This window comes from Pseudomonas sp. GL-R-26 (assembly GCF_019947365.1).
In the GTDB taxonomy this organism is placed as follows: Bacteria; Pseudomonadota; Gammaproteobacteria; order Pseudomonadales; family Pseudomonadaceae; genus Aquipseudomonas.
The window spans coordinates 283,554-510,350 of sequence record NZ_JAGYGI010000001.1 but is presented as its reverse complement, the minus strand read 5'-3'; the positions used below and the strand labels follow the sequence as shown (position 1 = coordinate 510,350).

Below are 226,797 nucleotides of genomic sequence, written 5' to 3'. Positions count from 1 at the left end.
TTGGTCAACCGTTCGCGTACGCCGGTGGAGCTGACGGCGGCAGGGCAATTGTTTCTGGTCACCGCGCGCACCGTGGTCGAACAGCTCGGCGAAGTGCTGCGCCATCTGCATCACCTGGAAGGCGGACAGGGCGAAGTGATGCAGGTCGCTGCCGCGCACTCCCTGGCACTGGGTTTCTTTCCGCGCTGGATCGCGCAGTTGCGCAACGAGGGCCTGAACATCGCCACGCGGCTGGTGGCGACCAACGTCGGCGACGCCGTGCACGCCTTGCGCGAAGGCGGCTGCGATCTGATGTTGGCGTTCTACGACCCGGACGCGGCCATGCAGATGGACCCGGAAATCTTCCCCTCGCTGCACCTTGGCCACACCGAGATGCTGCCGGTGTGTGCCGCCGACGCCGACGGCAAACCGCTGTTCGATCTGGAAGGCGAAGGCAGCGTGCCGCTACTGGCGTACAGCGCCGGTGCGTTTCTCGGCCGTTCGGTGAACATGCTGCTGCGTCAACGGGCGCTGCGCTTCACCACGATTTACGAAACCGCCATGGCCGACAGCCTGAAAAGCATGGCCCTTGAAGGCCTGGGCATCGCCTGGGTGCCGCAATTGAGTGTGCGCGCCGAATTGGCGCGGGGTGAGTTGGTGGTCTGCGGCGGCCCGCAATGGCACGTGCCGCTGGAGATTCGTCTGTACCGCTGTGCGCTGGTACGCAAGGCGAACGTGCGGTTGTTGTGGCGCAAGTTGGAGGGTGGGGCGGGTGCCTAATGGTGTGCGCTGGAGCCAGTTCGCGGGCTCCAGTTTTATTACTGTCGGGTCGATTAAGGAGCATCGCTCAGGAAGGCACTGATCCTTTGACGGTTTGCATTGGTATAAACATGACAGGCGCTGGTCAAATAAGTTGGGGCCGGCATCATGTAACTATCGCACCACCAACCACTCCTATACAGCAATTCGCCGTTTTCATGACTGGCATCGAGCATATGCCCAATTTCATGTCCGACATATAATTCACGGATCAGTGAAGCAATACCGAATTGTTGACCGGCGCCAGCGATGCCTGCTGCTTGGTTGTTAAGTTGGTTTTTTGTAACTAAAAGAAATTTTGTTGTTTTGTTGTAAGGTAAGTTTTTTTCGTTTCTATATTTTAGAGCTAACACTTTCCATTTGTTAGCAGTGGCTTGATGGTCTTCGTTTTCATAAACAAAATTGGTATAGGGTTGCAAATTTCGAATAAATTGAATGGACACCCGGCGCCCGGTAAAGCCTTCGATTTCCTTGATCAAGGGAAGGAAAAACTTCTCAAAAATCTGTGACTGTGGTTCTTTTACATCATCGTGGATGAACGTATTGATAAATATCGTATGCTTGCTCACGTTGGGCGCCTCAAATGGTTGCAACGCTGGCTTATCTTTTTCTGAGGGCCAATGCGTATCATCAATGGGGATGGTCGCCTGTGTAGAGCTGGTAATAAATAAAATTGCGAAAAGCATTGGTTTTAATTTGGTTGATATATTCATGTGTGATTTTACTGATTCTATAGTTAGGTAGAATTGTGTGGCCTCAATTGGCTGTGGGGATTAATAATTCAAAATAACTTGGTTGTGCACTGCTGATATGTGTCGGAAGGTGTTGTGCGGGGGGCTGGTTTGCAGTTGGTTGGTTTGTGTGGTTGGTTGTTAATTGAGTGCGCCCTGGTATTTGTTGTCAGTGCTACATTTTTGACTAACACTGAGTGAATTAACGCAGTTGTGCGGATTGACTTTTGAGTCAGTAAAACAAGGCTTTTTGTCCAGAACCCAATATCGACAGATGGTCACAACAGGGGCTGTTTATCTGCTTCATTGAGGTATACTGCGCGGCCTTCGGCCGGTTACGACCGGCCATAATTCGTACAATCAAGCCACGCATCCTGCGTGGCTTGTTGTTTTTTGACGCGCCTGCGGGCGCCAAGAGAGAAGAGGCACGACGATGAGTGCACTGGTTGGCGTGATCATGGGCTCCAAGTCCGATTGGTCCACCCTTAGCCACACCGCCGATATGCTGGAAAAGCTCGGCATCCCCTACGAGGTGAAAGTGGTCTCTGCCCACCGTACTCCGGACCTGCTGTTCCAGTACGCTGAAGAAGCCGAGGCGCGTGGCATCGAGGTGATCATCGCCGGTGCCGGTGGTGCGGCCCACTTGCCAGGTATGTGTGCGGCCAAGACCCACCTGCCGGTGCTGGGCGTACCAGTACAATCCGCAATGCTCTCGGGCGTTGATTCGCTGCTTTCTATTGTACAGATGCCCGCGGGCATTCCGGTTGCCACCCTGGCCATCGGCAAGGCGGGCGCGATCAACGCAGCGCTGTTGTCGGCGAGTATCCTTGGCGCCAAGCACCCGCAGTTCCACGCGGTGCTGAAAACCTTCCGTGCTGAGCAGACAGACAGCGTCCTGGACAATCCAGACCCACGCATCGCCTGAGGTTGTTGACGATGAAGATCGGTGTAATCGGTGGCGGCCAGTTGGGTCGCATGTTGGCACTGGCGGGCACTCCGCTGGGCATGAATTTCGCTTTCCTGGACCCAGCTCCGGATGCTTGCGCAGCCGCGTTGGGCGAACACCTGCGAGCCGATTACGGCGATCAGGATCACTTGCGTCAGCTGGCCGATGAAGTCGATCTGGTGACCTTCGAGTTCGAAAGCGTTCCGGCCGAGACCGTGGCTTTCCTGTCGCAATTCGTCCCGGTCTACCCGAGCGCCGAAGCGCTGCGCATCGCCCGCGATCGCTGGTTCGAGAAGAGCATGTTCAAGGACCTGGGGATTCCTACCCCGGCGTTCGCCGACATTCAGTCCCAGGCTGATCTGGACGCCGCCGTGGCTTCCATCGGTCTGCCAGCGGTGCTGAAGACCCGTACCCTGGGTTACGACGGCAAGGGTCAGAAAGTCCTGCGCACGCCAGAAGATGTGGTTGGCACCTTTGCCGAACTGGGCAGCGTGGCCTGCCTGCTGGAAGGCTTCGTGCCGTTCACCGGTGAAGTCTCGCTGATCGCCGTGCGTGCCCGCGACGGTGAAACCCGCTTCTATCCGCTGGTACACAACACCCACGAAAGCGGCATTCTCAAGTTGTCCGTGGCCAGCACCGATCACCCGTTGCAAGCCCTGGCCGAAGACTACTCCAGCCGTGTGCTCAAGCAGCTGGATTACGTCGGCGTGATGGCGTTCGAGTTCTTTGAAGTCGACGGTGGCCTCAAGGCCAACGAAATCGCCCCGCGGGTACACAACTCAGGGCACTGGACTACCGAAGGCGCCGAGTGCAGCCAGTTCGAAAACCACCTGCGGGCCGTTGCCGGCCTGCCGTTGGGTTCGACTGCCAAGGTTGGCGAGAGCGCGATGCTCAACTTCATTGGCAAAGTGCCAGAGTCCGAGAAGGTCCTGACCATCGCCGATTGCCATCTGCATCACTATGGCAAGGCGTTCAAGGTCGGCCGCAAGGTCGGTCATGCCAACCTTCGTTGTGCAGACCGCGAGACGCTGGCGGCCCAGATTCTCAAGGTGCAAGCACTGATCGCCGAATAGTTTTTTATGTGCAACGGTGGAACCTTCGGGGTGCGCCGTTCTCTCATGGCAGGTTGCGAAAGTCTGACTAGGCTTTCCAATAGCTACTTCATTGAGAGGAGAATGCCATGGGAATTATCGGAACCATCTTTATCGGCTTGATTGTCGGCCTGCTGGCTCGGTTCCTGAAACCTGGCGATGACAGCATGGGCTGGATCATGACGATCCTGCTCGGTATCGGAGGTTCGCTGGCGGCCACTTACGGCGGCCAAGCCCTGGGCATCTATCAGGCTGGTCAAGGTGCAGGTTTCATCGGTGCGCTGGTGGGCGCCGTTGTGTTGCTGGTGATCTACGGGTTGATCAAAAAGAACTGATCCAGGCGACAAAGCCCTCTCCGCCAAACCGGCCGGGAGGGCTAGAATGCTCGGCGTTTCCTGTTCTTCCCTTTGCCGAGCACCTTCATGCGCCGTCTTTTGTTGACTCTTGTTTTACTGGGTTCGGGCCTTGCCCATGCCGGCGAACTGCCGGAAACCGACTGGCTCGAACTGATGCCAAAGTCGGACCAGAAGGCCCTCGAGGCCATGCCTGAAATCGACCACAACTCCCCTGAATCCAATGGCACTTTCACCGACAAGGGTGGGATGAAGCAGGCCAAAGGCTTGCCGGCGGTGATGTACTCGACCAAGACCGTTGCGTCGATGAACGACAAGAACATCCGCATTGGCGGTTACCCCGTGCCGCTGGAGTCCGATGCCAAGGGCCGCAGTACGTTGTTCTTCCTGGTCCCGTACCCGGGCGCGTGTATCCACGTGCCCCCGCCACCGCCCAACCAACTGGTGCTGGTGCGCTATCCAAAGGGCCTGAAACTGAACGATATCTACACGCCGCTGTGGGTCACCGGCACGCTGAAAGTCGAGAAGGTCAGCAATGACCTGGCCGATGCGGCGTATGCGCTGGATGCGCAGAATGTCAGGGTAGTGAAAGAGTCGGATTTGTAACGCGCCGTCAGATGGCATGGCACAAAAAACTGTGGGAGCGAGCTTGCTCGCGATGAGGTCATAACATTCAACATTTATGTTGCCTGTTACACCGCCATCGCGAGCAAGCCCGCTCCCACATTTGTTATGTGGTGTTGCTTAGAGCTGCTTGCTACCGACGCTCACACCCAGGGTATGGCTCGCCCCTGGTTTCAGGTTCACCACATCGCCCATCACGTTCGCCGTCTCGATGCACAGCATGCGCTGCCAGCCATCGTCGGCCATGTCGCTGAACGCGGTGGCGCGGTCGATCCATGGGTTCCAGATCACCGCGGTGCGCGAGCCAATGCTGGTCAGTTCGATGCGTCGCTCCCAAGCTGGATCGACGATGCTCAACTGCGACGGGACGTCCAGGTAGATGCGATCTGTCTCGCCGGTAAAACGCAAATCACCGGTCTGGGTAACGGTTTTCCAGTTGTCCAGCGTTTCGATGTAGCTCAGGCCATCCACACCTTCGACATGCACTTCGCGCACATCGCTGACGGCAAAGTAACTGTGCAGCGCCTGACTGATGCTGACGGTTTGAGCGCCCCGGTTGTGGCTGATCAGATGGATGTGCAATTGCTCGTCGAGGCGAATGCTCAACGTCAAATCCACCTGGTGCGGCCAGCCGGGAAAGCCGCCTTCGGGGTAGGGCAGGAGGAATTCGACCTTCAGGCTTTCGCCTTCGGCTTCGATGCCACCCAGCTCCCAATCCATCGCTCGCACGAAGCCGTGAGCCGACGGCGCTTCATTGCTGGTGCGCATCGCCTGAACGCTTTGCGGGTTGCGCGCAAAGTTGCCGAACCACGGCCAGCACACCGGCACGCCGGCACGGATGCTCTTGCCGGTCTTGAACACGGCCTCGTCGTTGAGCCAGATCAGCGGCGGCTGGCCGGCCAGTTGATAGCTGAGGATGTGCGCGCCTTGTTGGGCCACCAGCAATTCGGCCTGACCGTGGCGTATGCGCCAGCAGTTCAGTTCATCCAGTTTTACGGCTTCAACATTGGGCGTGCTCATGGGACAGCTCTCGATCAGTAACGTGGACGACTATCGACCGCAAAACGGCTACCAGGTTTAGAAGTTCTTTCAACGAGCCCGCGGGGGAACCGAACGGGTGCGCCCGCTGCCGTCGATGGCAACGAACACAAACACCGCTTCGGTCACTTTACGCCACTCGCTGGACAGTGGATCGTCGCTCCAGACCTCGACCATCATCTTGATCGAGCTGCGGCCGATTTCCAGGGCCTGGGTATAAAAGGAGAGCTGAGCGCCCACCGCCACCGGAACCAGAAAGGCCATGCGGTCGATTGCAACGGTGGCAACGCGCCCACCGGCGACCTTGCTGGCCATCGCGGTGCCTGCCAAATCCATCTGCGCCACCAGCCAGCCGCCGAAAATATCGCCAAAGCCGTTGGTTTCGCGTGGGAGCGCGGTGATTTGCAGGGCCAGGTCGCCTTGCGGGATCGGATCTTCTTGTTCGAGTTCTATCATGCCGGGGGTGCCTCTGACCCGTGACTCTTCGTTGGTATTGCTGGTGGTAGCCGTCTTCGGGAAAAACGATTCAGCACCGAACATACTACGTTCGTCACGTTTTCCATAAGGCGCCTAAAGGGAAACTCTGCGAAATCGCCTATGAACCTGACAGGCGCTTTCGCACAGCAACCCCTCAAAAACCGGAGCAGCTTTGAGTATATCGGTCGGTAGACTCCGCGACGACCGTCCGGTTCTCATTTTGACCGTCAAAAACGCACCTCTATGTGCTTTTTCGAACAATTTGCTATCGTGCCGGACCTGCCCAAACCTCAGCCAGCGTTGTTGAGGTTGCAGATCCGACTATAAGAGAAGCCCTTGCCATGACCACAGCGCCCTCGAGCATCGCGCAGCCAGACCAACCCGCACGTCCGCTGACCCGCAACGACTACAAGACTCTATCGCTGTCTGCCCTGGGCGGCGCGCTGGAGTTCTACGATTTCATCATCTTCGTGTTCTTCGCCACGGTGGTGGGCAAGCTGTTCTTCCCGGCGGACATGCCTGAGTGGCTACGCCTGATGCAGACCTTCGGCATCTTCGCCGCCGGCTATCTGGCGCGGCCGCTGGGCGGCATCGTGATGGCGCACTTCGGCGACCTGCTGGGCCGCAAGAAAATGTTCACCCTGAGCATTTTCATGATGGCCGTGCCGACCTTGATCATGGGTTTGCTGCCGACTTATGCGCAGATCGGCATGTGGGCGCCGATCCTGTTGCTGTTGATGCGGGTGATCCAGGGTGCGGCCATTGGCGGTGAAGTGCCGGGGGCGTGGGTCTTCGTTTCCGAACACGTTCCGCAACGACATGTCGGCTACGCCTGCGGCACCCTGACCAGCGGCCTGACGGCGGGCATCCTGCTCGGTTCGCTGGTCGCCACGGCGATCAACAGCCTCTATACCCCGGTGGAAGTAGCGGATTACGCCTGGCGGATTCCGTTCCTGCTGGGTGGCGTGTTCGGTCTGTTTTCGGTGTACCTGCGTCGCTGGTTGCACGAAACCCCGGTGTTCGCAGAACTGCAACAGCGCAAGGCCTTGGCCGAAGAGGTACCGCTGCGGGCGGTGCTGCGTGACCATCGTGGCGCCATCGCCATTTCGATGCTGCTGACCTGGCTGTTGTCGGCCGCCATCGTGGTATTGATCCTGATGACCCCGACTGTGTTGCAGACGGTCTACCACTTCTCGCCAACCACGTCCCTGCAGGCGAACAGCGTGGCGATCGTGTTCCTGAGCTTTGGTTGCATCATTGCCGGCGCACTGGCCGATCGCTTCGGTGCGGGACGAGTGTTCGTGATCGGCTGTGCCGCGCTGCTGGCCAGTTCCTGGACCTTCTATCACAGCCTGGCCGATCATCCCGACTGGCTGTTCCCGATGTATGCCCTGACCGGTCTGCTGGTCGGCACCATCGGCGCGGTGCCGTATGTGATGGTCAAGGCGTTCCCGCCAGTGGTGCGTTTCAGCGGACTGTCGTTCTCGTACAACGTCGCCTACGCGATTTTCGGCGGCCTGACGCCGATGATCGTCAGCCTGTTGCTCAAGGAGAGTGCGATGGGGCCTGCTTATTATGTGGCGGTGCTGTGTGGGGTCGGGATTCTGGTAGGTGCATATCTCTGGAAGAAGGGCCGCTGATAGCGAGCGATCACAGCACTCCTCACATCTACAGTTACAACTGAAAGGCCAGCCTTCCGAGCGGAGTGCTGGCCTTTCATCCAATTGTCATATTTCAGCCATAGAGTGTTCACACGGCCTGCTGATACTTGGCCCCGACTTAACACACCCTATCTGCTAGGAGTAAGGCATGAAACTGAAGCGTTTGATGGCGGCAATGACTTTTGTCGCTGCTGGCGTTGCGACTGCCAACGCGGTTGCCGCTGTTGACCCTGCTATCCCGAGCTACACCAAGACCACTGGTGTGTCGGGCAACCTGTCCAGCGTTGGTTCCGATACCCTGGCCAACCTCATGACCCTCTGGGCTGAGAACTACAAAAAAGAATACCCGAACGTAAACATCCAGATTCAGGCCGCTGGCTCCGCCACTGCGCCACCTGCGCTGACTGAAGGCACCTCCAACCTGGGCCCGATGAGCCGCAAGATGAAGGACACCGAACTGGCTGCCTTCGAGCAGAAGTACGGCTACAAGCCAACCGCTATCCCGGTTGCCGTGGACGCCCTGGCTGTATTCGTACACAAGGACAACCCGATCCAGCACCTGACCATGGAACAGGTCGACGCGATCTTCTCGTCCACTCGTCTGTGCGGCGCTAAAACCGAAGTCAAAACCTGGGGTGACCTGGGCGTGACCGGCGACCTGGCCAACAAGCCGGTTCAACTGTTCGGTCGTAACTCGGTATCCGGCACCTACGGCTACTTCAAGGAAGAAGCCCTGTGCAAAGGCGACTACAAGCCTAACGTGAACGAACAGCCAGGTTCGGCTTCGGTCGTGCAGTCGATCAGCTCCTCGCTGAACGGCATCGGTTACTCGGGCATCGGTTACAAGACCGCTAGCGTGAAAACCGTTGCTCTGTCGAAGAAAGGCAGCACCGAGTTCATCGAAGACACCGAAGAAAACGCCCTGAACGGCAAGTACCCGCTGTCCCGCTTCCTGTACGTGTACGTCAACAAAGCCCCGAACAAGCCTCTGGCCCCGCTGGAAGCCGAGTTCGTGAAACTGGTTCTGTCGAAACAGGGCCAGGAAGTTGTAGTGAAAGACGGTTACATCCCACTGCCGGCCAAAGTAGCTGCCAAAGCTCTGGCTGACCTGGGTCTGGCGGAAGGCGGCGCTGAAGTCGCAAAAAAGTAACAAACTGAGTCTAGAGTGAACCCCTCTGGACTCACATGGGGGCGGCAGGAGCCGCCCCCATACACCTCAAATTCTCTATCCGCTGCTGGTTACCGCCAGCGGCGGATTTGTTGCGTCACTGCACTGTCATCTTTCTGTCATACAGGATCGCTAGGGTGTGCGAATGAATGATCTGGCCAATTCCAACATGACTACTAATCCCCCCAAGCGAATTGATTTCAATACGCCTGAGTTGCAACGCAAGCGCCGCATTCGCGCGCTCAAAGATCGCCTGACCCGCTGGTACGTCCTCGTTGGCGGCCTCGCTGTACTGGGTGCGATCACCTTGATCTTCTTCTTCCTTGCCTACGTCGTCGCTCCCCTGTTCCAGGGTGCCAGCCTGACCGCCAAGGACGCCATCACGCCAGCCTGGATGCAAGACGCCGGCAAGCCGCTGATGATCTCCCTGGAAGAACAGAACCAGGTTGCGATGCGGGTTTCCGACAAGGGCCAGGCATTGTTCTTCGACATCGACAGTGGCGCCGAACTCAAGCGCGTCGATCTGTCGATCCCGGCCGGCATCACCGTGACCTCCATCGGTGAAGACCAGCCAGGTCACCCGCTGGTGGCGGTGGGTCTGTCCAACGGCCAGGCCCTGGTGTTCCGTCACACATATAAAGTCAGCTACCCGGAAGGCAAGAAAACCATCACCCCGGCCGTCGAGTACCCGTACGGCGAAGCGCCGATCGCGGTCAACGAAGCCGGTGGTGCGCTGGAGCACGTCAGCCTCAACGCCAACGATTCGACCCTGATGCTGGTCGGCTCCACCGGTTCGCAACTCAATGTCCTGTCGCTGACCAGCGAAGAGAACATGATGACCGGCGAAGTCACTAACGAGCAGAAGCGCATCGAACTGCCGCAAATGACCGAGCCGGTGAAGAATATTTTCGTCGACCCGCGTCAGCAGTGGCTGTACGTGATCAACGGACGCGCCCAGGCCGACGTGTTCAGCCTGCGCGACAAAAGCCTCAACGGCCGCTACAAACTGGTGGAAAACGGCGAAACCGAAGTCACCGCCAGCACCCAGCTGGTGGGCGGCATCTCGCTGATCATCGGTGACTCCAAGGGTGGTCTGGCCCAGTGGTTCATGGCTCGCGACCCCGATGGCGAGCAACGTCTGAAGCAGATTCGCACCTTCCAGATGGGCACCACGCCTATCGTTGAAATCACTGCCGAAGAACGCCGCAAGGGCTTCGTTGCCCTCGACGCTTCCGGCAAGCTTGGCGTGTTCCACAGTACCGCCCACCGCACCTTGCTGGTGGAACCGGTCGCTGAAGGCCAGGGCATTTTCGGTCTATCGCCTCGTGCCAACCGCCTGATCGTGGAAGCTGGCGGCAAGTTGCACCCGCTGCTTCTCGACAACCCGCACCCGGAAGTCTCGTGGAGCGCGCTGTGGAGCAAGGTCTGGTACGAGAACTACGACGAGCCTAAATACGTCTGGCAATCGACCGCCGCCAACACCGACTTCGAACCCAAGCTGAGCCTGTCGCCGCTGACATTCGGTACCCTGAAAGCCGCGTTCTACGCCATGCTGCTGGCCGCACCACTGGCCGTTGCCGCTGCGATCTACACCGCGTACTTCATGGCTCCGGGCATGCGCCGCAAGGTCAAGCCGGTGATCGAGTTGATGGAAGCAATGCCGACGGTGATCCTCGGTTTCTTCGCCGGTCTGTTCCTCGCACCGTATGTGGAAGGGCATTTGCCGGGCATCTTCAGCCTGCTGATGCTGCTGCCGATCGGTATTCTGGTCGCCGGTTTTACCTTCAGCCGCCTGCCTGAGTCGATCCGCCTGAAAGTCCCGGATGGCTGGGAAAGTGCGCTGCTGATTCCGGTGATCCTGTTTGTGGGCTGGCTGTCGCTGTACATGAGCCCGTTCATGGAAAACTGGTTCTTCGGTGGCGACATGCGCATGTGGATCTCCCACGACCTGGGCATCACCTACGACCAGCGCAACGCCCTGGTGGTCGGCCTGGCCATGGGCTTCGCGGTGATCCCGAACATCTACTCCATCGCCGAAGACGCCGTGTTCAGCGTGCCTCGCGGCCTGACCCTGGGCTCCCTGGCCCTCGGTGCCACGCCGTGGCAGACCATGACCCGCGTGGTGATCCTCACCGCGAGCCCGGGCATCTTCTCGGCGCTGATGATCGGCATGGGCCGTGCGGTCGGTGAAACCATGATCGTGTTGATGGCTACCGGTAACACCCCGGTCATGGAAATGAACCTGTTCGAAGGCCTGCGCACCCTGGCGGCCAACGTTGCAGTGGAAATGCCCGAATCGGAAGTCGGCGGCAGCCACTACCGCGTGCTGTTCCTCTCGGCGCTGGTGCTGCTGTTGTTCACCTTCGTCATGAACACCCTCGCGGAACTGATTCGTCAGCGTCTGCGCAAGAAATACTCGTCGCTTTAAGAAAGGTAGAAGTCTGTGAAACAGAACTCCCTGAAAGGATGGTTCAAGAGCGGCGCCCCCGGCGTCTGGATCAGCGGTGGCGCGGTGTCCATCGCGGTCATCATGACCATTGGCCTGCTGGCAGTGATTGCCGTGCGCGGCCTGGGTCACTTCTGGCCGGCGGATCTGATCCATGCCAGCTACGACGTGCCGGGCCAGGGCCAGCACCTGGTCATTGGCGAAGTGGTGCAGAAAGAAGAAGTGCCACGTGCCCGCCTGAAGAGCGCCGGCCTGCCGGTGCCTGACGAAGGCCCTGAGTTCATGACCCGCGAGCTGATCAAGGTCGGCAACCGTGACCTGAACGGCAACGACTTCACCTGGATCGTCGGTGAGTGGCTGACCAAACAGACGACGCCGCCGGAGCTGATGGCCATCGAGCGTCGCGAGTGGGGCAATTTCTACGGCTACCTGGTCAACGTCAAACAGGATGGCAAGGTTGTCGCTGAAGGCGAAGCCGCATGGCCTGAGTTGCAGGCCCGTGTCGACCGCGTCAACAAGCTGGCTGCACAGCTCAAGAACCTGGAAAAAACCGACATCGGCGCGATCAACGCCGGTCTCGAGCGCATCCGTCTGCACGGTCGCAAGCTGGAGCTCGATGGCAAGCTCGACGCCACCGCACAAGCGGACATGGAATCGGAGCGCGCCGAACTCAATGCTCGCTATCAGGATGTTGAAGCGCGCCTGACCGATCTGCATGCGCAGTTCAACCGTGACAGCCTGACCGCCCGCGATGCGAACGGTAAGGAAATCGAAATCGGCATTGGCAAAGTGGTGCACGCCTATCAGCCGAACGCCATGAGCACGACCACCAAGATCGGTTTCTACTTCAGCAAGGTCTGGGAGTTCCTGAGCGACGACCCGCGTGAAGCGAACACCGAAGGCGGGATCTTCCCGGCCATCTTCGGCACCGTGATGATGACCCTGATCATGGCGATGATCGTGACCCCGTTCGGCGTGCTGGCGGCGGTGTACCTGCGTGAATACGCCAAGCAGAATGCGCTGACCCGGGTGATCCGCATCGCGGTGAACAACCTGGCGGGCGTTCCGGCGATCGTTTACGGCGTGTTCGGCCTGGGCTTCTTCGTCTACGTGCTGGGTGGCTCGCTCGACCGTCTGTTCTTCCCGGAAGCACTGCCGGCACCGACCTTCGGTACGCCGGGTCTGCTCTGGGCTTCGCTGACCCTGGCGCTGCTGGCGGTGCCGGTGGTGATCGTGGCCACCGAAGAAGGCCTGGCGCGGATTCCTCGCACTGTGCGTGAAGGCTCGTTGGCCCTCGGCGCGACCAAGGCTGAAACCTTGTGGAAGATCGTGCTGCCGATGGCCAGCCCGGCAATGATGACCGGCATGATCCTCGCCGTGGCCCGCGCCGCGGGTGAAGTGGCGCCGCTGATGCTGGTGGGTGTGGTGAAACTGGCGCCGTCGCTGCCGGTGGACGGTAACTACCCGTACCTGCACCTGGACCAGAAGATCATGCACCTGGGCTTCCACATCTATGACGTCGGCTTCCAGAGCCCGAACGTCGAAGCCGCACGACCGCTGGTGTACGCAACGGCGCTGCTGCTGGTGCTGGTGATCGCGACATTGAACCTGTCGGCGGTGTACATCCGTAACCACCTGCGCGAGAAGTACAAGGCGTTGGATAGCTGATTTCTTATGTGGGAGCGAGCCTGCTCGCGAAGCTTTTGGCGCCAGTGATGGCCCCTTCGCGAGCAGGCTCGCTCCCACAAAAACCGAACCGAATTTGTTAGCACAGGGAGCCTCCCATGCAGCACGAAGCACATACCCACGGCATCAACATGTCGGCCCTGGGTCGCGACAAACAGAGCCTGAACCTCGAGCAGGAAACCGTAGCCATTGAAGTACCGGGCCTGAGCCTGTTCTACGGCGAAAAACAAGCGCTGTACGATGTCAGCATGAACATCCCGAAACAGCGCGTGACCGCCTTCATCGGCCCGTCCGGCTGCGGCAAGTCCACGTTGCTGCGTACCTTCAACCGCATGAACGACCTGGTTGACGGCTGCCGCGTTGAAGGCGAGATCAACCTGTACGGCAACAACATCTACCGCAAGGGTGAAGACGTGGCCGAGCTGCGTCGTCGCGTCGGCATGGTGTTCCAGAAGCCCAACCCGTTCCCGAAAACCATCTACGAAAACGTGGTTTACGGCCTGCGCATCCAGGGCATCAACAAGAAGCGTGTGCTCGACGAAGCCGTTGAGTGGGCGTTGAAAGGCGCGGCACTGTGGGACGAGGTCAAGGACCGTCTGCACGAGTCGGCACTGGGCCTGTCCGGTGGTCAGCAGCAGCGTCTGGTGATCGCCCGCACCATCGCCGTTGAGCCGGAAGTCCTGCTGCTCGACGAACCGTGCTCGGCACTCGACCCGATCTCCACGCTGAAAGTCGAAGAACTGATCTACGAACTGAAATCCAAGTTCACCATCGTGATCGTGACCCACAACATGCAACAGGCGGCGCGGGTGTCCGACTACACCGCGTTCATGTACATGGGCAAGCTGGTTGAGTTTGGCGACACCGATACCCTGTTCACCAACCCGGCGAAGAAGCAGACCGAAGACTACATCACCGGTCGCTATGGCTAGCAGCAGCCACAAGCCGCAAGTTTCAAGCGGCAAGTCAGGGCGGTTCGGGTACAACACATCAGCTTGCAGCTTGTAGCTTGCAGCTCACAGCTTTTGCGGAGCAGACAACATGATTTCTAAGGAAGGCCTTACACACCACATCTCCCAGCAGTTCAACGCCGAACTGGAGGAAGTGCGCAGCCACCTCCTGGCCATGGGCGGGCTGGTCGAGAAACAGGTCAACGACGCGGTCACCGCGCTGATCGAGGCCGACTCCGGCCTGGCCCAGCAGGTGCGTGAGATCGACGACCAGATCAATCAGATGGAACGCAACATCGACGAAGAATGCCTGCGCATTCTGGCCCGTCGTCAGCCGGCGGCTTCCGACCTGCGCCTGATCATCAGCATTTCCAAGTCGGTGATCGACCTGGAGCGCATCGGTGACGAAGCGACCAAGATCGCCCGTCGCGCCATCCAGCTTTGCGAAGAAGGTGAAGCGCCGCGCGGTTACGTCGAAGTGCGCCACATCGGTGACCAGGTGCGCAACATGGTCCGCGACGCATTGGACGCCTTTGCCCGTTTCGACGCCGAACTGGCCTTGTCGGTGGCGCAGTACGACAAGATCATCGACCGCGAATACAAGACCGCCCTGCGTGAGCTGGCCACCTACATGATGGAAGACCCGCGTTCCATTTCGCGGGTTCTGAGCATTATCTGGGTGTTGCGTTCGCTGGAGCGTATCGGCGACCACGCGCGCAATATCTCGGAGCTGGTGATCTACCTTGTACGCGGCACCGACGTGCGACACCTGGGTCTCAAGCGCATGAAGGAAGAAGTCGAAGGAACCAGTGGCGAAAGCGCTAATGTTCCGGGCAAAACTGACGATAAGTAAGGTTGCCCAAGTAAAGCGCCCGGCCTTTTGGCCGGGCGTTTTTGTTTGTGGCTTACAAATTCGAAAAGCAGCACCCCGCGAACGAAAAGTCCGGCGTGACTGAAGGTTTTTTGGCAATGTGCCATCAGCAAGGCGGTATGCTGGCCGGGATTTTTTAAAGGGGTTTTGGATGAGTAAGGTCAGTGTGTTGGTCGTGGACGACGCGTCGTTCATTCGTGACCTGGTGAAGAAGTGCCTGCGCAATTATTTTCCGGGCATGCGGATCGAAGACGCGATCAACGGCAGAAAGGCCCAGGCCATGCTGGCCAAGGAAGCCTTCGACCTGGTCCTTTGCGACTGGGAAATGCCGGAAATGTCCGGCCTGGAACTGCTGACCTGGTGCCGCGAGCAAGACAACCTCAAGGCCATGCCTTTCGTGATGGTGACCAGCCGTGGCGACAAGGAGAACGTTGTCCAGGCGATCCAGGCCGGAGTTTCCGGTTACGTCAGCAAGCCGTTCACCAACGAGCAACTGATCACCAAGGTCAAGCAGGCGCTGCACAAGGTTGGCAAACTCGATGCCTTGATCAACGTCGCCGCGACCAAAACCAGCCCTGCCTTCGCTAACGACTCCCTTGCCGCCTTGACCGGTGGCAAGGCCCCCGTCGTCACGCCAACGGCCGCACCCGCACCGTCCAAAGGCTTGCTCAACAGTCCGCCGGTCAAGGCGCCTGCGGCCTCTTCGGCACCCACCAGTGGCCGTGGCCAGGGTCAACTGCGTTTGCCAAACGGTATCGCGCAATGCGTGATCAAGGCCTTGAGCCTCAAGGAAGCCCTGTTGGTGGTCAAGCGCACCGAGACCCTTCCGCAGATCCTCGACAGCGCCGTGCTGGACCTGGAGCAGGGCGATAACGCCGAAGTCGCCCGCCTCAATGGCTACCTGCACGCTGTCGTGGCTCACGAACCGAAGCCCGACAGCGATTGGCTGCAACTGACCTTCCGTTTTGTCGACCAGGATGCACAGAAGCTCGATTACATCTCGCGCCTGATTGCGCGTGGTACGGCGCAGAAGCACTTCATTCCTGGCGCTTGATATAGCGTCGCCTGACAGTCCGCTTTCGCGAGAAGGCTCGGTCCCACATTTGTAATGCGTTCTCTTGTGGGAGCGAGCTTGCTCCGGGCGGCGATCCGACGATGGGGTCATCACGGTTACCGCACATCTGCTGAACACCTTTTCTGAAACATCTGCCGACTACCCGGGTCCATTGCAGCTGCTAGGCTCCATCCCAGATCTCACTCGACAGAATCCTTGCTCATGTTCACGCGCCTGCTGCTTTTATGTGGCCTGTTCATGGTCGCCAACTCGGCCATGGCCATGACCATCTACAAATCCAAAGATGTCTATGGCGTGGTGTCCTACAGCGACCGCCCCAGCAAAGGCGCCCATGTGTTCGTTTTTCGCGATGGCATGGTCGAGCACCTTGAGCGTCAGGTGCGCCTCATCATCATGAAGAAGAACGGCGTGCACAGCGTGTACGTGCGCAATGACCTGTATGCACCGGTAGAAGTCGAATTGAGTTTTGCCGGGGTGAAGAACGCCAGCGGTGTGCCGGGCGGGACGATTCGGCGCGTGATACCGCTACGCAGCAGCGTTCGCCTGGCGCAGTTCACGGCGACTAAAGGTGGAAAGCCGATAGCGTACGTCCCGAAGTTCAATTACTCCCTGGGCGACCCCTCAGGACCCACGGTGGGCTATCGGTACCCGTTGCCCTGGCGTGGCGGACCGTTCCGGATAAGCCAGGGCGCCAATGGCCCCTACAGCCACTTCGGGCCCAAGAGCCGTTACGCCATAGACATCGCGATGCCTGAGGGCACGCCGATCATTGCTGCGCGAGGCGGGGTGGTGGTGAAAACCGAGAACAGACAGAGCGGACGCGGCACCGACGCATCCGGCAATTTCGTGCGGGTGCTGCACGATGACGGGACCATGGGTGTTTACCTGCACCTGAAGAAAGGCTCGGTCTGCGTTCGGGAAGGTCAGCGGGTAACGGTAGGGAATGCGCTGGCGTTGTCCGGTAACACCGGCAACAGCACCGGGCCGCATTTGCACTTCGTGGTGCAACGCAATACCGGGCTGGGGCTGGTATCGATTCCGTATCAGTTCAACCAGCCGGTCAGCGCGCTGCCCAACTTTGCGTTGGGCAAGCAGTGATCACGGCGCAGAGGGTGCAAGAGGCTTTTGTGGCGAGGGAGCTTGTCGGATCGCCACAACTGCAATCAATCCAGCATCAACACCTTGGCCAGAACGATCTTCGGCCCTTTCATCTTCTTGATGATGATCCGCAGGCCTTCGACTTCCAGCACTTCTTCCTCTTCGGGAACCCGCTTTAGGCTCTCGTAGACCAGCCCGGCAAGGGTTTCGGCTTCGACGTGGTCGAGGTCGATGCCCAGCAGTCGCTCAACCTTGAACAGCGGCGTATCGCCCCGCACCAGCAGTTTGCCCGGCTGATACGCGAGGATCCCGCGTTCGGCCTTGCGGTGTTCGTCCTGGATGTCGCCCACCAGCACTTCCAGCACGTCTTCCATGGTCAGGTAGCCGATGATGTTGCCGTCGGCCTCTTCGACCACGGCGAAGTGCGAGCCGCCCTTGCGGAACTGTTCCAGCAACTGCGACAGCGGCATGTGCCGCGACACCCGCTCCAGCGGGCGGGTCAGTTCGGCGAGGTTGAACGACTCGGGAATGTGGTCCAGAGCCGCCAGTTCCAGCAGCAGATCCTTGATGTGCAGCAGGCCGACGAACTCCTGGCGCTCGCTGTCGTACACCGGGTAGCGGCTGAACTTGTGGCGACGGAACATCGCCAGGATCTGCTTGAGCGGCGCGTTGAACTCCAGGGTCACCAGGTCTTCGCGAGAGTTGGCCCAGTCGACCACTTCCAGTTCGCCCATTTCCACCGCCGAGGCCAAGACACGCATGCCTTGGTCGCTCGGGTCCTGGCCACGGCTGGAGTGCAGGATCAGTTTAAGTTCTTCACGGCTGTAATGGTGTTCGTGATGCGGGCCGGGCTCACCTTGGCCTGCAATGCGCAGGATGGTGTTGGCGCTGGCGTTGAGCAGGTAGATGGCCGGGTACATGGCCCAGTAGAACAGGTACAGCGGCACGGCGGTCCACAGCGACAGCAACTCGGGTTTGCGGATCGCCCAGGATTTCGGGGCCAGTTCGCCGACCACGATGTGCAGGTACGAAATGATGAAAAAGGCGGTGAAGAACGATATGCCTTTGACCACTTCGTCCGATTGGACGCCCACCGCGCTGAGCAGCGGTTCGAGAATGAGTGCGAACGCCGGCTCACCGACCCAGCCAAGGCCCAGGGAGGCTAGGGTGATACCCAGCTGGCAGGCAGACAGGTATGCGTCGAGCTTGCTGTGTACGGTGCGCAGGATGTGCCCGCGCCAGCCATGTTTATCAGCGATGGCCTCGACCCGGGTCGAGCGCAATTTGACCATGGCAAACTCCGCCGCAACGAAAAAACCGTTGAGCAAAACCAGGATCAGAGCAAAAAGAATCATGCCGAAGTCGGCGAAAATTGTAGCGAGGGTCAAGCCAGGGGAAGGGTCCATGATGGAGTTTTGCGGGTTCCGTGAATTCGAGAAGGAAAGAAAAAACTGCGCCTGAAAAGCAGGCGCAAGTCAGCCAATGTAGCGGCTGACCGGCCAGTTGCCTAGTGGTGCGTGCTGGCCGGTATCAATCGGCGGTGCTGATAACCCGTGATTTGGTGACCTGAGCCGGGGCAAAGTGGCAGGTAAAGGTGCTGCCGTGGCCCGGTACGCTGCTGATTTCCATCCGTGCCCGATGTCGTAACAAGACGTGTTTGACGATCGCCAGTCCCAGGCCGGTGCCCCCGGTGTTGGAGTTGCGGCTGGAGTCGACGCGGTAAAAACGTTCGGTCAGGCGCGGCAGGTGTTTGGCATCGATGCCGATCCCGGAGTCCTGCACGCTCAGGTGCGCCCCTTGGTCATCGCCCCACCAGCGAATGCGGATATTGCCTTCGGCCGGGGTGTATTTCACCGCGTTGAACACCAGGTTGGAAAACGCGCTGCGCAACTCCGCTTCGCTGCCCTTGAGCAGAATCGTCGGGTCGGCTTCCAGGGTGATTTTCTGGTTTTTCTGGCCGGACAACTGCTGCGCGTCGCTCTTGATCGATTGCAGCAAGCCGTCGATCGGTACCGGCTGGTTGTCCGATGGATAATCGGTGGCTTCTAGCTTGGCCAGCAACAACAGGTCGTTGAGCAGGGTCTGCATGCGTCCACCTTGTTGCTGCATCTGCTGCAAGGCACGACCCCAGCGCGGATTCACCTCGTCGACGTTATCAAGCAAGGTTTCCAGGTAGCCGCAGATCACCGTCAACGGTGTGCGCAGTTCATGGGACACGTTGGCGATGAAGTCTTTGCGCATTTGCTCAAGCTGATGGATGCGCGTCACGTCGCGCACCAGCATCAAGTGTTCGTTGTTGCCGTAGCGGGTGATGTACAGCTGAATGCGCACGCGGTCGTTGGTTGGCGAGGGGATTTCCAGCGGCTCGGCGTAGCTGTCTTGCTCGAAGTATTCCTTGAAGCGCGGGTGGCGCACCAGGTTGGTCACTGGTTGGCCGCTGTCCTGTGGCGTCTTGAGGCCCAGCAGGGTTTCGGCGGCGCGGTTCCACCATTCCAGGTTGCCGTCGGTGTCGAGCATGATCACCGCGTCTTTCAGCGCGGCGGTGGATTCCTGAACCCGGTCGATCACCGCTTGCAGGCGCCCGCGTACCCGTTGGTCGCGGCGTTGCAGGTGGTAGATGCTGTCGAACACCTCGCCCCACAGGCCGTAGCCATCGGGTGGCGCTTCATCGGGTTTGTGCAGGCGCAGCCACTCGTGCAGACGCAGCAATTGCTTGAGGGTCCAGGCCAGGTAAAGACCCAGGCCTGCGGCGAGGCTCCAGCCGTAATAGCCGGTGATCAGACCGATCACCAGGCAGGCGGTGACCAGCAGCAGCATGTGGCGAATCAGGGTGCCATGCCAGTTTTGGTTCACGAAAAAAATACGTCCTTGAATAGAAGCAGTTTTGAGCTTCAAGCCTCAAGCTGCAAGTTTGAGGCGGTTTGGCTTTTAGCTTGCCGCTTGTAGCTTAAAGCTTGCAGCTGTTGTTATCAGGCCTTGGTTGAGAACCTGTAGCCAGTGCCGCGCACGGTTTGTACCAGATTTTCGTAAGCATCGCCGAGGGCTTTGCGCAGGCGTCGAATGTGCACGTCAACGGTACGCTCTTCGACGTAGACGTTGCCGCCCCAGACCTGATCCAGCAACTGGCCACGAGTGTAGGCGCGCTCCTGGTGAGTCATGAAGAATTGCAGCAAGCGGTATTCGGTCGGGCCCATCTCGGCAGGACGGCCGTCGATGGTCACGCGGTGGCTGATCGGGTCCAGCAGCAGGCCGCCGACTTCGATTGGCGCCTCTCCATCGGTTGGGCCCGCACGGCGCAGCACGGCCTTCAGGCGCGCGACCAGCTCACGGGGGGAAAACGGTTTGGTGATGTAGTCGTCGGCACCGACTTCCAGGCCCTGGATCTTGTTGTCCTCTTCACCCTTGGCGGTGAGCATGATGATCGGGATGTCCCCGGTCAGCTCATCACGCTTGAGGCGGCGGGCCAGTTCGATGCCGGACGTGCCGGGCAGCATCCAGTCGAGCAGGATCAGGTCCGGTTTGCGGTCGACGATAATGGCGTGGGCCTGCTGGGAGTTTTCAGCCTCCAGGCAGTCATAGCCGGCCATTTCCAACGCAACGGCGATCATTTCGCGAATAGGCGCTTCGTCGTCGACGATCAGAATGCTCCTGCCAACCATGCCCTTAATCCTCTTGTCATTTAACTGTCTTGCGCCGCATTAGATAACGGAATTATTGCAGTCGTGTGACAGTATTTTAGTCGGCCGGCGATTGGCTGGATCCTGGACTAAGCTTTAAGTCCGAATCCTGACAACCGCAAAAGGAAGGTTTCCATGAACTACATTGCTCAATCCTGGAAGGCTTTGCTGGTCACTGCTGCGTTAACGCTGCCGACACTGGCCTTTGCCGCCGACCCGGCGATGATGAAAGACGGCATGATGGTCGATCACAAGGGCATGACGGTCTACACGTACGACAAGGACAAGGATGGCAAGTCGATGTGCAACGGTGAGTGCGCCGAATACTGGCCGCCAATGATGGCGCCGGCGGGTGCCAAGGCTGAAGGTAAGTGGACAGTCGTCAAGCGTGACGATGGCATGATGCAATGGGCCTATGGCGGCAAGCCGCTGTACTACTACAAGGACGACAAGGCAGTCGGAGAAATGAAGGGCGACAAGAAGAAAGACGTCTGGCACGTCGTTCACGAGCATATGTAACGGTTGTAGCCTGCCGCACCAGATCGCTGCCTTCGTTGCTCTGCAGGAGCTACTGAAGGCGGCGATCTTTTTGATGCTTCAACGCAACGCGTAATCCAGCACAATCCCGACGAAAATCGCCAAACCCGCCCAGTGATTGTGCAAAAACGCCTTGAAGCAGCGCATCCGGTCCTTGCCGCGGGTGTACCAGAATTCCCACGCAAAGCAGCCCGCCGCCACCAATAATCCGAGGTGGAACCAGCCACCAAGGTCGAACTTCGAACCCGCCAGCAACAGGCAGCCCAGCGCCAGCCCTTGCAGGGTCAGGATGATCACCCGGTCCGCGTCGCCGAACAGAATCGCCGTGGATTTCACGCCGATCTTCAGGTCGTCGTCGCGGTCGGTCATCGCGTAATACGTGTCGTAACCCACGGTCCACATCAGGTTGGCGATCCACAGCAGCCATGCAACTGCCGGCAGTTCACCGGTTTCTGCGGTGAACGCCATCGGCATCCCCCACGAAAATGCGGCGCCCAGCACCACTTGCGGGTAATAGGTGTAGCGCTTCATGAACGGGTAACTGAACGCCAGCGCCAGACCGCCCAACGACAGCCATATGGTCGCGGCATTGGTGCACAGCACCAGCAGGAAACTCACGCCCATCAGCAATGCAAAGAACACCAGCGCCTCTTTGGAGCTGATCTTGCCGCTCACCAGCGGCCGCTGCTCGGTTCGCTTCACATGACCATCGACCTTGCGGTCCGCCCAGTCATTGATCACGCAGCCGCCAGCGCGGGTCAGCACCACACCGAGGACGAAAATCACAATGTTGGCCAGGGACGGCGAACCCTTGCCGGCAATCCACAGCGCCCACAGCGTTGGCCAGAGCAGCAGGTAAATGCCGATCGGCTTGTCCATGCGGGTCAGCTGAATGAAGTCCCAGGCCCGAGGGTTCAAGCGGTTCAAGGACTTGAGCAGGCTTTGGTACATCAACGGTTCTCCGATTGGGCGCAGGCGGCGTCCCACAGGGAAGGCAGGAAAATTTCGGCCACCAGCACGCTCAGCGCACCGCGGTCAAAGCGCGAACGACGGCCCCACAGCTCAGGCGATTGCACCTCGGCGGGCAGCCAGGCTTGCGGATAATGGCAAACCTCGATGGCCCGGCGCTGGAAGGCCTGATCGCAAAACAGCAATTCGCCCAGCGAGCGGCTGCCCAGTTCGTCCATATGCAGGCCGTCGCCTTGCAATGCACTGCGTGACGCCACGCTGCGCGCAAACACCCACGCCTGGCCATGACCGCGCAAATACACCTCGCGCACCCAGCCCTCACTGCCATCGGCCAGGTCCAGCGCTGCGCACTCGTCGGCGCGCAGGGGCTGCCAGCCTTCGAACATCGGCGAGACGCTAAAGGCATCATTCGACAGATGAATCAGACGTCTGGTGAGCGAGCCTTCGTCGAACAGCCAGTCCAGGGTGGAAGCATCGGGAAGGGGCGCCAGTTCGCTGCGCGAGAGCCAGAGAGGAGCTGGAGAGGGGGATTCTGTGTGATGCACAATGAGTCATTATTGGCAGCAAATGAGGCGGCGAGCTTAACATGTCAGCCGCCGATATCGATTGAAATGGCCTGCCGTTGCGCCGAACAGGCTTGCATCCGACGGCCCCGATCAGTACAAAACGCGCTGAGTTGGACGGCAGTGCTGCAACCATCGACCGTCTGGCCGGCAAAACGCCTGAACCCTGAGGAAGTACCTGATGAAAAAGTGGCAATGTATCGTCTGCGGCCTGATCTACAACGAAGCCGACGGTTGGCCGGATGATGGCATTGCGCCGGGCACCCGTTGGGAAGACGTCCCGGCAGACTGGCTGTGCCCGGACTGCGGTGTGGGCAAGATGGATTTTGAAATGATCGAAATCGCTGCCTGAATAATTGAGGAGTAAGGAATGAACGCACCTGTCGTAATCATTGGCACCGGCCTGGCGGGCTACAACGTGGCCCGCGAGTTTCGCAAACTCGATAGCGAAACCCCGCTGCTGCTGATTACCGCCGATGACGGACGCTCCTACTCCAAGCCGATGCTCTCCACCGGCTTCGGCAAAAACAAGAATGCCGACGGCCTGAGCATGGCCGAACCCGGCGCCATGGCCGAGCAGCTCAAGGCCGAAGTACGCACCCACACGCGCATCAGCGGCATCGACCCGGGCCACAAGCGCCTGTGGATCGGTGAAGAAGCGGTGATCTACCGCGACCTGATCCTGGCCTGGGGCGCCGAAACCGTGCGCGTGCCCATTGAAGGCGACGCGGCGGATTGCGTATTCCCGATCAACGACCTTGAAGACTACGCACGCTTCCGTGCGGCGGCGGCCGGCAAGCGCCGCGTGCTGCTGCTCGGCGCCGGCCTGATCGGCTGCGAGTTCGCCAACGACCTGACCCTGGGCGGCTACGAAGTGCAGCTGGTTGCACCGTGCGAGCAAGTCATGCCGACCCTGCTGCACCCGGCGGCCGCCGCTGCGGTGCAGGCTGGCCTCGAAAGCCTCGGCGCGCGCTTCCACCTCGGCCCGGTGCTCAATCGCCTGCAACGCGTGGCTGACGGCCTGGAAGCACACCTGTCCGATGGCCAGGTGATCCCGTGCGACGTGGTGGTCTCGGCCATTGGCCTGCGCCCGCGCGTCGACCTGGCGGCAGCGGCCGGTCTGCAGGTCAACCGCGGCATCATGGTCGATCGGCACCTGAAAACTTCCCACGCCAACATCTACGCCCTGGGCGACTGTGCCGAGGTCGATGGGCTGAATCTGCTGTACGTCATGCCCCTGATGAGCTGTGCGAGGGCGCTGGCGCAAACCCTGGCCGGCAACCCGACCGCCGTCACCTATGGCCCGATGCCGATCACCGTCAAAACCCCGGTCTGCCCGTTGGTGGTATCCCCGCCGCCACGGGGTGCAGAGGGCATCTGGACAGTCGAAGGGCAGGGCGCCGACATCAAGGTTTTATGCCGCGATGCCGCGGGCAAGCTGCTCGGTTACGCCCTTACCGGTGCCGCCGTGATGGAAAAACTGGCCCTGAACAAAGAGCTTCCGGCTCTGTTGGCGTAAATACCGGTCGTTCTGTCGGAATCACCCCCCTTTTGCCCTAACAATGGCCGCGCCGATACTGGCGCGGGGCCTCACTGCGTGCCATCCTCACTCCCGTCTGCCGCAGAGTAGAGCACCTGCGGCGCTTTTGGCGCTGCTCCGCAGAGAGCAGCACGGACATAACAACAACAAACCGTCAAAGGGGCTTCACTCACATGCGTAAACCAGACCTCGCCGCAGCCATTGCTGAAAAAGCAGACCTCACCAAAGAACAAGCCAACCGCGTTCTCAACGCCGTTCTTGAAGAAATCACCGGTGCCCTGCACCGCAAAGACAGCGTGACGCTGGTGGGCTTCGGCACCTTCCTGCAACGCCATCGCGGTGCCCGCACCGGCAAAAACCCGCAAACCGGTGAACCCGTCAAAATCAAGGCCAGCAACACCGTTGCGTTCAAGCCAGGCAAATCGTTGAAAGACAGCGTCAATCCGTAATCCGTTTTCACCTCCCGCGCAGCGGGGGAGTGGAATAAAAAATGGGCACGCCAACCAGGGTTGGGTGCCCATTTTTTGTGGGTGGCGAATCAGCCGAGCCCGCTTTGTTGCTTGGCGAGAATCGCCGCCATTTCCGGTCCATCCAGATGATCCAGCGCCCGCTCTACCAGCAAATGCGCCCCCTCAGCCACGCGACTGATCGCCAGGGCTACTGAGCGGCGTGAGCCGTCTACATCATCGGCCAGGTCCGCGGCGATGGCGCTGATGGACAGCAAATCTTCCGATGCGTTGGCCAGGAGTGCTTCGGTGTTGATGTCCGGGCAGACACTGAAGAGTTGGCCGCTGCGTTTCGTTGGTGCTTGTTTTGGTGGGGCGAGATAGTGATCGAGGGCGCGTTCGGCGGCTTCGTGGAGTTTTTTGGAATCGAGGGATTCGTAGGGGGATGTAGCCGGATCTTCTGGCGGATTAGGTGTTGGTTTGAACATTTGAATCACCGAGTTATGGAGCTCACACAGTTTCGCTTGCTTCGAAAAAGGTGGCAGCTGTGTATAGGTGTGCAAGACCGGACTCGGTTGCCGGCAGACCCGAAGGACTCCCACACACAGCCGCCATAACGATTCGCGAGGATAAAAAAACACCCGGTGAATAGCCATAACCGATTGCATGACGAGTCCGGACTTGCACGTCCGAGTCACCAACTTTGCAGTGACTGGGAGAGGTTATCGGTGCCGGCCAAGTACGCCTAGTTCATGTATAGCCCAGCGTATTGAAGGAAATGTCCGATAGGTTTGCGGGGTTGAAGATCAAAAAATCGCAGCCTCCGGCAGCTCCTACAGAATGTGTTTCGTTTGGTGTAGGAGTGGTGTGTGGAGTGGTCTTGAAGGAAGTTTTGATAATTGTGACTTGGTGGTCATCGTGAGGGTAATGGTTCTGATCTTCTTCTAACGCAAGCAGATACTGGTGTTATCGCCTGAAGCCGTTAAACTGCCCCAGCCGTTCATTTTTCTCTTGAGGCTGTGCGCATGAAATTTCGTTTTCTGCTGTGGATGCTGGGTTTGTTGATGGGTAAGGCCAGCCGGACCAATCCGGCGTTTCAGCAGCAACTGGGTGACAAGGACCTGGTGTTTCAGCTGCAGACCCTGGACGGGAAAGTGGCGCGGCAATTCCGCGTGAAGGACCAGCGCATCACCAGCCAATCGGGTGTGCATGCCGAGCCTGCGTTTGCGATTGCCTTCAAAGACGCCGCGTACGGCTTTGCCACGATGCAGGCGAAGAACAAGCAACTGGCGTTCATGACGGGGATTCAGGACAAGTCGATTCAGATCAAGGGCAACCCGGCGCTGGTGATCTGGTTCCAGGGGCTGACAAAGTACTTGAAGCCGAAGAAGGCGTAGGAGCGAGCTTGCTCCGGGCGGCGTTCCGACGAGAAACTCAAGTACCCCGTGTTTATCCAGGATGCACGCGTCATCGTTGACGACCTTCGCGGGCAAGCCCGCTCCTACAGGATTCAGGTGATCCATGTGGGAGCGTGGCTTGCCCGCGATGCTTTTCAGCCTTGAGTGAATTGCGAAGCCAGTTCGCGCAACAGCACTTCGGCCTCGAGGACTTTGCTGACCACGTCATTGGCTTTTTCGCGGCTCAGGCCAAGGCGTTCGAGCAGGGCGTCGGGGATATCTTCGTCGGGGCCCGAGCCGATGCCACGGCTGCGAAGCAGGCGCACCGACAGGCACACCAGGTTCGGGTACTCAGCGAAGTCGCCGTCGTAGTGAGGATCGTGCTGGAAGCGCAGGGCGGTGGCCAGTTCTTCAGGCATGTCCCAGTAGCGCATCAGCCACGAGCCGATCTGTTCCCGGCTGATGCCCAGCAGGTGTTGTTCCACGAAGCTGTGGCACAGGTGCGGGTTGACCTCCAGGTGGCGGCAGATCAGCGAGAAGTGCGGCGGGAACACGTGGGCCAGCAGCAGGTAGCCGAAGTTGTGCAGCAGGCCGGCGAGGTAGGTCAGGCCGGCTTCCGGGCGCTGGGCGCGCGGCATGGCGCGGGTCAGGCCTTCGATGACGGCGGCGGTGTAGATCGATTGCTGCCAGTACGGCGTGGAGTGTTGCGGGTGGTCCTTGGGCAGGCTCAGGGTTTTGCCCAAGGCCAGGCCCAGCGCCAGGTTGATCACCAGGTCGAAGCCCAGCACCCGGACGATGGCGTCTTCCACCGAGCGGATCTTGCCCGGCGAGGCGTAGTAGGGCGATGCCGCCCAGCTCACGACTTGTGCGGCCAGCGCCGGGTCAGTTTCGACCACGCCGGTGATGTCGTCGATGGTGGCGTTGGGGTCGACGCGCAGCTTGATGATTTTTTGCGCGGTTTCGGCCAGCGGCGGAATCTCGATGGTCGCTTCCAGACGCTGCTGGATGCGCCGTGCGGTGAACGCCTGGACGGCCTGGGTGATTTCCTTGCGGTCATCATCGGGGCGGTCGAGGTTGGGACGGATGCTGGTCAGGTTTTCGCCGAAGTTGGCGGCGCTGGCCTTGGTCAGCATGGTCGCCTTGAAGTCTTCGCTGGAGATTTCCAGCAGCACGCCCGGCTCACCGGAGTTGATCAGCAACTTCGGCTCACGCAGCAGGCTTTCGTCGTACAGGCACGGTGAACTGGTCAGTGCCGGCAGGCCCGGCAGCAAGCTGAGGTTGTGCTTGCCGAGCATTTTTGTCAGGCGTTCGGTGGGTACGGCGGCGAGGCGCCGACCGGTGAGTTCAGTGAGGCGATTGAGGTCCAGCAATTGGCTCTGCGGGAACAGCACCATCAATACGCCAACGCTGTCATCCAGCAGAACGGCCTGCACTTTACGCGCGGCATTGAGGCCGTGACGGTCCAGCACTTCTTCATAGGCAATGCCTAACTTGCCCAGCATCAGCCGAATAACCGACGGAGCGTGCGGGGTGTCGGGTGCGAAGGCAACTTCGGTCATGGTCTGTATCCGTACTTAAACAATTGCAGGAGTATAACCAGCTTGCTTGGGACCACGCCTCAGAAACCGTGACGGTTGTCACACTTGGCCGTATTGTTGGCCATGACGCAGCCATCGGTCGAGCAGCGGGCTGACGTGGGTCGGCCAGCGCTCAAGCAATGCCTGGGCGGCATCCCGCACGGCGGGCAGCAAATCGGCGTCGCGCATCAGGTCGGCGACCTTGAATTGCAGCAGGCCGGTCTGCCGGGTGCCGAGCATTTCGCCGGGGCCGCGCAGTTCCAGATCCTTTTCGGCGATGACGAAACCATCGTTGGTTTCGCGCATGATGCCCAGGCGCTGGCGGCCGATCTGCGACAGCGGTGGATGGTAGAGCAGCACGCAATGGCTGACGGCGCTGCCCCGGCCGACGCGGCCGCGCAACTGGTGCAATTGCGCCAGTCCCAGGCGCTCGGGGTTCTCGATGATCATCAGGCTGGCGTTGGGCACGTCCACGCCTACTTCGATCACCGTGGTGGCGACCAGCAGTTGCAGGTTGCTGGCCTTGAACTCGGCCATCACCGCAGCTTTTTCCGCAGGCTTCATGCGGCCGTGGATCAGCCCGACTTTCAACTCGCCGAGGGCAGCGGTGAGATCTTCGTACGTGGTTTCGGCGGCCTGGCAGGTCAGCTCTTCCGACTCTTCGATCAGTGTGCACACCCAATAGGCCTGACGCCCTTCGGCGCAAGCGCTGCGCACCCGCTCGATGACTTCGACCCGCCGGGTGTCGGTGATCAGCACGGTGTTGACCGGTGTGCGACCGGGGGGCAGTTCGTCGAGGATCGAGGTGTCGAGGTCGGCGTAGGCACTCATGGCCAGCGTGCGCGGAATCGGCGTGGCGGTCATGATCAGCTGATGTGGACACATGCGTCCGCCGACACCTTTCTGCCGCAAGGCCAGCCGCTGCTGTACGCCGAAACGGTGCTGTTCGTCGATGATCACCAGCGCCAGGTTCTTGAATTGCACTTCGTCCTGGAACAACGCGTGGGTGCCGACCACCATCGGCGTGCCGCTGGCGATTTGCTCCAGGGCGGCGACGCGGTTCTTGCCCTTGAGCTTGCCGGCCAGCCAGGCGACTTCAATACCCAGCGGCTCGAGCCAGCGCTTGAAGGTGATGAAGTGCTGCTCGGCGAGAATCTCGGTGGGCGCCATCAGCGCGACCTGATAACCGGCCTCCAGCGCTTGCAGCGCGGCAAGGGCGGCGACCACGGTTTTACCGGCGCCGACGTCGCCCTGGATCAGCCGCAGCATCGGTTCGTGCTGGCTGAGGTCATAGGCGATTTCATTGCCGACCCGTTGCTGGGCACCGGTCGGGCTGAAGCCGAGGTTGGCCAGGTACTTGGCCGGCAGTTGCGTGGCTTTGGGCATCGCGGGCGCACGCAGGGCGCGCATGCTTTCGCGCAGACGCTGTTGCGACAGTTGATGGGTCAGCAGTTCTTCGAAAGCCAGACGGTGCTGCGCCCAGTGGTGACCGAGGGCCAGTTCATCGACGTCGGCATCGGCGGGCGGGTTGTGCAGGTAGCGGATCGCGTCGGCCAGCGGCGCCAATTGGTAGTCGCGGGCCAGTTCGTTCGGCAGCCAGTCGGGCAGGCTGCTGGGACCGAGCAGGGTGAGGGTCTGCATGCACAACTGGCGCAAGCGCTGTTGGGTCAGGCCTTCGGTGAGCGGGTAGACCGGGGTCAGGGTTTCATCCACTGGCGGCGGTTCGTCACCGGTGATGGCGCGGTATTCCGGGTGGTAGATCTCCAGCCCCGAAGCGCCGGGCCGCGCCTCGCCGTAGCAGCGAATCCGCGTGCCGCGTTTGAGGCCTTCCTTTTGCGCGTTGCTGAAATGATAGAAGCGCAGGCTGAGTCCGCCAGTGCCATCCTGCAACCGGACCACCAGGCTGCGCCGACGGCCCATGACCACATCGGCACCGCTGACGGTGCCTTCGATGACCGCATCCTGACCGGGCCGCAGTGCGCCGATCGGCACGACACGGGTGCGATCCTGATAGCGCAGCGGCAGGTGAAACAACACGTCCTGGAGGTTTTCCAGGCCGACCTTGGCCAGTTTCTCGGCCATGGCTTCACCGACACCCTTGAGTGCCGTCACCGACACTTGCGACAACTCGCTCATGACCGTTGCTTAGCCCGCAGCGACTTGCGCCGCTGGCTTGGCCACCGAGCACAGGCGAATGGAGTCAGCGAGGATTTCAATCGCTTTCGGACGCGGGAAGCTGGCGCGCCAGGCAATGGCCACGGTGCGGAACGGTACGGGTGCCGACAACGGACGCACCTCAATCACGCCGGGGGCGTAGTGATGGCTGTCGACTGCCGACAACGGCAGGATCGAAATCCCGAGGCCCGAGGCGACCATGTGGCGAATGGTTTCCAGGGAGCTGGATTCCACCGTGGTGTGCTTGGCGCCGTCGTTGCCTTTGGTCAGGGTCGGGCAGGCTTCCAGTACCTGATCGCGGAAGCAGTGGCCTTCGCCGAGCAGCAGCAGGCTCTTGTCGTTGAGCAGACTGGAGTCGATGGATTCTTTTTGCGTCCACGGGTGCTGCGCCGGCATCAACACGTAGAACGGCTCGTCGTAGAGCTGCAGGGTCAGCACGTCGGCTTCATTGAACGGCAGGGCGATGATGATCGCGTCGAGCTCACCGTTGCGCAGCTTGTCGCGCAGCACGTGGGTGAAGTTTTCTTCGATGTACAACGGCATCTGCGGGGCGACCCGGTGCAGTTGTGGAATCAGGTGCGGAAACAGGTACGGTCCGACGGTGTAGATCGCGCCGACCTTGAGTGGGGCGGTCAGCTGGTTCTTGCCGGCCTGGGCCAGTTCGCGGATGCCTTGGGCCTGTTCCAATACCTTTTGGGCCTGGGCCACGATGCCTTCGCCGACCGGCGTCAGGCGCACGGCGCTCTTGCTGCGCTCGAAAATCAGCACACCGAGTTCGTCTTCAAGCTTTTTCACGCCCACCGACAGGGTCGGCTGGCTGACGTGGCAACGCTCGGCCGCATGGCCGAAGTGCTGCTCTTGGGCGAGGGTAACGATGTAGCGTAATTCTGTGAGGGTCATAGCAAGCGTCCATGTAGTTGCGGGCCAAGCATACCGGCTGCAATCGATAGACGCACGTTATCAGACTGAGTGCGTCGAGTGACACCGGGCAATGCCGGATTGCCGCTGGAAGATATGCAAAAGGCACCTTTCGGTGCCTTTTTGGCTGGATTTACGAACTTGTAGGAGCGAGCCTGCTCGCGAAAGCGGTGTGTCAGTCAACGTTGATGTTGAATGTGACGGCCTCTTCGCGAGCAGGCTCGCTCCTAAAGGTGCTGGTGTTATCAGCGGCGGCGTTTCTCCAGCGAATACACAAACGGTGCAACGATTTCGATGGAGCCATTGGTCAGCATGTCGGCCGGTGGCTTGGGCAGCGGTTGGGCGCGGCGGATCATTTCCAGGGTGGCCCGGTCCAGATCGGCAGTGCCCGAGGCGCCTACCAGCTCAAACGACAACACATTGCCTTCGGCATCCACGACGAAACGCAGACGGTTCATGCCTTCCTTGCCCCGCGCCTGGGCACTTGCAGGGTACTTCTTGTACTTCTGCAGGTGCGCCAGCAACGTGCCTTGCCAGCTGGCCTTGGCTGCCATTTGAGCAGGCGAAGGGCCTGGCGCAGGCTGGGCGGATTTCTCCGTCGGTACCTGAGTCTGCTGGGTTTCGGCCGGTTTTTCTTCGGCCGGCTTTTCCTTCGGCGGCTCGGGTTTCTTCTCTACCGGCTTGGGCGGTTGCGGCTTCGGCTTGGGTTTGACCGGCTTGGGCACAGCAATTTCGGCTTTCGGCGCTTCGGCGAGCTTGGGTATCGGCAGTTCTTCAACCGGAGCCGGTGGCTGCGGCGGGGTGACGACCTTCGGCGGAGCAGGCGGTGGCGGGGCAGGAACCGGTGCCAGTTCGACCATCATTGCCTGAGGGGGCAACTCGATGGGCGGACGGGCGGACCAGTTCAGCGCCAGCGCGATGGCCAGCGCGTGAACACCCAGCACCACAGCCAGGCTACCGCTGTAACGCGTCAGTTTATGGCGCGTCGTGATCATTTCTTGGCTGCCGTCTCGAGTCCGACCAGACCGACCTTCAGGTAACCGGCAGAACGCAGGTTGTCCATCACGCTCATCAGGTCGCCGTAATCCACGCCTTTGTCGGCCTGGAAGAAGATCGTCGTGTCTTTCTTGCCCTGGGTCCTGGCGTCGAGGGTGGCGCCGAGTGCTTCGGCCTTCACTTCGTCTTCGCCGAGGAACAGGCGCTGGTCAGCCTTGACGCTGAGGAACACCGGTTTCTCTGGCCGCGGCGCCGGTTTGGCGGTCGAGGCGGGCAGGTCGACCTTGATGTCCACGGTGGCCAGCGGGGCCGCCACCATGAAGATGATCAACAGCACCAACATCACGTCGATGAACGGCGTAACGTTGATTTCGTGGTTTTCGGACAGATCGTCGTCTGCCCCTTCTTTCAAATGCAGGCCCATGGCCGATTACCCCACTTTCACCATGTGCGGTTGCGAGCTGCGCTCAGACTGGTGGTCGAGGTCGCGGCTGACCAGCAGCAGGACCTGTGCCGACGCGTCGGACACCTGAGCCTTGTAACCGGCAATGGAGCGGGCGAATACGTTGTAGATCACGACCGCAGGGATCGCTGCAACCAGGCCCAGCGCGGTAGCCAGCAGGGCTTCGGCGATACCGGGCGCGACGACGGCGAGGTTGGTGGTCTGGGTCTTGGCGATGCCGATGAAGCTGTTCATGATGCCCCATACGGTACCGAACAGGCCGACGAACGGCGCGGTGGAACCGATGGTGGCCAGCACGCCGGTGCCGCTGCTCATGTTGCGACCGCAGGCCGCGACCAGGCGCTCAAGACGGAAGCTGACGCGTTCCTTGATGCCTTCTTTCTCACGGCTGTTGACCGACAGGCGCATCTCTTCGAGAGCATCATGTACCAGCAGGTTGGCCAGGGTGCCTTCCTTTGCTGCGGTGGCGCTGGCTTCCTTGAGGGAGGCGGATTTTTTCAGTTGGGCGATTTCACCGCGCAGACGACGCTTGGCGCCCATCAGCTCAAGACCCTTGGCGATCCAGATGGTCCAGGTAATGATCGAGGCGATGGCCAGGCCGATCATCACGATTTTCACGATGATGTCGGCGTTCTTGTACATGCCCCACGGCGACAGGTCATGGGCCATGCCCAGGGTGTTGTCGGCTTCGAGGACTTCAGGGACGTCTTCACCCAACGCTTCTGCCGATGCGGCCTGGGCAGGATCGGTCGCGACCGGAGTAACGGCCGGGGCGGCATGATCGGCCGGAGCCGGCGCGGTGGCGGCCGGTGTGGCTGGCGCCTGGGCATCGGCGAAAGCGGCGACCGGCGCGAGCATCAGGCTGAGGAACAGGGCGGCCACCGCGCTCCAGGCGCGAGGTCGTTTGGTTGGCGAAGCGAAGAATTGATTGCGTGTCATGCTGGCCGGACCTGAGAGAAAAAACGGGTGATGTTCTTCCAGGCCTCGAAGGCCGAGAACAAAAGTGGGGAGGCATTATTGCAATTAATTCTTGTTAACAAAAGTAATAGCGTCTCTTTTTTTCCTGCATTGCTAGCCGCCTGTCTATTGCCGGCGCTAGTCTGTGGCTTTCCGATGGGAGTTTTCTGATGTCTGCGCCTACTGTTTTGATCGCCGGCTGCGGTGATGTCGGCAGCCGCCTGGCCACACAATTGCTGGCGGCGGGGTGGGAGGTCCATGGCCTGCGACGCGACGTTTCACGTCTGCCCAAGGGCGTCATCGGCGTGGCCGGTGACCTGTTCAACAAAGACTGCCCGGCTACCTGGCCAATCGGCGCCGTGGATTACCTGGTGTATTGCGCGGCGGCCACCGATCACGACGAAGCCGGTTACCGCGCTGCGTATGTCCAGGGCCTGGAACACGTGCTGGAGTGGCTGGACGACTACGGGCAGGTGCCCAATCGCCTGTTGTTCGTGTCCAGTAGCAGTGTTTACGGTCAGCAGAATGGCGAATGGGTCGACGAGGCTTCGCCAGCCGTGGCGGCGGGTTATTCCGGGCGTGTGATGCTCGAAGCCGAGCAACTGGCCCTCAAGAGCGGCATTCCGGCGAGCATCGTGCGTCTGACCGGCATTTATGGTCCGGGCCGTGAGTGGTTGCTGACTCAGGTTCGTCGGGGGTATCGCGTGGTAACTGATCCGCCGCTGTATGCCAATCGGATTCATGCCGACGACGCCGCAGGATTGATGGCGTGCCTGCTTGAGGCGGATCGGCGTGGCGTTGCGCTGGATGATGTCTACATCGGCGTCGATGACGCGCCGGCAGCGCTGGCCGATGTGGTGGGCTGGTTGCGTGAGTATCTGGGTGTGACCGAATGGGCTGATGACGACAGCGTGCGTCGCACAGGCAGCAAGCGCTGCAGTAATGCGCGGGCCAAGGCATTGGGCTGGACGCCGAAGTATCCGAGTTTCCGCGAGGGGTATGCGGCGATTCTGGAAGGGCGCTGCTGACTTCCAGGCACCGTAAACACCTGTGGGAGCGAGCTTGCTCGCGATGGCGGCATAACAGTCAACGATGATGTTGGATGTTATGGCCTCATCGCGAGCAAGCTCGCTCCCACAGTGTTTTGTGGTGCTTTCAAGGGATGCTTATTGCTTCTCGAGCAACCACTTGCGCTCACCCGGGGTGAACGAGGGCATCTCGTCCGCCTGCGCCGTGTTCACGGTCTGGAAAATCTCCAGTTCCTTGCCCTTGCGTGCAAAGATCCAGGCGTTGCCCTGGCCATTGAGTTGCAGCCACATGTTGTCATTGCCACCGCTCATGGATGCGCAATCACCGGCCAGGCACAACGCATAGCGATCGCTGCCTGGCAGGCCGGTCACTTGGCCGTCGGCCTGGAATTGAACCGTGTTGCCTTCGCCTGGGCCGTTGACGATTGTCCAGCCGCCGCCCATGTAGGCTGAATACAGCGCACGTTCGAAGCTGGCGCCTATCGGTGCGCCATCCGGTACCTGGATCTGTACGCGGTCGAAGACTTGTTCAGGCTCGTTGTCGCTGGCGGACTGGCTCAGTTGCTTGCCGTCACGCTTCAGCTCACTGGCCGAGCTGCCATAAAAGTCGACTTTCCAGGCGCCGGACTGTTCACCCAGCAGCTTGCCGTCGACATTTTCAAAACCGTTGGTGTAGCGGGCCTGACCGGCCTTGGTGTTGATGTCCCATTCCAGGTTCGGACCATAGGCCTGGAGAGCTTCACGCAGGGGGACGCCTTTGGCGGCAGCATCGATCGCCACCTGGTTGATCCAGGTGCCGCTGATGTCGCGGTCGGCAGGGTTGCTGGCACATCCGCCCAGGAACAGGGCGAGCAGAGAGAGAGCAAGCGCGTTGCGCATGGGTGGAATCCTTTCAAGCATTCTTTACAGCAGAGCAGTCGGCGCAGCCCGAGGCTGCGCCGTACGCATTACTCGATGACCAGGATGGCATCCATTTCAACCTGCGAACCCTTTGGCAGGGCTGCTACGCCGATGGCGGCGCGGGCAGGGTAAGGCTGGTCGAAGTACTTGCCCATGATCTCGTTGACCTTGGCGAAGTGGCTCAGGTCGGTGAGGAAGATGTTCAGCTTGACGATGTCCTTGAACGAACCGCCAGCGGCTTCAGCCACGGCCTTGAGGTTCTCGAACACCTGGACGGTCTGGGCCTCGAAGCCTTCAACCAGTTCCATGGTTTTTGGGTCCAGGGGAATCTGACCCGACATGTAAACGGTGTTGCCAGCCTTGATCGCCTGGGAGTAAGTACCGATGGCGGCCGGGGCCTTGTCGCTGGTGATAACAGTCTTGGTCATGTAGGACTCCTTGTAATTAGGGCTTAGGCGCGCATGCGGGTGATGCGAGTCACCCCGGTCAAGGCGCGCAGTTTCTTGATCACGCGGGCCAGGTGCACGCGGTCGTGCACGCTGACCACCAACTGGACCACGCTGATGCGACCATCGCGTTCGTCCATGCTGATTTTCTCGATGTTACCGTCGGCGGCGTTGACGCTGCTGGCCAGCAGGGCGATAAGGCCGCGCTGGTGTTCCAGCTCGACGCGCAGCTCGACGTTGAATTCGCCGGTGACATCCTTGGCCCACGAGAGCTGGATGCATTTTTCCGGGTTGTGGCGGATTTCGCTGATATTGCGGCAGTTGTCCAGGTGCACGACCATGCCTTTGCCGGCGGACAGGTGGCCAACAATCGGGTCGCCCGGGATCGGCGTGCAACACTTGGCGTAGCTGAGCACCAGGCCTTCGGTGCCGCGAATCGCCAGCGGGCCTTCAGGGCTAGGCAACTGTTCGCCTTCGCCCAGCAACCGGCGGGCCACCACATAGGCCATGCGATTGCCCAGGCCGATGTCTTCCAGCAGGTCTTCGATCAGTTCCAGGCGGTACTCGACGAGCATGGCCTTGACGCGTTCGGCCTGAATTTTCTCCAGCGAGCTGTCGAAACCATTGAGGACCTTGTTCAGCAGGCGCTCGCCGAGGCTGATGGATTCGGAGCGGCGTTGCAGCTTCAGTGCATGGCGTATGTGCGTGCGCGCCTTGCCGGTGACCACGAAGTTGAGCCAGGCCGGGTTCGGCCGCGCACCTGGGGCGCTGACGATCTCGACCGTGGAGCCGCTTTGCAGCGGTTCGGACAGTGGCGCGAGACGACGATTGATCCGGCAGGCAATGCAGCTGTTGCCCACGTCGGTGTGCACCGCGTAAGCGAAGTCGACTGCCGTGGAGCCCTTCGGCAGCTCCATGATCCGGCCTTTGGGCGTGAACACATAGACCTCGTCCGGGAACAGGTCGATCTTCACGCTTTCGATGAATTCCAGCGAGTTGCCGGCGCGTTGCTGCATTTCCAGCACGCCCTTGACCCACTGGCGGGCGCGGGCATGGGTGCCTTTCGGCTGCTCGTCGCCGCTGGACTTGTACAGCCAATGGGCGGCGATGCCGTTGTTGGCCATCTCTTCCATTTCACGGGTGCGGATCTGGATCTCGATCGGAACACCGTGCATGCCGAACAGCGTGGTGTGCAGCGACTGGTAGCCGTTGGCCTTGGGGATTGCGATGTAATCCTTGAACCGCCCCGGTAACGGTTTGTACAAATTATGCACGGCACCCAGCACGCGGTAGCAGGTATCGACCTTGTCGACGATGATCCGGAACGCGTAGACGTCCATGATCTCGTTGAAGGCCCGACGCTTGCCGCGCATTTTCTTGTAGATGCCGTAGAGGTGTTTCTGGCGACCGCTGACCTCGCCCTGGATGCCATCGATGGCCAGGCAGTGGCTTAAGGATTCTTCGATCTTGTTGACGATTTCCTTGCGGTTGCCCCGGGCGCGTTTGACCGCCTGGTAGATCCGCGCGGAACGCATCGGGTGCATGGCCTTGAAACCGAGGTCTTCGAACTCTATGCGGATGGCGTGCATGCCCAGCCGGTTAGCGATGGGCGCATAGATTTCCAGGGTTTCCTTGGCGATGCGCCGGCGTTTTTCGCCGGACAGCACTTCCAGCGTGCGCATGTTGTGCAGGCGGTCGGCCAGCTTGACCAGGATCACGCGAATGTCGCGGGCCATGGCCATGGCCATTTTCTGGAAGTTTTCGGCTTGCGCCTCGGCCTTGGTCTCGAAGTTCATCTGGGTCAGTTTGCTGACCCCGTCGACCAGTTCGGCCACAGTTTCGCCGAACTGCGCTTGCAGCGCTTCCTTGGCAATACCGGTGTCTTCGATCACGTCATGCAGCATCGCAGCCATCAGACTCTGATGGTCCATGTGCATGTCGGCAAGAATATTCGCAACCGCGAGTGGGTGCGTGACGTACGCCTCGCCGCTACGGCGGCGTTGGCCGTCGTGGGCTTGTTCGGCGTAGAAATACGCTCGGCGGACCAGATTGACCTGGTCCTTGCCGAGGTAGGTCGATAAGCGATCGGCGAGGGCGTCTATGCTCGGCATGATGTCTCCTGCCGTAAGCTTTTATCCCGCGCCGTGCTACGTCGACCAGGCATAGGCTTAGACGGCCTCGTTGGACTCGTCCTCGAATGCAGCAAAAAGCGGTTCATCTTCAACGATTTCGGCTTCGGCGATAGCTGCGTAGTCGATCAGGCCTTCAGCGATTTCACGCAGGGCGACGACGGTAGGCTTGTCGTTTTCCCATGCTACTTTCGGCTCTTTGCCGCCGGTGGCCAGTTGACGGGCACGCTTGGTAGAGAGCATGACCAGCTCAAAGCGGTTATCCACGTGTTCTAGGCAGTCTTCAACGGTTACGCGGGCCATGGTCTTCCTCGTAGCAAATGCAATATGCGCGTTGCCCGGATGGGCGAGCGGACTCAACAGTTTAAAAAATCACCAGCGTTTAGGGAAGCGCTGATTTTTTGACCAGGCCCTTCAACGCGCTACAAGTGCCAATGTAAAGCCCTTGCAGCTGTTTTGGGAAGGGCTGATTAACCGAGCAATTCAGCCAGCAATTTGCCGTGACGCTGCTGCTGACGCTTCTGAATCAGCTGATTGGCGCGGAAAATCGCCTTCAGATCGTGCAGCGCGTGGGCGAAATCGTCGTTGATGATCAGGTAGTCGTAGTCGACGTAGTGGCTCATTTCGCTGACGGCTTCGCGCATCCGGCCGTCAATGACTTCATCACTGTCCTGGCCGCGATTGGTCAGGCGCTGGTGCAGGGCCTGCAATGACGGCGGCAGAATGAAGATCGAGCGGGCCTGAGGCATCAGCTTGCGTACTTGTTCGGCACCTTGCCAGTCGATTTCCAGAATCAGGTCGTGGCCTTCGTCCAGGGTCTGCTGAAGGTGGCTTTGCGAAGTGCCGTAGAGATTGCCGAACACTTCGGCGCGCTCGAGGAAATCCCCGTGTTCGATCATCTTCACGAACTCGCTGCGGTCGACGAAGTGATAGTTCACGCCATTCACTTCACCGGGACGCATGGCGCGGGTGGTGTGGGAGACCGAGACGCGGATCTCCGGGTTTGCGTCGGTCAGGGCCTTGACCAGACTGCTCTTGCCCGCGCCCGAAGGGGCGGAAATGATGTACAGGGTGCCGGTGCTGTGTGTCATGTCGGGGTAGCCTTACTCAATATTCTGCACTTGTTCGCGCATCTGCTCGATCAACACCTTGAGGTTGACCGCAGCCTGGGTGCTGCGCGGGTCGAAGGCTTTGGAGCCCAGTGTATTGGCTTCGCGGTTGAGTTCCTGCATCAGGAAGTCCAGGCGCCGACCGGCGGCGCCGCCGGATTTGAGCACCCGGCGAACTTCGATGATATGAGTGCTCAGGCGATCCAGTTCTTCGGCGACGTCGCTTTTTTGCGCGAGCATGACCATTTCCTGCTCCAGGCGCTGCGGGTCCATCTCGGCCTTCATGTCGGCGAAGCGGTCGAGGACTTTCTGGCGCTGGGTGGCGAGCATTTGCGGAACCAGTTCGCGCAAGGTCACCACGTCTTCTTCGATGGAGCTCAGGCGCTCGTTGATCAGCCGCGCCAGCTCCGTGCCTTCGCGCTCGCGGCCGGCCTTCAGTTCCTTGAGGCCCTGGTTGAACAGTGCCAGCGCTTCGGCGTTCAAGGCTTGCGGGTCGGTGGCGTCGCCTACCAGGACGCCGGGCCAGGCCAGGACTTCCAGTGGGTTCAGCGCTGCCGGGTTCTTGATCAGGCTGGCGATGGTCTCGGCGGCGGCGACCAGTTGCGCGGCGCGCTCCTGATCGATTTGCAGCGCCTTGCCGGTGTTCTCTTCGGTGAAGCGCAGGGTACATTCGAGCTTGCCCCGCGATACTCCCTGGCGCAGGGCCTCACGAACAGCGCCCTCGAGGTCACGGAAGGATTCCGGGAGACGCAGGTGGGGTTCCAGGTAGCGGCTGTTGACCGAGCGCAGTTCCCAACTCAGGGTGCCCTGGACGCCGGCTTTCTCGACGCGGGCGAAGGCGGTCATGCTGTGCACCATGGAGGTACCTCGCAAGGCAGATCGGCACAGAACCGAGGTTCCGGGAATCCGATATCAATGAATTAAAGCCGACTGGCAGCAAAGGCGCAGGATTGTAGCGCAGTGGCGCAGATGCGCCCAAACACACAGTGTGACAAAGAGCGGCAGGCCTGCACCGACGCGCGGTGCAGAGCCCTCGGTCGTCGGCGGAATTTTTTAGAAGTGCCCAGTGGCGGCCGTCGGCTCTATAATGCTCCGCAGTTTTCCGTCCCCAGTACAGGTACTCCCTATGATACGTCCAAGTGGTCGCGCTGCCGATCAGCTCCGCTCGATCCGCATCACCCGCAACTACACCAAACACGCCGAGGGTTCTGTGCTGGTCGAGTTCGGTGACACCAAGGTCATCTGCACCGTCAGCGTTGAACCGGGCGTACCGCGTTTCCTGAAAGGCCAGGGCCAGGGCTGGTTGACCGCCGAGTACGGCATGCTGCCGCGCGCAACCGGCGAACGTAACCAGCGTGAAGCGAGCCGCGGCAAGCAAGGCGGCCGAACCCTGGAAATCCAGCGTTTGATCGGCCGTTCCCTGCGCGCTGCGCTGGACATGACCAAGCTGGGTGACGTCACCCTGTACGTCGACTGCGACGTGATCCAGGCCGACGGTGGCACCCGCACCGCGTCGATCACCGGTTCCATGGTTGCGCTGATCGATGCCTTGAAAGTCATCAAGAAGCGTGGCGGCCTGAAGGGCGGCGACCCGGTCAAGCAAATGATCGCTGCGGTTTCCGTGGGCATGTACAAGGGTGAGCCTGTGCTCGACCTCGATTACCTGGAAGACTCGGCCGCCGAGACTGACCTGAACGTGGTAATGACCAGCGCTGGCGGTTTCATCGAAGTCCAGGGCACTGCCGAAGGCGCGCCGTTCCAGCCTGAAGAGCTGAACGCGATGCTCGAACTGGCCAAGAAAGGCATGAACGAGATCTTCGAACTGCAAAAGGCCGCACTGGCTGACTGACCGGACTGCTCCAGACAAGGAGGACACCATGAGTGACGAGCAACTGCCGCTGCCCACGCCGAGCCAAGAGGTGCGTCAGTGGGCCATGTTTTGCCACTTGTCCGCCTTGCTGGGGATCTGGATTCCGTTCGGCACGATCATCGGCCCGCTGATTCTCTGGCAGATGAAGCGCGAGATGGACCCGTTCATCGATGCCCAGGGCAAGGAAGCGCTGAACTTCCAGATCACCGTCGCAATCGCCTCGGCTATCTGCTTCTTGCTGATGGTGGTGATTATCGGGTTCTTCCTGTTTGGCCTGATCGCGATCGGTGCGCTGGTGCTTACGATCATTGCCGGGGTGAAGGCCAATGAGGGGCAGCCTTATCGGTATCCGTTCACTTGGCGGTTGATCAAATAACGATCAACGAAGATCCCCCCCGTAGGAGCGAGCCTGCTCGCGATAGCGGTCTGACAGCCACTGCATCGGTATCTGGTGTATCGTCATCGCGAGCAAGCTCGCTCCCACAGAAAAGCAAAAACGAGTACCCACAAAAAAGCCGACATTGCTGTCGGCTTTTTTGTGTCTGCGAAACGACGCTTAAATGGTCAGCGTCCAGTCGTAGTCCACGATCAGTGGCGCGTGTTGCGAGAACCGCGGCTGGCGTGGCAGGCGTGCGCTGCGTACGAAGCGGCGCAGGCCAGGGGTCAGCAACTGATAGTCGAAGCGCCAACCGAGGTTGAGCATCTCCGCCTGTTCGTTGTCCGGCCACCAGCTGTACTGGTCGCCTTCACGGCTGACTTCACGCAGGGCGTCGACATAACCCATGTTGCCGACAATCTCGTCCATCCAGGCACGTTCAGGTGCCAGAAAGCCCGGAGATTGCTGGCTGTCGCGCCAGTTCTTGATATCCAGCTTCTGTTGCGCCACGTACAGAGAGCCACAATAAATGTACTCGCGGCGTTTGCGTCGCTGTTTATCCAGATAACGGGCGAAGTCGTCCATTAGCTTGAACTTCTGGTTCAAGTCTTCATCGCCGTTCTGCCCCGAAGGGAGCAGCAAGGTCGCGATGCTGACCTTGTCGAAATCGGCTTGCAGGTAGCGCCCGTAGCGGTCGGCCGTCTCGAAACCGAGACCGCTGATGACAGCCTTCGGTTGCAGCCGCGAATACAAAGCCACGCCGCCTTGGGCGGGAACTTCGGCATCGCAGGCATAAAGGAAGTATCCATCCAGTTGGAAGGCTGGATCGTCCAGTTCAAAGGCGGAGGCGCGGGTGTCCTGCAGGCAGATGACGTCGGCATTCTGTGCCTGCAGCCAACTGAGCAAACCACGCTCGACTGCAGCCTGAATACCATTGACGTTCACACTGATGATCCGCATAAATGGCCCCAAAAATCGCGTGCGTGTATGATACACGGCGTCAAGCTAATTAGCTAAATCCGTGGTATTTGGGGTTTTTTCATGCAAGCGTATCAGCGCGATTTCATCCGTTTTGCCATCGATCGCGGCGTTTTGCGCTTCGGTGAGTTCACCCTGAAGTCCGGGCGCACCAGTCCTTACTTCTTCAACGCTGGCCTGTTCAACTCGGGTTCGGCTCTGGCGCAGCTGGGACGTTTCTACGCCGCTGCCATTGCCGAGAGCGGCATTCCCTTCGACGTGCTGTTTGGCCCGGCCTACAAAGGCATCCCTTTGGCGGCGACTACTGCGGTGGCCCTGGCCGAGCATCACAACCGTGACCTGCCATGGTGCTTCAACCGCAAGGAAGCCAAGGCCCACGGTGAAGGCGGCAGCCTGGTTGGCGCACCGTTGACCGGCGACGTTCTGATCATCGACGACGTGATCACCGCCGGCACCGCAATCCGTGAAGTGATGCAGATCATCGCCTCCCAGGATGGCGCCAAGGCCGCTGGCGTGCTGATCGCCCTGAACCGTCAGGAGCGTGGCAACGGCGAGTTGTCGGCGATCCAGGAAGTCGAGCGTGACTTCGGCATCCCGGTCATCAGCATCGTTTCGCTGAACCAGGTGCTGGAATTCCTGGCAGATGACCCGCAGCTCAAGCAGCATCTGCCAGCCGTGGAAGCGTACCGCGCGCAGTTCGGCGTTTAATCGCTATTCCCTGTGGGGAGCTTGTGTGGCGAGGGAGCTTGCTCCCGCTGGGCTGCGTAGCAGACCCAAGAATGTCGTGAGTGCTGCGCACTCAAGCGGGAGCAAGCTCCCTCGCCACAAAAAAGCAGCCTTCCATAGGGAAGACGGTGCAAAAAAAGACCCCGCTCAGCCAGGCCGAGCGGGGTCTTTTTGTTTGCGCTATCGCTTAAGGACGCTTGCGATTGCTGATCAGGGTGCCCACGCCGGTATCGGTGAAGATTTCCAGCAGGATCGCATTCGGTACGCGACCGTCGATGATCAGCGAGCTGCCCACGCCGCCCTGGACCGCTTCCAGTGCGCAACGGATCTTCGGCAGCATGCCGCCGTAGATAGTGCCGTCGGCGATCAGGTCGTCGACTTGCTGGGTTGTCAGGCCAGTCAGGACCGTGCCCGACTTGTCCATCAGGCCGGCGATGTTGGTCAGCAGCATCAGCTTCTCGGCTTTCAGCGCTTCGGCGACTTTACCGGCCACCAGGTCAGCGTTGATGTTGTACGACTCGCCGTTGGCACCGACGCCGATGGGCGCGATCACCGGGATGAAATCGCCCTTGACCAGCAGGTTCAGCAGGTCGGTATTGATGCCGACTACTTCGCCCACGTGGCCGATGTCGATGATTTCCGGGGTGGTCATTTCCGGTGTCTGACGGGTAACGGTGAGCTTCTTCGCGCGAATCAGCTCGGCGTCTTTACCGGTCAGGCCGATGGCGCTGCCGCCATGACGGTTGATCAGGTTGACGATGTCCTTGTTGACCTGGCCGCCGAGGACCATTTCCACCACATCCATGGTCGCGGCGTCGGTGACGCGCATGCCGTCGACGAAATGGCTCTCGATCGACAGGCGCTTGAGCAGGTCACCGATTTGCGGGCCGCCACCGTGAACCACCACCGGGTTGATGCCCACGGCCTTCATCAGCACGATGTCGCGGGCGAAGCCGGTTTTCAGCTCCTCGCTTTCCATCGCGTTGCCGCCGTATTTGATCACCAGTGTCTTGCCGACATAGCGGCGGATGTAAGGCAACGCTTCGGACAGGACCTTGGCGGTGTTGGCGGCGGCTTCGCGTTCGAGGGTCATTCAGGGCTCCGGGTGAATCAGAACGGTAGTTGGAGATCAGGTGCAACACGCTTCAACTGGACTTTGAATACGTCCTTGATGCGCTGCAATTCAGCCTCGTCATCGGCCTCGAAACGCAGCACCAGCACCGGAGTGGTGTTGGAGGCGCGTACCAGGCCCCAGCCTTTGGCATAGTCGACTCGCACGCCGTCAATGGTGGTCAGGTCGGCGCCTTCGCCCCACTGCGCATCGTGCAATGCATCAATGATGCTGAATTTGCTCTCTTCGGTCACATGGATATTGATTTCCGGCGTAGAAATATCGTTCGGGAAGGTCGCGAACAGCTCTTCGGCCGAGGATTTTTCCTTGCTGAGGATCTCCAGCAATCGCGCGGCGCTGTAGATGCCGTCGTCGAAACCGAACCAGCGCTCCTTGAAGAAAATGTGCCCGCTCATTTCGCCAGCCAGCAGGGCGCCGGATTGTTTCATTTTCTTTTTGATCAACGAGTGACCAGTCTTCCACATTAACGACCGACCACCGTATTCCTTGATCAGCGGAATCAGGCGACGGGTGCATTTGACGTCGAAGATGATTTCGGCGCCCGGGTTGCGCGCCACGACGTCGCGGGCGAACAGCATCAGCAGGCGGTCCGGGTAGACGATGCTGCCGGTGTTGGTCACCACGCCGACGCGGTCGCCATCGCCGTCGAAGGCCAGGCCGATGTCAGCGTTGGTTTCCTTGACCTTGGCAATCAGGTCCACGAGGTTTTCAGGTTTGCCCGGGTCCGGGTGGTGGTTCGGGAAGTTGCCGTCCACTTCGCAGAACAGCGGGATGACTTCGCAGTTCAGCGCTTCGATCAGTTGCGGGGCGATCACGCCGGCCGCGCCGTTGCCGCAGTCGACGACCACTTTCAGGCGACGGGCCAGCTTGATGTCCTGGACGATTTCGGTGGTGTAGCGATCGAGAATCTCGACCTGGGTGATGCTGCCCTGGCCGCTGCTCAGGTTGTTGGTCTTGAGGCGGTCGTGCAGGGCCTGGATCTGTTCGTTGGCCAGGGTGTCGCCGGCAATGACGATCTTGAAGCCGTTGTAGTTCGACGGGTTGTGGCTGCCGGTGAGCATCACGCCGGATTTGCCGGCCAGTACGTTGGCGGCGTAGTAGAGCGCCGGAGTCGGGACCAGGCCGACATCACTGACGTGGCAGCCGCTGTCGGCGATGCCTTTGATCAGTTGCGCGACCAGCTCCGGGCCGGACAGGCGACCATCGCGACCGACGGACACGTTTGGCTCGCCCTGGGCCAGGCTTTGGGAGCCGACGGCGCGGCCGATCCAGTAAGCGGTTTCGGCGTTCAGGAATTCCGGGACGGTGCCGCGGATGTCGTAGGCGCGGAAGATGCTGTCAGGGAACTTGGGTACGATTTTGGCCGGGGTGTTCATCTGTGGAAATGCTCCATCTCGAAAGTGGCTGGACAGGCCGCCGATTCATTCGGCAGCAGGTTCAAACTGAAGGGTATGACGGCGTTTTCCACAGAGAGTTCGTGGTATGAAAGGGCCATGACGCCCCTGACGGCAAGGGTTTGGCCGGGCAATGCCTTGATTTCCGGAGCTAAACCTTGCAGATGACAATTTGAATTTTGTGGCGAGGGAGTCAGATCCCCCGCCCCAAGAACAGCGTGATCGGATCAGCGGGTACCGGTATGGCCGAAACCGCCAGTGCCGCGCTCGGTTTCAACAAACTCTTCAACCATCTCGAAGTGAGCCTGTACCACCGGCACCAGCACCAGTTGCGCCAGGCGCTCGCCGACCGGCATGGTGAATTCGGTCTGGCCACGGTTCCAGCAGGAGACCATCAATGGGCCTTGGTAGTCGGAGTCGATCAGACCCACCAGGTTGCCCAGCACGATGCCGTGCTTATGGCCCATTCCCGAGCGCGGCAGAATCAGCGCCGCCAGGTTTGGGTCACCGATATAAACCGACAGGCCAGTGGGGATCAGCACGGTTTCACCAGGCTTGATCACGGTGTCCTGTTCCAGCATGGCGCGCAGGTCGAGGCCGGCGGAGCCTGGTGTGGCGTATTGCGGCAGCGGGAATTCGGTACCGATGCGGGGGTCGAGGATCTTGGCTTGCAAAGCGTGCATGTAAATTAAACCTGGTTCAGACGTTCGGCGATAAAAGTGATCAGCTGGCGAGCAATCTTGCTCTTGCTGGTCTGGGCGAAAAGTGTGGCGTGAAGTTCACGGTCGATGACGCTGCAGGCGTTTTCTTCGCTGTTGAAGCCAATGCTCGGGTTGGCGACGTCGTTGGCGACGATCAGGTCGAGGTTCTTGTCTTTCAGCTTGCGTGCAGCGTAATCGAGCAGGTGTTCGGTCTCGGCGGCGAAACCGACACTGAACGGACGGTCGGGGCGGGTGGCGATGGTGGCCAGGATGTCCGGGTTACGCACCATCTGTAGCAACAAGCCGTCGCCGTTCGTAGGATCTTTCTTGAGTTTCTGCGGGGCGACGACTTCCGGACGGTAATCCGCGACCGCTGCCGAGGCGATGAACAGATCGCAAGGGATCGCCGCTTCACACGCGGCGAGCATGTCGCGGGCGCTGACCACATCGATGCGGGTGACGCGATCGGGAGTCGGCAGGTGTACGGGGCCGGTGATCAGGGTCACGCGGGCACCGGCCTCCACGGCGGCTTCGGCCAGGGCAAAGCCCATTTTTCCGGAGCTGTGGTTGGTGATGTAGCGCACCGGGTCGATGTTTTCCTGGGTCGGGCCGGCCGTGATCAGCACGTGTTTGCCGGTCAGCGCCTGACGCTGGAAGCAGTCGGCGGCACACTGGGCCAGTTCAATGGCTTCGAGCATGCGCCCCAGGCCGACATCGCCGCAGGCCTGGCTGCCGGAGGCCGGGCCGAAGACCTTGATGTCGCGACTTTCTAGGGTTTGCAGGTTGGCCTGGGTCGCCGGATCGCGCCACATCGCCTGGTTCATTGCCGGTGCGACGGCGACCACTGCGTCGGTGGCCAGCACCAGCGTGGTCAGCAGATCGTCGGCAATGCCTTGGGCCAGGCGGGCAATAAGGTCCGCCGTGGCGGGGGCGATCAGCACCAGGTCGGCCCATTTGGCGAGCTCGATGTGGCCCATGGCTGCTTCGGCCGCCGGGTCCAGCAGGTCCAGGTGGACCGGGTGCCCGGACAGGGCCTGCATAGTCAGCGGGGTGATGAACTCTGCGCCGCCACGAGTCATGACCACGCGCACTTCGGCGCCCTGATCGATCAGGCGGCGAACCAGGTCGGCGCTCTTGTAGGCAGCGATGCCGCCGCCGACGCCCAGAACAATGCGTTTCCGATACAGCCGCTGCATAGGCCTGCCTTTCAATTCGTTGGTGACATACGTGGCGAAACCCCCTCCCCAGGATGAATTCGCCCGCAAAAAAGATGGGCTACGATATCACAGCGACCGCTACGGAACAGCGGTGCCCACAGACAGGGAGGTGCTATGAGTATTCGCGATTGGCCGGCGACGGAACGGCCGCGGGAGAGGTTGCTTGAACAGGGTGCGGGAAGCCTTTCGGACGCCGAACTGCTGGCGATCTTTTTACGTACGGGCGTGGTGGGTAAAAGTGCAGTAGATCTGGCGCGACACCTGTTGAATCAGTTTGGCAGCCTGCGTTTGCTGCTTGAGGCCGATCAGGAAACGTTCAGCAAGCAGCTGGGACTTGGGCCGGCGAAATTTGCACAGTTGCAGGCTGCGCAAGAAATGAGCAGGCGCCATCTGGCCGAGCGAGCGCGCCAAAAATCGGCACTGGAGAATCCGCACGCGGTTCGTGAGTACCTGAAATCGATGCTGCGCCACGAGCCGCACGAGGTGTTTGGGTGTCTGTTTCTCGATTCCAGGCATCAGGTACTGGCGTTTGAGACGCTGTTTCGCGGCTCCATCGACAACACCAGTGTTCATCCGCGAGAGGTGGTCAAGCGTGCCCTGGCCAACAACGCAGCAGCATTGATCCTCTGCCACAACCATCCGTCGGGCAACACCGACCCCAGTCAGTCCGACCGGGTGCTGACCAATCGCCTGCAAAAGGCGCTGGAGTTGATTGACGTGCGGGTGCTCGACCATTTCATCATCGGCGACGGCGATCCGTTGTCGATGGCTGAGTATGGGTGGATGTAGATCTGGTGGGGGAATGCAGAACCCTGTGGGAGCGGGCTGCCCGCGATGACGGCGGTACATTCAGTACAAAGGTTGCCTGAAAGTCCGCTATCGCGAGCAAGCTCGCTCCCACAGGTTATGTGTGGTGGTTGGGTTATTTGATACTGACCTTGGAATAGTCCTGCCGGCCGAACGGGCTGACCGAGTACCCCTCGACATCCTTGCGCGTCAGCGCGAACGCAGTCGGGTGGGCCAGTGGCAACCACAGCGCCTGCTGCTGGATCTGCGCCTGGGCCTGTTCGTAGAGTTTGCTGCGCACACCTTGCTCGCCGGTGGTCTTGCCGGCGCTGATCAGCTTGTCCAGGTCCTGATTGCAGTAGCGGGCGAAGTTGGTACCGGACTTGACCGCGGCGCAGGAAAACTGCGGCGTGAGGAAGTTGTCCGGGTCACCGTTGTCACCGGCCCAGCCCATGAACAGCAAGTCATGTTCACCGGCCTTGGCGCGGCGGATCAGTTCGCCCCATTCGATCACGCGGATTTCGGCCTGAATGCCGATTTCCGCGAGGTCAGACTGCAGCAGTTGAGCGCCAAGGCTTGGGTTGGGGTTAAGCAGGCTGCCGGAAGGGCGGGTCCAGATGGTGGTCTGGAAGCCGTCCTTGAGTCCGGCCTTGGCCATCAAGGCTTTGGCCTTCGCAATGTCGTGAGGGTAGCCCGGCAGGTTTTTCGCGTAGCTCCAGGTGTTGGGTGGGTACGGACCGTTGGCCGCCTCGGCGGTGTCTTCGAACACGGCTTTGACATAGCTGGCCTTGTCGAAGGCAAGGTTGATGGCCTGGCGGACTTCAGGCTTGTCCAATGGCGGATGCTGGCTGTTGATGCCGACGAATGCGGTCATGAACGCGTCAGTCTTTTCGACTTTCAGCGTCGGCTCTTTCAGCGCTTCCTGTACGTCCAGAGGCTTGGGCGACAGGGCGATCTGGCATTCGTTACGGCGCAATTTCTGCAGGCGCACGTTGGCGTCCGGGGTGATGGCGAAGATCAGCGGATCTACAAGAGGTTTGCCACCGAAGTATTCGGGGTTGGCTTTGTAGCGAACCGAGGCGTCCTTCTGGAAGCGAGTGAAAACGAACGGCCCTGTGCCGATTGGCTGGCTGTTGAGCTTCTCGGGTGTGCCGGCCTTCATCAGTTTGTCGGCGTATTCGGCCGAATAGATCGAGGCGAAGCCCATGCTCAGGGTCGCCAGGAAGGTCGAATCCGGGTGGTCGAGGGTGAAGCGTACGGTCTGCGGGTCGAGGGCGTCGATCTTCTTGATCAATGCAGGTAACTGCATCGATTGCGCATGGGGGAAGCCGCTCTGGGCGACTTTGTGCCACGCATTGGCCGGGTCGAGCATGCGGTCGAAGCTGAAAATCACGTCTTCGGCGCTCAGGTCGCGCGTTGGGGTGAAATACTCGGTGCGATGGAATTTCACCTGCGGGTGCAACTTGAAGACGTAGGTCAGGCCGTCGGGGCTGACTTCCCAGCTGTCGGCGAGGCTGGCGACCACTTTGCCACTAGCCGTGTCGAAGTCCACCAGGCGATTCATCAGCACATCGGCCGAGGCGTTGGTGGTGGTCAGCGAGTTGTACTGCACCACGTCGAAGCCTTCAGGGCTGGCCTCGGTGCAGACGCTCAGGGCGGCGGCAAAGGCCTGTGGGCTCAGCAGAAGCGGGGCGAGCAATAGCGGTAGGGCAGCGAGGCGCATGGTCGGCTTCCTTTACAGATCGAAGGCCCATCTGCAAGTGCAGTCTGGAAAAGGCTTACCCTAGTGGGCTCGTTTGCAAATGACTATCCCCTTTTTCATTTTGAGAGGACTATAGCGCCTGAATTTGCTGTGAGGCGGGAGAGCAAAATCCTGATTTGGCCGGTTGGCCGATTCTCTGCGACGAGCGGTCGCCATCGATGATAGCCTTTGTCCAAGGCGCTCGGAGCCCGAAAAACGGGGTTTTTGTGAATTCAACGCGCACCGAATGTTGTTGCTCTCCAGTCTTTCTGGTATAAAGCAGCGCTCTTTTCTAGGGGCCCGGTTCCTTCACTGTAGGTGTAGCCGGTAAGACCTCTAAAGAAACGCGGCGCCTGGCGCCAAATGACTGAGAGATTAAGCGGCCAACCCATGCCGGGTTGGGCATGTGGTTTTAGAGGGCTGAGGCATGTCTAGAGTATGTCAAGTTACCGGTAAGGGTCCGGTGACTGGGAATAACATTTCCCACGCAAACAACAAAACCCGTCGTCGTTTCCTGCCGAACCTGCAGCATCACCGCTTCTGGGTTGAAGAAGAGAAACGTTTTGTGCGTCTGCGCGTATCTGCCAAAGGCATGCGTATCATCGACAAGCGTGGCATCACTGTCGTGCTGGCCGAACTTCGCCGCGATGGCAAGGTTTAAGGGAGCTAATCATGCGTGAATTGATTCGTTTGATTTCGAGCGCCGGTACTGGTCACTTCTACACTACCGACAAGAACAAGCGTACTACCCCGGACAAAATCGAGATCAAGAAATATGATCCGGTTGTTCGCAAGCACGTGATCTACAAGGAAGGCAAAATCAAGTAATTGATTTTTCCCTCTTACGAAAAAGGCCCGTATCGCGAGATACGGGCCTTTTTTGTTGTGCTTGAAAAAACGGGTAACTCTTCAGTCTGATCAAGTCACAGTGCTTCAGTGCTGAGTAGAGCGATGCACGGTTTAGCGCAAATCAATTGCCCATGGTGACATGGGTGATGATTTCGTTTTCAACCAGCAGATTGATCCGTGCGGGATTGTAGTCTTTGGTCATGATGAACCCGATGCCCCTCGGACGTACCGCCAGCCCGGTCTTGTTGGCGAGCTCTCCACGCAGCTCTTCGGAGTATTGCCGGCCGATGTACTGAATGGCTGTGTCCAGGTGTTGTTTCAAATCAGTGGTCATATATCGCTTCCTTGCAATTGGTGAGTGAGCGAAATTGCTCCCGTCATCCGTCTTGGATGCCGTGAAGAAATACTGGAGCAGCCCCGAATATTTATCACCTGCTGTACTGTATCGCGATGTTTGCCGGAGCCCGCCCATGAAAAAGCCCGTCACCAAGGACGGGCTTTTAAGTATTTCGATGATCTTGCTTCAAGCCTTCTGTTCAAACGCTACGTAGATCTTGCGGCATGGCTCCAGCACTTCCCAGGTGCCTTTGAATCCGGCGGGGATCACGAAGCGGTCGCCTGCGCGCAGGGTCTTGGCATTGCCCTCGTTGTCACGCAGCACCGAAACCCCTTGCTGGATCTCGCAGTACTCGTGCTCGGTGAAGTTCACTGTCCACTGCCCGACTGCACCTTCCCACACACCAGCGTTCAACTGGCCACAAGGGCTGTTGTAGTGGTTGTAAACGGCTTGTTCCGGGTCGCCCTTGAGCACTTTGGCTGCGTCCGGGCGGTAGCGTTCGGCGGCGGTGGTGGCCTGGCTGAAGTCGACGACGTTCTGGATGTTCATTGTTGTTATCCCCCGTGATTACGGCGCGAGTGGTGGGTGTCCGGTCTCGCCAATACTGTTCCTTTTTGACGGCATCTGTTGCTGTCATGCTGCGTTGCCGCTCCTCGCCATAGCGGGCTATGACTCGTCACGGCGCCTTGCCTGACAACAACATCTGCTCGTCAAAAGAGGAACGTATTGGCGAGACCGGACACTGAAAGGCTCAAAGTCTATGTTTATTAAAATGAACATCGCAAGGCCGTTTGCCGGTGTTATGTCAAATATATTGAAACTTCATGTGCGGCTGGTTTAGGGTGGTGGATGCCTTGGGCCGAAAAGCAGGCTGGCCGGGCAGAATTCCTGACAGCGCCCGCGAAGAACGCGGGTGTCGTATCAATAAGAGGAGGACACTCGCATGACCACCCTGACCCGTGCCGACTGGGAACAACGTGCCCGCGACCTGAAAATCGAAGGCCGCGCCTATATCAATGGCGAATACACCGACGCCGTTTCCGGCCAGACCTTCGAGTGCATCAGCCCGGTCGATGGCCGTCTGCTGGGCAAGATTGCCAGCTGTGACGCCGCCGATGCCCAGCGCGCCGTGGAAAACGCTCGCGCCACCTTCAATTCCGGTGCCTGGTCGCGCCTGGCGCCGACCAAGCGCAAGTCCACCATGATCCGTTTCGCCGGCCTGCTCAAGCAGCACGCCGAAGAGCTGGCCCTGCTTGAAACCCTGGACATGGGCAAGCCGATCAGCGATTCCCTGTACATCGACGTTCCCGGTGCGGCGCAAGCCCTGAGCTGGAGCGGCGAAGCCATCGACAAAATTTACGACGAAGTAGCGGCCACTCCGCACGACCAGTTGGGTCTTGTGACCCGTGAGCCGGTGGGTGTTGTTGGCGCCATCGTGCCGTGGAACTTCCCGCTGATGATGGCGTGCTGGAAACTTGGTCCTGCGCTGTCCACCGGTAACTCGGTGATCCTCAAACCGTCCGAAAAATCCCCGCTGACCGCCATTCGCATCGCTGAACTGGCTGTCGAAGCCGGCATCCCGAAAGGCGTGCTGAACGTGCTGCCGGGTTACGGTCACACCGTCGGCAAGGCCCTGGCCCTGCACAACGATGTCGACACCCTGGTGTTCACCGGATCGACCAAGATCGCCAAGCAGCTGTTGATCTACTCCGGCGAGTCGAACATGAAGCGCGTCTGGCTCGAAGCTGGCGGCAAGAGCCCGAACATCGTGTTCGCCGATGCACCGAACCTGCAAGACGCTGCTGAAGCCGCAGCTGGCGCCATCGCCTTCAACCAGGGCGAAGTCTGCACCGCCGGTTCGCGCCTGCTGGTCGAGCGTTCGATCAAGGACAAATTCCTGCCACTGGTGATCGAGGCACTGAAAACCTGGAAGCCGGGCAATCCGCTGGATCCTGCAACCAACGTTGGTGCGCTGGTCGATACCCAGCAGATGAACACCGTGCTGTCTTACATCGAGTCTGGTCATGCCGACGGCGCCAAGCTGGTGGCCGGTGGCAAGCGTACGCTCCAGGAAACGGGCGGTACTTACGTTGAGCCGACGATTTTCGACGGTGTGAGCAACGCGATGAAAATCGCCCAGGAAGAAATCTTTGGCCCGGTACTGTCGGTCATCGCATTCGACAGCGCCGAAGAAGCCATCGCGATCGCCAACGACACACCGTACGGCCTGGCTGCTGCGGTCTGGACGGCCGACATCTCCAAGGCTCACCTCACCGCCCGCGCACTGCGTGCCGGTAGCGTGTGGGTCAACCAGTACGATGGCGGTGACATGACTGCTCCGTTCGGTGGCTTCAAGCAGTCCGGCAACGGTCGCGACAAGTCCCTGCACGCTTTCGACAAGTACACCGAGCTGAAGGCGACCTGGATCAAGTTGTAAGCCGTTAAGGGAGGCCTGTTGTAGAGCAGGCCTCCCGAACGACGCAGATCCCTTGTGGGAGCGAGCCCTGTGGTGAGGGGGCTTGCCCCCGTTCGGCTGCGAAGCAGGCGCAAAACCATTGCATGCGGTGTACTTGATACACCGCAATTGCAGGTTTTGGGGCCGCTCCGCGACCCAACGGGGGCAAGCCCCCTCGCCACAAAGGCTCGCTCCCACAGTACTTTGCGCTGCATATAAAAATATCCACAGGAGCGTGGAACATGCGTTGGGCGACTTATTTCGCCGTTTTGGCATCTGTCCTGAGTGTCGGCTTGGCCCTGGGTGTCAGCATGCCGCTGGTGTCGTTTCGCCTGGAAAGCTGGGGCTACGGCTCGTTTGCCATTGGTGTGATGGCGGCGATGCCGGCCATTGGTGTCCTGCTGGGGGCGAAAGTCTCCAGCCATCTGGCGGCGCGCTTCGGCACGGCCAATCTGATGCGTCTGTGCCTGTGGGCCGGGGCGGTCTCGATCGGTTTGCTGGCGCTGTTGCCGAGCTATCCGATCTGGTTGGTGCTGCGGCTGATGATCGGGGTGATCCTGACCCTCGTATTCATCATCGGTGAAAGCTGGATCAATCAACTGGTGGTCGAGCAATGGCGCGGGCGGCTGGTGGCGCTGTATGGCAGCAGCTACGCCTTGAGTCAGCTGGCAGGGCCGGTATTGCTGGGCTTCCTCGGTACCGAGCATGACTATGGCTTTTGGGTGGGTGTCGGTTTGCTGATGGCTGCACCGTTCCTGCTGTTGGGACGCAGTGGCGCGCCGAGCAGCGAGGCCAGCAGCGTGACCCTGCGTGATTTGCTTGAGTTCTGTCGAGGCCTGCCGGCGATTGCCTGGGCGGTGTCGCTGTTTGCCGCGTTCGAAGCGATGATCCTGACGCTGTTGCCGGTCTACTGCCTGCGACAGGGCTTCACCACGGAAATCGCTTTGGCGATGGTCAGTACGGTGGTGGTCGGCGATGCGGTGCTGCAATTGCCGATTGGTGCGTTGGCCGATCGTTTGTCGCGACGCGCGTTGTTCGCCGGTTGTGCTGTGGTCCTGCTGATATCGAGCCTGGCAATCCCGCTGCTGATCGACACGCTGATGATCTGGCCGCTGTGGGTGCTGTTCGGCGCCAGCGCTGGCGGGTTGTTCACCTTATCGTTGATCCTGATCGGCGAGCGTTATCGCGACGATGCGCTGGTGCGGGCCAACGCACACATCGCCCAACTGTGGGGGATTGGTTGTCTGATCGGGCCGCTGCTGGCGGGTGCCGGCAGCCAGTGGATCAGCGGGCATGCATTGCCGTTGCTGATGGCGGTAGGGGCCTTGGGTGTGTTGATTGTGGTGTCGCGGCAAGGGGCGTTTGGCGCGGCTGCAGAGCCAGCCTGAAGAACCACAATGGATCATCGGCTGGCTACAACATCTTCTCCAGCCCAACCGTATTGCTCATCCACGCATTGAAGCGTCGCCACCAACTCCCTGGCTCCTTGGTCAGGGTGTGCATTTTCCCGTCGTCTTCGGTGGTCCAGACGATCTTTCCGTTTTCCAGCTCCACCTGATAACTCAGGGCCGGCGCCATGCCCTGCAGCGCCAGTTCGCGGACCCGTGCGGCCAATTCCGGGCTGTCCACCAGTACGCCGACTTCGGTGTTCCACAGCACCGAGCGTGGATCGAAATTGAACGAGCCGATAAAGGATTTCTGCTGGTCGAATATCATCGCCTTGCTGTGCAGGCTGGAGTCAGAGCTGTGATAGGCGCTGCTGGAAAACAGATGCGGCCCGCTACCGCTGCCGCCTCCCTCGCCGGGTTGGCGACGCAATTCGTACAGCTTCACGCCGTGCTCCAGCAGCGCCCTGCGATAGGGCGCGTAACCACCGTGTACGGCGGGAACGTCCGTGGCTTCCAGTGAATTGGTCAGCAAACTCACAGAAACGCCGGCATCGGCGCGCCCGGTCAGGTACACCAGTCCCGGCTGGCCGGGCACAAAGTAGGCCGAGATCATGATCAGCTCTTTGCTGACGTTATTGAGTTCAGGTGCGAGTTGCGTGGTAAGCAGCAACCGCGGATCGGGCTCGCCCTTGGCCAGTACCTTGCTCGGCGCATCCCACAATGCCTGGTTCCAGGCCCAGATCAGCTCGCGGCGCCAGATGTCCAGGCGTGGGTGGGTGGTGAAAGTCATCAAGTGTTTATAGAGCGCGTGATTCTGTTTGCGCGTTTCCGCCAGGGACTCTTCCAGTCGGACGCGGGTGTTTTCCAGGTCCCGGGGTGTGGGTTTGCTCGACAGGAATTCGTCGATCGGCTTGCTCAGGGCGCTGTTCCAGTACTGGTCGAAACTGTGCCCGAGTTGCTCGGCGACCGGGCCGACACTGAGCATGTCGATGTCGGTGAAATTCATGTTGGGCTTGGCATCGTAATACTCGTCCCCCAGATTGCGCCCGCCGACGATGGCCATGCTGTTGTCCGCAAGCCACAATTTGTTGTGCATGCGTCGATGCTGTTGCGACAGGTTGAACAGTCGGCCCACGGTGCGCGTCACCCCCGTACTGCGGCCCAGATTCAGCGGGTTGAACACGCGGATCTGGATGTTCGGATGCGCGGCGAGGGTGGCAATGACCCGGTCCAAGCCATCGCTGGCAGTATCGTCGAGCAGTACCCGCACCCGTACGCCCCGGTCGGCAGCCTTGAGCAACTCCTCGATCAGCATGCGCGTGCTGATGCCGTCGTGCACGATGTAGTACTGCAAGTCGAGGCTGCTTTGGGCGTTACGGATCAGTTCGGCGCGGGCGGTGAAGGCCTCGGTGCTGTCCGATAGCAGGCGAAAGCCCGATTGTCCCTTGTAAGGTGCGGCCTGCGCCTGGACCGAGCGGCCGAATGCGGAGTTTGAAGCCGGCAGCGCCTGGCTCGGCACACGCTGTACTTCGAGGTTGGCGCAACCGTCCAGGAACGCGGTGAGTAGCAGAAGAGCAAGCAGGGGCTGTCTGACTCTCACGTAGGATCGTTCCGTTTGGCGGCGCAGATAGGCATATGGACGCTGATCCCCGAATAAAAGTCAGTCGCTGAGCTGATCGGTTTCCGCCAGCAGTTTGATCGCTGTCGCACCGACCTTGCGCACCGCGTCTTCGATCTGTGGTGTTGGCTTGGCAGCGTAGTTCATGCGCAGGCAATTGCGGTACTTGCCCGAGGCGGAAAAAATACTGCCCACGGCAATCTGTACGCCTTGGTCGTGCAATGCGCGATTCAGTTTCAGGGTGTCGAAACCTTCCGGTAGTTCGACCCACAGCATGAAGCTGCCCTGTGGGCGACTCGCGCGGGTACCGGCCGGGAAATAGCGGGTCACCCAATCAATCATCACGTCGCGATTGCGCTGGTATTGCGTGCGCATCCGCCGCAAATGCGGTTCGAAGTGGCCGCCCTTGAGAAATTCGGCGATGGCGATCTGCGGTTGTGGTGCGGTGGATCCGGTGCTGATGTATTTCATGTGCAGCACCCGTTCCAGATAGCGGCCGGGCGCAACCCAGCCGATGCGCAGGCCCGGCGCCAGGGTTTTGGAAAACGAACTGCACAACAGGACGCGACCGTCCTCGTCGAAGGACTTGATCGTGCGCGGGCGCGGGTAGGTGTAGGCCAGTTCGCCATACACATCGTCCTCGATGATCGCCACGTCATAGCGCTGCGCAAGCGTCAACAACGCGCGTTTGCGCGACTCCGGCATGATGTAGCCCAACGGGTTGTTACAGTTGGGGGTCAGCTGTATGACCTTGATCGGCCACTGCTCCAGGGCCAGTTCCAGCGCTTCGAGACTGATGCCGGTCAATGGATCGGTGGGGATTTCCAGGGCTTTCATGCCCAGGCCCTTGAGGGTCTGCATCGCACCGTGAAAGCTCGGCGAGTCCACTGCGACAATGTCGCCGGGTTCGCAGATCGCGCGAATACTGGTGGACAGCGCTTCGTGGCAACCGGTGGTGACCACCAGTTCGCTGGCGCTCAACTGGCAGCCGGAATCGAGCATCAGGCGAGCGATCTGTTCGCGCAGTTCGAGGTTGCCGTGGATGTTGTCGTAATACAGACCGGGCATGTCCTGCCGCCGGCTGATTCGCGCCAGGTCACGCAGCAGCGGTTTCATGGTCGGGCTGGTGATGTCCGGCATGCCGCGGCCCAGTTGCACCACGTCTTTGCGCGGCACGGCGCGAATCAACTCCAGCACTTGATCCCATTGGGAAATGTCCACCGGCCGTTGGGCCGGGCGGCCGACTGCCGGCAAATCCGGCAGCTCGCGACTGGCCGGCACGAAGTACCCGGATTTGGGGCGTGGCATGGCCAGCCCGCTGTCTTCCAGCACCCGATAGGCCTGCTGCACCGTGCTCAGGCTGACGCCGTGCTCGACGCTCAGCGCCCGTACCGAAGGCAGCCGGTCACCGGGGCGGTAGAAGCCCTGTTCGATACGTGTGCCGAGCAATTCGGCGAGGTTGACGTAAAGGGTCATGGTGCAGCCTCGATAGGAGTGATTCGGTTAACCAGTACAGATCGGGCAAAAAATCGGGATTCAGTGGCGGAATCGGCAAAACTGTATTGAGTTAATACAGTTGCTTTGAATCTGTAATGCTTTTGCGCGCCCACGCATCATGGAACCTCTGGCTACCCAAGTAAACAGGAGCATCCAAGATGAACGGTTTGAGCGATGTGCGGCTGACGTTACACAGTCAGGAACTGGCGGCAGGGCAAACGGACAACGCACGCCATGCGTCTATGGGCAATGCGTCGTCCGGCCTGAGTCGCTGGGATCTGTTCTGGCGTCGCCTGCACACGCGCAAGGCCTTGCTGGCGCTGACGGCCGATCAGCTCAAGGACATCGGGCTGACCCGGGAGCAGGCGCGGGAGGAGGGGCTGAAGCCTTTCTGGCGGATCTGAGCTTTGCAGTATTGTTTCGGCCTCTTCGCGGGCAAGCTCGCTCCCACAGGTTTCGGTGGTGAACACAAATCTTGTGAACACCAGTAATCCCTGTGGGAGCGGGCTTGCCCGCGAAGGCGTCAGAGCTGACACCGACAATCTTTCAGACCAACTCTTTAAGCCGATGCCACAACATCCCCAACGCCAGCAACGGCGAGCGCAAATGCTTGCCGCCGGGGAAAGTGATGTGCGGCACCTTGGCGAACAAATCAAAACCACCACTGTGCTGCCCACTAATCGCTTCGGCCAGCAGCTTGCCCGCCAGGTGCGTGGCATTCACGCCATGACCGGAATAGGCCTGGGCGTAGTACACGTTCGGCTGGTCCTTGAGTCGCCCGATCTGCGGCAGACGGTTGGCGCCGATGCCGATCATGCCGCCCCATTGGTAATCGATCTTCACTGCGCTCAGCTGCGGGAAAACCTCGAGCATTTTCGGGCGCATGTACGCGGCGATGTCTTTCGGGTCGCGGCCCGAGTAATGGCAGGCGCCGCCAAACAGCAGGCGTCGGTCCGCCGAGAGCCGGTAGTAGTCCAGCGCCACCCGCTGGTCACAGACCGCCATGTTCTGCGGCAGCAGGGCGTGGGCCTGTACTTCGCTCAGTGGTTCGGTGGCGATGATGTAGCTGCCGGCGGGCAGGACTTTGCCGCTGAGTTCCGGGTTGAGGTTATTGAGGTAGGCATTGCAACCCAGCACCAGGGTCTTGGCGCGCACCGAGCCCTCGGCGGCATGGACCTTGACCTCGGGGCCATAGTCGATGCGGGTTACGGCCGAGTGCTCGAACAACTGGACCCCCAGACGTTGTGCCGCGGCTGCTTCGCCCAAGGCCAGGTTCAGTGGATGCAGGTGCCCCGAGCCCATGTCGATCAGGCCGCCAACGTAACGCGTGGAGCCGACCACGGTGTGCATCTCGTTGGCTTGCAGCAAACGGGTCTCGTAGCGGTAGCCGAGGCTGCGCAGTTCTTCGGCATCCTCGGCGAAGCCTTCAAGGTCACGGGGTTTGTTGGCGAGGTCGCAGTAGCCCCAGGTCAGGTCGCAGGGGATCTGGAAGCGCTCGACCCGTTGCCGGACGATTTCCACGGCTTCCAGGCCCATGAGTTTCATTTGCCGAACACCTTCCGCACCGATGACGTTGGTGAACTGATCAAGACCGTGGCCGACGCCGCGAATCAGCTGCCCGCCATTGCGTCCACTGGCGCCCCAGCCGATTCTATGGGCTTCGAGCAGCACCACACTGAGGCCGCGTTCGGCCAGCTCAAGCGCCGTGTTCAACCCCGAAAACCCGCCGCCCACCACACAGACATCAGCCAGCACTTCGCCTTTGAGCGCCGCAAGTTCGGGCTGCGGCAGGCTGCTGGCGGCGTAGTAGGACGCGGTGTGGTTCTGAGCAGGCTGTTGAGCACGGGCATTCATGTGCGTGTTCCTGATGCTTGCGTTTGGAAAACCTGACGGAGCATAAGCCGGAGCTTCCCGGACGGGCAACATTGGTCGGCTGGTGCTGTCTGGATCGAGTCTTTTGCGTCAGAATCGCGCTCTATTCCGCTATTGGTCACCGCTGCAATGAGCTGCAACAGCCAGACGATCCGCACATTGCGACAACAGATCCCCTCGTTCGAGTGCGTTCCCGGCTGCCATGACTGCTGTGGGCCGGTGACCACCTCGCCGGAAGAAATGTCGCGACTGCCGCGCAAGACCCGCGCCGAGCAGGATGCCGCCATGGAAGAGCTCAACTGTGTGCATCTGGGGCCGAATGGTTGCACGGTGTATGGCGAGCGGCCGCTGATCTGTCGGTTGTTCGGTACCACCAAGACCTTGCCATGCCCCAATGGGCGCGGGCCGGTGGAATTGATTCATCCGCGGGTGGAGAAGCAGGTGTTTGAGTACATGGCCAGCACTCGGCAGGTGTTGGTTTAGGCGGCGGCGTACTTCAGCAGAACCGAGTCGACTTCATCGCGGGCAAGCCCGCTCCCACAGGATCGCCACTGTACCTGTGGGAGCGGGCTTGCCCGCGATGGGGCCGGTTCGGACACCGCAAATTTCAATCCGGAATCGGCAAGGTCAGGCTCTCTTTCACCTCTTCCATCACGATATAGCTCTTGGACTCCCTCACATGAGGCAGCTTGAGCAGGATGTCGCCCAGCAATTTGCGGTACGAGGCCATCTCGGAAATCCGCGCTTTCACCAGGTAGTCGAAATCCCCTGACACCAGATGACACTCCAGCACATGGGGCAATTTCAGCACCGCACGTCGGAACTCTTCGAAAGTATCGCCGGATTTGTAGTCCAGGCTGATTTCGACGAACACCAGCAGACTACCCTTCAGGTGCTGCGGATTGAGCCTGGCGTTGTAGCCCATGATGATCCCTTCGCGCTCCAGACGCCGGACCCGCTCAGTACAGGGCGTGGTCGAGAGCCCGACCTTTTCTCCTAGCTCCGTAAAGGAAATCCGCCCGTCCGCTTGCAGGATCCGCAGGATATTGCGGTCGATCTTGTCCAGCTCACGTTTGGTCTGAGTGTTGGTACGCATAGGGGATGCGCCTCCGTGAAAAGGGTTTTTGCCGAGAATTGTCGCCAAATATAAGCGCTTATATAGTGAAAAGCACTGGCAAATCTTTTTTACACTGCGCGCATCTAAAGCTCTGAATAACAAACGTCAGCGGTTAGCCGCGATGAGGGATATGAAAATGCGCGTCATGGTCTTGGGTAGCGGCGTCATCGGTACCACCAGTGCTTATTATCTGGCCCGCGCCGGGTTTGAAGTGGTGGTTGTGGACCGGCAGCCAGCTGCTGCCATGGAGACCAGTTTCGCCAACGCCGGGCAGGTTTCGCCGGGTTATGCCTCGCCGTGGGCCGCGCCAGGTGTGCCGCTCAAGGCCATCAAGTGGCTGTTGCAGCGCCACGCGCCACTCGCGATCAAGGCCACTGCCGACATCGACCAATACCTGTGGATGGCGCAGATGCTGCGCAACTGCACCGCCAGCCGTTACGCGGTGAACAAGGAGCGCATGGTCCGTCTGTCCGAGTACAGCCGTGACTGCCTCGATGAACTGCGTGCCGAAACCGGCATCACCTACGAAGGCCGTAGCCTTGGTACGACCCAGCTGTTCCGCACCCAGGCTCAACTGGACGGCGCCGCGAAAGACATCGCCGTGCTGAAAGAGTCCGGCGTGCCGTTCGAGCTGCTCGACCGCGACGGCATTGCCCGCGTTGAACCGGCGCTGGCAAGCGTCACTGACATCCTCGCCGGTGCCCTGCGCCTGCCGAACGACCAGACTGGCGACTGCCAGATGTTCACCACCAAGCTCGCCGAGATGGCCGCGAACCTCGGTGTGCAATTCCGTTTCGGCCAGGACATTCAGCGCCTCGACTTCGCCGGTGATCGCATCAATGGCGTGTGGATCGACGGCAAGCTGGAAACCGCCGACCGCTACGTGCTGGCCCTCGGCAGCTACTCGCCGCAACTGCTCAAGCCGCTGGGGATCAAGGCGCCGGTGTACCCGCTCAAGGGCTACTCCCTGACCGTGCCGATCACCAACCCGGCGATGGCCCCGACTTCGACCATTCTCGACGAGACCTACAAGGTCGCGATCACCCGTTTCGACAACCGCATCCGCGTTGGCGGCATGGCTGAAATCGCCGGTTTTGACCTGTCGCTGAATCCGCGTCGCCGCGAAACCCTGGAGATGATCGTCAACGACCTTTATCCTCAGGGCGGCGATCTGGCCCAGGCCGATTTCTGGACCGGCCTGCGTCCGACCACTCCGGACGGCACCCCGATCGTTGGTGCCACCCCGTTCAAGAACCTGTTCCTGAACACCGGCCACGGCACGCTCGGCTGGACCATGGCTTGCGGCTCCGGTCGCTTGCTGGCGGACCTGATAGCGAAGAAAAAGCCGCAGATCAGCGCCGAAGGCCTCGATATTTCCCGTTATGGCAAAAAAACCCAGGAGTCTGCAAAGCATGTCAGTCCAGCGCCAGCTCACCAATGAGCGCATGAGTCAGATCGTCACCCATAACGGCACGGTTTACCTGGCCGGACAGGTTGGCGATGACTTGAACGCCGGGATTGAACAGCAGACCCGCGAAACCCTCGCCAACATCGAGCGGTTGCTCGATCTGGCCGGCACCGACAAGCACCATCTGCTGTCGGTGACGATTTACCTGAAGGACATCGACGCGCATTTCGAAGGCATGAACGCGGTGTGGGACCAGTGGCTGCCAAAAGGATTCGCCCCGGCCCGTGCCACCGTTGAATCGAAATTGTGCGAACCGGAAATCCTGGTCGAGCTGTCGGTTGTAGCCGCTCTGCCATAAGCTTTCAGACAGATCCCTCTCCCGGTGCTGCTGGCGGTTCACGCCGTTAGCCAGCACCGGTTTTTCTTCCCGATAACCCGACCAGAAGTCTGCCGCCATGCGTCCTGCCCGTGCCCTGATCGACCTTCAAGCCCTGCGCAACAACTACCGAATCGCCCGTGAGCTCACGGGGGCCAAAGCCCTCGCGGTGATCAAGGCCGATGCCTATGGTCACGGTGCGGTGCGTTGCGCCCAGGCGCTGGAAGCCGAGGCGGACGGGTTTGCCGTGGCCTGCATCGAAGAGGCGTTGGAGCTGCGGGCGGCGGGCATTCGTGCGCCGATCCTGCTGCTGGAAGGTTTTTTCGAAGCCGATGAGCTGGCGCTGATCGTCGAGCATGATTTCTGGTGCGTGGTGCATTCGCTGTGGCAGCTCGAAGCCATCGAGAAAGCGGCGTTGAGCAAGCCGATCACCGTGTGGCTGAAGCTCGATTCGGGCATGCACCGCGTGGGTCTGCACCCGGCGGATTATCAGGCGGCCTATCAACGGCTGTTGGCCAGCGGCAAAGTCGCGAAAGTGGTGCTGATGAGCCACTTTGCCCGCGCCGACGAACTGCACGAGCAGGCCAGCGCCGATCAGGTGGCGGTATTTGAAGCTGCGCGCAAGGGCTTGTCCGCCGAGGTCAGCCTGCGCAACTCGCCAGCGGTGCTCGGTTGGCCGCAGATTCCGAGCGATTGGGTGCGCCCAGGCATCATGCTCTATGGCGCCACGCCTTTCGAAGAAGCCAACGAAGCGGCATCGCGCCTGCAACCGGTCATGACCCTGGAATCGAAAGTGATCAGTGTGCGCGAGTTGCCGGCTGGCGAGCCCGTCGGTTACGGCGCCAAATTCATCACCCCCAAACCGATGCGCATTGGCGTCGTGGCCATGGGTTACGCCGACGGCTACCCGCGTCTGGCACCGACCGGCACGCCAGTGCTGGTTGCCGGGCAGCGCAGCCAGTTGATCGGTCGGGTATCGATGGACATGCTCTGTATCGACCTGACCGATGTGCCGCAGGCCGGCCTTGGTTCGACCGTCGAATTGTGGGGCAAAAACATCCTCGCCAGCGATGTGGCCATGGCTGCCGGCACGATTCCTTACCAGATCTTCTGCAACCTGCGTCGAGTGCCACTGCTCTATTCCGGGGCTTAGTGCGCAGGGCTCCAGACCGGAAGTCGCCTCGCTGAGCAGGATTCAGGTCAAGGTGTTGTAAATACTGAACGCTGTCGCCATGATAACGCTCACTATTCCAACAATCTGAATCCTGGAGGCGCAAGCTTTGGACGTCGGTGAACGACTGCAATCCATCCGTAGGCTCAAAGGCCTTTCCCAGCGTGAGCTCGCCAAACGGGCGGGGGTCACCAACAGCACGATTTCGATGATCGAGAAGAACAGCGTCAGCCCCTCGATCAGTTCGCTGCGCAAGGTGTTGGGCGGGATTCCCATGTCCATGGTCGAGTTCTTTTCCGAAGAAATCCTGCAGGAAAAACCGACTCAGATCGTCTACAAAGCCAACGAGCTGATCGATATTTCCGATGGCGCGGTGACCATGAAACTGGTCGGTCGGGCGCACCCGAGCCGGGCGATCGCATTCCTCAATGAAATCTATCCGCCAGGCGCCGACACCGGTGACGAGATGCTCACCCATGAGGGCGAGGAAACCGGCATCCTGGTCGAAGGAAAACTGGAACTGGTGGTCGGACTCGAAACTTTTGTCCTCGAAGCCGGCGATAGCTACTACTTTGAAAGTACCAAGCCACACCGTTTCCGTAATCCGTTCGACGTGCCAGCGCGACTAATCAGCGCAGCCACGCCGGCGAATTTCTAAGAAAAGGGGCGTCCTGCCAGCATCGCAGAGGCGCCCAGGCTGTTTTTCCGTCGCGGCCTAAGACCCCTCCGACTTTGGGGTTGTTTCAGTGCGACGGGCTTACCGCTATACTTGCGCCCGCCTGCGAACCGTGGCCGTAGGCGTGACTAGCCACCATTGAGGGTGAACGCGTGAACCTAATTATGAAAATGCTGGCTGCACCAGCAACCGTATTGGCCCTTTGGGCTGTCAGTGTCAGCGCTCAGGCTGCGACCAACGACGATATCGCCAAACGCCTTGAGCCAGTCGGCCAGGTTTGTGTTCAGGGTAAAGAGTGCAAGGGCATGGAAGTGGCCACTGCCGCTGGCGGCGGTGGTGGTGCGAAAACCCCGGATGAAGTGATTGCAAAACATTGCAACGCTTGCCACGGTTCAGGCCTGTTGGGCGCGCCGAAAATCGGTGATGCCGCTGCCTGGAAAGACCGTGCCGATCACCAGGGCGGCCTCGACGGCATCCTGGCCAAAGCCATTACCGGTATCAACTCGATGCCGCCTAAAGGCACCTGCGCCGATTGCTCCGACGCCGAGCTCAAAGGCGCCATCCAGAAGATGTCCGGCTTGAAATAAGCCTGAGTCTTGCTGCTGAAAAGCCGCTTTCGAGCGGCTTTTTTGTGCCTGTGATTTAACCCGGGTGGCTGTTCATTGCAGCAAAGACACGGCAAGCTCGGTTCAAGCCCAAGTCATGGAACGTGAGGGAGGATCCGATGGTTCAGCTGTGCTCTATCGAACAGGCAGTCGATGACGTCTTGGCACGGTTGCCGGCGCATATCCACATGGGCCTGCCTCTGGGGTTGGGCAAACCCAATCACTTCGTCAACGCGCTGTATCAACGAATCGCACAGTCGCCCGAGCGACGGCTGACGATCTACACCGCGTTGTGCCTGGGGCGCCCACCCTTGGGCGATGGTTTGCAAAAGCGCTTTCTCGAACCCTTTGTCGAGCGGGTCTTCGGCGATTATCCGGAGCTGGAATTTCTCGCCGACCTGCGCCGCGACGGTCTACCGGGCAACATCCACGTCCAGCAGTTCTTCATGCAGCCTGGCAGCCTGCTCAACAGTGCCACGGCGCAACAGGATTACGTCAGCAGCAATTACAGCCATGCGGCGCGGGACATCAATGCCGCCGGGTTGAATCTGGTGGCGCAACTGGTGGCCAGCGAAGCCGAGCATCCCGACCGCTTGAGCCTGAGCTGCAACCCGGACATCACCCTCGACCTGTTGCCGATGATCGCCAAGCGCCGCGCCGCCGGAGAAACCATCCTGATGGTCGGCCAGGTGCACAACGATCTGCCCTACATGCCCGGCGATGCGGAACTCGGCATCGACACCTTTGACCTGCTGATCGATGAGAAGGACAACACCACGCTGTTTTCCACGCCGAACATGCCGGTGGGGTGTCAGGACCATTTCATCGGCCTGCACGCCAGCACCTTGGTGCGTGACGGCGGCACCTTGCAGATTGGTATCGGCTCCATGGGCGATGCGCTGACAGCGGCACTGCTGGCGCGGCAAGCAGACAACGACCGATACAGGGCTTTGCTGGCAGACGTAAACCTCAGTCAGTGGTCGCAACTGATCGAGCGCGAAGGCGGCATCGAACCCTTCGCCAAGGGCTTGTACGGTTGCAGCGAAATGTTCGTCAACGGCTTGCTGGTGCTGGCGGATGCCGGGATCGTGCGGCGCAAGGTTTATCCGGACGTGGCGACCCAACAGCAGGCGAATGCCGGCACCCTCGACGAAGCTGCGCAAACCGATGGCATCTCGGTGCACGGCGGATTCTTCCTCGGTCCGCGCAGCTACTACGAACGCTTGCGCGAGTTGCCGCAAAACAAGCGGCTCGAATTCAACATGACCCGCATCAGCTACATCAACGAGCTCTACGGCCAGGAAGAACTCAAGCGTTTGCAGCGCCTGGATGCGCGGTTCATCAACACTGCGTTCACCGTGACCTTGCTCGGTGCCGCGGTGGCGGATCAGCTCGAAGACGGACGTGTGCTCAGCGGCGTAGGCGGGCAATACAACTTCGTGGTTCAGGGGCATGCACTGGCAGGTGCGCGCTCGGTCTTGTTGCTGCGCAGTTGGCGCGAGTCTGGCGGCGATGTCAGCTCGAACATCGTCTGGGAATACGGTCACTGCACGATTCCCCGGCACTTGCGGGACATCGTGGTCACCGAATACGGCATCGCCGATCTTCGCGGCAAGACCGATGCGGCGGTGATCGAGGCCTTGCTCAATATCAGCGACTCGCGTTTTCAGCCGGGGTTGATCGAGCAGGCGCAGAAAGTCGGCAAACTACCCAAGGACTTCTGTCTCGATCCGCGCTTTACCGATAACAGTCCGCAGCGTTTACAGGCGATTCAGGCGCGGCATCCGCAGCTGTTTCCGGAGTATCCGTTGGGTTGCGATTTCACCGAGGTCGAGTGTGATCTGTTGCGGGCACTGAACTGGCTCAAGAGCAAGTTCAAGCTGAGCGAGGTGCTGGAGTTAGGCAAGGCGGCACTGGATGCGCCGGAGCCCGCGTCGTTCCCGGAGCATCTGCAGCGCATGCAACTGGCAAGCCCGGAGGGGATGAAGGAGGATTTGTATCAGCGCCTGCTGCTCACAGGCCTCAAGGCCACCGTGCAATAACTGCTCGCCCAAAAACAACTGTAGGAGTGAGCCTGCTCGCGATAGCGGTGTATCAGCCAATGACTATGTCGGCTGACACTATGCAATCGCGAGCAGGCTCGCTCCTACAGGGGTATTACTGTGTGGCTGCTTACTCGATAAAGGTCACAACACCATCGGCCAGCGACTTCACCCGGGCCAGGGACTCTACTCGATAACCCTGCGAGTCCAGTTCCGCACGGCCGCCCTGGAACGACTTCTCGATCACGATGCCCAGGCCCGCCACGGTGGCGCCAGCCTGCTTGATGATCGAAATCAGTGCCTGGGACGCCTTACCGTTGGCCAGGAAGTCATCGATGATCAGCACGCGGTCGCTGCTGGTCAGGTGGCGCGGGGAGATCGCCACGGTGCTTTCGGTCTGCTTGGTGAACGAGTACACGGTCGCCGACAGCAGGTTTTCGGTCAGGGTCAGGGACTGGTGCTTGCGGGCGAAAATCACCGGCACACCCAGGTTCAGACCGGTCATGATCGCCGGGGCGATGCCCGAGGCTTCGATGGTGACGATCTTGGTGATGCCCGAATCCTTGAACAGCGTGGCGAATTCGTCGCCGATCAGCTTCATCAGGGCTGGGTCGATCTGGTGGTTCAGAAAGGCGTCGACTTTCAGGACCTGGTCGGAAAGCACGATGCCTTCTTCGCGAATTTTCTTGTGCAGGGCTTCCATGAAGCTGTCCTCTGTTGGCGCCTTGTGCGCCCTAAGGTTTTAAAAAAGTGGTCAATTCTAGCGCTTTAACATCGCGCGTATATCCGCCAATGCATTGTTGCCGCGCACGGCTTTGACTTCGGTCGGTGTGTCGTCGTTGCCTTCCCAGGCCAGATCGTCCGGCGGCAACTCATCGAGGAAGCGGCTCGGTGCGCAATCGATGATCTCGCCGTACTGCTTGCGCTTGGCGGCGAAGGTGAAGGCCAGGGTCTGGCGCGCGCGGGTAATGCCCACGTAGGCCAGGCGACGTTCTTCTTCGATAGTGTCGGCTTCGATGCTGGAGCGGTGCGGGAGGATTTCCTCCTCCATGCCCATGATGAACACGTAGGGAAATTCCAGGCCCTTGGACGCATGCAAGGTCATCATCTGCACGCCTTCGGCGCCATCTTCCTCTTCCTGCTGACGCTCGAGCATGTCGCGCAGGACGAGTTTTCCGATGGCGTCCTCGACGGTCATTTCGCCTTCTTCGTCTTTTTCCAGGGTGTTCTTCAGCGCTTCAATCAGGAACCAGACGTTACCCATGCGGTAGTCGGCAGCCTTGTCGCTGGAGCTGTTGGTGCGCAGCCAGTTCTCGTAGTCGATGTCCATGACCATGCTGCGCAGGGCAGAGATCGGGTCTTCGCCGGCGCACTGCTCGCGGACCCTGTCCATGAAGCGCTTGAAGCGCGACAGGCGATCGGTGAAGCGGCTGTCCAGATGCTCGCCCAAACCCATCTCGTCGGTGGCAGCGTACATCGAGATCTTGCGTTCGGTGGCGTAGTTACCCAGCTTCTCCAGCGTGGTCGAACCGATCTCGCGGCGCGGCACGTTGATCACCCGCAGGAAGGCGTTGTCGTCGTCCGGGTTCACGATCAGGCGGAAGTAGGCCATCAGGTCTTTCACTTCCTGACGTCCGAAAAAGCTGTTGCCGCCGGACAGGCGATACGGCACTTGGTGATGCTGCAACTTCAGTTCGATCAGCTTGGCTTGGTAGTTACCGCGATACAGGATCGCGAAATCGCTGTACGGGCGGTCGGTGCGCAAGTGCAGGCTGAGGATTTCCATGGCCACGCGCTCGGCCTCGGCGTCTTCGTTGCGGCAACGGATCACGCGGATCTCGTCGCCGTGACCCATTTCACTCCACAGCTGCTTTTCGAATTCGTGGGGGTTGTTCGAGATCAGCACGTTGGCGCAGCGCAGGATGCGACTGGTGGAGCGGTAGTTCTGCTCCAGCATCACCACTTTCAAGGACGGGTAGTCTTCCTTGAGCAGCATCAGGTTTTCCGGGCGAGCGCCGCGCCAGGCATAGATCGACTGGTCATCGTCGCCCACCACGGTGAACTGGTTGCGCTTGCCGATGAGCATTTTCACCAGCAGGTACTGGCTGGCGTTGGTGTCCTGGTATTCGTCGACCAGCAGGTAACGCACCTTGTTCTGCCACTTTTCCAGGATGTCGGCGTGCTCCTCGAATAGCTTCACCGGCAGCAGGATCAGGTCGTCGAAGTCCACCGCGTTGAACGCCTTGAGCGTGCGCTGGTAGTGGGTGTAGACGATGGCAGCGGTCTGTTCCTTGGGGTTGCGCGCGTTTTCCAGGGCCTGGGCCGGCAGGATCAGGTCGTTTTTCCAGGCGCCGATCATGTTCTTGATCTCGTCGACGCCGTCGTCGCCCGAGTATTCCTTCTGCATGATGTCGGTCATCAGGGCCTTGACGTCGGTCTCGTCGAAGATCGAGAAGCCCGGTTTGTAGCCCAGCCGCACGTGTTCCTTGCGGATGATGTTCAGGCCCAGGTTGTGGAACGTGCAGACCGTCAGCCCGCGCCCTTCACCGGCACGCAGCAGGGTGCCGACCCGTTCCTTCATTTCGCGGGCGGCCTTGTTGGTAAAGGTCATGGCGACGATGTACTGGGCGCGAATGCCGCAGTTCTGGATCAGGTGCGCGATTTTGCGCGTGATCACGCTGGTCTTGCCGGAGCCAGCACCGGCGAGCACCAATAGAGGGCCGCCGACGTAGTTCACGGCTTCTTGCTGCCGGGGATTGAGTCGGGACATACGTAAATTCAGGAGTCAGTCACAAAATGGGCCGGCATTTTAACAGGCTCAGCGAATTGTGCTGCTCTGTCCGACTTGTGACGTAGCACGCTATCTGTAATTGCCGGTTTTGTTACTTTCACGCAGGATGCGCAACGAATTTGCGGCTAATGTTCGTAATTCCGGATACAAAGGGCTCGTTTTGCTCACTGATGTCATTGTCATTGGTCATCGGAACGGCATAATGCCCGTCGCCTACATCTTTGCAGAGTCTAGGGAGCTAGCTTGTCTACGCCTGTCGAACCCTTGCGTTTGCTGCTACTGGCCGAAGAGCCAGCGTGGGCAGCGTTGTTGCGCGAGTGTCTGGCTCCTATGGGGAGCTCGGCCGTGCTCATCAGCGCGCCGAGTTGGGAGTCGGTCAGCAGCCTGTTCGATGACAACCGCAGCGCGGTGTTATTGACCATCCCGCAACTTCAACCGGCGCCGGGCCGTTGCAGCCTGCCGACGGTGTTGTTGCTCGACCATGAGCCGCTGACCCCGCCCGACGGCGTGAGTGACTGGCTGGTGCGCGATTTGCTCGATCCCGGCATGTTGCGCCGTTGCCTGCGCCATGTGCGCGAACGCGGCGTCCTGGAAAACACTCTGCAACGCCTGGCCGAGCAAGATCCGCTGACCGGCATCGCCAACCGCCAGGGTTTCCAGACCCTGCTGACGGCGCGCCTGGCGGAAAACGACGGTCGCGGCCTGGCCCTCGGTCATCTCGATCTCGACAACTTCCGTTATGCCAACGACGCCCTCGGCCATCAGGCCGGTGACCGCCTGATCCTGCAAGTGGTGGCGCGGCTCAAAAACCAGCTTGAGGCCGGCGATCAACTGGCGCGCCTGGGCAGTGATGAATTCGCTCTGCTGATCGACACCCGTCGCGCTCCCCAGCGTGCCGAGTGGATGGCCGAGCGCATCAGCGAAGCACTGGCCGAGCCTTACTGGGTCGACGGCGAAAGCCTGTTGATCGGCTCCAGCCTGGGCATCGCCTACGCCCGGGCCCAGGCCGGTGCGGACCCGCTGATGTGGCATGCGCACATCGCCATGCAGCAGGCCAAAAGCACCCAGGGTTGCACCTTTCACATTTTCAACGAGCGCATCAACCGCAATGCCCGCAGCATCGCCGACCTCGAAACCGAGCTGCGCCGGGCGCTGCGTCGTGATGAGCTGGAGCTGCATTACCAGCCACGGCTGAACCTCGAAGACGGGCAGATCGTTGGCCTCGAAGCGTTGGTGCGCTGGCGGCATGCCGAGCGCGGCTTGCTGCCTCCGAGTGAGTTCGTGCCGCTGGCTGAGCAAAGCGGTCTGATTGTGCCGCTGGGCTACTGGGTGATTTCCCGGGCCTTGCGCGACATGCAGGCGCTGCTTGAGCTGGGTTTGCCGCCGTTGCACATGGCGATCAACCTGTCGTTCCGACAGTTCCAGGACAGCCAGCTGTTGTCGACCCTCAGTCGCCTGATTGCCGAGCGTGGTGTCGAGGCGCAGTGGCTGGAGTTCGAGCTGACCGAAACCGCCGTGATGCGTCGCAGCGATCTGGTCAAGCAGACCATGGATGCCCTCGGGCGCCTCGGCGTGCGCTTCTCCCTCGACGACTTCGGCACCGGGTTCTCGTCGTTCGTGCACCTCAACAGCCTGCCGATCACCTTGCTGAAGATCGACAAGAGCTTTGTCGGCGGTATGGAGCAGCGTGAGGAAAACCGCAAGCTGGTCCACGCGATGATCAACCTGGCGCACAACCTCAACCTCGAGGTGGTCGCAGAAGGCGTGGAAACGCCGGAGCAACTGGATCTGCTGCGCGGGTTTGAATGCGATCAGGTGCAGGGATATTTGATCAGCAAGCCATTGCCGCTGGCCGAGTTGGTGGAATATCTGACGTTTGGTTCCAGTCAGCAGCCGATGCTGGAAATCGTGAGCTGACGTGTACACCCCTGTGGAGCGGGCTTTTGTGGCGAGGGGGCTTGTCGGAACGCCGCACCGCCCCGTTGGGTCGCGAAGCGGCCCCTTATCCTGCAACCGAGCTCTGTCAGGTACATCGCATTTTCTGGCTTTGCGGTTGCTGCGCAACCGAACGGGGGCAAGCCCCCTCGCCACAGGGCTGCTCCCACAGGGGATCTCAGTCTGGCTGAGCGACCGTGAAGTCGTTCTGTTGCGTTGGCTCCCGTCGAATCATCCGCTTCATCTTCCACTCAAACCCCAGCGTCAGGCTCACCGCCGCGCACGCCAGCCCCAGCGCCAAGCCCCACCAGACACCCGTTGGCCCCCAATTCAGGTGGAACGCCATCCACCACGCTGCCGGTGCGCCAATCAGCCAGTAGCAACCCAGGCCGACGAGGAAAGTGGTCTTGGCATCCTTGAGTCCGCGAATGCAGCCCATGGCAATGGTTTGCACGCCGTCGAACAGCTCGAACCATGCCGCCACCGCCAACAGGCTCACGGCCAGGTTGATGACATCGCGAAACGCCGGGTCGTTGTGGTCGAGAAACAAACCGACCAATTGGTTCGGCAATAGCCAGAAGACCATGGCGAAACACAGCATCGCTGCCGCCCCGAACGCAATGCCCACCCGCCCGGCCAGCCGCGCATACAGCAATTGCCCGGCGCCATAGTGCTGGCCGATGCGCATGGTGATCGCGTAGGAAATCCCCGCTGGCACCATGAACGCCACCGAGACGATTTGCAGGGCAATCTGATGCGCCCCCAGTTGTGTGCTGCCCATGGTGCCCATGCACAGCGCGGCGAAGGCAAACAGCCCGACTTCCACCGCGTAGGTGCCGCCAATCGGCAGGCCCAGGCGCCACAGCTCCTTCAGGTACTGGCGGTTCAGCCGCGACAGGCCCTGGCGTAGCGGATAGGCCTCATAAGCCGGATGCCGACGAATGTGCCACGCCAGCGCAAGTGCCATCAGGTTGGCGACAATCGCCGTGACCAGCCCAATGCCCGTCAACCCCAGCTTCGGCAGGCCGAACATGCCGGTGATCAACGCGTAGTTGAGCAGGAAGTTGGCGACCGTACCGCCAAGGCTGATGACCATCACCGGCGTCGCACGGCCAATGGCGCTGGTGAACCCGCGCAGGGCCATGAAGCTCAGGTAGCCGGGCAGGGCGAACGGCAGGAAGATCAAAAATTGACCGGCCGCGTTGACGTTGGTTTCGGTCTGCCCGAATAGCAGCAAGACCGGTTTGAGGTTCCACAGCAGCAAACCGGCGGCCAGTGCCATCAGCCATGCCAGCCACAGCCCGGCCTGGGTCAGCCGGGTAGCCCCGACGATATCGCCGGCCCCCTGACGGATCGCCACCAAAGTGCCGACGGCCGCAATCACGCCGATGCAGAAAATCGACACGAACGAATAGGTCGCCGCACCGAGCCCGCCACCGGCCAGGGCCTCGGGACTCAGGCGCGCCATCATCAGGGTGTCGGTGAGGACCATCAGCATGTGCGCCAACTGCGAGGCAATCAGCGGCCCCGCCAGCCGCAGGATGGCCCAGAGTTCAGTACGTGCTGGATGCTGCATGGTCATCACGCTCGATTATCAAAGGGAACAGGAAAGCACCGATTCTCGGCGCTTTGCGCGGTTTGCACAAAGGGATAAAAAGGATGGGTAGCATGATTAAAACTCATGCTGGAGAGTTTCTGCTAGGGTAGGCGAACCCCGCACCAGGAGCTTTCCCAATGTCCCGTCGTCTTCCTCCCTTGTATGCCCTGCGCGCATTCGAAGCGGCGGCGCGGCACAGCTCGTTTACCCGTGCGGCCGAAGAGCTGTCGATTACCCAAAGTGCGGTCAGCCGACATATTCGTACGCTCGAAGAGCATTTTGCCTGCCGCTTGTTTCACCGCAGTGGCCGCAACCTGCAACTGACCGAGTCGGCCCGTTTGCTGTTGCCGGGCATTCGCGAAGGCTTCACCGCCCTTGAACGTGGCTGTAATACCTTGCGCGCCGAAGACGACATCCTGCGCATGAAGGCCCCGTCAACCCTGACCATGCGCTGGTTGCTGGCGCGCCTCAGTCGCTTCCGTCATCTGCAACCGGGCAACGAAGTGCAATTGACCAGTGCGTGGATGGACATCGATTCGGTGGATTTCAACGACGAGCCGTTCGACTGTGCGGTGTTGCTGGGCAATGGACATTTCCCCCCGGACTGGGAGGCGAGTTACCTGTTCCCCGAGGAATTGATCCCGGTGGGCGCCCCCAACCTGCTGAACGATCAGCCTTGGGATGTCACGCGTCTGGCCAATACCGAATTGCTGCACCCGACCCCGGACCGCCGCGACTGGCGCAACTGGCTGGAACGCATGGGGCTGGCTGATCAGGTATCACTCAAGGGCGGGCAGGTGTTCGATACCTTGGAGCTGGGCATGATCGCCGCCGCGCGGGGTTATGGCGTGTCCATGGGCGATCTGCTGATGGTGGCTGAGGACGTGGCCCAGGGGCGCCTGAGTTTGCCCTGGCCGACCGCCGTTGCCAGTGGCGAGTGCTATTACCTGGTATGGCCGAAAACCCGGCCCGGCGGCGAACGCATGCGCCGGCTCAGCGACTTTCTGCAAAATGAAGTCCGGTCCATGGAGTTGCCGGATGTCGTGCATCTGAGCTGAAACGATGAAGCCGCCGCAATGACGGCTTCAGGCAATCTCCCGGTGAATGACTCAAGTATTCAACTTCGCCGCTGAAAATTTGCTGATGGGACCTTCGTGCAGGTCCCTGTATTCCACTGCGGACTTGCGGCATCAGGTTGACCGGTTTCGTTGAGTCACTGCCGAAGTCGCCATCGCGAGCAGACTCGCGATGGCATCGACTCAAATCCGTTTGCCCCCCATCTACTGATCAATTGTCTTTCTTGGCATTTTTTCGACTTTTATGCTTGCTGAAACGTTTCATCATGTCTATAAAAATGGCACAACTCCAAGAAAGGCTATTTTCATGACACCGCTCAAACTCTTCGTTGCCCTCAGCGCACTGTCCGCTGCCTCCCAAGCCCTAGCCTGGGATTACGTCCTGCTCGACACCGACAAAGCCGCCCAGAACTGGCAAATCACCAGCCAGCAACTCGGCGTAAAAACCGACAAACCTTTCAGCGTGACCCTGCGCACCTTGCACGGTGGTCGGCAGGAAGGCGTCAGCATCGTCGACATCGATAACGGCACGATGAAACTTTCGGTAGTTCCAACTCGCGGCATGAACGTCCTGCAGGCCTCGGTCGGTAACGTGCGCATGGGTTGGGATTCGCCAGTCAAGGAAGTGGTCAATCCGTCCTTCATTGAGCTCAACGGCCGTGGTGGCCTGGGCTGGCTGGAAGGCTTTAATGAACTGGTCACCCGCTGCGGTTACGAATGGGTCGGCCACCCCGGCATCGACAACGGCGAACTGCTGACCCTGCACGGTCGCGCTGCCAATATCCCGGCAAACAAAGTCACCCTGCACATCGATGAAAAACCGCCGTACGCCATCAGCCTGCGCGGCGAGCTGAAAGAGCAGGCTTTCAAGAAAGTCGACTTCTCGGTCGCGACCGAACTGGTCACCGAGCCCGGCAGCGTAGCGTTCGCCCTCAACGACACCCTGACCAACAACGGCGACTATCCGAAGGAATACCAGGCGCTGTATCACAGTAACTTCAGCACCCCATTCCTGGAGCAGGGCGCCCGCTTCGCTGCGCCGGTGAAACAGGTGTCGCCGTTCAACGATAAAGCCAAAAGCGATTTGCCGGACTGGCAAACCTATCGCGCACCGACCAAGGACTACGACGAAACGGTTTACAACGTAGTGCCGTACGCCGATGCCAAGGGCGATACATTGACCGTCCTGCATAACAAGGCCGGCAGCCTGGGCGTCTCGGTCGGTTTCAACACTCAAACACTGCCCGTGTTCTCCCTGTGGAAAAACACCGATACCGAAGGGCAGGGCTATGTCACGGGGCTGGAGCCAGGCACGAGTTTTTCCTACAACCGCCGGTATCAGCGGCCACTGAACCTGGTGCCAATGATTGGGCCGAAGGAGCAGAAGCAGTTCCGCATCAGCTACGGCTTGCTGGCGGATAAGACCGCTGTGGATAAGGCGTTGAAGCAGGTGAGCGAGATTCAAGGTGGGCGGGAGACTGAGGTGCGGCAGACGCCGTTGGTTGACCTTACCAAGGGGTGATTTGCGCCATCTTTCCGAAAAACCGCTCATTGGTCGAAAAAACACTTAGAAATGACGTTTTTCAAAACACTTACAAATTTGAGCTACTGGCTTGTTGGCCGATATTGCAGCGCTTCGGCCAAGTGCTCGCGTCTGATCTCATCGACTTGTTCAAGGTCCGCAAGAGTGCGCGCTACTTTGAGCAGTCGATGGGCCGCTCGCAGTGACAAGGTCAGTCGTTCACACGCTGTCTCCAGCCACGTTTCGTCTGTTGTGGATAACTTGCAGTGTCTGCGCAGGCCCGGCAAGTCGAGAAAGGCATTGGCACAGCCTTGGCGCTTTTGTTGCCGTTCTCGTGCATCGGCAACCAACTCGGCGGCGGTGGCAGTGTCCTCGCCGGGTTTTAACGCAGGATTCAATGCCGTGGCTTCGCGAGCAACCGTCAGGTGCAGATCAATACGATCCAGCAGTGGCCCCGACAGTTTGTTGCGATAGCGCTGAACCATGTCCGGCGTACAGGAACAACGGCCACTCGGTTCGCCAAGATATCCACAGGGGCAGGGATTCATCGCAGCGACCAGTTGAAAGCGCGCCGGGAAGCGTACGCGGTCCTTGGCGCGGGAAATCACGATGTGGCCGGATTCCAGTGGTTCTCTCAACACCTCCAATACCTTGCGATCAAATTCCGGGAGTTCATCGAGGAACAGCACGCCATGGTGAGCGAGGGTGATTTCGCCCGGTTGTGGTTTCGAGCCACCGCCCACCAGTGCCGGTCCTGAGGCGGAATGGTGTGGTTGTCGGAAGGGTCGCTGTGGCCAGTGGCTTAGCGGTACGCAGCTGGCGACGGATTGAATCGCCGCGACCTCCAGTGCTTCGTTTTCGGCCAAGGGTGGCAACAGCCCTGGTAATCGGCTCGCCAGCAGTGTCTTGCCCGTACCTGGTGGCCCGCTGAACAGCAGGTTATGCGCACCCGCTGCCGCAATCAGCAGCGCGCGTTTGGCTGCCATTTGCCCCTGAACTTCATTCAAATCAGGATAGGGTTTGCTGGCGTAGAGCAAACCATTGGAAACGTAAGGTTCGATGGGGGTGTGCCCATTGAAATGCGCCACCGCTTGCAGCAGATGGTCCACCGCGATGACCTTCAACCCCGACGCCAGGCAGGCCTCTTCGGCATTCGCCTGCGGCACCATCAACCAACGCCCGGCCTTGCGCGCCGCCAATGCCGCCGGCAGCACCCCGCGGACCGGTCGCACTGCGCCGGAAAGCGCCAGCTCCCCCAGGCACTCCACATCATCCAGTGTCAACGTCGGCACCTGCACGCTGGCCGAGAGAATCCCGAGGGCAATCGCCAGATCGAACCGTCCGCCATCCTTGGGCAAATCCGCCGGCGCCAGATTCAACGTGATCCGTCGCGCCGGAAATTGCAGTCCCGAATTGATGATCGCACTGCGCACCCGATCCTTGCTTTCCTTCACCGCCGCCTCGGGCAAGCCGACCATGGTCAGCGATGGCAAACCATTGGCCAGATGGACTTCTACAGTAACGGCAGGCGCCTCCACGCCGACCTGGGCGCGGCTGTGGACGATGGAGAGGGACATGATCGTTCCTTGAGCTAAACGGGGACCGCTTCCTGCGGGTTTTTGAAGGGTAGGCGCGGGGTGAGGATCTGGCGTTGGAAACAGGCCGGGAAATGTTCGCCGGATGTTGCGAGGTCATATCCACTGCTGTTCGAAAACAAAAAAACCGCCCAAAAGGCGGTTTTTCATTCGTGCATACGGTGTTTATTCGGTCGGCGGATTCAGCTTCGCTTCCAGCTCCGTCACCTTCGCCTCAAGGCTCTCCAGTCGCGCCCGTGTGCGCGCCAATACAACCATCTGGCTATCGAACTCTTCCCGACTCACCAGATCCAGTTTGCTGAAGCCACTTTGCAGCAACATTTTGAACTGGCTTTCGATTTCAGCTTTCGGCAGAGGCGTGTCGCCGCTGAAGAGGCGGGAGGCAGTGCTGGTGAGGGCGTCGAGGAAGTCTTTTGGCGCAAGCATGGGCAATGTCCTGGAAACAATGACGGGCAGTGTATCACGCAGTGTCTATAGTCATTTGCGCGGGCAAGGGATGCACGCTTTTCGCGCATGGGGACGGACGGTGTTGCACCGTTATTGTGCGTAACCCGGCGAGTGTTGCTGCGATATGGCGGACATCTGTCGGCAAAAGATTGAAAACTATGAGTTTTGTGGAGATGGCAAGGTTTCTGCTTAGATGGTGATGACCCATGCACTGATGCAGTCACTGTGACGAACGAAGTGCGCCAAGCGAAGCGGGGGAGTGTTTCGTGAGGGGCGTCGGACGGGCAGGTCAGGGCCGACGATGCGTTACAAAGCCAGGCACTGCGCTTAGACTTGAGTCGGGTTTGTTTTCCTGGGGCAAGTCCACCAATTCGGGAGAGAGTTTTCATGAAGCTAGTCACTGCCATCATCAAGCCGTTCAAGTTGGACGACGTACGCGAGTCGCTGTCCGAGATCGGCGTGCAGGGCATTACCGTCACTGAAGTCAAAGGCTTTGGTCGGCAGAAGGGTCACACCGAGCTGTATCGCGGCGCGGAATACGTGGTCGATTTCCTGCCCAAGGTGAAGATCGACGTCGCCATCGACGATAAGGATCTGGACCGGGTAATCGAGGCCATCACCAAGGCGGCCAACACCGGCAAGATCGGTGACGGCAAGATCTTCGTGGTCAATCTGGAACAGGCGATTCGCATCCGTACCGGCGAAACCGATACCGACGCAATCTAAGCCGCCACAAACCCAACGCCCCAGGAGAAAACAATATGACTCTGCGTAAATTCGCAGGGCTAGGAGCCCTGTTGTCCATCGTAATGCCCAGCCTTGCTCTGGCGGCAGACGAAGTGGCGGCCCCAGTCCTCAACTCCGGCGACACCGCCTGGATGATGACCTCGACAGCCTTGGTGCTGTTCATGACCATTCCCGGCCTCGCGCTGTTCTACGGCGGCATGGTTCGGTCGAAAAACATTCTTTCCGTGATGATGCAGTGCTTCGCCATTACCGGTCTGATCAGCGTCCTGTGGGTCATTTATGGCTACAGCATCGCGTTCGACACCACGGGCATGGAGCAGGGCGTCATCAACTTCAACTCGTTCTTCGGCGGCATGGGCAAGGCGTTCCTCGCCGGCATCACGCCAGCCAGCCTGACCGGCCCTGCGGCGCTGTTCCCCGAGGCGGTGTTCGTCACCTTCCAGATGACCTTCGCGATCATCACCCCGGCGTTGATCGTCGGCGCGTTCGCCGAGCGGATGAAGTTCTCCGCGATGCTGGTCTTCATGGGCGTGTGGTTCACCCTGGTTTACGCGCCGATTGCGCACATGGTCTGGTCCGGTAACGGCGGTCTGTTGTGGGACTGGGGAGTTCTGGACTTCGCCGGCGGCACCGTGGTGCATATCAACGCCGGTGTGGCTGGTCTGGTTGCCTGCCTGGTGCTGGGCAAGCGTAAAGGCTTCCCGACCACGCCGATGGCGCCGCACAACCTCGGTTACACCCTGATGGGTGCGGCCATGCTGTGGGTCGGCTGGTTCGGTTTCAACGCCGGTTCCGCCGCTGCGGCCAACGGCACCGCCGGTATGGCGATGCTGGTAACTCAGATTGCTACCGCCGCTGCTGCACTGGGCTGGATGTTTGCCGAGTGGCTCACCCACGGCAAGCCTAGCGCACTGGGTATCGCTTCGGGTGTGGTTGCCGGTCTGGTGGCAATCACCCCGGCTGCCGGCACCGTTGGCCCGATGGGCGCACTGGTAATCGGTCTGGCGGCTGGTGTGGTGTGCTTCTTCTGCGCCACCACCCTCAAGCGCAAGCTCGGCTATGACGACTCCCTGGACGCCTTCGGCGTGCACGGTATCGGCGGTATCCTCGGCGCAATCCTGACCGGTGTGTTCGCTGCTCCGTCCCTGGGTGGCTTCGGCACCGTGACCGACATCGCCGCACAAGTGTGGATTCAGTGCAAAGGCGTGGGCTTCACGGTGATCTACACCGCGATCGCTACATACATCATCCTCAAGGTGCTGGATGCGGTCATGGGCCTGCGTATCAACGAAGAAGAAGAGGCGGTCGGCATCGATCTGGCGCTTCACAACGAACGCGGCTACAACTTGTAAGCAGGCGCGTAAAAAAACTGCCCGGCTTGCCGGGCATTTTTTTGTCTGGAATTTGTCATTAAGGACTGAGCTGAAAGGTTTTTTCCTACAGGTTTTACGATGTTTACGTCGGGTGTTTTTGTGCCGCCAAAGGCTTACAGGATTGAAGGAATATTAGGGCCTTTGTTTTTTCCCAGAGCGCGCTAGAATGCGCCCCGAACGTGCGGAGAACAGTATGTGGCAACAGACTCTGATTACCTTGCGGGCGAGGCCCCGGGGCTTTCATCTGGTAACGGACGAGTTACTCGCCGGCCTGCCTGAACTCAAGGCGTGTCGGGTCGGTCTGTTGCATTTGTGGCTGCAGCATACCTCGGCGTCGTTGACCATCAACGAGAACGCCGATCCGGCGGTACGTCGCGACTTCGAACGATTTTTCAATCGTCTGATCCCACAAGGAACAGACGGCTATGAGCATAACGACGAAGGCCTGGACGACCTCCCGGCGCACTTCAAGGCCAGCGTGCTTGGCTGTCAGCTCAGTTTGCCGATTTCGGCAGGCCGGTTGGCGTTGGGGACCTGGCAAGGCGTTTATCTGGGCGAGCACCGTGATCATGGCGGTGCCCGTAAAGTCCTCGCCACCGTACACGGTGAAGAGGCATAGCCGCTGGTCAGCAGCGGCTGTTGAATTTTTTCCTGCAGCCTTCGACAGAGGGCAAAGCTGGGCTATAACTAATCTGCTTTTCGCAAGTCATGAGGTAGAACATGAGCGACGATGATCTGGAAAACGACGACCTCGAAGTAGGCGACGACGACGAAACCGAAGAAGGTCTGGAAGCAGCGGCGGAAGACGTCGCTGAAGACGACGGCGGTGATGCGCCGGTTCCGGCCGCCAAAGGCAAGGCCAAGGCAGCGGTATCGGTCGATGAACTGCCGAGTGTCGAAGCCAAGAACAAGGAACGCGATGCTCTCGCGCGGGCCATGGAGGAGTTTTTGGCCAAAGGTGGCAAGGTGCAGGAAGTGGAGGCCAATGTGGTCGCCGATCCGCCCAAGAAACCGGACAACAAGTACGGCAGCCGGCCTATCTGAGCCTGCTACCCGCTTGCTGAAAAAGCCCGCCGTCGCTGCGGGCTTTTTCATGTCTGAAACAAAAATTTGAAACCTGTGGTGATCCCTGTGGGAGCGAGCTTGCTCGCGATGGCGGAGTGTCAGGCAACATTTATTTTGAATGTTAAGCCCTCATCGTGAGCAGGCTCGCACACAGGTTCTGTGTCAGGCCGAGGCCTTGTTCCAACTCGCCAGCAACGCCGGCAAATCGGTCAGGCTGCGAATCTCCGCATCCGGCAGTCGTTCGGCTTCCCAGACCTTGCCCGCCGGATTGAACCAAATTGCCCGCATTCCCGCCTGCTGCGCACCGGCAATGTCATCGCCTGGATGATCGCCAATGTGCACCGCCGATTCAGCGGTCACGCCACCGCGCTGCAAGGCTTCCTGGAACAATCTCGCGTCGGGTTTGGCGATGCCTATGTCTTCGGCGCACAGCGCAAACTTGAAGTAATCCGCCAGGCCCAACCGACGCACATCGGCGTTGCCATTGGTGACCACGCCGAGGGCGTAATGGTTGGCGAGGATTTCCAGGGTCGGTTCAACCTCCGGAAACACTTCGATCTGATGCCGAGCATGCAGAAACACTTCAAAGCTCTTGTCCGCGAGGTCCGAGGCCTCGTCATGCCCATAACCGGACTCTTCCAGTGCATGGAACAGCACCCGTCGACGCAGGGCGCTGATGCGGTGCTTGAGGCCAGGCTCGTTGCTCAATACGCGCTCGCGAATAGCCCACAGATGCTCCACCGGCACCGCCCCAAGATTGGGCGCGTGCTCGGTCAGCCATTCACGCAAAACGGCTTCGGCGCTGACGATGACGGGGGCGGTGTCCCACAAGGTGTCGTCGAGGTCGAAGGTGATCAACTGAATGCTCATGAATCGTCGCCCTTAATGCGTTTGGCCCGTGGGTGGGTGCTGTCGTAGACCGTGGCCAGGTGCTGGAAGTCCAGGTGGGTGTAGATCTGCGTGGTCTTGATGTCCGAGTGGCCGAGCAGTTCCTGCACTGCGCGCAGGTCCTGGGAGGATTCCAGCAAATGGCTGGCGAAGGAGTGCCGCAACATGTGCGGATGCAGGTTCTGCCCCAGTTCGCGCTCGCCGGCAGCCTTGACCCGCACCTGGATCGCCCGGGGGCCGAGGCGGCGGCCTTGCTGGCTGACAAACACCGCATCGTCCGCCGGGTTGGCCATGGCCCGCAATGGCAGCCACTGCTCCAGCGCTTCGCGGGCCTTCTTGCCTACCGGTAGCAGGCGGGTCTTGCTGCCTTTACCGAGCACCTGGACCATGCCGTCGGCCAGGTCCAATTGATCGAGATTGAGCCCCGTCAGCTCCGATAGCCGCAGCCCGGAGGAATAGAACAGCTCGAGAATCGCCTGGTCCCGTCGAGCGAGAAAATCATCTTCGACCCCGCCTTCAAGCAGTTGCAGGGCGCGGTCGGTATCGAGGGTTTTCGGCAGACGGCGTTCGCCTTTGGGCGGCGCGAGGCCATTGGCAGGATCGTGGTCGCACAGGCCTTCGCGGTTCAGGTAGTGATAGAGCCCGCGAACGGCCGACAGCAATCTCGCCAGGCTGCGGGACGATTGACCCTGGGCATGCAGACGGGCAACCAGACTGCGCAAGCGCTGGATGTCCAGCGCCGTCCAGCTGCCGATGTTCTGTTTGACGCACCAGCCCAGCACTTTATCGAGGTCGCGGCGGTAGGCCGACAGCGTGTGCGGCGACACCTGCCGCTCACTGCGCAGGTGTTCGCAGTAAGCGTCCAGTTGTCGTTCCATGTTCAGCGTACCGAGCGCAGGGAGTTGTTGACCCGTGGCAGCACGCGACCCATGACTTCAGCGATGTAGCTCAGGAACAAGGTGCCCACCGAGCTTTTGTAGTGCTGCGGATCACGGCTGGCGATGGCCAGGATGCCGTGGATGCCCTGGTGGCTGATGGCGACGACGGCGGTGGAGCCGATCTGCTTGCGCTGCTCTTCGCCGAACAGGAAGTCCAGTTCATGCTCGCGCAGGCTGCCGCTGACGCTTTTGTCTTCCGAGAGCAAACCGCCGATGGCCACTTGTGCTTCGGCGTGGGTGACCCAGCGGCCCACCGGCATGGCGTTGTCGCCGAGCAGAATGAGACTGACGAAGGGCACCTGGAATTCCTGGCGCAGGCTGTCTTCGACGCACATCACCACGTCTTCCAGGCTGGCGGCATCCATCAGCGCGAGGATCAGGCGACGGGTCTTTTCGAACAGCCGGTCGTTGTCCCGGGCCACGTCCATCAAATGCGACAGGCGATGACGCAGTTCAATGTTGCGGTCGCGCAGGATGGTCATCTGACGCTCCACCAGCGACACGGTATCGCCGCGTCGATGGGGAATACGCAGGGACGGGAGCAGTTCTTCGTGCTCGACGAAGAAGTCCGGATGAGCCTCCAGGTACGCGGCTACAGCCGCCGCCTCCAGGCTTTCGGCCGGTGATTCGTCAGCTTGTCGTGCGGGTACCTGAGGCTTGTCGGTCATGGATTTCGCTCACTCAAAGACGCACTTGTCCTTCATATACGCGCACTGCCGGGCCGGTCATCATCACCGGTTGGCCAGGGCCTGCCCATTCGATGGACAAGCGCCCGCCAGGCAGGTCGATCAATAGCGGCGAATCCATCCACCCCTGGCTGATCGCGGCCACTGCGGCGGCACAGGCGCCGGTTCCGCAAGCCTGGGTTTCCCCGGCTCCACGCTCCCAGACGCGCAACTGCGCGCGGCTCCGGTCGATGACCTGGAGAAAACCGACATTGACCCGTGCCGGGAAGCGCGGGTGATGTTCGATTTTCGGCCCCAGTTCATGCACCGGCGCGTTGTTGATATCGCTGACCCGCAGCACGGCATGGGGGTTGCCCATGGACACGGCGGCCAGATCGACCGGGGTGCCGTCGACGTCGACCTGATAACTCTTGGCCTGCTCCGGTGCCTGGAACGGAATATCCGCCGGCACCAGGCGCGGGGCGCCCATGTTGACGCTGATCTGGCCGTCGTTACGCACGTCGAGCTCGATGACGCCGCTTTTGGTCTCGACGCGAATCAGCCGTTTTGCGGTCAGGCGCTTGTCGAGCACGAAGCGGGCGAAGCAGCGCGCACCGTTGCCGCACTGTTCCACTTCGGAACCGTCGGAGTTGAAGATCCGATAGCGGAAGTCCACGTCCGGGTTGCTCGGCGCCTCGACGATCAGCAACTGGTCGAAACCGATGCCGGTGTGCCGGTCGCCCCATTGCTTGGCGTGCTTGGGCAGAATGTGCGCGTGCTGGCTGACCAGGTCGAGGACCATGAAATCATTGCCCAGTCCGTGCATCTTGGTAAAACGCAGCAGCATGGTTTTACTCCGGCAGCAGGCTTTCGCCAGCAAACAACTCGGCTACCGTTTCACGGCGACGCACTTCAAATGCCTGATCACCGTCCACCAACACTTCCGCGGTACGGCCGCGGGTGTTGTAGTTGGAGCTCATGACAAACCCGTAGGCACCGGCCGAATGCACGGCCAGCAGGTCGCCTTCTTCCAGCGCCAGCTGACGATCCTTGGCCAGGAAGTCGCCGGTCTCGCAGATCGGGCCGACGATGTCGTAGGCGCGGGCAGCTGAGGTGCGCGGACGCACGGCCGTGACGTCCATCCAGGCCTGATACAGCGCCGGGCGGATCAGGTCGTTCATGGCCGCATCGACGATGGCGAAGTCTTTGTGTTCGGTGTGCTTGAGGTACTCGACCTGGGTCAGCAGTACACCGGCGTTGGCCACGATGAAGCGGCCCGGCTCGAACACCAGCGCCAGGTCGCGACCGTCGAGACGCTCGCGCACGGCTTTGATGTAGTCGGCAGCCAGTGGAGGCTCTTCATCGCGATAACGCACGCCCAGGCCACCACCGAGATCGATGTGACGCAGGTAGATGCCGCAATCGCTCAGGCGGTCGACCAGGCCCAGCAGGCGGTCGAGGGCGTCGATGAATGGCGGCAGGGTGGTCAGTTGTGAGCCGATGTGGCAATCGACGCCGACCACTTCCAGGTTTGGCAGCTGCGCGGCACGCACGTACACGTCTTCGGCATCGGCAATGGCGATGCCGAACTTGTTCTCTTTGAGACCGGTGGAAATGTACGGGTGGGTGCCGGCATCGACGTCCGGGTTCACGCGCAGCGAAATCGGCGCGCGAACGCCCAGTTCGGCGGCGACCACCTGCAGGCGTTCCAGCTCGTCGGTGGATTCGACGTTGAAGCAGTGCACGCCGACTTCCAGGGCGCGACGCATGTCGTCACGGGTCTTGCCGACACCGGAGAACACGATCTTGTCGGCGCTGCCGCCAGCGGCCAGTACACGTTCCAGCTCACCACGGGAGACGATGTCGAAACCGGCGCCCAGACGCGCCAGGACATTCAGTACGCCCAGGTTGGAGTTGGCCTTTACAGCAAAGCACACCAGGTGCGGCATGCCGGCCAGTGCATCGGCGTAAGCCAGGTATTGGGCTTCGATGTGCGCGCGCGAGTAAACGTAGGTCGGTGTACCAAAGCGCTCGGCGATGGCAGACAGGGCAACACCTTCCGCGAACAGTTCACCGTCACGGTAGTTAAAAGCGTCCATGAGGTTCCCTTATTATTGGTAGACGTCGTGCTTGTGTGCTTTGGAAGCAGGCTGCTGCTGCGACGACTTGGCTTGCTCGACAGGGTCCTGGTCTTCATCGGGCAGGTACAGCGGGCCTTTTTGACCGCAGGCCGACACAAGACAGGCAACCGCGAGGAGCGCAGCAAGGGAAGAGATCAGGCGCTTCATGGCGAAATCCTTGAAAATGCATTAATTGCGCCGGAGTATACCGGCCACCCGGCAGCTTGCCTATGCAACGGACCGCCCGTCCGGCGGGGCTTGGCCGCAAGCACATCGAACCCTGTGGGAGCGGGCTTGCCCGCGATGAGGCCATAACAGACGCATTGATGTTGAATGTGAGGCCGCCATCGCGAGCAAGCTCGCTCCCACAGGTAGGCAACTGGGCGTTATCCTTTGCAATCGACGGGGCTCGGTCGTATCTTGCGGCGCTTGAGCCTGATCAGACACTTTTTGAGGTTGCCGTAATGAGTTTGTCCGAAGCGCGTTTCCATGACCTTGTCGATGCCACCCAGCAAACCCTGGAGGACATCTTTGACGAGAGCGACCTGGATATCGACCTCGAGAGCTCGGCCGGTGTGCTGACCGTCAAGTTCGAGAACGGCAGCCAGTTGATCTTCAGTCGCCAGGAGCCGCTGCGTCAGCTTTGGCTGGCGGCGGTTTCCGGTGGTTTTCACTTCGACTACGACGAAGAAAGCGAGCGCTGGATGTGCGACAAGAGCGAAGAACAGCTGGGTGAAATGCTTGAGCGTATCGTCCAGCAGCAGGCCGGTGTCGAGCTCGATTTCGAAGGCCTGTGAGATCGTGACCCAGCCTGCGCCTGTCCGTGCGCCCAAGCCGCTCTACAGCAACGTCAGCCCGGCGGTGCCATCGCCCTGCAGCGGTGTGTGCCGGCTGGATGAGCAGAAAGTCTGCCTGGGCTGCTTTCGTCACGTCGAAGATATTCGTGAGTGGCGTTCGGCAGATGATCAGCGTCGGCGGGTGATTTGCGCCGAGGCTGCCCACCGCAAATCCTTGGCATAAGGGCTTTTGTGGCGAGGGAGCTTGCTCCCGCTCGGTTGCGGAGCAGCCGCATGCTTTTTTAGGGGCGCTTCGCACCCCAGCGGGAGCAAGCTCCCTCGCCACAGAGGTAAAGCGACCTCAAATGGCGTGACTTGTATATTTTTTGAGCTGTGATAGTGTCCGGAAACGCCTCAACCCATCGAGGCTTATGAAAACCCCGCCTTTTTCTGGCGGGGTTTTGCTTTTTTCGTGCAGAAGAAAGGAGTCTGCCCAGATCATGACCGCACCTTCCATCACCCTTACCCGTCTGGACGTCCAGCGTCTGGAGCGTCTGATCGACAGCCTGGACGACACGCTGCCGGGCGTTATTGCGCTGCAAACCGAACTGGATCGCGCCGATACCCTGGTCGGCCACGATGAAGTGCCGGCGGATGTCGTGACCATGAATTCCCGTGTGCATTGCCGCGAAGAAGGCAGTGGCAAGGACTATCACCTGACCCTGGTGTACCCCAAGGATGCGAACGCCGACGAAGGCAAGGTCTCGATCCTGGCGCCGGTGGGCAGCGCTCTGCTCGGCCTGAAGGTTGGCCAGCACATCGATTGGCCGGCTCCGGGCGGCAAGATCCTGAAGCTGACGCTACTGGAAGTCGAGTCGCAGCCGGCCAATGGCGGCGCGTTCCCGGAGTGACACCCCTCAGACCTGATCAAGCGCCTCGTTCAATGCGTGCTCCAGGTCGGCTTTGTAGCGAAGGTACAGATGGGTGGAACTCTGCCCTTCGCCCAGCAGGCCCGACAGGTCGAGGTCGGTGATGTAGCAGCGGTAGCGTTCGGTTTCCCGGCGCTGCCCGACGATTTCCCGGGCGACCACGCGGAACAACTGGTCGCCATGTTCCAGCTCGGAAAACTCCCGTTGATTGCAATACAAGGTCACCTGCACCTGACCCGGTGCGGCTTTGCCGACGATCGCCTGCACGTCGTAGAACGGCTTGTTCACCGGCGTCTGCGGTGCCGGCCGGGCTTCGATGCGGCGCGCCCGGCCAGGGCCTGACGGCAACAACTGGCAATACAGGGTGTCGAGGTTCATGGGGTGGGCCGCCTCCATTGGCAGCAGGGCATCGCGGCGGTACTGGATCGATTGCAGGAAACGCTGCAGCGGCACCAGCAAGCTTTGCTCGTCATGCCAGGGCAGGCGTTGCTGCCACAGGGCATTGAACTCATCGAGCACGTACAGATCAGCCTGATCTTCGATAACCCGGTAGAACACTTGAATGCAGTCCGGCTGGCCCGTTGGCAGGAACAGCGAGAGGTCGTGCTCTTCCAATGCCTTTGGGTCCAGGTGAAGCGGGCTGTAGCTCGCCATTTCTTCACCCAGGTAATTGATCAGCGCCGGCAGAGTGGCCAGCGCGATGTGCTGGACCCGGCCCGGCACCAACTCCAGCACGTGGTAGTCCTGCTGGACCTGGATAAGGTAGCGATGATTGAGCCGGCTCAGCAGCAGGTTCTGCGCGGTATCGAGGATTTCCTCCACCCGTTGGGCAATGAATTGCGCGCGGTTATGGCAGAAGCAACGCACCCTCAGCTTCGGCTGTTGTGGCCCGGCCGGCAGGTTGTTGAGGTAGTCGCGGATGCAGTCGAGCAGGGCGTGGGGGCCGTCGTAGCGACCGACCAGCACTTCGTTCCAGCTATTGAGCGTGACCTGGTCCAGGGTCAGCACCAGATTTTCCCGGACACCGGCGTAGCTCAGGGAGTCGGTGCGTTCGGTGGTCATGAGGATGTTCAGGTCGCGATGGTGCTTGAGCGGATCGATGCCGACATTCACCAGGATCAGCACTTCACTCGGCACGCTGGCGCGCAACAGAGGTTCCTCGGCGACGGTGGGCAAGGGCAGGGCGATGGTCTGTTGCAGGCTGCCGAGCAGGTTGAACAGTTCGAATTCGCTCAAGTCGCTGGTGCCGGGGTGCAAGGCCAGGCGGGTACTGCTGTCGATCACGCCATTGTGGTGGCACCAGGTCAGCAGCTCGAGCAAGTGACGGCTGCGTTTGATCGGCGCGAAATGGTCCCACTCCAATGCCGTAAGACTGCCGTTGTACAAGCCCCACTGGCTTTGCCCAGGTTCCTTCTTGTTCGGGGCGTGCACCAGCGTCAGGGTGTCTTCAGCCAGGTCCGGGGCGATGCCGGGGTTGATGAATTCGACTTTGCCGGCCTTGCGCTCGAAAGCGGCGTACAGGCGACGGCCGAGGACACTCAGGTCGCGCTTGTTGATGCGGCTGACCGTTTGTTCGTGACGGGCAAACTGGGTGAGAAAGCGGTAGCTGTAGTTCAGCTCGTTGACCAGTGCCCGCCGCTCGGAGCTGACTTGGCGGACTTTCCACTGGCTGCGGCTGTCGAGCAGGCTCAGCTGGCGCTGGTCCCAGTGCCATTCATGGGCCAGGCGTTCGAGCAAAGAGCGCTGCCAGCTCTGGGTGCGGCTGTTGCCAGTGAGTTTGCGATTGACCTTCAGGTACAGCGCGCGACGCACCAGTTCCAGGCGTTCCGGTTCGTTGCGGGCAATCAGGTATTCCTCGATGCGCCGGTACACCACGACGTACGGATCCAGTTCGTCGAGGTCGAGCCTGTTGGCGAACACCGCTTGCTTGAAGCGCAGGCTCAGGCAATGGACCCTGGGGTGCTCACTGGCGTAAACCTCCGTCAGCAGCAACTTGAGTACCGATTTGTAGGGCGACTCGATGCCCTTGAACAACTGCCAGAGCCCGGCACCGATAAATTCGCCGGGCGGGATGTAGGCCAGGTTACCGAGGTCGAGGGTTTCATCGGCACGGATGAAGCGTTTGGAGATCAAGGTATGGGTGTAGCGGTCGTAGCTCGACTCCTCGTAGACCGGCACCAGCCACCAGATCGGTGTGCGCCCGGCGAGCCAGATTGCGGTGCGGTAAAACTCGTCCAGCAACAGGTAGTGCTGGGTGGTGCCGCAATCTTCCGAACTCAGCTGGGTATCGCGCTCGCCGCGGACGAAACGGCTCGGGTCGATCAGGAAAAAATGCGCTTCGGCGCCCTGGCTGGCGGCCCAGGCTTCCAGCAACTGGCATTTCTTGCGCAGCTCGGCGAGTTCGTTTTCAGTCAGGTCCGGTCCATGACAGACCCACACATCCATGTCGCTCTGGTCAGCCTGCGCCAGGGTGCCGAGGCTGCCCATCAGGAACAGTCCGTGAATCGGCCTTGGCGGGTTGCTGCCGTGGCGCGGCTTGTAGGAAAACGAGCGGGTCAGGCGCTGGGCTTCAGCGAGGACATTGGCATCCGGTTCGAAATTCGACAGTCCGGCCGGCGTACTGCCGGAAACGTAGCCGGGCAACAGCGGATGGTTAACGTGGAAAAACAGCGGCAGCAAGGTCAGGACCCCTTGCTGGCGCGTCGACAACCCTTCAATGGCGCGAGCCATGCGTCCTTCGTTGAGTTTCAGAAAGCGTGCGCGCAGCTGGCTGAGAACCTTGCGGTCGATTCCCTCGTCCAGATCAGGGCGGATTTCATGGGTGCGCGTCATGTCAGCTCAAACCGGCTCGCAGGGCTCGGACGTGGGGCTCTTCGGATGAGTGGCAGTTTAGCGCCTTGAGGCGAGGACTTTTAAGCTGATTTTATTTTTCTGGCGTCAGATTTCTAACGGCTGGAGACAGAAATCAGGGGAATGTGCCCGCGGAAATCCCTGGATCGGGGTCTCCGTGGGCGATACGGCAGAATTCAGGCTGTTACTTCGGCGTTAAGAATGGTCAGCACGGATTGCACATTTTGCGCGGCGTCACGACCCAGACTGGTCAGGTAACCGCCATCAGGCTGGTTGGTCAGTTCTTTTTCAAAGAGGCGTTTGGCGGCGGCAATGTGTTTCGGGGCAGCGGTCTGATGAATTTTCAAACCTTCCTGGGAACTGTCCAGGTTGAAGAGTGCGAGGACTTCCAGTTCGGCAACCAACTCAGGGGTAAGCGACATAAGGACTCCAGACTTTCTAGGAATTGGACGACAGCGCCCCTAAGGTGAACCCGCTTGTCCGGCATGTCCAGTGCTCGCGACAGGGTTTTTTTCCTCGGGTGGCCTTCCCCCGGTGGATGGTGGGGTAGCGGGGTGTTTCTAGTGTAGTCAGATGCCGGGAGACGGCAGGCGGGATTGGCAACAAAATGTGTGGGAGCAGCATTTTGTGGCGAGAGAGCTTGCTCCCTCGCCACAGGAATCGGTGTCGGTGCTTACTGCTTTTCCGGCGGCAGCTCGGGCAATGCGCGCAGGGCAGCTTCGTACCATTCGGTGTTGAACGCGCGGTCTTCTTCGAGGATCGCGTCGATTTCTACCGCCAAAACGTGAGCCATCAGGTTAAGAATTTCTTCGCGCTCATAACCCACCAGCGTCAGCTTGTTGAACGTCGCTTTGGCAGCCGGCGGGTTGTCGCTTTCGATCTGGTTTTCGATGGCCTGGATCAGGGTGCTTTCGGCGAACTCTTCTTCGTCGTTGTCGATATCGGTTGGCTCGCTCATGGCAGGCTCCTCAGGGAAAGGCGGCCAGTTTACCCGCATTCAGTCGCGTGATGCTGCTGGCAAGAATCCCGGCAGCGTTCTATAAAAAGGCACTGCCCACCCCGCATGGCCTGGAGGCTTTGTGATGATCAAGCTTTATGGATTCTCCGTCAGTAACTACTACAACATGGTCAAACTGGCGCTGCTGGAAAAAGGCCTGCCCTTCGAAGAAGTACCGTTTTACGCGGGCACCAGCCCCGAGGCGCTAGCCATCAGCCCTCGCGGAAAGGTCCCGGTGCTGCAGGTAGAGCAGGGCTTCATCAATGAAACCAGCGTGATCCTCGAATACATCGAGCAGAGCCAGAAAGGCCCGCCGCTGCTGCCGAGCGATCCGTTCGAGCGCGCGCAGGTGCTGGCACTGGCCAGGGAAATCGAGCTGTACATCGAATTGCCAGGCCGGGCCTGCTATCCCGAAGCCTTTTTCGGCATGACCCTGCCGGATGCGATCAAGGAAAAAACCAAAGCCGAATTGTTGCTGGGGATGGCGGCGCTGGGCCGGCACGCCAAATTCAGCCCTTACGTGGCTGGCGACAGCTTGAGCGTGGCGGATCTGTATTTCCTGTTCAGCGTGCCGCTGGCGTGTGGGGTCGCCAAGAAGTTGTTTGGCATCGATCTGTTGGCCGAGATGCCGAAGGCCAAGGCGCTGCTGGAGTATTTGGGGGGGAATCCGAATGTGCAGCGTGTGGCGGCGGACCGGGAGGCCGCGATGCCGGCGTTCATGGCGATGATTGCTGCCAAGAAGTAATTCTGTTGCGCTCTGAAGATCGCATTCGCGAGCAAGCTCGCTCCCACGAGGTATGCGTCAGACACCGGTTTTGTGTGTGACGATCAATGTGGGAGCGGGCTTGCTCGCGAAGCTTTTGGCGATTTAGCGGCTGGCGAGCAACGCCTGGCCACGAGCCACGGCAGCCTTCACCTGCGCCGGCGCGGTGCCGCCGATGTGGTTACGGGCATTGACCGAGCCTTCCAGGGTCAGCACGGCGAACACGTCCTGGTCGATCTGGTCGCTGAACTTGCGCAGTTCTTCCAGGCTCATTTCCGCCAGGTCCTTGCCGCTGTCCACGCCGTACTTCACGGCATGGCCGACGATTTCGTGGCAATCACGGAATGGCAGGCCGCGACGCACCAGGTAGTCGGCCAGGTCGGTGGCGGTGGAGAAACCGCGCAGGGCCGCTTCGCGCATCATCGCGTGCTTGGGCTTGATCGCCGGCACCATGTCGGCAAATGCGCGCAGCGAGTCGCGCAGGGTGTCGGCGGCGTCGAACAGCGGTTCCTTGTCTTCCTGGTTGTCCTTGTTGTAGGCCAGGGGCTGGCCTTTCATCAGGGTCAGCAGGCCCATCAGCGCGCCGAACACGCGACCGGTCTTGCCACGCACGAGCTCCGGCACGTCCGGGTTTTTCTTTTGCGGCATGATCGAGCTGCCGGTGCAGAAACGGTCGGGCAGATCGATGAACTGGAACTGCGCGCTGGTCCACAGCACCAGCTCTTCGGAGAAGCGCGAGAGGTGCATCATCGCGATGCTGGCCGCCGAGCAGAATTCGATGGCGAAGTCACGATCGGAGACGTTGTCCAGCGAATTGCCGCCAACCGCGTCGAAACCCAGGAGTTGGGCGGTGTATTCGCGATCGATCGGGTAGGTGGTGCCGGCCAGCGCCGCGCTGCCCAGTGGCATGCGGTTGGTGCGCTTGCGGCAGTCGACCAGGCGTTCGTAGTCGCGGCTGAGCATTTCGAACCAGGCCAGCATGTGGTGCCCGAACGTCACCGGCTGTGCGGTCTGCAGGTGGGTGAACCCCGGCATGATGCTGGCGGCTTCGCGCTCGGCCTGCTCCAGCAGACCTTTTTGCAGGCGGGTGATTTCGGCCAGGATCAGGTCGATCTCGTCACGCAGCCACAGTCGGATGTCGGTGGCGACCTGATCGTTACGGCTGCGGCCGGTGTGCAGTTTTTTACCGGTCACGCCGATGCGGTCGGTCAGCCGTGCCTCGATGTTCATATGGACGTCTTCGAGGTCGATGCGCCAGTCGAACTGACCGGCCTCGATTTCGCCCTGGATGGTGTTCAGGCCATCGATGATGCTGTCGCGCTCGGCATCGGTCAGCACGCCGACCTTGGCCAGCATGGTAGCGTGGGCGATCGAGCCCATGATGTCGTGGCGATACAGGCGCTGGTCGAAGGTGACGGAGGCGGTGAAGCGGGCGACGAAGGCGTCGACGGGTTCACTGAAGCGGCCGCCCCAGGACTGATTGGTCTTGTCAGTGCTCATGAATTCGCTCGTATCGGCTTGAAGTAAGAAGGCGTGGAACGCTGGCGCGGATAATAACAGGGTTGCCAATCCTGTCGCTGACACTGGTCGATACGTTTTTTTGGGGGGAGAGAGCCCGGGCCCGGGCAAGACTCGCGCATTTTTGCGGAACGATATTTTCCAATTGAGCTATATCGTCCCGGCAACCGTCTACAGTTGGACAGTAGGATCAGCGCACTTCTCGGTGCAGCCGCTGACTATAAGAAGAGTGGGGTGTTCATATTGCGTATCAGCAAACCCTGTGGCGATGCGTCGCCAACGCGGGCCTGGGCCGCCAATCGCCCGGCAGATGAAAATTTAGCCGCCGGACCAACGGCACTTTTTGGCGCTCGCGCTAGTCTTAGCGTGGATCGCGGTGACGGATGTCACTTCACCTGTCTACGCTATCCTTGTGCGAGACTCACGCAGGAATCCAGCGCAATATGAATGTCCTGATCGTTGATGACGAACCCTTGGCCCGCGAGCGCCTGAGCCGAATGGTTGGCGAACTCGAGGGATACAGTGTCCTGGAGCCTAGTGCCACGAATGGCGAAGAGGCGTTGGCACTGATCGACAGCCACAAACCGGATATCGTGCTGCTCGATATCCGCATGCCCGGCCTGGATGGCCTGCAAGTGGCTGCTCGGTTGTGTGAACGCGAAACTCCGCCCGCCGTGGTGTTCTGCGCCGGGCCCGATGAATTTGCCGTGGAAGCCTTACAGGCCAGCGCCGTAGGCTATCTGGTGAAACCTGTGAGAACTGAACAATTACATGACGCATTAAAGAGAGCCGAGCGCCCCAATCGTGCCCAGCTCGCCGCCCTGACCCGCCCTGCTGCCGAAAGCGGCAACGGCCCGCGCAGCCATATCAGCGCCCGAACCCGTAAAGGGATCGAGCTGATTCCGCTGGATCAGGTGGTGTATTTCATTGCCGACCACAAATACGTGACCTTGCGCCACGAAAGCGGCGAAGTGCTGCTCGATGAGCCGCTCAAGGCCCTCGAAGACGAGTTCGGTGACCGTTTCGTGCGTATCCATCGCAATGCGCTGGTCGCCCGCGAGCGTATCGAGCGATTGCAACGCACACCCCTGGGGCATTTTCAGCTGTTCCTCAAAGGCCTCAATGGTGATGCGCTGATCGTCAGCCGGCGTCATGTGGCTGGGGTACGCAAAATGATGCAACAGCTTTAAACGGCTGTTCGCAGGCCAGTTTTACACCCGATTGCCGGACATCCGGGGCCAGGGAGGCCGAGTAGTATCTGATACAAGTCAAAGTGGATTTGGCTGAGCTGTTATTATCCGCCGTATCTATTCAGTACGGATTGATCCATGTCCTCTCGCCAGATCCGCATCGCCACCCGCAAAAGCGCTCTCGCCCTTTGGCAGGCCGAATACGTCAAAGCCCGTCTTGAAGCGGCTCATCCCGGCCTGCTGGTGACCCTCGTCCCTATGGTCAGTCGTGGTGACAAGCTGCTTGACTCGCCGCTGTCGAAAATCGGCGGCAAGGGCCTGTTCGTCAAGGAACTCGAAACCGCGCTGCTGGACAATGAAGCCGACATTGCCGTGCACTCCATGAAGGACGTGCCGATGGACTTCCCCGAAGGCCTCGGTCTGTTCTGCATCTGCGAGCGGGAAGACCCGCGCGATGCCTTCGTTTCCAACACTTACACCAGCCTGGATGAGTTGCCCCAGGGCAGCATCGTCGGCACCTCCAGCCTGCGCCGCCAGGCTCAATTGCTGACCCGTCGCCCGGACCTGCAAATCCGCTTCCTGCGCGGCAACGTCAACACTCGCCTGGCCAAGCTCGATGCCGGCGAATACGACGCCATCATCCTCGCCGCTGCCGGCCTGATCCGCCTGGGATTCGAAGATCGCATCACCTCGGCCATCAGCGTCGACGACAGCCTTCCGGCCGGTGGCCAGGGTGCGGTGGGTATCGAATGCCGCAGCGCCGACAGTGAAATCCATTCGCTGCTGACACCCTTGCATCACCAGGACACCGCCACCCGCGTGACCGCCGAACGGGCCCTCAACAAGCACCTCAATGGCGGCTGCCAGGTGCCGATTGCGTGCTACGCCGTGCTGGAAGGCGAGCAGGTCTGGTTGCGCGGATTGGTGGGCGATCCGGCTGGTGGCCTGCTGCTCAGCGCACAAGCCCGCGCCCCTCGCGACGATGCCGAGGCGCTGGGTGTGCGAGTCGCCGAAGACCTGCTCAGCCAGGGTGCCGATGCCATCCTCAAAGCGGTCTATGGCGAGGCTGGTCACGAGTGATCGGCTGGCGCTTGCTGCTGACGCGTCCCGCCGAAGAAGCGGAGGCGCTGAGCAGCCTTTTGGCCGAGCAGGGGATATTCAGTAACAGTCTGCCGCTTTTGGACATCATGCCCATTGCGGCCACTGACACAATGCGCCAGGCGATTCAGGCCCTGGATCAGTTCTGCGCCGTCATCGTGGTCAGCAAGCCGGCCGCCCGGATCGGCGTCGAACTGCTCGAGCGATATTGGCCAACACCGCCTGGTGTGAAGTGGTTCAGCGTCGGCGCGGCGACTGCGCAGATCCTCGAGGATCACGGGCTGGACGTGAGCTTCCCGGCAGAAGGCGATGACAGTGAAGCCTTGCTCGAACTTTCCCGATTGCGCGAGGCTATTGCACGACCCGATGCGCGCGTGCTGATCCTGCGCGGGGAGGGCGGGCGCGAGTTGCTGGCTGAGCGTTTGCGTGAGCTTGGTGCTAGTGTCGAGTATCTGGAGTTGTACCGCCGGGGATTGCCGATTTACCCGCCAACACTGCTGCCGCAACGGATCCAGGCGGAACGCCTGAACGGGCTGGTGGTCAGCAGTGGACAAGGTTTTGAGCACCTGCATCAACTGGCCGGCGATGCCTGGCCGCAGTTGGCGCGGTTGCCGTTGTTCGTACCGAGCCCCAGGGTTGCCGAAATGGCGCGTGCCGCCGGGGCCAAAACAGTTGTGGATTGTCGTGGCGCCAATGCCGCGGCCTTGCTGACGGCGTTACGGGAGCATCCCGTACCCGTTTTCTGATGCAAAGGATGGATACGTGAGCGAAACAGCCTTGCCTAAAGATGACTCGCGACCGGTGCTTGATGCACCTGTTGATGCTCCTGTTGATGAAATGCTGCCGCCGCCACCTGCTGCCGAGCAGCGTCGAGGCAATGGTCTGGCAATCATCGCGCTGCTGTTGGGTGCGGCCGGTGTAGCGGTGGGCGGTTGGGGTGTCTGGCAGGTGCGTCACCTGCAGGCCAATAATCAGCAGCAACTGAGCCAGGTGCAGGCGCTGAATGACCAGGCACAAAGCCTCAAGCTCAATGAGGAACGCCTGAGCGCACGCCTGGCACAATTGCCTCCCGCCGATGAACTGGAAGCGCGCAGCCGTCTGGTTGTTCAGCTGCAAGGTGATCAGCAGCGGTTGAACCAACGGCTGGAAACCGTTCTCGGTGCCAGTCGCAAGGACTGGCGTCTGGCCGAGGCCGAGCACCTGCTGCGTCTGGCCAGCTTGCGACTATCCGCCTTGCAGGACATCAGCAGTGCCCAGGCACTGGTCCAGGGTGCCGACGAGATATTGCGTGAGCAAAACGACCCGGGCTCTTTTGCTGCTCGCGAGCAGGTGGCCAAGACCCTGATCGCCTTGCGCAGCACCGAACAGCCGGATCGCACCGGGCTGTTCCTGCGTCTGGGCGCGCTGCGCGATCAAGTGACCAGCCTCACCGAGCTGGCACCGGAGTACAAGGACCGTGGCGATTCGTTGCTGGGCCTGACCTCCGATGGCGACGGTGCCAGTCGCTGGGCGCAATGGTGGGATCAGATTTCGCGCTACATCCGTATCGATTTCAATGCCGACAAAAACGTTCGCCCATTGCTGGCCGGCCAGAGTCTGAGTCAGGTCCGCCTGGCCCTGAGCCTGGCGCTGGAGCAGGCGCAGTGGGCCGCACTCAATGGCCAGGCGGCGGTTTACTCCCAGGTGCTGGACGAAGCGCGGGACATCCTCAAGGGCAACTTCAACCCGGACAACGCGCAAAGCAAAGTCATGCTTGAGCAGGTCGCCGAGTTGAGCGGGCAACCTGTCACCGTCGTCACGCCGGATATGACCGGCACCCTGAGCGCGGTGCAGGGGTATCTGGAGCGGCGCAACGTCAACGCCGAGGAATCGGTCAAGCCACTGACCAGGCCTGCCGCGAACGCCGCGCCGGAGGCCACGCCATGAGACGCCTCTATGTGATCGTGTTCCTCGTGATCGCCGCTGCCGCTGCGCTGGGGCTGGCGATTGCCGAACACTCCGGCTATGTGCTGATTGCCTACAAGACCTTCCGTTATGAGTCGAGCCTGTGGGCTACCTTGGCGCTGGTGGCTGTGCTCTGGCTGCTGATCTGGGGCATCAAGTCACTGGTCGAACTGGTGATGGCTTCCAGTGGCGTGGTCAATCCATGGTCACGACGTAACCGCAGCCGTCGGGTACAGGTGGCGATCGAACACGGTCAGCTGGACTTGGCCGAGGGTCGCTGGGCCAGCGCGCAACGGCACTTGCATCGGGCTGCCGAAGCCGAGCGCCAGCCGCTGCTTTACTACCTCGGCGCTGCCCGTGCCGCGAACGAACTCGGCAATTACGAAGAAAGCGACAACTTGCTGGAGCGCGCCCTGGAGCGTCAGCCTCAGGCCGAGTTGGCGATCGCCTTGAGTCACGCCCAGTTGCAGACAGATCGCGGTGATACCGACGGTGCCCTCGCCACCCTGCAAGCCATGCGTGAACGCCATCCTCATAACGCTCAGACCCTGCGTCAGTTGCAGCGCCTGCTTCAGCAGCGTGGTGACTGGTCGGCAGTGATTCGCCTGCTGCCGGAGCTGCGCAAGGACAAAATCCTGCCGGCGACTGAGCTCGCCGAACTGGAGCGTCGGGCCTGGGGGGCGAACCTGTCCCTGGCGGCGCAACGGGAAGAAGACGGAACGGTAGGGAAGCAATCGCTGGAACGTGCCTGGCAACAACTGACTTCGGCACAGCGTCAGGAGCCGCAACTGGTGCTCGCGTATGCCGAACAACTGCGGCAATTGGGGGCTCAGGTCGAGGCCGAAGAAGTGCTGCGCACTGCGCTCAAGCGCAGCTACGACAGTCATCTGGCACGACTCTACGGACTGGTTCGCGGCAATGATCCGGCCCGCCAGCTGCAGGCCGCCGAAGGCTGGCTCAAGGACCATCCGGCTGATCCGGGCCTGCTGCTGACACTGGGTCGTCTATGCCTGCAAAACAGTTTGTGGGGCAAGGCCCGGGACTATCTGGAAAGCAGCCTGCGTATACAGCGCAATCCGGAAGCCTGTGCCGAGCTGGCACGCTTGCTGGCGCAAATGGGCGATGCCGAGCGCAGCAACCAGCTGTTTCAGGAAGGCCTGGGGTTGTTGGATGAACGCTTGCTCGCGGCCCCTCTGCCAGTGCCAGTCCGCGCTTGAACCATTCGCTGGCGCCGGGCTCCGGCGCCTGAGCGATGACCTGCGGCGAGGGAGCTATCGCCCTCGCCGTAGTGCAATGACGGGTTGAAATTCAGTCGCGAAATTTCGTCGCAGGCAAAGTCCTACAGAGGACTACATTTTATCCTCTCACCTGCGTCGGGATTTCCCTACTCCTGCGCTGAAGTCTCTGTGGGCACTTGCCTTGAAAGGCTGTCGCGCTTTCCTCTACCGTAATGGTCTGTCACTACTTTTACGGAAAAGCCATGTCTTTGGCCTGCTCACGCTCCTTGTTTTTCATGGCTTTCATTGCGGGTGCCCTGGCGATGGGCGTTTCCTACTACCTGGAATATGCAGTCGGCCTGCGACCTTGTGGCTTGTGTCTTGTGCAGCGGGTTTGCCTGGCGCTCCTGACCGGCATCTGCCTGATGGCTTCGGTCCATGGCCCCGGTCGCATCGGTAACGTTCTGTATTGGCTGCTCAGTCTTTGTTGCAGCCTGGCCGGCACCGTCACGGCGTGGCGACAGGTCTTGCTGCAAAGCCTTCCGACGGAGCAGGTAGCGGCATGCTCAACGCATCTTGCTGACCTGCTGGCCAATTCGCCGTGGCTATCGGTCGTACAGCAGATGTTCAAGGGCGCTGCCGATTGCGTGGAAATTTCCTGGACGCTGTTCGATCTGAGTCTCACCGAGTGGAGCTTGCTGTTCTTCGTCGCGATGATGATTCTGGCCGTTTACCAGTCGCTGCGACTGGTCTGGACCAGCTATCAGCGACCGCTCAGCGGCGAGTCGTCGCACCGGGCCTTTGCAGGCGATTAAACACTTGTATGAACTTTATCGCCTGCGTACCTTGAAGCCAGTGTCGTGCGGGCATAATCTGGCCCGCACGTGTCATTGGAATTATGTTGCTCGATGACGCTCTGCCTGACCGCCCACCGACGTTACAAGAGGCGAGCGGGCATAGAGCAGCTGACCCACAAGGGAAGAGAGATCACCATGCTCGAAAGTTGTCAGAATGCTCAGGAACGCTGGGGCGGAGTGCACCTGCTGATCGATCGCTGGTTGCAGGAACGACACGAACTGATCGGGGCCTATGACGCTCTCGGCGCAAAGCCTGAGGTGCTGGGTGAGAACCGCAAGCCCTTGCAGGAATTCTGCGGCGTGCTGGTCGATTATGTATCGGCCGGACACTTCGAGATCTACGAGCAGCTGACGGGGGAGGCCAAGGCTTTCAACGACCAGCGTGGCCTGGAGCTCGCCGAGACGATCTACCCGCGTATCGACGTCATCACCGAAAAGCTGCTCGCCTTCAATGATCTGTGTGACGCAGGAAAGTGTGTCGCCGAAGAGTTCAAGACACTCGGCGGACTGTTGCATGAGCGCTTTGAACTGGAAGACTGTCTGATCGAAGTGCTGCACACCGCCCACAAGGAAACTGATTCGGTTCAGGCCTGAAGCTCTTTCTGCAAGATCCCGAAACGGCGTGCCAAGGCACGCCGTTTTTCGTTTGCGTCGTCAGCTGGTGGCGCCGCGCAATTCGACTTCGAACACCAGTGGAGTGAACGGAGCAATCACGTCACCGGCACCGTCTGCGCCATAGGCTTGAGCCGATGGAATCACCAGTCGCCATTTCGCCCCGACCGGCATGTTTTGCAACGCGCTGCGCCATCCGGCGATCACGCTGTCGAGACTGAACCATTGTGGCTGACTGTTCTGATCGAACACCGTTCCGTCGGGCAAGCGACCGATGTACAGCACCTGCACTTTGCCGTTCGGTCCGGCCTTGGCGCCAGTGCCTGGCGTCAACTCGGTCAGCAACACGCCATCAGCCAGTTCGCGCACACCCGGCCTGGCTTTTTCCGTGGCGAGAAAACGCTGTTCTTTTTCCAGTGCCATTTCGCTTTGCGGCTCGGCTGACTGCATGGCGATCCGGGCTTCATGCTCGTTCAGTATCTGCTGGATCTGCTCGTCCTTCAGCGCCAGTGGTTTGCCCTGATAGGCCTGCTGCAATCCTTCGACCAGTGCCTGGAGCTGCAGATCGGGAGCCTCCTGGCGCAGGCGTTCGCCAAGGCTTGCACCCAGGCTGTAAGCGAGATCGTGGGCTTCATTTTCCTGCGTTTTTTCGGCGGCCTGGGCCACCGAAAAAAACACGCACAGCGATAAAAAAAGGTAGCGCGACATGAGCTCTCTCCGACCTGAATTGCGGGCGATTATGCCAGCGAGAATGTGCGCAACGGTGAACTGCTTTTGCGTCGAGGCAGAAGTTTTTCAATCCTTTGCAACGTAGCGCTTTCGATAGTGTCAACATGCCCTAGCGGCGGTTGCAGCAGAGGTCTAGTATGAGCCGCACTCACTTCAGCCAGGAGGTAAACCATGTCGGCCACCAAGAAGCCAGTAAACACTCCGTTGCACTTGCTCCAACAACTATCGAGCAGCCTGCTCGAGCATCTGGAAACCGCTTGTTCCGAAGCCTTGGCTGATGCTGAAAAGTTGCTCGCCAAACTGGAAAAGCAGCGCGGAAAAGCGCAAGAAAAACTGCACAAGTCCCGCACCAAATTGCAGGACGCTGCGGCGGCCGGAAAAGCCAAGGCGCAAGCCAAGGCCAAGGGCGCAGTGGCCGATCTTGAGGAGCTGCTCGATGCCCTCAAGGATCGTCAATCGGAAACCCGCGGCTATATCCTGCAACTCAAGCGCGATGCTCAGGAAAGCCTGAAACTGGCCCAGGGCGTCGGTCGTGTACAAGAGGCTGTCGGCAAGGTGTTGTCCTTGCGTGCGGCCAAACCTGCTGCGGCACCTGCGAAGAAAGCCGCTGCCAAACCGGCTGCTGCAAAAGCACCGGCCAAGCCTGCTGCTGCCGCCAAACCAGCCGCTGCCAAACCAGTCGCTAAAACTGCCGCAGCCAAACCTGCTGCCAAACCGGCTGCGAGAAAACCGGCTGCTGCCAGCGCTGCAAAACCTGCGGCTAAAACCACGGCTGCCAAACCAGCCGCCGCACGACCTGCCGCTGCAAGAGCCGCTGCTGCCAAACCAGCCGTGGCTAAAACCGCCGCCGCGAAACCGGCTGCAAAACCAGCTGCAAAACCAGCTGCAAAACCGGCCGCTAAACCAGTTGCCCGCACCGCTGCCGCGAAACCTGCTGCCAAGCCGGCTGCAAAACCCGTCGCTGCAAAACCGGCAACCAAACCTGCAGCTAAAGCAGCAGCCAAGCCAGCGGCAAAACCTGCTGTAAAAGCGGCTGCCAAACCTGCTGCTAAACCAGCCGCAAAACCAGCTGCAGCGAAACCAGCCGTTGCCGCCAAACCAGCCGCTACCAAGCCAGTTGCCGCTAAACCGGCTGCTGCGAAACCCGCTGCAAAACCAGCAGCCAAACCTGCAGTGAAAAAGCCGGTTGCCGCCAAGCCAGCCACCGCTCCGGTTGCCAAGCCAGTCGCTCCGGCTGCGCCCGCAGCACCTGCTCCGGCAGCAACTACTACCTCGACAGCCGCGCCAGCGCCAACGCCTGCCGCAACTTCGAGTGTTGTAACCACCCCAGCCAGCGCTTCCTAAGTGCCGGTTACCGCGACGCGCAGCTGATGCAGCGCGTCGCGGTGCAGGTGGGCGGCCTCAGCCGCCGCACCTTCCAGCCAGGCCGATAGATCGGTCTCGGCATTTTGCGGCCAACTCTGCGCCGCTCTCTCCAGCCGCAACAACAGATGCCGTTCGGCTTCCAGCTCCAGTGCCTTCACTTGTTCACGCAGGGTATGCAATTCAGCGTCTTCCTTGGCCGCGGCTTTCCACTGTATGCGCAAGGCGCGTAACGGCCGCACGACATCGGTGTCCCAGGCGAAAGCCACGCTGCGCAATTGCTGCAAGCGCTGCTCATCGCAGGCCACGCCTCGTTGTCCCAACCACGCACCACACAGCAACAGGCACACATTGACCCCCGCCGATTGCAATTGCAGGCAGGCCTGCTCAACACCCGGACGGGCGTAAGTGGTCAGGGAAAAGCTCCACAGGTCAGAGGACATAGTGCTACTCGCGCCAGTTGCGAGCGAAGCTGGTAGACTCCGCCGCCATTATGATTCGACTTCAGAACCTGACTTTACAGCGTGGCCCGCAACGTCTGCTAGAAGACGCCGAGCTGACGCTGCACGCCGGCCAGAAAGCCGGCCTCATCGGTGCCAACGGCGCCGGCAAATCGAGCCTGTTCGCCTTGCTTCGGGGTGAGCTGCACCCGGACTCGGGTGATTGCTTCCTGCCGGCCGACTGGCGTATCGCCCACATGCGCCAGGAGGTCGACACCCTCGAGCGCCTGGCGGTCGACTACGTGCTCGATGGCGACCTGCGCCTGCGCCAGGTGCAACGCGACCTGGCGGTAGCCGAAGCGGCCCATGACGGTGCCGCTCAGGCCCGCCTGCACTCGGAACTCGACAGCGCCGACGGTTACACCGCCGACGCCCGGGCGCGCAAGTTGCTGGCCGGACTTGGGTTCACCAACGAGCAGATGGATCGCCAGGTCGGGGATTTCTCCGGTGGCTGGCGGATGCGCCTGAACCTGGCGCAGGCCCTGATGTGCCCATCGGACCTGCTGCTGCTCGACGAACCGACCAACCACCTCGATCTCGACGCCATCATCTGGCTCGAAGAGTGGCTCAAGAGTTATCCCGGCACCTTGATGCTGATTTCCCACGACCGGGATTTCCTCGATGCCGTGGTCGACCACATAGCCCACGTCGATCAGCGCAAGATCACCCTGTACCGCGGTGGCTACAGCGCCTTCGAGCGCGCCCGTGCCGAACGCCTGGCCCAGCAACAGCAGGCGTACGAGAAGCAGCAGGTGCAACGTGCGCACATGGAAAGCTACATCGCCCGCTTCAAGGCCCAGGCCACCAAGGCCCGTCAGGCCCAGAGCCGGATCAAGGCCCTGGAGCGGATGGAAGAGTTGACCGCTGCCCACGTCGACTCGCCGTTCGATTTCGTTTTCCGTGAATCACAGAAAATTTCCAGTCCGCTGATCGACCTGTCCGATGCCCGCTTGGGTTACGGCGACAAAGCCGTGCTGGAGAAGGTCAAGCTGCAACTGACCCCGGGTGCGCGAATCGGTCTGCTCGGCCCGAACGGCGCCGGTAAATCGACCCTGATCAAGAACCTTGCCGGTGAGCTGTCGCCATTGGCCGGCCGCTTGACCCGTGGCGAGAACACCGTGGTCGGTTACTTCGCCCAGCATCAACTCGATTCTCTGGACTCCAAGGCCAGCCCGTTGCTGCACGTGCAGCGCCTGGCGCCGACCGAGCGCGAACAGACCCTGCGCGACTTCCTCGGTGGTTTCGACTTCCGTGGCGCGCGAATCGACGAGCCGGTACTGAATTTCTCCGGTGGCGAGAAAGCGCGCCTGGCGTTGGCTTTGATCGCCTGGGATCGACCGAACCTGTTGCTGCTCGACGAACCGACCAACCACCTGGACCTGGAAATGCGCCTGGCGCTGACCATGGCCCTACAGGAATTCAGTGGTGCGGTACTGGTGGTCTCTCACGATCGCCACTTGCTCAAAAGCACCACCGACAACTTCTATCTGGTGGCGGACGGCAAAGTCGAAGAGTTCGACGGCGACCTGGAGGACTACACCCGCTGGCTGGTGGAGTATCGCCAGCGCAACGCCCCGGTCAGCAACACGCCGGTCAACCCGGACAAGACCGACAAGAAAGCCCAGCGTCAGGCTGCTGCTGCGTTGCGCCAGCAACTGGCACCGCACAAGCGCGAAGCTGACAAACTTGAAGCCGAGCTCGGCAAGCTCCACGAAAAGCTGGCGAAGATCGATGCCAGCCTAGGCGACAGCGACATCTACGAGCCGGCGCGCAAGAGCGAATTGCGTGATCTGCTGGCCGAACAGGCCAAGCTGAAGGTGCGTGAGGCGGAGCTGGAGGAAGCGTGGATGGAAGCCCTGGAATTGCTGGAAGGCATGCAGGCGGAGCTGGAGGCACTGTCCTGATGGACGCCTTCAAGCTGCCGTTGCCGGCGGTGTGGGTCGAGCCGATCTGGCTTGGCGTGCAAATCCTGCTGATCCTGCTCGCCGGCTACTTCACCCAGCGATTCGTCGCCAAAGGCCTGACCCGCCTCGGTGAGCGTTACCCGTTTCCGCCGCAGTTGCTGATGCCGCTACGGGGCGGATTGCGCTGGCTGATCATGGGCAGCGCGCTGATTTTCGTCCTGGAGCGACTCGGTGTATCGGCCACGGTGCTCTGGACCGCGTTGTCCGGTTTCGTCGCAGTCGCGGCGGTGGCGTTTTTCGCCATGTGGAGCGTGCTCTCGAACCTGCTGTGCGCGATCCTGATCTTTACCGTCGGCCCGTTCCGCATCGGTGACGTGGTCGAGTTGGTGGATACCACCGACAAGCCCGGCGTCAAAGGCCGAGTGGTAGCGATCAATCTTCTTTACACCACGCTGATCGAGGCCGAAGAACTCGGCACTGGCAGCGCCATGGTGCAGGTGCCCAACAGTTTGTTCTTCCAGCGCTCGGTGCGACGCTGGCGCGGGACGGATGTGTTTCCTTCCAGTGGGTTTGAAAAGTAAGCCTTCAGCTGACTGATACACCGCCATCGCGAGCAAGCTCGCTCCCACAGTGTCTTGTGTAGCACCCGGATATTGCGTCCGCAGCAGATCCCTGTGGGAGCGAGCTTGCTCGCGATGGGGGTCTCAAGTCGGCCGTCGCCATGTCCTACAAAAAATCGGTAGTCATCCAATCAAAGCCGCATTAGCTTAGACGTCTGTCACGAGTCTGAGTCGAGGTGTGCAATGGAGCTTCAAACATGGCTGGCGTTTTTTGCCGCCTGCTGGGTGATCAGCCTGTCCCCCGGTGCCGGCGCCATTGCGTCGATGTCCAGCGGCCTGCAATACGGTTTCTGGCGCGGCTACTGGAACGCCCTGGGCCTGCAACTGGGCCTGGCTTTACAGATCGCCATCGTCGGTGCCGGTGTCGGCGCCATTCTTACTGCGTCGGCCACAGCCTTCTACGCCATCAAATGGTTTGGCGTGGCGTACCTGGTTTACCTCGCGATCAAGCAATGGCGCGCGCTGCCCAGCGATATGAGCGATGACGCGGCAGTGCGCCAGATCGGGAAGCCGATGGCCCTGGTGTTCCGTGGTTTTCTGGTGAATATCAGCAACCCCAAGGCGCTGGTGTTCATGCTGGCGGTGCTGCCGCAGTTCATCGACCCCCATGCTCCGCTGCTGATTCAGTATCTGGTGATCGGCGTGACCATGGTCTGCGTCGACCTGATCGTGATGGCCGGGTATACCGGTCTGGCGTCTAAAGTGCTGCGTCTGTTGCGCACACCGAAACAGCAAAAACGCATGAACCGCACCTTTGCCGGGCTGTTCATCGGGGCGGCGGCGTTCATGGCGACGTTGCGCAGGGCTGCTGTGTAAAACGGCGACTTACAAAAAAGGCGACCCTGGAGGTCGCCTTTTTCATTTGGGGGAGCAATTCCAGAATCCAATGCAATTACGAAGAAGTATCAACAAAGCTTGAGCGAAACCCGTCAGGCGTTAACAATATGTAACTTCGCATTTCCAATTGAGATTCATTCATGATTCCCCCCTCCCGTTTCCTGGCGTGGCTGTTGCTGCCGCTGTTGGCTGCGTGCAGTTTTCAGCTACTGGCCGCTCCCGCCGAAGGTGCGCCGCAGGCGCTGCACTTGCTCGATTACATCGGCGCGGATTACCCGGACACGGTGCAGGCGGGCAGCATCACGGACCAGGCCGGATTTCGCGCGCAGCAAGACTCGGTCAAGACACTGGGAAGTCTGATTGCAGCCATGCCGGTCAAGCCGGAAAAAGCCGCGCTGGAGCAAAGCCTGGCCGCACTGGGAAATTCCATCGGCGCCCGTCAGGAGGGGACCGAGGTCACTCGCCTGGCCCGGCAACTGGGCGCGAAGCTGGCCGTGGCCTATGAAGTCAGCCAGGCTCCGGTCATTACGCCGGACTCGGCGCGTGGCGCGCCGCTGTACGCTCAGCATTGCTCGGTCTGCCACGGCGATACAGGGGCCGGCGACGGCCCGGCAGGTGTCGGCATGACGCCTCCGCCATCCAATCTGCGTGATACCACACGACTGGATCGACTGAGCCTCTACGCGATCTACAGCATCCTGGGCCTGGGGGTCGAAGGGACTGACATGCCGGCTTTTGCCGATCAACTGGATGATCGTCAGCGCTGGGACCTGGCCACCTATATCGCCAGCTTCAGTGTCGACCCGGCGACGGCCAAGGCTGAAAAGACCTACAACATCGCCGACCTCGCTCGTCAGACCCCGACCGAAGTACAGGCCGCCGAAGGCCCGCAAGCCGCCGCGACCTTCCGTGCCCAGCGGGCGCAACCGCCCCAGGTCAAGCGTGGCCCGGCGCAACTGCTCGACTACACCGCGGCCACTCTGGACAAGAGCATCGCGGCGTATCGTGCCGGTGAGCATGATCAGGCTTATGACTTATCGGTAGCGGCGTATCTGGAAGGCTTCGAGCTGGTTGAGAGCTCGCTGGATAACATTGACGCCAACGTGCGCAAAGACACTGAAAAATCCCTGATGGCCTACCGTCAATCGTTGCAGGACGGCCTGCCGGTGAGCGAGGTCGAGCAGCGTCTGGACGTGACCAAGGGTAAGTTGAAGGCATCGGCCGGCCTGTTGGGCAACGAGGGTTTGAGCTGGTCGCTGAGTTACATTTCCGGCCTGCTGATTTTGCTGCGCGAAGGTCTGGAAGCGATTCTGGTGCTGGCGGCGATCCTTGCTTTCCTGCGTAACACAGGCCAACAAACGGCAGTGCGCAGCGTTAACGTCGGCTGGGGCCTGGCGTTTGTGGCGGGGCTGGGCACCTGGGCGCTGGCAGCCTATGTGATTGATGTCAGCGGTTCGCAGCGCGAGTTGCTGGAAGGCGCGACAGCGTTGTTTGCCAGCGTCATGGTGCTGTGGCTGGGCGTGTGGATGCACGATCGTCGTCACGCGGCGGCCTGGCAGGATTACATCAAGAGCAGCCTGGTGGGCGGCGGCGGGCGTTTCGGTTTTGCGACCCTGGCGTTCTTCTCGGTGTATCGCGAACTGTTCGAAGTGATCCTGTTCTACGAAACCCTGTGGTTGCAGGCAGGCCCCGCAGGGCACAACGCGGTGCTGGCTGGTGGGGCCACGGCGCTGGTGCTGCTGGTCGGCCTGGCCTGGGTGATTTTGCGCGGTTCGGCGAAGTTGCCGCTGGCGCTGTTCTTCAGCATCAACGCCGGTCTTTTGTGCGCCTTGTCGGTGGTGTTTGCCGGGCATGGCGTGAAAGCGCTGCAGGAAGCCGGGATTTTCGGCACGCGGCCGGTGCCGTTCTTTGACTTTGAATGGCTGGGGATCCATGCCGATGCGTATTCGTTGAGCGCCCAGGCTGTGGCGATCATTGCGATTGTCGTGTTGTACGGTCGTAGCCGGGTGGTTGAGAGGCAGCGGGTGCAGGTTTCTTAAACGGCATTCGCTGCGCTCACTTTCGCGGGCAAGCCACGCTCCCACAGGTTTAGCGTTAACCTGTGGGAACGTGGCTTGCCCGCGATGCTTTTCAACAGAGGAAAATTCAATGCGTGTGTGGATCGACGCCGACGCCTGTCCGCGGGCAGCCAAGGATCTGGTGGTGAAGTTCGCTCTCAAGCGCCAGTTCGAAGTGGTGCTGGTGGCCGGGCAACCGCAGACCAAACCGGGGCTGGCACTGGTCAAGCTGATCGTGGTGCCGAGCGGACCGGATGCGGCCGATGACTACCTGGTGGAACACGCAGTACCCGGTGAGCTGGTGATCTGCAGCGATGTGCCGCTGGCCGATCGTCTGGTGAAGAAGAGCGTGGCAGCGCTCGATCCACGGGGCAAGGAGTTTGATGCGCAGAACATGGGCGAGCGGCTGGCGGTTCGCAACCTGTTCACTGATTTGCGCGAACAGGGGCAAATGGGCGGTGGACCGGCACCCTTTGGCGACCGTGAGAAGCAGGCGTTCGCCAATGCGCTGGACCGGATTCTCACCCGGCTGGCCCGTAAACTGTAGGAGCGAGCTTGCTCCGGGCGGCGATCCGACGATGGACGTCAACGATGACGAGTGCTGGCTGGATGAACGCGGCGCTCTCACGTCTTTCTCGAGCAAGCTCGCTCCTACAGTTCTGAACAGTGTCAGGCGTCGTTTTCGTGGGTCAGTTCGAGCACGCGGTCGACCAGTTTGTTAATGCCTGAAGCCGCTTCACTGATCGATTGCGCCAGCATATAGGCCGGTGTGCTCACCAGTTTGCGTGCCTTATCCTCGACGATCTCACTGACCGCACAATCGGTATGGGTCGCGCCCATCTTGTTCATCGCGGCAGCCGTGTCGGTGTCGTTGCCAATGGTGCAGATGACGCCAGGGCCGTAGATCTTTGCCGCCAGGGCGGGGGAGATGCACATCAACCCCACCGGTTTGCCGGCCTCGGCAAAGGCTTCGGTCAGTGCCAGGACATCCGGTTGAACGGTGCAGCCGGCGCCTTCGATGGCGAAGTTGGACAGGTTCTTGGCCGAGCCGAAGCCGCCGGGCACGATCAGCGCATCGAACTCATCGATGTTCGCTTCACGGATATCCTTGATGTTGCCCCGGGCAATCCGCGCCGATTCCACCAGCACGTTGCGCGATTCGGGCATTTCTTCGCCGGTCAGGTGGTTGATCACATGCAATTGCGCGATGTTCGGTGCGAAACACTGCACCTGGGCCCCGCGCTGGTCCAGACGCAGCAGGGTGATGACGCTCTCGTGGAGCTCGGCGCCGTCGTACACGCCACAACCGGAAAGGATCACTGCAACTTTTTTGCTCATGGGCTTTTCTCCAGATTCATGGCGTTAAATGTCCACTAATTTGTCCCGCGTTGCCATAGGGTTAATTCGCGGCTGCACATAGCATCTGTCCTCAAGATTCCGATCAGGGCGCGTCATGGACTTCATTCTGTATGCAGTGCCGTTTTTCTTTTTTCTGATAGCCGTCGAGTTGCTGGCGGACCGTTGGCGCGGGGTAAGCAATTATCGGGTGGCGGACGCGATCAACAGCATCAGCACCGGCGTGCTGTCGACCACCACGGGTCTGTTGACCAAGGGTGTGGGACTGGTGACCTACGCCTTTGCCCTCAAGCACCTTGCGCTGTTCGAACTGTCGGCCGACAGCGTCTGGACCTGGGTGTTTGCCTTTGTCTTCTACGATTTCTGCTACTACTGGCTGCATCGCATGGGCCACGAGCGCAACATCCTCTGGGCCGCCCATTCGGTGCATCACCAGAGCGAGGACTACAACCTGTCCACGGCGTTGCGCCAGACCAGTACCGGATTCTTGTTGGGCTGGATCTTCTACCTGCCGATGGCGGTGTCCGGCGTGCCGCTGCTGGTGTTCGTCAGTGTCGCGGCGCTGAACCTGCTGTACCAGTTCTGGGTGCACACCCGGCACATTCCCAAGCTTGGCTGGTTCGAATGGTTCTTTGTCACGCCGTCCAATCATCGGGCCCACCATGCACAGAACGCTCTCTACATGGATCGCAACTACGGCGGTGTGTTCATTATCTGGGACCGTTTGTTCGGTTCGTTCCAGGAAGAAGACGACAACGAGCCGGTGATCTTCGGCGTGACCACGCCGCTGGCGAGCTGGAACCCCGTGTGGGCGAACGTGCAGTTCTATGCGCAGTTGTGGGCCGATGCGCGGCGTGCCGAAAGCACCTGGGACAAGCTACGGATCTGGTTCATGCGCACCGGCTGGCGCCCGGCGGACGTGGCGGCCAGATACCCGATGAACAAGCCGAACCTGAGCCAGTTCCGTAAATTCGAGGTGGCGCTGGACGGGCGTCAGCAGCTCTACGTCCTCTTGCAGTTCTGCGTCTATATCGCGCTGGGCAGTTACCTGATGAATCTTGAACCGAAGCTGCCAGTCGCCGCCCTGGTGTTGGGTTGGGGAGCGGTGGCGTTCGGTCTGTTTGTGCTGGGCGTAGCCCTGGAGAATCGCCCGAGGGCGTTGAAGCTGGAGCTGGTGCGGCTGGCGTCGAACCTGCCATTGGCATGGCTGGCCCCGATGGTGGGGCTGTGGCCGGCCAGCGCGGTGGGCTGGGTCGGCCTGCTCAGCTACAGCCTGTTGAGCGGCGTCGGTCTCTACTGTTGCAGGAACCGCATCACTCGGTTGGCGTCGTAGGGCCTTCGGTGTTGGTCCGCGTAGCTTTCAGGGCTTGTTCGTCGGCGTAGACCTGCTTGGCCAGGCGGGCATTCTTGAAGCGCCGGCGCAGCCACAGCACGAAGCCCAGGACCAGCAGTGCACCGAGCACCCAGAGTTCGTACTTCTTCACACTGCCGAGCATGCCTTCGAGCACTGCGCCGAAATGGTACGCGGCCGCTGCCAGGGCTGCGGCCCAGATCGCTGCACCAATTCCGTTGAGCAGCAGGTAACGGCCCGGCGGATAGCCTGACAGCCCGATGGCCACCGGCATCACCGTGCGTAAACCGTAGACGAAACGGAAGCTCAATACCCAGATGTCCGGATGCTTGCGAATGTGTTCCAGCGCCCGGTCACCCATCATTTGCCAACGCGGCTTGCGCGCTAGCAACTTGCGGCCGTGCTTGCGCCCCAGGAAATACCACAGCTGGTCGCCGGCATAGCTGCCGAAGAAGGCCACGACCACCACCAGGTTGATGTCCATGTATCCACGGAACGCGAGGAAGCCCGCGAGTACCAGAATGGTTTCGCCTTCGAAGAACGTGCCTAGAAAAAGGGCAAAGTAGCCGAAGTCATGCAGAAATTGTTGGAGCATTGTCTGGGTGCTGGCGAAATGAACGCGCAGCCTAACCCTTCGGACACATTCAGGAAAGTGTCCAAATGTGTCTCGACGTGAACATTTCCTACAATGACAATGGAATGCGGCTACCTGTCACAGGGGTGCACACAACTGTAATACGTTCGTCATAATGGCCGCTTATAACTGTCACGCTCGCCCGTAAGCGCGGGCTCAGGAGTCTGCCGTGAGCTTTACCCCCGCCAACCGTTTGTTCCCCGCAACCCGCCTGCGCCGCAATCGTCGTGACGACTTCTCGCGTCGTCTGGTCCGTGAAAACGTCTTGACCGTCGATGACCTGATCCTGCCGGTGTTCGTTCTGGACGGTGAAAACCGTCGCGAAGCGGTGGCTTCGATGCCGGGCGTCGAACGCCTGACCATCGACCTGTTGCTGGAAGAAGCGGCCAAGTGGGTCGAACTGGGGATTCCGGCGCTGGCGCTGTTCCCGGTGACACCCGCGGAACTCAAGTCCCTGGACGCCGCTGAAGCGTGGAACCCCGAAGGTATCGCCCAGCGCGCGACCCGTGCGCTACGTGCACGATTCCCTGAGCTGGGCGTGATCACCGACGTCGCCCTGGACCCGTTCACCACCCACGGCCAGGACGGCATTCTTGATGAAGAAGGCTACGTGCAGAACGACATCACCGTCGACGCACTGGTCAGGCAAGCCCTGTCCCACGCCGAAGCCGGCGCTCAGGTCGTGGCTCCATCGGACATGATGGACGGTCGCATCCAGGCGATCCGCGAAGCCCTCGAAGTGGCCGGTCACGTCAATGTGCGGATCATGGCCTACTCGGCCAAGTACGCCAGTGCCTATTACGGCCCGTTCCGCGATGCGGTCGGTTCGGCGCTGAACCTGGGCAAGGCCAACAAGGCCTCCTATCAGATGGACCCGGCCAACAGCAACGAAGCCCTGCACGAAGTGGCGGCGGACTTGTCAGAAGGTGCAGACATGGTCATGGTCAAGCCGGGCATGCCGTACCTGGACATCCTGTGCCGGGTAAAAGAAGAGTTCAAAGTGCCGACGTTTGTTTATCAAGTCAGCGGCGAATACGCCATGCACATGGCGGCGATCCAGAATGGCTGGTTGAGCGAAGGGGTTATCCTAGAGTCCTTGACCGCTTTCAAACGTGCAGGGGCTGATGGCATCCTGACGTACTTTGCCGTTCGTGCCGCTCAATTGTTACGAGAGCAAAAATAGCCCTCCCAGGAACATTCGATGAATACCGAAGTACTCACTGAAGTTGCCGTAAAAGACGCTCAACCTGTGGTGGAGCAAGTCGAAGAGACCCCGCCGGAGCTGGAGCCAGCTCCGCCCGCGGCGGTCGTCGAAACCGCCGTGACAGCGCCAGTGCTGGCCATTCCCGGCCTGGATGACAGCAGCCTGTACATCCACCGCGAGCTCTCGCAACTGCAGTTCAACATCCGCGTGCTGGAGCAGGCGCTGGACGAGTCCTATCCATTGCTGGAGCGGCTGAAGTTTCTGTTGATCTTCTCCAGCAACCTGGACGAGTTCTTCGAGATTCGTGTCGCCGGCCTCAAGAAGCAGATCACCTTCGCCCGTGAACAGGCCGGCGCCGATGGTCTGCAGCCGCATCAGGCGCTGGCACGCATCAGCGAACTGGTCCACGGTCACGTCGATCGCCAGTACGCGATCCTCAACGACATTCTGTTGCCGGAGCTGGAAAAACATCAGGTCCGCTTCATCCGTCGCCGCAACTGGACGACCAAGCTCAAGACCTGGGTCCGCCGCTATTTCCGTGACGAGATCGCACCGATCATCACCCCGATCGGTCTCGACCCGACGCACCCGTTCCCGTTGCTGGTGAACAAGAGCCTGAACTTCATCGTCGAGCTCGAAGGCATCGACGCCTTTGGCCGCGATTCCGGTCTGGCGATCATCCCGGCGCCACGCCTGCTGCCGCGCATCATCAAGGTGCCGGAAGAAGTCGGCGGCGCTGGCGACAACTATGTATTCCTGTCGTCGATGATCCACGCCCACGCCGATGACCTGTTCCAGGGCATGAAGGTCAAGGGCTGCTACCAGTTCCGCCTGACCCGTAACGCCGACCTGGCGCTGGACTCCGAAGACGTCGAAGACCTGGCCCGCGCCTTGCGCGGCGAACTGTTCTCCCGTCGCTATGGCGATGCGGTGCGTCTGGAAGTGGCCGACACCTGCCCGAAACATCTGTCCGACTACCTGCTCAAGCAATTCAACCTGAGCGAGACGGAGTTGTATCAGGTCAACGGCCCGGTGAACCTGACGCGGCTGTTCAGCATCACCGGCCTGGACAGTCAGCGCGAACTGCAATACCTGCCGTTCACCCCGCAGATTCCGAAACTGCTGCAGAACAGCGAGAATATTTTCAGCGTGATCAGCAAGCAGGACATCCTGCTGCTGCACCCGTTCGAGTCGTTCACCCCGGTGGTCGACCTGCTGCGCCAGGCCGCCAAGGACCCACACGTTCTGGCGGTGCGCCAGACCCTGTACCGTTCTGGCGCCAACTCGGAAATCGTCGATGCGCTGGTGGATGCGGCGCGTAACGGCAAGGAGGTCACGGCGGTGATCGAATTGCGCGCGCGCTTCGACGAAGAGTCCAACCTGCAACTGGCCAGCCGTCTGCAAGCGGCCGGTGCGGTGGTGATCTACGGTGTCGTCGGCTTCAAGACCCACGCCAAGATGATGTTGATTTTGCGGCGCGAAGCCGGCGAGATTGTGCGTTATGCGCACCTCGGCACCGGTAACTACCACGCCGGCAACGCCCGCCTGTATACCGACTACAGCCTGCTGACCTCCGACGACGCCTTGTGCGAAGACGTCGGCAAACTGTTCAGCCAGTTGATCGGCATGGGTAAGACGCTGCGCATGAAGAAACTGCTGCACGCGCCGTTCACCCTGAAAAAGGGCATGCTCGACATGATTGCCCGCGAAACCCAGTTCGCCCTCGACGGCAAACCGGCGCACATCATCGCCAAGTTCAACTCGCTGACCGATCCGAAGATCATCCGCGCGTTGTACAAGGCCAGCCAGTCAGGTGTGCGCATCGATCTGGTGGTGCGTGGCATGTGCTGCCTGCGGCCAGGCATCGCCGGGGTTTCCCATAACATCCACGTGCGTTCGATCATTGGCCGCTTCCTGGAACACACCAGGGTCTTCTACTTCCTCAACGGTGGCGACGAGCTGATGTACCTGTCCAGTGCCGACTGGATGGAACGCAACCTCGACAAGCGCGTCGAGACTTGCTTCCCGGTGGAAGGCAAGAAGCTGATCATGCGGGTCAAGAAAGAACTGGAGTTGTATCTGACTGATAACACCCACAGCTGGAGCCTGCAGTCGGACGGTCGTTACATCCGTAACACACCGACCGGCAACCAGAACCCGCGCAGCGCCCAGGCGACATTGCTGGAGCGTTTGGGTAGTCCGATACTGGCTGTGCGGTAACGCGGATCAGGCAGACAAAAAAAGGGCGATCCAAATGGATCGCCCTTTTTCGTTTTCACTGTATTCCTGTGGCGAGGGAGCTTGCTCCCGTTGGGCTGCGCAGCAGCCCCAAAATCAGTGACCAGATATTTTCTGATTACCTGCAAGCGCGGAGGGGGGGCGCTTCGCACCCCAGCGGGAGCAAGCTCCCTCGCCACAGGGGTTGGCTTCATTTCTGGTGTTTCAGCGAGCGCTCAACACGATATCGACCCGGGTCAGCCATTGCGCTTCGATTTCGAAGTCGGCCTGCGTCAGCTGGTTTTCGTCCAGCCAGTTCTCCGGGAACACCACTTCCAGGCTATTGCCATGGGCGTTCAGTTCCACCTGGGGCATTTGCTGGGTGCCACGGATGTGGTGGAACAGGATCGCAAAGCGCAGCAGCGCGCACAGGCGAATCAGCTTGATGCCGTCGTCGCCGAAATCGGCGAACCTGTCCTTGGGAATATTGCGGCGGTGACCGCGTACCAGCAGCGCGAGCATCAACTGGTCTTCGCGGGAGAACCCGGCGAGGTCCGAGTGCTCGATCAGGTAGGCGCCGTGCTTGTGGTACTGGTAGTGAGCGATGTCCAGACCCACTTCATGGACCTTGGCCGCCCAGCCGAGCAGTTCGCGCCAGACGCCGTCTTCCAGATCCCAGTCCTCGGCCACTTGGTCGAAAGCATGCAGTGCCTTGCGCTCGACCCGTACCGCCTGTTCCTGATCGACGTGGTAGCGCTCCATCAGCGAAGTGAGGGTGCGTTCGCGCACGTCTTCGTGATGATGGCGGCCCAGCAGGTCATAGAGCACGCCTTCGCGCAGGGCGCCTTCGCAGTGATCCATGCGTTGCAGTTCGAGGGAGTCGAAGATCGCTTCGAGGATCGCCAGGCCCGCCGGGAAAATCGCCCGGCGATCCGGTTTGATACCTTCGAAATCGATTTTTTCGACGTCGCCCATCTTGATCAGTTTGCGCTTGAGCCAGGCCAGGCCTTCGGCGTTGACCTCGCCGGTACCATGGCCGCCAGCCTTCAGCGCCAGACCGATGGCGCGGATGGTGCCCGAGGAGCCAATGGCCTCATCCCAGGTCAGGCGGTGCAGGGCGTGCTCGATGCTCATGATCTCCAGCCGCGCCGCGGTGTATGCCTGGGCGTAACGGGCCGGGGTGATCTTGCCGTCCTTGAAATAGCGCTGGGTATAGCTGACGCAACCCATCTGCAGGCTTTCGCGCAGCAGCGGTTCGAAGCGCTGGCCAATGATGAATTCGGTACTGCCGCCGCCGATGTCGGCCACCAGGCGTTTGCCGGGGGTGTCGGCGAGGGTGTGGGACACGCCGAGGTAGATCAGGCGCGCTTCTTCACGGCCGGAAATGACTTCCACCGGGTGGCCGAGAATTTCTTCGGCGCGACGGATGAATTCGGCGCGGTTGCGGGCTTCACGCAAGGCGTTGGTGCCGACGATGCGAACGGCGCCGGTGGGCATACCGCTGATCAGTTGGGCGAAACGCTTGAGGCAGTCGAGGCCGCGTTGCATCGATTCTTCGTTGAGATGGCGCTCTTCGTCGATACCGGCGGCCAGCTGAACCTTCTCCCCGAGACGCTCGAGAATACGGATCTCGCCGTTCTGGGCCTTGGCCACGACCATGTGAAAACTGTTGGAGCCCAGGTCGATTGCGGCGATCAGGGACAGATTCTTGGCTTGGGATTGCGGCATGGTCTGGGGTCTCGGTCGATAACCTCGACATCGTGCCACGATCAAAGGCTGGCGCCAACGCGTAGGAGCTGCCGAAGGCTGCGATCTTTTACCACGGGGGGACCTGCGGCGATGCAAATGGCCTCTTCGCGGGCTTGCCCGCGAAGGTGGCGTCATTAGCACCGATGATCTTCAGCCCGCCGCCTCAACTGTCCCGATGAAATTCGCCAGCTCCGCCGTCTGCGGGTTGGCGAACAACACCTTCGGATCGCCTGTCTCATGCACCTTGCCCTGGTGCATGAACACCAACTTGTCCCCAACCTCCCGGGCGAAGCGCATTTCGTGGGTGACCATGATCAGCGTCATGCCTTCCCTGGCCAGTTGCCGGACCACGCTCAGCACTTCGTTGACCAGTTCCGGGTCCAGCGCCGAGGTGATTTCGTCGCATAGCAAAACCTTCGGCGACATCGCCAGTGCCCGGGCAATCGCCACCCGCTGTTGCTGCCCGCCGGACAGTCGATCAGGGAAAGCATCGAACTTTTCCCCCAGCCCGACCCTTTCCAGCATCTGCCGCGCCAGTTCGGCGGCCTTGGCTTTTGGCACTTTCTGCACCACTTGCGGCGCGAGCATGACGTTCTCGCCGACGGTCAGGTGCGGGAACAGGTTGAACTGCTGGAACACCATCCCGACTTTCTGCCGCAGGCTGCGCAGGTCGGCGCGGGCGGCGTCGAGGTACTCGCCGTCGACTTCGATCACGCCGTCGTTGATCGACTCCAGGCCGTTGAGAGTGCGCAGCAGGGTGGACTTGCCCGAGCCACTACGACCGATGATCGCCACCACCTGGCCTTCCTCGATGCTCAGGTCGATGCCTTTGAGCACATGGTGATCGCCGTAGTATTTATGCAGGGCGGAAATTCTAAGCAGAGGCATGCAGTCTCCTTTCCAGGTAGCGCGCACTGAGCGACAAGGGGTAGCACAGCAGGAAGTAGCCGAGGGCGACGAGGCCGTAGACCATGAACGGTTCGAAGGTGGCGTTGGCGAGCATGCCGCCGGTCTTGGTCAGCTCGGTGAAGCCGATGATCGAGGTCACGGCGGTGCCTTTGACCACTTGCACCGAAAAACCCACGGTCGGCGCCACGGCGATGCGCAGGGCCTGGGGCAGGATCACATAGCGCAATTGTTCCAGCGGGTTCAGCGCCAGGCTCGATGAGGCCTCCCATTGGCCGTTGGGAATCGAATCGACGCAACCGCGCCAGATCTCCGCCAGATAGGCACTGGTGAACAACGTCAGTGCAATCGCCGCCGCCATCCACGGCGAAATCTCTATCCCGGCTAACGCGACGCCGAAAAACACCAGGAACAGCTGCATCAATAGCGGTGTGCCCTGGAACAGTTCGATGTAAGTGCGGGCGAAACTGCGCGGCAGGGATTTGTCCGAGATGCGCATGACCATGATCAGCAAGCCGATCAGCCCGCCGCCAATGAACGCCACCAGCGACAGCGCTAGCGTCCATTGCAGGCCCATGAGCAGGTTGCGCACGATGTCCCAGAGGGTGAAATCGCTCATCGGCTGCTCCTTGCAATGAAGCGGTGGCCAATCCAGTTCAGCAACTGGCGGATCAGCAGCGCCATGCACAGGTACAGCAGCGTGGTCAGGGCGTAGGTTTCAAAGGCGCGGAAGTTGCGCGACTGAATGAAGTTGGCGGCGAAACTCAGCTCTTCGGTGGCGATCTGCGAGCAGACTGCCGAACCGAGCATGACGATAATGATCTGGCTGCTCAGGGCCGGCCAGACTTTGCCCAGTGCCGGCAGCAGCACTACATGGCGAAACGCTTCGAAGCGCGTCATCGCCAGTGCCGCTGCGGCTTCCAGCTGACCCCGGGGAATTGCCTGGATGCCGGCGCGGATGATCTCGGTGGAATAGGCGCCGAGGTTGATGACCATCGCCAGCACCGCCGCCTGCCATTCGGAAATCTGCACGCCCAGGGACGGCAAGCCGAAGAAAATGAAAAATAACTGCACCAGGAATGGCGTGTTGCGGATCAACTCGACATAGACCGCGAAAATCCCCGCGAAAGGCCGGATGTTCCACGCCCGCACCAGCGCCCCGACGATGCCCAGCCCCACGCCGAGCACAGCGCCGATGGCGGTCAGCTCAAGGGTGAACAACGCACCGCGCAGCAACAGGTCGGTGTTGTTCACCACCGGCAGGAAATCGAACTGATAAGCCATAAAACGTCTCCAGCGCGCCGAATCAGAGATCGGCCGGCAGCGGCTCTTTCAGCCAGGTCAGGGCGTTCTTTTCCAGCGCGCCGTCAGTCTTGGCGGTCACGAGGATCTGGTTGACCTTGTCCAGCAGCGCCGGCTCGTTCTTGTTGACGCCGACGTAGACCGGCGAATCCTTGAGCTTCACTTTCAGCGCGGGCACCCGTTTCGGGCTCTTTTCGCTGATGGCAACCATCACCACGTTGCCGCTGGCGATCAGGTCGACTTGCCCGGCCAGGTACGCGGCAATGGTCGAGTTGTTGTCTTCGAAACGCTTGATGGTCACGCCTTCGGGGGCGACCTTGGTCAGCTCGATGTCTTCGATGGCACCACGGGTGACGCTGATGGTTTTGCCCTTGAGATCGTCCAGGCCCTTGATGTCGGCGTCTGGCGGACCGAACACGGCGAGGTAGAACGGTGCGTAGGCGCGGGAGAAGTCGATGACTTTTTCGCGCTCCGGGTTCTTGCCGAGGCTGGAGATCACCAGGTCGACCTTGCCGGTGGTGAGGAACGGGATGCGGTTGGTGCTGTTGACCGGGGTCAGTTCGAGCTTGACCTTGAGCTGATCGGCCAGCAGTTTTGCGGTGTCGATATCGAGGCCACGGGGTTTCATGTCCGGGCCGACCGAGCCGAACGGCGGGAAGTCCTGGGGCACGGCGACCTTGAGGACGCCGCGCTTGACCACATCCTCCAGACCGTCGGCATGGGCGGGTGCCTGGCTCAGCATCAGGCTGGCGAACAAGGCTGCGAGGAGGGTGCTGTAACGCTGGGTCATGGCAAATCTCCGGATCGGCAAGAAGTGATTTCTGTGGATCGACAGAGCATGGGCCATGCCAACATGGGGTTTTGAGGGCGCCAGGGCGCGGTTTTGCTGGCGTCGCACGGTCTTACTGGTCTGAACAGTCAGGTTGCGTTTCGCACCCCGATGGCGCAGCCGTGAAAATCACCGAACCCCCATGGGGCACGACTTGCCGGGCGTCGCGAATAGCTTTACAACTGAGCGCACATTGGCCTGGTTCGTCTGGAAAACCATGAACTCGATCTCCCGCGCCGTACCTGAAGTGGCGCTGCAAGCCATCCGCAAACTGATTACCGAACAGGGCTTCGGGCCTGGGGATGCCTTGCCCTCGCAACGGGACCTGGCGGTGCAATTGGGGGTCAGTCGGGCGTCGTTGCGCGAGGCGTTGTCATCGCTGAGTGCGCTGGGCGTCATCAGCATCCAGCCGGGTAAAGGCGTGTTCGTGCAATCGCCGGTGGAGTTGCCGCGAGGCGATGCGGCGCCGGGCTGGCCGTTCGCGGCGCAGGCTTCGCCGCTGGACATCTTTCAACTGCGCTATGCGCTGGAGGGGTTTGCTGCGGGGTTGGCGGCCGTAACCTTGAGCACCGACGAACTCGATGTGCTGGAAGACAATGTCGCCGCCATGCGTAACGAGCTCAAGTCCGGCGACTTCGAAGCCGCGGCCCGCCTGGATTTCGAATTCCACCGCCGCATCCTGCTGGCCAGCGGCAATCAGGCGATGCTGAGCATCCTGACCGCCAGCGCCGACATCTTCCTGGAAAGCCAGAAGCTACCGTTCATCCGGGTCGAGCGGGCCATGGAAACCTGGCAGGAACACCGCAAAATCCTTCGTGCGCTGGCTCGCCGGGCGTCTGGCGCCGCGCAAAAGGCCATGCAAGAGCACGTACGCAATGCCGCGTTGCGCACCGGAATCGCGTTCATCGCTCCCGTCACTTCATGACCTGAGCTATACCCAAACTCATGAATCACCATAGCGAGACTCAATCATCTGCACCTTCCTGAACGAGGGAAGGACCGCTATGATGGGCCACGTTTTTTTGCTTACAACCTGGAGAATTCCATGAGCAGCGATCTTATCAAACACGTTAGCGACGCTAGCTTCGAGGCCGACGTACTCAAGGCCGAAGGCGCTGTACTGGTCGACTACTGGGCTGAATGGTGCGGCCCTTGCAAAATGATCGCTCCGGTTCTGGACGAAATTGCCGAGACTTACAAAGGCAAGCTGACCGTTGCCAAGCTGAACATCGACGAAAACCAGGAAACCCCGGCCAAGCACGGCGTGCGCGGTATCCCGACCCTGATGCTGTTCAAGAACGGCAACGTTGAAGCGACCAAGGTCGGCGCACTGTCGAAGTCGCAACTGGCTGCCTTCCTCGACGCCAACATCTAAGCGTCGCTGCAAAGTGTCCTGAAAAAGCCCCGCAAATAGCGGGGCTTTTTGCGTATTCAGGGCTAGACGCTCCTAAACTCAGGTGTTACATTCGGCCCCGCACTGGTTTCTCCATTGCCCCCTGCTAGCCGTCGCCGACGCACTCCTTTTCGAATAAGTACGCGATCCTGTCGCCTTCTCTGCGGCGCGGCCTCATTAAGCCAAAAGCTTAATTTCCCCCCTCCATAAATGATTACGTCATTCCTATATGAATCTGACTGAACTCAAGCAAAAGCCGATTACCGAACTGCTCGAATTGGCCGAACAGATGGGCATAGAAAATATGGCCCGTTCGCGCAAGCAGGACGTGATTTTCTCCCTGCTCAAGAAGCACGCGAAAAGCGGTGAGGAAATCTCCGGTGATGGCGTGCTGGAGATTCTCCAGGACGGCTTCGGCTTCCTGCGCTCCGCTGACGCTTCCTATCTCGCCGGCCCAGACGATATCTACGTCTCGCCGAGCCAGATCCGTCGTTTCAACTTGCGCACCGGTGACACCATCGTTGGCAAGATCCGCCCTCCAAAGGAAGGCGAGCGTTATTTCGCGCTGCTCAAGGTCGACACGATCAACTACGACCGTCCGGAAAACGCGAAAAACAAGATTCTCTTCGAGAACCTGACCCCGCTGTTCCCGACCGTGCGCATGAAAATGGAAGCCGGTAACGGTTCCACCGAAGACTTGACCGGTCGAGTCATCGACCTGTGCGCCCCGATCGGTAAAGGCCAGCGCGGTCTGATCGTTGCACCGCCGAAAGCGGGCAAGACGATCATGCTGCAGAACATTGCCGCGAATATCGCCCGTAACAACCCTGAAGTTCACCTGATCGTGCTGCTGATCGACGAACGTCCGGAAGAAGTAACCGAAATGCAGCGCACCGTGCGCGGCGAAGTGGTTGCCTCGACGTTCGACGAGCCGCCAACCCGCCACGTGCAGGTTGCCGAAATGGTGATCGAGAAGGCCAAGCGCCTGGTCGAGCACAAGAAAGACGTGGTGATCCTGCTCGACTCCATCACCCGTCTGGCTCGTGCCTACAACACCGTGATCCCGAGCTCCGGCAAGGTACTGACCGGTGGTGTCGATGCCCACGCCCTGGAGAAACCGAAGCGTTTCTTCGGCGCCGCGCGGAACATCGAAGAAGGCGGCTCGCTGACCATCATCGCCACCGCGCTGGTTGAAACCGGCTCGAAGATGGACGAAGTGATCTACGAGGAATTCAAAGGCACCGGCAACATGGAGCTGCCGCTGGATCGCCGTATCGCTGAAAAGCGCGTCTTCCCGGCCATCAACATCAACCGTTCCGGCACCCGCCGCGAAGAGTTGCTGACTGCCGACGACGAGCTGCAGCGCATGTGGATCCTGCGCAAGCTGCTGCACCCGATGGATGAAGTAGCTGCCATCGAGTTCCTGGTCGACAAGCTGAAAACGACCAAGACCAACGACGAATTCTTCCTGTCGATGAAGCGCAAGTAACATCGTCCGTTGAGTTCAAGAGAATGGCGTCCCGGTGGGGCGCCATTTTTTTGCCTGCAATTTTTTGCCCGGGCCATGGGATGTTTTTGATTGGCCAGGGTCAGTTGCTTGGCACTTCAACCAGCCGCGTTTGCAGTCATCGTCCGGGGACGATGCTCAAACGCGCTGAAAACAACGATCTGACTGGTTTATGTTTATGAGCACACTGGCTTATCGAAGGGATATCGACGGCTTGCGCGCGGTGGCGGTGATTGCTGTCGTGCTGTTTCATTTTGGCGTTCCCGGATTTACCGGCGGCTTTGTCGGCGTGGATGTGTTTTTCGTGATTTCCGGTTACCTGATCACCTCGATCATCTGGAATCAGCGCCAGGCCGGGCAATTCAGCTTCGTCGATTTCTGGGTCCGGCGTGCACGGCGGATTTTGCCGGCATTGTTCGCGATGATCATCGCGGTGCTGGCGGTCGGCTGGTTTTTGCTGGCACCGAAGGATTACGACGAGCTGGGGCGATCGGTGCGTTACCAGGTGATGTTTGTGTCCAACATCCTGTTCATGCGCCAGGACGGCTATTTCGATGTCGCCTCCGACCTGAAGCCCCTGCTGCACACCTGGTCGCTGGCGGTGGAGGAACAGTTTTACATCGTCTTCCCGTTGCTGCTGACACTGCTGTCGAGCCGTCTCAGGCATTGGCGACTGGCGCTGTTCGGCGTATTGCTGCTGTCCTTTGGCTTGAGCGTGTGGGCCGTCGCCCATCATCCGGAAAAAGCCTTCTTCCTGCTGCCGATGCGTGCGTGGGAACTGTTGGCCGGTGCGATGCTGGCGGTAGCGCCCAAGTCTGCATGGCGTCTCAAGCCGATGGCGGCGCAGTGGCTGAGCCTGCTCGGCATGGTGCTGATACTGTTGGCGGTGTTCGGTTATGACAAGGCCACGCCATTCCCGGGCGTCGCGGCGTTGCTTCCGGTGCTTGGTGTGGTGCTGCTGATTCTGGCCAACGGTCATCGTGAAACCTGGGCTGGTCAGTTTTTGAGCAGTCGGGTGATGGTCGGCCTCGGCCTGGTTTCTTATTCCTGGTACCTGTGGCACTGGCCGGTGTTCGTATTCTCCAGCTATGCCAGCGTCGGTGAACCGAGTGCTTTCGACAGTGCCGGGTTGATTCTGCTGACGCTGTTGCTGGGTTATCTGTCCTGGAAATTCGTCGAAACCCCGTTTCGTGAGCGTCGCCTGCTCGCCGGACGCCGACAGGTTCTGCTCGCCGGCGCCTGCGGTATCCTGCTGCTCGGCCTGGCCGGGCAAACCTTGCGATGGACCGACGGCTTGCCGTGGCGTCTGTCTGACCAGGTCCTGCAATACGCAAAGGGTCGCGAATGGCGGCCGGAGCTGATGGCCTGCCTGGCCGATGACAAGACGCCGGATGACAAGTTGTTCTGCCGTTATGGCGCACAAAATCGCCTGCCCCCAGCGCTTGTCTGGGGCGATAGTCATGCCACGGCATTGATCCCGGTTTTCGACGAGGGTGCCAAGGCCCATGGCGTCAACGTGATCCTGGCCAGTTCTCCCGGTTGTGTGCCAGTCGATGGCCTGGAGCACGATGCGCGTTGTGCGCGGTTCAATCGGCGGGTTGAACAGGCCTTGGAGTCGCAAGCCGTCAGCGATGTGGTGTTGGTGGCGCACTGGAGCCTGTACCTCTATGGCGACGGCAAAGGCGATCTTGGTCACGCTCTGAAAAGCGCTGACGGGCACTACGACCGTGCCAGTGCCGAACAGCGTCTGGCCGATGGCTTGCGTAACCGGGTCGCGCAATTGCGTGCCGGCGGACATCGGGTCTGGCTGGTAAAAGAGGTGCCGTTGCAGCCCTTCAGCCCACCGTATCGCCTCACACGTCTGGCAATGCTGGACCGTCCGGTCGACGATGTTGGGCTGGCGCTCGCAGAGCACCACAAGCGCCAGGCATTCATCAGTCAATTGTTCGCACAACTGGCGCAAGACCCGGCGGTACGGGTGGTGGACCCGGCGCCGAGGTTATGTGACGCGAGCGGCCTGTGCCGCGCCGAACGCGGCGGCTACTCGTTGTACACCGATGACAATCACCTCTCGGAAGTCGGTGCGCGGTTCGTGGCGCCGATCCTCGAACCGCTGTTTGTCAGTCTGCAAGCCGGGGCAAACCCGGGGAAACCGCAGGTGAATGCATCCAGATAAGCAGCGATAAGCTGCCAGCGGCCGGCAGAGCAGGTAGGATGTACGCCTATTTTTCGGGTGCCATCATCAATGAAATTCAAGGATCTTCGGGATTTCGTGCAGCAGCTTGAGCAGCGCGGAGAGTTGAAACGCATCCAGATCCCCGTCTCTCCAGTGCTGGAGATGACCGAGGTGTGTGATCGCACGCTGCGTGCCAAAGGCCCGGCGCTGTTGTTCGAAAAGCCGACAGGCTATGACATCCCGGTGCTCGGCAACCTGTTCGGCACCCCCGAGCGGGTCGCCATGGGCATGGGTGCCGAGTCGGTCAGCGAGCTGCGCGAGATCGGCAAGCTGCTGGCGTTCCTCAAGGAACCCGAGCCGCCGAAGGGCCTGAAGGATGCCTGGTCCAAGCTGCCGATCTTCCGCAAGATCATTTCGATGGCGCCGAAAGTCGTCAAGGACGCGGTGTGCCAGGAAGTGGTCATCGAGGGTGACGACGTCGACCTGGCCATGTTGCCGGTGCAGACTTGCTGGCCGGGCGACGTCGGTCCTCTGATCACCTGGGGCCTGACCGTCACCAAAGGCCCGAACAAGGATCGCCAGAACCTCGGCATCTACCGTCAGCAGGTGATTGGTCGCAACAAGGTCATCATGCGCTGGCTGAGCCACCGTGGCGGCGCGCTGGATTACCGCGAGTGGTGCGAAAAGCACCCAGGCCAGCCGTTCCCGGTTTCCGTGGCACTGGGCGCTGACCCGGCGACCATCCTCGGTGCCGTGACCCCGGTGCCCGACAGCCTTTCCGAATACGCCTTCGCAGGTCTGCTGCGCGGTAACCGCACCGAGCTGGTGAAGTGCTGTGGCAACGACCTGCAAGTGCCGGCCACCGCCGAAATCATCCTCGAAGGCGTGATCCATCCGGGCGAGATGGCCGATGAAGGCCCGTACGGCGACCACACCGGATACTACAACGAAGTCGACAGCTTCCCGGTGTTCACCGTCGAGCGCATCACCCACCGGATCAAACCGATCTACCACAGCACCTACACCGGCCGTCCACCGGATGAGCCGGCGATCCTCGGCGTGGCATTGAACGAAGTGTTCGTGCCGATCCTGCAGAAGCAGTTTCCGGAGATCACCGATTTCTACCTGCCGCCCGAAGGTTGCTCGTACCGCATGGCCATCGTGACCATGAAGAAGTCGTATCCGGGCCACGCCAAGCGGGTAATGCTGGGTGTCTGGTCGTTTTTGCGACAGTTCATGTACACCAAGTTCGTTATCGTCACCGACGACGATATCAACGCCCGGGACTGGAACGACGTGATCTGGGCCATCACCACGCGCATGGACCCCAAGCGCGACACGGTGATGATCGACAACACGCCGATCGACTACCTCGACTTCGCCTCGCCGGTGTCCGGCCTGGGGTCGAAAATGGGCCTTGATGCCACGCATAAATGGCCGGGCGAAACTACCCGTGAATGGGGTCGGGTCATCGTCAAGGACGATGCCGTGACCCAGCGGATCGATGCCATCTGGAATCAGTTAGGAATAGATTGATGCGTGTAACCTTGCAGCCCTCCGGAGCAATGCTTGAGATATTGCCCGGCGAGCGGATTCTCGATGGCGCACGACGTCTGGGCTACGAATGCCCGCAAAGCTGCCGCAACGGCAATTGCCACGTGTGCGCGGCGCTGCTGGTGGAAGGCCGGGTCGAGCAGGCTGGCAATGTGCGTGACCATGGCGAGTTCTACACTTGCATAGCGGAGCCGCTGGAAGACTGCATCGTGCTGTGGGATGGCGTGCTCGCGCTGGGAGAACTGCCGGTGCGCAGCGTGTCGTGTCAGGTCATTGAGTGCAAGGAGGTGGGGGGCGACACCTGGCGCGTACGTCTGCGGGCTCCGGCCGGCAAACCGCCGCGCTACCACGCCGGTCAGTACCTGATGATCGAGCGCGAGAATGGCGAAAAGTCCGCATTCTCCCTCGCCTCGGCACCGCATGCGGGGCGCGACCTGGAAATCCACGTACTGGCGCGCGAATCCAGTGCGTTGAGCCTGATCGAACAGCTCCAGCGCAACAGCATGGTGCGGGTCGAGTTGCCGTTTGGCGATACCCACCTGGAGGAGTTGCCGGACGGTCCTCTCGTGCTGATCGCCGCTGGTACCGGCATGGGCCAGGTCCACGGCCTGATCGAACATTGCCGGGCCACGGGTTTCAAGCATCCGGTACATTTGTATTGGGGCGTGCGTCGTCCGGAAGACTTTTATCAAGTCGAACATTGGGACGAATGGCTGAAGCTGCCCAACCTGTTCCTGCACAAGGTCGTCAGCGATCAATGCGGTTGGGAAGGGCGGTGCGGCATGTTGCATGAAGCGGTCTGTGAAGACTTCCCTGACCTCAAGCCGCTGCATGTTTACGCCAGTGGCTCTCCAGCCATGGTCTACGGCACGCTGGATGCGCTGGTGGAAGCGGGGATGGACGCTCATCAGATGCGTGCCGACGTTTTTGCGTATGCGCCGCGCTCTTGAGCCGCGCTCTTTCGTTATAACTCTATATATAGCCAATCGGCATTTATAAACTTTTATAAACGCCGGTAGGTTATATGTCATTCAGGCATTTAAATAAGTACGGTGCCATGGCATTCAAATTGCCTTAAAACTTATGTGCCTTATTGTTACAGCTGTGCGTTCTATTAAGTAATTCTTCACCCGCGGGGAGCTGAACGCTATTCGCCATGAGCGCCATTGAATCCGCTTTTTTGAATCTGGCTTACCCTCCGCGGCTCGATCTGGGACCGCAGCTCACTCACGAACAATTGCTCAGCTCGATGCAATCGACCATGGCGCGCCACAAGGGTGGGCCGGTCTGGCTGTTTGCGTATGGTTCGCTGATCTGGCGCCCTGAATGCACGGCGGTTGAGCGGGTTCGCGGCCGGGTGCATGGCTATCATCGCGGGTTGTACCTGTGGTCCCACGAACATCGCGGCACACCGGAAATGCCCGGCCTGGTGTTTGGCCTGGATCGCGGCGGCTCTTGCAGCGGTTTCGCCTATCGCTTGCCCGAAGAGCAACTCGAAGCCTCGCTCTACGCACTTTGGCAGCGCGAGATGCCTTTCCCTTCCTACCGCCCGCACTGGCTAAACTGCCGTCTCGAAGATGGCAGCCAGGTTCAGGCATTGGGATTCGTTCTGGAACGGCACCTGCCCAGCTATGCCGGCAACTTGCCGGACCATGTGCTGAGCCATGTGTTCGAAAACGCCTGCGGGCGCTACGGCACCACTCGCGATTATGTCGAGCAGACCGCGCACGCCCTGCGCAGCCACGCCATGCCAGACCGGAATCTGGAGGCGCGGCTCAAGCGTTGTAAATCAACGGCCGTTCAAGCGAGTGCTTCGCGGCCCTGACTGGCGATTTGTTTGTGCCGTAGTGTCGGGGCCAGGAAGGCCATCGCCAGCAGGCAGGCGCCGACCAGCAACACGAAACCGCCGTCCCAACCGAAATGGTCCACGGTGTAGCCCATCGCTGCACTGGCCGCGACCGAACCGCCCAAGTAACCGAACAGACCGGTAAAGCCCGCCGCCGTACCGGCAGCTTTCTTCGGTGCCAGTTCCAGCGCCTGCAAGCCGATCAGCATCACCGGGCCGTAGATCAGGAAGCCAATGGAAAGCAGCGCGATCATGTCGACCATCGGATTGCCGGCCGGGTTGAGCCAGTAAACCAGCGTCGCAACCGTCACCAATGCCATGAACACCATGCCGGTCAGGCCACGGTTGCCACGGAAGATCTTGTCCGACATCCAGCCGCACAGCAGCGTGCCCGGGATACCTGCCCACTCGTAGAAGAAGTACGCCCACGAGGTTTTATCCACAGTGAAACCCTTGGCTTCCTTGAGGTAGGTCGGCGCCCAGTCCAGCACGCCGTAGCGCAGCAGATAGACAAAGACGTTGGCCAGGGCGATGTACCAGAGCATTTTGTTGCGCAGCACGTATTTGACGAAGATTTCCTTGGCGCTGAATTCCTCTTCGTGGCTGGCGTCGTAGCCTTCCGGGTAGTCGTTCTTGTATTGCTCGATCGGCGGCAGGCCAACCGATTGCGGGGTATCGCGCATGGTTACAAAGGCAAACACCGCTACCGCCAGCGCCACGGCTGCCGGCACATAGAACGCGGCGTGCCAGTCATTGAACAGGCCCATGCCGATCAGGAACAACGGACCAATCAGGCCACCGCCGACGTTGTGTGCCACGTTCCACACGGACACCACGCCGCCACGTTCCTTCTGCGACCACCAGTGCACCATGGTCCGGCCACTCGGCGGCCAACCCATGCCCTGCGCCCAGCCATTGATGAACAGCAGGATGAACATCATGGTCACGCTGGACGTCGCCCAGGGCGCGAAACCGAAAATGAACATCACCCCAGCCGACACCAGAAGGCCGAACGGCAGGAAGAAACGCGGGTTGGAACGGTCGGACACCAAGCCCATCAGAAACTTCGACAGACCGTAGGCAATCGCGATGGCGGACATCGCCAGGCCCAACTGACCACGGGAGTAGCCCTCGTCGATCAGGTACGGCATGGCCAGGGAGAAGTTCTTTCGCAGCAGGTAGTAACCGGCATAGCCAATGAAGATGCCGGCGAAAATCTGCCAGCGAAGGCGTCGGTAGGTGCTGTCTATTTTTTCTTCAGGCAATGGAGCCTGATGTGCGGCAGGACGAAAGAAAGCAAACATTCAAGAGCTCCAAATTTCTTGTTTTGACTGCGGATACGAATGTTACAGTTTCGTTACCGAAAATAGCACTGGTTCTCATCGGCAAAACAGCGGAAATGTTGGATATCGCGCGTTCCTTTATGAGCGTGTCGCTCAGATGTAAGCGAGGGGCGTTGTAGGAAGCGTTACCTGTTTAGTTGGCAGGCGCGTGGTGTACCTGAAATAGGGCAGGCCTTTAGGAAAGGTCCTTCGTTTAAAGCAGAAGTCATGGCGTTATGCCGAATGCCCTGGCGCTTTAACCTTTGTACTGTTGCCAGGTCTGGCGTTGCAGGCGAAGGGAGAGGGACATGCGGTGGTGGGTATGTGTGCTTTTGTTGGTGGCGTCCATGGATGTCAGGGCCGGGGAGGTGTTCCTGATACCCGAGCATAATCCGAAGCCGGTTTATCCGGTGGCGCTGCATCGGGCGGGTGTCACCGGCATGGTGCGTGTCAGCATGACTGTGAAGGCCGATGGATCAGTCAGTAATGCCGTGATTGCGCAAAGTGCACATCCCGAACTCGAAGAGGCATCATTGGCTGCAGTCAACCAATGGCGATTCAAGCCGTGGACAATTACCGAGGATCAACCTGCGCAAATCATCGTGGTCGCACCCATGGAATACAGGCTGGACAGAGAACATCCCTTCCACGTCAACAAGGAATTGGAGCGGCTGAAATGCAGTGCTATCGCACGGGCATCGCGGAACATCGCCGATTCCTCGTGGGTGGACCTGCCGGTTTTCAGCTGGACCCGCAGTTACCTGACGCACTCCCTTTCACCGACGCAATTGCCGGAGGAGAAGCGTCTGGCGCTGATTGCCAAGCTCAATAAAAGCGTCCCATCAATAGTCAGGCGCTGTAATACCTATCCCGCGGGCCGATACGTACGGTTTCTTCCAGAAGAGATAAGAGTGCTGTTATGACAAAAAAGCGCGGCAGCGTGACCGCGCTTTTATTGCAGATAGTGATTCAGCGAACCTGCACCACCACTTTCCCGACCGCTTTACGCTGGCCAAGATCATTGATGGCTTGGGCTGAATTGCTCAGCGGATAAACCTGCGACACCAGGGGCTTCAATTTGCCTTCGGCAAACCAGCTAAACAACTGCTGGAAGTTCGCCGCATTGTCTTGTGGCTGGCGTTGGGCGAACGAGCCCCAGAACACGCCGAGCACTGCCGCGCCCTTGAGCAGGGCCAGGTTGACCGGCAGCTCGGGAATGCGCCCGCTGGCGAAGCCGACCACCAGCAGGCGGCCGTTCCAGGCAATGGCGCGGATCGCCTGGTCGAACAGGTCGCCGCCCACCGGGTCGTAGATCACGTCGGCACCCTGGCCGTCGGTCAGGCGCTTGATTTCGTCCTTCAGGCTGGTTTCGCTGTAGTTGATCAGTTCGTCGGCGCCGGCGGCCTTGGCCACGGCGAGTTTCTCTGCGCTGCTGGCCGCGGCGATCACCCGGGCGCCCATGGCTTTGCCGATTTCCACCGCCGCCAGGCCGACACCGCCGGAGGCGCCAAGTACCAGCAGGGTTTCGCCCGGTTGCAGGTTGCCGCGCTGCTTGAGGGCGTGCATCGAGGTGCCGTAGGTCATGCTGAAGGCGGCGGCAGTGTTGAAGTCCATCGATGGCGGGATCGGCAGCGCGTTGTAGCCCGGCACGGCAACCTGCTCGGCAAAGCTGCCCCAGCCGGTCAGGGCCATGACCCGGTCACCGACTTTCAGGTGGCTGACTTTTTCACCCACTGCGCTGACCACGCCGGCCGCTTCACCACCCGGTGAAAACGGGAAGGGCGGCTTGAACTGGTATTTGCCCTCGATGATCAACGTGTCGGGGAAGTTCACCCCGGCGGCGTGCACGTCCAGCAGGATTTCGTTCTTCTTCGCGACAGGACTGGCGACGTCTTCCAGCACCAGCGATTCGGCAGGGCCGAAGGCTTTGCACAGCACGGCTTTCATCAGGGCTATTCCTTTGGGAGTGATGGCCGATAAGTGTAGGTGTGTGGCTCGATGGGTCAACGAGCATGCCCGGCCCTGATAGTCAGCCATAAGCTTGTGCTTGCGCGGCGGGTCGTTATGCTAGGCCGCAAACCGGATAAGGAGCGAATTTTGAAAGCGTGGATCATGTTGATGCTGGCCCTGTCCCTGCCTGTGGCAGCGGTGGCCGAAGAAGCCAAAGAAGATGCTGCTCCGAAGGTCAGCTACATCACCCTGAGCCCGCCGTTCGTGGGTAACTACGGGCTGGACGGCACGCCGAAACTCAAGGTCTACAAGGCCGACGTGGCGTTGCGGGTGACCGGTGACGAGGCCGCCAAGGCGGTGAAGGCCAATGAGCCGTTGATCCGCAATCAATTGGTCGCGCTGTTCGCCCAGCAGACCACCGAGACGATGAACAATGTCGAGGCCAAGGAAAAGCTGCGTCAGGAAGCGTTGAAGCAGACCCAGCAGGTGATGAACGACGAAACCGGCAAGCCGGTGGTTGAGGATCTGTTGTTTAACAACTTGATCATTCAGTAAGACTTCTATTGCTTGATTTGACGTCATCGCGAGCTTGCTCGCGATGAGGCCTGTCCAGGCGATAAATGGCTCAGGGCTTTAAAGCAATCACCGCCGCCCACTGCTCCGCCGTCACTGGCATCACCGACAACCGCGAGCCTTTCTGCACCAGCGGCAACTCGGCCAGCGCCGTCTGCTGCTTCAGATAATCCAGTTTCAGCACCCGGGCAAACGACTCGACATGCGCGACATCGATCGCGCTCCAGGCGTTTTTGTCCGTAGTTGCCTTGGGGTCGTAGTAATGACTTTCCGGTTCTAGCGCCGTCGGGTCCGGGTACGCGGCTTCGACAATCCTGCCAATTCCGGCGATGCCCGGTTCAGGGCAGCTGGAGTGATAGAAAAAGAACTCATCCCCCACCGCCATGGCCCGCAGGAAATTGCGTGCCTGATAGTTGCGAACCCCATCCCAGCGCGCTTTGCCGAGCTTTTCCAGCCCTTTGATCGAGAGTTCGTCGGGCTCGGATTTCATCAGCCAATAGGCCATGTCTTTTGCTCCTTGCGTGGTGATTGAGCAGCTTGTCGGCGATTTTATGACAAACCGACAGTCGGTTGACGTCAGCATTTGCGCAGCGGTTCACGTTGCCGCAAAATGCCGGCCTTTAGAGCTTGACGCTGCTGCACGGCCTACAAACGGAAACCGCTGCTGTCATCGTGTTGATGTGCCTTTGGGGGGCAATCGATGAAACGCAAACCGGATTTACTATGGATTTTGGTCATTTTGTTTGGCCTTGGTGTCGTGACCACTGGCTATGCCCAAAGCCTGTGGGCCAACAAGACCGATGCACCGGTCGAGCTCGCCCAACTGCAGCAACAGTCGACCGCCTTCAAGCGCTGATCCTGTTGCCTCGGCGCCGCTGATCGAAGTGGCGTCTAGCCTGCGTAATACCAGGCCTTGTCCGTCACCGTTCCTTGCAGCGGCACATCCCAGCTCGCTTGAGCCAATCGCTCCACCTTCTGACATTCATGGGCCAGCCCCAACAGCGTCGGCTTGCGCCAGTCATTTCGTCGCGCCAGGTAGGCCAGGCTCCGATCGTAGAAGCCACCGCCCATCCCCAGGCGTCCGCCTACATCGTCAAAACCCACCAATGGCAACAGCACCAGATCCAGCGCCCAGATCTTGCGCTGCCGGGCGAGGTTGGCCCGTGGTTCGAGAATGCGGAAGCGGTTGGGTTTGAGTTTTTCCCCGGGACGGATGCGCTGGAACACCATTTTGGTTCGCGGCCAGGCGCTCAGCACCGGTAGATAGGTGGCTTTGCCCCGGCGCTGTGCGGCGCGCAGCAACAGGCGCGGATCGATTTCACCATCGGTGGGCAGGTAGAGTGAGATGTGTCTGGCGCGGCGGAACAGCGGTTGCTGGGCCAATTGCTTGTACAGCCCGCGAGCGGCCTGGCGCTGCTGACTGGGAGTCAGTGCGCGGCGGGCCTTGCGCAGCATGCGTCGAAGTTGCGGGCGGGGGAGCAGCGCAGGTTCGGTCATGTATTCGGGCTTCAACAATGCGGATACGTGAAGCGTACCCGTAAAAACGCCAATGCCGGTATCAAAACCGGCATTGGACTGAAATCAGGCTCCCCGAATGTGCCGCTGTCAACTTAGCCCTTGAACCCGAAAGTTCAAGGTGGAAGATGCAGTAGGCTTTAAGGCTTTCCGTCTAGCGGACATGCACACCAGCCCAACGTGCAACCTCCAGGGTATAGCAAATCGGCTCAGGGACATCGCCAACTGGCAAGCACCCCAGGGAGTGAGGGGATTATACCGCAAGCGGCGACGCGAATCAGCCTTTGGTGACGTCCGGATCGGTGGCGAGTGCCAGATCGACGCGATCGAGCAGGTCACGCACCTGTTCGCGGGTCGATCCGCTGGCCTGGATATCCGGGCGTTCTTCCTTGTGCAGCAGGTCGTGGGTGATGTTCAGCGCGGCCATCACGGCGATACGGTCGGCGCCGATGACTTTGCCGCTGCTGCGGATCTCGCGCATCTTGCCGTCCAGATAACGGGCGGCGCTGACCAGATTACTGCGCTCTTCCTGAGGGCAGATGATCGAATACTCTTTGTCGAGGATCTGCACGGTGACGCTATTGCTTGAACTCATGAGTCTTGCTCCAGGGCCTTGAGGCGCGAAATCATCGATTCGACCTTACGCCGGGCGATTTCGTTTTTTTCAATGAGGTGCGCGCGTTCCTCGCGCCAGGTCTTTTCCTGAGCTAGTAAGAGTCCGTTTTGACTCTTAAGTTGCTCGACTCGGGTAATCAGCAGCTCGAGTCTGGCCATCAGCGCTTGCAGGTCGGTGTCTTCCATTGTCTTCACTGTCTGATGGGTGTTGGACTGTAGGAGCGAACTTGCTCGCGATGAACCTGAGAACGCCGCGGGGTGTCAGGTACCCAGCGTTATCGTTGACGACCATCGCGAGCAAGCTCGCTCCTACAGGGGTAGTCGATGTAGGATACAAGGCCTTCATTCTAGACATAGCGCCGTCTGGCGCCTAGCTGCCCATGACCATTCAGAATTCCCCGTACCAAGCCTTCGCCACCCTGCTGACTTCCAGCGGTCACAACGTCTCGCCTGCTGAACTGCACGGCCTGTTGCTCGGCCGCAGCTGCGCCGGCGCCGGTTTCGACGCCGAAGGCTGGCTGATCGACGCCGCCGAACTGCTCGAAAGCGAGCCGCAGGACAACGTTCGCAACGCCCTGATCGGCCTGCAAGCGATGGTAAAAGGCGAGCTCACCGGCGATGACGTGACCGTCGTTCTGCTGTTGCCCACCGACGACGCTCCGCTCACCGAGCGTGCCGCTGCACTGGGCGAGTGGTGCCAGGGCTTCCTCAGTGGCTTTGGCTTGAACTGCCGTGACAGCAGCGCCCTGAGCACCGAGGCAACCGAGGTGCTGCAGGATCTGGCGGCCATTTCCCAGGTGCAAGATGCCCTGGAAGAGTCCGACGACGGCGAAAACGACTATATGGAAGTCATGGAGTACCTGCGCGTCGCACCGCTGCTGCTGTTCTCCGAGACCAAAAAAGACGTGCCGGCCGCCGCCAAACCGTCTTTGCACTAATCGTAAGACAGGGAAAACCATCTGCCCATGATCCACATCCCGAAATCGGAATACAGCCGTCGCCGCAAGGCCCTGATGGCGCAGATGGAACCCAACAGCATCGCCATCCTGCCCGCCGCCGCGGTGGCCATTCGTAACCGCGACGTCGAGCACGTCTACCGCCAGGACAGCGACTTCCAGTACCTCAGCGGTTTTCCCGAGCCTCAGGCCGTACTGGTGCTGATGCCGGGGCGCGTACATGGCGAATACATCCTGTTCTGCCGCGAACGCAACGCCGAGCGCGAGCTGTGGGATGGCCTGCGTGCCGGGCAGGAAGGCGCGATTCGCGACTTCGGCGCCGACGACGCCTTTCCGATCACCGATATCGACGACATCCTGCCGGGCCTGATCGAAGGCCGTGACCGGGTGTATTCGGCCATGGGCAGCAACCCCGAATTCGACCGCCACCTGATGGAGTGGATCAACGTGATCCGCTCCAAGGCCAACCTCGGTGCCCAGCCGCCGAACGAATTCGTTGCCCTGGATCATCAGCTGCATGACATGCGCCTGTATAAATCGGCGGCAGAAGTGAAAGTGATGCGCGAGGCGGCGCGGATTTCCGCCCAGGCGCACGTACGGGCAATGCAGGCCTGTCGCTCCGGATTGCACGAATTCAGCCTGGAAGCCGAGCTCGATTACGAATTCCGCAAGGGCGGGGCGAAGATGCCGGCCTACGGGTCGATCGTCGCGGCGGGGCGCAACAGCTGCATCCTGCATTACCAGCAGAATGACGCGCTGCTCAAGGACGGGGATCTGGTGCTGATCGACGCCGGTTGCGAGATCGACTGCTACGCCAGCGACATCACCCGGACCTTTCCGGTCAGCGGCAAGTATTCAGCGGAACAGAAAGCGATTTACGAATTGGTGCTGGCCTCCCAGGAAGCCGCCTTTGCTGAAATCGCCCCGAACAAGCACTGGAATCAGGCGCACGAGGCCACGGTCCGGGTCATCACGGCCGGGCTGGTCAAGCTGGGTCTGCTGCGGGGCGACGTTGACGAACTGATCGCCAGCGAAGCCTACAAGGCGTTTTACATGCACCGCGCCGGCCATTGGCTGGGCATGGATGTGCATGACGTCGGCGAATACAAGGTCGGCGGCGAGTGGCGCGTGCTGGAAGTCGGCATGGCGTTGACCGTGGAGCCGGGGATCTATATCGCCCCGGACAACCAGAATGTTGCGAAGAAATGGCGCGGCATTGGCGTGCGCATCGAGGACGACGTAGTGGTCACCAAAACCGGCTGTGAAATATTGACGAACGGCGTGCCGAAAACCGTCGCCGAAATCGAGGCCCTGATGGCCGCGGCGCGGACACAGGCAGCATGAGTCGAGTCAACCTGGCTATCATCGGTGGCGGGCTGGTCGGTGCAAGCCTGGCACTGGCGCTTCAGGCCGGCGCCAAGGCCCGAGGCTGGAAGATCGTGTTGATCGAGCCGTTCGCCCCTGGCGACAGCTATCAACCGAGTTACGATGCCCGTTCCTCGGCGTTGTCCTTCGGTTCGCGACAAGTCTATCAACGGCTGGGCGTCTGGCAGGAAGTCTCTCGCCGCGCCGAGCCGATCAAGCAGATTCATGTTTCCGACCGTGGTCGGTTCTCGACGGCGCGGTTGTCGGCGATGGAAGAGGGGGTTCCAGCGCTGGGTTATGTCGTTGAAAACGCCTGGCTCGGCCAATGCCTGTGGCAAGGCCTGGACAAGGACGTGATCAGTTGGCGCTGCCCGGCGGAAGTCACCCGCATGGAGCCGCTGACCGACGGCTACCGCCTGACCCTGAACGATGAAACCACCCTGGAGTGCGACCTCGCGGTGCTCGCCGATGGCGGACGCTCCGGTTTGCGCGAGCAACTGGGGATCGGCATCCGCAAGCGTCCGTACAACCAGAGCGCGCTGATCGCCAACATCACCCCGAGCGAAGCGCACAACGGCATGGCCTTTGAACGTTTCACCGACGAAGGCCCGATGGCGTTGCTGCCGCTTCCGGATAATCGCTGCGCACTGGTCTGGACCCGCCTGGGCATGGACGCGCAACGCCTGGCGGCCCTCGATGAGCGCAGCTTCCTCAGCGAGTTGCAGGGTGTGTTCGGTTATCGCCTCGGTACCTTGAAGCAGGTGGGTGCGCGGCATCTGTATCCGCTGACGCTGGTCGAGGCCGAAGAGCAGGTGCGCCCGCATCTGGCGATTCTCGGCAACGCGGCGCACAGCCTGCATCCGATTGCCGGCCAGGGGTTCAACCTGTCCCTGCGCGATGCCCAGGCCCTGGCCGATGCCTTGCTCGCCAGCGAAAAACCATTGGGCGACTTCGCCACGTTGCAGGCCTATCGCGAACGCCAGCGTCTCGATCAGGACCTCACCGTGGGTTTCTCCGATCAGGTCACGCGCCTGTTCGGCAGCACCCAGCCGCTGGTGTCCCTGGGGCGCAACATCGGCCTGCTCGGCCTCGATCTGCTGCCACCGGCCAAACGCTGGTTTGCCCGGCAGGCGATGGGGTTGGGTACCCGTCCAGATGCGTGACTGGCTGATCCGCCGATTCGGCATGGCGCGATTGATAAAAATACCTGCCTTGCAGGTTCGACATTCATGACGGCTCCTGCCACCTGGTGGCGCGGGTCGGGAAAACCCTTTACGTGCGGCTCAGGCCGCAAGAGAGACAGGCTTAAAGCATGGAAATGCGCGCAGATCTGCTGATTGTCGGGGCCGGAATGGTTGGCAGCGCCCTGGCGCTGGCGTTGCAGGACAGCGGGCTGGAAGTCCTGCTGCTGGACGGCAGCCCCATGAGCGTCAAACCGTTCAACGCTCAGGCTGCGTTTGAACCGCGGGTGAGCGCCTTGTCGGCCGCCAGCCAGCGGATTCTCGAGCGCCTGGGCGTGTGGGACGGCATCGCCGGGCGGCGCAGCAGCCCCTACACTGATATGCAGGTCTGGGATGGCAGCGGCACCGGGCAAATCCACTTCTCGGCGGCCAGTGTGCATGCCGAGGTGCTGGGGCATATCGTCGAGAACCGCGTGGTTCAGGATGCCTTGCTCGAGCGCCTGCACGATTGCGACCTGGGGCTGCTGGCCAATGCTCGCCTGGAGCAGATGCGCCGCTCCGGTGATGACTGGCTGCTGACCCTGGCCGACGACCGCACCCTGCGCGCGCCGCTGGTGATCGCGGCGGATGGCGCCAACTCGGCGGTGCGACGCCTGGCCGGTGTGGCGACCCGCGAATGGGATTATCTGCACCATGCCATCGTCACCAGCGTGCGTTGCGCCAAGCCGCATCAGATGACGGCCTGGCAACGCTTCACCGATAACGGTCCGTTGGCGTTTCTGCCCCTTGAGCGGGATGGCCAACAGGATTGGTGTTCGATCGTCTGGTCGACCACACCCGGCGAAGCCGAACGCCTGATGGCGATGGATGAACAAGGTTTCTGCAAGGAGCTGGAGCGGGCCTTTGAAGGTCGACTCGGCGAGGTACTTAGCGCCGACCCGCGCCTGTGTGTGCCTCTGCGCCAGCGGCATGCCAAGCGTTATGTGGCTGAAGGCCTGGCATTGATCGGCGATGCGGCCCACACCATTCACCCGTTGGCCGGGCAAGGGGTGAATCTCGGATTCCTCGATGCCGCCGTGCTGGCCGAAGTGTTGCTGCAAGCGGCAACACGTGGCGAACGCCTGGCGGATGTGAAAGTCCTCAGCCGTTACGAGCGTCGACGCATGCCCCACAACCTGGCGCTGATGGCGGCGATGGAAGGCTTCGAGCGCTTGTTCCAGGCCGATCCGCTGCCTGTGCGCTGGTTACGTAATACCGGGTTGAAACTGGTTGAGAAGATGCCCGAGGCCAAGGCGTTGTTCGTGCGTGAAGCGCTGGGGTTGACCGGGGATTTACCGGCGCTCGCCAAACCCTGAAGTGAGCATGGCCCTGTGGCGAGGGGGCTTGCCCCCGTTCGAGCGCGAAGTGGTCGCAGACCGGATTGCAGGATTTATCTGGATAAATGCCAGGACTGCTTCGCAGTCCAACGGGGCGATGCGGCGTTCCGACAAGCCCCCTCGCCACAATGGTCAGCCAAACTGCCTGTGCAACATCCGGTAACTCCTCTACGGCCAGCTTCGATTGAGAAGCTAAATGTGAGTCCTTATCATTTGCCCTCATTTTTCAATCGAGAGACCGCTCCCATGTTGGCACCGAAGCGTCTACTGACTGCACTGGCCTTGACCCTGATCGGCAGCACCGCCGCCCAGGCCGCTGACGAGGTGGTGGTCTACTCCTCGCGAATCGACGAGCTGATCAAGCCAGTATTCGATGCCTACACCGCCAAGACCGGCGTGAAGGTGAAGTTCATCACCGACAAGGAAGCGCCGCTGATGCAGCGGCTCAAGGCCGAAGGCGCGAATACGCCGGCCGACCTGCTGCTCACCGTCGATGCTGGCAACCTCTGGCAGGCCGAGCAGATGGGCATCCTCCAGCCGTTCACCTCGAAAACCGTCGACGCCAACATTCCGCTGCAATACCGGGCCGCCTCCCATGCCTGGACCGGCCTGAGCCTGCGTGCGCGGACCATCGCCTACTCCACTGATCGGGTGAAACCGGGTGAGCTGACCACCTACGAGGCGCTGGCCGACAAGCAATGGGAAGGCCGCCTGTGCCTGCGCACGGCGAAGAAGGTCTACAACCAGTCCCTGACCGCGACCATGATCGAAGTGCACGGCGCCGAGAAGACCGAGGAAATCCTCAAGGGCTGGGTCAAGAACCTGTCCACTGACGTGTTCTCCGACGACACCGCCGTGCTGGAAGCGATCAACGCCGGCCAGTGCGACGTCGGTATCGTCAACACCTACTACTACGGCCGCCTGCACAAGCAGAAGCCAGACCTGCCGGTGAAACTGTTCTGGCCGAACCAGGCTGACCGTGGCGTACACATCAACCTGTCGGGTATCGGCCTGACACAGCACGCGCCGCACCCGGAAGCGGCCAAGGCCTTGGTGGAGTGGATGACCACCCCTGAAGCGCAGAAAATCTTTGCCGACGTGAACCAGGAGTTCCCGGCGAACCCTGCCGTGCAGCCATCGGCTGAAGTCGCCGCATGGGGCAAGTTCATCGCTGACACCTTGCCTGTGGAAATCGCCGGCAAGCGCCAGGCCGAGGCGATTCGCCTGATGGACAAGGCTGGCTGGAACTGAGGCATCTTACACTTCAGGACGCTAACCTGTGGCGAGGGGGCTTGCCCCCGTTCGAGCGCGCAGCGGTCGTAAAATTGCCAGACGTGTCTTGCCTGAAGTGGTGAAGTCGTTAATTTCAGGACTGCTTCGCAGCCCAACGGGGGGCAAGCCCCCTCGCCACAGAATGAAGCCTGCCGATGTACCATGGCAGGCTTCGTCATTTCAGAGAGCTTTTCCTTGGCCCATCCCGCCCAACGCCGCTGGTATCCAGTCGTCTTCGCCATCGCTGCGCTGGTCCTGTTGCCCCTGAGTGTCCTGCTGTTTTCCTGGCAAACCATCGATCAACAGATCTGGTCCCATCTCTGGGACACACAGATGCCGCGTTTGCTGGGCAATACCCTGACCCTGGTGCTAGGCGTCGGTGTCGGCGTGACAGTCCTGGGGGTCAGCCTCGCCTGGCTCACTAGCCTTTGCGAATTCCCCGGCCGGCGCTGGCTGGACTGGGCGCTGATGCTGCCTTTCGCGATCCCAGCCTATGTGCTGGCCTTCGTCTTCGTCGGCCTGCTGGATTTCGCCGGACCCGTGCAGACCCTGCTGCGGGAGTGGTTTGGCAGTGGTCTGCGGCTGCCGCGCGTGCGTTCCACGGGCGGTGTGATTGTGGTGCTGGTGCTGGTTTTCTATCCCTATGTCTATCTGCTGGCGCGCACCGCCTTCCTCGCCCAAGGCAAAGGCCTGATGGAAGCGGCGCGGGTCCTTGGCCAATCGCCCTGGCAAGCGTTCTGGCGGGTGGCGTTGCCCATGGCGCGACCAGCCATCGGCGCGGGCGTGGCATTGGCACTGATGGAAACCCTGGCGGACTTCGGCGCTGTGTCGGTGTTCAACTTCGATACCTTCACCACGGCCATCTACAAGACCTGGTACGGTTTTTTCAGCCTGTCGTCCGCCGCGCAACTGGCCAGCCTGTTGCTGCTGGTGGTGATGCTGGTGCTCTACGGCGAACGGCGTGCCCGCGGAGCCAACCGGGCGAGCAACGAGCGACCACGGGTCAAGGCGCTGTATCACCTGCGAGGCGTCAAGGCACTGGCGGCCATGACGTGGTGCGGCCTGGTGTTCGCCTGCGCCTTCGTTATCCCGATGCTGCAATTAGCGGTGTGGTTCTGGCTGCGCGGGCGCTTCGATCTCGACGAGCGCTACACCGGGTTGATCGTCCATACCTTGTACCTGGGGGCGATGGCGGCGTTGATCACCGTCAGCGTCGCCTTGTTACTGGCGTTTGCCCGACGACTGGCATCCACCCGGGTCATTCGTTCCGGGATCAGTCTGGCCAACCTGGGTTATGCCTTGCCCGGTTCGGTGCTGGCGGTGTCGATCATGCTGGCGTTCAGTTACCTGGATCGCGAACTGGTGATCCCGCTATCGAGCTGGCTCGGTGGCGCGGGCAAGCCGCTGCTGCTGGGCAGTCTGTCGGCGTTGTTGCTGGCCTATCTGGTGCGCTTCATTGCGGTGGCCTACGGGCCACTGGAAAGCAGCCTGGCGCGTATACGGCCATCTTTGCCCGAAGCGGCACGTAGCCTTGGCGTCAGTGGGCCACGACTGTTTTTCAAAGTGTATCTACCATTATTGCTACCCGGCACGTTGAGCGCCGCGCTGCTGGTGTTCGTCGACGTGCTCAAGGAAATGCCCGCAACCCTGCTGATGCGCCCGTTTGGCTGGGACACGCTGGCGGTGCGAATCTTCGAAATGACCAGCGAAGGCGAATGGGCCCGGGCGTCTTTACCGGCATTGACCCTGGTGCTGGTCGGGCTGTTACCGGTCATTGGATTGATCCGGCGTTCGGCACATCGAAACAGCTAGGTGTCAGTCCTACACCTTGCGGCTACAATGCGCGGCATTCGGTGCGGTCCGTCTGACAGACCAGGTAGCTGAAATCGGCTGAAGGCCCTTTGTTTCAAGGCATTCAGTCCGTGCAGCACCTGCCCGCACCCTCGCCACGCCCGGAAGGAGAAACCCATGGGACAGCGTACGCCTCTGTATGACCTTCATCTCGCACTCGGCGCGAAGATGGTCGATTTTGGCGGTTGGGACATGCCTCTGCATTATGGATCGCAGGTCGAGGAGCACCATCAGGTGCGCCGCGATTGCGGTGTCTTCGATGTATCCCACATGACCGTAATCGATGTCGGCGGCGCCCAGGCCAAAGCCTGGCTCCGGCATTTGCTGGCCAATGATGTCGAACGCCTGCACAGCCCCGGCCGTGCGTTGTACAGCACCATGCTCAACGAGCAGGGCGGGATCGTCGACGACATGATCGTCTACCGTCTCGATGAGGGTTATCGCCTGGTGGTAAACGCCTCCACCCGCGATCAGGACATGGCCTGGATGCAAGCGCATCTCAACGGTTTCGACGTACAACTTCGCGAGCGTTCCGAGTTGGCGATGCTGGCCATCCAGGGCCCTCACGCCCGGCAGAAAATTGCCGAACTGGTCAGCCAGCCCCGCGGCAACCTGATCCAGCTCCTCAAGCCCTTCGAAGGCCTGTCCGATGGTGACTGGTTCATCGCGCGCACCGGTTATACCGGCGAAGACGGCCTGGAAATCATTCTGCCGGCCGATCAGGCGCCAGGCTTTTTCAACGATCTGGTCGGAGCCGGGATTTCTCCCATCGGCCTCGGCGCGCGGGATACCTTGCGGGTCGAAGCCGGCATGAACCTTTACGGTCAGGACATCCAGCAGGATATTTCACCCTTGGCCTCCAATATGGCCTGGAGCATTGCCTGGGAACCCGCCACCCGGCAGTTCATCGGGCGCAAGGCGCTGGAAGTCGAGCAGGCCGCCGGCGTACAGCACAAACTGGTCGGTCTGGTCCTTGAGGAGCGCGGTGTTTTGCGTGCTCATCAGGTGGTTCGTATCGCGGATGTTGGCGAAGGGGAGATCACCAGTGGTAGTTTCTCTCCTACGCTAAGCAAGTCGATTGCACTGGCGCGCGTGCCGATGGCAACAGCCGACCGCGCTGAAGTGGAAATCCGTGGCAAGTGGTACCCGGTCCGGGTGGTCAAACCGACCTTCGTACGTCACGGCAAAACCTTGATCTAATCTTTTTCAGTGGTTAACGACCGCTGACAATTTCCTGAGGACACAGAACATGAGCAATATCCCTGCCGACCTGCGTTTTGCCGAAAGTCACGAATGGGCACGTCTGGAAGCCGATGGCACCGTCACCGTGGGCATCAGCGATCACGCGCAGGAAGCGCTGGGTGACGTGGTGTTTGTCGAGCTGACTGAAGTCGGCAACGTGTTTGCTGCCGGTGATCAGTCGGGTGTCGTTGAATCGGTTAAAGCCGCTTCCGACATTTATGCACCGATCAGCGGTGAAGTGATTGCCGTCAATGAAGCGCTGAGCGGTGAGCCTGAGCTGCTCAACTCCGATCCGTACGGCGCGTGGATTTTCAAGCTCAAGCCAAGCAACACCGCCGAGCTGGAAAAACTGCTGGATGCCGCCGGCTACCAGGCTGCCATCGGCGAATAAGCCCGACGCAACATCCCAAAGCCCCGATCCGTCGGGGCTTTTTCATTTGCGGACTCAGGCGTCGCGCAAAACCGCTTTCACGGCCGCCACCGAACGCTCGACATCCGCTTTGCTCATCGCCGTGAACATCGGCAGCGAGACAATCAGCCGACCGACCCGCTCAGCGATCGGGAACATGCCTTCCTTGAAGCCGCGCTCGCGGTACAGGCTCAACAGGTGAATCGGCGGGTAGTGATAGCCGATCCCGACACCCAATGCCTGCATCTGCTCCATGAAAGTCGCCCGCGCCGGTTTGCCATCCTTGCGCTCCGGCAATACCAGCTGGAACAGATGCCAATTGCTTTGGGTGAAATCCGCCGGAGGCAGTTGCGCCCCGTACTGCGCTTCGAAATCCGCGCCAAAGCAGGCGAAATAGTGCCGGGCCAGGTCACGGCGATGAGCGGTGATGGTTTCGATATGAGCAAACTGCCCCAGGCCAATGGCTGCGGCGACGTCGGTCATGTTGAACTTGCCACCCAGCACGTCGACGTCCAGGCCGTCGAAGCCGTTGCGGGTAACGCCCTGCAGCCGGTATTTCTCCGCCAGTCGTACTTCTTCGGCCGTATTCAGCACCAGGCAACCGCCCTCGGAGGAGGTGACGTTTTTGTTCGCCTGGAAACTGAAGGACACGAAATCCCCTGTCGAGCCAATGCGCTGGCCGTTCCAGCTGGAGCCCAACGCCTGGGCTGCATCCTCCACGATCCGCAGGCTGTGCTTTTTCGCCAGGGTGTACAAACGTGTCATGTCCACCGGCAACCCGGCGAGGTACACCGGGATGATGGCTTTGGTGCGGGGGGTAATCGCCGCTTCCAGTTGATCGAGATCGATATTGCGGGTCACCGGGTCGATGTCGGCAAACACCGGGGTGGCGCCGACTTCCATGATGACGTTGGCGGTGGCCACCCAGGAAATCGGCGTGGTGATCACTTCATCGCCGGGCCCGACCCCGGCAATCCGCAAGGCGATTTCCATGGTGCAGGTGCCGGAATTGAAGGTGCGCACCGGGCGCCCGCCAAAATACTCCGAAAGCTGCGCTTCGAAGGCCTGGACCTTGGGGCCGCTGGTGATCCAGCCCGAGCGCAATACATCACCGACGGCGGCGATCGTGGCTTCATCGATGGTGGGTTTGGAAAACGGCAGGAAAGGCAGTTGGCTCATGAATACAGTCACCCGATCAGCGGACATTAAGTTGGCGCCGGACATGATGATCCGGATTGGTCGACCGCGCCACGTCATCCACGCGAAGATCGACTGCTATGCTGGTTTGACCGTGTTGCATCGACGCCGAGCGCCAGTCAAGAGAGAGCCCGTCATGTCCCAATTGCCGTCCCTGAGCCAGTTACGCGACCCCAATGCCTTTCTGCGCCGCCATCTCGGACCCGACGCCGCCGAGCAACAGGCGATGCTCGACAGCCTCGGCCTGGGCAGTCGGGTCGAATTGATCGAGCAAACGGTGCCGCCGGGCATCCGCCTCAACCGGGCGCTGGACCTGCCCCCGGCACTCGATGAAGAGGCCGCGCTGGCCAAGCTGCGCGGTTATGCCGAGCAGAACCAGGTCTGGACCAGCCTGATCGGCATGGGCTACCACGGCACCCTCACACCGGCGGTCATTTTGCGTAACGTGCTGGAAAATCCCGGCTGGTACACCGCGTACACCCCCTACCAACCGGAGATCGCCCAAGGGCGGCTCGAAGCGCTGCTGAACTTCCAGCAACTGACCATCGACCTGACCGGCCTGGAACTGGCCAACGCCTCGCTGCTTGATGAGGCCACCGCTGCGGCAGAAGCCATGGCCTTGGCCAAGCGGGTCGCCAAGTCGAAAAGCAACCTGTTCTTTGTCGACGAAAACTGCCACCCGCAAACCATTTCCGTGGTGCAGACCCGCGCTGAAGGTTTCGGTTTCGATCTGATCGTCGATGCTGTGGATAACTTGAAGCAGCACCAGGTGTTCGGCGCGTTGCTGCAATACCCCGACACCCACGGTGAAATCCACGACCTGCGGCCGCTGATCGATCATCTGCACGCGCAACAGGCCCTGGCCTGTGTCGCCACGGATTTGCTGAGCCTGTTGTTGCTGACCCCGCCGGGTGAACTGGGCGCCGATGTGGTGTTCGGCTCGTCCCAGCGATTTGGCGTGCCCATGGGCTACGGCGGGCCTCACGCGGCATTTTTTGCCAGCCGCGATGAATACAAGCGAGCAATTCCCGGGCGGATCATCGGTGTTTCGAAAGATGCGCGGGGCAACACCGCCCTGCGCATGGCCCTGCAAACCCGCGAGCAACACATCCGCCGGGAAAAGGCCAACTCCAACATCTGCACGGCCCAGGTACTGCTGGCCAATATCGCCAGTTTCTATGCGGTCTACCACGGCCCGGAAGGGCTCAAGCGGATCGCCCAGCGGGTTCATCGGCTGACATGCATCCTGGCCGCCGGGCTTGAACGCAACGGTATCACCCGGGTCAACCGGCACTTCTTCGACACCCTGACGCTGGAAGTCGGCGGAGCCCAGACCGCGATCATCGAAAGTGCCCGGGCCGCGCAGATCAACCTGCGCATTCTCGGGCGCGGCCAACTGGGCCTGAGCCTCGACGAGGCTTGCGACGAAGGTACCGTGGCGAAGCTGTTCGACGTGTTCCTGGGTGCTGATCACGGGCTCAGCATCGATGACCTGGATGCCGAAGTCTTGCCTGGCGGAATTCCCGAAAGGCTGGCGCGAACTTCGCCTTATCTGCGCCATCCAGTGTTCAGCGCCCATCACAGCGAAACCGAGATGCTGCGCTACCTCAAGCAACTGGAAAACAAGGACCTGGCGCTCAATCAATCGATGATCCCGCTGGGCTCCTGCACCATGAAACTCAACGCCACCAGCGAGATGATCCCGATTACCTGGCCGCAGTTCGCCAACCTGCACCCGTTCGTGCCCAAGGAACAGGCCGCCGGTTATGGGCTGATGATCGAAGAACTGGAGCGCTGGTTGTGTGCGATCACCGGTTTCGACGCGATCTGCATGCAGCCCAACTCCGGTGCCCAGGGCGAATACGCCGGGCTGCTGGCGATCCGCAAATACCATGAGAGCCGGCAACAGGGCGGCCGCGATATCTGCCTGATTCCTTCGTCGGCTCATGGCACCAATCCCGCGTCGGCGCAAATGGCCGGGATGCGCGTGGTGATCGTCGAGTGTGACGAGGCGGGCAACGTCGACCTGGATGACCTCAAGGAAAAAGCCGCGCAGGCGGCAGACAAACTCGCCTGCCTGATGGCGACCTATCCTTCGACCCATGGCGTGTATGAGGAAGGCATCAGCGAAATCTGTGAAGTGATCCACCAGCACGGGGGGCAGGTGTACATGGATGGCGCCAACCTCAATGCTCAGGTCGGGCTGGCGCGGCCGGCCGATATTGGTGCCGATGTCTCGCACATGAACCTGCACAAGACCTTCTGCATTCCCCATGGTGGCGGTGGGCCGGGCATGGGGCCGATTGGTGTTCGGGCGCACTTGGCGCCGTTCGTGGCCAACCATCCGGTGGTACCGCTCGACGGGCCGCACCCGCAAAATGGCGCGGTCAGCGCAGCGCCTTGGGGCAGCGCAAGCATTCTGCCGATCAGCTGGATGTACATCGCGATGATGGGGCCGCAACTGGCGGACGCCAGCGAAGTGGCGATCCTGGCCGCGAATTACCTGGCGCGGCATTTGTCCGGTGCCTTCCCTGTGCTCTACACCGGGCGCAATGAGCGGGTGGCCCACGAATGCATTCTCGACCTGCGACCGCTCAAGGCGTTGACCGGCATTACCGAGGAGGACGTGGCCAAGCGCTTGATGGACTACGGCTTCCATGCCCCGACCATGTCGTTTCCGGTGCCGGGGACGCTGATGGTCGAACCGACCGAAAGCGAGTCGAAGGCGGAACTGGACCGCTTTATCGGAGCGATGCTGAGCATCCGCGCGGAAATCAACGAGGTGCAGAACGGTAACTGGCCGGCTGAAGAGAACCCGCTGAAAGGTGCGCCGCATACGTTGGCCGATATCACTGGCGTGTGGGAGCGGCCGTACAGCATCGTGCAAGCGGTCACGCCGGACGCGCACACCAAGGCTCACAAATACTGGCCGGTGGTGAACCGGGTGGACAATGTGTATGGGGACCGGAACCTGTTTTGTGCGTGTGTGCCGGTGGACGACTACCGCTGATATTTCAGGATGCACATAACCCCTGTGTGAGCGAGCTTGCTCGCGAATGCGGTTCGGCAGCCAATGAAGTTTTTACTGATCCACCGCTATCGCGAGCAAGCTCGCTCCCACAGGGGGGGCGGTGAACATGGGATTTGTGTTCGCAAGGCAAAAAAAATGCCGCTCAATTGAGCGGCATTTTTCATTCGCAATGCTTATTTAGGTGCCACGGCATTCTTCGCCAGGATCGCGTTCGCCAGTTCCATGTCCGTGGCTTGCAGGCCCGGGTTGTCGGCGCGGACTTTCTGCATGGCTGCTTCCAGGTACGGACCGCGGATACTGCCATCACTGGCGACGAAGCTGCTGGCATCGTCCTGGGCTGCGACGACCAGCTTGTTATCCTTGGATGTCAGATAGCTCGAACCGGTGGTTGCACCGGACGTAAGAACGTTACGCCAAAAAGTATCGGCCATCACCGAACCGACAGGCAGGGACAACAGCGCGACGGTAGCGACAGCAAGTTTGAAACGCATGACAGGGTGACTCCACTGGGTTGACTACGCGGTTGGATTGCCAACCCCCAATCGAGTTCCGTGGTTGCCTATTCCTCCGCTTCGACCAGCAGGATCGCGCCTTGCTGGCCGACCACCCGTACGCGGCTGCCAATGGCAGCGTCCGGCCCTCGGGCCATCCACACGCCGTCGGCCACCTTGATCTTGCCGCGACCGTCGACAATCGCTTCATGCACCACGAAGGTTTTGCCGATCAGCTCCTGACCGCGCAGATTCAGGTGCGGCTGATCGCTCGGACGCATCGCCGTGCGCTGACGCCGCCACCAGTACAACGCGGTGGTGATCGACAACAGGCCGAACAACAGAAACTGCCATTCCCAGGACAGGTCCGGCAGCAGGAAGGTCAAGACGCCCACGGCTGCCGCGGCCATGCCGATCCACAGCAGGTAACCGCCGGCGCCGAACACTTCGAGAATCAACAGCACCGTGCCCAGCGCCAACCAGTCCCAGAACGAAAGGTGCTGTAAAAATGCCCACATGGCGCGCCTCAGGCTTTCTTGTTATCGAAAGTGGCCTTGACGATTTCGCCAATGCCGCCCACCGCGCCGATCATCGAGCTGGCCTCCAGCGGCATCAGGATCACTTTGCTGTTGTTGGCCGAAGCCAGCTTGCCCAGCGCATCGATGTACTTCTGCGCCACGAAGTAATTGACCGCCTGCACGTTGCCGCTGGCGATGGCTTCGGACACCACTTTGGTCGCCTGGGCTTCCGCCGCGGCTTGCCGTTCGCGGGCTTCGGACTCCAGGAAGGCGGCCTGGCGACTGCCTTCTGCTTCGAGGATCTGTGCCTGCTTCTTGCCTTCGGCGGTCAGGATCGCTGCGGCACGCAGACCTTCGGCCTCGAGGATCTGTGCACGCTTGATCCGTTCGGCTTTCATCTGCCCCGACATCGCTGCCATCAGGTCGGCGGGTGGGCTGATGTCCTTGATCTCGATCCGGGTGATCTTGATGCCCCACGGCGCGGTCGCTTCGTCGACGGTGCGCAGCAGTTTTTCGTTGATGCCGTCACGCTGGCTGAGCATGGCGTCGAGTTCCATCGAGCCGAGCACGGTGCGGATGTTGGTTTGCAGCAGGTTGCGGATAGCGTGTTCGAGGTTGTTGACCTCGTAGGCCGCCTGGGCCGTGTTGACCACCTGGAAGAAGCACACGGCGTCGATTTGCACCGTGGCGTTGTCGGAGGTGATGACTTCCTGCGGCGGAATATCCAGCACGCTTTCCATCACATTCATCTTGCGGCCGATGCGGTCCATGACCGGAATGATGACGTTCAGCCCCGGCTTGAGCGTGTTGGTGTAGCGACCGAAACGCTCGACGGTCCATTCAAAGCCCTGGGGCACGACCTTGAAGCCCATGAACAGAATGGCGACCACCAGGCCGACAAAAAGCAAAAGCACACTACCGATCTGCATAACGATTCCTTGTTGATGTGTGGATCTGTGGAGTTGCAATCGCTGGAGTGTAGCTGTGCCGATGCCGGATAAGTACAGCCGGGCTCAGTTCTGCTCACTCTGGGGCGTCACCCGCAGAACCTCCTCGATGGTCGTCAGCCCGGCGCCGACCTTTTGCGCTCCTGACAGCCGCAGGCTGCGCATGCCTTCCTTGAATGCCTGGCGCCGCACGGCCAGCAGATCGGTATCAGGACTGATCAGCGCTTTGATGCCATCGCTCATTTGCATGATTTCGTAGACCCCGGCGCGACCGCGATAACCGGTGTCGCGGCATTCCACGCAACCGATGGCTCGCTGGGCATTGGTCGGCAAGGGTGCTTGCCAAGGACGGGTCAGGGTTTGCCAGTCGTCTTCGCCCAGCGTCAGCGGCGCCTTGCAGTGCGGGCACAGGGTCCGCACCAGTCGCTGGGCCATGACGCCGAGCACCGTTGCCTTGATCAGGTAATGCGGCACGCCGAGCTCCAGCAGGCGGCTGATGGCGCTGGGTGCATCGTTGGTGTGCAGGGTCGACAGCACCAGGTGCCCGGTGAGCGCAGCCTGGATCGCCATCTCCGCGGTTTCGAGGTCGCGGATCTCGCCGATCATGATGATGTCCGGGTCTTGCCGCATCAGCGCGCGCACACCGGCGGCGAAGGTCAGGTCGATGTTGTGCTGGACCTGCATCTGGTTGAACGCCGGCTCGACCATTTCGATCGGGTCTTCGATGGTGCAGAGGTTGACCTCCGGCGTCGCCAGTTTTTTCAGGGTGGTGTAGAGGGTGGTGGTCTTGCCCGAACCCGTCGGCCCGGTGACCAGGATGATGCCGTGGGGCTGGCGGGTCATGTCTTGCCAACGGCGAAGGTCGTCGGCGGAAAAACCAAGCTGGTCGAAATCCTTGAGCAGGACTTCCGGATCGAAGATCCGCATGACCATTTTTTCACCGAAGGCCGTGGGCAGTGTCGACAAGCGCAGTTCGACTTCACCGCCGTCCGGGGTCTTGGTTTTCACCCGACCGTCCTGGGGTTTGCGTTTCTCGGCGACGTTCATGCGTCCCAGGGTTTTCAGGCGACTGACGATGGCCATGGTGACCTGGGGCGGGAATTGATAGACATTGTGCAGCACACCGTCGATGCGAAAGCGCACCGTGCCTTGTTCGCGCCGGGGCTCGATGTGGATATCGCTGGCGCGCTGCTGGAACGCGTACTGGAACAGCCAGTCGACGATGTTGACGATGTGTGCGTCGTTGGCGTCCGGCTCCTGGTCGCTGGCACCGAGGTTGAGCAGCTGTTCGAAATTGCCGAGGGTACTGACTTGCGGGTCGGCGCTGTTCGCCCCGGTGACCGATTTGGCCAGGCGGAAGAATTCGACGCTGAAGCGCTGGATGTCCACCGGGTTGGCCACTACACGCTTGATCGGCAATTTGAGCACGTGGGTCAGGTCAGCCTCCCAGCCGCTGACATAAGGCTGGGCGCTGGCCACGGTCACCGCCTCGCGGTCGATCGCTACCGCGAGGATCTTGTGGCGTTGGGCGAAGGCATAGGACATCAGCGGGGTCACGGCCGCGACATTGATTTTCAGTGGGTCGATGCGCAGGTAAGGCTGGCCGGCCTGCCGGGATAACCACAGGGTCAGGCTCTCGAGATCCAGCGGTTTGCCGGGACGGCTGAGATCGTCCAGCTGTTGGCTGGCAATGAACTCTAGCGGATGCATTTGGCCAAGGGAGGCGTTGCGGCGGCGGGCATTGAGCGCGTGTTCGGCCGAATCCTGACTGATAAAGCCTTGGGCGACCAGTTCGCGCAGCAGGTCATTGAGATCCAGCCAGCGGTCCTGAAAGGCGAGATGTACGGACATGCGGGCTCCTTTTGAACGACAGTGCGCAAAGGATAGCCGTGAGCAGGCTGACCGCTGGGCCACTACCCGATGAAGCCGTTTCGGAGTTTTTCAGCCCGCCGCTTGAGCCGCTTCGGCCCATGGGGCATCAGCTTCTTGCAGCTCCACCGAGCAGACGCTGATCAGGTTACGAAGTTTTTCCGCAATCACTTGCGCGCGGTGCCAGCTCAAACCGTCGATGACGATTTCGATGGTCATCCAGTCGTCCTGGTGTTGCGCGTTGACCTGTTCCGGCGTGAGCAATTGCAAGGCGAACAGATTGAGGGCGCGACACAGCAGGTCCGGTTCAGCCTCGGCCGTCATTTGATAGCGAACCCGGCAATGGGCGTTGCCGACGTTCCAGACATCGGCGCGGGCAGGTGGGGTGTTCACGGCTTCGAGATACGGCATGGTCTGGCTCCAAAATCATTGGAGAAATGTTTACATCCTGTGCCGGGTATTTCTTCTCTATGATTGGCTGTATTGCAGAAATGAAGAATAAATCAATTCACTTGTTACTCGGTTAAGGGTTTTTTTATGCAAAGCGAACTGGACAGCTACGACCGCAAGATCCTCGCCTTGCTGCAAGAGGATGCTTCGCTTTCCAGCGCACAGATCGCCGAGCAGGTCGGCCTCTCGCAATCGCCGTGCTGGCGGCGGATTCAGCGGATGAAAGAGGAGGGCATCATTCGCGGCCAGGTGACTTTGCTCGACCGCAAGAAAATCGGACTGAACACACAGATCTTCGCGGAGGTGAAACTCAATGCCCACGGGCGTTCGAACTTCACCGAATTCACCGAGGCGATTCGCGGCTTTCCGGAGGTGCTGGAGTGTTACGTGCTGATGGGGGCGGTGGATTTCTTGCTGCGGATTGTCACGGCGGACATCGAGGCCTACGAGCGTTTCTTCTTCGAGAAACTGTCGATGGTGCCGGGGATTCAGGAGGTCAATTCGATCGTGGCGTTGTCGGAGATCAAGTCGACGACCAGTTTGCCGGTGGTGCGCTGATGATGCTTGAGGGCCTTTGTGGCGAGGGGGCAAGCCCCGTCGCCACAAGGTATTACAGGCGCAGCAACATCTTCCAGGCACGGTTCTGATACACCGCAATCGCCTGCTGCTTGCGGGCATCCAGGACTTCATCGGTGATCGATTCGTTGGCCAGTTGTGCCAGTTTGTTCAGCTCGCCGTACAGGCGATCCATTTCCGGGATCTCCAGCACGTTGCGCGCATGGTGCAGCCAGACCTGGATGCGTTCGATGCGCGGCAGTTGCTCGGCCAGGTCTTCTGGTTGTTGCTGGTAACGTTGCAGTTGCAACGAAGTGGCTTCTTCGCCCAGCAGGCGCGGCAACCAGCTGCCCAGTTGCGCAGCGCCCTGGCGATTGCCACGGGTGTTGCGGTCGGCGGCCCAGGTGCGGGCCAGCAGCCAGCGCGAGGTGGTCAGGGAGAACAGGCCCCAGCGCGGATCTTCGAGTTCTTCGAGGAACTGCTCGGGTGCGGCTTTGCGCACGTCTTCATCTTCCAGGCCGGCCTGGACCAGCGGGCGCCAGTCTTCCAGCAAGGCATCGAGGGCGATACGCAGATCGTGGGTCGACTGACGTGGTGCGGCCTGGCCCAGGCTGCTGATCAGCGCGCGCATTTCCGCGAGGCATTCGACCCAGTCCTGCAACAGGCGCCAGTGGCCGTTGAAGCGATACTGCTCGGCCAGACGCTGGCTGCTGCCCAGCAAGTGCCAGCTCAGCGCGGCGAACGAGTCGTCCAGCGGTGTTTCCGCCGTGATCTGCGGTGCCGGCAGGCTCAACGAATAGCTGTGGGCGTCGTACAGGCGATAACCGCGCTCGGCCTTGCTGATGTCGCAAGGCATCAGGGCCAGTTTCTCGGCCAGCTCGGCGGCCAGTTCCAGCAGGGCTGCCGGCTCGCCTTCGCGCAGTTCCAGTTCCAGCTCACAGATTTCTTCTTTCTGCTTGCCGACCACGACGTGACCCAGGTCCAGCGCGGCTTCGATGACCACTTTGGTCTTGCCGCGACCCCAGGCGATTTCCGCGCGTTCGCGGACGAAGTCGGTGGTGAAGATCGGCTTCAGGGTTTTCTTGTCGAGCTCGGCCAGCTCCTCGGGCCAACATTCGCCGTCGAGTTTCTTCAGGTCGAGCTTGGCCTTGGGCAGGGGCCAGTTGAATTCATTACGCTCGGACAAGCCGGCGATGCTCTGGCCACGGGTCTTGAGGGTCTGAATCACTTCTTCGCCATCCTTGCGCAGGCGCAGGGCGACTTTGGCCTGGGCCAGGTCGCGCTCGGGCGTGTCGAAGTACTGGTTCATCAACTCACGGCGTTCCCAGCCACTTTTGTTGCGTTTTTTCAGTAACGGGTGCTCGCGCAGGGCGGCGAGGGTTTCGCGGCTGACGCGGAGTTTGATTTCGGTTTCTTTCTGCATGGCCGGAAAATCCAGGATCGGGAGCGCAGCCGGGGGAATGTGTGGCTGCCAAGGTCGTGCAGTGTACAGGACTCAAGGTTAGTCCGCGTCGCGACGGTTTATTCCTGCCATCGGTTGGTTCTATGATGGACCTCAATTCGGGTGCCGGGAGTCAGCGATGCCATTGCCGTCGATGAAAGAACAATTCGCTGCTTTGATCGCCGCACCGTCGGTCAGTTGCACCCAGCCCAGTCTCGATCAAACCAACCGCCCGGTCATCGATCTGCTGGCGACCTGGCTCGGTGAGCTGGGTTTCACCTGCGAGATTCAGCAGGTCAGCCCCGGCAAGTTCAACCTGCTGGCCAGTTTCGGCTCCGGCCCCGGCGGCCTGGTGCTGGCCGGGCACAGCGACACCGTGCCGTTTGACGGCGCGCTGTGGCAAACCGACCCGCTGAAGCTGACTGAAGTCGACGGTCGCTGGATTGGCCTGGGCAGTTGCGACATGAAGGGTTTTTTCGCCCTGGCCATCGAGGCGGTCAAACCGCTGCTCGATCAGCCGTTCAAACAACCGTTGCTGATCCTCGCCACTTGCGATGAAGAAAGCTCGATGTCAGGCGCCCGCGCGCTGGCCGAAGCGGGGCGACCGCTGGGGCGGGCGGCGGTGATCGGCGAGCCGACCGGGCTCAAGCCGATCCGCATGCACAAAGGCATCATGATGGAGCGCATCGACATCCTCGGGCAGAGCGGTCATTCCTCCGACCCGCGCCTGGGCCACAGCGCCCTGGAGGCCATGCACGATGCCATCGGTGAACTGCGTGGCCTGCGTCTGTTGTGGCAGCGCGAGTTCCGCAATCCACAGTTTGGCGTGCCGATGCCAACGATGAATTTCGGCTGCATCCATGGCGGCGACAACCCCAACCGCATCTGCGGCCAGTGTTCGCTGGAATTCGATTTGCGGCCATTGCCCGGCATGGACCCCAAGGTCCTGCGTGCCGAGATCCTGCAGAAGCTCAAGCCGGTTGCCGAGCGGCATCAGGTCAAGATCGATTACGCACCGTTGTTCCCCGAAGTGCCTCCGTTCGAGCAGGCCGAGGACGCCGAGCTGGTGCGCCTTGCCGAAAAGCTCACCGGTCACAGCGCCGAAGCAGTGGCGTTCGGCACCGAAGCACCTTATCTTCAGCGCCTTGGCTGTGAAACGCTGGTGCTTGGCCCGGGTGATATCGCCTGCGCCCATCAGCCGGGGGAATACCTCGAAATGTCACGTTTGCAGCCTACGGTGCATCTATTAAGGCAACTGATCGAACACTATTGCCTGACACCCCTGTAGGAGCGAGCTTGCTCGCGATGGACGTTAACGATGACGAGGTCCGCCTGGATAAACGCGGTGCCCTCATATCCATCGCGAGCAAGCTCGCTCCTACAGGGTTTTGCAGTTAAATTGCCGATGTTCCAACCCGTATTCATGAGGAGAGCGCGCGTGTCGCCAAGCCTGTTCCGACGATAACCATCAGCCCGCTGTGCGTTTTCAGTTTCGCCCTTTTTTCGGCTGCTATTTATTACAGGCCCAGGTTCATGCCCGAATACGTCAATTGGCTTCGTCACGCTTCGCCTTACATCAACGCCCACCGCGATTGCACCTTTGTCGTCATGCTGCCCGGCGACGGCGTTGAACACCCGAACTTCGGCAATATCGTCCACGACCTGGTGCTGTTGCACAGCCTGGGTGTGCGTCTGGTGCTGGTTCACGGTTCCCGCCCGCAAATCGAAGCGCGCTTGGCAGCTCGTGGCCTGATCCCGCATTACCATCACGGCCTGCGCATCACCGATGCCGCGACCCTGGAGTGCGTGATCGACGCGGTTGGCCAGTTGCGCATTGCCATTGAGGCTCGCCTGTCGATGGACATGGCTTCGTCGCCGATGCAGGGCTCGCGCCTGCGGGTGGCCAGCGGCAACCTGGTGACTGCACGGCCGATCGGCGTGCTTGAAGGCGTCGACTATCACCATACTGGCGAAGTACGCCGGGTCGATCGCAAGGGCATCAACCGTCTGCTGGACGAGCGCTCCATCGTGCTGTTGTCGCCGCTGGGTTATTCGCCGACCGGGGAGATTTTCAACCTGGCGTGCGAAGACGTCGCCACCCGTGCGGCCATCGACCTGGGTGCGGACAAACTGCTGCTGTTCGGCGCCGACCTGGGCTTGATCGACGAACACGGGCGCCTGGTGCGTGAACTGCGTCCGCAGCAGGTGCCGGCGCATTTGCAACGGCTGGGCAGCAACTATCAGGCGGAATTGCTGGATGCCGCGGCCGAAGCTTGCCGTGGCGGCGTGGCCCGCAGCCATATCGTCAGCTACGCCGAAAACGGTGCGCTGCTGACCGAACTGTTCACCCGCGACGGTGGCGGCACCTTGGTGGCCCAGGAGCAGTTCGAAGTAGTGCGCGAAGCGGCCATTGAAGACGTCGGCGGTTTGCTGGATTTGATCAGCCCGCTGGAAGAGCAGGGCATCCTGGTGCGCCGTTCCCGCGAGGTGCTGGAGCGCGAGATCGAACAGTTCAGCGTGGTCGAGCGCGAAGGCATGATCATCGCCTGTGCGGCGCTGTATCAGATTGCCGATTCCGATGCGGGTGAGCTGGCGTGCCTGGCGGTGAACCCGGAGTATCGCCATGGCGGTCGCGGTGATGAGTTGCTGGAGCGCATCGAGACCCGCGCCCGGGCTCAGGGTTTGAAGACTTTATTCGTCCTTACCACCCGCACCGCTCACTGGTTCCGCGAGCGTGGTTTTGTGCCGAGCAGCGTTGAGCGCCTGCCATCGGCGCGGGCGTCGCTGTACAACTATCAGCGTAATTCGAAGATCTTCGAAAAAGCCCTTTGATGTTGGAGCGGCAGAGGTTCCTGTGGCGAGGGGGCTTGTCGGAACGCCGCATCGCCCCGTTGGGCTGCGGAGCAGCCCCAAACCTGCCTGACCGAGCCGTATGATCTTGCGGCCGCTTCGCGACCGAACGGGGGCAAGCCCCCTCGCCACAAGGTTTTACATTCACTCCTGGACAAACTTCGCGCTGACATACGGCGAATAATCCGGCAGCACCGTCTCCACCTTCCCTTGCTCCTTCAAGAATTTCGCCGTCTCGCCAATGGCCTTGGCCGTGCCGCCATCCAGCAGTGCGGTGCTCTGTTGCGCCTTGGCATCCGGGAATGCGGAACCTGCCAGTAACTCAGGCACATCGGCGGCATTGGCACCGGTCAGTTTGGCGATTTTTTGCACAGGTTCCGAGTCGACCGTCCAGTTGGCTTTATTTGCTGCGTAATCAGCAAAGGCGTCGAGGGTGACCTTGGCGAATTTGGCCACGACCTCTGGGTGCTTCTCTGCGTAATCCTTGCGCGCCACCCAGACCTCAAAGGTGGGTGCACCCCATTGGCCTACCTGTGCAGCGTCGGTCAGGGTCTTGCCACTCTTGCGGATTTCCCCCAGGGCGGGCGACCAGACAAACGCGCCATCAATATCACCACGCTTCCAGGCTGCTGCGATTTCCGCGGGCTGCAGGTTCACGACTTTGACTTTCGAACTGTCCAGGCCCCAGTGCTTCAGCGCGCCAAGCAGGCTGTAGTGGGAGGTTGAAACGAAAGGCGTGGCGATGGTCTTTCCGATCAGATCTTGCGGTTTTTCGATGCCGCTGCCGTTGCGTACCACCAGCGCTTCGGCGGCATTGATCTGGGCCGAGACGATGAACGCGACAATCGGCAGGTTGCGCGAGGCGGCAGCGGCCAGCGGACTGGAGCCGAGATTGCCGATTTGCAGATCGCCGGAGGCAATCGCCGTGACCACTTCCGGGCCGCTGTTGAAGCGCCGCCAGTCGATTGGCTGGCCGATGGTTTTTTCATAAAGGCCATCGGCCTGGGGGACTTTGCTCGGGTCGATACCGGTTTGATAGCCGACGGTAAGGTTCGCCGCATGAGCGGTGAAAGAAAATGCGAACAATACACAAACTGTAACAATTGGTCCGGATAGTGCACGTTTTGACGTCATGGGGCCGCCTTTCGGTAAAAGATTTGTTTCCGAATTACGTCGAAAACTAATCGATCTAAAAAAGCGAAAATAAATACCGATTAGGAATTAGCTTATGAGCCAAACCTTCTATTCTGGGATGGTTAGGGAGTGGGGAGCTAAATTCCTAAACGGTATTAGAAAAGAATCGGGTAATTCTTTTCAGGTTCATGACGGATTCATGACCCTGCAGGGACCAAAAAACCGGGGATTAGACTATGGTCGTAGACACACATGGTTACGATTGACTTGTGGGTCACGCTCTGGCGCTAATCGCGCATCTTAGGATTTCGGGCATCGACTCGAGACCAGGAACACAAGAATTAGAATCGAGAGGAGCTACACAATGAACAAGTCCACCTTGGCTTTGGCCGTGACCGTGGGGGTTTTGGCGCAGCAGGCAGGCGCCGCAGGTTTCCTGGAAGACAGCAAGGCGTCCATCAGCTCTCGCACCATGTATTACGATGCCGATATGCGCGAAGGTGCGAGCACTCCTGCCAACCGTCAGCGCGAAACCGCTGAAGGTCTGAAGTTCGATTACCTGTCCGGTTTCACCCAAGGTACCGTAGGTTTTGGTATCGACGCCCAGGCGCTGGTGGGTATCCACCTGGATGGCGGCAAGGGGCATCACCCGACCGGTAACAGCAACTCATTCTTCCCTAGCGATGGCAATGAGGCGGCCGACGAGTGGAGCCGTTTGGATGGCAACGTCAAGGCGCGCTTCTCGAAGACTGAAGCCCACCTGGGTGGCGCTCTGGCACCTAACCTGCCGATCCTGATCGCGAACGACAGCCGTCTGCTGCCGCAGACCTTTGAAGGTGGCACCATCACCTCCAAAGAAATCGACAACGTGACCTTCAACTTTGGTCAACTGGAGCACGCGTCGGGTCGTGCTTCCTCGAACTCCACTGGCCTGTCTGTGGCTGGCGCCACTCAGGACAGCAACAAATTCCTTTACGGCGGTGCTGACTGGAAGGTCACCAAAGACCTCTTGCTGCAGTACTACTATGCGAACCTGGAAGACTTCTACAAGCAGAACTTCCTCGGTCTGGTGCACGTCTACCCGATCGCGGCCAATCAGTCGTTCAAGACCGATATCCGTTATTTCGATAGCAGCTCCGACGGCAAGAACGGCGATCCGGGTTTCCGTTTCAACAACAACAACGGTTTCGCCAAGACCCCGGGTGAGATCGATAACAAGACCTGGAGCGCCATGTTCACCTATACCCTGGGTGGCAACGCGTTCCTGATCGGGCATCAGCGTGTCAACGATGACGGCGGCTTCGTTTTCTTGAACCAGGGCAACCTTGTCGATGGCAACGGTAATCCTGAAGGTGCCGGCGGCGCGAGCTTCTACTCGTTTACCGATGCCACAGTTGGCAGCTTTATCCGTGCCGGTGAAAACACCACGTTCGGTCAGTACTCCTATGACTTCGCCTCCCTGGGTGTACCAGGCTTGAAAGCTTCGATTGCTTACTTGAATGGCCAGGACATCAAGGCTACCAACGGTATTGGTAAAGACCTGAGTGAGCACGAGACCGACGCGCGCATTGATTACGTGATTCAAACGGGTGCACTGAAAGGGTTTGGTACGACGCTGCGTCACGGTACCTACCGTGGCAACACCAGCACCCTTGATCAAGACCAGACCCGTCTGATCTTCAACTACACCTACAGCTTCATGTAATCGCCGTAAGAAAAAGCCCCGCTCGCTGGCGGGGTTTTTTTTGTCTGTTTTTTGTTATTCCATAAAGATCTTTTATGATTATTTATTATTCTTTTTAGTTTCTATCCATCCCGCTTAAAGTGCGCCTGTCCGACACTCATCCCTGAGCTCGGGTTTAGCAATTTCGCCCCTCGACAATAGATCAGGTTCAGGAACCGGCCTCACCGCCGATACCTCGGATCTGTCGTGGAAAGGCATATTCCCAGTTGATATTAAAAAGCATCAAAAAATTCTTTTTGGCTTTAAGGCCATGTATCCTGCGGCCCGCCAAATGACCGGCCTAGACGGTTTGCCGCGAATTTACGCATTCAGGATCCCGGGCAATCGATTCGGGACCAGGAACATCAGAATTAGAAACGAGAGGAGCGAAACATGAACAAGTCCACCTTGGCCATCGCTGTGGCCGTCGGGGTTTTGACCCAGCAGGCAAGCGCCGCGGGTTTTATCGAAGACAGCAAGGCAACATTGGGGCTGCGCAACTTCTACATCAACACCGATTACCGTGACGGCACTGGCCCGAACAAAAACGAAGAATGGGGCCAAGGCTTCGATCTGCGTTTCATCTCGGGTTACACCCAGGGCACCGTCGGCTTCGGTATCGATGCGATCGGCCTGTTGGGCGTCAAACTGGATTCCGGTGGCGGCACCAACGGCGCGAGCAACAACTCGTACGGCGGCACCGTGTTCCCGAGCAAGTCCAACGGCGAAGCGGTTGATGACTTCTCCAGCCTGGGTTTGACTGCCAAAGCCAAGATCTCCCAGACCGAGCTGAAGCTGGGTACCTTGCAGCCAAAGCTGCCGGTAATCGTGACCAACGACGGTCGTCTGTTGCCGCAAACCTGGCAGGGCGGCCAGATCGCCTCGAACGACATCAAGGACCTGACCTTGATCGGCGGTCAGATCGAGCAGGTAAAAGGTCGTAACTCGAGCAACAACGAACAGTTGTCTATCTCCGGCGCCAACAGCCGTTCCGCTGCAGGTCGCGACAGCAACAAATTCATTTATGCCGGCGGTGACTACAAGATCACCAAGGACCTGACTGCCCAGTACTACTACGGCAACCTGGAGGAGTTCTACAAGCAACACTTCCTGGGTCTGGTGCACAACTGGGCAATCGGCCCTGGCGTGTTGAAGTCTGACTTCCGTTACTTCAACAGTTCCGACGACGGTGCCAACGGTCACGATCCTCTGTACTTCACCACTGGCAACTACAGCGGTGCAGCCAACGGCAAGGGCAAGGTCGACAACAACCTGTACAGCGGCCTGTTCCTGTACACCGTTGCCGGTCACACCTTCGGTGGCGGTTACCAGGTCAGTAACGGCAACAGTGACTTCCCTTGGCTGAACCAGGGCGACGGTTCGTCGAACTACACCATCACTGATTCGCAAATCCAGAAGTTCGGCCGTGCGGGCGAGCGTACCTGGCTGGCACGCTATGCGTATGACTTCGCCAAGGTCGGCGTACCTGGCCTGACGGCGGGTCTGGTGTACCTGCACGGCGACAATATCGATACCGTTAACGCCAAGGGCCGCGAAGCGGCCAATGGTGCTTCCGAGTGGGAGCGCGATCTGAGCGTGGCTTACGTCGTTCAGGAAGGTCCGCTGAAAAACCTGGGCCTGGCGTGGAAAAACGCGACCTGGCGCACCGACCTGCCGAACACGCGTTCGCAGGACGAAAACCGCGTGATCCTCAGCTACTCGATCCCGCTGCTGTAATAGCGCTCGCGTAACCGAGACAAAAAAAGCCCCGCCTGGTATTGCACCGGGCGGGGCTTTTACATTTTCAAGACGGGTTCACCCCCGTAATCCCGCCTTGAACTTCCCTCTTTGCAGCAACTCAAGGCCTTCTCGAACCTTGGGGCGATGTTCGGCGGGTTGTGCGGGCACGTCCAGTGAACAGATATTTAATATTTCTTTATGATCTAAATAAATCGATATTTATTCTTTTTAATAGATAAAAAACACAGGCACAGTTGAGCCCATCAAGCACTCACAAGGAGCAGCACCATGGGTCTCAGACTTGGCGATATCGCCCCCGATTTCGAACAGAACTCCAGCGCCGGCATCATCCGTTTCCATCAGTGGCTGGGCGATAGCTGGGGCGTGCTGTTTTCCCATCCTGCGGATTTCACCCCGGTGTGCACTACCGAGCTGGGTTTCACCGCCAGGCTCAAGGATGAGTTCGCAGCGCGCGGCGTCAAGGCCATCGCTTTGTCGGTGGACCCGGTAGAGTCTCATCACAGGTGGATCGAGGACATCAACGAAACCCAGGCCACCGTGGTCAACTTTCCGATCCTGGATGACGCCGACCGCAAGGTCTCGGACCTCTACGACCTGATCCACCCCAACGCCAACGACACCCTGACCGTGCGCAGTCTGTTCGTGATCGACCCGAAGAAAAAGGTCCGGCTGACGATTACCTACCCGGCGAGCACCGGCCGCAACTTCAATGAAATCCTGCGGGTGATCGACTCGCTGCAACTCACCGACAACTACAAGGTGGCCACGCCGGCCAACTGGCAGGACGGTGATGAGGTGGTGATCGTGCCGTCGCTCAAGGATGAAGATGAAATCAAACAGCGCTTTCCCAAGGGCTATCGGGCGGTCAAGCCTTACCTGCGCCTGACGCCGCAGCCGAATCGGTAAGTCTTCAGCATTTTTGGCGCAGCTGCGGACCCCTGTGGGAGCGAGCTTGCTCGCGATGGCGGCGGATCAGGCGCAACGGAATTCAAGATGTGTACCCACAAAGCAGGGGATTTTCAGGCCGTTTCGACGGCCTGTTTTTTTGCCTGGAAGAAACCGGTTTTCATATTTCTTTAACGAATAACCAAATGAATAAATATGATTTATGGATATATAAATCAGCTGTTAAGGTCACTCTATCGAAGCGAGATCGCAAGCCGCGAATCGCCAACACCGTGCAAGGAATCGTCTGAATGTTGGTTGTCTCACTCGGTGGCAGTCCCAGTCAGCGCTCTCGTTCCGGGGTGCTGCTGGATCGCTCCCAGCGTTGGTTGCAAGGGCAGGGCGTGGAAGTGGTGAGTTATCAGGTGCGGGACTTCCCGGCCGAGGACTTGCTGCACGCACGCTTCGACAGCCCCAAGGTGATCGACCTGCTGCAACAGATTGAAAACGCCGATGGCCTGCTGATCGCCACACCGGTTTACAAGGCATCGTTTTCCGGAGCACTGAAAGTCGTGCTGGATCTGCTGCCCGAACGTGCCTTGAGCCACAAGGTGGTTTTGCCGATGGCCACTGGCGGCAGCATCGCTCACATGCTGGCGGTGGATTACGCGCTCAAGCCGGTGCTGTCGGCATTGAAGGCCCAGGAAATGCTGCAAGGGATTTTCGCCGTCGACAGCCAGATCGCCTACGGCGAAGGCAGCGCACTGGCGCAGTTGGCGCCGGAGCTGGAACAACGACTGAATGAATCGCTGGAGCTGTTTTTCAGCGCCATGGCGCGACGGCCCAAGCCGCTCGATCCGAACCTGTTGAATGATCGTTTGTTGAGTGCTCGCTGGAGCATTTGAGCCTCACCGAAAATTGAAGTACTGGCCTTACTCGCCCGCCAACGGGCAAGCAGGTGCAGCCAAAACCCAACTGCAAAAAGGAGAGCGCCATGCGCCCTGTCATTTTGCGTCGTGGCCTGGTCGCTCTGTTTGCTGCGGCTGTCACCTTCGGCGCCATTACTCAAGCTCAAGCCGAGACATTACGAATCGGCTATCAGAAATACGGCACCCTGGTGCTGCTCAAAGCCAAGGGCACCCTGGAAAAACGCCTCGCCGCCCAAGGCGTGGACGTGCAATGGACTGAATTCCCCGGCGGCCCGCAACTGCTCGAAGGCCTGAACGTCGGCTCCATCGACTTCGGCGTCACCGGTGAGACGCCGCCCGTGTTCGCTCAAGCGGCCGGTGCCGATTTGCTCTACGTCGCCTATGAACCGCCAGCGCCGCACAGTGAGGCGATCCTGGTGCCGAATGACTCGGCGATCAAGTCGGTGGCGGACCTCAAGGGCAAGAAAGTCGTGCTCAACAAGGGCTCCAACGTGCACTACCTGCTGGTGCGTGCGCTGGAAGACGCCGGCCTCAAGTACACCGACATCCAGACCGTATTCCTGCCGCCAGCCGATGCCCGCGCCGCGTTCGAGCGGGGCAGCGTCGACGCCTGGGTGATCTGGGACCCGTACCAGGCCGCCGCCGAACAACAGCTGCAAGCGCGCACCCTGCGTGATGGTCAGGGCATCGTCGACAACCATCAGTTCTACCTGGCGACCAAACCTTACGCGCAAAAAAATCCCGAGGTGATCAAGACCCTGGTGGAAGAAGTGCGCGCGGTGGGCGAGTGGTCCAAGGCTAATCCGCAAGAGGTGACCCAACAGGTTTCACCGCTGCTCGGCCTGCCAGCGGACATCACCCTGACCTCGGTGAAACGCCAGGGCTATGGCGCGCTGTTCCTCACCCCGGAAGTGGTCGCGGCGCAGCAGAAAATCGCCGACAGCTTCTACCAGCTCAAGCTGATTCCCAAGCAGTTGAGCATCAAAGACGTGATCTGGACGCCGCCGGCTGCCGTTGCCCAAAGCTCAGTAACCAAAGCCCAATAAATCGTTTCCCCAAGGAGACCACTCCATGAGCCTCAATATTTTCTGGTTCCTGCCTACCCACGGCGACGGCCATTACCTTGGCACCGCCGAAGGCGCACGCGCCGTTGACCACGGTTACCTGCAACAAGTCGCGCAAGCCGCTGACCGCCTGGGTTTTGGCGGGGTACTGATCCCTACCGGGCGTTCCTGCGAAGACTCGTGGCTGGTGGCGGCATCGCTGATTCCTGTGACCCAGCGCTTGAAGTTCCTGGTTGCCCTGCGCCCCGGGATCATTTCCCCGACGGTGGCGGCGCGTCAGGCGGCAACCCTGGATCGACTGTCTGGTGGTCGTGCGTTGTTCAACCTGGTGACGGGCGGTGATCCGGAAGAGTTGGCGGGCGATGGTCTGTTCCTGAGCCACGAAGAGCGCTATCAGGCCTCGGTGGAATTCACCCGCATCTGGCGCCGGGTGCTGGAAGGCGAAACCGTCGATTACGACGGCCAGCACATCAGCGTGAAAGGGGCGAAATTGCTCTATCCGCCGATCCAGCAACCGCGTCCGCCGCTGTACTTCGGTGGTTCTTCGGACGCTGCACAAGACCTGGCCGCCGAACAGGTGGAAATGGTCCTGACCTGGGGCGAACCACCGGCCGCCGTCGCGGAAAAAATCGAACAGGTCCGAGCCAAGGCCGCCAAGCTCGGACGCACCGTGCGCTTCGGCATTCGCCTGCACGTGATCGTGCGTGAAACCAACGATGAAGCCTGGAAAGCCGCGGATCGGCTGATCTCCCATCTCGACAACGAGACTATCGCTCGTGCCCAGGCTTCACTGGCGCGTTTCGATTCGGTCGGTCAGCAACGCATGGCCGCATTGCATGGCGGCAACCGCGACAACCTGGAAGTCAGCCCTAACCTGTGGGCCGGCGTGGGGCTGGTGCGCGGCGGTGCCGGTACGGCGCTGGTGGGCGATGGTCCGACCGTGGCCGCTCGCGTGAAGGAGTACGCGGACCTGGGCATCGATACGTTCATCTTCTCCGGTTATCCACACCTGGAGGAGTCGTACCGGGTGGCCGAGCTGCTGTTCCCGCATCTCGATGTCGAGCGTCCTGAACTGCCGAAAAGCGCCGGTTACGTCAGCCCGTTCGGCGAGATGGTCGCCAACGATATTCTGCCCAAAGCCGCGTCCCAGAGCTGAGGCGCGCCATGAACAAATTCATCCACAGCCTGGCGCCCTGGGCGTTGCCGGTGTTGCTGTTGGCGGTATGGCAGTTGAGTGTGTCGGCGGGTTGGTTGTCGACAAGGATCCTGCCGGCCCCCATCGCCGTCATCGAGGCCGGTGTGAGCCTGGTGCGTAGCGGCGAAATCTGGACGCACCTGGCGATCAGTGGCTGGCGCGCCGCGCTGGGCTTCACCATCGGTGGTGGCATTGGCCTGACCCTTGGCTTCATCACCGGCCTGTCGAAGTGGGGCGAACGCCTGCTCGACAGTTCGGTGCAGATGATCCGCAACGTGCCGCACCTGGCGCTGATTCCACTGGTGATCCTGTGGTTCGGCATCGACGAGTCGGCGAAGATTTTCCTGGTGGCGCTGGGCACCTTGTTCCCGATCTACCTCAACACCTATCACGGCATCCGCAACGTCGACCCGGCGTTGGTGGAGATGGCGCGCAGCTATGGACTGAGCGGTTTCAGCCTGTTCTGGCAGGTGATTCTGCCGGGGGCGCTGCCTTCGATACTGGTCGGCGTGCGCTTCGCGCTGGGCTTCATGTGGCTGACGTTGATTGTGGCGGAAACCATTTCCGCGAGTTCCGGCATCGGCTACCTGGCAATGAATGCCCGAGAGTTTTTGCAGACTGACGTGGTGGTGCTGGCGATTCTGTTGTACGCGGTGCTCGGCAAACTGGCCGACCTCGCGGCCCGTGGACTTGAACGAGTGTGGCTGCGCTGGCACCCGGCCTATCAGGTTGCCAAGGGAGGTGCAGCATGATCGCCGAGCAACCTCCACGCCTGCTGCGCGGCATTCCGCTGGCGGTGCGCAAGCTGCAAAAAACCTTCGGCTCGCGGCAGGTGCTGCGCGAGATCGACCTGCACATTCCGGCGGGCCAGTTTGTCGCTGTGGTCGGTCGCAGTGGCTGCGGCAAAAGTACCTTGCTGCGCTTGCTCGCAGGCCTCGATCAACCAACTGGCGGTGAGTTGCTCGCCGGTGCCGCGCCATTGAGTGATGCGCGGGAGGACACGCGGCTGATGTTCCAGGAAGCGCGTTTGCTGCCCTGGAAAAAGATCATCGACAACGTCGGTCTGGGCCTTAAGGGCAACTGGCGGCCGCAAGCGCTTGAAGCCTTGGAAGCGGTGGGCCTGGCCGATCGCGCCCACGAGTGGCCGGCTGCGCTGTCCGGTGGACAGAAGCAACGCGTGGCATTGGCCCGTGCGTTGATTCATCAGCCGCGCCTGTTGTTGCTCGATGAACCCTTGGGGGCGCTGGATGCCCTGACCCGAATTGAAATGCAGCAACTGATCGAACGGCTCTGGCAACAGCACGGTTTCACGGTGTTGCTGGTGACCCATGACGTCAGTGAAGCCGTGGCGATTGCCGATCGGGTGATCCTGATCGAAGACGGCGAAGTCGGCCTCGACCTGCACGTGGAACTGCCGCGCCCTCGGGTGCGCGGTTCCCATCGGCTGGCGGCGCTGGAAACCGAAGTCCTCAATCGCGTGCTGGCGCTGCCCGGCCAACCACCGGAACCGGAACCTGTTTCACCCTTGCCTACGCAATTGCGCTGGGCTCAATAACTCAAGTCTTACCCAACGACAGGAATCAACATCATGACTATCAAGGCCATCAACGTTCGCAACCAGTTCAAAGGCTCCATCAAGGAAATCGTCCTGGGCGACGTGCTGTCGGAAATCGACGTGCAGACCGCGTCCGGCATCGTCACCTCAGTGATCACCACGCGCTCGGTGAAAGAGCTGGAGCTGGCGGTGGGCAGTGAAGTGATCGCGTTTGTGAAATCCACCGAGGTGTCGATCGCCAAGTTGTAAGGCGAATGCGTAAACAACAACCCCGAAGGGTTTGAGCCCTTCGGGGTTTTTTGTGCGTGTGATTCATTGAGATCGGTGGTGCCGCCTTCGCGAGCAGGCCAGTAGGCCAATCAAGAAATCAGGATGGAATGCTGCGCTTGGGCAAATACGGTGGCAAATACAACCCCACATAAGCATCAAACACCCGCATCCCTTCCTCTGCCATGCGCGGCGTAATCTGCCCGTGCTGCTGCACCGAGCGCGCATACACCCGGTCGCCCAGTTCCATGGCCAGGGCGAACACATCGACATCACTCGGCAATGTCGGCAGCTCGAAGTGATGGTCGAACAGCTTGTGCATCAGGTCGCCCAGCTCGATGTCGTGCTGGCGGTCGGCTTGGGTGACTTCGGTCAGACCATGCTGGGCCAGAATGAGTTGGCGGGCCGCGGCGTCCTCGGCGTAGATGTCGAGCATGCGTTGTTCCACCAGTCGCGACAGATCGCGCCAGCCATCCAAGGCGAGGTGATCGATGGGGGCTTGCAGGCAGGCGCGGAAGGCCGCGTGGACGTCAGCGGTCAAGGCTTCAAGCAACGCCGGCACGCTGGCGAAGAAGTGGTAGACCGAGGAGGGCGGAATCTCCGCGCGCTCGGCGACGCTGTAGATCGACAGACTGGCCACGCCCTCGGCGGCCAACAGCGTGCGGGCCGCATCGAGTATCGAATCGATCCGGGCCTGGCTGGTTGCGCGGGGTTTGCGGGGGGTGGCTACGCGTGTCATTGGAGTCTCCTGCGGGGCAGCGGGCATTGTACGCAGAGCGGGCAGATGTTCCATATCCCCCTGTGGCGAGGGAGCTTGCTCGCGCTGGGTCGCGAAGCGGCCCTAAAACCGGTAAATGCGGTGCACCTGATAGAACCGTCTCGCGGATTAGAGGGAGTCCTTCGGCCTCCAGCGGGAGCAAGCTCCCTCGCCACAGGGATTGATGTTGGCCATAAAAAAACGCCGCAGGCTATGAGGCCGGCGGCGTTTCTTCACTACTGCAACCGCTTACACGGTATGCAGGTACCAGTTGTACTCGAGGTCGGAGATGGAGTGTTCGAACTCCTCCAGCTCGCTCTCTTTACAGGCCACGAAGATATCGATGTATTTCGGATCGATGTACTTGGCCATGACTTCGCTGTCGTCCAGCTCGCGCAGTGCATCGCGCAGGTTGTTCGGCAGGCTCTGCTCGTTCTGCTCGTAGCTGTTGCCTTCCACTGGGGCGCCAGGCTCGATCTGATTGGTCAGACCGTGGTGCACCCCTGCCAGGACCGAAGCCATCAGCAGGTACGGGTTGGCATCGGCGCCGGCTACACGATGCTCGATGCGCACGGCGTCGGAGGAACCGGTCGGAACGCGAATCGCCACCGTGCGGTTATCCAGGCCCCAGCACGGCGAGTTCGGCACGTAGAACTGTGCGCCGAAACGACGGTAGGAGTTGACGTTCGGGCAGAGGAAGGCCATCTGCGCCGGTAGGGTCTCGAGCACACCGCCGATCGCGTGACGCAGTGCGGCGTTCTGCTCGGGATCCTCACTGGCAAAAATGTTCTTGCCGTCTTTGTCGAGAATCGAGATGTGCACGTGCAGACCATTACCCGCCTGGCCTGGGTAAGGCTTGGCCATGAAGGTGGTGTCCATTTCATGGTCGTAGGCGATGTTCTTGATCAGGCGCTTGAGCAGGACCGCGTAGTCGCAGGCCTTGATCGGGTCAGCCACGTGGTGCAGGTTCACTTCGAACTGCGCCGGGGCACTTTCCTTGACGATGGCGTCGGCCGGAATACCTTGCTCTTTTGCACCTTCCAGAATGTCCTGGAGGCAGTCGACGTATTCGTCGAGGTCGTCGATCAGGTAGACCTGAGTCGAGTGCGGACGTTTGCCGGAAACCGGCGAGCGAGGTGGTTGCGGACGACCGTTCACGTTCTCCTGGTCGATCAGGTAGAACTCCAGTTCGAACGCGGCGCAGATGGTCAGGCCCATTTCGTCGAACTTGCGTACCACATTGGCCAGCACTTCACGCGGGTCGGCGAAGAATGGCTCGCCTTCGAGTTCGTGCATGGTCATCAGCAGTTGCGCGGTCGGGCGCTTCTGCCATGGCTCATTGCATAGGGTATCGGGGATTGGATAGCAGATTCGGTCAGCATCACCGATGTCCAGGCCCAGGCCGGTGCTTTCCACCGTCGAGCCATTGATATCCAGAGCAAATAAAGAGGCCGGCAGGTTGATGCCTTTCTCGTAAACCTTGTGGAGGCTGGTGCGTTCAATGCGCTTGCCGCGCACCACACCATTCATATCCGCAATCAGAAGGTCAACGTACAGAACCTCAGGATGTTCCTTAAGGAACGCGTTCGCTTCGTTAAGCTGAACGGCACGCGGGGGTACCGACATGATGCAACACCTTTGTTGTTAAAAATATCAATCATTGATCTTTTCAGATTCCAGTCAACCCGAACGGCATGCCGAAGTCAAGCGAGGCCTTTTTTGCCCTAAAAAAGCGCCCGTGTGGCTTTTTTGAGGCACTTTGGGGCGTTTTTATGCCCTTGACCTCTATGGCGCCCGCAGGCTTGAGCGGGCCGTGTTGTATTTTTTACGGGGGTGTTGTGTAAAAAAATGAACAAGGCTAAGCTCGAATCAAACCCATAACAGCAATAATACCGGGGTGCTTCATGTCTCGCCTGCCGATAATCGGCGTCACCGACTGCTCAAGACAGGTCGGTCGGCATGTTAATCACATCAGTGATGACACGTCCGTCCGTTCCGTGGCCTCAGCGGTTCTGGTGATCCTCCCATCCGTGACGGTTCGACCGTCCCCGTCCGATATTCTGGACGGTCGCGATGGCACCCCCATTACGGTTACTCCATTCAATATAGAACCGATTCACAATAGCGGCCTGACCATCGTTCAGGGCACCGCTCGCGATTCTGCACGCCCGGCCTCTGCAGCCGTGTCGGCAAGCACGATAATCTGCCGCGCAAACGCTCTACAACGCGACGCCGATGCGTCAAACAACGCCTGACCTTAAAAGGGTCGGACAACTCAAGCCTAGAGGCATTTATGAGTAACAACCTCGACCAGCTCACCGATTGGTTGAAAAACCACAAGATCACAGAAGTCGAATGCATGATCGCCGACTTGACCGGGATTACCCGGGGCAAGATTTCGCCGACCAACAAATTCATCGCCGAAAAAGGCATGCGTCTGCCAGAAAGCGTGCTGTTGCAGACAGTGACCGGCGATTACGTCGAAGACGACATCTATTACGAACTGCTCGACCCGGCCGACATCGACATGATCTGCCGCCCCGACCAGAGCGCGGTGTACCTGGTGCCGTGGGCCATCGAGCCGACCGCCATCGTCATCCACGATACCTACGACAAGCAAGGCAACCCGATCGAGTTGTCGCCGCGCAACGTGCTCAAGAAAGTCCTGAAACTCTATACCGACAAAGGCTGGCAGCCGATCGTGGCGCCGGAAATGGAGTTTTACCTGACCAAGCGCAGTGACGACCCGGACTACCCGTTGCAGCCGCCGATCGGCCGCTCCGGTCGCCCGGAAACCGGTCGTCAGTCGTTCTCCATTGAAGCGGCGAACGAATTCGATCCGCTGTTCGAAGACGTCTACGACTGGTGTGAACTGCAGGACCTGGACCTCGATACGCTGATCCACGAGGACGGCACGGCGCAGATGGAAATCAACTTCCGTCACGGTGATGCCCTGTCCCTGGCCGACCAGATCCTGGTGTTCAAGCGCACCATGCGCGAGGCCGCGCTCAAGCACAACGTCGCTGCGACCTTCATGGCCAAGCCGATGACCGGCGAGCCGGGCAGTGCCATGCACTTGCACCAGAGCATCATCGACATCGAGACCGGCAAGAACATCTTCTCTAATGAAGACGGGACCATGAGCCAGCTGTTCCTGCACCACATCGGTGGCCTGCAGAAACTCATTCCCGAGCTGTTGCCGCTGTTCGCACCCAACGTCAACTCGTTCCGCCGCTTCCTGCCGGACACCTCGGCGCCGGTGAACGTGGAGTGGGGCGAAGAGAACCGCACCGTGGGCCTGCGGGTGCCGGATGCGGGGCCGCAAAACCGTCGGGTGGAAAACCGCCTGCCGGGCGCCGATGCCAACCCGTACCTGGCGATTGCCGCGAGCCTGCTCTGCGGTTACATCGGCATGGTCGAAGGCCTGAACCCGAGCGCGCCGGTGGTGGGACGTGGCTATGAACGCCGCAACCTGCGCCTGCCGCTGACCATCGAAGACGCGCTGGAACGCATGGAAAACAGCGCAACCGTCGAGCGGTACCTGGGCAAAAATTTCATCACTGGCTACGTCGCGGTCAAGCGGGCCGAGCATGAAAACTTCAAGCGCGTGATCAGTTCGTGGGAAAGGGAATTCCTGCTCTTTGCCGTCTGATACGCCGGGCGTCGCCGCTGTCTGGCGGCGCCTTCACCTGATTTTTTAGGAGATTCGTATGACCAGCAACAATCCGCAAACCCGTGAATGGCAAACCCTGAGCAATGATCACCACCTGGCTCCGTTCAGCGACTTCAAGCAGCTGAAAGAGAAAGGCCCGCGGATCATCACCAACGCCAAGGGTGTTTATCTCTGGGACAGCGAAGGCAACAAGATCCTCGACGGCATGGCCGGCCTGTGGTGTGTAGCGATTGGTTATGGTCGCGATGAACTGGCCGATGCCGCCAGCAAACAGATGCGCGAACTACCGTACTACAACCTGTTCTTCCAGACCGCGCACCCGCCGGTACTGGAGCTGGCCAAGGCCATCGCCGACATCGCGCCGCAAGGCATGAACCATGTGTTCTTCACCGGTTCCGGCTCCGAAGGCAACGACACCATGCTGCGTATGGTTCGTCACTACTGGGCGATCAAGGGCCAGCCGAACAAGAAAGTCATCATCAGCCGCAAGAACGGCTATCACGGTTCCACCGTGGCCGGCGCGAGCCTGGGTGGCATGACGTACATGCACGAACAGGGCGACTTGCCGATCCCGGGCATCGTTCACATTGCCCAGCCGTACTGGTTCGCCGAAGGCGGCGACATGACCCCGGAAGAATTCGGTATATGGGCGGCCAATCAGCTGGAAGAAAAGATTCTGGAAGTCGGCGTCGACAACGTCGGCGCCTTTATTGCCGAGCCGATCCAGGGTGCCGGTGGCGTGATCATTCCGCCAGAGACCTACTGGCCGCGCATCAAGGAAATCCTCGCCAAGTACGACATCCTGTTCGTGGCTGACGAAGTGATTTGCGGTTTCGGACGTACCGGTGAGTGGTTCGGTGCCGATTTCTACGACCTCAAGCCCGACATGATGACCATCGCCAAGGGCCTGACCTCGGGCTACATCCCGATGGGCGGCCTGATCGTGCGTGATGAAGTGGTGGACGTGCTCAACGAAGGCGGCGACTTCAACCACGGTTTCACCTACTCCGGGCACCCGGTGGCGGCGGCTGTGGGGCTGGAAAACATCCGTATCCTGCGCGACGAAAAAATTGTCGAGCGCGTGAAGTCAGAAACGGCACCGTATTTGCAGAAGCGTCTGCGGGAACTGAACGATCACCCGCTGGTGGGTGAAGTTCGTGGGGTGGGTCTGTTGGGGGCCATCGAACTGGTCCAGGACAAGGCCACGCGCAAGCGTTACGAAGGCAAGGGCGTCGGCATGATCTGCCGCCAGTTCTGCTTCGATAACGGCCTGATCATGCGCGCCGTCGGCGACACCATGATCATCGCTCCGCCACTGGTGATTACACCGGCGGAAATCGATGAGCTGGTGACCAAGGCTCGCAAGTGTCTTGACCTGACCCTGAGTGCATTGCAGGGCTAAGTGCTAGGCTCTGAGCGGAAGTCCAAAGTTCTACATATGTAGTAGGAACTTTCGCTCAGAACTGTCAGAAAGCATGGCCGTTTCCTTGAAAGACCGATGTGGATCTTGCCAGACTAGCCGCGGTTCCAGTTGCCCGGGTTCGGTCGCTGAACAAGTGGTTCAAAAAAGAAAAATTTGGAGCATTACGCATGAAGGCACTAGGTAAAAAGCTCGCTGGCAAGACTCTGCTTGCCATGTCCGTGATGGGTTTGATGGCGGGCGCGGTTCAGGCCGATGACAAAGTACTGCACGTGTACAACTGGTCCGACTACATCGCACCGGACACCGTCAAGAAGTTTGAAGACGAGTCGGGCATCAAGGTTGTCTATGACGTCTTCGACAGCAACGAAACCCTGGAAGCCAAGTTGCTGGCTGGCAAGTCCGGTTACGACATCGTTGTACCGTCGAACAACTTCCTGGCCAAGCAGATCAAGGCCGGCGTCTACCAGAAGCTGGACAAGTCCAAGCTGCCTAACTGGAAAAACCTGAACACCGACCTGCTCAAGGCTGTTTCCGTGAGCGACCCGGGCAACGAGCACGCCTTCCCGTACATGTGGGGTTCGATCGGTATCGGCTTCAACGCCGAGAAGGTCAAGGCTGCACTGGGTGCCGACGCACCGGTCGATTCCTGGGACCTGATCTTCAAGCCTGAAAACGCCGCCAAGTTGAAATCGTGCGGTATCAGCCTGCTGGACTCGCCAACCGAGATGATTCCGGTGGCGTTGCACTATCTGGGCCTGCCAACCGACAGCCAGAAGAAAGAAGACATCGACAAGGCTGAAGCGCTGATCATGAAGGTCCGTCCTTCGATCGCCTACTTCCACTCGTCCAAGTACATCTCCGACCTCGCAAACGGCAACATCTGCGTGGCCGTGGGTTACTCGGGTGACATTTACCAGGCCAAGTCCCGTGCTGCTGAAGCCGGTGACAAGGTGAAAGTCAGCTACAACATTCCGAAAGAAGGTGCAGGCAGCTTCTACGACATGGTCGCCATCCCTAAAGATGCCGAAAACGTCGAAGGCGCCTACAAGTTCATGACCTTCCTGCAGAAGCCGGAAATCATGGCTGAAATCACCAACGCCGTGCGTTTCCCGAACGGTAACGCGGCTGCCACTCCACTGGTGGATAAAGACATCACCAGCGACCCGGGCGTTTACCCACCTGCGGACGTGTTGGCCAAGCTGTACGCAATTGCCGACTTGCCGGCCGCGACCCAGCGGATCATGACCCGCAGCTGGACCAAGATCAAATCCGGTAAATAAGCCGGTTTGATTCAACAACCTGTTGTCGCCACCCGCGCGGTGGCGACAACAGGTGTAATTAAATGACAGAAAGTTTTGCTGGAACGGTTTTTCGAGGGTAAGTTGCGCGCCGGTTTTGTTGCCGGGCAACCACGGTTGTCATGTAGCGCGGGGCAACTTGGGCCCAACTAATTTCAGAGGACCTCCACTTGCCTATTTTTTCTTTGTTGCGCAATGCCATGCTGGTGGGTGCCGGGCTGACGATTGCTGTCAGTGTCCAGGCCGCCGGTACTGTGCATATTTATAACTGGTCGGACTACATCGGCGAGACCACCCTGGCCGATTTCCAGAAAGAGACCGGTATCAAGCCGGTTTATGACGTCTTCGATTCCAACGAAACCCTGGAAGGTAAATTGCTGGCCGGGCGTACCGGCTACGACGTGGTCGTGCCGTCGAACCACTTCCTCGGCAAACAGATCAAGGCCGGGGCATTCCAGAAGCTCGACAAGTCGCAGCTGCCGAACTATTCGAACCTCGACCCGGTGCTGCTCAAGCGCCTTGAGCAGAACGATCCGGGCAACCTGTACGCCGTGCCGTACCTGTGGGGCACCAACGGCATCGGTTACAACGTCGACAAGGTCAAGGCTGTGCTGGGCGTCGACAAGATCGACTCCTGGGGCGTTTTGTTCGAGCCGGAAAACATCAAGAAACTGCACAGCTGTGGCGTCGCGTTCCTCGATTCCGCCGATGAAATGATGCCGACAGTGCTCAACTACATGGGCCTGAATGCCAACAGCACCAACCCTGAAGATTACAAAAAGGCCGAAGATAAGTTGCTCGCAGTGCGGCCTTATGTGACCTACTTCCACTCCTCCAAGTACATCGCGGATCTGGCCAACGGCGACATCTGCGTGGCGATCGGTTTCTCCGGCGACATCTTCCAGGCCAAGCACCGCGCCGAAGAAGCCAAGAAAGGCGTGAACATCGCCTACTCGATTCCGAAAGAGGGCGGCGCGCTCTGGTTCGACATGCTGGCGATTCCGAAGGACTCGGCCAACGTCAAGCAGGCCCACGCCTTCATCAACTATTTGCTGAAGCCTGAGGTAATTGCCCAGGTCAGTGATTACGTCGGCTATGCCAACCCCAACCCGGGGTCGGACAAACTGATGGAACAGTCCATTCGCACCGACGAAGCGGTCTATCCACCGCAAGAGGTGCTCGACAAGACCTACGTGTCGGTCGAGTTACCACCGAATATTCAACGTTTGATGACCCGCAGCTGGACCAAGGTCAAGTCGGGTAAATAGCTTCAAGGCTCAAACTATCCAAGGTTGGCTCACCTTGAGCGAACTGCACTCTTTTTTTCTGGGAGTTTCGTAAATGGCAGTTGCCTCCGGCGCCTATAAGAAAGCCCTCGAGGGCGACCAGCAACCTAAACAGGTGCTGGTCAAAATCGACCGGGTCACGAAGAAGTTCGACGAGACGATTGCCGTGGACGATGTGTCCCTGGAAATCAAGAAAGGCGAAATTTTCGCCCTGCTCGGCGGTTCGGGATCGGGCAAATCCACTTTGCTGCGCATGCTCGCAGGTTTCGAACGGCCCACGGAGGGACGCATTTTCCTCGATGGCGTAGACATCACTGACATGCCGCCCTACGAGCGGCCGATCAACATGATGTTCCAGTCCTACGCCTTGTTCCCGCACATGACCGTGGCGCAGAACATCGCCTTCGGCCTCAAGCAGGACAAGATCCCGGCCGCTGAAGTCGACGCCCGCGTGGCCGACATGCTCAAGCTGGTACAGATGAGCCAGTACGCCAAGCGCAAGCCGCATCAGTTGTCCGGTGGTCAGCGTCAGCGTGTGGCCTTGGCCCGTTCCCTGGCCAAGCGTCCGAAGCTGCTGCTACTCGACGAACCGATGGGTGCACTGGACAAGAAGCTGCGTTCGCAAATGCAGCTGGAGCTGGTGGAGATCATCGAGCGCGTCGGCGTGACCTGCGTCATGGTGACCCACGACCAGGAAGAGGCCATGACCATGGCCGAGCGCATCGCGATCATGCACCTGGGCTGGATCGCCCAGATCGGCAGCCCGATCGACATCTACGAAACCCCGACCAGTCGCCTGGTCTGCGAATTCATCGGTAACGTGAACATCTTCGAAGGCGAAGTGATCGACGACGCCGAAGGCCACGCGATCATTACCTGCAAAGACCTGGATCGCCAGATCTACGTCGGCCACGGCATCAGCACTTCGGTGCAGGACAAGTCGGTCACCTACGCGATCCGTCCGGAAAAACTGCTGGTCACCGCCGACATGCCGACCTGTCAGTACAACTGGTCCAGCGGCAAGGTGCATGACATCGCCTACCTGGGCGGGCACTCGGTGTTCTACGTCGAACTGCCAAGCGGCAAGCTGGTGCAGTCGTTCGTGGCCAACGCTGAGCGCCGCGGGCAGCGTCCGACCTGGGGTGATCAGGTCTACGTGTACTGGGAAGACGATAGCGGCGTGGTACTTCGCTCATGAACATGCGCAAACTCAAACGCCGTCTCAATCGAATAATTCCCGGTGGCCGTCAAATGGTCATCGGGGTTCCCTTCATCTGGCTGTTCCTGTTCTTCATGCTGCCGTTCTTCATCGTTCTGAAGATCAGCTTCGCCGAAGCGGACGTGGCCATTCCGCCCTATACCGAAATCTACAGCTACGCCGAGCAGAAGCTGCAGTTGCTGCTTAACCTGGGCAACTACGCGATGCTGGCCGGTGACGAGTTGTACATCGCCGCTTATCTCGGCTCGTTGAAGATGGCGCTTTTCAGCACCATCCTTTGCCTGCTGATCGGCTACCCGATGGCCTACGGTATCTCCGTTGCCCGCAAGGAAGTGCAGACGGTGCTGGTGCTGCTGATCATGATGCCGACCTGGACCGCGATCCTGATCCGCGTTTACGCGTGGATGGGCATCCTCAGCAACAACGGCCTGCTCAACGGTTTCCTGATGAGCATGGGCTGGATCGACGAACCGCTGCAGATCCTCAACACCAACCTGGCGGTCTACATCGGCGTGGTTTATTCCTACCTGCCGTTCATGATTCTGCCGCTGTACGCCAACCTGGTGAAACACGACCATAGCCTGTTGGAGGCTGCATCGGACCTGGGTTCGAGCACGTTCAACAGCTTCTGGAAAATCACCGTGCCGCTGTCGAAAAACGGCATTATCGCAGGCGCAATGCTGGTGTTCATCCCGGTGGTGGGCGAGTTCGTGATCCCGGAACTGCTCGGCGGTCCGGAAACCCTGATGATCGGTAAAGTGCTCTGGCAAGAGTTCTTTAACAACCGTGACTGGCCGGTGGCGTCTGCCCTGGCGGTGGTGATGCTGGCGATCCTGATTGTGCCGATCATCCTGTTCAACCGCAGTCAGGCCAAGGAAATGGAGGGTAGAGAATGAAGCGCTTCCGTTTCTCCAGCCTGATGCTGGTACTGGGTCTGTTGTTCATCTACCTGCCGATGCTGATCCTGGTGATCTACTCGTTCAATGCCTCCAAGCTGGTGACGGTGTGGGGTGGTTGGTCGATCAAGTGGTACGTCGGCCTGCTCGACAACACCCAGCTGATGGGCTCGGTGGTGCGTTCGCTCGAAATCGCCTGCTACACGGCGGTGGCGGCGGTGGCGCTGGGTACACTGGCGGCGTTCGTCCTGACGCGCATTACCCGCTTCAAGGGCCGTACCCTGTTCGGTGGCCTGGTGACTGCGCCGTTGGTGATGCCTGAGGTGATCACCGGTCTGTCGCTGTTGCTGCTGTTCGTGGCCATGGCGCAGATGATCGGCTGGCCGCAGGAACGCGGTATCGTCACCATCTGGATCGCCCACACCACGTTCTGTGCGGCCTATGTGGCGGTGGTGGTCTCGGCGCGCTTGCGCGAGCTGGACCTGTCCATCGAAGAGGCGGCCATGGACCTCGGTGCACGGCCGTGGAAGGTGTTCTTCCTGATCACCATCCCGATGATTGCGCCATCGCTGGCGGCGGGCGGCATGATGTCCTTCGCGTTGTCGCTGGATGACCTGGTGTTGGCGAGCTTCGTGTCGGGCCCGGGTTCAACGACCCTGCCGATGGAAGTGTTCTCGGCGGTGCGTCTGGGCGTGAAGCCCGAGATCAACGCCGTGGCCAGCCTGATCCTGTTGGCAGTGTCGATCGTGACCTTCATGGTCTGGTTCTTCAGTCGTCGCGCCGAAGAAAGCCGTCGTCGTGCGATCCAGCAGGCGATCGAGGAAGCAGCAGCCGACTCGTGGAAGCAACCGGACGTGCGTCGCGCGCAGGCACCGGAAGCGGCTTGAGCAATGCCGGGTTGACCTCATTATCGAGTTCAGCCCAAGTCCAAAATGTAGGAGCGAGCCTGCTCGCGATGACGGAATGTCAGTCGACTTAATTGTTGCCTGACACACCGCTATCGCGAGCAGGCTCGCTCCTACATTGGTTTTATGCGACCCAAGGGGATTTGCGGATGACCTCGACGAAGTTCATCGGCTTGAACCCCGGCTCCTGATCAACCAGCACATCGGTTTTCACATTGCCGAACGTGGTCTGCGGACGATGGCGCAAGCCGTCGGCAAACGCGCAGATGATGCACTCCTTGAATCTCTCGCCCCGTGGATGCGCATGCACCACCGCTTCGCGCTGCACGCTGGAAAACGCCGCGTAGTCCATGCCCAGCACGTCCATCTCGACGCCAGCCGTGACCAGCGCCACGGTGGGCCGCAAGTGCTGAGGCACGCCCGGCGTGGTGTGCAGGGCAATCGATAGCCAGACCTGTTCGATGTCGTCATCGCTCAACCCGTAGGGCTTGAGGAACGCCGCTGCCGCGTTTGCACCATCGACTTCGAAGCGCTCGTTGTCGCTGCGATGACCTTGCACCAGGCCCAGGTCATGGAACATCGCGCCGACGTACAACAACTCCGGGTTGTAGGCCAGTTGCTTGCGCTCACCGCTCAGTGCGCCGAACAGGAAGACCCGGCGCGAGTGGTGGTAGAGCAGGTCGGACTCGATGTCACGAATGTATTCGGTGGTGGCCTTGGCCAGTGCGCTGTCGGGGATCTGGATGCCGGCGATGGTGCTGCTCATGGAGTTTTCCTCTTCGTGATGAGGGTTTCAGTCTGTTCCGGCCCCCGAAACCGGACAATCGATCCATGGCTGCGATCCCGGCCAATGAGCGTGCATATCGCGCCAACCTCGCTTGTTGCGTGTGGATTGGCTAGGGTTGAACCGGGTTAGTGAGTTTACTGTGGCGATCCAGATTCATTGAGGGCGTTTTCAGGCCATGAGTAAAACCGTAGCCATCGTGGTGTTTGCCGGCGTCCAGTCGCTGGATGTCACCGGCCCCATGGATGTGTTTTCAGAGGCCAATCGCTTCCTCGCCCCTGAGGATCACTATCGTCTGGAGGTGATTGGCGTCGAGCGCGGGATGATGGCGTGCTCCAACGGTTTGGCACTCAATGCCCATCGGCATTTCAGCGAAGCGCTGGAGCCGTATGACCTGTTGCTGGTGGCTGGCGGGCCGCAGTTGCCGTTCATGGATTTCGGCAGGGTATTCGATGGCTGGTTGCGCGATGCCTGTGCCCGGGCCACGCGCTTTGGCTCGATCTGCAACGGCGCGTTCATGCTCGCCCGGGCCGGATTGCTGGAGGGGCGCACGGTCACCACGCACTGGCAGGACGCATCGGATCTGGCGGCGTTGTGCCCCACGTCTCGGGTGGAAGCGGATCGACTGTATGTTGAGGATGGCGAGCTGTTCACCTCGGCCGGGGTCACAGCGGGGATCGATCTGTCGTTGTATCTATTGGGCCGGGATCACGGGCCGGAAGTGGCGCTGAATGTCGCCAAGCGGTTGGTGGTGTTCACCCAGCGTTCGGGCGGGCAATCGCAATTCAGCCCGTTCCTTACGCCCCACGCCGAACCGGATTCGGCGGTCGCAATGGTCCAGCATTACGTGTTGGCCAACCTGACGGGCGATCTGACCATCGCCGACCTGGCCAATGCCGCCAACATGAGCGCGCGCAACTTCTCCCGGGTGTTTGCCAGGGAAGCGAAAATCACCCCGGCCGAGTTTGTCGAGCGTGCACGGGTCGATGCGGCGAGGACGCTGCTGGAAAGCACCCGCGCGCCGCTCAAGACCGTGGCCTATCAATGCGGTTTTCGCGATGCCCAGCACATGCGCAGTGTGTTCAATCGTAGATTGGGGGTGACGCCTCAGCAGTTCAGGTTGAATTTTGCGGCGATGGTTTGAGCTGACATTTTTTGTTGTCTGTGAGGGCCCCTTCGCGAGCCTGCTCGCGCAGGGGCCGGTCCAGCCAGCAAAAATCTATGGCACAGCCCGCGCCGGCAACAGCTTCAACGTACTGCGCGTATTGGCCGTGACCTCTTCATCATTGAGATGCGCCTGGAAGTACATCCCCTCGACGTAGGCCTCGGCCTGATCATCATAGTGGCTGTCGAACAGGACGCCGCTCTGGCCGACCGGGTTGACGGTCAGGCTGTGGGTCGGGTCGTCGAAGTCGATCAGGCGTCGGGTCGAGGGGCCGTAGGTGACGGGCCAGGGTGCCGGTCCGATTTTCGCCGAGAGGTTGTTCGGTACTTCATGAGTGCCGGGTGCGGCGAAGGGGCCGACATTGAAGAACAGGTCCAGCGGCTTTTGCTGCCCCAGCGGATGGCCATGGGTCAATGTGTGCGCACTGCCCCACTGCCATTGCGAGGCGTCTGCGCCGAGGGTGCTCTTGAGGTGCGCGAGGCTGGCTTGCCAGGCGGCCTTCACCGTGTCGGCACGGGTTTCCTTGCCCTGGGTGTTGCGGTTGTCCCACCACGGTGAGTCGGCGCTGGCAGCCAGGCGGGGGAGCGCGGCATCGATCACCCGGGTCGAGAGCAGCGTTTCGAAGAAGTCGTTACCCAGCTCATCGTGCATCGTCGCGTCAGCCAGGTTGAACAGGAACTGGTTGAACAGCGTGGCGCTGGTCGAGTCGAGGGGGTAATCGCCTTGCCACTGGGCCAGTTGCTCCACCAGCTTGAGCTCGGCGGGATCGCTCACCACTTCGCGTAACACCGGCAACAGCGGTGCCAACAGGCGCGGGCCGTAGGCGGTGGTGGTGCCCAGTTGCAGCTTCTGGCTGTTTTCCAGGTCCCATTTGACCGTTTTGTCGCTGAGCTGGCGATTGAGTTGCTGGCCGCGATCGGCAAGGTTGTAGTAGCCGGGAATCTCCATGCCGGTCGGCGACACCGGCTGGAAGTTGGCCGAGACGATGTAGCCCCGCGCCGGGTTTTCTTCCTGGGGGTTGGCCGTGAACGGGTAGAAGCCGTCCTTGTCCGCCTCGGCGGTGCTGCCGTCGAGGATGAACCACGGGCGTACGCCCGCCGGGCGTTTAGGCAATTGCGCCGCTGCCCACCAGCCGATGTCACCCTTGGCATTGGCCCAGACAACGTTCAGGCCCGGGGCCTGGATTTTTGCCGAGGCACTGCGGGCCTTGGCCAGGGTGTCGGCGCGATTTAGCTGGTAGAAGCCCTCCAGGATCGGGTTCTGGCTTTCGAGAAACGCCCACCACATGGCAATCGGCGTTTTGCCGGCGCCGCTGCCCAGGGCATCGTTAACGATCGGACCGTGGGGCGATTGACGCAACACCAGGGTGACTGGCGCCTGGCCCTTGACCGCGATCTGCTGCTCGCTGGTCGTCATGTCCACCCACTGGCCGTGATACCAGGCTTGATTAGGGTTGTCCGGGTTGACCTTCTCGGCGATCAGGTCGAGGTCGTCGTTCTGGAACATGGTGATGCTCCAGCCGAAGTCGCGGTTCATGCCCAGGGAGGCAAACGGCATCAGGGCCTGATAGTGGCCGTAGAGTTCGAAGCCCGGCGCCGAAAGTTGCGCTTCGTACCACACCGACGGCGCGGAAAAACGGATATGCGGATCCCCCGCCAGCAGCGGTTTGCCGCTTTGGGTCCGGCTGCCTGCGACGACCCAGGCGTTGCTGCCCTCGAACTGTGGCAGGCCGTTGTCAGCCAGGGCTTGTTCGCTCAGGCGGGCGAGGGCGTTGAGGTCTTTCCAGTCGGCGCTGGCCAAGGGGGTGCCAGTGCCGTTGAGCACGCCCTTGGGCTGCCAGTCGAGATCGAAGACGTTCAGGTATTCGGGCCCCAGTTGATCACGCACGAATGTCAGCAAGGGTTCAGTACGAAATGCCGCGGCAAAACTGTACGCCATGTAGCCGGCGATGCTGATGGTGTCCTGGGCGGTGAACGGGCGTTTTGGAATGCCCAGCACATCGAACTCCACGGGTTTTGCGTGGCTGTCCTGATACTGGTTGATGCCGTCCAGATAGGCTTGCATGGCGATAAAGGAGGGCGACTGCTTGTCGAGATTCGCGAAGTAGGTTTCGGCGCGTTCGCGAATGCGCAGGCTACGCATCAGTTTGTCGGTATCGAGCAGTTTCGGCCCCAGTACTTCGGCCAGTTCGCCACGGGCCAGGCGACGCAGGACTTCCATTTGGAACAGGCGGTCCTGGGCATGCACATAGCCGAGGGCGCGATACAGGTCGGTTTCGTTGTCGGCGCGGATGTGCGGGACGCCGCGCTCGTCGTAGCGCACAGTGACGGAGCCTTGCAGGTGTTGCAGTTCCACCATGCCCTGGCGTGACGGCTGCTTGCTGTAGAAGTACCAGCCGGCCCCGGCGGCCAGCGCGACGATCAACAGAGCGAGAGCGGTCAGGCTGCGTTTCATGGAGACTCCTTGTTGTTATTGTGATTCCTGGTGCCACTGTGTAACACGGCGTGCCGATTTGGCGCATCGCCCGTAGGAGGGATTCGTATTACCGCGTCTTTCCCTATTTAGTTGGCTCGACAGGCCACGGGCAGTAACACCCCACCGCCAGTGTGTGCGTGGCACTCACCGCACGTCCCTCATCCAGCGCTTGCAGGATCGGTTCGATAAAGCTGTTGCTCGAATTGCAGGTCAGGCCTTCGCTGTAGGGGCCGAAGTACGCCAGTTTGCCGCTGCGATCCCAGATTGCCACGGCCGGGCTGGCGGGGACCTGTTCGGAGCCGGGCAGGACGTCAATGGTTTTCAGACGGCTCAAGGTGCTTGGCAATTGGCCATGGCTACCGGGCTTTTGCACAGCATAGAATTCCACGCCATGGGGGGCGTAGCGCTCGACCAGTTCGCTCAGGTGTTGTTGATTGCCGACATTGCACGGGCAGGCCGGGTCCCAGAAATGCACCAGACGGATGGCGCCAGGCCCGGCGAGTGCTTCGGGAAGGCGCAGCGGATCGCCGGAAAACATCGCGGTGTGCTCGCTGAACGCCCGCAGGTAGCGCCCCTGGAACCAGTCGTAGGCCGCCCACAATACACCGGCACACATCACGGCGAGCAGGCTGGCAAACAGGGTGGCGCGAAGGGGCGAGCGCATCGGTTCAGTCCTCGAAGGTCGGCTAGCTTGCCATGCTTGCCGCGACAGAAGAATATCGCAGGCCTACAAAGTCCGTTTCACGCTCTGGAATCGTCCATGCCGGCCACTTTCGACCCCGATCTTTTACGTGCAAGTCTGCTGCCATTGGCGGCCGGGCAGCCGTTGTCGGCGCAGGCGCAGGCTTACCAGCGATTCTACGGGCTGGATTTTTCCCCGCGTCAGGTGCGCCGTGGCCTTGGGCGATTCGAGGTCGACGGTTATGAGCTGGTCAGCCAGTTCTGGTGGCCTGAGCGAGCAAAAGCGACGCTGTTTGTCATCCACGGTTTCTACGACCACACCGGGCTCTACCGGCATGTGATCGAATGGGCGCTGGACCAGGGCTTTGCGGTGATTGCTTGCGACTTGCCGGGACATGGCCTGTCCAGCGGCGAACGGGCGAGCATCAAGGATTTCGCCGAGTACCAGGACGCGCTGCAAGGCCTGTTCAGCGAGGCGCAGTCCCTCGACTTGCCGCAGCCGTGGCACCTGTGCGGGCAGAGCACCGGCGGGGCTATCGTGATCGATCATGTGTTGAATGCGGGGGCGAACAGCCCGGCCCAGGGCCAGGTGATTCTGCTGTCGCCGCTGGTGCGGCCGCGGGCGTGGGGTTGGTCGCAGCTGAGTTATTACGTGCTCAAGCCTTTCGTCAAAGCCATCGCCCGGCGTTTCAGCGAGAACTCCAATGACCCGGCCTTTCTGCCGTTCCTGCAAGCCGATCCGTTGCAGCCGTTGCGCCTGCCGACGGCCTGGGTGGGCGCATTGGCGCGCTGGATCAAGCGCATCGAGGCCGCCCCCATGAGTACCCGTCGGCCGCTGATCGTGCAGGGACAGGCCGACATGACGGTGGATTGGGAGCACAACCTGGAAGTGTTGCGAGGCAAGTTTGATCGGCCGCAGGTGTTGATGTTGCCCGAGGCACGGCATCATCTGGCGAATGAGACGCTGGTGATGCGAGAGGAGTATTTCGGGTTTTTGACCAGGCGGATCAAGGGTCGGAATCCCTAGTGCCTGCTCCGGCCCCTTAGCGGGCAAGCCCGCTCCCACAGGTTTTGCGGTGATCACAAATTTGTGGGGTGACTCAAAACACTGTGGGAGCGAGCTTGCTCGCTATAGCGGTCTATCAGTTGGTGAGGATCACTGGGTCAGGTTCGAATTGCTCTGTCCCACCGCCAACCCCGCCCGGATTGCCGCCAATGCGGCTTGATAATAAGCCTGGCCTTCCGTCGATTCGGCAAAGGTCGCGAACTCTTCCAGTTCGTTGTCCGACAGGTCGCGATAGACATACAGCAGTGTGTTGTTCAGGTCGCTGCCGATCTGGTCCATCAGGCGCTGGCGCTGGCCGTTGAGCATGCCCTGGGCCTGACCGGCACCGAGCAGGCCCGGGATCATCGAACTCAAGCTATCGGCGGCGACGCCAGCAATCGCCAGGCTGACTTCCGCGCCGGCCTCGCGTGCAGGCAGGGCTTGTGCCAAATGGCCGATGATCAGCATGCGGCTGTCGCTGGCCTGCATCTTCGGCAGGCCCTTGGCGTTTTTCGCCAGTTGGTCGCGACGGGTCGCCAGCAGTTCGGCGGCCACGACTTTCTTGCCCAGGGGCGACTGGAAAAACGTCAGCGCGGGTTTGGGGTTGGTGAGGTTTTTGCGCAATTGCGCTTCGGCTCGCTGGTCCACGGCCTGGGCGGAAAATCGCTGATTGCTGTTATTGACCAGTGCCTGAAACACCGTCGGTGGCAGGCTGCCCTGGTAGCGTTGCTGAGCGGCCGAGAGGGCGTCGCTGAAATGCGCGCGTTGTTCCGGCCAGCCGGCGACCTTGTACAACTGGTCGTGGCCGTCTGCCCAGGCGGGCAAAACGCAGAACATCAGCAGTGATAAAAGCAAACGGCGCATAGGGACTCCTGTCAGCAGGCGACTATTCTCCGTGCGGCATCCCTGCTTGTCGAGAATTCGTATCAACCCGCTGCGCGGCTCTGTCGGATTTCCGGGCACAGGAATACTATGCGCGCCATGCAAATATCCTCTGATCACCCGCTGCTGCTACGAATCGTCGACGACCTGGCCGAGCACGGCTGGTCGCAGCAGAATATTTTCCTGCCTCTGGATCTGACCCGAGCGCTGGCGGCCGAGTGTCGCAAACGTGCTGCCGAGGGTGAACTGGCTCCGGCCGCCGTGGGCCGTGGGCCGTCATCGGAGATCCGCGAAGGGATTCGTGGCGACCATATCCAGTGGATCGACCTCGGCCAGGCCGAGGTGTGCGACAGCTACCTGAGTTTGATGAACAGCCTGCGCGAGGCGATCAATCGCGGTCTGTTTCTCGGCCTGGAGGATTTCGAAAGCCACTTTGCGATGTACCCGCCCGGAGCCTTCTACCTGAAGCACGTCGACCGCTTTCGCGATGACGACCGGCGCATGGTTTCGGCGGTGGTTTACCTCAATGATGCATGGCTTCCCGAGCACGGCGGCCAGTTGCGCATGTATCTCGACAATGATCGCGTCCACGACGTGCAACCTATCGGTGGCTGCCTGGTGGTGTTTCTCTCCGGAGAGGTTCCCCACGAAGTCCTGCCCGCGACCCGGGATCGCCTGTCGCTGACCGGCTGGTTCCGCCGGCGCGGCAACGAGCCGTTCTGATCATGCAGAAAATTCTCGTCAGCCGTTGCCTGTTGGGCCACCGGGTTCGTTACGACGGCGGGGCCAGCGGGCCGTTCGATCAGCTTCAGCAGTGGCTTGATGAAGGGCGGGTCGTGCCGTTGTGCCCGGAGGTGGCCGGTGGTTTGCCAACACCTCGGGCGGCGGCGGAAATTCCAGGCGGGCAGGGCGCGCAAGTCCTCGATGACCAGGCGATGGTGATCACCACCGAGGGCGAGGATGTCAGTGCGCAGTTTCTGTCGGGGGCGTATCAGGCATTGGAGCTGGTACAAAAGCATGGCATCCGCATCGCCGTCCTCAAGGCCAACAGCCCGTCCTGCGGCAATCTGCTGACCTATGACGGGACGTTCAGCGGCGTGAAGGTCAGTGGAGAGGGCGTGACGGCGGCGCTGCTCAAGCGCCACGGGGTGCAGGTGTTCAGTGAGCTGGAGTTGCCGCAAGCTGCGGCAGCCTTGGCTGTACAAGACTGACAATCACCATGGATTCACTGTGGGAGCGAGCTTGCTCGCGATGGCGGCCTGATATTCAACATCAATGTTGACTGGACTGACCTCATCGCGAGCAAGCTCGCTCCCACAGGTTCTGCATTTACTTCAGTTCTGCAGCTTCGGCACCACACTCGCATCTGCCCCCAACCACTTCTGCTCCAGCGCCTGCAGTCGCCCGTCATCCTTGATCCGCTGCAAGGCGTTTTCCAGGCTGGCATGGAACGCCGGATTACCCTTCTGAAACGGAATCGCCAGGCTCACGGCCGGGTTGGTTTTGGGCTTCTCTTCCGTCAGCGACTGCACCAGCAAAATGGAGCGCGGCTCTTCCTTCTGCGCGATCAATTGCGCATGGGTTTGAATGTAAGGCTCGCTGAAGTCGAAACGATCCTGGAGATCCGGGGTCGCTGCTATGTGGTTGATAGCGATGTCGTACTTGCCGCTTTCGACGCCGGTCAGCAGATCACTGCCGTCGGTGACGACAAAGTCGGCCCGGACATCGAGTTCACTTGCCAGCAGTTGGCCCAACTCGACTTCGAAGCCGGTGAGCTTGTCGTCATCCTTGAAATTGAACGGGGGAGTGTTGGCTTCAACGGCAATGCGCAATTCGCCCCGGTCGTTGACGTCATCAATCAGTTCGGCATGAGCCAAAGGGCTCAAAAGGGGTAGCAGGCAGATCAGGCCAGGCAGAAAGCGCATGGTCACTCCTTTGAATTTATTATCGCGACCCACTGATTCAGGCTCGCTTTGCTATGGTTGTCGAGTGCCTTCGACAACAATTGGCCATGAAGTTGTCATGGTCATGCGGATTTTACGGAAAAACTGGAGAAGAGAATGAAAACCTTTATGTCACGTGCTGCTTTGGCTGGCCTGTTGATGGGTGTTTCTGTGCTGGCCAGTGCTGCAACGCCGGCTCCGAAAGGCGCCGAAGTGTCCATCGTGTCTCCCGAGGACGGTGCGACGATTCCACAGACAGTCGTCGTCAAGTTCGCGGTCGAGAACATTGCCCTGGCGCCGGCGGGCGATCCCACCAAGAACACCGGTCATCACCACGTGCTGATCGACGTCGACGAGCTGCCTGCCGCCGGTGCGCCGATTCCCAAGGATGCCAACCACCTGCATTTCGGCGGTGCGCAGACCCAGGCTGAAATAACGCTCACGCCGGGCAAACACACCTTGCAGCTTGAACTGGGCGATAGCAACCACATACCGTTCGATCCGCCGATCGTTTCCGAGAAGATCACCGTCAATGTGAAATAAAAAAGGGAGCCCGCTTCGCTGGGGCTCCCTTTTTTATAGTTGCAAGCTGCAAGCTATAAGCTTCAAGTCAAAGCAAAGCGAACCTCACTTGCCGCTTGAAGCTTGAAGCTGCTCTTAAAACAACACACGGCTACGGATGGTGCCGTTGACGTGTTGCAGCTTCTCTTGCGCCAGGTCCGAGTACTCGGCGTCGACGTCGATTACCACGTAGCCGACTTTCTCGTTGGTCTGCAGGAACTGGCCGGAGATGTTGATGCCGTTTTCGGCGAAGACCTTGTTGATCTCGCTGAGCACGCCCGGGATGTTCTCGTGGATGTGCAGCAGGCGGTGCTTGCCAGGGTGAGCCGGCAGGGCCACTTCCGGGAAGTTCACGGACGATACCGAAGTACCGTTGTCGCTGTACTTGACCAGTTTTTCCGCCACTTCCAGACCGATGTTGGCCTGGGCTTCAGCGGTGGAGCCGCCGATGTGCGGGGTCAGGATCACGTTGTCCAGGCCACGCAGCGGGCTTTCGAACTCTTCGTCGTTGGAGCGTGGCTCCACCGGGAATACGTCGATGGCCGCGCCGATCAGGTGTTTGTCCTTGATCGCGTCCGCCAGGTGGTCCAGTTCGACCACGGTGCCACGGGCGGCGTTGATCAGGATGCCGCCTTTCTTGATGGCGCGGATTTCCTTCTCGCCCATCATCCACTGGGTGGCGGCGGTTTCCGGTACGTGCAGCGAAACGATGTCGGACATCGCCAGCAGTTCGTGCAGGTTGCCTACCTGAGTAGCGTTACCCAATGGCAGCTTGGTGATGGTGTCGTAGAAGTACACCTGCATCCCCAGGCCTTCAGCCAGGACCGACAGTTGTGTACCGATCGAGCCGTAACCGACGATGCCCAGCTTCTTGCCACGGATCTCGAAGGAGTTGGCCGCGCTCTTGATCCAGCCGCCACGGTGGCAGGAAGCGTTCTTCTCAGGGATGCCGCGCAGCAGCAGGATCGCTTCGGCCAGCACCAGTTCCGCTACGGAACGGGTGTTGGAGTACGGCGCGTTGAACACGGCGATGCCGCGCTCGCGGGCAGCACTCAGGTCGACCTGGTTGGTGCCGATGCAGAAACACCCTACAGCCACGAGCTTCTTCGCGTGATCGAAGATCTCTTCGGTCAGTTGAGTGCGGGAGCGAATGCCGATGAAGTGAGCATCAGCGATCTTTTCCTTGAGCTGGGCTTCCGGCAGAGAACCAGTGAGGTACTCGATGTTGGAATAGCCCGCCGCCTTGAGGACGTCGACAGCCGATTGGTGGACGCCTTCGAGAAGAAGGAACTTGATCTTGCTCTTATCGAGAGAAGTCTTGCTCATCTGCGTAAACCTGTATCCCGGAGAAAAATGGCAGGAAATGGTCAACAGATGCTGACCCGGACGGCAACTAAACCGTCACCGCAGAACAGCCCTTGGGCACTATCCTGCGGGGTCGTTATGCTAGCATATGCACCCCGCTAAACACTCATTCCTGCGACGTGAAGCGTTCTCAGGATGACCATGAATTGTTCGAGAGTTCTGTCGATGACCAATCCTGCCCTGATTGAAGAGCTGAAGACCCTGGTTGAGCCTGGCAAGGTGCTGACCGATGCCGACTCCCTGAATGCTTACGGAAAGGATTGGACCAAGCATTTCGCCCCGGCCCCGACCGCCATCGTGTTCCCCAAGACCACCGAGCAGGTCCAGGCCATTGTCCTGTGGGCCAACAAACACAAGGTGGCGCTGGTGCCGTCCGGTGGTCGTACCGGGTTGTCTGCCGCTGCCGTGGCAGCCAATGGCGAAGTTGTGGTGTCCTTCGACTACATGAACCAGATCCTCGACGTGAACCTCACTGACCGCACCGCCGTTTGCCAGCCGGGCGTGGTCACCGAGCATTTGCAGAACGTCGCCGAAGAAAAAGGCCTGTACTACCCGGTGGACTTCGCTTCAGCGGGTTCGAGCCAGATTGGCGGCAATATCGGCACCAATGCCGGCGGGATCAAGGTGATTCGCTACGGCATGACCCGTAACTGGGTCGCCGGCATGAAAGTGGTCACCGGCAAGGGCGATGTGCTGGAACTGAACCGCGACCTGATCAAGAACGCCACCGGCTACGACATGCGTCAGCTGTTCATCGGTGCCGAAGGCACCCTCGGGTTCGTGGTCGAAGCGACCATGCGCCTGGACCGCGCACCGAAAAACCTCACCGCGATGGTTCTCGGCACCGCCGATTTCGACTCGATCATGCCGGTGCTGCACGCCTTCCAGAGCAAGCTTGACCTGACCGCCTTCGAGTTCTTCTCCGACAAAGCCCTGGCCAAAGTCATGGCTCGCGGCGATGTACCGGCGCCGTTCGAATCCGATTGCCCGTTCTACGCGCTGCTGGAATTCGAAGCGACCACCGAAGAAGTGGCCAACCACGCCCTGGAAACCTTCGAGCACTGCGTCGAGCAGGGCTGGGTGCTGGACGGCGTGATGAGCCAGAGCGAAACCCAGCTACAGAACTTGTGGAAGCTGCGCGAATACATCTCCGAAACCATTTCCCACTGGACGCCGTACAAGAACGACATTTCGGTCACCGTATCGAAAGTCCCGGCATTCCTGAAAGAAATTGACGCGATCGTCGGTGAACACTACCCGGACTTCGAAATCGTCTGGTTCGGCCACATCGGCGACGGCAACCTGCACTTGAACATCCTCAAGCCGGATAACCTGAGCAAGGATGAGTTCTTCGCCAAGTGCGCCACCGTCAACAAGTGGGTGTTCGAAACCGTCGAGAAGTACAACGGTTCGATTTCCGCCGAACACGGCGTGGGCATGACCAAGCGTGACTACCTGACCTACAGCCGTTCACCGGTCGAGATCGAGTACATGAAAGCGGTCAAGGCGGTGTTCGACCCGAACGGCATCATGAACCCGGGCAAGATTTTCGCTGTTTGATTTTCGAACTTTAAGAGCCAACGAAGCAGGAGTCGGTAATGAGCTATCAGCACCAGTATGTCGACGGTACGCGCATTCACTTCCCGCTGGGGAAAGTGGTGTGCATCGGCCGTAACTACGCCGAACACGCCAAGGAACTGGATAACCCGGTGCCGACCGAGCCGCTGCTGTTCATCAAGCCGGGCAGTTGCGTGGTGCCGCTGGAAGGCGGTTTCAGCATTCCGACCGAGCGCGGTTCGGTGCATTACGAGGCGGAAATCGCGGTTTTGATCGGCAAGCCGTTGTCGACCAAGCCGAGTCGTGAAGAAGTACTCGATGCCATTTCCGGCTTCGCCCCGGCCCTGGACCTGACCCTGCGCGACAAGCAGGCCGAGCTGAAATCCAAGGGCCTGCCCTGGGAAATCGCCAAGTCCTTCGACGGCGCGGCAGTGCTTGCTCCGTTCGTGTCTGGCAGCTCGTTTGCTGACCTGACCGACATCGGCATCCGCCTGACCATCAACGGTGAAGTGCGCCAGGACGGCAACAGCAGCGCAATGCTCAACCCGATCGTGCCGATGATCCAGCACATGGCCGGTTGCTTCTCGTTGCAGGCCGGGGACGTGATCCTCACCGGCACGCCAGTGGGCGTTGGTCCGCTGAATGTCGGTGACGAGATCGTTCTGGAATTGCCAGGCGCCAGCAGTTTCACCAGCAGCGTTCGCTGATCCAGGCGTCGCTGTACCCTGTGGGAGCGAGCTTGCTCGCGATAGCGGTCTATCATTCAACATCTCTGTTGACTGACACGGCCTCATCGCGAGCAAGCTCGCTCCCACAGTAGTATTTGGTGGGCTGAAGTCCGGATTCCACACAGTTCAACCCTGTCATTTCCCGTTTTTTTCACATCCAGTCTGGATAATTTCAGTGCTATTGGCCTCTGAGCCGGCCCCAAACTGTGCTATTACCCCTAGCCTGAATCTCTGGAACGCATCCCCGATGGTCACTCCTCCGCTTTCCACGCTTGAACCTGTCCGCCGCTCGCGCTTCGCCTTGCGTTGGTACATCTGGCTGCTGTTGGTGGCCGTTGTCGCCTACGGCGTCGCATTTGCCATGCAGTGGGATTCGCGGGGCGTGCTCTGGGTGAAAGAGCAATTCAAAAGCCCGGCCGAGCGTCAGGCGAGCATCTGGCTGCCGGACTATCGGGCGGTGATCGATGCCAAGCCATTGCCGGGCATGGAGAAGGATGAAGCATCGGACTTGGCCTACGACCCTCAGACCAAGACCCTGTTTTCGGTGATGGGCAAGAACCCGTTCCTGGTCGAGCTGACATTACAGGGCGATGTATTGCGCAAAATGCCTCTGGTCGGCTGGAGCAACCCTGAGGGCGTCACCGTGCTGGGCGACGGCCGGCTGGCCATTGTCGATGAGCGCGAGCATCTGATCGCTATCGTCCAGGTCGATGCCGATACCCGCGAATTGAATATCGCCGACTTCCCGAAATACGACCTCGGGCCTTCCAAGGACCAGAACAAGGCGTTCGAGGGTGTCACCTGGGACCCGCGCAATCAGCAACTGCTGTTGGGCGAAGAGCGCCCGCCGGCATTGTTTGCCTGGAAAGGTGACGGCAAGGTTCTGACCGGCGACAAGCTGAAACTGGCCAGCCATGCACTGGACATGCGCAACCTGTCTGCCCTGGCCGTCGATCCACGGACTGGCCACATGCTGGTGTTGTCCGCCGACTCGCACCTGTTGCTGGAGCTGGACAAGATGGGTGAGCAGGTCAGTTTCATCACCCTGCTGCGTGGCTTCAACGGCCTGAAAAATACCATTCCGCGTGCTGAAGGCGTGACCATGGATGAAGCGGGCACGTTGTACATGGTGAGTGAGCCGAACCTGTTTTATCGCTTCGAAAAACAGAAGTAATCAACGCCTGCGCTGATTGCCTGTACGTAAAAGGCCAGTGGCCATTAAGCTTCAGTTCAGACGGGCGTGATATTTCATCCGCCCGTTTTGACCCGAGCCCGCCCGAATGCATCGATTTGCCCGCCCCAAATCCCTGATTCTGATCCTGTCGGTGGTCTTGCTGATCGCGTTGATAGCGATCGCCCAGTACATGCGTCTGTTCGAGCGCGCCTGGTTCAATCTGCATACGCTGTGGCAGCCGGTGAGTTCCCGGTCCATGGGGCTGGACCAGTATCAGGTCGTGACCGAAGCGCAGGTGATCGATGGCCTGGCTGACAACGTTTCGGCGTTGACCTACGACCCGATACGCAAAAGCCTGTTCACCGTCACCAACAAACGGAGCGAGCTGGTCGAGTTGTCCCTCGACGGCAGGGTTTTGCGCCGTGTGGCGCTGCTCGGGTTCGGTGATCCGGAGGCGGTGGAGTTCATCAGCGAGGACATCTACGTGGTGACTGACGAAAGCCAGCAGCGGCTGATCAAGATTCGTCTGGAGCAGGACACCACCTTCGTCGATGCGGCAGACGCCGAGCAGATGACCATTGGCGTACACATGGGCAGCAACAAGGGCTTCGAGGGTCTGGCTTACGACTCTGTGGGCAAACGCCTGTTCGTCGCCAAGGAGCGCAACCCGATGCTGATCTACGAGGTACACGGTTTTCCGCGCTTCAACCCTGAAGACTCCTACTCGGTGCACGTGATCAACGACCCCAAGCGTGATGCCGGGATGTTCGTGCGGGATCTGTCGAGCCTGCAATACGACGAGCGCAGCGGGCATTTGCTGGCGCTGTCGGATGAGTCGCGATTGATTCTGGAGCTGGATGTGGATGGGCGTCCGCTGAGCACAATGTCATTGAGCAAGGGGCACCAGGGGTTGCAAAAAACCGTGCCGCAGGCCGAAGGGATCGCCATGGGAGACGACGAAACGCTGTACCTGGTGAGCGAGCCGAACCTGTTCTACGTGTTCAAGAAGCCAACGCAACTCTAGCCAACACCACAAAACACTGTGGGAGCGAGCTTGCTCGCGATAGCGGTCTGTCATTCAACATATCCGTCGACTGACACGGCCTCATCGCGAGCAAGCTCGCTCCCACAGGTCATTCATCTGCTCAGAAAATCTGGGCAGTCTGGCTTATTCCGCGCGCAGGGTCTTCACGCCCTCGCTCGTACCCAGCAACAACAGATCCGCCGGACGTGCCGCGAACAAACCGTTGGTGACCACGCCGACGATCGCATTGATCTGCGTTTCCAGTTCCACCGGATTGGTGATCTGCATGTTGAACACGTCGAGGATGATGTTGCCGTTGTCGGTCAGCACGCCTTCGCGGTAAACCGGGTCGCCGCCGAGTTTCACCAGCTCACGGGCCACGTGACTGCGGGCCATCGGGATCACCTCCACGGGCAGCGGGAAAGTACCGAGGACCGGCACCAGTTTGCTGGCATCGGCGATGCAAATGAAGGTCTTGGCCACGGCCGCGACAATCTTCTCGCGGGTCAGGGCCGCGCCGCCGCCCTTGATCAGGTTCAGGTGCTCGTCGCTTTCATCGGCGCCGTCGACGTAGAACTCCAGGTCGCTGACGGTGTTCAGTTCGTAAACCGGAATCCCGTGGCCCTTGAGGCGCGCGGCGGTGGCTTCGGAACTGGCGACGGCGCCATCGAATGCGCCCTTGTGCTTGGCCAGCGCGTCGATGAAGCAGTTGGCGGTGGAGCCGGTGCCGACCCCGACGATGCTCTTGTCGTCGAGTTTCGGAAGGATGAAGTCGACGGCGGCCTGAGCCACTGCCTGTTTGAGTTGATCCTGGTTCATGCGGGCTCCGGGGTGCCGAGGAGGGGACGAAAGGCCGGCATTATAGGCTTCGGGGCGGGGAAGGTCATTGCCCGATTGGCAGGTCAAAAGATCGCACCTGTAGGGGCTGCCGAAGGCTGCGATCTTTTCGCTGGCTTAAAACCACCTGTTTAGTGTGGTCGCCCGCCCAAAATGCGGGTTAGACTCCTTGGTCCTGCCCAACCCGCTCAGTGATGCTTTCCGATGCTTGAACAGTACGTCAAAAAGATCCTCACCTCGCGCGTTTATGACGTTGCCGTAGAAACCCCGCTGCAGACTGCCCGCCAGCTCTCCGAGCGGCTGGGCAACAGCATTTGGCTCAAGCGCGAAGACTTGCAGCCGGTGTTCTCGTTCAAGATTCGCGGCGCCTACAACAAGTTGACCCGGTTGAGCGACGAAGAACGCGCTCGCGGTGTAGTTACCGCGTCGGCGGGCAACCATGCCCAGGGTCTGGCCTTGGCGGCAAAGGTGTTGGGCGTGAAAGCGACCATCGTCATGCCCAAGACCACCCCGGAGATCAAGGTCGAAGGCGTGCGCTCCCGTGGCGGCAAAGTGGTGCTGCACGGCGATTCGTTCCCGGAAGCCCTGGCCTACTCGCTGAAACTGGTCGACGAAAAAGGCTACGTCTATATTCACCCGTACGACGACCCCCACACCATTGCCGGGCAGGGCACGGTGGCGATGGAGATTCTGCGCCAGCACCCACAGCCACTGGATGCGATTTTCGTCCCGGTGGGTGGCGGCGGCCTGATCGCCGGCATCGCGGCGTACGTGAAATATCTGCGCCCGGACATCAAGGTCATCGGTGTTGAGCCGGACGACTCCAATTGCCTGCAAGCCGCCATGGCAGCGGGCGAGCGCGTGGTGCTGCCGACTGTGGGCATCTTCGCGGACGGTGTTGCCGTGGCCCAGATCGGTCAGCACACCTTCGACATCTGCAAAGATTATGTCGATGAAGTGATCACCGTCAGCACCGACGAAATCTGCGCCGCCATCAAGGATATCTACGATGATACCCGCTCGATCACCGAACCTGCCGGCGCCTTGGGCGTGGCGGGGATCAAGAAGTATGTCGAGCAGCGCGGCGTCAGCGGCCAGACCTTCGTGGCCATCGACTCCGGGGCCAACGTCAACTTCGACCGCCTGCGCCACGTCGCCGAGCGTGCGGAGCTGGGCGAAGGCCGCGAAGCGATCATCGCCGTGACCATTCCCGAGAAACCGGGCAGCTTCAAGGCGTTCTGCGAGGCCATCGGCAAGCGCCAGATCACCGAATTCAACTACCGCTACAACACCGGCAGCGAAGCGCACATCTTTGTCGGCGTGCAGACCCACCCGGAAAACGACCCGCGTAGCGCGTTGATCGCCAGCCTGAGCGAACAGGGTTTCCCGGTGCTGGACCTGACCGACAACGAACTGGCCAAGCTGCACATCCGCCACATGGTCGGCGGGCGTGCGGCGCATGTGGTCGATGAAGTGGTCCTGCGTTTCGAATTCCCGGAGCGTCCGGGCGCGCTGTTCAACTTCCTCAACAAGCTCGGCGGGCGCTGGAACATCTCGATGTTCCACTACCGCAACCATGGCGCGGCCGATGGCCGGGTCGTCGCGGGCCTGCAAGTGCCCCACGACGAGCGCCACTTGGTGCCGGCGGCGCTGGAAGAAATCGGTTACCCGTACTGGGACGAAAGCGACAACCCGGCCTATCAGCTGTTTCTTGGCTGAACAGCTACGCTGACGGGCAAGGCAATAAGGAGTTCTGACAATGGAAACGTTAACTGCCCTGAAAGCGGCGCACATGGTGGCAACTGTTGTACTGCTGGCTTGTGCGCTGGGGCTGGGAGTCTGGGTTTTGCTTGCGCGGCGCAAGGGTGACGCGACAGCGGGTAGTCGCACCTTGCAGCGGCCAAGGGTGTTTGTCTGGCTGCTGATGGGGCTGGCGCTGCTGAGCATGCCGTTTACCGGCTGGTGGATGGTGCATCTGGTGGGCTGGCCGCTGGGGCAGACCTGGTTGCTGGCCTCCAGCGTGCTTTACACCGTGGCGGCACTGGCGTGGTTCTGGCTGCTGGTGCGGCTCAACAAACTGCGCAAGACGCCGGCTGGGGTGGGGAAATTCACCTTTGCCTTGGCGTTGTTCAGTTTTGTCTGTCTTGTGGCCATTGCCGGGTTGATGGGTGCCAAGCCTGTTTAAGGCTGGAGACCGTATCGACCCAATCGCGAGCAGGCTCACTCCTACATTGGAATGCGTTCCCCTGTAGGAGTGAGCCTGCTCGCGATAGCAATGTTAGTCGCGCAACGAAATCACCGGCCAACCCCGCTTCTCGGCCTCGGCCCGCAGATTCGGGTCGGGATCAACCGCTACCGCATGAGTCACCTGCTCCAGCAACGGAAAATCATTCATCGAGTCGCTGTAGAAGTAGCTGTCTTCCAGCGTAAACCCGGTTTCTTCCAGCCAGCGATTCAAGCGCGTCACCTTGCCCTCGCGGAAGCACGGCACGTCGGTGCTGCGCCCGGTGTAGCGGCCGTCGAGCATTTCGCATTCGGTGGCGATCAGTGTTTCGACACCCAGGCGCTCGGCAATCGGCCCGGTGACGAAGCGATTGGTGGCGGTGATGATGACCAGTTTGTCGCCGGCCGCGCGGTGCTTGGCCAGCAACTCGATGGCCTTGGGCAGCAGGATCGGTTCGATGCAGTCGCGCATGTAATCGCTGTGCCACTGATCCAGCGTGGCCATTTCGGTGCGGCCGAGCACTTCCAGGCAGAAGTTCAGGTAGGCGGCGTTATCCAGTTTGCCGGCCAGATAATCCTGGTAGAACGCATCGTTGCGAGCCTTGTAGGCGACGGCGTCGAGAAAGCCGCGCTCGCACAGGTAATCGCCCCAAGCGTGATCGCTGTCACCGCCCAGAAGGGTGTTGTCCAAATCGAATAAAGCCAGGCGCATTACAGTTACCCGCTGAAAAGTCAGTAAAAAGGCGACAAGAATACGGTCTTTTCACAAGAGTGCACATAAGGTAGGAACCTTCGTTGCCGCCTTAACAACCTTTGTGGAACAATGCGGCGACATGCGTTTGCGAGGTTGTTGCCGTGATCGACCCCGATGGTTTTCGCCCCAATGTCGGGATCATTCTGACGAATGACGCCGGCCAGGTGCTATGGGCTCGCCGAATCAATCAAGATGCCTGGCAGTTTCCGCAGGGTGGAATCAACCCCGAAGAGACGCCGGAAGACGCCTTGTACCGCGAGCTGAACGAAGAAGTGGGCCTGGAGCGCGAAGATGTTGAAATTCTCGCCTGCACCCGGGGCTGGTTGCGCTATCGTTTGCCGCAACGTCTGGTACGTACCCACAGCCAACCGCTGTGCATCGGCCAGAAACAGAAATGGTTTCTCCTGCGCCTGATCTCCAACGAGCAGCGGGTGCGGATGGATTTGACCGGTAAACCGGAATTCGATGGCTGGCGCTGGGTCAGTTATTGGTATCCGTTGGGCCAGGTGGTGACATTCAAGCGCGAGGTGTATCGACGCGCTCTCAAAGAGCTTGCCCCGCGCCTTTTAGCGCGCGACTGACGACGGAGTTCGACCCCGAGCCATGCTCAATACGCTGCGCAAGATCGTCCAGGAAGTTAACTCCGCCAAGGATCTCAAGGCGGCGTTGGGGATTATTGTGTTGCGCGTCAAAGAGGCCATGGGCAGCCAGGTCTGCTCGGTCTACCTGCTTGATCCGGAGACCAACCGGTTCGTGCTGATGGCCACCGAGGGCTTGAACAAGCGCTCGATCGGCAAGGTCAGCATGGCCCCCAACGAAGGTCTGGTGGGTCTGGTCGGCACGCGTGAAGAACCCCTGAACCTCGAAAACGCCGCGGACCACCCGCGCTACCGCTACTTCGCCGAAACCGGTGAAGAGCGCTACGCCTCGTTCCTCGGTGCACCGATCATTCACCACCGCCGCGTCGTCGGCGTGTTGGTCATCCAGCAAAAAGAACGTCGCCAGTTCGATGAAGGGGAAGAAGCCTTCCTCGTGACCATGAGCGCGCAACTCGCCGGTGTTATCGCCCACGCCGAAGCCACCGGTTCGATCCGTGGTCTCGGCCGTCAGGGCAAAGGCATCCAGGAAGCCAAGTTCATCGGCGTGCCGGGTTCGCCAGGTGCGGCGGTCGGTACGGCGGTGGTCATGCTGCCACCGGCCGATCTGGATGTGGTGCCGGACAAGAGCATCGCTGACATCGACGCCGAGCTCAAACTGTTCAAGACCGCCATCGAAGGCGTACGCGCCGACATGCGCACGTTGTCCGCCAAGCTCGCCACGCAGTTGCGCCCGGAAGAGCGGGCATTGTTCGACGTCTACCTGATGATGCTCGACGATGCCGCGCTGGGCAGCGAAGTCACCACCGTGATCAAGACCGGCCAGTGGGCCCAGGGCGCCTTGCGCCAAGTGGTCACCGATCACGTCAACCGTTTCGAATTGATGGACGACGCTTACCTGCGCGAGCGTGCATCCGACGTCAAGGACCTCGGTCGTCGCCTGCTCGCCTACTTGCAGGAAGAGCGCCAGCAAACCCTGGTCTACCCCGACAACACCATTCTGGTCAGCGAAGAACTGACGCCGGCGATGCTCGGCGAGGTGCCGGAAGGCAAGCTGGCCGGTCTGGTATCGGTGCTCGGCTCCGGTAACTCCCACGTCGCGATCCTGGCGCGTGCCATGGGCATCCCGACGGTGATGGGCCTGGTCGACCTGCCGTACTCCAAGGTCGACGGCATACAGATGATCGTCGACGGCTACCACGGCGAGGTCTACACCAACCCGAGTGACGTGCTGCGCAAGCAGTTCGCCGAAGTGGTCGAGGAAGAGAAACAACTGGCCCTCGGGCTGGATGCGCTGCGCGATCTGCCGTGCGTGACGGTCGATGGCCACCGCATGCCGCTGTGGGTCAACACCGGCCTGCTGGCGGATGTGGCGCGCGCGCAGAAGCGCGGTGCCGAAGGCGTGGGCCTGTACCGCACCGAAGTGCCGTTCATGATCAACCAGCGTTTCCCGAGCGAAAAGGAACAACTGGCGATCTACCGCGAGCAACTGGCCGCGTTCCACCCGCAACCGGTGACCATGCGCAGCCTGGACATCGGCGGTGACAAGGCGCTGTCGTACTTCCCGATCAAGGAAGACAACCCGTTCCTCGGCTGGCGCGGCATTCGCGTCACCCTCGACCACCCGGAAATCTTCCTGGTGCAGACCCGCGCCATGCTCAAGGCCAGCGAAGGCCTGAACAACCTGCGAATCCTGCTGCCGATGATTTCCGGCACCCATGAGCTCGAAGAAGCCCTGCACCTGATTCACCGCGCCTGGGGCGAAGTGCGCGACGAAGGCACTGACGTGCCGATGCCGCCGGTTGGCGTGATGATCGAGATTCCGGCGGCGGTGTATCAGACCAAGGAACTGGCGCGGCAAGTGGACTTCCTGTCGGTCGGTTCCAACGACCTGACCCAGTACCTGTTGGCTGTGGACCGCAACAACCCGCGGGTGGCCGACCTCTACGATTACCTGCACCCGGCGGTGCTTCAGGCGCTGCAGAACGTGGTGCGTGATGCCCACGCCGAAGGCAAGCCAGTGAGTATCTGCGGTGAAATGGCCGGTGACCCGGCGGCGGCGGTGCTGTTGATGGCGATGGGTTTCGACAGCCTGTCGATGAACGCCACCAACTTGCCGAAAGTGAAGTGGATGCTGCGCCAGATCAACCTGAGCAAGGCCAAGGAATTGCTGGCTGAGCTGATGACCATCGACAACCCGCAAGTGATTCACAGCTCGTTGCAATTGGCGCTGAAGAACCTCGGGTTGTCGCGGATGATCAATCCGGCAGCAATCAAGCCTCTCTAAAACGCTGACGGCCCCTGTGGCGAGGGAGCTTGCTCCCGCTGGAGTGCGAAGCGCTCCTAATCCGGCTAATGCGGTTTTTCAGAAAAACTGCGGTAGCTGGATTGCAACTGCTTCGCAGCCGAGCGGGAGCAAGCTCCCTCGCCACAGGACCGCGCCAGATCAAATTTTTAGTTCCACTTCCCCAAGATGCCCGCCATACGGCCCGAAACTTCTTTCGACCAGATGCAATGTCCCATCCGCCTGCACAATCAACGCCGTACTCGCCCGCGTTCCATAGCTCTGACTGGCAATGAACACGCTCGACAACAGAGTTTCAGTGGCCAGTCCCACTCCGGTATCCGGCAACTCGGCAAACGGCGCGGTTTGCGCATCGCTCAATAACGCCAGCAGCGCCTGAGGCTGCGGATCATCCAGTACCTCGCTCAAGGCAGCCTTGGCCTTGAGCAGTTTCGGCCATGGCGTATCCAGCCCGGCGTTCGACACGCCGTAGACTCCCGGTTGCAGCATCACGGCTTGCGATTCCCGGGCATTGAAGTGCCAAAGCTCGTTTCTGTTGCCAACCAGTAGATTGAACCCGCCATATTCAGGCGAACGTCTGACAACGTCGGCCAAATAGTCATCAATCGAGCAATCGCCCTCGAGGAATCGCGCGACCAGCTCCCCACGAGACTTGCGCCCCGGCGGTCGATGGGGATCGCGAATATTGGTCAGCGCCGCAAATCGTCCGTTGGCGCCGACACCGAGCCAGGTGCCACCGGCCTCGAGGTCGCGCCCCGCATGCACATGCGGCGCTTCGGGCCATGGCGCCAGCGGCAGGCTGGGGCGGGCGTAGAACTCATCGCGATTGGCCGCCACGACCAGCGGCTGGGCATGACCCGGTCGCCAGGCAAAAACAATCAGGCACATCAGGCTGTCCTTGTGTGTTTTTTGTTCACTCTACGCAGACATCGCTCATCGATCCATCGCCTTGCACAGTGGAGCTTGAGGCCATGCATCCGTTACCATGCCGCTCCGGTTTTGGGGAGGCGAGCGGGGACGACCATGGAATTTCTGCTCTATCTGGCGCTCGGCGCCTGTGCGGGTGTGCTCGCCGGGCTGTTTGGCGTGGGCGGCGGGATCATCATCGTCCCGGTGCTGGTGTTCAGCTTCACGGCCCAAGGGTTCGATCCGTCGATCCTCACGCATCTGGCAGTGGGTACCTCCCTGGCGACGATCATCTTTACTTCGGTCAATTCGGTACGTGAGCATCACCGCCGTGGCGCTGTACGTTGGCCGATCTTCATGTGGATGACCGTTGGCATTCTGATCGGTGCCGGGTTCGGCGCGCTGACGGCGGAAGCGATCTCCGGCCCCAACCTGCAGAAACTCATTGGCGTATTCGCCCTGGTGATCGCCGCTCAGCTTGCGCTGGATGTCAAACCCAAGGCCAGCCGAACCGTGCCGGGCAAACTCGGTCTGACCGTGGCCGGCAGTGTAATTGGCTGGGCTTCGGCGATTTTCGGCATTGGCGGCGGTTCGTTGACCGTGCCATTCCTGACCTGGCGCAGTGTGCCGATGCAGCAAGCCGTGGCCACTTCATCGGCCTGCGGTCTGCCGATTGCCCTGGCCAGTGCATTAAGTTTCATGATTCTGGGCTGGCACGATCCGTTGCTCCCGGCCCATAGTCTCGGTTTCATTTACTTGCCGGCGTTGCTGGGCATTGCCCTGACCAGCATGGTCTTCGCCCGCTTCGGTGCGCGACTGGCCCACAACCTGTCGCCAAAGTTGCTGAAACGGCTGTTTGCCGCTTTGCTGTTCTGCGTCGGCCTGAACTTCCTGCTCTGACGGGCAGCGCAATCCTGGCTTAATCCTGAGGTGGCAGCGTCGCCCGGGAATTTTTAAGATTTGAACTCTAACGAGGAGTCGCAATGCTGCCTTACCCGCAGATCGACCCGGTGGCCCTGGCCATCGGTCCGCTGAAAATCCACTGGTACGGTCTGATGTACCTGATCGGCATCGGCGGCGCCTGGCTGCTGGCGTCCCGCCGCTTGAACCGCTTCGACCCGACCTGGACCAAGGAGAAACTCTCCGACATGGTGTTCTGGATGTCGATGGGGGTGATCGTCGGCGGGCGACTGGGTTATGTGCTGTTCTACGATCTGAGCGCCTATCTGGCCAACCCGACGCTGATTTTCGAAGTGTGGAAGGGCGGCATGTCGTTCCATGGCGGTTTCATCGGCGTGATGCTGGCGGCGTTGTGGTTCGGCAAGAAGAACAACAAGTCGTTCTTCCAGCTGATGGATTTCGTTGCGCCGATGGTGCCGATTGGCCTGGGCGCCGGGCGTATCGGCAACTTCATCAACGCCGAGCTGTGGGGCAAGGCAACCGATGTGCCGTGGGCGATGGTCTTTCCGACCGATCCGGCGCAACTGGCGCGTCACCCGTCGCAGTTGTACCAGTTCGCCCTCGAAGGCGTGGCGTTGTTCCTGATCCTCTGGCTGTTCTCGCGCAAGCCGCGGCCGACCATGGCGGTATCGGGGATGTTCGCGCTGTTCTATGGCATCTTCCGTTTCATCGTCGAGTTCGTCCGCGTACCGGACGCCCAGTTGGGCTATCTGGCCTGGAACTGGCTGACCATGGGCCAGGTGCTGTGCGTGCCGATGATCGTCGGCGGTCTGTTCCTGATCTGGCTGGCGTATCACCGCGCCCCGGCGACTCCAGCGGCAGCCGTATAAAATTCGAACCCCGCAGCGATGGTTGCGGGTTCAAGGACACAGGTAATTCATGAAGCAATATCTCGAACTGGTCGCCCACGTCATCAAGAACGGCACCAAACAGGCCAACCGTACCGGTGTGAACACCATCAGCTTTCCCGGTGCGATGCTGCGTTATGACCTGCAGGAAGGTTTCCCGGCGATCACCACGCGCAAGATGGCGTTCAAATCGGCCATCGGCGAAATGTGCGGGTTCCTGCGCGGCGTGAACAACGCTGCCGAATTCCGGGCGTTGGGCTGCAAGGTCTGGGACCAGAACGCCAACGAAAACGCCCAGTGGCTGGCCAACCCGTTCCGTCAGGGCGAAGACGACCTCGGCGAAATCTACGGCGTGCAATGGCGCAAATGGCCGGCGTACAAGCAGATCCCGGTCAGCAACCCGGCTGCTATCGAGCAGACCCTGAAGCAAGGCTACCGCCAGATTGCCGAAGGCGAGGAGGATGGCCAGGCCTACGTGGTGCTGTACAAGGCCATCGACCAGGTTCGCCAGTGCGTCGACACCATCATCAAGGACCCGGGCAGCCGCCGCATCCTGTTCCACGGCTGGAACTGCGCCCAGCTCGATGAAATGGCGTTGCCGCCGTGCCACTTGCTGTACCAGTTCCACCCGAATGTCGAGACCAAAGAGATCTCTCTGACCCTCTACATCCGCTCCAACGACCTGGGCCTGGGCACGCCGTTCAACCTCACCGAAGGTGCTGCGCTGTTGAGTCTGATCGGTCGTCTGACGGGCTACACGCCGCGCTGGTTCACCTATTTCATCGGTGATGCCCACGTCTACGAAAACCACCTGGAGATGCTCAACGAACAGCTCAAGCGCGAGCCGTTCCCGATGCCGAAACTGGTGATTTCCGACCGTGTGCCGGAGTTTGCCAAGACGGGTGTTTATCAGCCTGAATGGCTGGAGCTGGTGGAACCGGGCGATTTCTCGCTGCAAGACTACGAGCACCACGCGCCGATGACCGCGCCGATGGCGGTCTAAAAAACCACCACCGACCCTGTGGGAGCGAGCTTGCTCGCGATAGCGGTTTGTCAGTCACATCAATGTTGAATGTGCCGCCGTCATCGCGAGCAAGCTCGCTCCCACAGGGTTTTGTGTTGTTTTCAGTGGCCGTGACTACGGCCAACATGGGAATGCTCAACCTCCGTCGCCACAACCCCGCCGCTCACTTCCAGCCGCTGCAAAATCCCGCATTGATCGACCTCCGGCCCCTCGCCGCAGCGTTGGCGCAGGTCGAGCAGTTGTGTCTGCAAGGCCAGCAAGCCGTCGATCCGCGCCTTGACGTGGTGGATGTGCTCGTCGATCAGCGCGTTGACGCTTTCGCACTGGTCCTGCGGACTGTCGCGAAACGCCAGCAGGCTGCGGATTTCTTCGAGCGTCATGTCGAGGGTGCGGCAGTTGCGGATGAAGGTCAGGCGCTCGGCGTGAGGCTGGGTATAGACGCGATAATTGCCGTCACTGCGGGCCGGTTCCGGCAGCAGGTTCTCGCGCTCGTAATAGCGGATCGTTTCCACGGCGCAGTCCGTGAGTTTTGCCAACTCTCCAATTTTCATGACGCCAATCTCCAAAACTCCAGAATGGGTGCTTGACCCTATAGTGGCTACAGGGTCTTTACTTGGCAACAGGTACTCTTATGGACGCAACCAATGAGCGATTCACTGCACTCCCACAAACCCGGGGCTGAGCACGAGCACAGCCACAAGCTCAAACCCGTGCAAAAACATGGCCACGGCGGTCACGGCGACGCCTGTTGCTCATCTAAAGCGGCAGCGCCTGCGCTGGTAAAACTGAGTGAATCGCCGACGATTGGCGCTCGACTGAGTCGTTTTCGCATCGAGGCAATGGACTGTCCGACCGAGCAGGCACTTATCCAGAACAAGCTAAGCAAACTGACCGGCGTACAGCAGTTGGAGTTCAATCTGATTAATCGGGTGCTCGGCGTGACCCACGATTTGCCCGGTATCGAGCCGATCGTCGAGGCCATCAAGTCCTTGGGCATGCAGGCCGAACCGCTGGACCAGGGTGCTGAAACCCCGACTCCGGCGCCTCGGAAAAAACCGTGGTGGCCCTTGGCCCTGTCCGGTGTTGGTGCATTGCTGGCAGAAGTTATCCACTTCACTGGTTTCGCTCCGAACTGGGTGGTGGCGGTTATCGCACTGGTCTCGATCCTCAGTGGTGGCCTTGGTACTTACAAAAAAGGCTGGATCGCCCTTAAAAACCGCAACCTGAACATCAACGCCCTGATGAGCATTGCCGTGACCGGCGCGGTGCTGATCGGCCAGTGGCCGGAAGCGGCGATGGTGATGTTCCTGTTCACCGTGGCCGAGTTGATCGAAACCAAATCCCTCGACCGTGCGCGCAATGCCATTGGCGGTTTGATGCAGATGACCCCGGACACGGCAACGGTGTTGCAGGCTGACGGAAGCTGGCTTGAGCAGGATGTAAAAACCATTGGGCTCGGCGCGCGGGTACGGGTTCGTCCCGGCGAGCGTATCGGCCTGGACGGTGAAGTGCTGTCCGGTCGCTCGACCATCGATCAGGCGCCAATCACCGGTGAAAGCCTGCCGGTGGAAAAAACCGTCGGTGACAAAGTATTCGCCGGGACCATCAATCAGGCCGGCTCCCTGGAGTACGGGGTGACCGCCGCGGCGGATAACTCGACCCTGGCCCGCATTATCCACGCCGTTGAGCAGGCCCAGGGCGCGCGGGCGCCGACCCAGCGTTTCGTCGACAGTTTCTCGAAAATCTATACCCCGGCGGTGTTCGTCCTGGCACTGGCCGTGGCGGTGATCCCGCCAATGTTCATGGGCGCGTTGTGGTTCGACTGGATCTACCGGGCGCTGGTGCTGCTGGTGGTGGCCTGTCCGTGTGCGCTGGTGATTTCCACGCCGGTGACCATCGTCAGCGGCCTCGCGGCGGCGGCGCGCAAAGGCATATTGGTCAAGGGCGGTGTCTATCTGGAGGGCGGTTACAAGCTCGACTACCTGGCTCTGGACAAGACCGGGACCATTACCCACGGCAAACCGGTGCAGACCGATTACCTGTCGCTGGACCCGACCGCCGACGACTCGGCGCCCGCCATTGCCGCCGCGCTGGCCGGGCGCTCGGATCACCCGGTTTCCCTGGCCATCGCCAAGGCGGCTGTGGATAACCAGACCGCGACGCTGATTGTGGATAACTTCGAAGCGCTGGGCGGGCGCGGGGTGCGCGGCGAGATCAACGGCCAGCTCTATCATCTGGGCAACCATCGTCTGGTGGAGGATCTGGGCCTGTGTTCGCCGGCGCTGGAAGAAAAGCTGTTTGCCCTGGAAAAACAGGGCAAGTCGGTGGTGTTGCTGCTCGATTCGTCCGGCCCGTTGGCGCTGTTTGCCGTGGCGGACACGGTAAAGGAATCGAGCCGCGAGGCTATCCGGCAGTTGCATGACCTGGGCATCAAGACCCTGATGCTCACCGGTGATAACGTCCACACCGCCCAGGCCATTGCTGCGCAGGTCGGTATCGACGAGGCCAGGGGCGACCTGTTGCCGGGGGACAAATTGCAGTCGATCGAGGCTCTTTATGCCCAGGGGCATCGGGTCGGCATGGTCGGCGACGGCATCAACGACGCCCCGGCGCTGGCGCGTTCCGAGATCGGTTTCGCCATGGCCGCTGCAGGCACCGATACCGCGATCGAAACCGCCGATGTCGCCCTGATGGACGACGATCTGCGCAAAATCCCGGCATTCATTCGCCTTTCGCGGCAGACTTCGAGCATCCTCAAACAGAACATCGCCCTGGCTTTGGTCATCAAGGCGATCTTTCTTGGGGTAACCTTCGCCGGGGTCGCTACCATGTGGATGGCGGTGTTCGCCGACATGGGCGTGAGTCTGCTGGTGGTGTTCAACGGTTTGCGCCTGCTGCGCAAGTAAAGGATGAGGGACGGTTGTGCTGAGTGCGGAGCTGAAGGCGTTTTACATGGTGGCCCGCCTGGGCAGCATTACCCAGGCTGCCAAAAAGCTTGGCCTGAGCCAGCCGACGGTGACGACACAGATCCGCAACCTCGAAAGTCAGTATTCGGTCGAACTGTTTTACCGTGGCGGCCGGCGTCTCAGCGTCAGCGAGGAGGGCGCGCGGCTGCTGCCGATGGTCAAGGTGCTGATGCAGCAGGAAGCCGACATCGAGTTTTTCCTGCGTAACTGCGGCCAGGTCCAGGGCACATTGCGTATTGCCGCCACGGCGCCGTATTACATCCTCGACCTGGTGAAAACCTTCCGCGAGCGCCTGCCGCAGGTTGAGGTTTCGGTGGAAATCGGCAATTCCCAACAGGTGCTTGAAGCGCTGGAGGATTACCGGGTCGATGTCGCGGCGTCGTCGCAGTTGCTCGAAGACGCGCGGCTGATTCGCCGGGTGCTCGGCAGCGATCCGCTGGTGCTGGCGGTGCATCGCAATCATCCGCTGGCGGTTCACGATCACGTGCCGCTCGGCGCCTTGGCCGGGCATACCCTGCTGATGCGCGAACCGGGCTCGACCACCCGTCGTTTGACCGAAGATTTGCTGGCCAGTGCCAGCGTGTGTTTCGGCCCGCTGCTGGAGATCGGCAGCCGCGAATCGATCCGCGAAGCGGTGCTGCGCAACATCGGCATCAGCATCATTGCCCGTCAGGAAGTGCCCCATGATCCGCAACTGCGGGTGCTGACCATCGAGAATGCACCGCAGATTCCCGAATACCTGTACTGCCTCAAGGAGCGCAAAAACGCGCGGCTGCCGGCGGCGTTCCTGGGGTTGGCGCAGGAAATGGCCCCTGTGTAGAACTCTGTGGCGAGGGAGCAAGCTCCCTCGCCACAAGTTAGTCATTGTCCAATAACCAAAAATCCCGAATACCACTATCGGCAGTTTTTGCCTTACTGCCACATGACGGACTCATTACAACTCTAGGATGGCCCCATCTGCTAGATGAGATCCGTCCATGAACAACTCGATCGCAACTGCCCTGACCAACCCCGGCGCACCGATGAAGGTGCGCGGTGTACAGAAACGCTTCGGCGCCTTCACTGCGCTGGATAACGTTTCCCTCGACGTGGCGGCTGGTGAGCTGGTGTGTCTGCTGGGGCCGTCGGGCTGTGGCAAAACCACCTTGCTGCGCTGCATCGCCGGTCTGGAGAAGCAGGACAGCGGCGAGTTGTACCTGGGCGATCGCGACGTTTCCCACCTGGCGCCCCAGGCGCGGGACTACGGCATTCTGTTCCAGTCCTACGCGTTGTTCCCCAATCTCACCGTCGAAGCGAACATTGCCTACGGCCTCGCCGGCAGTGGTCGCGACGAAGTGCGCCGTCGCGTCGGTCAGATGCTGGAACTGGTTGGCCTGACCGGCAGCGAGAAAAAATACCCGGGCCAGTTGTCCGGTGGTCAGCAGCAACGTGTGGCATTGGCCCGCGCCCTGGCGCCCGCGCCTTCGCTATTGTTGCTGGACGAACCGATGTCGGCCCTCGATGCCCGGGTGCGCGAGCATCTGTGCACCGAATTGCGCCAACTGCAACGCAACCTCGGCATCACCACCCTGATGGTCACCCACAATCAGGACGAGGCCATGCTGATGGCCGACCGCATTGCCGTGATGAACAACGGCAAGGTCGAGCAGTACGCCACGCCGCAGGAAATCTACAACCGCCCGGCCACGCCATTCGTGGCAGAGTTCGTCGGCCAGGGTAACTGGTTGCCGTTCCAGCGCAGCAGCGACAGCCACGCCCAGGTCGGCGGGCTGAACATGCGCCTGGCCGATGGCAGCGCCAAGACCGCGTCGGGCCGTTTGTTCTGCCGTCCGGAAGCGATCAACGTCAACCCGCTGGTGCACGAGGAAAACCTGTTCCCGGCCAAGGTTCGTGAAATCACTTTCCTCGGCAACCGCTGCCGCATGAGCTTTGAACTCGATCAGTTGCCGGGTCATGCGTTGTTGGCGGAGCTGGCACCGGAAGCCATGCCACGCCTTGGCGCCCAGCAGATCATGGTCGCCTTGCCTCCGCGCAGCCTGCAGGTATTTGCCTGATGAGTGCGAACATCGCGCTGCCGCTGCCGTACAAGAAGGTTCGGCAGACTACCCGCGCCGAAATCGGTGACCGGTTGTTCGTGGTCGGCGGCAAAGTCCTCATGCTGGTGTTGTTGGGCGTTGCCGTATTGACGCCGTTACTGGCGATCTTCTGGCGCGGTTTCAGCGCCGAGGCCGGGCAGGGCGGTGGCTGGGTCGCAGCGAAAGAACTGGTGAGCAGCGAAAACTTCCACTGGTTGCTCGGTAACAGCCTGAAGGTTTCCCTCAGCGTCGCGGCCATTGTCGTACCGCTGGCCTACCTGTTTGCCTACGCGCTGCAACGCACCTTGATTCCGGCCAAAGGCATCTGGCGGGGCATTTCGCTTCTGCCATTGATGGCGCCGTCGATGCTGCCGGGGATTGCGCTGGTTTACCTGTTCGGCAACCAGGGCATGCTGCGTGGCCTGCTCTCGGACAATATCTACGGTTTCTGGGGTATTGTGCTTGGCGAAGTCATCTACACCTTCCCACACGCCTTGATGATTCTTCTGTCGGCCCTGTCCCTGGCCGATGCGCGACTGTTCGACGCGGCCTCCAGCATGGGTGCGAGTCCTGCAAAAGCCTTCCGCAGTATCACCTGGCCGGCGACCCGTCAGGCCGTGTTCGCCGCATTCTGCCTGGTGTTCACTCTGACCATCACTGACTTCGGTGTGCCAGTGGTGGTCGGTGGCGACTATCAAGTGCTGGCGCTGGAAGCCTACAAGGCGGTGGTCGGCCAGCAGCAATTCGGTCGCGGTGCCTTGATCGGCATGGTGTTGTTGCTGCCGGCGCTGTTCAGCTTCGGCGTCGATGCCTGGTTGCGTCGTCGTCACGGTGACTCCATGAGCGGTCGCGCCCAGGTGTTCAAACCCGCGCCTTCGAAGCTGCGCGACAGCTGCTACCTGGCCATCGTCCTGCTGATCTGCGCCGCGCTGCTGCTGGTGTTCGGCATGGCGGTGTTCTCGTCCCTGGTGAAGTTCTGGCCGTACAACCTGTCGCTGTCGCTCAACCATTACCAGTTCAACGAAACCGCCGGTGGTGGCTGGCTGGCCTACGGCAATAGCTTGAAGATGGCCCTGGGCACGGCGTTGATTGGCAGCCTGCTGATTTTCACCGGCGCCTACCTGATGGAAAAAACCAAGGGCCAGCGCGGACTGAACCTGACCTTGCGCATGCTCAGTTTCGTCCCGATGGCGGTGCCGGGCCTGGTGCTGGGGCTGGGTTACGTCTTCTTCTTCAACCTCACCGGCAACCCGCTGCATGTGCTCTACGGGACCATGACCCTGCTGATCGTCTGCACCATTGCTCACTATTTGACCACCGCGCAAATGACCGCCACCACCGCGCTGCGTCAGCTCGACGCCGAGTTCGAAGCCGCTGCGCTGTCGCTCAAGGCGCCGCTGTACCGCCACTACCTGCGCGTCACCGTGCCGATCTGCCTGCCAGCCTTGCTGGACATCGTGCGCTACCTGTTCGTCTCGGCCATGACCACCGTTTCGGCGGCGATCTTCCTCTACAGCCCCGACACCATCCTCGCGGCAGTGGCGGTGCTGAACATGGACGACGCCGGCAACGTCGGCGGTGCGGCAGCGATGTCGACCCTGATCCTGATTACCTCGGCGGGCGTGTCCCTGCTGCTGGCCTGGGCCTCGCGCGGCTTGCTGCGCCGCTCCCAGGCTTGGCGCCAGACCGCGCCCGGTCATTGAATCTGCACAACCCATCAACTCAAAAACAGGAAAAGATCATGTTCAAGCCTATGGCCCTGGCCGCTGCTGTCCTCACCGCTTTCAGCCTGAACGCCTTTGCGGCGAAAACCGAGTTGACGGTGTACACCGCCCTCGAAGCCGAACAACTGAAGACTTACAAAGAAGCTTTCGAAAAGGCCAACCCGGACGTCGAAATCAAATGGGTGCGTGATTCCACCGGCATCATCACCGCCAAACTGCTGGCCGAAAAAGCCCGTCCGCAGGCTGACGCCGTGTGGGGCCTGGCCGCTTCAAGCCTGGCGATCCTCGATCAGCAAGGCATGCTGCAAAGCTATGCACCGAAAGACCTGGGCAAGATCGGCGCGAACTACCGCGACGCGGCCAACCCGCCAGCCTGGGTCGGCATGGACGTCTGGGCTGCGACCATCTGCTTCAACACCGTCGAAGCCGAGAAGCAGGGCCTGACCAAGCCAGTGAGCTGGCAGGATCTGACCAAGCCTGAGTACAAAGGCAAGATCGTCATGCCGAACCCGGCCTCGTCCGGCACCGGGTTCCTTGACGTCAGCGCCTGGCTGCAAACCTTCGGCGAGAAGCAGGGCTGGGCCTACATGGACGGCCTGCACCAGAACATCGGCCAGTACGTTCACTCTGGCTCCAAGCCTTGCAAACTGGCGGCGGCTGGCGAATTCCCGATCGGTATTTCCTTCGAGTACCCGGCCGTTCAGCTGAAACGCCAGGGCGCACCGCTGGACATCATCCTGCCGAAGGAAGGCCTGGGCTGGGAGATCGAAGCGACTGCGGTGATCAAGGGCACTGCCCACGAAGAAGCGGCGAAGAAACTGGCTGACTTCTCTGCCAGCCCTGAGGCGATGGATCTCTACAAAGAAAACTTCGCCGTACTCGCGCAGCCTGGCATCGCCAAGCCGCAGACCGAACTGCCGGCCGACTACGAGCAGCGCCTGATCAAGAACGACTTCGCCTGGGCTTCGAAGAACCGCGACGAGATCCTGACCGAATGGCGCAAGCGCTATGACGGCAAGTCCGAGAAAGTGGCGGCCAAGTAAGGTCTTCATCGGCTGACAGGGCCTCATCGCGAGCAAGCTCGCTCCCACAGGTCCTGTGGCGGTCACAAAATTTGTGTCCACTACAAATCACTGTGGGAGCGAGCTTGCTCGCGATAGCGGTCTCGAATTCAGGACAAGATTCCATGACACACCACAACGACATGCTGATCGTCGGCGCCGGCGTCCTGGGTTTGTCCCACGCGTATGCCGCCGCCAAGCGCGGTCTGAAGGTCACGGTTTTCGAGCGCAGCGAAACGCCCCTCGGCGCTTCGGTGCGTAACTTCGGCCAGGCACTGGTCACCGGCCAACCGCCGGGACCGATGCTGGAGTTGGCCCGCGCCAGTCGCGGAATCTGGGGCGATTGGGCGCAGCTCGCCGGCCTGCAACTCAAGCGCAATGGCTCGTACCTGTTCGCCCGCACCGAAGCGGAAGAGCAACTGCTGGAAGCCTTCTGCGAGGGCCGCGCCGTCGAATACGGTTACCGCGTCGACCTGCTGCGCGGCGCTGCGCTGCGTGATTTGTACGGCGGTCAGTTCCGCCATCACCGCGCGGCCTTGCATGGCATGGACGACCAGCAGCTGTATTCCCGCGAAGCGATTCCGGCGCTGATCGACTTCCTGCGCCGCGACCTGGGCGTCAAGTTTCACTTCTCTACCCTGGTGCGCGATATCGAGCCGGGGCGCCTGCACAGCACCGCCGGCAGCTTCAGCGCCGAACAGATCATCGTCTGCTCCGGCCACGATTATCAGACCTTGCTGGCCGAACAGATCGCCGAACTCGAGCCGCAAATCTGCTGCCTGCAAATGCTCCGTGCCCGACCGCAAATCAACCTCAACCTGCAACACGCGTTGCTCACCGGTTTGAGCTGCGTGCACTACGGCGCCTTCGCCGATTTGCCGGAAGCCGCGGCGGTACAGGCAGAAATTCTGCAGTACGCACCGCACCTGCACGAAAACGGTATCCACCTGCTGATCAGCCCGACGCCCTATGGCGAATTGATCATTGGTGATTCGCACCATTACGGCAGCGATCCGTCACCCTTCAATGCCGAGCAGGTCGACGACTGGATGATCGAACTGGCCGAGCAGACCCTGGGGTGCAAGGTGCAAGTGGTCGAACGCTGGCAGGGGGTCTATGGTTCACGGGGGCCGGGACCGTTCTCGTTCCTGCGCCCGGCAAAAGGCCTGAGCGTGGCGTTGATGCACACCGGTGTCGGCATGAGCGTCGGGCCGGCAATGGCTGAGCGCAACGTTGCCACGGTATTGGGGGAAATCTGATGGAGCGTAATGAACAAGTGATTGCCGAGGTGTTCGGTTTGTACGAGCTCTTCGGTGACAGCGACTACATCGGTGAGCCGGTGTCGCAGATCGAGCACATGTCCCAGGCGGCGGAGCTGGCCATGGCCGAAGGCTTCGACGATGAAGTAATTCTGGCGGCTTTCTTTCACGACATCGGGCATATCTGCGCCGAAAGCGTGGAGAGCATGGGCGGCTTCGGTGTGGTCAGCCATGAACGGCTCGGTGCCGACTACCTTCGCCGCGCCGGATTCAGCGAGCGCATGGCACGGCTTGTCGAATACCACGTGCAGGCCAAGCGTTACCTGACACTCAAGGAGGCGGGATACTACGAGCGCTTGAGTGAAGCCAGTCGCCGAACCCTGGAATATCAGGGCGGGGTGATGACGGCTGAAGAGGCCGAGGCGTTCGAGCAGGACCCGCTGTGTGCCGTGAGCTTGCGCATGCGCCAGTGGGATGAACTGGCGAAAGAGATGCATGTGCCGGTGATTGATCTGGCGGTGATGAAGGACAAAGCGGTGCGGCTGTTGGCGGCGTAAAGCCAGTGATACCGAGTTGCTGCCATCGCGAGCAGGCTCACTCCCACACTGGATCTGTGATCGACACAAATCCCCTGTAGGAGCGAGCCTGCTCGCGATGGCGTCAGTTAAAACAACACAAATGTTCAGGTGACTACAGCTGCTGCGCCAACCCCTCAACCTGCTCCTGCCGCTCCGCCTGATTCAATTTGGGATGAGGATTGAGCGACGACCACTGCGGATGCGCCCGCGCTTTGTTCAGCGCCTCAGGCAGTTTGCCTTCGCGCCAGCTTTTATCCCGTGGCGTGGCCACCTGAATACTGTCCATCGCTGCGTGCCCACGGGCATTGAGTGCTTGCAGCAATTGCCGCTGGCGCAGCGCCAACAGGCGCAGCACGTTGTCATCCACCGTCAATTCGCGCTGGCCCTTGATCTTGCCCAGCAAGCGGCTGCCATAACTGCGCGCGGTTTGCAGCGCGCCGCCGGCGATGGCCCCGGCCAGTGCGGCGGCGCCGAGGGTGATGCCACCGACCAGCAGATCAACCCCTGCCCCGGCGGCAGCACCCGCGGCGATTCCGCCGCCGACCCGCACGCCCAGTTGCTTCAGGGTTTCCGGGTTGAACAGGTCATCGCCCCAACGGCCGTCGAGCAGCGGCAAATCACTGGCAGCGGCATCCTGTGGGCGGAAGGCATAGAGCTTGAGCAGGGCCTCGACGCAACGCTGCTCACGCTGGCGTACGGCTTTGCGCAGTTCGCTGATCGCCTTTTGTTCCTGCTCGGCTTCACTGACCACGCTGCGTCGGCAGGCCGCGCAATCGATCAGTAATTCGGCAATCAATCGCTCTGCGCTTTGTTGGCGAGCCAGACGCTGGGCTTGCTGATCGGCGATCAGGCGTTCGAGTTGCGGCCGGGCAGACTCCAGCAACAGGGCGAGACTTTCATAGAGTCGACGCTCACCATCCTCCGGCGGCGCGACGCTGTCGAAGCGTACCAAGGCATGCAAGCCCAGCCGTGCCAGTGCTTCCCGCCAGGCCGGTTCGCGATGGTTGGCGCTGCTGACGAAATTCAGCACCGGCAGCAAGGGTTTGCCGCAACTGGCCAGCACCTCCAGCTCGTCGCGATACTTGGCCAGCACCGGCTCTCGGGCGTCGATCACGTAGAGCCCGGCGTCCGACGCCAGTAACTGGCGCAGCACCTTGGCTTCCTGTTCGAAGCGTTGCCGGGCTTCGCTGCCCTCAAGGAAGCGCGCCAGCCGCGCCGGGCCGTCGAGGCGTTCGCCGGGACGCTCCAGGCGTTCAAGGTAGTCGAGCAGGGCGATGGCGTCTTCCAGGCCCGGGGTGTCGTAGAGATCGAGCAAGGGCTCACCGTCCACCGACAATCGTGCGCCTTCGACGTGTCGCGTGGTGCTGGGGCGATGGGACACTTCACCGAAGCCGACGTCGCGGGTCAGGGTGCGCAGCAACGAGGTTTTGCCGACGTTGGTGTGGCCGACCACGGCGAGTTTCAGGGGCTGCTTCCAGGCGTCAGTCATGACCGGACTCCAGCCAGCTCATCGGTGCGCAATCGGCAAACGGTAGCTCAAGCTGTTGCAGCGCCACGTGCCAGTCGCCCAGGCGTTCGGCGTCCAGCGCTTCACCGGGGGGCGCCTGCAACAACCACACGCGGGTGGCGCTGGCGCTGCGGGCCAGTTCGGCGATCAGCGCCAGGCTGCCGCGATCCGGCGAGCGCCGCGGATCGAACGCAATGGCCAAGCGCGCCGGAGGGAAGCGGCTCAGTTGTTCGAGGAGTTTGTGTCGCGATTCGCGGCTGTCGAGGATGCCGGCGTTGCTGACGTTTTTCGGCAATTGCGGTGGCCACGGGCGGTCGTCGTCCAGCTCGATGGCGACCAATAGAGCACCATCACTTTGTTGTTCGCTGACACCGCTTTCCATGCGATGCAGTTGCTCAGGCGCCGCATCGCTGATGCCGAGGCGTTCGCTGGTGGGCATCAAGCGTTCGCGTAGCTGTGCGTAACCGGGCAGGTTCAAATCCAGACGCAGCGCTGTTTGCCCCATCTTCCAGCGCCATAGGCAAAACAGCGCGAGCAGCAGGCGCGGCAAAACGCCGTAGACCAGCAGAACGCCCACCAGCCAAGCGGCCCAAGCCTGGCGGGCGCTTTCGATGTTCAGGGCGGCGTCGCCACTGGCGCGGATCATCTCCTCGGTGGGCACGCTGAAACCGAGCAGGGCCGGCAGCGCACCAAGGGCCTGAGTGACGGCGATAAAGGTGTCGGCGCTGAGAATGGTGGTTTCCCAGACGAAGCCATAGCGTCGGGTCGCCATCAACGTCAGCAGGATCACCAGCGCGCTGAGCATCGCCAGCAACCACAGGCTGTTGACCAGTACGCCGATGGCCCAGCGATTGAGCTTCTGGCGTTGCAGCAATAACAGCAGGGCCGGCGCCAGTTGTGCGGCCTTGGCGTCCCGGGCGAGTTTTTCACTTAGCCACAGCCACAGTCGCCCGAGGCTGGCGCCGTGTTCGCCGGCAAACACCAGGCCCAGGGCCCAGCTCAGCAGCAGGATCAGGTTGAGCCCGAGCAGGCTGCCCAAGGCCCAGAATACATTCACCGGGTGCAGGCCATCGCCCATGGCGGCAAAGGCCAGGCCGGCGCCGCTGATCACCGCCAGCACCGCCATGACGATCAGTGCCAGTCGCGCGCCTTGCAGCCAGTGTTTCAGGGCATCGGCCAGGCCATCGCGCTCGGCCAGCCACAGGGCTCGGCGTTGAATGCGCAACGGCAAATCGCCGCCGGCGCTGCGGGCCAGTCGGTTGGCTTCAAGGTCTTCCAAGGGACCTGCGTACTCTTCGCGCAGGCGGATGGTTTCTGTCAGCCAGAGGTTATTCAGTTCAGTCACGCGGCATCCCGTCGCTTAAATGAGCTGTGAGCATAACCGCTGTGACGCTTATCGGCGAAAGCGAGGCTCTGGTATCCTCGCCGGCATGACTAAATCACTCCCTCTCAGCCTGATCGCAGCCCTCGGTGAAAACCGTGTGATCGGCGTCGACAACAGCATGCCCTGGCACTTGCCGGGGGACTTCAAATATTTCAAGGCCACCACGCTCGGCAAGCCGATCATCATGGGGCGCAAGACCTGGGACTCCCTCGGTCGCCCGCTGCCGGGCCGCTTGAACATCGTGGTCAGCCGTCAGGTGGGTCTGCTGCTGGAAGGCGCGGAGGTTTATCCGTCGCTGGAAGCTGCTGTAGCTCGCGCTGAAGAGTGGGCAAAAGAGCAGGGCGTCGATGAGCTGATGTTGATTGGCGGTGCGCAGTTGTATGCGCAAGGGCTGGCGCAGGCTGATCGGTTGTACCTGACCCGCGTGGCGTTGAGCCCGGAAGGGGATGCGTGGTTTCCGGAGTTTGATTTGAACCAGTGGAAACTGGTGTCGAATGTGCCGAATCCGGCGGAAGGCGACAAACCGGCGTACAACTTTGAAGTCTGGGAGAAAGCCTAAACCTGTGGCGAGGGAGCTTGCTCCCGCTGGGCTGCGCAGCAGCCCCAAAACCCTGCACTGCATGCTTACTGAAAGATTGCATCAGGCCACACTGGGGCCGCTTCGCGACCCAGCGGGAGCAAGCTCCCTCGCCACAAAGTTGTTCGATCGTTAAGCCTGCGCCAACGCCGAATGCTCATCCGCATCCAGCAGTTCTTTATCAGTCTGCTGCATCACCTGACTGGTAATCGCCCCCGCCGTCATCGAGCCACTGACATTCAACGCCGTACGCCCCATATCAATCAGCGGCTCGACCGAAATCAGCAACGCCACCAGTGACACCGGCAAACCCATCGCCGGTAGCACGATCAACGCCGCAAACGTCGCGCCGCCACCCACCCCGGCCACACCGGCCGAGCTCAGCGTCACAATCGCCACCAAAGTCGCGATCCACAGCGGGTCCAGCGGGTTGATGCCCACAGTCGGCGCCACCATCACCGCCAACATCGCCGGGTACAGGCCGGCACAACCGTTCTGGCCAATGGTTGCGCCAAACGAAGCGGCGAAACTGGCGATGGACTGCGGAATGCCCAGGCGACTGGTCTGCGCTTCAATGCTCAACGGAATCGTCGCAGCGCTGGAGCGGCTGGTGAAGGCAAACGTCAGCACCGGCCAGATCTTGCGGAAGAAGCGCAGCGGATTGATCCCGGCGGCCGACACCAGCACGCCATGCACCACAAACATCAGGCCCAGGCCGATGTAGGACACCACGACAAAACTGCCGAGCTTGATGATGTCTTGCAGGTTCGAACCGGCGACGACTTTGGTCATCAGCGCCAGCACGCCGTACGGGGTCAGCTTCATCACCAGACGGACCAAGCGCATCACCCAGGCTTGCAGGGTGTCGATGGCGTTGATCACTTTCTGACCTTTCTCGGCATCATCCTTGAGCAATTGCAGGGCCGCGACACCCAGGAACGCCGCGAAAATCACCACGCTGATAATCGACGTCGGCTTGGCCCGCGCCAGATCGGCGAACGGGTTTTGCGGAATGAACGACAACAACAGCTGCGGCACATTCAGGTCGGCGACCTTGCCGGCGTAATCGGTCTGGATGGTTTGCAGGCGCGCCATTTCCTGGGTGCCGGCCACCAGGCCTTCGGCGGTCAGGCCGAACAGGTTGGTCAGGCCGATACCGATCAAGGCCGCGATGGCCGTGGTGAACAGCAGCGTGCCGATGGTCAGGAAGCTGATTTTGCCCAGCGATGAGGCGTTGTGCAGGCGGGCCACGGCACTGAGGATCGAGGCGAACACCAGCGGGATCACGATCATTTGCAGCAACTGCACGTAACCGTTGCCCACCAGATCGAACCAGCCAATCGAGGCTTTCAGCACCGGGTTGCCGGCACCGTAGACAGTGTGCAGCGCCACACCGAACGCCACGCCCAGCACCAGTGCGAGCAGGACTTTTTTCGCCAGACTCCAAGTGGTGTGGCGGGTTTGCGCCAAGCCCAGGAGCAGGGCGAGGAACACCAGCAGATTGAGGATCAGCGGCAGATTCATTGGAACTCCCATTAGACTTTTGCCAACTGCCTTCCGGGGCAGCTGCGAACCGGCAAGCCTAACAGCTTGAAAACTAATGAATTAATATCAAAAACGTATGGTCTCCGTCGTTTTTGGAATAAGCGGATGTCGCTGTCAGAAATGCACCTGGCGCGAAAGGGACGCAGGCGGTCGCTGACAGACGAGGACTGTCACACTTATTTGTTAGCGTCGATCTCTTTCACATTCAGGGAGAAACGCCAATGAAGTTCGCACCGAAATTGCTGGCAGCAGCACTTTGCCTGGGCCTTGCCGGCCAGGTGCTTGCAACGGATCTGAAACACTGGCCCGCCGATCAGGCCAAGGCGCTGGAGGCGATGATCGCCGCCAACGCTAACAAAGGTAACTACGCGGTGTTCGACATGGACAACACCAGTTACCGCTACGACCTCGAAGAGTCGTTGCTACCGTTCATGGAGAACAAGGGCCTGATCACCCGCGACAAGCTCGATCCCTCCCTGAAACTGATGCCGTTCAAGGACACCGCCGACCACAAGGAAAGCCTGTTCAGCTATTACTACCGCCTCTGCGAAGTCGACGACATGGTTTGCTATCCATGGGTCGCCCAGGTGTTCTCCGGCTTTACGCTCAAGGAACTCAAGGGCTATGTCGACGAGATGATGGCGTCGGGCAAACCGGTGCCGGCGACTTATTACGAAGGCGACGTGGTCAAGAAGCTCGACGTCAACCCGCCGAAGATCTTCACCGGCCAGCAAGAGCTGTACAACAAGTTGATGGAGAACGGCATCGAGGTCTACGTGATGACCGCCGCCTCCGAAGAGCTGGTGCGCATGGTCGCGGCCGATCCGAAGTACGGCTACAACGTCAAGCCGCAGAACGTGATCGGCGTGTCGCTGTTGCTGAAGGACCCGAAGACTGGCGAGCTGACCACCGCGCGCAAGCAGGTCACCGCCGGCAAGTATGACGAGAAGGCCAACCTCGGCCTCGAACTGACCCCGTACCTGTGGACCCCGGCGACCTGGATGGCCGGCAAGCAGGCGGCGATCCTGACCTACATCGATGAATGGAAAAAACCGGTGCTGGTTGGCGGCGATACCCCGACCAGTGACGGTTACATGCTGTTCCACAGTGTTGACGTGGCCAAGGGCGGCATCCACCTGTGGGTCAACCGCAAGGACAAGTACATGGCCCAGATCCAGGGCATGATGGCCAAGAACGCTGCGGCCCAGGCCAAGGAAGGGTTGACGGTGACGGCTGACAAGAACTGGGTGATCGTGAAGCCGGAAGACATCCAGTAAGACCGAGGCGCTCCAATCGCGGGCAAGCCCGCTCCCACTAGGTTCTGGGTGAAGCACAAATTGTGTGGACTCTGAAGATCCTGTGGGAGCGGGCTTGCCCGCGATGGCGGCGTCACATTCACAGTTGTATCCACTGCCAATCCCGCTTCGCAAACAAAAAAATGCCCCGCACATGGCGGGGCATTTTTTGTTCAACGGTTAAGCCTTACAGCCCGTCAAGCATCGCCTTGTTACGCACAGCACCCTTGTCGGCACTGGTGGCCAGCAGGGCGTAGGCTTTCAGTGCGGTGGTCACTTTACGTGGACGCACTTCCACCGGTTTCCAGCCTTTCTTGTCCTGCTCCACTCGGCGCGCGGCCAGTTCTTCATCGCTGACCAGCAGGTTGATCGAGCGGTTCGGAATGTCGATCAGCACCTTGTCGCCGTCCTGTACCAGGCCGATCGCGCCGCCGGCAGCGGCTTCAGGCGAAGCATGGCCGATGGACAGGCCGGAAGTACCGCCGGAGAAACGGCCATCGGTGAGCAGGGCGCAAGCTTTGCCCAGGCCTTTGGATTTCAGGTACGAAGTCGGGTAGAGCATTTCCTGCATGCCCGGGCCGCCTTTCGGGCCTTCGTAGCGAATGATGACGATGTCGCCTTCTTTCACTTCGTCGGCGAGGATGCCGCGCACGGCGCTGTCCTGGCTTTCGAAGATCTTGGCGTTGCCTTCGAACACGTGGATCGACTCGTCGACGCCAGCGGTTTTCACCACGCAACCGTCCAGGGCGATGTTGCCGTAGAGAACGGCCAGGCCGCCTTCTTGCGAGTACGCGTGCTCGACACTACGGATGCAGCCGTTTTCACGGTCGTCGTCCAGGGTGTCCCAACGGGTCGACTGGCTGAACGCGGTTTGCGTCGGGATGCCCGCAGGACCGGCCTTGAAGAAGTGGTGCACGGCTTCGTCGGTGGTCTGGGTGATGTCCCACTTGGCGATGGCTTCTTCCATGCTGCGGCTATGCACGGTTGGCAACTGGGTGTGCAGCAAACCGCCACGGGCCAGCGAACCGAGAATGCTGAAGATCCCGCCGGCGCGGTGCACGTCTTCCATGTGGTACTTCTGGATGTTCGGCGCGACCTTGCACAGTTGCGGTACGTGACGGGACAGACGGTCGATGTCGCGCAGGTCGAAATCGATCTCGGCTTCCTGTGCAGCGGCCAGCAAGTGCAGGATGGTGTTGGTGGAACCGCCCATGGCGATGTCCAGGGTCATGGCGTTTTCGAACGCCTGGAAGTTGGCGATGTTGCGCGGCAATACCGACTCGTCGTTCTCGCCGTAGTAACGCTTGCACAGCTCGACGATGGTGCGGCCGGCCTGCAGGAACAGCTGCTCGCGGTCACTGTGGGTGGCCAGTGTCGAACCGTTGCCCGGCAATGCCAGGCCCAGGGCTTCGACCAGACAGTTCATCGAGTTGGCGGTGAACATGCCGGAGCACGATCCGCAGGTCGGACAGGCGCTGCGCTCGTACTCGGCGACTTTCTCGTCAGAAGCGCTGGAGTCGGCGGCGATCACCATGGCATCGACCAGGTCGAGGCCGTGGGAAGCGAGTTTGGTCTTGCCGGCTTCCATCGGGCCGCCGGAGACGAAGATCACCGGGATGTTCAGGCGCAGGGACGCCATCAGCATGCCGGGGGTGATCTTGTCGCAGTTGGAAATGCAGACGATCGCATCGGCGCAGTGGGCGTTGACCATGTACTCGACGGAGTCGGCGATGATTTCGCGGCTCGGCAGCGAATAGAGCATGCCGTCGTGGCCCATGGCGATGCCGTCATCGACAGCGATGGTGTTGAATTCCTTCGCCACGCCGCCAGCGCGTTCGATCTCGCGGGCGACCAGTTGGCCCAGGTCCTTGAGGTGCACGTGACCCGGTACGAACTGGGTAAAGGAGTTGGCAATGGCGATGATCGGCTTCTTGAAGTCGTCATCTTTCATCCCCGTGGCGCGCCACAGTGCGCGGGCACCGGCCATGTTGCGGCCGTGGGTGGATGTTTTCGAGCGGTAATCAGGCATGAAGCACTCCGGGCGGCTAATCAGGTATCAAAAGGGAAGTGAGCTTCTATTGACGTCTGGAACACTCAGAAATGGCCGCGTGTCCGGAAGTTGCCGATAACTTTGCGGGATCGCCGCGCGCTTCAGCTTGAGCTCATAAACCCGCCGGGGATGACTGGCGATGAATGTTCGCGATTCTACACGGCTGGCGGCTGGAGGGAATGCCGTAGGGCGCTTGATCATCGCCCGACCCTCGCATTTGTCAGCAACCCCCACAGACTGAAACCGATAAAACTGACGGCAATTGTCACCAGCAGATGGGTTCCTGCCAGGGCTAGCACAGCGCTGCTGATGGCGGCGGTGATGAACATGATTGTATTGCCAGCGGATGCAGCGGTTCCGGCATTACTGGAAAACAACAGCATTGCTGCAGAAATGGCTGCTGGCCGAACCAAGGTGACGGCCAGTGCACTGATTAGCATCGGCACAAACAATGTGAGCGTCGTCATTGCGTCGAAGATCAGGATCAACCCTAAAGCCAGACCGGCGATGCTCAGTAGGCTCAATCCGAGGTTTATCTGTTTGCTGAGGGAAATGCGCTTCTGCGCGGCCGAAGCTAGAGCTCCACCGAGGACGTAAGCCACGCCATAAGCCACCAGAACCAACGCATACTGATATTCAGACAGTTTCAGGACGTCCATGAAAATCAGCGGCGTCACGCTGATAAGGGCAAAGTAACAGGAGAAGACCAGCGCGGCGATCCACCAATAGCGAACAAAGTCTTTGCTGTTCAGGATGGTTTTCAGTGTTGACGTAATAGAAGTGGTTTCGTGGTCGGTTCGGGCTGATCTGGCAGGCAACTCTGATTGCGCATGGATAAAGATACCGAGCGCCATCAGGGAAAACGCATAAAAGCTGCCCTGCCAACCAAAAGATGTTTGCAGCCATGAGCCAAGCAGAGGGGACAGTGCGACAAATGACCCGCTCAGGGTCATGTAATAAATGCGCACCCGGGCTCGATCCTTTTCTTCGAACAGGTCCTCTACTAGCGCGTGGCCCAGCACAAAAAAACCGCACCCCAACGCCTGAACGGCGCGAAAGCCCATAAAAGTCGAATAGTCCGTTGCCTGGGTACAGCCGATCGCACCTATCGAGCACAGGATCAGGCATCCAAGCAGCACTTCCTTACGCCCCCATTTGTCCGAAAGGGGGCCGGTGACCAGTTGCGCGAAAGAAAAAACCAGTGTGAACAAGCTGACCGCAAACGCGATATCAACCATTGATGTATTGAACTCCAGCGCCAAGGCCGGGAAAGAGGGAAGCAGGATGTTGAGTGGGAAAAAGCTGATTAACGAAATATTGGTAATAAGAATGAATCGGGAGATTTTTTGACCTGTGATGTTATCGCTTATCCTGGCGCTTGAGTGCTCTGACATTTTTATGGGTTTCCGGGGTTTACTGGTGGGGTATTTTTGTTCAGTAAGCTTTGTAGTTCCTCACACAATGTCTCTCCCTTGCTGTGTCCAGCACCTATAAAAAGAAATACTTGTTCTGATAGGTCGTCCAGTTTTATAAGTTTTTCTATTTTTGATTCGGTCAGTGCAGCGGTTAGCCAAGTATTCAATCCAAGTGATGTTGCACACAGTTGTATAGTTTGCGAAATGTGGCCGATCTCTAGTAGTGAAACCCGATAGGCTTGCGAGTGAGGGTATTTCCACCACATTTTATCGAGGCGCGAAGTAAGGAATATTCCAAAAGGAATGTTGTCGGCAAAGTGTTGGCCTTGTAGAAGAGAACCGAGAGGGCTGTTCAAACGACTCAATAACTTTAAAGCATGCAAGTTCGGGTGATAGTAATAAATCCCAGGGTCGAGCCCTTGGACGTTATAAGCATATAAATATCCTTCGCTGGCGTTCAGTCCACCACCTGACGGGCTGCTGCGCCGTGCATTGAACATGCCCGGAGTCAGTTCACAGGTATCCGACTCTCGCTCCTTCAGGTAACCGAGACAAAAGTAGAGAAGCGTACTGACATCATTCAGCGACACGCTTTTTTTCCGAAAGGAACGGCATGTTTTCCGCTGCAACAAGACTTGCTTGAATCCGGTATGCCCGTCTAATGCCCTATTGTCAGTCGGGGGTGGCAGGCAGAGCAGGTTCTCACGCTGGAGGTGGGCGAATGGGTGAGGTGGTGGGGGCTCTCGACTCAGCGCCTCCTGACAATGAGCGAAGTAACGATCAGCCCATTCCTTTGTGTTCGTTGGGGTATTGCCAGCACCAAGGTCTTTGGTTCCGATGTGAAAAATCTTCGAAAGGTCATCCCATTGCCAGTCATCTGGAGGTAAGTCCTGTTCGACGAATATACCGGCTTCAAAAAAATCAGTGTCAATTGGGTGGCATTTATCAAATAGTGTTGTTTGCTCGATAAGCTCAATTAATCGACCTGCGTGAGAACTGTCGATTTCGAATTGCTCATGGGTTTTATAGTTCCAGATGAAAAGCCGGGGAGGCTTGGGTAGTAAAAAAATATAGGGGTTCAGTTGCATACGGCATCCCTCTTTTTAAAAGCCGGACAGAAGGTATTCTGCCCGGCTTTTCCTGAGTGATTACTTGGGCGTGCTAAGCATTGCGTGGTGGTGTACCGCTAGATTTTTCTAAAGTTGAACTTTCTTCATGATTCAATCTCCAGTAAAGGTTTTGATATCCACCACTCAAGTATTCAAGTGGTAAGCTGGATGATAGGTCTGGATGGATTGAGGTCAAGCGAAATGGTGTAGGGCGTTTCTCGAAGTGAAGTAGTCCTGTTCCGATAACTTTTACGTGATCGGTAAATGCTTAATAAGGCTGAGGTTTTTGTATTGGTTTCGGATGGCTAGTTGATCGTCCGAACTATTGAAGTGCGGACGATCAATATAAGTGCTGTCAGCAATTAGCTATTCGGCAACAACCGGCAAGTAATGCTCTTGATATACCGCGTCTCGGCAATCGCCGGATGCACCGGATGATCCGGACCCTGACCGCCACGTTCCAGAATCTGGATATTACGGTCCAGGTGGCGGGCGCTGGTCAGCAGGATGTTTTGCAGGTCGTCTTCTGGCAAGTGCATCGAGCACGATGCGCTGACCAGGATGCCGTCCTTGGTAAGCAGGCGCATGGCTTGCTCGTTCAGGCGGCGGTAGGCGCCTTCGCCGTTCTTCATGTCTTTCTTGCGCTTGATGAACGCCGGCGGGTCGGCCACGATTACGTCGAAGCGTTCTTCGCTGGCTTTCAGCTCTTTGAGGGCTTCGAACACGTCGCCTTCGATGCAGGTCATTTTCTCGG

Annotated in this window: 214 protein-coding genes, 1 other RNA gene and 3 pseudogenes (2 of these 218 running past the window's edge); 127 read left to right on the top strand and 91 right to left on the bottom strand. The window is 60.3% G+C overall.

Annotated features, from left to right (window positions below; all coding sequences use genetic code 11):
* Positions 1-759: the 3' portion of a LysR substrate-binding domain-containing protein gene (locus KGA96_RS02350; RefSeq protein ID WP_046038892.1), read on the top strand. The gene continues 144 nt to the left of window position 1, outside the view; only the last 759 of its 903 coding nucleotides appear in the window; its start codon lies off the left edge, out of view; it ends in the stop codon at positions 757-759.
* A 53-nt stretch (positions 760-812) separates the two neighbouring features.
* Here the strand turns inward: KGA96_RS02350 and KGA96_RS02345 are convergent, their stop codons facing one another.
* Positions 813-1,511, bottom strand: a complete 699-nt coding sequence (locus tag KGA96_RS02345; RefSeq protein ID WP_185754756.1) for a hypothetical protein — start codon at positions 1,509-1,511, stop codon at positions 813-815.
* A gap of 451 nt (positions 1,512-1,962) precedes the next feature.
* Between KGA96_RS02345 and purE the strand changes: the two genes are divergently transcribed.
* The 4 genes from purE to KGA96_RS02325 all read left to right on the top strand — a co-directional run bounded on the left by purE (position 1,963) and on the right by KGA96_RS02325 (position 4,525).
* Positions 1,963-2,454 (top strand): 5-(carboxyamino)imidazole ribonucleotide mutase, encoded by a 492-nt coding sequence (gene purE / locus KGA96_RS02340; protein ID WP_046038893.1) that lies wholly within the window; start codon positions 1,963-1,965, stop codon positions 2,452-2,454.
* An 11-nt stretch (positions 2,455-2,465) separates the two neighbouring features.
* Positions 2,466-3,548, top strand: coding sequence for a 5-(carboxyamino)imidazole ribonucleotide synthase (locus KGA96_RS02335; protein WP_046038894.1), 1,083 nt, complete (start codon positions 2,466-2,468; stop codon positions 3,546-3,548).
* A 107-nt stretch (positions 3,549-3,655) separates the two neighbouring features.
* A complete protein-coding gene (locus tag KGA96_RS02330) occupies positions 3,656-3,901 on the top strand; it encodes a GlsB/YeaQ/YmgE family stress response membrane protein (protein WP_008030708.1) in 246 nt (81 codons plus the stop codon).
* A gap of 87 nt (positions 3,902-3,988) precedes the next feature.
* Entirely contained in the window at positions 3,989-4,525 is a 537-nt protein-coding gene (locus tag KGA96_RS02325; protein WP_046039535.1) for a DUF3299 domain-containing protein, read from the top strand.
* 138 nt (positions 4,526-4,663) lie between these two features.
* Here KGA96_RS02325 and KGA96_RS02320 read toward each other — a convergent pair whose 3' ends face one another.
* Positions 4,664-5,563, bottom strand: coding sequence for a D-hexose-6-phosphate mutarotase (locus KGA96_RS02320; RefSeq protein ID WP_046038897.1), 900 nt, complete (start codon positions 5,561-5,563; stop codon positions 4,664-4,666).
* A gap of 69 nt (positions 5,564-5,632) precedes the next feature.
* Positions 5,633-6,037, bottom strand: coding sequence for an acyl-CoA thioesterase (locus KGA96_RS02315; protein ID WP_007942704.1), 405 nt, complete (start codon positions 6,035-6,037; stop codon positions 5,633-5,635).
* A gap of 362 nt (positions 6,038-6,399) precedes the next feature.
* On the opposite strand from KGA96_RS02315, the gene KGA96_RS02310 reads away from it, so the two are divergent.
* The 8 genes from KGA96_RS02310 to KGA96_RS02275 all read left to right on the top strand — a co-directional run bounded on the left by KGA96_RS02310 (position 6,400) and on the right by KGA96_RS02275 (position 17,013).
* Complete coding sequence (locus KGA96_RS02310) at positions 6,400-7,698, top strand: MFS transporter (protein ID WP_046038899.1); 1,299 nt, start codon at positions 6,400-6,402, stop codon at positions 7,696-7,698.
* A 169-nt stretch (positions 7,699-7,867) separates the two neighbouring features.
* Positions 7,868-8,869 carry a phosphate ABC transporter substrate-binding protein PstS gene (locus KGA96_RS02305; protein WP_007992839.1) on the top strand — a complete coding sequence of 334 codons (1,002 nt, stop codon included), beginning with the start codon at positions 7,868-7,870 and terminating at the stop codon, positions 8,867-8,869.
* Between the two features lie 412 nt (positions 8,870-9,281).
* Complete coding sequence (locus KGA96_RS02300; protein WP_185754760.1) at positions 9,282-11,315, top strand: ABC transporter permease subunit; 2,034 nt, start codon at positions 9,282-9,284, stop codon at positions 11,313-11,315.
* Between the two features lie 15 nt (positions 11,316-11,330).
* Positions 11,331-13,001 (top strand): phosphate ABC transporter permease PstA, encoded by a 1,671-nt coding sequence (pstA, locus tag KGA96_RS02295; RefSeq protein ID WP_046038904.1) that lies wholly within the window; start codon positions 11,331-11,333, stop codon positions 12,999-13,001.
* 116 nt (positions 13,002-13,117) lie between these two features.
* On the top strand, positions 13,118-13,951 hold the full coding sequence (gene pstB, locus KGA96_RS02290) for a phosphate ABC transporter ATP-binding protein PstB (RefSeq protein WP_007971742.1): 834 nt from the start codon (positions 13,118-13,120) through the stop codon (positions 13,949-13,951).
* Between the two features lie 109 nt (positions 13,952-14,060).
* Positions 14,061-14,822, top strand: a complete 762-nt coding sequence (phoU, locus tag KGA96_RS02285) for a phosphate signaling complex protein PhoU (RefSeq protein ID WP_046038908.1) — start codon at positions 14,061-14,063, stop codon at positions 14,820-14,822.
* A 169-nt stretch (positions 14,823-14,991) separates the two neighbouring features.
* Positions 14,992-15,894, top strand: coding sequence for a response regulator (locus tag KGA96_RS02280; RefSeq protein ID WP_046038910.1), 903 nt, complete (start codon positions 14,992-14,994; stop codon positions 15,892-15,894).
* Between the two features lie 222 nt (positions 15,895-16,116).
* Positions 16,117-17,013 (top strand): peptidoglycan DD-metalloendopeptidase family protein, encoded by an 897-nt coding sequence (locus tag KGA96_RS02275; RefSeq protein WP_046038912.1) that lies wholly within the window; start codon positions 16,117-16,119, stop codon positions 17,011-17,013.
* A gap of 65 nt (positions 17,014-17,078) precedes the next feature.
* Here KGA96_RS02275 and KGA96_RS02270 read toward each other — a convergent pair whose 3' ends face one another.
* The 3 genes from KGA96_RS02270 to phoB form a co-directional block, all read right to left on the bottom strand.
* Positions 17,079-18,419: a hemolysin family protein gene (locus tag KGA96_RS02270; RefSeq protein WP_046038913.1), complete on the bottom strand. Its 1,341-nt coding sequence runs from the start codon at positions 18,417-18,419 to the stop codon at positions 17,079-17,081.
* A gap of 124 nt (positions 18,420-18,543) precedes the next feature.
* Positions 18,544-19,830 carry a phosphate regulon sensor histidine kinase PhoR gene (gene phoR / locus KGA96_RS02265; RefSeq protein ID WP_259674430.1) on the bottom strand — a complete coding sequence of 429 codons (1,287 nt, stop codon included), beginning with the start codon at positions 19,828-19,830 and terminating at the stop codon, positions 18,544-18,546.
* Positions 19,831-19,982: 152 nt separating this feature from the next.
* Positions 19,983-20,672 (bottom strand): phosphate regulon transcriptional regulator PhoB, encoded by a 690-nt coding sequence (phoB, locus tag KGA96_RS02260; RefSeq protein ID WP_003229608.1) that lies wholly within the window; start codon positions 20,670-20,672, stop codon positions 19,983-19,985.
* 153 nt (positions 20,673-20,825) lie between these two features.
* Between phoB and KGA96_RS02255 the strand changes: the two genes are divergently transcribed.
* Positions 20,826-21,209, top strand: a complete 384-nt coding sequence (locus tag KGA96_RS02255) for a hypothetical protein (RefSeq protein ID WP_046038919.1) — start codon at positions 20,826-20,828, stop codon at positions 21,207-21,209.
* A gap of 78 nt (positions 21,210-21,287) precedes the next feature.
* Here KGA96_RS02255 and ubiA read toward each other — a convergent pair whose 3' ends face one another.
* A complete protein-coding gene (gene ubiA, locus KGA96_RS02250) occupies positions 21,288-22,178 on the bottom strand; it encodes a 4-hydroxybenzoate octaprenyltransferase (protein ID WP_046038920.1) in 891 nt (296 codons plus the stop codon).
* Positions 22,178-22,741, bottom strand: a complete 564-nt coding sequence (locus KGA96_RS02245) for a chorismate--pyruvate lyase family protein (RefSeq protein ID WP_046038922.1) — start codon at positions 22,739-22,741, stop codon at positions 22,178-22,180. Before KGA96_RS02245 ends, ubiA begins: the two co-directional genes overlap by 1 nt.
* A 199-nt stretch (positions 22,742-22,940) precedes the next feature.
* On the opposite strand from KGA96_RS02245, the gene KGA96_RS02240 reads away from it, so the two are divergent.
* The 3 genes from KGA96_RS02240 (at position 22,941) to KGA96_RS02230 (ending at position 24,748) form a co-directional block, all read left to right on the top strand.
* A complete protein-coding gene (locus KGA96_RS02240) occupies positions 22,941-23,111 on the top strand; it encodes a rubredoxin (RefSeq protein ID WP_007995385.1) in 171 nt (56 codons plus the stop codon).
* A gap of 18 nt (positions 23,112-23,129) precedes the next feature.
* On the top strand, positions 23,130-24,278 hold the full coding sequence (locus KGA96_RS02235; protein WP_046038926.1) for an NAD(P)/FAD-dependent oxidoreductase: 1,149 nt from the start codon (positions 23,130-23,132) through the stop codon (positions 24,276-24,278).
* A 194-nt stretch (positions 24,279-24,472) separates the two neighbouring features.
* Positions 24,473-24,748: an HU family DNA-binding protein gene (locus tag KGA96_RS02230; RefSeq protein WP_003195589.1), complete on the top strand. Its 276-nt coding sequence runs from the start codon at positions 24,473-24,475 to the stop codon at positions 24,746-24,748.
* A gap of 89 nt (positions 24,749-24,837) precedes the next feature.
* Here the strand turns inward: KGA96_RS02230 and KGA96_RS02225 are convergent, their stop codons facing one another.
* The gene (locus tag KGA96_RS02225; protein ID WP_046039537.1) at positions 24,838-25,233 is read right to left on the bottom strand and encodes a DUF6124 family protein; all 396 of its coding nucleotides are present in this window, start codon (positions 25,231-25,233) and stop codon (positions 24,838-24,840) included.
* Positions 25,234-25,770: 537 nt separating this feature from the next.
* On the opposite strand from KGA96_RS02225, the gene KGA96_RS02220 reads away from it, so the two are divergent.
* On the top strand, positions 25,771-26,142 hold the full coding sequence (locus KGA96_RS02220) for a hypothetical protein (RefSeq protein WP_046038928.1): 372 nt from the start codon (positions 25,771-25,773) through the stop codon (positions 26,140-26,142).
* Positions 26,143-26,297: 155 nt separating this feature from the next.
* Here the strand turns inward: KGA96_RS02220 and KGA96_RS02215 are convergent, their stop codons facing one another.
* From KGA96_RS02215 to exbB, 6 genes are all read right to left on the bottom strand, one after another.
* Complete coding sequence (locus KGA96_RS02215; protein ID WP_046038931.1) at positions 26,298-27,701, bottom strand: aminoacyl-tRNA deacylase and HDOD domain-containing protein; 1,404 nt, start codon at positions 27,699-27,701, stop codon at positions 26,298-26,300.
* Between the two features lie 78 nt (positions 27,702-27,779).
* Complete coding sequence (recG, locus tag KGA96_RS02210) at positions 27,780-29,855, bottom strand: ATP-dependent DNA helicase RecG (protein ID WP_223511489.1); 2,076 nt, start codon at positions 29,853-29,855, stop codon at positions 27,780-27,782.
* 9 nt (positions 29,856-29,864) lie between these two features.
* Positions 29,865-30,794 (bottom strand): hydrogen peroxide-inducible genes activator, encoded by a 930-nt coding sequence (locus KGA96_RS02205; RefSeq protein ID WP_046038933.1) that lies wholly within the window; start codon positions 30,792-30,794, stop codon positions 29,865-29,867.
* Positions 30,795-31,057: 263 nt separating this feature from the next.
* Complete coding sequence (locus KGA96_RS02200) at positions 31,058-31,807, bottom strand: energy transducer TonB (protein ID WP_046038935.1); 750 nt, start codon at positions 31,805-31,807, stop codon at positions 31,058-31,060.
* Positions 31,804-32,232: a TonB system transport protein ExbD gene (gene exbD, locus KGA96_RS02195; protein ID WP_007975187.1), complete on the bottom strand. Its 429-nt coding sequence runs from the start codon at positions 32,230-32,232 to the stop codon at positions 31,804-31,806. Before exbD ends, KGA96_RS02200 begins: the two co-directional genes overlap by 4 nt.
* Positions 32,233-32,238: 6 nt before the next feature.
* Positions 32,239-33,210 (bottom strand): tonB-system energizer ExbB, encoded by a 972-nt coding sequence (gene exbB, locus KGA96_RS02190; RefSeq protein ID WP_046038938.1) that lies wholly within the window; start codon positions 33,208-33,210, stop codon positions 32,239-32,241.
* 188 nt (positions 33,211-33,398) lie between these two features.
* Between exbB and KGA96_RS02185 the strand changes: the two genes are divergently transcribed.
* Positions 33,399-34,256, top strand: coding sequence for an SDR family oxidoreductase (locus tag KGA96_RS02185; RefSeq protein ID WP_046038940.1), 858 nt, complete (start codon positions 33,399-33,401; stop codon positions 34,254-34,256).
* 138 nt (positions 34,257-34,394) lie between these two features.
* On the opposite strand, the gene KGA96_RS02180 is transcribed toward KGA96_RS02185, so the two are convergent.
* The 6 genes from KGA96_RS02180 to KGA96_RS02155 form a co-directional block, all read right to left on the bottom strand.
* Positions 34,395-35,135 carry a hypothetical protein gene (locus KGA96_RS02180; protein ID WP_008047086.1) on the bottom strand — a complete coding sequence of 247 codons (741 nt, stop codon included), beginning with the start codon at positions 35,133-35,135 and terminating at the stop codon, positions 34,395-34,397.
* Positions 35,136-35,203: 68 nt separating this feature from the next.
* Complete coding sequence (locus KGA96_RS02175) at positions 35,204-35,584, bottom strand: RidA family protein (RefSeq protein ID WP_003229509.1); 381 nt, start codon at positions 35,582-35,584, stop codon at positions 35,204-35,206.
* Positions 35,585-35,607: 23 nt separating this feature from the next.
* A complete protein-coding gene (gene spoT / locus KGA96_RS02170) occupies positions 35,608-37,713 on the bottom strand; it encodes a bifunctional GTP diphosphokinase/guanosine-3',5'-bis pyrophosphate 3'-pyrophosphohydrolase (RefSeq protein WP_046038943.1) in 2,106 nt (701 codons plus the stop codon).
* A 57-nt stretch (positions 37,714-37,770) separates the two neighbouring features.
* Positions 37,771-38,034, bottom strand: a complete 264-nt coding sequence (gene rpoZ / locus KGA96_RS02165; protein WP_007921129.1) for a DNA-directed RNA polymerase subunit omega — start codon at positions 38,032-38,034, stop codon at positions 37,771-37,773.
* Between the two features lie 167 nt (positions 38,035-38,201).
* Entirely contained in the window at positions 38,202-38,822 is a 621-nt protein-coding gene (gmk, locus tag KGA96_RS02160) for a guanylate kinase (protein WP_046038947.1), read from the bottom strand.
* 12 nt (positions 38,823-38,834) lie between these two features.
* Positions 38,835-39,698, bottom strand: coding sequence for a YicC/YloC family endoribonuclease (locus KGA96_RS02155; RefSeq protein ID WP_046038949.1), 864 nt, complete (start codon positions 39,696-39,698; stop codon positions 38,835-38,837).
* Between the two features lie 268 nt (positions 39,699-39,966).
* Here KGA96_RS02155 and rph point away from each other — a divergent pair, with 268 nt between their 5' ends.
* Positions 39,967-40,689, top strand: coding sequence for a ribonuclease PH (rph, locus tag KGA96_RS02150; RefSeq protein WP_007975179.1), 723 nt, complete (start codon positions 39,967-39,969; stop codon positions 40,687-40,689).
* Between the two features lie 28 nt (positions 40,690-40,717).
* Positions 40,718-41,086 carry a DUF4870 domain-containing protein gene (locus KGA96_RS02145; RefSeq protein WP_046038952.1) on the top strand — a complete coding sequence of 123 codons (369 nt, stop codon included), beginning with the start codon at positions 40,718-40,720 and terminating at the stop codon, positions 41,084-41,086.
* Positions 41,087-41,266: 180 nt separating this feature from the next.
* Here KGA96_RS02145 and KGA96_RS02140 read toward each other — a convergent pair whose 3' ends face one another.
* A complete protein-coding gene (locus KGA96_RS02140; RefSeq protein WP_003176915.1) occupies positions 41,267-42,046 on the bottom strand; it encodes an exodeoxyribonuclease III in 780 nt (259 codons plus the stop codon).
* A gap of 81 nt (positions 42,047-42,127) precedes the next feature.
* On the opposite strand from KGA96_RS02140, the gene pyrE reads away from it, so the two are divergent.
* Complete coding sequence (gene pyrE, locus KGA96_RS02135; RefSeq protein ID WP_011336558.1) at positions 42,128-42,772, top strand: orotate phosphoribosyltransferase; 645 nt, start codon at positions 42,128-42,130, stop codon at positions 42,770-42,772.
* 205 nt (positions 42,773-42,977) lie between these two features.
* Here the strand turns inward: pyrE and argB are convergent, their stop codons facing one another.
* The 4 genes and pseudogenes from argB to coaBC form a co-directional block, all read right to left on the bottom strand.
* On the bottom strand, positions 42,978-43,883 hold the full coding sequence (argB, locus tag KGA96_RS02130) for an acetylglutamate kinase (RefSeq protein WP_008047078.1): 906 nt from the start codon (positions 43,881-43,883) through the stop codon (positions 42,978-42,980).
* A 17-nt stretch (positions 43,884-43,900) separates the two neighbouring features.
* Positions 43,901-45,274 (bottom strand): annotated as a pseudogene (locus KGA96_RS02125) (phosphomannomutase/phosphoglucomutase); the annotation flags it as partial.
* Between the two features lie 269 nt (positions 45,275-45,543).
* Positions 45,544-45,999, bottom strand: coding sequence for a dUTP diphosphatase (gene dut, locus KGA96_RS02120; protein ID WP_007975171.1), 456 nt, complete (start codon positions 45,997-45,999; stop codon positions 45,544-45,546).
* A gap of 5 nt (positions 46,000-46,004) precedes the next feature.
* Complete coding sequence (coaBC, locus tag KGA96_RS02115; RefSeq protein ID WP_046038959.1) at positions 46,005-47,213, bottom strand: bifunctional phosphopantothenoylcysteine decarboxylase/phosphopantothenate--cysteine ligase CoaBC; 1,209 nt, start codon at positions 47,211-47,213, stop codon at positions 46,005-46,007.
* A gap of 135 nt (positions 47,214-47,348) precedes the next feature.
* Here coaBC and radC point away from each other — a divergent pair, with 135 nt between their 5' ends.
* Entirely contained in the window at positions 47,349-48,023 is a 675-nt protein-coding gene (radC, locus tag KGA96_RS02110; RefSeq protein WP_223465211.1) for a RadC family protein, read from the top strand.
* Between the two features lie 133 nt (positions 48,024-48,156).
* Here the strand turns inward: radC and KGA96_RS02105 are convergent, their stop codons facing one another.
* The gene (locus tag KGA96_RS02105; RefSeq protein WP_046038964.1) at positions 48,157-49,743 is read right to left on the bottom strand and encodes an ABC transporter substrate-binding protein; all 1,587 of its coding nucleotides are present in this window, start codon (positions 49,741-49,743) and stop codon (positions 48,157-48,159) included.
* Between the two features lie 445 nt (positions 49,744-50,188).
* Here KGA96_RS02105 and rpmB point away from each other — a divergent pair, with 445 nt between their 5' ends.
* Together rpmB and rpmG are read left to right on the top strand one after the other, a co-directional pair.
* On the top strand, positions 50,189-50,422 hold the full coding sequence (gene rpmB, locus KGA96_RS02100; protein ID WP_007975166.1) for a 50S ribosomal protein L28: 234 nt from the start codon (positions 50,189-50,191) through the stop codon (positions 50,420-50,422).
* An 11-nt stretch (positions 50,423-50,433) separates the two neighbouring features.
* On the top strand, positions 50,434-50,589 hold the full coding sequence (rpmG, locus tag KGA96_RS02095; RefSeq protein WP_003177274.1) for a 50S ribosomal protein L33: 156 nt from the start codon (positions 50,434-50,436) through the stop codon (positions 50,587-50,589).
* A gap of 142 nt (positions 50,590-50,731) precedes the next feature.
* Here the strand turns inward: rpmG and KGA96_RS02090 are convergent, their stop codons facing one another.
* A complete protein-coding gene (locus tag KGA96_RS02090; protein WP_046038966.1) occupies positions 50,732-50,944 on the bottom strand; it encodes a hypothetical protein in 213 nt (70 codons plus the stop codon).
* Between the two features lie 189 nt (positions 50,945-51,133).
* A complete protein-coding gene (locus KGA96_RS02085) occupies positions 51,134-51,496 on the bottom strand; it encodes a cupin domain-containing protein (protein ID WP_046038968.1) in 363 nt (120 codons plus the stop codon).
* A 394-nt stretch (positions 51,497-51,890) separates the two neighbouring features.
* Here KGA96_RS02085 and KGA96_RS02080 point away from each other — a divergent pair, with 394 nt between their 5' ends.
* A complete protein-coding gene (locus tag KGA96_RS02080) occupies positions 51,891-53,384 on the top strand; it encodes an aldehyde dehydrogenase (protein ID WP_223465213.1) in 1,494 nt (497 codons plus the stop codon).
* Between the two features lie 260 nt (positions 53,385-53,644).
* A complete protein-coding gene (locus tag KGA96_RS02075; RefSeq protein WP_046038972.1) occupies positions 53,645-54,790 on the top strand; it encodes an MFS transporter in 1,146 nt (381 codons plus the stop codon).
* A 25-nt stretch (positions 54,791-54,815) separates the two neighbouring features.
* Here KGA96_RS02075 and KGA96_RS02070 read toward each other — a convergent pair whose 3' ends face one another.
* Both KGA96_RS02070 and KGA96_RS02065 read right to left on the bottom strand, forming a co-directional pair.
* On the bottom strand, positions 54,816-56,390 hold the full coding sequence (locus tag KGA96_RS02070; protein WP_223511487.1) for a phospholipase D family protein: 1,575 nt from the start codon (positions 56,388-56,390) through the stop codon (positions 54,816-54,818).
* Positions 56,391-56,450: 60 nt separating this feature from the next.
* Positions 56,451-57,884: a PLP-dependent aminotransferase family protein gene (locus tag KGA96_RS02065; protein WP_046038975.1), complete on the bottom strand. Its 1,434-nt coding sequence runs from the start codon at positions 57,882-57,884 to the stop codon at positions 56,451-56,453.
* 179 nt (positions 57,885-58,063) lie between these two features.
* On the opposite strand from KGA96_RS02065, the gene KGA96_RS02060 reads away from it, so the two are divergent.
* Positions 58,064-58,309 carry a DUF1127 domain-containing protein gene (locus tag KGA96_RS02060; protein WP_223511485.1) on the top strand — a complete coding sequence of 82 codons (246 nt, stop codon included), beginning with the start codon at positions 58,064-58,066 and terminating at the stop codon, positions 58,307-58,309.
* A 142-nt stretch (positions 58,310-58,451) separates the two neighbouring features.
* Here KGA96_RS02060 and KGA96_RS02055 read toward each other — a convergent pair whose 3' ends face one another.
* Positions 58,452-59,759: an NAD(P)/FAD-dependent oxidoreductase gene (locus tag KGA96_RS02055; RefSeq protein WP_223511482.1), complete on the bottom strand. Its 1,308-nt coding sequence runs from the start codon at positions 59,757-59,759 to the stop codon at positions 58,452-58,454.
* A gap of 147 nt (positions 59,760-59,906) precedes the next feature.
* Here KGA96_RS02055 and KGA96_RS02050 point away from each other — a divergent pair, with 147 nt between their 5' ends.
* Entirely contained in the window at positions 59,907-60,260 is a 354-nt protein-coding gene (locus KGA96_RS02050) for a YkgJ family cysteine cluster protein (protein WP_223511475.1), read from the top strand.
* A gap of 124 nt (positions 60,261-60,384) precedes the next feature.
* Here KGA96_RS02050 and KGA96_RS02045 read toward each other — a convergent pair whose 3' ends face one another.
* Positions 60,385-60,873, bottom strand: a complete 489-nt coding sequence (locus KGA96_RS02045) for an Lrp/AsnC ligand binding domain-containing protein (RefSeq protein ID WP_007975155.1) — start codon at positions 60,871-60,873, stop codon at positions 60,385-60,387.
* Positions 60,874-61,030: 157 nt separating this feature from the next.
* On the opposite strand from KGA96_RS02045, the gene dadA reads away from it, so the two are divergent.
* From dadA to KGA96_RS02015, 6 genes are all read left to right on the top strand, one after another.
* Positions 61,031-62,335 carry a D-amino acid dehydrogenase gene (dadA, locus tag KGA96_RS02040; protein WP_223465216.1) on the top strand — a complete coding sequence of 435 codons (1,305 nt, stop codon included), beginning with the start codon at positions 61,031-61,033 and terminating at the stop codon, positions 62,333-62,335.
* Positions 62,307-62,660, top strand: a complete 354-nt coding sequence (locus tag KGA96_RS02035; protein ID WP_223465217.1) for a RidA family protein — start codon at positions 62,307-62,309, stop codon at positions 62,658-62,660. Before dadA ends, KGA96_RS02035 begins: the two co-directional genes overlap by 29 nt.
* Before the next feature lie 97 nt (positions 62,661-62,757).
* Positions 62,758-63,831: an alanine racemase gene (gene alr / locus KGA96_RS02030; RefSeq protein ID WP_056726341.1), complete on the top strand. Its 1,074-nt coding sequence runs from the start codon at positions 62,758-62,760 to the stop codon at positions 63,829-63,831.
* 127 nt (positions 63,832-63,958) lie between these two features.
* On the top strand, positions 63,959-64,507 hold the full coding sequence (locus KGA96_RS02025; protein ID WP_008023455.1) for a cupin domain-containing protein: 549 nt from the start codon (positions 63,959-63,961) through the stop codon (positions 64,505-64,507).
* A 182-nt stretch (positions 64,508-64,689) separates the two neighbouring features.
* Complete coding sequence (locus tag KGA96_RS02020) at positions 64,690-65,112, top strand: c-type cytochrome (RefSeq protein WP_046038983.1); 423 nt, start codon at positions 64,690-64,692, stop codon at positions 65,110-65,112.
* A gap of 137 nt (positions 65,113-65,249) precedes the next feature.
* On the top strand, positions 65,250-67,172 hold the full coding sequence (locus tag KGA96_RS02015) for an acetyl-CoA hydrolase/transferase C-terminal domain-containing protein (RefSeq protein ID WP_046038984.1): 1,923 nt from the start codon (positions 65,250-65,252) through the stop codon (positions 67,170-67,172).
* A gap of 130 nt (positions 67,173-67,302) precedes the next feature.
* On the opposite strand, the gene KGA96_RS02010 is transcribed toward KGA96_RS02015, so the two are convergent.
* Together KGA96_RS02010 and rep are read right to left on the bottom strand one after the other, a co-directional pair.
* Positions 67,303-67,875 (bottom strand): xanthine phosphoribosyltransferase, encoded by a 573-nt coding sequence (locus tag KGA96_RS02010; RefSeq protein ID WP_046038985.1) that lies wholly within the window; start codon positions 67,873-67,875, stop codon positions 67,303-67,305.
* 57 nt (positions 67,876-67,932) lie between these two features.
* A complete protein-coding gene (gene rep / locus KGA96_RS02005) occupies positions 67,933-69,942 on the bottom strand; it encodes a DNA helicase Rep (protein WP_046038986.1) in 2,010 nt (669 codons plus the stop codon).
* A gap of 264 nt (positions 69,943-70,206) precedes the next feature.
* Here rep and KGA96_RS02000 point away from each other — a divergent pair, with 264 nt between their 5' ends.
* A complete protein-coding gene (locus KGA96_RS02000) occupies positions 70,207-71,880 on the top strand; it encodes a putative bifunctional diguanylate cyclase/phosphodiesterase (RefSeq protein ID WP_223465219.1) in 1,674 nt (557 codons plus the stop codon).
* Positions 71,881-72,076: 196 nt separating this feature from the next.
* Here the strand turns inward: KGA96_RS02000 and KGA96_RS01995 are convergent, their stop codons facing one another.
* A complete protein-coding gene (locus KGA96_RS01995; protein ID WP_223465220.1) occupies positions 72,077-73,474 on the bottom strand; it encodes a NorM family multidrug efflux MATE transporter in 1,398 nt (465 codons plus the stop codon).
* Positions 73,475-73,632: 158 nt separating this feature from the next.
* On the opposite strand from KGA96_RS01995, the gene KGA96_RS01990 reads away from it, so the two are divergent.
* On the top strand, positions 73,633-74,553 hold the full coding sequence (locus tag KGA96_RS01990) for a LysR substrate-binding domain-containing protein (protein WP_046038988.1): 921 nt from the start codon (positions 73,633-73,635) through the stop codon (positions 74,551-74,553).
* A gap of 325 nt (positions 74,554-74,878) precedes the next feature.
* The gene (locus KGA96_RS01985; protein ID WP_223511465.1) at positions 74,879-76,093 is read left to right on the top strand and encodes an aldose 1-epimerase family protein; all 1,215 of its coding nucleotides are present in this window, start codon (positions 74,879-74,881) and stop codon (positions 76,091-76,093) included.
* Positions 76,094-76,176: 83 nt separating this feature from the next.
* On the opposite strand, the gene KGA96_RS01980 is transcribed toward KGA96_RS01985, so the two are convergent.
* Positions 76,177-77,670 (bottom strand): YifB family Mg chelatase-like AAA ATPase, encoded by a 1,494-nt coding sequence (locus tag KGA96_RS01980; RefSeq protein WP_046038992.1) that lies wholly within the window; start codon positions 77,668-77,670, stop codon positions 76,177-76,179.
* Between the two features lie 183 nt (positions 77,671-77,853).
* Entirely contained in the window at positions 77,854-78,114 is a 261-nt protein-coding gene (locus tag KGA96_RS01975) for an accessory factor UbiK family protein (RefSeq protein ID WP_223511463.1), read from the bottom strand.
* Positions 78,115-78,522: 408 nt separating this feature from the next.
* On the opposite strand from KGA96_RS01975, the gene glnK reads away from it, so the two are divergent.
* The 4 genes from glnK to sutA all read left to right on the top strand — a co-directional run bounded on the left by glnK (position 78,523) and on the right by sutA (position 81,299).
* Positions 78,523-78,861, top strand: a complete 339-nt coding sequence (gene glnK, locus KGA96_RS01970; protein ID WP_002555808.1) for a P-II family nitrogen regulator — start codon at positions 78,523-78,525, stop codon at positions 78,859-78,861.
* 35 nt (positions 78,862-78,896) lie between these two features.
* Positions 78,897-80,234, top strand: coding sequence for an ammonium transporter (locus KGA96_RS01965; protein WP_046038994.1), 1,338 nt, complete (start codon positions 78,897-78,899; stop codon positions 80,232-80,234).
* Between the two features lie 214 nt (positions 80,235-80,448).
* The gene (locus KGA96_RS01960) at positions 80,449-80,874 is read left to right on the top strand and encodes a secondary thiamine-phosphate synthase enzyme YjbQ (protein WP_008015517.1); all 426 of its coding nucleotides are present in this window, start codon (positions 80,449-80,451) and stop codon (positions 80,872-80,874) included.
* Between the two features lie 101 nt (positions 80,875-80,975).
* Complete coding sequence (gene sutA / locus KGA96_RS01955; protein ID WP_046038997.1) at positions 80,976-81,299, top strand: transcriptional regulator SutA; 324 nt, start codon at positions 80,976-80,978, stop codon at positions 81,297-81,299.
* Between the two features lie 183 nt (positions 81,300-81,482).
* Here the strand turns inward: sutA and KGA96_RS01950 are convergent, their stop codons facing one another.
* Genes KGA96_RS01950 through lptM form a run of 6 tightly spaced genes read right to left on the bottom strand, consistent with a single transcriptional unit; the run spans position 81,483 to position 86,099 of the window.
* A complete protein-coding gene (locus tag KGA96_RS01950; RefSeq protein ID WP_046038999.1) occupies positions 81,483-82,190 on the bottom strand; it encodes an HAD family hydrolase in 708 nt (235 codons plus the stop codon).
* Positions 82,187-83,086, bottom strand: coding sequence for a tyrosine recombinase XerC (gene xerC, locus KGA96_RS01945; RefSeq protein WP_046039000.1), 900 nt, complete (start codon positions 83,084-83,086; stop codon positions 82,187-82,189). Before xerC ends, KGA96_RS01950 begins: the two co-directional genes overlap by 4 nt.
* 2 nt (positions 83,087-83,088) lie before the next feature.
* Entirely contained in the window at positions 83,089-83,814 is a 726-nt protein-coding gene (locus KGA96_RS01940) for a DUF484 family protein (RefSeq protein WP_046039002.1), read from the bottom strand.
* Between the two features lie 13 nt (positions 83,815-83,827).
* Positions 83,828-84,658, bottom strand: a complete 831-nt coding sequence (gene dapF / locus KGA96_RS01935) for a diaminopimelate epimerase (protein WP_046039004.1) — start codon at positions 84,656-84,658, stop codon at positions 83,828-83,830.
* Between the two features lie 4 nt (positions 84,659-84,662).
* Positions 84,663-85,910: a diaminopimelate decarboxylase gene (gene lysA / locus KGA96_RS01930; RefSeq protein ID WP_223465221.1), complete on the bottom strand. Its 1,248-nt coding sequence runs from the start codon at positions 85,908-85,910 to the stop codon at positions 84,663-84,665.
* Between the two features lie 12 nt (positions 85,911-85,922).
* On the bottom strand, positions 85,923-86,099 hold the full coding sequence (gene lptM, locus KGA96_RS01925) for an LPS translocon maturation chaperone LptM (RefSeq protein ID WP_007980804.1): 177 nt from the start codon (positions 86,097-86,099) through the stop codon (positions 85,923-85,925).
* Positions 86,100-86,395: 296 nt separating this feature from the next.
* Between lptM and cyaY the strand changes: the two genes are divergently transcribed.
* From cyaY to rnk, 3 genes are all read left to right on the top strand, one after another.
* On the top strand, positions 86,396-86,728 hold the full coding sequence (cyaY, locus tag KGA96_RS01920) for an iron donor protein CyaY (protein ID WP_008050853.1): 333 nt from the start codon (positions 86,396-86,398) through the stop codon (positions 86,726-86,728).
* A 4-nt stretch (positions 86,729-86,732) separates the two neighbouring features.
* Positions 86,733-86,951 (top strand): DUF1289 domain-containing protein, encoded by a 219-nt coding sequence (locus tag KGA96_RS01915; protein WP_080925278.1) that lies wholly within the window; start codon positions 86,733-86,735, stop codon positions 86,949-86,951.
* A 256-nt stretch (positions 86,952-87,207) separates the two neighbouring features.
* Positions 87,208-87,618, top strand: coding sequence for a nucleoside diphosphate kinase regulator (rnk, locus tag KGA96_RS01910; RefSeq protein ID WP_046039007.1), 411 nt, complete (start codon positions 87,208-87,210; stop codon positions 87,616-87,618).
* 6 nt (positions 87,619-87,624) lie between these two features.
* On the opposite strand, the gene KGA96_RS01905 is transcribed toward rnk, so the two are convergent.
* The 3 genes from KGA96_RS01905 to KGA96_RS01895 form a co-directional block, all read right to left on the bottom strand.
* Positions 87,625-90,468, bottom strand: a complete 2,844-nt coding sequence (locus tag KGA96_RS01905) for a class I adenylate cyclase (RefSeq protein WP_223511461.1) — start codon at positions 90,466-90,468, stop codon at positions 87,625-87,627.
* Between the two features lie 194 nt (positions 90,469-90,662).
* Entirely contained in the window at positions 90,663-90,908 is a 246-nt protein-coding gene (locus KGA96_RS01900; protein WP_046039009.1) for a TIGR02647 family protein, read from the bottom strand.
* Positions 90,909-91,159: 251 nt separating this feature from the next.
* The gene (locus KGA96_RS01895; RefSeq protein WP_046039010.1) at positions 91,160-91,444 is read right to left on the bottom strand and encodes a hypothetical protein; all 285 of its coding nucleotides are present in this window, start codon (positions 91,442-91,444) and stop codon (positions 91,160-91,162) included.
* A 124-nt stretch (positions 91,445-91,568) separates the two neighbouring features.
* On the opposite strand from KGA96_RS01895, the gene KGA96_RS01890 reads away from it, so the two are divergent.
* Positions 91,569-92,228, top strand: a complete 660-nt coding sequence (locus KGA96_RS01890; RefSeq protein WP_223511458.1) for a glutathione S-transferase family protein — start codon at positions 91,569-91,571, stop codon at positions 92,226-92,228.
* A gap of 123 nt (positions 92,229-92,351) precedes the next feature.
* Here KGA96_RS01890 and argH read toward each other — a convergent pair whose 3' ends face one another.
* Positions 92,352-93,746 (bottom strand): argininosuccinate lyase, encoded by a 1,395-nt coding sequence (gene argH / locus KGA96_RS01885; RefSeq protein WP_008001478.1) that lies wholly within the window; start codon positions 93,744-93,746, stop codon positions 92,352-92,354.
* A 348-nt stretch (positions 93,747-94,094) separates the two neighbouring features.
* On the opposite strand from argH, the pseudogene KGA96_RS29795 reads away from it, so the two are divergent.
* The 8 genes and pseudogenes from KGA96_RS29795 to KGA96_RS01850 all read left to right on the top strand — a co-directional run.
* Positions 94,095-94,211, top strand: a pseudogene (locus tag KGA96_RS29795) (sensor histidine kinase); the annotation flags it as partial.
* Positions 94,208-94,954 (top strand): LytR/AlgR family response regulator transcription factor, encoded by a 747-nt coding sequence (locus tag KGA96_RS01880; RefSeq protein ID WP_008048635.1) that lies wholly within the window; start codon positions 94,208-94,210, stop codon positions 94,952-94,954. The pseudogene KGA96_RS29795 and the gene KGA96_RS01880, both read left to right, overlap by 4 nt.
* Positions 94,955-95,092: 138 nt before the next feature.
* Positions 95,093-96,034, top strand: a complete 942-nt coding sequence (hemC, locus tag KGA96_RS01875; protein ID WP_046039013.1) for a hydroxymethylbilane synthase — start codon at positions 95,093-95,095, stop codon at positions 96,032-96,034.
* Positions 96,031-96,798 carry a uroporphyrinogen-III synthase gene (locus tag KGA96_RS01870; protein ID WP_046039014.1) on the top strand — a complete coding sequence of 256 codons (768 nt, stop codon included), beginning with the start codon at positions 96,031-96,033 and terminating at the stop codon, positions 96,796-96,798. The genes hemC and KGA96_RS01870 overlap by 4 nt, the downstream gene beginning before the upstream one ends.
* Before the next feature lie 16 nt (positions 96,799-96,814).
* On the top strand, positions 96,815-97,978 hold the full coding sequence (locus KGA96_RS01865; RefSeq protein ID WP_046039015.1) for a uroporphyrinogen-III C-methyltransferase: 1,164 nt from the start codon (positions 96,815-96,817) through the stop codon (positions 97,976-97,978).
* Positions 97,975-99,213, top strand: a complete 1,239-nt coding sequence (locus KGA96_RS01860; protein WP_223511448.1) for a heme biosynthesis HemY N-terminal domain-containing protein — start codon at positions 97,975-97,977, stop codon at positions 99,211-99,213. Before KGA96_RS01865 ends, KGA96_RS01860 begins: the two co-directional genes overlap by 4 nt.
* A 263-nt stretch (positions 99,214-99,476) precedes the next feature.
* The gene (locus KGA96_RS01855; RefSeq protein ID WP_046039017.1) at positions 99,477-100,028 is read left to right on the top strand and encodes a disulfide bond formation protein B; all 552 of its coding nucleotides are present in this window, start codon (positions 99,477-99,479) and stop codon (positions 100,026-100,028) included.
* A gap of 177 nt (positions 100,029-100,205) precedes the next feature.
* Positions 100,206-100,664 (top strand): Rsd/AlgQ family anti-sigma factor, encoded by a 459-nt coding sequence (locus tag KGA96_RS01850; RefSeq protein WP_046039019.1) that lies wholly within the window; start codon positions 100,206-100,208, stop codon positions 100,662-100,664.
* 60 nt (positions 100,665-100,724) lie between these two features.
* On the opposite strand, the gene KGA96_RS01845 is transcribed toward KGA96_RS01850, so the two are convergent.
* Positions 100,725-101,390 (bottom strand): FKBP-type peptidyl-prolyl cis-trans isomerase, encoded by a 666-nt coding sequence (locus KGA96_RS01845; protein ID WP_046039020.1) that lies wholly within the window; start codon positions 101,388-101,390, stop codon positions 100,725-100,727.
* A gap of 192 nt (positions 101,391-101,582) precedes the next feature.
* Here KGA96_RS01845 and KGA96_RS01840 point away from each other — a divergent pair, with 192 nt between their 5' ends.
* Positions 101,583-102,755, top strand: coding sequence for an AlgP family protein (locus KGA96_RS01840; protein WP_223511446.1), 1,173 nt, complete (start codon positions 101,583-101,585; stop codon positions 102,753-102,755).
* Here KGA96_RS01840 and KGA96_RS01835 read toward each other — a convergent pair.
* On the bottom strand, positions 102,752-103,216 hold the full coding sequence (locus tag KGA96_RS01835) for a TIGR02444 family protein (protein WP_223511431.1): 465 nt from the start codon (positions 103,214-103,216) through the stop codon (positions 102,752-102,754). The genes KGA96_RS01840 and KGA96_RS01835 overlap by 4 nt on opposite strands.
* Positions 103,217-103,266: 50 nt before the next feature.
* Between KGA96_RS01835 and KGA96_RS01830 the strand changes: the two genes are divergently transcribed.
* From KGA96_RS01830 to KGA96_RS01810, 5 genes are all read left to right on the top strand, one after another.
* Positions 103,267-105,177, top strand: a complete 1,911-nt coding sequence (locus tag KGA96_RS01830) for an ATP-binding cassette domain-containing protein (protein ID WP_223511429.1) — start codon at positions 103,267-103,269, stop codon at positions 105,175-105,177.
* Entirely contained in the window at positions 105,177-105,758 is a 582-nt protein-coding gene (locus KGA96_RS01825) for a mechanosensitive ion channel family protein (RefSeq protein ID WP_046039025.1), read from the top strand. The genes KGA96_RS01830 and KGA96_RS01825 overlap by 1 nt, the downstream gene beginning before the upstream one ends.
* Before the next feature lie 222 nt (positions 105,759-105,980).
* Positions 105,981-106,613: a homoserine/homoserine lactone efflux protein gene (rhtB, locus tag KGA96_RS01820; protein ID WP_007998964.1), complete on the top strand. Its 633-nt coding sequence runs from the start codon at positions 105,981-105,983 to the stop codon at positions 106,611-106,613.
* A 161-nt stretch (positions 106,614-106,774) separates the two neighbouring features.
* Entirely contained in the window at positions 106,775-108,673 is a 1,899-nt protein-coding gene (locus KGA96_RS01815; RefSeq protein WP_223511421.1) for a cytochrome c/FTR1 family iron permease, read from the top strand.
* 109 nt (positions 108,674-108,782) lie between these two features.
* A complete protein-coding gene (locus tag KGA96_RS01810) occupies positions 108,783-109,238 on the top strand; it encodes a YaiI/YqxD family protein (RefSeq protein WP_223511411.1) in 456 nt (151 codons plus the stop codon).
* 122 nt (positions 109,239-109,360) lie between these two features.
* Here the strand turns inward: KGA96_RS01810 and elbB are convergent, their stop codons facing one another.
* Complete coding sequence (gene elbB, locus KGA96_RS01805) at positions 109,361-110,029, bottom strand: isoprenoid biosynthesis glyoxalase ElbB (protein WP_046039031.1); 669 nt, start codon at positions 110,027-110,029, stop codon at positions 109,361-109,363.
* A gap of 115 nt (positions 110,030-110,144) precedes the next feature.
* On the opposite strand from elbB, the gene KGA96_RS01800 reads away from it, so the two are divergent.
* Positions 110,145-111,380 (top strand): sterol desaturase family protein, encoded by a 1,236-nt coding sequence (locus KGA96_RS01800; protein WP_223511409.1) that lies wholly within the window; start codon positions 110,145-110,147, stop codon positions 111,378-111,380.
* Here KGA96_RS01800 and KGA96_RS01795 read toward each other — a convergent pair.
* Complete coding sequence (locus KGA96_RS01795; protein WP_046039034.1) at positions 111,361-111,993, bottom strand: DedA family protein; 633 nt, start codon at positions 111,991-111,993, stop codon at positions 111,361-111,363. The two genes, KGA96_RS01800 and KGA96_RS01795, sit on opposite strands and share 20 nt — an antisense overlap.
* Before the next feature lie 208 nt (positions 111,994-112,201).
* On the opposite strand from KGA96_RS01795, the gene hemB reads away from it, so the two are divergent.
* Positions 112,202-113,215 (top strand): porphobilinogen synthase, encoded by a 1,014-nt coding sequence (gene hemB, locus KGA96_RS01790; protein ID WP_046039035.1) that lies wholly within the window; start codon positions 112,202-112,204, stop codon positions 113,213-113,215.
* Between the two features lie 18 nt (positions 113,216-113,233).
* The gene (ppk1, locus tag KGA96_RS01785; RefSeq protein WP_046039036.1) at positions 113,234-115,456 is read left to right on the top strand and encodes a polyphosphate kinase 1; all 2,223 of its coding nucleotides are present in this window, start codon (positions 113,234-113,236) and stop codon (positions 115,454-115,456) included.
* A gap of 222 nt (positions 115,457-115,678) precedes the next feature.
* On the opposite strand, the gene ppx is transcribed toward ppk1, so the two are convergent.
* The 5 genes from ppx to KGA96_RS01760 form a co-directional block, all read right to left on the bottom strand.
* Entirely contained in the window at positions 115,679-117,181 is a 1,503-nt protein-coding gene (gene ppx, locus KGA96_RS01780; RefSeq protein WP_046039038.1) for an exopolyphosphatase, read from the bottom strand.
* A gap of 171 nt (positions 117,182-117,352) precedes the next feature.
* Entirely contained in the window at positions 117,353-118,090 is a 738-nt protein-coding gene (locus KGA96_RS01775; protein ID WP_046039039.1) for an amino acid ABC transporter ATP-binding protein, read from the bottom strand.
* A complete protein-coding gene (locus KGA96_RS01770; protein WP_223465232.1) occupies positions 118,077-118,727 on the bottom strand; it encodes an amino acid ABC transporter permease in 651 nt (216 codons plus the stop codon). The genes KGA96_RS01775 and KGA96_RS01770 overlap by 14 nt, the downstream gene beginning before the upstream one ends.
* Entirely contained in the window at positions 118,724-119,392 is a 669-nt protein-coding gene (locus KGA96_RS01765; RefSeq protein WP_046039042.1) for an amino acid ABC transporter permease, read from the bottom strand. Before KGA96_RS01765 ends, KGA96_RS01770 begins: the two co-directional genes overlap by 4 nt.
* Positions 119,393-119,414: 22 nt before the next feature.
* Positions 119,415-120,200 carry a transporter substrate-binding domain-containing protein gene (locus tag KGA96_RS01760; RefSeq protein ID WP_223465233.1) on the bottom strand — a complete coding sequence of 262 codons (786 nt, stop codon included), beginning with the start codon at positions 120,198-120,200 and terminating at the stop codon, positions 119,415-119,417.
* 256 nt (positions 120,201-120,456) lie between these two features.
* On the opposite strand from KGA96_RS01760, the gene KGA96_RS01755 reads away from it, so the two are divergent.
* The 7 genes from KGA96_RS01755 to KGA96_RS01725 all read left to right on the top strand — a co-directional run bounded on the left by KGA96_RS01755 (position 120,457) and on the right by KGA96_RS01725 (position 128,694).
* On the top strand, positions 120,457-121,164 hold the full coding sequence (locus KGA96_RS01755) for a FadR/GntR family transcriptional regulator (RefSeq protein ID WP_046039540.1): 708 nt from the start codon (positions 120,457-120,459) through the stop codon (positions 121,162-121,164).
* Positions 121,165-121,284: 120 nt separating this feature from the next.
* On the top strand, positions 121,285-121,614 hold the full coding sequence (trxA, locus tag KGA96_RS01750; protein WP_003206727.1) for a thioredoxin TrxA: 330 nt from the start codon (positions 121,285-121,287) through the stop codon (positions 121,612-121,614).
* A 247-nt stretch (positions 121,615-121,861) separates the two neighbouring features.
* Positions 121,862-123,121 carry a transcription termination factor Rho gene (gene rho, locus KGA96_RS01745; protein ID WP_046039047.1) on the top strand — a complete coding sequence of 420 codons (1,260 nt, stop codon included), beginning with the start codon at positions 121,862-121,864 and terminating at the stop codon, positions 123,119-123,121.
* A 196-nt stretch (positions 123,122-123,317) separates the two neighbouring features.
* Complete coding sequence (locus KGA96_RS01740) at positions 123,318-125,315, top strand: acyltransferase family protein (RefSeq protein WP_046039049.1); 1,998 nt, start codon at positions 123,318-123,320, stop codon at positions 125,313-125,315.
* 69 nt (positions 125,316-125,384) lie between these two features.
* The gene (gene ubiD / locus KGA96_RS01735) at positions 125,385-126,851 is read left to right on the top strand and encodes a 4-hydroxy-3-polyprenylbenzoate decarboxylase (RefSeq protein ID WP_223511407.1); all 1,467 of its coding nucleotides are present in this window, start codon (positions 125,385-125,387) and stop codon (positions 126,849-126,851) included.
* Positions 126,851-127,819: a CDP-6-deoxy-delta-3,4-glucoseen reductase gene (locus tag KGA96_RS01730; RefSeq protein ID WP_046039052.1), complete on the top strand. Its 969-nt coding sequence runs from the start codon at positions 126,851-126,853 to the stop codon at positions 127,817-127,819. The genes ubiD and KGA96_RS01730 overlap by 1 nt, the downstream gene beginning before the upstream one ends.
* 206 nt (positions 127,820-128,025) lie before the next feature.
* Entirely contained in the window at positions 128,026-128,694 is a 669-nt protein-coding gene (locus KGA96_RS01725) for a gamma-glutamylcyclotransferase (RefSeq protein WP_046039054.1), read from the top strand.
* Here the strand turns inward: KGA96_RS01725 and glpT are convergent.
* Positions 128,670-130,019: a glycerol-3-phosphate transporter gene (glpT, locus tag KGA96_RS01720; protein ID WP_008048696.1), complete on the bottom strand. Its 1,350-nt coding sequence runs from the start codon at positions 130,017-130,019 to the stop codon at positions 128,670-128,672. The genes KGA96_RS01725 and glpT overlap by 25 nt on opposite strands.
* A 326-nt stretch (positions 130,020-130,345) precedes the next feature.
* Here glpT and KGA96_RS01715 point away from each other — a divergent pair, with 326 nt between their 5' ends.
* Entirely contained in the window at positions 130,346-130,960 is a 615-nt protein-coding gene (locus KGA96_RS01715; protein ID WP_046039056.1) for an energy transducer TonB, read from the top strand.
* A 46-nt stretch (positions 130,961-131,006) separates the two neighbouring features.
* Here KGA96_RS01715 and KGA96_RS01710 read toward each other — a convergent pair whose 3' ends face one another.
* A complete protein-coding gene (locus KGA96_RS01710) occupies positions 131,007-131,984 on the bottom strand; it encodes an NADPH:quinone oxidoreductase family protein (RefSeq protein WP_046039058.1) in 978 nt (325 codons plus the stop codon).
* 150 nt (positions 131,985-132,134) lie between these two features.
* Here KGA96_RS01710 and KGA96_RS01705 point away from each other — a divergent pair, with 150 nt between their 5' ends.
* Positions 132,135-132,542: a flagellar basal body-associated protein FliL gene (locus KGA96_RS01705; protein WP_032829534.1), complete on the top strand. Its 408-nt coding sequence runs from the start codon at positions 132,135-132,137 to the stop codon at positions 132,540-132,542.
* 70 nt (positions 132,543-132,612) lie between these two features.
* Here KGA96_RS01705 and KGA96_RS01700 read toward each other — a convergent pair whose 3' ends face one another.
* Positions 132,613-133,065, bottom strand: coding sequence for an EVE domain-containing protein (locus KGA96_RS01700; protein ID WP_046039059.1), 453 nt, complete (start codon positions 133,063-133,065; stop codon positions 132,613-132,615).
* 195 nt (positions 133,066-133,260) lie between these two features.
* Between KGA96_RS01700 and KGA96_RS01695 the strand changes: the two genes are divergently transcribed.
* Complete coding sequence (locus KGA96_RS01695; protein WP_007982896.1) at positions 133,261-133,416, top strand: hypothetical protein; 156 nt, start codon at positions 133,261-133,263, stop codon at positions 133,414-133,416.
* 35 nt (positions 133,417-133,451) lie between these two features.
* Here KGA96_RS01695 and KGA96_RS01690 read toward each other — a convergent pair whose 3' ends face one another.
* The 4 genes from KGA96_RS01690 to KGA96_RS01675 all read right to left on the bottom strand — a co-directional run bounded on the left by KGA96_RS01690 (position 133,452) and on the right by KGA96_RS01675 (position 134,876).
* Positions 133,452-134,057 (bottom strand): 5-formyltetrahydrofolate cyclo-ligase, encoded by a 606-nt coding sequence (locus KGA96_RS01690; protein WP_046039060.1) that lies wholly within the window; start codon positions 134,055-134,057, stop codon positions 133,452-133,454.
* A gap of 86 nt (positions 134,058-134,143) precedes the next feature.
* Positions 134,144-134,322: non-coding RNA, 6S RNA (gene ssrS, locus KGA96_RS01685), on the bottom strand.
* Positions 134,323-134,352: 30 nt separating this feature from the next.
* Positions 134,353-134,670, bottom strand: coding sequence for a cell division protein ZapA (locus tag KGA96_RS01680; RefSeq protein WP_007982900.1), 318 nt, complete (start codon positions 134,668-134,670; stop codon positions 134,353-134,355).
* Entirely contained in the window at positions 134,667-134,876 is a 210-nt protein-coding gene (locus KGA96_RS01675; RefSeq protein ID WP_007982902.1) for a TIGR02449 family protein, read from the bottom strand. Before KGA96_RS01675 ends, KGA96_RS01680 begins: the two co-directional genes overlap by 4 nt.
* A 194-nt stretch (positions 134,877-135,070) precedes the next feature.
* On the opposite strand from KGA96_RS01675, the gene KGA96_RS01665 reads away from it, so the two are divergent.
* The 9 genes and pseudogenes from KGA96_RS01665 (at position 135,071) to gcvH (ending at position 144,324) form a co-directional block, all read left to right on the top strand.
* Complete coding sequence (locus tag KGA96_RS01665) at positions 135,071-135,628, top strand: YecA family protein (protein ID WP_046039061.1); 558 nt, start codon at positions 135,071-135,073, stop codon at positions 135,626-135,628.
* 27 nt (positions 135,629-135,655) lie between these two features.
* Positions 135,656-136,990: a Xaa-Pro aminopeptidase gene (gene pepP / locus KGA96_RS01660; protein WP_046039063.1), complete on the top strand. Its 1,335-nt coding sequence runs from the start codon at positions 135,656-135,658 to the stop codon at positions 136,988-136,990.
* Entirely contained in the window at positions 136,987-138,174 is a 1,188-nt protein-coding gene (gene ubiH / locus KGA96_RS01655) for a 2-octaprenyl-6-methoxyphenyl hydroxylase (protein WP_046039065.1), read from the top strand. Before pepP ends, ubiH begins: the two co-directional genes overlap by 4 nt.
* Positions 138,175-138,212: 38 nt before the next feature.
* Positions 138,213-138,320: pseudogene (locus KGA96_RS01650) on the top strand (tetrameric acyl-CoA thioesterase); the annotation flags it as partial.
* A 9-nt stretch (positions 138,321-138,329) separates the two neighbouring features.
* Positions 138,330-139,547 (top strand): 2-octaprenyl-3-methyl-6-methoxy-1,4-benzoquinol hydroxylase, encoded by a 1,218-nt coding sequence (locus KGA96_RS01645; RefSeq protein WP_223511564.1) that lies wholly within the window; start codon positions 138,330-138,332, stop codon positions 139,545-139,547.
* A gap of 267 nt (positions 139,548-139,814) precedes the next feature.
* Positions 139,815-140,819: an extracellular solute-binding protein gene (locus tag KGA96_RS01640; protein WP_046039067.1), complete on the top strand. Its 1,005-nt coding sequence runs from the start codon at positions 139,815-139,817 to the stop codon at positions 140,817-140,819.
* A 216-nt stretch (positions 140,820-141,035) separates the two neighbouring features.
* Positions 141,036-142,652 carry an ABC transporter permease gene (locus KGA96_RS01635; protein ID WP_223511398.1) on the top strand — a complete coding sequence of 539 codons (1,617 nt, stop codon included), beginning with the start codon at positions 141,036-141,038 and terminating at the stop codon, positions 142,650-142,652.
* 156 nt (positions 142,653-142,808) lie between these two features.
* Positions 142,809-143,891 (top strand): glycine cleavage system aminomethyltransferase GcvT, encoded by a 1,083-nt coding sequence (gene gcvT, locus KGA96_RS01630; protein ID WP_223465243.1) that lies wholly within the window; start codon positions 142,809-142,811, stop codon positions 143,889-143,891.
* A 49-nt stretch (positions 143,892-143,940) separates the two neighbouring features.
* The gene (gene gcvH / locus KGA96_RS01625) at positions 143,941-144,324 is read left to right on the top strand and encodes a glycine cleavage system protein GcvH (RefSeq protein ID WP_046039071.1); all 384 of its coding nucleotides are present in this window, start codon (positions 143,941-143,943) and stop codon (positions 144,322-144,324) included.
* Between the two features lie 54 nt (positions 144,325-144,378).
* On the opposite strand, the gene KGA96_RS01620 is transcribed toward gcvH, so the two are convergent.
* Entirely contained in the window at positions 144,379-145,521 is a 1,143-nt protein-coding gene (locus KGA96_RS01620) for a DegT/DnrJ/EryC1/StrS family aminotransferase (protein ID WP_046039542.1), read from the bottom strand.
* Between the two features lie 154 nt (positions 145,522-145,675).
* Here KGA96_RS01620 and gcvP point away from each other — a divergent pair, with 154 nt between their 5' ends.
* A complete protein-coding gene (gene gcvP, locus KGA96_RS01615) occupies positions 145,676-148,549 on the top strand; it encodes an aminomethyl-transferring glycine dehydrogenase (protein WP_223511396.1) in 2,874 nt (957 codons plus the stop codon).
* 194 nt (positions 148,550-148,743) lie between these two features.
* On the opposite strand, the gene KGA96_RS01610 is transcribed toward gcvP, so the two are convergent.
* The 5 genes from KGA96_RS01610 to KGA96_RS01590 form a co-directional block, all read right to left on the bottom strand.
* Entirely contained in the window at positions 148,744-149,061 is a 318-nt protein-coding gene (locus KGA96_RS01610; protein ID WP_223511394.1) for a DUF2388 domain-containing protein, read from the bottom strand.
* 68 nt (positions 149,062-149,129) lie between these two features.
* Entirely contained in the window at positions 149,130-149,579 is a 450-nt protein-coding gene (locus KGA96_RS01605; RefSeq protein WP_046039077.1) for an NfeD family protein, read from the bottom strand.
* Positions 149,580-149,587: 8 nt separating this feature from the next.
* Positions 149,588-150,508 (bottom strand): SPFH domain-containing protein, encoded by a 921-nt coding sequence (locus KGA96_RS01600; RefSeq protein ID WP_046039079.1) that lies wholly within the window; start codon positions 150,506-150,508, stop codon positions 149,588-149,590.
* 84 nt (positions 150,509-150,592) lie between these two features.
* Positions 150,593-152,377 carry a GspE/PulE family protein gene (locus KGA96_RS01595; RefSeq protein ID WP_046039080.1) on the bottom strand — a complete coding sequence of 595 codons (1,785 nt, stop codon included), beginning with the start codon at positions 152,375-152,377 and terminating at the stop codon, positions 150,593-150,595.
* Positions 152,378-152,467: 90 nt separating this feature from the next.
* Positions 152,468-152,806, bottom strand: a complete 339-nt coding sequence (locus KGA96_RS01590) for a hypothetical protein (protein ID WP_046039082.1) — start codon at positions 152,804-152,806, stop codon at positions 152,468-152,470.
* Positions 152,807-152,932: 126 nt separating this feature from the next.
* On the opposite strand from KGA96_RS01590, the gene KGA96_RS01585 reads away from it, so the two are divergent.
* The gene (locus tag KGA96_RS01585) at positions 152,933-153,403 is read left to right on the top strand and encodes an Lrp/AsnC family transcriptional regulator (RefSeq protein ID WP_007993158.1); all 471 of its coding nucleotides are present in this window, start codon (positions 152,933-152,935) and stop codon (positions 153,401-153,403) included.
* A 52-nt stretch (positions 153,404-153,455) separates the two neighbouring features.
* Here KGA96_RS01585 and KGA96_RS01580 read toward each other — a convergent pair whose 3' ends face one another.
* Positions 153,456-154,823: an inorganic triphosphatase gene (locus KGA96_RS01580; RefSeq protein WP_223511391.1), complete on the bottom strand. Its 1,368-nt coding sequence runs from the start codon at positions 154,821-154,823 to the stop codon at positions 153,456-153,458.
* Between the two features lie 157 nt (positions 154,824-154,980).
* Here KGA96_RS01580 and argE point away from each other — a divergent pair, with 157 nt between their 5' ends.
* Both argE and argA read left to right on the top strand, forming a co-directional pair.
* A complete protein-coding gene (gene argE, locus KGA96_RS01575) occupies positions 154,981-156,129 on the top strand; it encodes an acetylornithine deacetylase (protein WP_046039088.1) in 1,149 nt (382 codons plus the stop codon).
* Between the two features lie 245 nt (positions 156,130-156,374).
* Positions 156,375-157,673 carry an amino-acid N-acetyltransferase gene (gene argA / locus KGA96_RS01570; protein WP_223511382.1) on the top strand — a complete coding sequence of 433 codons (1,299 nt, stop codon included), beginning with the start codon at positions 156,375-156,377 and terminating at the stop codon, positions 157,671-157,673.
* A 162-nt stretch (positions 157,674-157,835) separates the two neighbouring features.
* Here the strand turns inward: argA and tauA are convergent, their stop codons facing one another.
* Entirely contained in the window at positions 157,836-158,825 is a 990-nt protein-coding gene (tauA, locus tag KGA96_RS01565; protein ID WP_046039092.1) for a taurine ABC transporter substrate-binding protein, read from the bottom strand.
* 364 nt (positions 158,826-159,189) lie between these two features.
* Between tauA and KGA96_RS01560 the strand changes: the two genes are divergently transcribed.
* From KGA96_RS01560 to KGA96_RS01520, 9 genes are all read left to right on the top strand, one after another.
* Entirely contained in the window at positions 159,190-160,530 is a 1,341-nt protein-coding gene (locus tag KGA96_RS01560) for an OprD family outer membrane porin (protein ID WP_046039093.1), read from the top strand.
* A gap of 411 nt (positions 160,531-160,941) precedes the next feature.
* Positions 160,942-162,285, top strand: a complete 1,344-nt coding sequence (locus KGA96_RS01555; RefSeq protein ID WP_046039095.1) for an OprD family porin — start codon at positions 160,942-160,944, stop codon at positions 162,283-162,285.
* A 291-nt stretch (positions 162,286-162,576) separates the two neighbouring features.
* Positions 162,577-163,215, top strand: coding sequence for a peroxiredoxin (locus KGA96_RS01550; protein ID WP_046039097.1), 639 nt, complete (start codon positions 162,577-162,579; stop codon positions 163,213-163,215).
* Positions 163,216-163,505: 290 nt separating this feature from the next.
* The gene (ssuE, locus tag KGA96_RS01545) at positions 163,506-164,099 is read left to right on the top strand and encodes an NADPH-dependent FMN reductase (RefSeq protein ID WP_007993145.1); all 594 of its coding nucleotides are present in this window, start codon (positions 163,506-163,508) and stop codon (positions 164,097-164,099) included.
* Positions 164,100-164,188: 89 nt separating this feature from the next.
* Positions 164,189-165,169 (top strand): sulfonate ABC transporter substrate-binding protein, encoded by a 981-nt coding sequence (locus tag KGA96_RS01540; protein ID WP_046039101.1) that lies wholly within the window; start codon positions 164,189-164,191, stop codon positions 165,167-165,169.
* Positions 165,170-165,194: 25 nt separating this feature from the next.
* Positions 165,195-166,343 carry an FMNH2-dependent alkanesulfonate monooxygenase gene (gene ssuD / locus KGA96_RS01535; protein ID WP_223465245.1) on the top strand — a complete coding sequence of 383 codons (1,149 nt, stop codon included), beginning with the start codon at positions 165,195-165,197 and terminating at the stop codon, positions 166,341-166,343.
* 8 nt (positions 166,344-166,351) lie between these two features.
* A complete protein-coding gene (ssuC, locus tag KGA96_RS01530) occupies positions 166,352-167,134 on the top strand; it encodes an aliphatic sulfonate ABC transporter permease SsuC (protein ID WP_046039103.1) in 783 nt (260 codons plus the stop codon).
* Positions 167,131-167,937: an aliphatic sulfonates ABC transporter ATP-binding protein gene (ssuB, locus tag KGA96_RS01525; protein WP_046039105.1), complete on the top strand. Its 807-nt coding sequence runs from the start codon at positions 167,131-167,133 to the stop codon at positions 167,935-167,937. Before ssuC ends, ssuB begins: the two co-directional genes overlap by 4 nt.
* Positions 167,938-167,970: 33 nt before the next feature.
* A complete protein-coding gene (locus KGA96_RS01520) occupies positions 167,971-168,186 on the top strand; it encodes a molybdopterin-binding protein (protein WP_007967989.1) in 216 nt (71 codons plus the stop codon).
* A 118-nt stretch (positions 168,187-168,304) separates the two neighbouring features.
* On the opposite strand, the gene KGA96_RS01515 is transcribed toward KGA96_RS01520, so the two are convergent.
* Positions 168,305-168,943 (bottom strand): TetR/AcrR family transcriptional regulator, encoded by a 639-nt coding sequence (locus KGA96_RS01515; RefSeq protein ID WP_046039109.1) that lies wholly within the window; start codon positions 168,941-168,943, stop codon positions 168,305-168,307.
* Between the two features lie 267 nt (positions 168,944-169,210).
* Positions 169,211-170,587, bottom strand: coding sequence for a glutamine synthetase family protein (locus tag KGA96_RS01510; RefSeq protein ID WP_046039110.1), 1,377 nt, complete (start codon positions 170,585-170,587; stop codon positions 169,211-169,213).
* 667 nt (positions 170,588-171,254) lie between these two features.
* On the opposite strand from KGA96_RS01510, the gene KGA96_RS01505 reads away from it, so the two are divergent.
* The 7 genes from KGA96_RS01505 (at position 171,255) to KGA96_RS01475 (ending at position 179,643) form a co-directional block, all read left to right on the top strand.
* Positions 171,255-172,613 carry a glutamine synthetase family protein gene (locus KGA96_RS01505; RefSeq protein ID WP_046039112.1) on the top strand — a complete coding sequence of 453 codons (1,359 nt, stop codon included), beginning with the start codon at positions 171,255-171,257 and terminating at the stop codon, positions 172,611-172,613.
* Positions 172,614-172,671: 58 nt separating this feature from the next.
* Positions 172,672-174,036 (top strand): aspartate aminotransferase family protein, encoded by a 1,365-nt coding sequence (locus tag KGA96_RS01500; RefSeq protein ID WP_046039114.1) that lies wholly within the window; start codon positions 172,672-172,674, stop codon positions 174,034-174,036.
* A 188-nt stretch (positions 174,037-174,224) separates the two neighbouring features.
* Positions 174,225-175,337: a polyamine ABC transporter substrate-binding protein gene (locus KGA96_RS01495; RefSeq protein ID WP_046039115.1), complete on the top strand. Its 1,113-nt coding sequence runs from the start codon at positions 174,225-174,227 to the stop codon at positions 175,335-175,337.
* Between the two features lie 188 nt (positions 175,338-175,525).
* Positions 175,526-176,623 carry a polyamine ABC transporter substrate-binding protein gene (locus tag KGA96_RS01490; protein WP_046039116.1) on the top strand — a complete coding sequence of 366 codons (1,098 nt, stop codon included), beginning with the start codon at positions 175,526-175,528 and terminating at the stop codon, positions 176,621-176,623.
* 73 nt (positions 176,624-176,696) lie between these two features.
* On the top strand, positions 176,697-177,839 hold the full coding sequence (locus tag KGA96_RS01485) for an ABC transporter ATP-binding protein (protein ID WP_046039118.1): 1,143 nt from the start codon (positions 176,697-176,699) through the stop codon (positions 177,837-177,839).
* Between the two features lie 35 nt (positions 177,840-177,874).
* Positions 177,875-178,756, top strand: coding sequence for an ABC transporter permease subunit (locus KGA96_RS01480; RefSeq protein WP_185754762.1), 882 nt, complete (start codon positions 177,875-177,877; stop codon positions 178,754-178,756).
* The gene (locus tag KGA96_RS01475; RefSeq protein ID WP_046039121.1) at positions 178,753-179,643 is read left to right on the top strand and encodes an ABC transporter permease subunit; all 891 of its coding nucleotides are present in this window, start codon (positions 178,753-178,755) and stop codon (positions 179,641-179,643) included. The genes KGA96_RS01480 and KGA96_RS01475 overlap by 4 nt, the downstream gene beginning before the upstream one ends.
* Positions 179,644-179,785: 142 nt before the next feature.
* Here the strand turns inward: KGA96_RS01475 and KGA96_RS01470 are convergent, their stop codons facing one another.
* Positions 179,786-180,427, bottom strand: coding sequence for an HD domain-containing protein (locus KGA96_RS01470; RefSeq protein WP_223511381.1), 642 nt, complete (start codon positions 180,425-180,427; stop codon positions 179,786-179,788).
* Between the two features lie 196 nt (positions 180,428-180,623).
* Between KGA96_RS01470 and KGA96_RS01465 the strand changes: the two genes are divergently transcribed.
* Complete coding sequence (locus KGA96_RS01465; protein WP_046039125.1) at positions 180,624-181,589, top strand: GlxA family transcriptional regulator; 966 nt, start codon at positions 180,624-180,626, stop codon at positions 181,587-181,589.
* 75 nt (positions 181,590-181,664) lie between these two features.
* Here the strand turns inward: KGA96_RS01465 and KGA96_RS01460 are convergent, their stop codons facing one another.
* Both KGA96_RS01460 and KGA96_RS01455 read right to left on the bottom strand, forming a co-directional pair.
* The gene (locus KGA96_RS01460; RefSeq protein WP_223511379.1) at positions 181,665-184,064 is read right to left on the bottom strand and encodes a penicillin acylase family protein; all 2,400 of its coding nucleotides are present in this window, start codon (positions 184,062-184,064) and stop codon (positions 181,665-181,667) included.
* A 103-nt stretch (positions 184,065-184,167) separates the two neighbouring features.
* Positions 184,168-184,749, bottom strand: a complete 582-nt coding sequence (locus tag KGA96_RS01455) for a DUF6436 domain-containing protein (RefSeq protein ID WP_046039128.1) — start codon at positions 184,747-184,749, stop codon at positions 184,168-184,170.
* 96 nt (positions 184,750-184,845) lie between these two features.
* Between KGA96_RS01455 and KGA96_RS01450 the strand changes: the two genes are divergently transcribed.
* Positions 184,846-185,793, top strand: coding sequence for an alpha/beta hydrolase (locus KGA96_RS01450; RefSeq protein WP_046039130.1), 948 nt, complete (start codon positions 184,846-184,848; stop codon positions 185,791-185,793).
* A 129-nt stretch (positions 185,794-185,922) separates the two neighbouring features.
* Here the strand turns inward: KGA96_RS01450 and KGA96_RS01445 are convergent, their stop codons facing one another.
* Complete coding sequence (locus KGA96_RS01445; protein ID WP_046039132.1) at positions 185,923-186,675, bottom strand: DUF2059 domain-containing protein; 753 nt, start codon at positions 186,673-186,675, stop codon at positions 185,923-185,925.
* Between the two features lie 108 nt (positions 186,676-186,783).
* Here KGA96_RS01445 and KGA96_RS01440 point away from each other — a divergent pair, with 108 nt between their 5' ends.
* Together KGA96_RS01440 and KGA96_RS01435 are read left to right on the top strand one after the other, a co-directional pair.
* Positions 186,784-187,416: a 2OG-Fe(II) oxygenase gene (locus tag KGA96_RS01440; RefSeq protein WP_223511376.1), complete on the top strand. Its 633-nt coding sequence runs from the start codon at positions 186,784-186,786 to the stop codon at positions 187,414-187,416.
* Positions 187,417-187,418: 2 nt separating this feature from the next.
* Entirely contained in the window at positions 187,419-187,904 is a 486-nt protein-coding gene (locus KGA96_RS01435) for a DUF523 domain-containing protein (protein ID WP_046039137.1), read from the top strand.
* Positions 187,905-188,027: 123 nt separating this feature from the next.
* On the opposite strand, the gene KGA96_RS01430 is transcribed toward KGA96_RS01435, so the two are convergent.
* Positions 188,028-188,618: a transporter substrate-binding domain-containing protein gene (locus tag KGA96_RS01430; protein WP_046039139.1), complete on the bottom strand. Its 591-nt coding sequence runs from the start codon at positions 188,616-188,618 to the stop codon at positions 188,028-188,030.
* A 135-nt stretch (positions 188,619-188,753) separates the two neighbouring features.
* Here KGA96_RS01430 and KGA96_RS01425 point away from each other — a divergent pair, with 135 nt between their 5' ends.
* Positions 188,754-189,179 (top strand): DUF4399 domain-containing protein, encoded by a 426-nt coding sequence (locus KGA96_RS01425; RefSeq protein WP_046039141.1) that lies wholly within the window; start codon positions 188,754-188,756, stop codon positions 189,177-189,179.
* A gap of 114 nt (positions 189,180-189,293) precedes the next feature.
* On the opposite strand, the gene serA is transcribed toward KGA96_RS01425, so the two are convergent.
* Positions 189,294-190,523, bottom strand: coding sequence for a phosphoglycerate dehydrogenase (serA, locus tag KGA96_RS01420; RefSeq protein WP_046039143.1), 1,230 nt, complete (start codon positions 190,521-190,523; stop codon positions 189,294-189,296).
* A 204-nt stretch (positions 190,524-190,727) separates the two neighbouring features.
* Between serA and KGA96_RS01415 the strand changes: the two genes are divergently transcribed.
* From KGA96_RS01415 to KGA96_RS01400, 4 genes are all read left to right on the top strand, one after another.
* Positions 190,728-192,122, top strand: coding sequence for an FAD-binding oxidoreductase (locus KGA96_RS01415; protein WP_033052123.1), 1,395 nt, complete (start codon positions 190,728-190,730; stop codon positions 192,120-192,122).
* 38 nt (positions 192,123-192,160) lie between these two features.
* Positions 192,161-192,826, top strand: coding sequence for a fumarylacetoacetate hydrolase family protein (locus KGA96_RS01410; RefSeq protein ID WP_046039147.1), 666 nt, complete (start codon positions 192,161-192,163; stop codon positions 192,824-192,826).
* Between the two features lie 268 nt (positions 192,827-193,094).
* Complete coding sequence (locus KGA96_RS01405) at positions 193,095-194,021, top strand: SdiA-regulated domain-containing protein (protein WP_046039149.1); 927 nt, start codon at positions 193,095-193,097, stop codon at positions 194,019-194,021.
* A 106-nt stretch (positions 194,022-194,127) separates the two neighbouring features.
* The gene (locus KGA96_RS01400) at positions 194,128-195,045 is read left to right on the top strand and encodes an SdiA-regulated domain-containing protein (protein ID WP_046039151.1); all 918 of its coding nucleotides are present in this window, start codon (positions 194,128-194,130) and stop codon (positions 195,043-195,045) included.
* A gap of 144 nt (positions 195,046-195,189) precedes the next feature.
* Here KGA96_RS01400 and rpiA read toward each other — a convergent pair whose 3' ends face one another.
* On the bottom strand, positions 195,190-195,864 hold the full coding sequence (gene rpiA, locus KGA96_RS01395) for a ribose-5-phosphate isomerase RpiA (protein WP_046039153.1): 675 nt from the start codon (positions 195,862-195,864) through the stop codon (positions 195,190-195,192).
* Positions 195,865-196,086: 222 nt separating this feature from the next.
* Here rpiA and ilvA point away from each other — a divergent pair, with 222 nt between their 5' ends.
* Together ilvA and KGA96_RS01385 are read left to right on the top strand one after the other, a co-directional pair.
* Positions 196,087-197,601, top strand: coding sequence for a threonine ammonia-lyase, biosynthetic (gene ilvA / locus KGA96_RS01390; RefSeq protein ID WP_223511374.1), 1,515 nt, complete (start codon positions 196,087-196,089; stop codon positions 197,599-197,601).
* Between the two features lie 40 nt (positions 197,602-197,641).
* Positions 197,642-198,067: a DUF2269 domain-containing protein gene (locus tag KGA96_RS01385; RefSeq protein WP_046039157.1), complete on the top strand. Its 426-nt coding sequence runs from the start codon at positions 197,642-197,644 to the stop codon at positions 198,065-198,067.
* Positions 198,068-198,160: 93 nt separating this feature from the next.
* Here KGA96_RS01385 and KGA96_RS01380 read toward each other — a convergent pair whose 3' ends face one another.
* On the bottom strand, positions 198,161-198,817 hold the full coding sequence (locus KGA96_RS01380; protein ID WP_046039159.1) for an HAD family hydrolase: 657 nt from the start codon (positions 198,815-198,817) through the stop codon (positions 198,161-198,163).
* Positions 198,818-198,960: 143 nt separating this feature from the next.
* On the opposite strand from KGA96_RS01380, the gene KGA96_RS01375 reads away from it, so the two are divergent.
* Positions 198,961-199,440, top strand: coding sequence for an RNA pyrophosphohydrolase (locus KGA96_RS01375; RefSeq protein WP_003229203.1), 480 nt, complete (start codon positions 198,961-198,963; stop codon positions 199,438-199,440).
* Between the two features lie 22 nt (positions 199,441-199,462).
* Complete coding sequence (gene ptsP, locus KGA96_RS01370) at positions 199,463-201,742, top strand: phosphoenolpyruvate--protein phosphotransferase (protein WP_046039161.1); 2,280 nt, start codon at positions 199,463-199,465, stop codon at positions 201,740-201,742.
* A 159-nt stretch (positions 201,743-201,901) separates the two neighbouring features.
* Here the strand turns inward: ptsP and KGA96_RS01365 are convergent, their stop codons facing one another.
* On the bottom strand, positions 201,902-202,648 hold the full coding sequence (locus tag KGA96_RS01365; RefSeq protein WP_046039162.1) for an NRDE family protein: 747 nt from the start codon (positions 202,646-202,648) through the stop codon (positions 201,902-201,904).
* 135 nt (positions 202,649-202,783) lie between these two features.
* Between KGA96_RS01365 and KGA96_RS01360 the strand changes: the two genes are divergently transcribed.
* From KGA96_RS01360 to KGA96_RS01350, 3 genes are all read left to right on the top strand, one after another.
* Positions 202,784-203,566 (top strand): sulfite exporter TauE/SafE family protein, encoded by a 783-nt coding sequence (locus tag KGA96_RS01360; RefSeq protein WP_046039164.1) that lies wholly within the window; start codon positions 202,784-202,786, stop codon positions 203,564-203,566.
* An 83-nt stretch (positions 203,567-203,649) separates the two neighbouring features.
* Complete coding sequence (gene lgt / locus KGA96_RS01355; RefSeq protein WP_046039166.1) at positions 203,650-204,456, top strand: prolipoprotein diacylglyceryl transferase; 807 nt, start codon at positions 203,650-203,652, stop codon at positions 204,454-204,456.
* A 49-nt stretch (positions 204,457-204,505) separates the two neighbouring features.
* Positions 204,506-205,477, top strand: a complete 972-nt coding sequence (locus KGA96_RS01350) for a thymidylate synthase (RefSeq protein WP_223511372.1) — start codon at positions 204,506-204,508, stop codon at positions 205,475-205,477.
* A 122-nt stretch (positions 205,478-205,599) separates the two neighbouring features.
* Here KGA96_RS01350 and cadR read toward each other — a convergent pair whose 3' ends face one another.
* Positions 205,600-206,049, bottom strand: a complete 450-nt coding sequence (cadR, locus tag KGA96_RS01345; RefSeq protein ID WP_046039170.1) for a Cd(II)/Pb(II)-responsive transcriptional regulator — start codon at positions 206,047-206,049, stop codon at positions 205,600-205,602.
* A 93-nt stretch (positions 206,050-206,142) separates the two neighbouring features.
* Here cadR and KGA96_RS01340 point away from each other — a divergent pair, with 93 nt between their 5' ends.
* From KGA96_RS01340 to KGA96_RS01310, 7 genes are all read left to right on the top strand, one after another.
* Positions 206,143-208,404 (top strand): heavy metal translocating P-type ATPase, encoded by a 2,262-nt coding sequence (locus KGA96_RS01340; protein WP_046039171.1) that lies wholly within the window; start codon positions 206,143-206,145, stop codon positions 208,402-208,404.
* A 16-nt stretch (positions 208,405-208,420) separates the two neighbouring features.
* Positions 208,421-209,284: a LysR family transcriptional regulator gene (locus tag KGA96_RS01335; protein ID WP_046039172.1), complete on the top strand. Its 864-nt coding sequence runs from the start codon at positions 208,421-208,423 to the stop codon at positions 209,282-209,284.
* 157 nt (positions 209,285-209,441) lie between these two features.
* Entirely contained in the window at positions 209,442-210,518 is a 1,077-nt protein-coding gene (locus KGA96_RS01330; RefSeq protein ID WP_046039174.1) for a putative 2-aminoethylphosphonate ABC transporter ATP-binding protein, read from the top strand.
* Positions 210,518-212,242 (top strand): putative 2-aminoethylphosphonate ABC transporter permease subunit, encoded by a 1,725-nt coding sequence (locus KGA96_RS01325; protein ID WP_223511370.1) that lies wholly within the window; start codon positions 210,518-210,520, stop codon positions 212,240-212,242. Before KGA96_RS01330 ends, KGA96_RS01325 begins: the two co-directional genes overlap by 1 nt.
* A 38-nt stretch (positions 212,243-212,280) precedes the next feature.
* Entirely contained in the window at positions 212,281-213,306 is a 1,026-nt protein-coding gene (locus KGA96_RS01320) for a putative 2-aminoethylphosphonate ABC transporter substrate-binding protein (RefSeq protein ID WP_046039177.1), read from the top strand.
* Positions 213,307-213,449: 143 nt separating this feature from the next.
* A complete protein-coding gene (locus tag KGA96_RS01315; RefSeq protein WP_223511368.1) occupies positions 213,450-214,583 on the top strand; it encodes a TIGR03364 family FAD-dependent oxidoreductase in 1,134 nt (377 codons plus the stop codon).
* Positions 214,583-215,140, top strand: coding sequence for a phosphonate degradation HD-domain oxygenase (locus KGA96_RS01310; RefSeq protein ID WP_223511366.1), 558 nt, complete (start codon positions 214,583-214,585; stop codon positions 215,138-215,140). The genes KGA96_RS01315 and KGA96_RS01310 overlap by 1 nt, the downstream gene beginning before the upstream one ends.
* A gap of 133 nt (positions 215,141-215,273) precedes the next feature.
* Here KGA96_RS01310 and KGA96_RS01305 read toward each other — a convergent pair whose 3' ends face one another.
* Both KGA96_RS01305 and KGA96_RS01300 read right to left on the bottom strand, forming a co-directional pair.
* Positions 215,274-216,650, bottom strand: coding sequence for a GTPase/DUF3482 domain-containing protein (locus tag KGA96_RS01305; RefSeq protein WP_046039182.1), 1,377 nt, complete (start codon positions 216,648-216,650; stop codon positions 215,274-215,276).
* Positions 216,643-218,013, bottom strand: coding sequence for a DUF2868 domain-containing protein (locus KGA96_RS01300; protein ID WP_223511358.1), 1,371 nt, complete (start codon positions 218,011-218,013; stop codon positions 216,643-216,645). Before KGA96_RS01300 ends, KGA96_RS01305 begins: the two co-directional genes overlap by 8 nt.
* Before the next feature lie 85 nt (positions 218,014-218,098).
* Between KGA96_RS01300 and KGA96_RS01295 the strand changes: the two genes are divergently transcribed.
* Positions 218,099-218,611 carry a dihydrofolate reductase gene (locus KGA96_RS01295; protein WP_046039186.1) on the top strand — a complete coding sequence of 171 codons (513 nt, stop codon included), beginning with the start codon at positions 218,099-218,101 and terminating at the stop codon, positions 218,609-218,611.
* Positions 218,612-218,761: 150 nt separating this feature from the next.
* On the opposite strand, the gene KGA96_RS01290 is transcribed toward KGA96_RS01295, so the two are convergent.
* Positions 218,762-220,153, bottom strand: a complete 1,392-nt coding sequence (locus tag KGA96_RS01290) for an L-cystine transporter (protein WP_046039188.1) — start codon at positions 220,151-220,153, stop codon at positions 218,762-218,764.
* A gap of 242 nt (positions 220,154-220,395) precedes the next feature.
* Here KGA96_RS01290 and KGA96_RS01285 point away from each other — a divergent pair, with 242 nt between their 5' ends.
* A complete protein-coding gene (locus tag KGA96_RS01285; RefSeq protein WP_046039190.1) occupies positions 220,396-221,451 on the top strand; it encodes a phosphorylcholine phosphatase in 1,056 nt (351 codons plus the stop codon).
* 205 nt (positions 221,452-221,656) lie between these two features.
* On the opposite strand, the gene ilvD is transcribed toward KGA96_RS01285, so the two are convergent.
* The 4 genes from ilvD to KGA96_RS01265 form a co-directional block, all read right to left on the bottom strand.
* On the bottom strand, positions 221,657-223,498 hold the full coding sequence (ilvD, locus tag KGA96_RS01280) for a dihydroxy-acid dehydratase (protein ID WP_046818369.1): 1,842 nt from the start codon (positions 223,496-223,498) through the stop codon (positions 221,657-221,659).
* A 218-nt stretch (positions 223,499-223,716) separates the two neighbouring features.
* On the bottom strand, positions 223,717-224,913 hold the full coding sequence (locus KGA96_RS01275; protein WP_046039194.1) for an MFS transporter: 1,197 nt from the start codon (positions 224,911-224,913) through the stop codon (positions 223,717-223,719).
* A gap of 2 nt (positions 224,914-224,915) precedes the next feature.
* Positions 224,916-226,022, bottom strand: coding sequence for a SagB family peptide dehydrogenase (locus KGA96_RS01270; protein WP_223465254.1), 1,107 nt, complete (start codon positions 226,020-226,022; stop codon positions 224,916-224,918).
* Positions 226,023-226,405: 383 nt separating this feature from the next.
* Positions 226,406-226,797, bottom strand: the final stretch of a protein-coding gene (locus KGA96_RS01265; protein ID WP_046039197.1) for a class I SAM-dependent rRNA methyltransferase. The gene runs 805 nt beyond the window's last position; only the last 392 of its 1,197 coding nucleotides appear in the window; its start codon lies beyond the right edge, outside the window — the gene reads right to left on this strand; its stop codon occupies positions 226,406-226,408.

Bases quoted from the DNA above. Each gene is read 5' to 3' on its own strand.
- KGA96_RS02345 (WP_185754756.1), bottom strand. From the start codon at position 1,511: ATGAATATATCAACCAAATTAAAACCAATGCTTTTCGCAATTTTATTT.
- purE (WP_046038893.1), top strand. From the start codon at position 1,963: ATGAGTGCACTGGTTGGCGTGATCATGGGCTCCAAGTCCGATTGGTCC.
- KGA96_RS02335 (WP_046038894.1), top strand. From the start codon at position 2,466: ATGAAGATCGGTGTAATCGGTGGCGGCCAGTTGGGTCGCATGTTGGCA.
- KGA96_RS02330 (WP_008030708.1), top strand. From the start codon at position 3,656: ATGGGAATTATCGGAACCATCTTTATCGGCTTGATTGTCGGCCTGCTG.
- KGA96_RS02325 (WP_046039535.1), top strand. From the start codon at position 3,989: ATGCGCCGTCTTTTGTTGACTCTTGTTTTACTGGGTTCGGGCCTTGCC.
- KGA96_RS02320 (WP_046038897.1), bottom strand. From the start codon at position 5,563: ATGAGCACGCCCAATGTTGAAGCCGTAAAACTGGATGAACTGAACTGC.
- KGA96_RS02315 (WP_007942704.1), bottom strand. From the start codon at position 6,037: ATGATAGAACTCGAACAAGAAGATCCGATCCCGCAAGGCGACCTGGCC.
- KGA96_RS02310 (WP_046038899.1), top strand. From the start codon at position 6,400: ATGACCACAGCGCCCTCGAGCATCGCGCAGCCAGACCAACCCGCACGT.
- KGA96_RS02305 (WP_007992839.1), top strand. From the start codon at position 7,868: ATGAAACTGAAGCGTTTGATGGCGGCAATGACTTTTGTCGCTGCTGGC.
- KGA96_RS02300 (WP_185754760.1), top strand. From the start codon at position 9,282: ATGCAAGACGCCGGCAAGCCGCTGATGATCTCCCTGGAAGAACAGAAC.
- pstB (WP_007971742.1), top strand. From the start codon at position 13,118: ATGCAGCACGAAGCACATACCCACGGCATCAACATGTCGGCCCTGGGT.
- phoU (WP_046038908.1), top strand. From the start codon at position 14,061: ATGATTTCTAAGGAAGGCCTTACACACCACATCTCCCAGCAGTTCAAC.
- KGA96_RS02280 (WP_046038910.1), top strand. From the start codon at position 14,992: ATGAGTAAGGTCAGTGTGTTGGTCGTGGACGACGCGTCGTTCATTCGT.
- KGA96_RS02275 (WP_046038912.1), top strand. From the start codon at position 16,117: ATGTTCACGCGCCTGCTGCTTTTATGTGGCCTGTTCATGGTCGCCAAC.
- KGA96_RS02270 (WP_046038913.1), bottom strand. From the start codon at position 18,419: ATGGACCCTTCCCCTGGCTTGACCCTCGCTACAATTTTCGCCGACTTC.
- phoR (WP_259674430.1), bottom strand. From the start codon at position 19,830: ATGCTGCTGCTGGTCACCGCCTGCCTGGTGATCGGTCTGATCACCGGC.
- phoB (WP_003229608.1), bottom strand. From the start codon at position 20,672: ATGGTTGGCAGGAGCATTCTGATCGTCGACGACGAAGCGCCTATTCGC.
- KGA96_RS02255 (WP_046038919.1), top strand. From the start codon at position 20,826: ATGAACTACATTGCTCAATCCTGGAAGGCTTTGCTGGTCACTGCTGCG.
- ubiA (WP_046038920.1), bottom strand. From the start codon at position 22,178: ATGTACCAAAGCCTGCTCAAGTCCTTGAACCGCTTGAACCCTCGGGCC.
- KGA96_RS02240 (WP_007995385.1), top strand. From the start codon at position 22,941: ATGAAAAAGTGGCAATGTATCGTCTGCGGCCTGATCTACAACGAAGCC.
- KGA96_RS02235 (WP_046038926.1), top strand. From the start codon at position 23,130: ATGAACGCACCTGTCGTAATCATTGGCACCGGCCTGGCGGGCTACAAC.
- KGA96_RS02230 (WP_003195589.1), top strand. From the start codon at position 24,473: ATGCGTAAACCAGACCTCGCCGCAGCCATTGCTGAAAAAGCAGACCTC.
- KGA96_RS02225 (WP_046039537.1), bottom strand. From the start codon at position 25,233: ATGTTCAAACCAACACCTAATCCGCCAGAAGATCCGGCTACATCCCCC.
- KGA96_RS02220 (WP_046038928.1), top strand. From the start codon at position 25,771: ATGAAATTTCGTTTTCTGCTGTGGATGCTGGGTTTGTTGATGGGTAAG.
- KGA96_RS02215 (WP_046038931.1), bottom strand. From the start codon at position 27,701: ATGACCGAAGTTGCCTTCGCACCCGACACCCCGCACGCTCCGTCGGTT.
- recG (WP_223511489.1), bottom strand. From the start codon at position 29,855: ATGAGCGAGTTGTCGCAAGTGTCGGTGACGGCACTCAAGGGTGTCGGT.
- KGA96_RS02205 (WP_046038933.1), bottom strand. From the start codon at position 30,794: ATGACCCTCACAGAATTACGCTACATCGTTACCCTCGCCCAAGAGCAG.
- KGA96_RS02200 (WP_046038935.1), bottom strand. From the start codon at position 31,807: ATGATCACGACGCGCCATAAACTGACGCGTTACAGCGGTAGCCTGGCT.
- exbD (WP_007975187.1), bottom strand. From the start codon at position 32,232: ATGGGCCTGCATTTGAAAGAAGGGGCAGACGACGATCTGTCCGAAAAC.
- exbB (WP_046038938.1), bottom strand. From the start codon at position 33,210: ATGACACGCAATCAATTCTTCGCTTCGCCAACCAAACGACCTCGCGCC.
- KGA96_RS02185 (WP_046038940.1), top strand. From the start codon at position 33,399: ATGTCTGCGCCTACTGTTTTGATCGCCGGCTGCGGTGATGTCGGCAGC.
- KGA96_RS02180 (WP_008047086.1), bottom strand. From the start codon at position 35,135: ATGCGCAACGCGCTTGCTCTCTCTCTGCTCGCCCTGTTCCTGGGCGGA.
- KGA96_RS02175 (WP_003229509.1), bottom strand. From the start codon at position 35,584: ATGACCAAGACTGTTATCACCAGCGACAAGGCCCCGGCCGCCATCGGT.
- spoT (WP_046038943.1), bottom strand. From the start codon at position 37,713: ATGCCGAGCATAGACGCCCTCGCCGATCGCTTATCGACCTACCTCGGC.
- rpoZ (WP_007921129.1), bottom strand. From the start codon at position 38,034: ATGGCCCGCGTAACCGTTGAAGACTGCCTAGAACACGTGGATAACCGC.
- gmk (WP_046038947.1), bottom strand. From the start codon at position 38,822: ATGACACACAGCACCGGCACCCTGTACATCATTTCCGCCCCTTCGGGC.
- KGA96_RS02155 (WP_046038949.1), bottom strand. From the start codon at position 39,698: ATGGTGCACAGCATGACCGCCTTCGCCCGCGTCGAGAAAGCCGGCGTC.
- rph (WP_007975179.1), top strand. From the start codon at position 39,967: ATGATACGTCCAAGTGGTCGCGCTGCCGATCAGCTCCGCTCGATCCGC.
- KGA96_RS02145 (WP_046038952.1), top strand. From the start codon at position 40,718: ATGAGTGACGAGCAACTGCCGCTGCCCACGCCGAGCCAAGAGGTGCGT.
- KGA96_RS02140 (WP_003176915.1), bottom strand. From the start codon at position 42,046: ATGCGGATCATCAGTGTGAACGTCAATGGTATTCAGGCTGCAGTCGAG.
- pyrE (WP_011336558.1), top strand. From the start codon at position 42,128: ATGCAAGCGTATCAGCGCGATTTCATCCGTTTTGCCATCGATCGCGGC.
- argB (WP_008047078.1), bottom strand. From the start codon at position 43,883: ATGACCCTCGAACGCGAAGCCGCCGCCAACACCGCCAAGGTCCTGTCC.
- dut (WP_007975171.1), bottom strand. From the start codon at position 45,999: ATGCACGCTTTGCAAGCCAAGATCCTCGACCCCCGCATCGGTACCGAA.
- coaBC (WP_046038959.1), bottom strand. From the start codon at position 47,213: ATGCAGCGGCTGTATCGGAAACGCATTGTTCTGGGCGTCGGCGGCGGC.
- radC (WP_223465211.1), top strand. From the start codon at position 47,349: ATGAGTATTCGCGATTGGCCGGCGACGGAACGGCCGCGGGAGAGGTTG.
- KGA96_RS02105 (WP_046038964.1), bottom strand. From the start codon at position 49,743: ATGCGCCTCGCTGCCCTACCGCTATTGCTCGCCCCGCTTCTGCTGAGC.
- rpmB (WP_007975166.1), top strand. From the start codon at position 50,189: ATGTCTAGAGTATGTCAAGTTACCGGTAAGGGTCCGGTGACTGGGAAT.
- rpmG (WP_003177274.1), top strand. From the start codon at position 50,434: ATGCGTGAATTGATTCGTTTGATTTCGAGCGCCGGTACTGGTCACTTC.
- KGA96_RS02090 (WP_046038966.1), bottom strand. From the start codon at position 50,944: ATGACCACTGATTTGAAACAACACCTGGACACAGCCATTCAGTACATC.
- KGA96_RS02085 (WP_046038968.1), bottom strand. From the start codon at position 51,496: ATGAACATCCAGAACGTCGTCGACTTCAGCCAGGCCACCACCGCCGCC.
- KGA96_RS02080 (WP_223465213.1), top strand. From the start codon at position 51,891: ATGACCACCCTGACCCGTGCCGACTGGGAACAACGTGCCCGCGACCTG.
- KGA96_RS02075 (WP_046038972.1), top strand. From the start codon at position 53,645: ATGCGTTGGGCGACTTATTTCGCCGTTTTGGCATCTGTCCTGAGTGTC.
- KGA96_RS02065 (WP_046038975.1), bottom strand. From the start codon at position 57,884: ATGACCCTTTACGTCAACCTCGCCGAATTGCTCGGCACACGTATCGAA.
- KGA96_RS02060 (WP_223511485.1), top strand. From the start codon at position 58,064: ATGAACGGTTTGAGCGATGTGCGGCTGACGTTACACAGTCAGGAACTG.
- KGA96_RS02055 (WP_223511482.1), bottom strand. From the start codon at position 59,759: ATGAATGCCCGTGCTCAACAGCCTGCTCAGAACCACACCGCGTCCTAC.
- KGA96_RS02050 (WP_223511475.1), top strand. From the start codon at position 59,907: ATGAGCTGCAACAGCCAGACGATCCGCACATTGCGACAACAGATCCCC.
- KGA96_RS02045 (WP_007975155.1), bottom strand. From the start codon at position 60,873: ATGCGTACCAACACTCAGACCAAACGTGAGCTGGACAAGATCGACCGC.
- dadA (WP_223465216.1), top strand. From the start codon at position 61,031: ATGCGCGTCATGGTCTTGGGTAGCGGCGTCATCGGTACCACCAGTGCT.
- KGA96_RS02035 (WP_223465217.1), top strand. From the start codon at position 62,307: ATGTCAGTCCAGCGCCAGCTCACCAATGAGCGCATGAGTCAGATCGTC.
- alr (WP_056726341.1), top strand. From the start codon at position 62,758: ATGCGTCCTGCCCGTGCCCTGATCGACCTTCAAGCCCTGCGCAACAAC.
- KGA96_RS02020 (WP_046038983.1), top strand. From the start codon at position 64,690: ATGAAAATGCTGGCTGCACCAGCAACCGTATTGGCCCTTTGGGCTGTC.
- KGA96_RS02015 (WP_046038984.1), top strand. From the start codon at position 65,250: ATGGTTCAGCTGTGCTCTATCGAACAGGCAGTCGATGACGTCTTGGCA.
- KGA96_RS02010 (WP_046038985.1), bottom strand. From the start codon at position 67,875: ATGGAAGCCCTGCACAAGAAAATTCGCGAAGAAGGCATCGTGCTTTCC.
- rep (WP_046038986.1), bottom strand. From the start codon at position 69,942: ATGTCCCGACTCAATCCCCGGCAGCAAGAAGCCGTGAACTACGTCGGC.
- KGA96_RS01995 (WP_223465220.1), bottom strand. From the start codon at position 73,474: ATGCAGCATCCAGCACGTACTGAACTCTGGGCCATCCTGCGGCTGGCG.
- KGA96_RS01990 (WP_046038988.1), top strand. From the start codon at position 73,633: ATGTCCCGTCGTCTTCCTCCCTTGTATGCCCTGCGCGCATTCGAAGCG.
- KGA96_RS01985 (WP_223511465.1), top strand. From the start codon at position 74,879: ATGACACCGCTCAAACTCTTCGTTGCCCTCAGCGCACTGTCCGCTGCC.
- KGA96_RS01980 (WP_046038992.1), bottom strand. From the start codon at position 77,670: ATGTCCCTCTCCATCGTCCACAGCCGCGCCCAGGTCGGCGTGGAGGCG.
- KGA96_RS01975 (WP_223511463.1), bottom strand. From the start codon at position 78,114: ATGCTTGCGCCAAAAGACTTCCTCGACGCCCTCACCAGCACTGCCTCC.
- glnK (WP_002555808.1), top strand. From the start codon at position 78,523: ATGAAGCTAGTCACTGCCATCATCAAGCCGTTCAAGTTGGACGACGTA.
- KGA96_RS01965 (WP_046038994.1), top strand. From the start codon at position 78,897: ATGACTCTGCGTAAATTCGCAGGGCTAGGAGCCCTGTTGTCCATCGTA.
- KGA96_RS01960 (WP_008015517.1), top strand. From the start codon at position 80,449: ATGTGGCAACAGACTCTGATTACCTTGCGGGCGAGGCCCCGGGGCTTT.
- sutA (WP_046038997.1), top strand. From the start codon at position 80,976: ATGAGCGACGATGATCTGGAAAACGACGACCTCGAAGTAGGCGACGAC.
- KGA96_RS01950 (WP_046038999.1), bottom strand. From the start codon at position 82,190: ATGAGCATTCAGTTGATCACCTTCGACCTCGACGACACCTTGTGGGAC.
- xerC (WP_046039000.1), bottom strand. From the start codon at position 83,086: ATGGAACGACAACTGGACGCTTACTGCGAACACCTGCGCAGTGAGCGG.
- KGA96_RS01940 (WP_046039002.1), bottom strand. From the start codon at position 83,814: ATGACCGACAAGCCTCAGGTACCCGCACGACAAGCTGACGAATCACCG.
- dapF (WP_046039004.1), bottom strand. From the start codon at position 84,658: ATGCTGCTGCGTTTTACCAAGATGCACGGACTGGGCAATGATTTCATG.
- lysA (WP_223465221.1), bottom strand. From the start codon at position 85,910: ATGGACGCTTTTAACTACCGTGACGGTGAACTGTTCGCGGAAGGTGTT.
- lptM (WP_007980804.1), bottom strand. From the start codon at position 86,099: ATGAAGCGCCTGATCTCTTCCCTTGCTGCGCTCCTCGCGGTTGCCTGT.
- cyaY (WP_008050853.1), top strand. From the start codon at position 86,396: ATGAGTTTGTCCGAAGCGCGTTTCCATGACCTTGTCGATGCCACCCAG.
- rnk (WP_046039007.1), top strand. From the start codon at position 87,208: ATGACCGCACCTTCCATCACCCTTACCCGTCTGGACGTCCAGCGTCTG.
- KGA96_RS01905 (WP_223511461.1), bottom strand. From the start codon at position 90,468: ATGACGCGCACCCATGAAATCCGCCCTGATCTGGACGAGGGAATCGAC.
- KGA96_RS01900 (WP_046039009.1), bottom strand. From the start codon at position 90,908: ATGTCGCTTACCCCTGAGTTGGTTGCCGAACTGGAAGTCCTCGCACTC.
- KGA96_RS01895 (WP_046039010.1), bottom strand. From the start codon at position 91,444: ATGAGCGAGCCAACCGATATCGACAACGACGAAGAAGAGTTCGCCGAA.
- KGA96_RS01890 (WP_223511458.1), top strand. From the start codon at position 91,569: ATGATCAAGCTTTATGGATTCTCCGTCAGTAACTACTACAACATGGTC.
- argH (WP_008001478.1), bottom strand. From the start codon at position 93,746: ATGAGCACTGACAAGACCAATCAGTCCTGGGGCGGCCGCTTCAGTGAA.
- KGA96_RS01880 (WP_008048635.1), top strand. From the start codon at position 94,208: ATGAATGTCCTGATCGTTGATGACGAACCCTTGGCCCGCGAGCGCCTG.
- hemC (WP_046039013.1), top strand. From the start codon at position 95,093: ATGTCCTCTCGCCAGATCCGCATCGCCACCCGCAAAAGCGCTCTCGCC.
- KGA96_RS01860 (WP_223511448.1), top strand. From the start codon at position 97,975: ATGAGACGCCTCTATGTGATCGTGTTCCTCGTGATCGCCGCTGCCGCT.
- KGA96_RS01855 (WP_046039017.1), top strand. From the start codon at position 99,477: ATGTCTTTGGCCTGCTCACGCTCCTTGTTTTTCATGGCTTTCATTGCG.
- KGA96_RS01850 (WP_046039019.1), top strand. From the start codon at position 100,206: ATGCTCGAAAGTTGTCAGAATGCTCAGGAACGCTGGGGCGGAGTGCAC.
- KGA96_RS01845 (WP_046039020.1), bottom strand. From the start codon at position 101,390: ATGTCGCGCTACCTTTTTTTATCGCTGTGCGTGTTTTTTTCGGTGGCC.
- KGA96_RS01840 (WP_223511446.1), top strand. From the start codon at position 101,583: ATGTCGGCCACCAAGAAGCCAGTAAACACTCCGTTGCACTTGCTCCAA.
- KGA96_RS01835 (WP_223511431.1), bottom strand. From the start codon at position 103,216: ATGTCCTCTGACCTGTGGAGCTTTTCCCTGACCACTTACGCCCGTCCG.
- KGA96_RS01830 (WP_223511429.1), top strand. From the start codon at position 103,267: ATGATTCGACTTCAGAACCTGACTTTACAGCGTGGCCCGCAACGTCTG.
- KGA96_RS01825 (WP_046039025.1), top strand. From the start codon at position 105,177: ATGGACGCCTTCAAGCTGCCGTTGCCGGCGGTGTGGGTCGAGCCGATC.
- rhtB (WP_007998964.1), top strand. From the start codon at position 105,981: ATGGAGCTTCAAACATGGCTGGCGTTTTTTGCCGCCTGCTGGGTGATC.
- KGA96_RS01815 (WP_223511421.1), top strand. From the start codon at position 106,775: ATGATTCCCCCCTCCCGTTTCCTGGCGTGGCTGTTGCTGCCGCTGTTG.
- KGA96_RS01810 (WP_223511411.1), top strand. From the start codon at position 108,783: ATGCGTGTGTGGATCGACGCCGACGCCTGTCCGCGGGCAGCCAAGGAT.
- elbB (WP_046039031.1), bottom strand. From the start codon at position 110,029: ATGAGCAAAAAAGTTGCAGTGATCCTTTCCGGTTGTGGCGTGTACGAC.
- KGA96_RS01800 (WP_223511409.1), top strand. From the start codon at position 110,145: ATGGACTTCATTCTGTATGCAGTGCCGTTTTTCTTTTTTCTGATAGCC.
- KGA96_RS01795 (WP_046039034.1), bottom strand. From the start codon at position 111,993: ATGCTCCAACAATTTCTGCATGACTTCGGCTACTTTGCCCTTTTTCTA.
- ppk1 (WP_046039036.1), top strand. From the start codon at position 113,234: ATGAATACCGAAGTACTCACTGAAGTTGCCGTAAAAGACGCTCAACCT.
- ppx (WP_046039038.1), bottom strand. From the start codon at position 117,181: ATGCCGCAATCCCAAGCCAAGAATCTGTCCCTGATCGCCGCAATCGAC.
- KGA96_RS01775 (WP_046039039.1), bottom strand. From the start codon at position 118,090: ATGCCTCTGCTTAGAATTTCCGCCCTGCATAAATACTACGGCGATCAC.
- KGA96_RS01770 (WP_223465232.1), bottom strand. From the start codon at position 118,727: ATGAGCGATTTCACCCTCTGGGACATCGTGCGCAACCTGCTCATGGGC.
- KGA96_RS01765 (WP_046039042.1), bottom strand. From the start codon at position 119,392: ATGGCTTATCAGTTCGATTTCCTGCCGGTGGTGAACAACACCGACCTG.
- KGA96_RS01760 (WP_223465233.1), bottom strand. From the start codon at position 120,200: ATGACCCAGCGTTACAGCACCCTCCTCGCAGCCTTGTTCGCCAGCCTG.
- KGA96_RS01755 (WP_046039540.1), top strand. From the start codon at position 120,457: ATGAACTCGATCTCCCGCGCCGTACCTGAAGTGGCGCTGCAAGCCATC.
- trxA (WP_003206727.1), top strand. From the start codon at position 121,285: ATGAGCAGCGATCTTATCAAACACGTTAGCGACGCTAGCTTCGAGGCC.
- rho (WP_046039047.1), top strand. From the start codon at position 121,862: ATGAATCTGACTGAACTCAAGCAAAAGCCGATTACCGAACTGCTCGAA.
- KGA96_RS01740 (WP_046039049.1), top strand. From the start codon at position 123,318: ATGAGCACACTGGCTTATCGAAGGGATATCGACGGCTTGCGCGCGGTG.
- ubiD (WP_223511407.1), top strand. From the start codon at position 125,385: ATGAAATTCAAGGATCTTCGGGATTTCGTGCAGCAGCTTGAGCAGCGC.
- KGA96_RS01730 (WP_046039052.1), top strand. From the start codon at position 126,851: ATGCGTGTAACCTTGCAGCCCTCCGGAGCAATGCTTGAGATATTGCCC.
- KGA96_RS01725 (WP_046039054.1), top strand. From the start codon at position 128,026: ATGAGCGCCATTGAATCCGCTTTTTTGAATCTGGCTTACCCTCCGCGG.
- glpT (WP_008048696.1), bottom strand. From the start codon at position 130,019: ATGTTTGCTTTCTTTCGTCCTGCCGCACATCAGGCTCCATTGCCTGAA.
- KGA96_RS01715 (WP_046039056.1), top strand. From the start codon at position 130,346: ATGCGGTGGTGGGTATGTGTGCTTTTGTTGGTGGCGTCCATGGATGTC.
- KGA96_RS01710 (WP_046039058.1), bottom strand. From the start codon at position 131,984: ATGAAAGCCGTGCTGTGCAAAGCCTTCGGCCCTGCCGAATCGCTGGTG.
- KGA96_RS01700 (WP_046039059.1), bottom strand. From the start codon at position 133,065: ATGGCCTATTGGCTGATGAAATCCGAGCCCGACGAACTCTCGATCAAA.
- KGA96_RS01695 (WP_007982896.1), top strand. From the start codon at position 133,261: ATGAAACGCAAACCGGATTTACTATGGATTTTGGTCATTTTGTTTGGC.
- KGA96_RS01690 (WP_046039060.1), bottom strand. From the start codon at position 134,057: ATGACCGAACCTGCGCTGCTCCCCCGCCCGCAACTTCGACGCATGCTG.
- KGA96_RS01680 (WP_007982900.1), bottom strand. From the start codon at position 134,670: ATGAGTTCAAGCAATAGCGTCACCGTGCAGATCCTCGACAAAGAGTAT.
- KGA96_RS01675 (WP_007982902.1), bottom strand. From the start codon at position 134,876: ATGGAAGACACCGACCTGCAAGCGCTGATGGCCAGACTCGAGCTGCTG.
- KGA96_RS01665 (WP_046039061.1), top strand. From the start codon at position 135,071: ATGACCATTCAGAATTCCCCGTACCAAGCCTTCGCCACCCTGCTGACT.
- pepP (WP_046039063.1), top strand. From the start codon at position 135,656: ATGATCCACATCCCGAAATCGGAATACAGCCGTCGCCGCAAGGCCCTG.
- ubiH (WP_046039065.1), top strand. From the start codon at position 136,987: ATGAGTCGAGTCAACCTGGCTATCATCGGTGGCGGGCTGGTCGGTGCA.
- KGA96_RS01645 (WP_223511564.1), top strand. From the start codon at position 138,330: ATGCGCGCAGATCTGCTGATTGTCGGGGCCGGAATGGTTGGCAGCGCC.
- KGA96_RS01640 (WP_046039067.1), top strand. From the start codon at position 139,815: ATGTTGGCACCGAAGCGTCTACTGACTGCACTGGCCTTGACCCTGATC.
- gcvT (WP_223465243.1), top strand. From the start codon at position 142,809: ATGGGACAGCGTACGCCTCTGTATGACCTTCATCTCGCACTCGGCGCG.
- gcvH (WP_046039071.1), top strand. From the start codon at position 143,941: ATGAGCAATATCCCTGCCGACCTGCGTTTTGCCGAAAGTCACGAATGG.
- KGA96_RS01620 (WP_046039542.1), bottom strand. From the start codon at position 145,521: ATGAGCCAACTGCCTTTCCTGCCGTTTTCCAAACCCACCATCGATGAA.
- gcvP (WP_223511396.1), top strand. From the start codon at position 145,676: ATGTCCCAATTGCCGTCCCTGAGCCAGTTACGCGACCCCAATGCCTTT.
- KGA96_RS01610 (WP_223511394.1), bottom strand. From the start codon at position 149,061: ATGCGTTTCAAACTTGCTGTCGCTACCGTCGCGCTGTTGTCCCTGCCT.
- KGA96_RS01605 (WP_046039077.1), bottom strand. From the start codon at position 149,579: ATGTGGGCATTTTTACAGCACCTTTCGTTCTGGGACTGGTTGGCGCTG.
- KGA96_RS01600 (WP_046039079.1), bottom strand. From the start codon at position 150,508: ATGCAGATCGGTAGTGTGCTTTTGCTTTTTGTCGGCCTGGTGGTCGCC.
- KGA96_RS01595 (WP_046039080.1), bottom strand. From the start codon at position 152,377: ATGTCCGTACATCTCGCCTTTCAGGACCGCTGGCTGGATCTCAATGAC.
- KGA96_RS01590 (WP_046039082.1), bottom strand. From the start codon at position 152,806: ATGCCGTATCTCGAAGCCGTGAACACCCCACCTGCCCGCGCCGATGTC.
- KGA96_RS01585 (WP_007993158.1), top strand. From the start codon at position 152,933: ATGCAAAGCGAACTGGACAGCTACGACCGCAAGATCCTCGCCTTGCTG.
- KGA96_RS01580 (WP_223511391.1), bottom strand. From the start codon at position 154,823: ATGCAGAAAGAAACCGAAATCAAACTCCGCGTCAGCCGCGAAACCCTC.
- argE (WP_046039088.1), top strand. From the start codon at position 154,981: ATGCCATTGCCGTCGATGAAAGAACAATTCGCTGCTTTGATCGCCGCA.
- argA (WP_223511382.1), top strand. From the start codon at position 156,375: ATGCCCGAATACGTCAATTGGCTTCGTCACGCTTCGCCTTACATCAAC.
- tauA (WP_046039092.1), bottom strand. From the start codon at position 158,825: ATGACGTCAAAACGTGCACTATCCGGACCAATTGTTACAGTTTGTGTA.
- KGA96_RS01560 (WP_046039093.1), top strand. From the start codon at position 159,190: ATGAACAAGTCCACCTTGGCTTTGGCCGTGACCGTGGGGGTTTTGGCG.
- KGA96_RS01555 (WP_046039095.1), top strand. From the start codon at position 160,942: ATGAACAAGTCCACCTTGGCCATCGCTGTGGCCGTCGGGGTTTTGACC.
- KGA96_RS01550 (WP_046039097.1), top strand. From the start codon at position 162,577: ATGGGTCTCAGACTTGGCGATATCGCCCCCGATTTCGAACAGAACTCC.
- ssuE (WP_007993145.1), top strand. From the start codon at position 163,506: ATGTTGGTTGTCTCACTCGGTGGCAGTCCCAGTCAGCGCTCTCGTTCC.
- KGA96_RS01540 (WP_046039101.1), top strand. From the start codon at position 164,189: ATGCGCCCTGTCATTTTGCGTCGTGGCCTGGTCGCTCTGTTTGCTGCG.
- ssuD (WP_223465245.1), top strand. From the start codon at position 165,195: ATGAGCCTCAATATTTTCTGGTTCCTGCCTACCCACGGCGACGGCCAT.
- ssuC (WP_046039103.1), top strand. From the start codon at position 166,352: ATGAACAAATTCATCCACAGCCTGGCGCCCTGGGCGTTGCCGGTGTTG.
- ssuB (WP_046039105.1), top strand. From the start codon at position 167,131: ATGATCGCCGAGCAACCTCCACGCCTGCTGCGCGGCATTCCGCTGGCG.
- KGA96_RS01520 (WP_007967989.1), top strand. From the start codon at position 167,971: ATGACTATCAAGGCCATCAACGTTCGCAACCAGTTCAAAGGCTCCATC.
- KGA96_RS01515 (WP_046039109.1), bottom strand. From the start codon at position 168,943: ATGACACGCGTAGCCACCCCCCGCAAACCCCGCGCAACCAGCCAGGCC.
- KGA96_RS01510 (WP_046039110.1), bottom strand. From the start codon at position 170,587: ATGTCGGTACCCCCGCGTGCCGTTCAGCTTAACGAAGCGAACGCGTTC.
- KGA96_RS01505 (WP_046039112.1), top strand. From the start codon at position 171,255: ATGAGTAACAACCTCGACCAGCTCACCGATTGGTTGAAAAACCACAAG.
- KGA96_RS01500 (WP_046039114.1), top strand. From the start codon at position 172,672: ATGACCAGCAACAATCCGCAAACCCGTGAATGGCAAACCCTGAGCAAT.
- KGA96_RS01495 (WP_046039115.1), top strand. From the start codon at position 174,225: ATGAAGGCACTAGGTAAAAAGCTCGCTGGCAAGACTCTGCTTGCCATG.
- KGA96_RS01485 (WP_046039118.1), top strand. From the start codon at position 176,697: ATGGCAGTTGCCTCCGGCGCCTATAAGAAAGCCCTCGAGGGCGACCAG.
- KGA96_RS01475 (WP_046039121.1), top strand. From the start codon at position 178,753: ATGAAGCGCTTCCGTTTCTCCAGCCTGATGCTGGTACTGGGTCTGTTG.
- KGA96_RS01470 (WP_223511381.1), bottom strand. From the start codon at position 180,427: ATGAGCAGCACCATCGCCGGCATCCAGATCCCCGACAGCGCACTGGCC.
- KGA96_RS01465 (WP_046039125.1), top strand. From the start codon at position 180,624: ATGAGTAAAACCGTAGCCATCGTGGTGTTTGCCGGCGTCCAGTCGCTG.
- KGA96_RS01460 (WP_223511379.1), bottom strand. From the start codon at position 184,064: ATGAAACGCAGCCTGACCGCTCTCGCTCTGTTGATCGTCGCGCTGGCC.
- KGA96_RS01455 (WP_046039128.1), bottom strand. From the start codon at position 184,749: ATGCGCTCGCCCCTTCGCGCCACCCTGTTTGCCAGCCTGCTCGCCGTG.
- KGA96_RS01450 (WP_046039130.1), top strand. From the start codon at position 184,846: ATGCCGGCCACTTTCGACCCCGATCTTTTACGTGCAAGTCTGCTGCCA.
- KGA96_RS01445 (WP_046039132.1), bottom strand. From the start codon at position 186,675: ATGCGCCGTTTGCTTTTATCACTGCTGATGTTCTGCGTTTTGCCCGCC.
- KGA96_RS01440 (WP_223511376.1), top strand. From the start codon at position 186,784: ATGCGCGCCATGCAAATATCCTCTGATCACCCGCTGCTGCTACGAATC.
- KGA96_RS01435 (WP_046039137.1), top strand. From the start codon at position 187,419: ATGCAGAAAATTCTCGTCAGCCGTTGCCTGTTGGGCCACCGGGTTCGT.
- KGA96_RS01430 (WP_046039139.1), bottom strand. From the start codon at position 188,618: ATGCGCTTTCTGCCTGGCCTGATCTGCCTGCTACCCCTTTTGAGCCCT.
- KGA96_RS01425 (WP_046039141.1), top strand. From the start codon at position 188,754: ATGAAAACCTTTATGTCACGTGCTGCTTTGGCTGGCCTGTTGATGGGT.
- serA (WP_046039143.1), bottom strand. From the start codon at position 190,523: ATGAGCAAGACTTCTCTCGATAAGAGCAAGATCAAGTTCCTTCTTCTC.
- KGA96_RS01415 (WP_033052123.1), top strand. From the start codon at position 190,728: ATGACCAATCCTGCCCTGATTGAAGAGCTGAAGACCCTGGTTGAGCCT.
- KGA96_RS01410 (WP_046039147.1), top strand. From the start codon at position 192,161: ATGAGCTATCAGCACCAGTATGTCGACGGTACGCGCATTCACTTCCCG.
- KGA96_RS01405 (WP_046039149.1), top strand. From the start codon at position 193,095: ATGGTCACTCCTCCGCTTTCCACGCTTGAACCTGTCCGCCGCTCGCGC.
- KGA96_RS01400 (WP_046039151.1), top strand. From the start codon at position 194,128: ATGCATCGATTTGCCCGCCCCAAATCCCTGATTCTGATCCTGTCGGTG.
- rpiA (WP_046039153.1), bottom strand. From the start codon at position 195,864: ATGAACCAGGATCAACTCAAACAGGCAGTGGCTCAGGCCGCCGTCGAC.
- ilvA (WP_223511374.1), top strand. From the start codon at position 196,087: ATGCTTGAACAGTACGTCAAAAAGATCCTCACCTCGCGCGTTTATGAC.
- KGA96_RS01385 (WP_046039157.1), top strand. From the start codon at position 197,642: ATGGAAACGTTAACTGCCCTGAAAGCGGCGCACATGGTGGCAACTGTT.
- KGA96_RS01380 (WP_046039159.1), bottom strand. From the start codon at position 198,817: ATGCGCCTGGCTTTATTCGATTTGGACAACACCCTTCTGGGCGGTGAC.
- ptsP (WP_046039161.1), top strand. From the start codon at position 199,463: ATGCTCAATACGCTGCGCAAGATCGTCCAGGAAGTTAACTCCGCCAAG.
- KGA96_RS01365 (WP_046039162.1), bottom strand. From the start codon at position 202,648: ATGTGCCTGATTGTTTTTGCCTGGCGACCGGGTCATGCCCAGCCGCTG.
- KGA96_RS01360 (WP_046039164.1), top strand. From the start codon at position 202,784: ATGGAATTTCTGCTCTATCTGGCGCTCGGCGCCTGTGCGGGTGTGCTC.
- lgt (WP_046039166.1), top strand. From the start codon at position 203,650: ATGCTGCCTTACCCGCAGATCGACCCGGTGGCCCTGGCCATCGGTCCG.
- KGA96_RS01350 (WP_223511372.1), top strand. From the start codon at position 204,506: ATGAAGCAATATCTCGAACTGGTCGCCCACGTCATCAAGAACGGCACC.
- cadR (WP_046039170.1), bottom strand. From the start codon at position 206,049: ATGAAAATTGGAGAGTTGGCAAAACTCACGGACTGCGCCGTGGAAACG.
- KGA96_RS01340 (WP_046039171.1), top strand. From the start codon at position 206,143: ATGAGCGATTCACTGCACTCCCACAAACCCGGGGCTGAGCACGAGCAC.
- KGA96_RS01330 (WP_046039174.1), top strand. From the start codon at position 209,442: ATGAACAACTCGATCGCAACTGCCCTGACCAACCCCGGCGCACCGATG.
- KGA96_RS01325 (WP_223511370.1), top strand. From the start codon at position 210,518: ATGAGTGCGAACATCGCGCTGCCGCTGCCGTACAAGAAGGTTCGGCAG.
- KGA96_RS01320 (WP_046039177.1), top strand. From the start codon at position 212,281: ATGTTCAAGCCTATGGCCCTGGCCGCTGCTGTCCTCACCGCTTTCAGC.
- KGA96_RS01315 (WP_223511368.1), top strand. From the start codon at position 213,450: ATGACACACCACAACGACATGCTGATCGTCGGCGCCGGCGTCCTGGGT.
- KGA96_RS01310 (WP_223511366.1), top strand. From the start codon at position 214,583: ATGGAGCGTAATGAACAAGTGATTGCCGAGGTGTTCGGTTTGTACGAG.
- KGA96_RS01305 (WP_046039182.1), bottom strand. From the start codon at position 216,650: ATGACTGACGCCTGGAAGCAGCCCCTGAAACTCGCCGTGGTCGGCCAC.
- KGA96_RS01295 (WP_046039186.1), top strand. From the start codon at position 218,099: ATGACTAAATCACTCCCTCTCAGCCTGATCGCAGCCCTCGGTGAAAAC.
- KGA96_RS01290 (WP_046039188.1), bottom strand. From the start codon at position 220,153: ATGAATCTGCCGCTGATCCTCAATCTGCTGGTGTTCCTCGCCCTGCTC.
- KGA96_RS01285 (WP_046039190.1), top strand. From the start codon at position 220,396: ATGAAGTTCGCACCGAAATTGCTGGCAGCAGCACTTTGCCTGGGCCTT.
- ilvD (WP_046818369.1), bottom strand. From the start codon at position 223,498: ATGCCTGATTACCGCTCGAAAACATCCACCCACGGCCGCAACATGGCC.
- KGA96_RS01275 (WP_046039194.1), bottom strand. From the start codon at position 224,913: ATGTCAGAGCACTCAAGCGCCAGGATAAGCGATAACATCACAGGTCAA.
- KGA96_RS01270 (WP_223465254.1), bottom strand. From the start codon at position 226,022: ATGCAACTGAACCCCTATATTTTTTTACTACCCAAGCCTCCCCGGCTT.